The sequence below is a fragment of the Qipengyuania seohaensis genome (genome assembly GCF_002795865.1).
Lineage (GTDB): Bacteria > Pseudomonadota > Alphaproteobacteria > Sphingomonadales > Sphingomonadaceae > Qipengyuania > Qipengyuania seohaensis.
This window is the reverse complement of record NZ_CP024920.1, coordinates 788,007-957,500: the sequence shown is the minus strand read 5'-3', so window position 1 is coordinate 957,500 and position 169,494 is coordinate 788,007. Positions and strand designations below refer to the sequence as shown.

The window sequence follows — 169,494 nt, the reverse complement described above, 5'->3', positions numbered from 1 at the left end:
TAGATGCACTAGCGGCTTAAACTGCCAGCTATAGACCAGCGGCTCGCCTCGAGCCCACAGTTCCACGTGCGCTTGGAATTGCTCAGCAGGGGAGATTTCATCGTCCCAAATTCCTTCCAACTCGGGCAAAATATCGGCCAGCCACCTCAAAGCGCGAGGCATAAGATATACCAACCGAAGCTCTTGCCACTTGTTCGGCAACTGCGGATCAAGGCGCTCCAAGGCACCCGCTTCACAAAGCTCTATGAGTGTTGCCATATAAGTCAACAACGTTAAAGTTTGGTGGCTGAAGGGCGGAATTCAAGCCCAATCACGGAAGACAGTAAATTGCTGCACAAAACTCTCTATTTATGCAATGCTTCCATGCGATAAATTAGAATTTATCAGTCGTCGCTCAAAAAGTTAGCGGCCATAGAGTACCCTCACGCGACCCGAAGAAATCATCAGCCGACGTTCGAAATCAAATTCACCCGACTTTATTTGGGACACGATTTCCTTTGCGTTCGCCATAGCGAACTGCGCTAACTCCGGGGCTTCTATTCCGTTTGCCGCAGCTCGAGAAATGAGGAGTCCTCTGATCTGAGAGGCAAGCATTTGGTCGTATGCGTCAAGCTGGACGAGTTTGACTGCTCCCGGCTCCACGAAACTTCTCATCTCAAAGAGATCGGCTCCGATCTGACGCCTTGCCATGTCCCACAGTGCATCATTGGGCCACCTAGCTCTGTTGCTATCCGAGGTTGGGGCAGCATAGCGGACGGCGTCGAATGCGTGTGCGAAGGCGTCTCCCAATCTTTCATTGAGATCTTCCCAAGTCCGAATTGCCCAACGCTCCTTCAAGTGCTTTTTACCTGCTCTCGCCTCTACCCTCCATACGCGACTTTCCTTTGGGTCGGAGTAGTTCAAGCGCGGCTTTCGACTCTTCTCGCGGGCAGCGTCCCAGATAGAAAACCAGCCAGGTTTACGCTTCTCAATTACTTCTGCGCGCTTGTCATAAACGATGATTTGACGGCCGGGCATCTTGCCGACGGTTACAGAGGTGACGCGACCAGAATTGCCCTGTGCCCTCAACTGAAACTCGGAATGGTGCTCCGCTCTTCGACAGTTCGAGTGCATGACGAAATTGCTCGGTTCTAAAGCTAGCTGGGGGGCAAGAAAGTCGATGGCATAATCGACCCGACTGATGCTCTCTCCGCCAACACCAACTCCGATTTTCCAACTTTCTAGGGTTTCGTGGATGTGGGCTTTGGTTTGGGAGAACCCGTATAGTGCAAGCTGAAATGAATTGCAGGAAACCCGCACTCCCCAAGGGTCTGAGGGGTTGGGTTTCTTAAAGAACCAGATCGCACTTGGAAGTTCGGTACGGACTGAAAAAGCATAGCCTCCTCTGGCTCCGCTCTCGCTGACAAGCATGCCAACGTCGCCCCATTCCAAAAATTCCTCGCGACGAAACTTTTGCGCCTGCTCTTTTGATTTTTCGAGCGCTCGACAGAACCCATGACCGATATGGCCTTGGAAGCTGATATCTAGCCCATCAAAGCCCCGATACAGCACTTCCATCTCAAGTTTCCGCTGCGATGTATTTCTGGAGGGGGGTGCTACAAAGACCCCCCTCTAGCGCGAGCGAGTTGCCGCCGCGCTCACGCTGCTGCCCGTCAACTCGCTCAGTCATTGGGAGACTCCGTTTGGAGTTACCATGTTCTGACACATCCAAGCCCTCAGAGAGCTGAATGCGTAGAGCACTTTGTTGCCATGTCGGTGATATGAAGGGCCGCGACCTTCTGCGCGCATTCTCGCTAAGGTGCGAATGCTGCGGCGGGCATAGGCTGCCGCTTCAGCTGGCGTGAGAAACCGATCTTCGTCGGTGACTTCTATCATTTTGAAACTCCGAAACAGAGGGAGCCAAGGCTGCTTCAAGACAGTTTGCTCAGCACCCAGTTGAGAGGGCGCGGGGCGCATGTGGCCTTGTCTGTCGTTTCTCTGCTTCGGTTCTAAATACGCGCTCGAATAATGATCTGTGTAGCGTGCCAGCCCTCAACGGGGTCTGATCTTGTTACGCCGTTTTAAGGATTTGGATAAAAGCGCGCTTGTCTCTCAATCTTTCGTTCGGTGCTGGATGACGGCCACCCCGCATCGACGATCATTCTGATTTTCAAACAAATTGCAAGCCTCTCCAATCAAAGGTCTCTCAATGTCATCTAGTGGCATTCTGTGGCGCCGCCCAACCGATGCTGTTCGCCACATTCTCGGCAGCCGACCGCAAAGAATCATCGTACAAGCCTGCGTAGCGCTTTGTTGTTTGTGCAGTCGAATGGCCGAGCAATTCGCCGACCACGAGCAACGGCTGTCCTGCTGAGGCTGCAAGACTAGCGAATGTGTGTCGCAGATCGTGGATCCGTACTCTTCCCAGCCCAGCTTCCTCGCAAACACTCTGCCAAGTGCGGCGAACGTCGCGCAGCGGCGAGCCGAGCCTCCCGGGAAATATATAGGTCCCGGAAGTCTCGGCTCGCCTATGTACAAGCAATTCTGCGACAGCAGAGGAGAAGGGCACTCGATGCTCTCTTCGTTGTTTGGTCTCAGAGCTGGGCTTGGTCCAAACTCGATTTTGCAAATCGATCTGCGACCATTGGGCGTTCAAGGCTTCTCCTCGCCGACAACCAGTCAGAAGCATGAAGAGCAATGCATCGGCTGAAGCCCTCTCGTGGTGCGACGAAAGGGCGGCCACTAGCCTGCCAACCTCCGCGCGCGCTAAATAGCGATGGCGCTTCTGTTCGGGATTTCGGCGACAACCAGCAGCGGGATTGCGATCAATCCATCCCCAACGGATAGCTAGGTTAAGCGCCTTACGAAGAACCTCCATTACACGGTTCGCTCTAACCGGGCGTGTCTCTGATATTTTTGCATGGAGAGCGTCGCAGTCATGAGGACTAATCCTTGCAACCTTCATTCTCCCCATCGCAGGGAGAATATCGTTTCTCCACATCGAACGATCATCTGCCGCCGACCGTATTGACTTGGTCGGCAAATGTTCGAGGTCATACCGTTCAAAAAGCTGGCGGATTGTTGGCGCAGAACGTTGCTGGTTTCGCGCATCGAGCGGATCAATGCCCAAATCGATTTCTCGTTTTAAACGTTGAGCCTGCATCCTGCCAGAAGCGGCGGTCCAGGTGGGAAACTGTCCAATGGTAATTCGCCGCTCTCGACCATCATGCCAGTAGTTCAGGATGAAGGAGCGGGTGCCCCCTGCCGTTATCCTCACCCCAAAGCCGGGAACAGCACTATCGTAGACGATGCGGTTGCCCTTCTTAGGAGGGACGAAACTGCGGACAAGCGAATCGGTCAGCCGCTTTCTCTGTGTCCGGCCTGTGTCCGGGTTCTTCGACGTATTGTTTGACATTGGCATGCATCCTCTGGCAGTCTGTGTCACGAAAAAAGTGTTTACTATCAGAATGATAGTGTAGTTTTCGGTGACTTTCCAAGAGTTTGCAAAACTGACGTGAGCAGGCTCATAACCTGAAGGTCGTTGGTTCAAATCCAACCCCCGCAACCACCATTACAGAACACTCCCTCCGGACAGCCCAATCAGCATCGTTCAGCGAGGCAGCGTAGCTGGCCAAATCGACCACATTTGCTGAGAGCTCCCTCAGGGGCGCTTCGCCTGGAAAAATCGTGACGCTCTGAATTAGCGCTCCGATGACCTCCACGGCCTGTAGTCGAATGGTCTCATCGTCCAGCGCACTGCGAAGGTTCTTCACCTTCGCCGTAAACCGCTCGACAAGGACCGGGTGGGGAAGGATCTTTACCTTTGGGCTGGCGATGGGCTTAACCGTTTCTAGCAGCCTCTTTTCGTCCTCCAGATCGGCCAGCATCTTGTGCAAGGTTGGGCTCGCTGAGCTAACCAGCATATTGTTGGCGAGCGTCGCGATTTGTCCTTCGAGTTCCTTCAACCGCGCAGCGTTTCGGACGTCATTCGTGTCAGCACTGCGGTTCTGAAGCTCGGTTTGCCTGTGGACCTCGGCAACGAAGAGCTCGATAAGCTTCGGATCCAAGAGATGGTTCTCAATACAGGAGAGCGCTGCTTCCTCGATTTCTCCTCGACGGATCGATAGAGAGTTGTGGCAGGTGCCCCGCTCCCTTTCCCCAGGGCAGCGATAGTAATCTTTGCCAGCGATCGTAAACGTCGAGCCGCAAGATGCGCATCTGATCAGTCCCGATAGTGGATGCTTCCGACGCCTTGAAGCGACGGGAGACGAGAAAGTTGCCCTTGGACGGCTACGCTCCTCTATCTCCGCACGGACGGCCTTCCAGAGGGGCTCGTTGATGATCCGGAGGTCAGGAGCATCGACTCGGACCCATTCCGACTCTTCGCGCATGCGATAGCGACGTTCACGATCATCGCTGTTCGGGTTCTTCCGCCATTCGCGCCGCTTCCAGATGATCTGGCCTCGGTAGAGCGGGTTGTTGAGGATTCCTGTGTGTTTTTTCGGATCACCCTGAACGGTGCTCGGGTTCCACTCTCCACCACGTGGGCTTGGGATCTGCTCAGCATTCAGGCGTCGGACGATTTCGATGGAGGATAGACCGCTAGCAAACTCCTCGAAAATTCGGCGGACGAGTGCGGCCTCTTTCTCGTCGATCTCTCTGAGGCCCCGAATGACAGAGCCGCTCGGTCCTTCTCGAGAAACGGTTCGATATCCGTAGGTACGACCACCGGCAGCGCGCCCGGCCAGTACTGCGGCCTCCATTCCGCGGAGGGTCTTTTGTTGTAAGCTCGACAAGAACATCGAGCCTAGCAATCCAGCTACGGCGAGTTTGATTTGGTCTATCTCACCTTCGGCGACTGTGAAGAGTTGAACGTGGTCGTACGCCAGTTTTTTGCCGACCCAAGCGATGTCCTCATCGTCTCTGGCCAAGCGATCTAGGGACTCACATATGACGATGTCGAGCTCGCCGGCAGCAACTGACGCGAGAAGTCGCTTCAAGCCCGGGCGGTTCCGGTTGTAACCCGAAATTTCAGAATCCAGATAAGTGGCGACTACCTGACCATTCAGGACTTGTACCAGTGGCATACAAGCTGCCGCCTGGTCCGTGCTGGAGAGGGGGTTCTGTTTGTCGGTCGAATGCCGACCGTAAATGGCGATCCTCGGTGCGCAAGCGGCCGAAAGCTTCCTGATCATCATTCGCCATCCTCCGCAGTGCCAAGTTCCAGTGCAGAGTGCTGTTCGGCCAGCAGGCCGACCAATGAGGTCAGACTCTCTGCGTGGCTTCCAGGGTTAATCGACGGCGGTTGTTGGGAGCCATCGGCAAGGAGCCGTCTCGCTTCTTGGAGGCCGCCAACCTTACCGACAATCGCCCTTAGCTCATCCATTGGCGTGCTTCGGTGCGTGTCGGCGAAACGCTCCGATGTGTCGCCTTGCGAAGTGTCCGCGCGAGGATTGCCCTCCTGACTGGAGGGCGAGTTGTCGTGTGCATTGTCTGTGATGCGTGTCATAACTTGAGACCTTGAGCCTTCGGCCCACCGCTCCAGGGGTGGCCAAATCATCCCTCAAAGGGAGGCTGAGGCTTGGTCTTCACGCGCCAAGAACGAAAAACTGAGGATGAGCGCGCCTCACGGATTCTGCGTCGACTGCACCTGGGCTGCAGCCGGCTAAACCTCTCCAACCGGACCGCTTCGCTCATGCCTGATTGGGTGAGGCGAGAATATGGGTTCGTCGTTTGTTCGTCTACACCGAATTAGGTCAATACGTCTAAATCCGATTAAATCGCTTCGGCATCATGGCTCATCCAGGGCGCGAATGGCCCGCTTTCTCCCGTTTCTGGAGCGTGAGCAAAATTATTTCATAACAGGTGGTTACAGAAGTTATAGTGACCGACTATAATTTCTGGGAGCCCGTCACCTACGGCGCCACCCCAGAAATGTCGGCAGGGGGCTTCCCCTGACCCCTTAACAGAAAGATCGTCGAATGGCCGGTTATCAGTTTGGGCACATCGCGACTTTCTCATTGAAGGGAAATAGTCTCAGCTTCGGAGTTAAGGAAATCGCGGCCGAGGCCGCACGCTTGGAAGGCGCTCATCCGCATGTCGAAGAGCCGCTTCCTCCTATCCATCTGGCTGGCCTGTTCGAACCTCAGGAGGTGCCCGATGAGATCCGCCGACGCGTTGCAGAAGCGAAAGCGAACCTGAAAGGAAAGCGCTCACCCGAAGGGAAAGTTCTACGGATCCGAGCGGACACCCATGTCATGGAAGCGCAGGTTCACTCGCATCCCGCATACACGAAGAGGCCTCCCGAAGAGCATGATGGTGAGGAGCGTCTTGGCCTTGAAGATCCTCTCTGTCATGACCGCTATGAGCGGTGGCGCAATGAGCTTCTCGATTGCGTCGAATTCGCGGCTGCTCTCCCACGCGAAGACAGTTAGGAATGTCATTTGAGAAGTTTGGTGGCTGACGCCGGAAGGTGAAAATTCCACCACAGGTGCGCAGACTGCAGCCAGCTGCGCGCCGCTTAGAGACTCTAATGACAAAGAAACAAGTGAAGGGCACAGCGTCCTATGAAGGCGCTCTGCTCATGTGCCAGAACCTCGCCGAACTGACTGCTTACGAACTCGCCGGTGACCAGGTCCTGATCTCCGATAGTACCGGCAGCTCATCCGACATCTTGCAATCGCTTATGCTCATGCCGGGGGTCAGGCTAGCTTCCACAGAGATGGCAAGAGGCATCGCGACGCTTGGGACGAGTGCCCTTGGCGTGAGATGCCTGAATTATCCTGACGGCGAACGCATCGGCGACTTCACCGTGCTGTTCGCAGAGAACGGCGGTGCCGAGCGCTTTGCGACGATGCGCGCATGGGTTGACCAAGATCGTCGCCTCTATCTCATTCCCGACGAGGACGCCGACGAAGCGGGCGAGACCTCCTTCAAGTTCGATCGCGGACTTCGAAAGGTCGGTCAGCCTTGGGCTGACAAGGCCGACCGGCAGCGCGGGCTCGCAGAGGCGATGGCCCTGCTCCTGGCTGAAGGGCCCGATAGCCGGGCCGTCTGATCCAAGAATGAAGCGAAGTCTCGGCGTGTAGGCCGAGTAAGTTATGAAAATAGAAGGGGGAGGTCGAGCTCGGCCAGGGTGGCCTCCCTCGAAGGAAAAATCCACCGAATGCGATTTCTTTGCACCGCCCTCTCGAGGGCGAACCCTTGCTGCGGCCTATCACCCATCGCACGGGTAGCCGCTTTACCTCGTTGCTGATGTCCTGCGGTCTTGTCACCGTTGAAACGGCCCGCTTCGACGAACGTATCAGGGGCGGCTTCTTCGAGAGCGGAGATGCCGGAGTGGTGGTGACCGCTACCAGCTGCGATCGCCCGCTGTTCTATCATGAGTGCGAGGTTCTGGCGCATTTTGCGCAGAAGGATCTTGTGCTGTTGCGCTTCGATCCGCTCGAAGGCGCCTCCTTCGATGTCCTGCTCGAAGGTAGTCAGGCCTGGCAGTGCAACTACCTCGCCTGGCGCCGCGATGCTGACGATCTCTGGCTCATCCCCGCTCACACCGAAGGACCCTTCTTCCAATTGAGCGAGAAGGGGCTCGATACCTTTCAGGGGGCTCCTTACGAAAGCGGCTATCAGCGTTATGCCGGCGTTATCCGCGCTGTCGAAACTCCCTCGTTCGCGGGGAGGTTCTGATCATGGCTAAGGCTAAAAATAACAAGATCGAAATCCCTGAAGCCGCGGAAGCGCCGTCCAAGGTCAAGATGAAAGTCTTCACGCATGATCCGTGCGACGAGCACCCTGACCTCGGCTGGTCCCGGTACTGGTACCAGACCGAGTTTGACCGGCCGACCGTGACCGATTGGATCGCGAAGAAGTGCTCCCCCGGAGACGATCCGAAGTTCGGTCGGGCAGCGCGTACCCAGGCCCTGCTGCCGCCAAGTGCGCCGGCTGATTACACGAACCTCGAGTTCCTGACCAAGCGGTTCGATGAGACTTTGCTTCCCTTCGAGAAGCATGCGCTGGTCCAAGCCAAGTTCTTGCTCGACGACGATGAGGCCTGGCACATTGGCTATGAGCGGGTTCGCAGCTTCGCTCGTTCCCATTTCTCCCACCGGTACGTGGTCATAATGATCGCGCACATCCCGGGGACGGCCGGGCTGTAGGGCCAGGGCAATCACATCCACTGCGTGGTCCTCTCGAGGACGATAAACATCAACGGCTTTGGTGGTGCGTGCACGACCCTGTGCAGCGATCGCGGCTATAACGCAGCGGTCGCTGCTTGGCAGGAGCACAAGGATATCTGGGACCTAACGGCATGAGTGGAGAAGAGAACCATGAGACCATCCATGCCCTAGCAGAGCACTGGGCTCGAAAAGGGCCCGGTGAAGTCGATAGGGTACAGGCAACCGTGAACCTCGCCCGCCAGCTATTGGGGGGGCGGGAAGATCCAGCCATATGGCGAAGGAGAGAACCCTTTCGAAGTGGCTTCCTATCCGTGGGAGACGAGTAAGCCTCCCGCCGATGCTTCGCGGCGCATCTTCGTTGGGGCCGTCAGTGATTTAGCCACAGGCCAGGGGCACACCGTGTGGTTTGCAGCCGCCCTCGCTCGGGATGAAGATGAGTTCCGGAGGCAGCTCGGTGTTCACATTGGACATAATCTCGCCAATGGCGCCGAGGTAAACGAAGGTTTAGGAGACTTTCGGTTTTCGCGGATATTTTTATCGGCGCTTTTGCGTGAAAAGTTGAAAAGGTTCGACGAAGGTAAGGAGACTGTGGCGCGGTTTCTCTTTATCAGACAATGGCACGAAAATCGTTCGTGAGTCCGAACCGGATGCCGCTCATTGCTAAGTTACAGCGGGGGCGGCAGCTTTGCGGCCTCATTTCCGCCGTTCGTGTGTTCGTGGCCTTCCCCCGAAAGCTGTCGATGGTGAAGCCTTTCATCGAACGCAGCTAGCAACCCCTGCGGGCTCTATTCCAGCATTCGATTTTGGCGACTTCCAAGCGAAGAGTCCGCACCAAAAATCCAACCTGATCCTTATAGGGCCGCTCATGCGAGAGATGAACAAACAGCAATTGCCCAATTCGACATGGATCATTCGCGATTGAAGCTAAATTCACATGGGTCGAAACCGGGGGGCGCCGAAAAAATCGGATACTCAGGCTAATTCCTTCCTTTCATGCCGGGGCTGTAAGAGAAATTACGCGTCCACTTCGACTCTAAGCCTATATCCAGTGGCTAATTAGCCAAGCGCCACTCCATCACGTAATTATCTCGAGCTACACTTGGTGACCCATGCCGCAGGTGTGCCAGGGCCCGCCGGCTCGAGATATTTATCACAATGCTTACCGATGGAGCCGACGGGCTTGGCTTTTGCCAGGCGAGCCTGTTCCGCTCGGTCGGCAGCGGCACGCTGGGTCCAGCTTCGACCTTGAGCTTCCGAATAGTTTCGAGCACGCAATCGTCGCCGGTACTCGGCGTCGATTAGACGAGTGGCAGGGGGGTTGTACTGCCAATACCGCGCTCCGACCATCGCCAGAATTGCAGCATCGCTGAACCGCCTGATCCCGTCGGAACCGGCATCGACGACGAGACGACCGAGCAGTTCGCCTCTTGGACTATCGGCGAAAGGATCTTTGCCTTTCGGCATCTGATGTACGATGTAATCGGCTACGCTGGAAGCGTCGCCAGTCCGCTCGAAAAGGCTTTGCAACTGCTCGACACTGAGCTCACGCACCAAACGATTAACTTCCGAAGCGGCTGCAACTTGCTCGCGACGCTTCAGATATTTGTCCTCGCACGAGAGCGCGGTCATCATGATCATGCTGGTTAGCTCTTCCGCGCCGTCTTCGTCGTATACTTCCTGCCAATACCCATCGAGCGCAATCGCCGCCTTGGCTTCGCCGATCGTATGGCTTGCTGCAAACTGATCGAAATGCGCCCACACCTCATCGCTAGTGACGCGCAGCACCTCGTCAGAATATGCTTCCGCCCAAACCAGGGACTTGCCGCACTCATAGATCAGGACAGCTTCTTGCTGTTCCTCGCTCACTTGTGCGGCAAGCGCGGCAGGCAGGGCAAGCAGCGAACCGATGGCGAGCAGCCGCGCGCCCCTTCTCAAGACGCTAGAGCTGTGCATTGCATTCCTTCGCACGCTTCTTGAGCCGTTCGAAGGTGTAGTCCGCCCCCATCTTGCGCTCCATTCGTTTGTACTTGGCTTGCGCCATTTCGAGATAGGGTCGCGCTTCGAGGCCTGTGCCCTGGCTCACCTGGGTGACGATGGAGTCCCACGTTTCCGCGCCGTACTCTAGCGCAACGCCCTCGCGCTCGACCTGATAGATCACGTATCCGCATTCGGCGATCTGGCGCATGGATTCTTCGTTTTCACTCTCCTTTGCAGCCAGCGGCGATGTGGCGATGCCCGCGATTGCAAGCGCAGCGACTGAAAATGACGATTTTTTCACGGTCTTCTTCCTTGTTTAAGAGTTCGATCAATCCGATGCCGGCTGGTCGCCCAGCAGACCGCAACCGGGAGTGTGCCCGAGATCGCAGGCTCTACGCGCAAGATTGGTGGCGATCCGTCGATCCACTTCGACCCCTTCGCCCGCCCTGCGCATATCGGCCGCGATGAAGCAGGCACCGCCGCTCTTGTGGTTGCATCCCTTCAGGGCGAGATCATATGCGCCCTCAGGGTCTTGAGGCACGCCGCGACCTTCACGCAGGTGCCTTGCAGCGTTCGAGCAACCCGCGCCGTCCAGCCCGTCGCAAGCCGCTGTGAATGCAGCGAGCGCCGGTTCGCGCCAGCTTTCGCCTTCGCCGCGATCTGCCATCTGCATCCACATGATGCCCAGATCGTTGCAGGCGGTGGCGATCTCGCCGTCGCAGGCCAGCTTGAAGTACCTGCGCGCCGATGCCTCATCCGCATCATGCGCCAGCCCGTCGCGGGCCATGACACCGATATTGGCGCAGGCCTGCCACTGCTCGGCCGCACAAGCGCGCTCTAGCAGTGTATACCCGCTCTTGGGGTCGGATGGCCCTCCTGTGCCGGTGGCGAGTAACGCGCCGGCCTGGCCACAGGCGTCCATCGCCCCCATCTCGCACCCCTGGAGATAGAGTTTGCGGGCAGCCGTGAGCTTGGCCGGATCGATTTTTCCGCCCAGGTTTGCTGTGCGGACGAAAACGTTTGCCTGCCAGCTGCATCCCTGACCCGATCCGGCTTCGCACAGGATGCCGGATATCTGCGCGGCGATGACCAGTTCCTGAGACCCGCCGCGCCCATCCAGCAACATCGGGACCAACAGATGGCAAGCCTGTGCGTTGCCGAGGTCGCATCCCTGGGCGAACATTTCACGCGCTTTGATCGCGCGCTCATCACCCGACAGTCTTGCAAAGATACGCCCTGCGCTCAGGCAGGCATCCTGACTGCCATCGTAACACGATTGTTCGATCTTTGATCGCTGGCTCTCAGGGGTGTCACCGGCCTGCGCGGCAGAGCCGAAAGCCAAAGCGCCGAATGCCAGCAGGGTTGCCAGGAAATACCGCATCATCGGTCGTCCTTGGCGGGCATCGGAGCGCCCGACCACTCCAGTGCGGAACGGATGTCCGCCATGCTGACTTCCTTGGTCGGAGCGTCCTTGCCTATCTCCAGGAAGCTCGCCCAATCCTTCCCATCGAGACGATAGGCGATGGTCATTGTCACCTCGTCATCAAGTGACGCGAGCTTCGCTTGCGCGTCGGCGGGAAGGACGAATTCCGAAGAAGCCGTGAAGTTCCCACTTCCCTGGCCGTTCACTTTGGTCAGCGGATAGGACTGGCCATTGGAAAGCCGCAATTCGATCGCCTCGAAATTGCCGTCCATACGTGCCGTCATTCGTCCGGCCCGGGACAGGTACATCTTGCCTCTCGCCGAAAAGGTGCCCGGACGCGAAAGAATGAAGAACGCTACGTCGACGTCACCTCTGTCGAGGACGCGATAGGGAATGACGCCGGTCCCGGTCGGGTGGCGGCTGAAGCCGCCACGCCGCGATCGCCAGATACCGAAATCATCGGACACAGGGTCGCTTGCGACATCCGATCCGACCGAGGTGAAAACCTGTTTCTTGCCGGGCTTGCCTTTCTGCAAAAACAGATGGTTGTCCTCGGTGTGACGCAATTGCTCGTACCCCGCCTGCATCAGTTCGGAAGACTGGCGTTTGCTGCATTGCTCATCGATCATCGCGGCAAGTTCACCTTGCAGGGTTTCGAACTCTGCCTTGTTGGGAGCCTTGTCGTATGTCGAGACTGCCGCAGTCGCAGCATAGCTCCATTCACTCCTGCTCAGGGCGGGGCCTCCCCATGCCACGCGGCAGTCCTTGGGTTCGGTGCTTATCTTGAGCGGCGCGGCGATCAGCGCATCGGACAGCAGTTCGCTCCGGTCGATGATCGACCATGCATCGGCGTCTTGGGCCCGCGAGATGCAGCCGCGCCAAGCCTCTTTCGCACTATCGAATGGACGCAACTGATCGAGCTGCTCGTCCGTCGCGACCGTTCTCAGCTTGCTGCGGAACATGCTGCGCAGGAGCCAAAGGGCGCGATAGTTTCCGATAGTGAAGAGATCGCAGCTCTCGTTCGCGCCAAGGCTGTAATCGACTATGCGGTACATGTTGACGAAGCTTTGGACCTGCTGGGCCTGGGTGGCTTGCTGTTGGTCTTGTGCATGTGCTGTCGCCGAAACCAAGGTGCAGGACAGAGCAGCGGTCAATGCGACTGCTTTCATTCGGGTGGCAAAAAAAGTCATTTATCCTGGCCCTTGCAATCGCCGATCCGTTTCATGTTGAGCCGGTTGACCATGGTGGCACCCGCCGTTTTGCCACCACCGCTCAGGACCTGAACCCCGAAAGCTTTCTCGCCATCGCCGGAAACTTCGATGGTCAGATTACCTGTCATCGTCATGGTCGGGTGGGGACAGGAAAGGCGCGCTTCGAACTTCCTTCCGGTTTGCGTTGCATCCGAAATCCGGCAGTTCGGCGCGAACATGGCGGGCTGGAGCGTCGCCTTGTCCGGTCCCAGACACATCGTGTTCGATTGAACCACACGATTGTCATCCACACTACGATGACCGTCCTCGGCGGTGCTGTCGCTAAATGTAGCGCCGCCTTCTCGCACGAGTTCGATGTGCCATTGGCCGGGCACGATAGTCAGCGCTGCATCCGCTGCAGCGAGCGAACCAGCCGACAAAAGCAAAGCTGCCGCCAACAGCGTCTTCGTATGTATCATTCATTGTCTCCCGACAGGGCGTCGCCATTCGTTTCCGCATGAGCTGTCCAGGCAGCTTCAACGGATTTGCTTTCTGTGAAGGTGACGGCGCTGACCGCAAGGCTGTGATCCGATTGCTCGAAATCCAGCACGACCACTCCGCCGGTCGCGCAGCATGCCGCATCGCCATCCCGGCTGACAGGCGCGAACGCGGCCATTTCATGGAAATTGAAATTGACAGGCGATGCCGTTGAAAAGCCGGCTGGCAGCAGCCGGTCGGCCTGCCGTATCAGCGACGCGGCATCGATCCAGTTCCAGCCCTCTCCACTCGTGAAGAAGAGGAGATCGGCATTCCCCAAGGCGCGGTTGACCGCCGGAATATGCAGGATGAAGCGACTGTTCTCGCCATCATCTGCACCATGAGCCGCAATCGGCGTATCAAGATGGCCGTCGACCTGCCGGGCCGACAGCAGATGGAAGAAAGTTGCCTGATACTCCGCCAACACCAGCATTTCGGTCCGCGGACCGTCCGCTGGTTGCAAGTGCAGCACTTGCCAATACAGATCCGGCACGCTTCCGAAGGCACCGATGCGTCCGCTGGAAACCACACGGCACGCAGCGTCGGTTTCGTAAAGGCAGCGCTCGGCAAAGTCCGCCGGTTCGGCGTCTTCCACCCGCAGCGCCCATTCGATCGTCTCGTCGTCGCACCCGCTCATATAGCCGCCGTCGGGGCAGACGAGGGCGTGGTTCGGGAATTCGTCGACCTCTTCGTGCGGCGCCGCCTGTCCCGCGGCTGGCGTTGCCGCTGCGAGGCCCAACAGGATGGCACCTGCAAGCGAAAATCCCAACGGTGAGTGTACCGAGACCATGGATCAGCGGTTCCTTGCGGTGCATGACGAGGTATCGCCAAGCCTGCATGCCCTGCGAAGAGCCTCTGCCGCAGCGATGCCCGCAGCTGTTCCCGTTTCGCTTTCGCCCGCGATACGTGCGAGCGTTGCACAGGCCTTGGGCGCCCCCAGTTCGCAGGCATGGGCGACGAGCGAAACCGCGCGCTTTTCATCGATGCGCCCACCGATGCCTTTCTTGTGCATGACACCGAATGCGAAGCAGGCCTTGGCGACGAATGCATCGCAGCCGTAGCGCATAGAGCGATAGGCTGCGCCAGGATCTCGGGCGCTATCCGGCACCTGGGAATAGTAGAGGCCAAGGTTCGCGCAGGCTATCCCGACACCTTCGTCGCACGCGGCCGACAATGCATCCAGTTGGCGCTTTGCATCCACTCCGGCTGTTTCGTCCATCAGGGGTTCGAGCAGGGCGTCACACCCACCAGCCCAGCCGGTCGCACACAGGAGGTCGTCGCGCTGAAAGGCCTCATCGCTGGATCGCGTGCCCGCAGGAAGCATGGCTGCGCCACTGCAGTGCGTGGATACTTCCTTCTCGCAGGCACGTAAGCCGTAAGCCTTGACGGCGACAAGATCGATCCCCGGCTCTTCTTCCGCCCCAAGCAACTGGGCAGCATCGACGCAGGCCTGTTCTCCTCCGGGATGACGGCACTCTTCGCCCATCGCCAGCAAGGCGAAGGTCATGACCCCATCGGGTTCAGTGGAATTCGCGCGGGACAGGGGCCCGAGCGCCATGCCCGTCCGCTCGCAAGCCAGATCGTCGCCCGCCCGGCACGCCCTGGCAAACATCCGCGCGGCCCGGATGTGATCCTTCTCGTTGCTGGCCGTTTCATGCTCGATTTGCCCCGCCATCGTGCAGGCCGCCGGCAATCCCAGATCACAGGCCTGACCGAACATGGAGAGAGCCGCCAGGCGCTCGCCTGCGGCATCGTAATCAAGACCGCCTCGATGGATTTCCATCACTTTGTCGTCGTAAGACGCTTCAGCGATGGCGGGCGTCGCGACAAGACCGGCTGTTGTGACGAGGCACGTGAGGGCGAATTTCATCCGAAGGACCATGTCAGATGCCCTCTTTCTTCATGTCGGTCGCCCTGAGGCAGCCCTCGGTGAAAAGTTGCCGGCATGCGGCCATGTATCCTTCGTACGCTTTCGCCCTGTCTGGCCGGGTAACCCCGCGGCCGTCCTCGATCATCCTGGCGGCCCTGAAACAGTTGCGGCCCCCGTATCGCTTTTGGCAAAGCTCCACGTAGATCCCCAGGGCGCCGGGATCATCGACTGGACCGCCTTCGCCGTTGAGCAGGGCGTCGGCATAATTCTGGCACGCTTTCAGCAGGTCTTTCCCACAGGCGATCAGGAAGGCCTCGCGACCTTTCACCATGTCGACCCTGCCGCCTTCGCCGGTCATCGCCATGACGCCATAGTTCTGGCAGGCGACATCGTCGGCATCTTCGAAGCACAGGGTCTGCAGAATTGCGCGCGCGCCTGCAGCATCGCCGAATTTGGACAGCCGGTCGGCATCCTCATGCTGATCGCGGATACGTTTTTCGTCGGCCGGAAATTCACAGGGTTCGCCGCGCTCTGTCCTTGCATGCTGTTCATCAGCCCAGCGGGATTCCTCCTCGCTAACGACACGGCTGCCTGGACCCCCGATCCGGCTCAGCATGACCTCGGCGTAAAGAAACTCGCATTGCTGTTCGGGGGTAGACCTTTTGATTGTCTGTCCCATGACCGGTCCCGAAACCATAAGGCCCGACATGGCGAATGCGGCGCCAGACAGAATTCCGGTCCGGAAAAAATGAGAACGCATGCGACCCCCGCCTCGAATGAAGTCCCTTGGCTACGCCGGAGGAAGCAAATGCGTAATGCACGTTTGCTGATAGAAAGATGACAATGGCTGTTAGACGTGCGCGCTCGCCCCAGTCCCGGAGTGTCACCGGGCCCCTTTAACAGGACTTGTCACGGGATTGGATGCGCAAACCTGCTAGGTATTCATCTGCGACCCGGCGGGCTTGCCCGCACACCTATGGACCTCTCCTAACCTGGGAGAGGTCCGATTTTTCCGGTTGCGCCCGGAGTGATGCAGACCGAAGAATGAGGGCAACGGGATTCTGGATAGAGGCGAAGCTGGCGGGGTGGTGTAGATGAAATTACTCTATATCGAAGACGATGCGCGCGCTGCCGCCGAGATGAGCGATATCGTCCGCGAGCAGGGGGACACCCTTGCTGTGGAAAGCAACGGCGCTGACGGGTTGAGACGTGCCGGGCTGGAATTCTTCGATGTCATCATCCTCGACAGGATGCTCGGCGATTCCGATGGACTCGAACTGATACAACGCCTGCGCGGCATCGGGGTGAGTACGCCAATCTTGATGTTGAGCGCGCTTGGCCGGACGAGCGACCGCGCAGAGGGTCTCGAAGCGGGCGCAGACGACTATCTCGCCAAGCCTTTCGAACCTATCGAACTGATCGCGCGCGTTCGGGCCCTGAACAGGCGTGCTTCAGGACGCGAACACAGCGCGGTCATCCTCTTCGGTGCATTCGAGTGTCATGTAAAAGCCCGCACGGCATTTCGCGACAACCAGCACATCGGTCTTAGCCCTCGCGAATTCGAGCTGTTTCGGTACTTCATGGAAAATGCGGGCGAAGTCGTCACCCGCGAGATGCTGCTGCGCGATGTGTGGAACATGTCATTCGATCCGCAGACCAATGTGGTCGACGTCAATATCGGGCGATTGCGACGTAAGCTCGAAGATGGCTTCGACAGCCCGGCGCTGGAGACAGTCTGGGGTACCGGGTATCGCCTGTTGCAGGGACGCGCATCATAATCTTCTCCCGCTCCATTTTTACCCGCATCGTCCTGCTTTCGGCAGTTCTGTCCGCAATTCTGCTTGCCGGTCTGTGGTGGACCACGGACCAGACAATCCACGAAACCTTCGCGGCCTCGACACGCGAAAGTGTTGATGTCGATCTGACTGGCCTGGTCGATATCTATTCCAGCGGAGGTCAGGTCGAACTGGAGAAACGTATCAACGACAGGCTGGCGCTCAATCCGACAGATGGAGTACGCGCGCATTACTTGCTGGCAAACCGATCTGGCAAACGCATTGCCGGAAATCTTACCGAATGGCCCGACCTTGACCCGGCGATATCGGAAAGCGGGGACATCGCGATCGGCAACCGTAGCGACGCGTATGCACGGGGGACGCTGATATCGGAAGACTTGCAGCTTCTCGTCGCGCACGAGCAGCCCGAACGCTCTTTCCTCCTCGCTCGGGTTAGCCTGGTTTTTCTGCTTGGTGGCGCTGTGTTCGTTGGCTGCACGGCCTTGTTCGCGCAAATCGCCAGTGCGAGAGTTCGCGACCGGGTTCGGCGTGTCAGCGACGCCTTTCGCAGGCACGACGAACCTGCACTGGATCGCATGGCGGCCCCGAGAAACCCCGACGAGATCGACCAGATCGCGAGCCAGGCGTCCCAGGCAGTCAAGCGGGCTCGGCAATTGACGCAGGCCTATCGCGATATGTCCGAGCAGATAGCGCACGAAATCCGCACGCCGCTGATGCATCTCGACACCCGCATAATGAAGGCGATCGCCAGGCAGCCCGATCAGTCGACCACCGCCGAGCTGCTGGAAGCCCGAGCCGATATAAAGCGTCTCGTCGGTACGCTGGAGGCGCTGCTCGATATCGCCGCCAGCAAAGCCGACCGGGGAGATTGGAAGGGTATGAACCCGGTCGACTTTAGCTCTACAGTGAGGCAGATTTGCGAACTATATCAGGATAGTGCGGAAGATGCAGGCTATCACCTGAAGTGGGAAATCGCGGAGGACGTAATCGTGTTGGGGGATGAAGCGCAGTTGCGGCGGATCGTCACGAACCTGCTCGACAACGCGTTCAAGTACAATCGGTCAGGGGGCGACATCACCGTCTCCCTCCAGCCTGGCCCACGCCTCAGCGTTGTCGATCAGGGCCCGGGCATTCCTGCCGCAGAGCGCGAGAAAGTCTTCGAACGTTTCTATAGGGGCACAACCGCCGCCTCTGGCACGCAGGGAAGCGGCATGGGACTCGCCCTTGCAAGAGCGATCGCGCAACGCCACGGCTTGTTTCTCGGCATCTGCGACGATGAAGGCGGTGCAAGGTTCGTATTGACGCCAGGTGAGGGTAGCGAGTGCGTGTAAGAGCCATGGTTCACCGCCGCCTTGTTCTATGCCCGACGCGCGTCCTTGCTTTGGCAAGCCTTGCGCTGCTTGCCCCTGTTTTGCTGACCGGCTGCACCTCGCAAGGGGGGGCGGAACACTCTCTGGCGAGGCCGGCTATACAAGGCGCTACGGCGAGGGGAGCGATGTCCCCTGTCGAACGGCTCGCAAATGACCTGGCCCTGGCAGATGTCGCGTTCGAGAGCGATGATGCGAAAGCGCTGGCCAATCACTTGCAGTCTATCGACCTGGCGGGCGCAACTCCATCGGATGCGGATGGCGAGGCTGCGCTGAACGCGTGGCGCAACAGCATTGCCGCCGCCCCGTCTGCAATGCGCGGCAGGGTGCTTGGCCCCGCGTATCTGAGCGGCAACTTGGCAGCCGGCGCGAGGATCAACACTGAACAGGTCCTGCTTGGCGGCAAGGCCGTGAGCATCGCTGCCGGGACAACTCCGAAAGATGCATTGCGCCTTCGCGTTGTCAGAGATGACGGGAAGATGGTCTGCGAGAAATCACCCGCTCACGCGCGCGAGTGTCGCTTCGTTCCCACCTATACTCAACGTTTCCGCATCGAATTGTACAATGCCGGACAGGAGGATGCGCGCTATCACCTCGTTTTCGACTAGCGGTCACTTACTTGCCGCCGCGCTTCTGTCGGCTACATCCGTGGTATACGCCGCCAATGCCAGTGAGCAGACATCGCCCTACTCGACCGAGCTTCCGCAATTTGCCCATCTTCGGGCCTTGGAGGCGCGTGCCAACGATCTTCAGGAAAACGAAGCACAGGACGCTTCGGGCAGGGGCCGGATTATCGCCGGATGGAGAGCGCTTCAGGAGGTGGCATCCAAGACATTCCTGCAGGACGGTTCGGTTCATCCCCTCGCTCATATAGCCAAGCTCAAGATAGCCTCGCTTCTCTATGCGAACGGCGACATAGATGCGGCCATAGCACTGGCGGAAGAGGGCATAGCCGAAAGCCGGCCCTACATGGCGGACTATCCGATAGCGATGGCCGACACCGCTGCGCTACTGGGGGTGCTCTGGACCCAGAAGGGCGAGCCCGAGCGCGCTTTTTCGATGGTCGAAGCGACATACAGGGACTTCACGAAGGCCGTTGCCGACCAGCACAAGGCAGGCGCTGTTCTGGCAAAGTCCAATCTCGAACATTCCCTTTCGCAAATCACCCTTCGGTTGGGCCGTACACAGGACGCACTCGATTACCAGAGAGCCAGCCTCGACACGCGGGAAGCTAGCCTCGGCCCGAACCATCCCGACACGGTGGCAGCGTATTACAATTACGCCCAAATCCTGCGCCGGGCTGGCCAGATGCAGGAGGCAGAAGCGATCGCTCGCGCGGCTGTCGAAAGGGCCAGCGCTCATGTCGACCCGTCACATCCCAGCTACGCACGGGCCTTCGAAATGCTGGGAATCGTGCTCGCAAATTCAGGCAGGCCGATTGAGGCTACAGAGTTCCTGTCCAATGCGCTGGAACTCAAGCGTCGATACGAGGGAGCCGACACGCTCATCTTCGGATATGGCATTCACAATCTTGCCACTATCCTGTTGCAGCGTCGCCAATTTGGAGAGGTGCGACCGCTATTTTCCGAGGCAGAGGAAATAATGTCCCGCTACCAGGGACCGAGCAGCGCCTTTCCTGTCTTGGCTCTTGCCTATAATGGGCAGGCATCCCTCGCGCTCGGCGAACCTGCCGAAGCGCGGCGCCTGCTAGAGGATGCCTACTCGCGGCTTGGTGAGGACACCAAGGATGTCGAGGCTTTGTCGCGAATAGTGCCAGACCTGGTGCGCTCGCTCCGACTTGCCCATCGACCAGACAAGGCCCTCGATTATGCCGTCGCCTACGAGCAGCGTGTGCTTGAAAGCGATACAACCGATGCTTTCGAGATAGCCTTTTCAAGGTTGCTACGGGTCTCGGCCATGCCACTGCGCGACGATAGGATGCTGTCCGAGGCGGCGTACATGGTGCTCGGCGCCATCCGCCGTTCCGCCGCGGCCGACCAGGCGGCAGGTCTCGAAGTGCGCCATCTCGCTGCAATTGATCTGGTGCTGGAAACGGCTGCCAGGCACGAGGATCCTTCTCTCATGCTTGCGGCAATGTCGCTCGTAAGTGGCTCGGACATCGCACGTGCGGCCAGCCGCGGCACGGAACAGTTGCGTGCCGACCACCCCGAACTGGCTACGATGCTAAGCTACAGGCGGCAAATGGCCGACCGATTGGAGAAGGCCGATCGGGCAATGCTGATGGCGCTGGCCAGAGGCGGCAATGCAGCAGATTTGCAGGTGGAGTTGGATGAGGCGAGCAACGAGTATGAAGCCGCTGAAAGAGCTCTTCAGGGGCGCTTTCCCGCATGGGTTGGTTCGGGCCTGCAGACTACCCCATCGATTTCTGCGCTTCGGGCCTCGTTGAAAGAAGGCGAGGCCGTGTTGGCGGTCGCGCCAGTGTACTACGGCTCTTACGCGCTCGTTGTGACACCGGAAAGTGCACATGCTGTGCAATTGACGACAAGTCGAAAGCAACTGGTCGATCTTGCCAATGCATTGGGTACTAGTGTCAGGGTAGGAGCCTTCGATGAGGGCGCTTCCCATGCGCTCGGGCATGCCTTTTTCCCGCAAGCGGTGCGAGACCGACTGGCCGATACGAAGAAGCTGTATATTCATGCCAGCGGGCCGCTGGGGTCATTACCATTCTCCTTGGTGAAGGGGTGGGGTGAAGATGACGATGATGCCGCTTGGCTGACGGACCGCTTCGTCTTGAGCTATATTTCGGCACTTGCACCAAGAGAGGGCAAGTCCCCCGACAGGGTAACGAGTGATGCGCTGAACCTTGTAGCCTTGGCTGCCCCGCAGATCGCCAACTTTACAACTGCGACGACGGAACAGGCTGGTTCCGCTCCCCTGCAGATCTCGGATTTCTTCACACGAACGTCGGTCGACGGGTCGGCGGTTTCCACTCTTCCGCCCCTGCCAGGCACGGCCGAAGAAGTTCGTGCGATTGCGACATCCGTGCCTTGGAAGAGCAAGCGGCTGTTTATCGGAGTCGAAGCGAACGAAGCGGCGATGCGGCGGGAGGAAACCAGCCGCGCAGACATCCTCGTACTGGCAACGCATGGTCTGGTTGCGGGCGAGATCGAAGGCATAGCGGAACCGGCGCTGATCATTTCAACTGGCGCAGAAGCGTCGGACGACGGTGTCCTGACCGCCAGCGAGATCGCCCGGCTCGACATCTCGGCGGACTGGGTCATCTTGTCTTCATGCGATAGCGCGGCCGGAATGGGAGGGGGGCTCCCCGCTTTTTCAGGGCTCGCGCAGGCTTTCTGGCAAGCTGGTGCCGACGATCTCCTGGTTACGCATTGGAAGGTGCGTGATGATATCGCCGCTTTCGTGAGCTCTCGAACGGTTCTCAATTACCTGGGAGGTATGACGAAGGCCGATGCCTTGCATCACGCGATCCGGCAGCTGCGCACGGAAAGTAATATCGAAGGAGCGGCAAGCCCTTTCGCTTGGGCACCCTTCGTTTTGATTGAACGATGATCGCGCGTATCTTGGCCGCGGCTTGCCGCGTCAGCAAGATGGTTGAGGTATAGGGCATTACTGTGATTACACGGGTCGGCGACGGCATGATCAGGTCGTCCGGTGGCATAATCGCCTTCAGGCTCAGCGCGTAGGAAGCCATAGCAAGCAGAGCGGCGCCCTCTCTGCAGGGAAATCAACTGATTGATCACGTCGTCGGCACTTCAGCCGCAAATCGAAGTCATGGCATTTGCAACCGCAGTAAGCGAAATGACCCGTCAGGAACAGATACCAGTATCTGCAATGGGGTCTTCAGCTGACAGGCAGCTTTCCGCGCCAACGCGATCATTACCGGACTGACCGCTATCGGCCCCATGTTTGCCACTCATTGTGTCTCTCGAGCACTGGAGCCCCGCACGGGCGGCCGCGGTCGCTCCGGAATTGGAAGCATTTCAGCTAGCGCAGCTGAGCAGACTTGTTCGTGAGAACTCGTTTGCTTCGCAGCCAAGCAAATCGCAAGGGGTCCTGATTAAGGAGAAATGCCCGGATGCGCTCTCTATCCGTATAGGATGCGCAGGCAAGCAGTGTCCTAATATCTTGGTCGACTGCCGCTTTAGCAGCCCCTCGTTGTTCAGCCTTCACGAACCACTCGTGCCCGGCATTGAGTTCACCCAGTTCAATGAGAACGGCGCCTAGCAATGTACAGGGGCGGTAATCATTTGGGACCAGCGCGTGTGCCTCCTCGCCCAACGCTTTGGCTTCGATACAACGACCAACGGCTCGCAAGGCGGCGCCACGAGTTGTTGCCAGTGCCGATCGTATCTTCGGTGATGATGTTGGGTTCGCGGCCAGCGCGTCCTCGGTCAGGGACAATGCCAGCTCTGGATGCCCCCCCTTACGCCAGTGGCTGCTGGCGTTGATTGCGTCCCACGGATCGTTAGATGCGCGCCAAGCGGCGGTCAGAACCTCAGCTTCAACAAGGTGCCAAGCGGCTGCAACCGCGGCGGTCCAACATTCGTCACCTGCCGCTTGAAGCCACACAACGTCCTCTGGTCGAAGCCTCTTTCCCTTTGCCAAGGACTGAAGAAGCCGCATAGCGCGCGGATAGTGCTCCCGTTCGATATACCCTAAATCGAACCTTCGCTTCAGCTGCTTGCTCTCCTGCCTACGCTGGTAGTGTGGGTCACTGAAAATCTCGGCGCTGGCGGCCGCACGTTCAGCTTTCAACCTCGCTTCCTTGTTTGCTGCCTCGCTGGCAGCAATCTTAGCAGTATCCATGCGATGCGCGCGCTCGTCGCCAGCTTTGAGTGCAAAGGTGTCGAAATCGGTGCTGCCCTCAACCAGCGCGTGGAGGCAATGGAGATTATTGGCCAGAAGGAAAGCTCGCGCCATCTCGCTAACGGGTTCACCCGAGTCTATTTTTACGAGAATGCCATACAGGCGAGTCCCGATCTGCCGCGCGCCAGGCAAGTCATCGACGAGATATTTCGTGGCTAGGCTAATTTGGTTGGAAGGTAGCATAGGCAGTTTGTAGAACCATTCTCCTACAAATCCCTAATACATCCAATTCCGCAGCGACGTAGAGGTATGGTCTGACAAGGGACCGCTTCTAGCACTTCTTCGCCTTAGACCAGACAGTCCGCTGTCGGCCCCTATGCGGCCATTCTCGGAATGTTTCTCCACACCAACAAGTTTACCGCCGTGCGACCGCGTGGTTCGTAAGGCGAAATCGAGTTCTGCAAAGGTCAAATCGAGCCCTCGCAACCACCGTCCTCTTGATAACTAAAGAGAAATTCACCCCGCTGCTTCCAGCGGGGTTTTTGTCGTGTGCAACTGGAAGCATATAGGAAGCAGGGCGCAGCGCAGCATTGAGGGCTAGGGCGTGCTCGCAGCCTCTTCATAGGTGTGGAGGGGGCCCTCGATCTTAGAAGCAGCTTCCCGCAAGGCTCCTCGCACTCTATTACTATGGCAGCTTCGCACCCTCATATCGGCCATCCCCTCCATCGTTGCGATTGGCCGAAAGCCGACGTTAGCATGGTCGGCAATCTGCGATGTTTGATTTCCTTCTACTACCGAATGCGGCCGTTCGGTTATTCAGAATGAATAGCTAAACCGCCGAGCTCAATACTCGGCCTTTCGGCTGACGATAGCGGTCGAAGATCGCCGCGATGGTCTGCGCGTAGGGCGATGCTTCTGGTAGAATATCGAGCCATTGTTTCTCGATGGAGGCGAGTCCATGTTCGAGGAACGGCCGCAGTGGCTCGCTCGCTTCCCGCATCAGTCAGGCGCCCAGTTGCGCGCTGCCTTGGCACAGTAACTGCTCAATAACCGCCGCTCGATAGCGGTCGTCGGCGGTCCGCCTCATGCCGCGATTGGCTACGAGCTGATCCTGCGAGGCGATCATCCGGTAGCGGCCGCTGTTCTTTTCGTTCTGCGCAAGCAGGTGCGGGAAACTGCTGATGGCCGATGCGCCGAGGCCGATCAGAATATCGCTTGGATCGTCGGTAAAGCCTTGGAAATTGCGACGCAGCTTGCCCTCCAATGCTGCCCGCGCGAGCGGATCGCCTCCGGGCTTTGCAAAATGGTCGAGCCCGATCGGGGCATAGCCATGGCTGGCGAAATGGGCGTTGCCCATCTCAGCCATGGCGAAGCACTGACGCTGGTCAGGTAAGTTGCTGTCGTCCTACCTATGATGATTGTCAGCATCATTCGATGCGCTCCATTGGACAGGTTAGCTAAGGTACCCACCAAGGCTTTTTCGGCGGAGGACCATACGGGCTCGCGTAGGGGGGCCATGAAGCACCGTTCGTACCTTCACCGACGATCGGAATCTTGGCCGCCACGTCCTCCGCTTCTTCGACGAGATCATTTGTGTCGTGTCTGCCTTGGGTCCGCGCTGTAAGCTCATATTCTCGGAACATCGCCGATTGCCTTTATCTCTTCTGATGAGAAGGACAATCGCAGCCGCATGTCTCACAAGCATGTGAGCTGATCGGCAAAATGGTAACTTTTCTATCTGACAAATTTCCGGTTTTGTTTCCACGACTTGGAAAAAACCCCGGAAGCGGGAGCTTCCGGGGCCAGGGCGAACGCTTGAGGAGGGAGAGAGGGGTAAGGGACGCCTCGAAGCGCTCTTTAGATCGGTCTTGGTTTACCAGCCGAAGCTGACGCCGACCCGGCCGCCGGTATTGCCGCCCTTGTTGAAGCCGGTTGCGATACCGGCGTTTACTGCGACCTTTTCGCTTACGAGAATGCCGACCTGCAGCGAACCGGCAAGGGCACCGTTGTAAAAGCCCATGTTGCTGGTCACGTTGACCTTCTGGTTAGGCAGGAATGCATTACCCGACATGGCGATCGCCACTGCCGTCGAACCATCGATTTCGTTGTCGAAACGAGCCAGCGTGTTGCCGAGGTCGAAGGTCAGCTCTTCCAGAGCCATCAGGCGCTGGTCATGATCGTCGAGCATCGCGCTGTTTGCCGCGATGGCGGCGCTGTTCGTGTCGATCGAAGCCGTGTTGGCCGCGATATCGAGCACGTTCTGCGCAATCGCATCGCTGTTGTCGGCAATCAGGTACGAGTGGTTGTCGACCGCTGCGAACAACTTGGTGACCCCTTCGGCGTTTTCCTGGATGGCCGCATCCTGCAGGCCGCTGACCGTTTGGAGGTTGCCAATCGCAATCGTGTTCACGCCGACCTGGTCGTATACAGTCGAAATCTGGCTTCCGAGCGCAGAGATCTGGCCGTTCTGGGCAGTCACCTGGTCCTGTACGACCTCCAGCTGGCCGACATTCACGGCATCGTTCGAAAAGATACCGTCGTCGACATTGGTGATACGGCGCTGGATGTCGTTGCTGCCGACCGAAACGGTGTTCGGGTCGACCGTGACCGAACCGGAGCCCAGCGCAACGCTGTTTTCCTGCAGGGCCGAAGCGCCGTTACCCAGAGCGACGCTGCCGTCCGCTGCTTCGGCATCGCTGCCAACGGCAACGCTGAAGGTGCCGGCAGAGGCATTGTCGCCAACCGCCGTGCTGTCGATAGTCGCGCTGGCCTCGGCACCGACCGCGGTCGAACCGGACAGGCCTGCGGTCGCGTTGGCGCCCACGGCCGTGGTGTTATCCGAGCTGGCTTCGGCACCGGTACCGCACTGCGTGGAATTGGCACCTGCACCGTTTGTGCACTGCTGCGCAGCGGCGGGGCTTGCCGAAAGGGCGAGGACGATGGCCGTAGAGACCGCCGTGAGCGAGGTAATCGTGGTAAGCTGTTTCATTGTACTTCTCCGTCAATTGCGGCGTTGTTGCCGACGAAGAAGGAATGCCCCTGAAATGTATCGCGAGATTGTGCGCGCGGCCGGATAAGGGTCTCAATTATAACGCGAATGTATACGGCTGCGTAAACTGTGTCCGGTTTGTATCCGGGGACGCAAAAAAGGGCCGCACCCGATCTTGCGAAAGGATGCGGCCCAGCCAGGGAGGACGGAGTGAAGTTCTTAGAACTCCCCGGCGATCCCTGCCTTGAACGTCAGGCTCTTGCCGCCTGCGTAGGTAGCACCGGCAGTGACGGCGATGTCGCCTTCTAGCCGGTGCATCAGTCCCATCGAGAAGCCTACTTCGCCGCGATAAGTGGCGATGTTGGAGGCGTAGCTGGTCTTGCCGGCCTCGCTCGGGAAGTGCGGATGCGCCATTGCGGCCACCGCGGCGATGCCCTGCTGCGCGTCCTTGTCCATCGTGGTGGCAAGGTCGAAGAAACCGGCCACCTGGCCTTCCAGCGAAGTTACGCGGTTGTCGAGCATGCCCATGTCGATGCCCAGCTGGCCGATCGCCGCACTGTTCGCCGCGATCGCACCGGTATTGGTGGCGATCAATGCCGTGTTGGCCGCAATGTCCATCACGTTCTGGCTTATCGCGCTGGTGTTGTCGGCGATGAGCACGCTGTTGGCGGCGATATTGTTGGCATTCGTGGCGATGTTCGCGCTGTTGCCAGCAATCGCGACTGCATTGTCGGCGATGGCCGCCGCATTGGTCTCGATATCGCTGCCGTTCTGGGCAATCGCCGCGACATTGTCGGCGATATCCTGCGCGTTTTGCAGGATATGCGCGCCATTGGCGTCGATCTTGCCCTGGAGCGAGGCACCGAGCGCATTCAGCTGGCCCACGGTCGCCCCATCGCTGTCGGCGATGCCGTCGGCCAGATTGGTGAGCCGCCGTTCGTTACCGGCCGCGCCGAACGAAACGGTATCGGCCTGGTCGGCTACCGAATTCATGCCGATTGCCACGGCGTTGTTGGCAGTCGCTTGGGCCGCGTAACCCAGCGCCATAGAACGGGCTTCGCTGGCCACGGACAAGTTGCCGACTGCGATGGCATAGACGGCAGTCGCCTCTGCTTCGACACCAATCGCCAATGCGTCTGCCTCGGTGGCCTGGGCGGCCACGCCAAAGGCGGAGCTTCTGTCGCCTTCAGCGACAGCGTAAAAGCCAGATGCGGTCGTATATTCGCCTTTAGCTTCCGACCAGCTGCCATGGGCGAGGGCACCAGTGCCGTTGGCCTTGGCTACGGCCCCAACGGCCATGGCCAAGTCGCCTGTAGCCATGCTCGAGGCGCCGAGCGCAGTCGATCCGTAGCCCGCGGCGTTCGCTTCGTAGCCGAGCGCGGTGCCGCCCTCTGCGGCCTGCGAGGCGGCGCCTGCTGCGATCGAGTAGTCGCCGGATGCCTGGGCATTCCCGCCCACGGCCGTCGCCTCCTCGCCATTGGCGTTGGACAAACTGCCAAAGGCGTTGGCGCGGTTGCCAATCGCGGAACTGGAGGTTCCGATCGCTGTCGCGTCTGCCCCGATGGTCCCTGCAAAGGTCCCGAAGGATGCCGCACCTGTACCATCGGCGTAAGAATTTGCGCCGATCGCAACGCTGTCGTCCGAGTAAGCTTGCGCTTCATAGCCCAAGGCAATCGAAGAAACGCCGAGCGACTGAGAATTAACGCCCGCAGCAAGGCTGATAAAGCCCGTGGCACTCGCATAGCTCCCGATCGCGGTAGCCAGGTCGCTACCGGTGTTCGCACCTGTGCCGATCGCAAGTGAACCGTTCCCTTCGGCCCGGGATTCGGCGCCCAGAGAGATTGCGCCCGGGCTGATCGATTCCGAATTGGTGCCGATAGCGATCCCGTTCTGCGCCATCGCCATGGCCTCGTCGCCGAGCGCTATACTCGAAACGCCGAAAGCAGTGGCGCGATGGCCGAAAGCCGACGATTTTTCTCCCTCCGCGCTGGCCTCGAAACCAAATGCCGACCCATAAGTCCCGGCAACTTTCGAACCGGCTCCGAAGGCAGCGGCGAAATCTGCGGCAATCTGGCTATTGTAACCAACAGCCGTGGAACTCGTCCCGTTTACCGAAGCTGAGAACCCCACCGCCGTGGTGCCGCCACCGAGTGCGAAGGCATCTGCGCCGATTGCCGTCGCGCCTCCGAATTCAGCTTGGCTGTTGTCTCCCACCGCTGTTGCGGATGGACCATTAGTTTGCGCGCCGTCACCGCATTCGAGCGTGTTGGCATCAGGCCCGCTCTTGCATGGCTCATTGGCATAGGCGGGCTGCGCCACCAGGCAGGTGACGATGGCGGTGGTCAAAAAAAGGCCGGTCGTGGTTGCGACGGCCAGCTGCTTCATTGTTTCGGTTTTCATGATCTTCACTCCATTTTTGCGCCGACCGGAATGGCCAGCTGACGCGGGAGGAATGAAGTCTTCACGTATCGCACCGATGTGCGGCAGCTCACATCACGGTCTCGTTTGTACCGCCCGTGCGGTGATTTGTATCGATCTTGTCAGCCGCAAAAATCGCCGCGACCCTCGATGATCGGGTCTGTCCGCACCGTTTTTTGCGACAGGTTGAAGGTACAGGGCCCGTGCTTCTGCTGTTGGGGCTTGGGCGGGGGTATGATTGAAAGATCAAAAAGATACGGCCCCGCAGCTCTGGGTTGCGGGGCCGTTTGTCGTCTTACAAACAAGCTGGATCCCGATATGCGCGGGATCGTTGCAATCAGCGGCGAGGTGCCTGCACGTCGTCAGCGGTATGCTGGGTGGTGCCTTTTTCTCGTTTGAAAGCAGGCAGGCGCGGATTGACACCGGCCTGTGTGCTGGCGGGCGACTGCACATCATCCGCGGTGTGCTGCGTCGTTCCCTTTTCGCGATTGAACGCTGGCAGGCGGGGATCGACGGACCCCTGACTGGAGCCGGGCATCTGGATGTCGTCCGCAGTATGTTGCGTCGTACCCTTTTCGCGATTGAAAGAAGGCAGTCGAGGGTCGACCGATGCACGTGGGGTGCCGCCCATGTCGGTTTGCACGATTGCATCGGCTCGAGCGTCTAGCGCCTCGGTCCGTTGCGCCGAAGCCGAAGACGCGGTCAGCGCGCCGGCAGCAAGGGCAAGGGTGATTTTAAGATAAGTCATCGAACATCTCCTGATCAAATTCGGCAGCATCGCCGATGTCAGAAGATCTGTCAGACGCGCTTGTCTGCTTCGTGTGCGCCAGCTTGTTAATTGTATCAGTCGCGCAGCGAGGCAATGCTCTCGACCGAGCCTTCCTGCGGTTCAGCCGAAGATATATCCCAGCCCGCGCACGGTCCTGATGATCTCGGGCTTCTTCGGATTTTTCTCGATCTTGTGTCGCAGGCGCGAAATTCTAAGATCGATCGAGCGGTCGAACGGGTCCCATCCGCGATCATGCGCCTGTTCGAGCAATTGGTCGCGGTTGAGGATTCGACCACGATTGGCGGCGAAAGCTTTCATCAGCTGGTATTCCATTGCGGTGATCGCGATTTCCCGGCCTTCGGGGTCGAACAGGCGCGCCTGGTCGGTGTCGAGCATGCATGGACCGAAAGAAACGCAGGTGCTTTCTTCGGTACCGCGTTCCTGCGGCGGTTTGGGAGCGGATCTGCGCAGGACCGTCTTGATACGGGCTTCCAGTTCACGAAGATCCACCGGCTTGGCGATGTAGTCATCCGCACCCATTTCGAGGCCGATGATCCGGTCCACCGTTTCGGCCGCGCCGGTCAGCATGATCACGGGCACATCATGCTTTCCGCGAAGTTCGCGCAAAACGCTGATGCCATCCATTCCCGGCATGTTGACGTCGAGGATGCACAAGGCGGGACGATCGATTTCGACAGCATCGAGAAGATCCGTGCCGTTCTCGAAGCCGGCGGCATCGAAACCGCGATCGGCAAGATACTCGCCGACCATTTCGCGAAGGTCCGCCTCGTCATCGCACACTAGGATACGTTCGCCGGTCATGCTTCCACCTTGTCGCGCAGGCGTTCGAGAAGGGAATCCAGATCTTCTCCGACAATCGGTTTCTCGATAAAGGGCTGCGATCCCTCTTCGAGAAACTCCCGCACTCGCTGCGAAAGACTGTCGCCCGTGACGAAGCCGAAGCGTCCGCGCAGTTCGGGCCGCGCTTCGGTCATGACATGCATCATCCGGTCGCCAGTCATGCCGGGCATTTTCATATCCGAAATAACGATGTCGAACTTTTCTATCTGTGCCAGACGCACCGCATCGACCGGCGCATAGACCGCTCTTGCATCATGTCCACGGTCGCCAAGCATTTCAACGAGGAGGTCGGCCACATCGCGCTCGTCATCGACGACGAGGATCTTCATTGCAGAAGATGGTGGGCCGGGGCTTTCTTCGGCGGGTTCGATACCGGCTTCCTTAGCTACGGGGAGAGAGACAACGAAGCGGCTTCCGTTGCCGGGGGAAGAATGGACTTGCAGCAAACCGTTATGGGCAGAGACGATACGGTGGCAGAACGCCAGGCCGAACCCGGTTCCTTCGCCCACGTCCTTGGTGGTGTAGAAGGGCTCGAAGATGCGCTTCTGCGTTTCCCGATCAATCCCCGGGCCATTGTCCGTCACGCTCAACTCTACGAAACCCGAACGCTCCGACACCTGAAGGGTCATCTCGGCCGCGCCACCCATTCCCTTCATCGCCTGTTCGGCGTTCACGATCAGGTTCGAAATCACCTGAACCAGCTGATCCCGGTCGACCATGATCCGGGCGACATCCTCGGCGTAATCCAAGGAAATCGAACCCCCGTCCGATCGGAAACCATATGCTGCAACTTCGGCTGCCGTCTCCATGATCTCCACTGGATCCGTGCGTTCGATCCGTGCCGGTCGCTGCCGCGCCATGGCAAGGAAAGTCTTGACGATCCGCGCGCTGCGTTCGGCGGCTGTTCTCACCTTGCCGATACGTCGCAATTGCCTTTCGTCGGTCAGTTCCTGTTCGAGCATCTGCGAAAAACCCACGACGATCGAGAGGGGATTGTTAAGCTCGTGCGCCACTCCCGCCAGCAGTTCTCCCAGTGCCGACAGTTTCTCGTTCTGGTTGGCGATCAGTCGCTGGCGCTCCGCTTCGAGCGCAGCTTCCTCTCGTGCGGTGACATCGAGCAATGTGAACAGGTAACCGCCGGGCTGGGTTCTGTAGCCGTTTACTTCCATGATTTTGCCGTCATTTAGTTCGTAGTGCTGGTTCTTGGCCAAGCTCTTGAAGCTTGCGGTGGCAGCGGCGGAATATTCCTCGATCGTCATGTGATCGGGCTTGCCCTTGCTCGCATTGGTGCGACCTGCCCGCAGGACGATATCGTCCATCAATTCGCCGGGGTAAGGCCGTGCTTCCGGATCGACGAACAACAACTCGCAGAATCTTCGATTACACAGGATGAACCGTGAGTCCTCGTCGTAAAGAGCAAAGCCCTCTTCCAAGAATTCTAGGGCTTCCGACAGTTCTGGAGGAACTTCGAACCCCTCCTTCGCGACCACTACGGGCAGCTGGCCAGACGATCCGGAACTCTCTTGATTGGCAGCTACTGGTTTCATGAGATTAAGAACATGTTCGATCAGACTTATCGCCTTTCGCCCATCAGCGAGTTCGCGGATCGAAACCCTCAAGGCTGTCATGTCGCGACGAAGGAGCTGCGTATCACGCAAATTTTTTTCGATCGCGCCACTGATCATTTCGAGCAACTGAAACCGATCGACACCGCTAGGAGTCGCAACGAGATCGCTCTCGACGATGCGTCGCAGCATCGTGTCCAGCGACATGCCTTCCGACACCTCAATGTTGCACCGGTCGAAAAGCAATTCGTGCGCACGCGGACTAATGAATTCGACAAGTCCTTCTGGCCGCACGAGGACAAGACCTTCCTCCAGCGCGCCGATGAGGTCTGCGGGCGGCATTGCACCTGCGAAGCCTGAACCTGATCTATCGGCCATGGTCGTGGTCTCCAGCACCATTTGATAGCAGCTTCGGCTTGCGAGTGGCCTTAAAGAGCTCGAGCCTAGAGACCATTTTCCTGGGTCGTTTCGCCATCGCTACACGCTTTTTATCAAGGGTCGTCGGGGAATTCATAGCACAGCTTATCCGAGCAGCATTTGTCACTATGATTTCTGCGACTGTATCGATTGTATCATCAAGTTCGGGAAGCCAGGAAAAGGATTGGCACCGGTATTTCTCTTGCGATTCTGCTCAAAAGCGGACTGACCCCTAACGGCCCCATTCTGATCATTCGGATCATCCAAGCGTCGGTCCGAAAGCTGCCGTTCGTTCACTACCTCGAATATGGCGAACACCCGCAGACCCCTAAGGTTCACGATCGCGCCTGTGAACTTGCGGTCAGCAGGTCAGCTGAGTAGCGAGACTATGTTTAGCATCAAGCGGTGTTCTTTGAGGGCTCACGTCTGAGCATCGCCGACGATTTTCAAATTGGGCAAAAAATGGTCATTGTGGTAGGCTTTAAGTCAGCGGGCACGAATAGGAAGTCCGCGCCACCGGTGTCGGTTCAACACCGGCATTTTCGAGCGCTTCAATGACCAGGGGGTACGGAGCAGGATCGAATCCTGGCTCACCGACCATTCCCAATAAAGCCCGTTGAGAGGCGTCATCAAGCCCTTGCGGTCGCAGCCTGTCCAGGCGAAGCGAAAGTCCAGCTATCTGCGCAATCCTCCAGTTTAATAAGGTCGGCTGCGGGTTCGGCCCCAATGCTCGCGTGGCAAGCTCGCGTGCATCCTTTGCGTTACCTTCCGCACAGGTTTGACCAATTTGCATGAGAATTTTGATGGATGGCGTTACCACCTTGGCGCCAGCCTCCATTACGCTTCGAGCCTCTCCATATTCTTCAGCAAGAAGAAGAGCAGTGTGGATGTTGTAAATGCCTATCGCCGTTTCCTCCTGTCGCATCAGATTGTCGACATACCGCAGGAGAAGAGGCTTCGAGTGGGAAATGAGCGATGGACTAGAAAATTGTATTCTGCCGCGTGCAAGATTGTAGTCGGTGAGTTCTCGCCACGCATTCTCCGCCAACACGCGATCTCTCGTCGCGGCTGCGATATAGGATAGTTGTAGCAGGATGGAATGGTTCGTTTCGGCCGAAGTATTGCGCGTTTTTTTGTAAAGGCGCTGCAGCTTTTCTCTGGCCTCGACAAAGCGAAGCTGACGCATAGCAAGGCTAGCTTCATTCAATTCGCGATCGATATCATCAACTGCATTGGAAGCAGCTATTTCTGCCAGAGCTAACGCCTTACCTTCTGCCGATGCGGCATCGCCTTGGTATGGGCCTGGGAACTCGAACCAAGAAAGGCTTGCGGCAGCCTTTGCAAAAGTCGGATCGATTGCGATGGCACGGCGCAAATGGTCGAGGGCGTCGTCGACGAGATCGGGCTTCTTGAACGCTTCGAGCGAATCCAGAGTTTGCACTGCGCGAGAATAATGTTCGAAAGCTGGAATGGATTTGGTGCCCACCCGAGCCATCTCAGCTGTTTGTCGAGGATCGGCGGCGATTTTCAAGGCACGTGCAGTTTCGCTGGCGACACGCTCAGTCAAATTGATGATCTGGTCTTGGTCGGCACTTATGCGCCGAGTCCAGAGTTCTCGACCTTCAGGGTCTTTGATCGCTACATCCACATCAATCCGGTCGCCTCCGACGCGGACCACACCGACAACCATGACGCCGATCCGATCAGCGCGGGCCACCTTCCAAGGCTCTTCGCTTTCAGCCATCGCAGCGACGAGCTTCTTATCGGCTACAAAAAGACCTGGAGCATTGCCGAGTACGGAAGTCAGCCTGCTGGACATTGCGCTTCCGATCCAGTCTTCTGCTCCCTTGACTGAAAACGGCAACACCGCAACACCGCGCACATTATCGAGGGTGGAAGGCTGTTCTTGCTCAATGATATCAGGTTGCTGATGAGCGTACCAGAGGACAGCCAGCAAGGCCGCTAACGATGCGGCGATGGCAATCCAGGGCCGCGCTATGGCTTTGTTGCGACCAGAAGTGTTTTCCGCCTGATCATGCTTCTGCTCATGCCCTCTTCCGGGATGTACCGCTCGCGCGTCAACAGGCTTGAGAAAGCGATAGCCCTTGCCGTGATGCGTTTCTATCCATTCCGGCGAGCGCGCGGGGTCGCCGAGCGCGCGACGGAGTTCTCTAATAGCCGTCGTCAAAACCGCATCTGAAACCGCTTGGTCGGGCCAGCCAACAGCAAACAAGCGATCTTTAGCCACCAGCATCTGTGGGTGCTGCATGAGCTCTTCCAGAAGAGACAGAGCTTTTGATCCAAGATCAAGCTTGACCGAGACCATCCAGGCGCGCCTATCGGCACGGTCCAGCACCAGCTGATCCGCTACAAGAAAGCGCGTATCTGCTTCAGATCGTAAGGAATCCTCCAGTCTCATGACGGTATGCAGGATAGATCCGGAAAAGCGCTTGTCGAGACGCTATCGACTAGCAACGCGACGCCAATTCATAACTTTTTCATAATTTGCGGCCCCCTTCTCGTGAGGGACGGGCGCTCCTAACATTCGGTAATTAAAAAACTTTTGTAATTCAATTCGAATCTGTGACGACCAGTTGCGGATCATAATCTTTTCAGTCCGATCTCAAGCATGGTCGGACGAATCCGGACAGAAGGGCGACATCAAATCGCTTTAGGAATCCGCAAATGACCATTCAATCTCTGGCCGGTCGCAGCATTGCGCTGCTGGCATCGGCCCTGACCACCATCTCGCTTCTGATAGTAACTAGGGTTCCACCTGCAGAGGCAGATCACGCGGCGCCGTCAGTCGCGGAAGCTGCTTGGCTTGCTTTTCCGGATGACGAGAAACCCTGCCGCTTTCCGCAAGGGCAGATGAGCGAGACCTTTCCCTGTCTACCCAAGCCACCTCGCCCCGCACCCCGGACCCACGGCTAGATCGTATCGACGAAGGATTCTGCCATGAACGAGTTTCACTTTATTTCGCTCGGCCTTTTTGCCGCCTTCGCTGTTCTCGAGCGGGCATCGAAGGGGCGTACCTTTCCCACAGTAAAGCGCTGGCGGATCAAGGGTGCTGCGTTCGCGGTGCTCTATTTCGCTATCGCCACTTTCGCCCCGCTGATGTGGGACGAGGCACTGGGCGCTCATCAACTTGTCGACGCATCCACGCTCCACTTCGGGGCGCAGGTGGCGATCGGTTTCCTCGTCCTGCAATTCGGTGTCTACTGGTGGCATCGCACGATGCACCGTTCGGATACGCTGTGGAGGCTGTTCCACCAGATGCATCACAGCGCTGAACGGGTGGACATCTGGGGTGCGTTTTACTTCCACCCACTTGATATGCTCGGCTGGGCGTTCCTTGGCAGTCTTGTGCTCGTTCTTGGCGTAGGCCTCACTGGCGAGGCCGCATTCATTGTCGCTGTCCTGGCGACTTTCTGCTCAATGTTCCAGCACTCGAACCTGAAGACCCCGCATTGGCTCGGCTACTTGGTTACTCGTCCGGAAAGCCATTCGGTCCATCATGAGCGCGGAGTTCATGGCTTCAATTATGGCGATATCCCGCTGTTCGATATGATCTTCGGCACCTTTCGTAATCCACCCGTCTGGAATGGCGAGGCCGGCTTTTACGAAGGCTCTTCCGAGGAAACCTCCAAGCTCCTGACTTTCCGCAAGATTGCTTGATACCACACCGAAAATCGGAGAACTCCCATGTCTATTCTCCTATCGATAACGCTGCTTGCCAACGCGACCCAAGCGGCCAGCAGCGGGGCCTGCGCGGCCGTTCCACTCCCCCAGTCCCTAAGCACGGCTGCGCAGGCCTACCTATCTTCGGAAGCGGATCGCCGCTTCATCACATCCTCGCCTGAAACGGTCGAGGATTGGATCCAGCTTCAGGCTATCATGCGTGACCACGGCGAACGTTTCGTCGTGGAAGCCGAAGAACGTCGTACCGTATCGATTGAGCGGACAAACCTTGGCGGTGTGAACATCGCGTGGGTGAGCCCCTCCGACAAAGTTCCATCCTCCGACGGACCGCTAATCTTCAATCTTCACGACGGCGGTTTCGCGCTCAACGATGGCGACGCCGCTCTCTATACAGCGGTATCCTTTGCAGAGCTCCAGCAACTGGATAGCGTCAGCGTTGACTATCGACTTACACCGCAACATCCCTATCCCGCAGCCTTGGAAGATGCTGTAGCTGCCTATGCGGTAATCAAGCGCAAGATGCCCGGGAGGCCTATCGTGGTCTACGGCCTCTCTGCGGGTGGTGGGCTAGGCGCAGCGTTTCTTCTGAAGGTGAAACAGCTCGGCCTCCCGATGCCGGAAGCAGCTGTCCTCAACTCGCCGTGGTCCGACGTTTCGATGAATAGCGATACGCTCGCGACGCTTGATTGCTATGATCCCTTATTGGGCGGCAGTCGTCCCACTCTCAAGCCGCTGGCAAATTCTTATGCGGCAGGGGCAGACCCGCAAGATCCGCTCGTTTCGCCGGTCTACGGTGATTGGGAGGGCGTCGATGTGCCAGTTCTTCTCATCTCAGGAACACGAGACGTGATGCTGGGCGACACAGTGCGGCTGCACCGTGCCATGTGGCGCGCCGGCGTCCCTGCCGAATTGATCGTAAACGAAGGCATGTGGCACGCCTTTTCCGTCGAACCCGAATTCGAGGCGATGATCGCCGACAGTGCTCGCTTCATTCGGCACATTTCAGCGAAGGAAGACTGATTATGCCGAAGTATCGTAATCAACTACCCCAGCTTTCTGGCGACCTGTTTCTTACTGATGCGGGCATTGAGACTGACATCATCTTCAACCGTGGGATCGCCATACGCGAATTTGCGGCGCACACCCTTATGGCCGATCCCGTCGGGCGGCAAGCGCTCAAGGACTATTTCAGCGGGTTCATCAATCTCGCAAAACAGGGTGGAACGGGCCTGATACTCGATACCGTTACCTGGAAAGCGCATCGTCACTGGGCTGCGGATCTCGAGGAAACCATCTCTTTCCTCCATGATGCGAACCGGTCGGCGGTGGCGCTCATCGCAGAGCTGCGCGAACTGGCGGACAGTCCGCATCCGATCGTGCTCAACGCGCCCATCGGGCCGCGCGGCGATGCCTACGCCCCGGAAAAGCGTATTGGCGCAAACGCAGCGGAGGACTATTATTCAGAACAGCTGGGTTGGCTTTCCCGGACCGAAATAGACATGGTCACAGGCCTTACATTTACGCAGTCAAGTGAAGCGATTGGCCTAGTTAGCGCCGCACTGAGCCAAGGGCTGCCTTGCGTTATCTCGTTTACGGTGGAAACCGATGGACGGCTGCCAACCGGCGAGACTTTGCGCGATGCCATCGCGCATGTCGACGGCGAGACAGGAAACCGCTCTGCCTACTTCATGGTCAATTGCGCGCACCCCGATCATTTTGCCCACGTTTTGCAAGCAGGCGATTGGCGCAAGCGCATACGCGGGATACGGGCCAATGCGTCACGCTGCAGCCACGCCGAACTCGACGAGTGTGAAACACTTGACGATGGCGATCCTGCGGAGCTTGCAGAGCAGTATGCACAGCTGCGCGAACGGATGCCGTGGCTAAATGTCTTTGGCGGCTGCTGCGGATCAGACCTTCGCCATGTAACATCTATTGCGCAAAGGATGACCGGGGCGGTCGACTAGCACCGCCAGTCATTCGCGCGCCAGAACCTTATCTGCCCGGCAAACTTCAATCCCATGCAATTCTTTAGACAGCCGGGAGGCGAGAGAAAAAGACCATGTCTACGATTTTGCTATTACATGGTTTGCCGGGGCGAGGTGATCAGTGGGAACGGGTGGGAAAGGGTGGGAAAGGCACTTGCGCCACACAGAATTCTAGCGCCTACCTTGGATGGTTTTGGCGATGGATGGGGTGAAAAAGCCTTCGCGCGAACTTCGCATCACGCTCAGCAGATCATCGATTTTGTCGCGGCCGTAGATGCTAGCGATTTAGTCTGTGTCGCCTGGTCATTCAGTTGTCACCCGCTATTGCTCGCACTCAGCCAAGGGTTATTTTGTCGAAAGGCTATTCTGTTCGACCCAAGCAGCGACACATATTTGGAAGCTACCGATCGAGAATGTTTCCGAGAGGATTCAATTGCAGCGTTCGGTCCACTTTTCGCTGAGATTGCCGAAGCCGAGGACCGGCGCCTTGCGCAACTTTCGTTCACAGCTACCGGTTCCTTAGACGCATGGGTTGATCTGGATGAGACGCAGCGCGAACTGTTTATCGGTAGCGCCGCGGCATTACGATCCGCATTGATGGGCGATGCTTCCCCTGAAGCGCTCACGCTAAACGCCCTAGCGAGGATAAATTCGCCTGTGCTCGTCGCATCGGGCGAGAACAGTCGGAAGATGTTCAAACTGGCTGCCTCTCGACTGGGCTCGATACTTCCCTGTGCGCGGTCGATTGCCGTGCAGGACGCGGACCACCTCTGGCCAATTTCCAGTCCAGAAGCTTTCGCAATCCTCATTAAAGAAGAGATCGGTGCGGCATGCTGATGACTGCTTTGGCCGACTCCGAAACGGAAAACATCATGCAGCTCCGGTCTATAGCGTTAGCAGCGATTGCCGATCCGAAATCCGACTACGATCAACGTCAGACCGCCGCATGGCTGAAGAACTTCCCCGAGCCGGAGGATTGGCATGTCAGGGTATCAATACAGAAAATTGTCGTAGCGCTCGACCACGCAACTGAAGAGCCTGTCGGTTTCATGACCCTGAGGCCGGACGGCTTAATTGACTTTGCTTTCATGCAACCATCCCATCAGCGGCGTGGATATTTTCGGCACCTTGTGGAAGCGATAGAGAACCAAGCCCAGATCTTGAAGATCCCGGCATTGGAATCACGAGCCAGCCGCAATGCTGTCGTCCCCTTCCTCTCCTGCGGGTTCGAAGTGATTTCACGCGAACTGGTGCAACTCGACGCGGTCGAACTGGAGCGGTTCCATGTTCGAAAATCATTGATCACAGGTTCAAAGGATAAGTCATGAAGGAAACACTCGTTCCGCAAACGCCCCGAAAGATCGTGGGCGCCGCCTATCTGACCCTCGGACTTGCCACTATGGCTTTGCCCGAATTGATGATTGCTATTTCTGTGCAAGATCCTTCGCAGAGCAATGATCTGACAAATTTGATTTTTCAATGCTTCGGGCTTCAGGCAAGCCTGTTCGGCTTCTTGGCGTTGGTCAGCCGCTTCACACGAACGACGTACCTCCTCATCGGCGCTGCGATCCTACCAGTTTTCATATTCGATTACTGGTTTTACGCAGTCGACCCAGTCCTCACTCTTGCTGGGTCTCTAATCGATGCCATCTTCAACGTTGTTTTCGTTATGATGTGCTGGGTTGGATGGCGAGAAACGGAAAAAGGGAGCGCTGCGATAGGTGGGTGATTTTGTTCATTTGCGACAAGCCTGACGCGGTGATGATTACAACCAAATTGTTTCGGGATGCCTTGTTGGGCAAACCGCAGATTTCGCGGAGAGAAGCGTTGAGATACTTTGCATTGGTGGCTGCGGCTTTCGCTACCTTCGCCTTACCAATCTCGCCCGTTGCAGCGAAAGAGCGACAGAGCGAGATTGAAGTCATGATCCTCGGTGTGTATCACTTTTCTTCACCTCAGAGCGATATCGTCAATATCGAAATTGACGACTTTCTTGAGCCAAGGCGACAGCGCGAACTTGACGATCTGGCGCAGGCGCTGGGGCAGTGGAAACCGACGCGGATTGTGGTGGAGCAAGAGGCTGATGGGCCGGGCTTCCTGCTTGAAGATTACGCACATACCGAGCAACTTCTTCTGACACAGCGAAATGAGACAGTCCAAATCGGGTATCGCTTAGCTCGGCTTCTTGAGCATGAGGCCGTCTATGGGTTTGATGAAAAGGCGCGCCATGATGAGCCCGACTATTTCCCCTTCGAGTCAGTGCAATCTTTTGCGGGACGCTCGGATAAGACAGAGTTGATAGAAGCGCTCATCAATGAGATTCAAGCGGCGTCGGAAGTTGAAAAAGCGAGCATGGCAAAGCTTAGCATCGCGGAAACTTTGTTCCAGCACAACAATCCGGACAAAGTGACGCGGATGCATCATCAATTCTATTACTCAATGCTGTCGATCGGTGACGGAGATGCTCAACCAGGAGCCGAACTCAACGCGTACTGGTACATGCGCAATGCCAAAATGTTTGCAAAGCTTGACCTGATCGCTGAACTTGGAGATCGGGTGCTTGTAATCGTGGGGAGCGGTCACTTAACATGGCTACGGCACTTTGCAGAAAGGATGCCTAATTATCGCTTGGTCGAGACCATGCCTTATCTCATAGCCGCTGCCGCACTTGACAACATGCAATAATAATTGCCCTCGAACGCGTCAGGCGTTGTCAGCTTTCCATATCTCAAATTCTTTAGCTGACCGTCTGGTTCCGGCCCTATGCGGCCATTCTCGCGATAGCTTACAAGCCCAACCAATTTCACCTCCGTGCGACAGCGTGGTTCGTAAGGCGAAAGCGAGTTCTGCAAAGGTCAAATCGAGCCCCCGCAACCACACAAAAGGCCGCTGACCTTAAGGGTTAGCGGCCTTTCGCGTTTCTGGTGTCGGAAGGGGCGCGGTTCTTGCCGCGCTGCACCTCCACGTCTTCCGGATTCCCCGCTAGTCTTAAATGCTGTCAAAAGGCGTCTGAAGGGGCGTTCTTAGTGTGAACGGCCCGCGCCAATCGTCATTTGCTGGCTGAAGCGACGTTCGTTGCACAAGTGCGGATGTTGAGGTCACGCTGGATTACGTCTCCATCGTAGGAAACGGTTATCGTTGCTGCATCGATCGGACACAGGCTCAGGCGTTCTACCTGGTCGGAATCGATTTGCAGCTGGTAGCGCCCGGGTTTGACCCTTTCGAAAAAATAATATCCATCGAGCTCGGTCTTTGCATAGCTGACGATGTCACCCTTCTCGTCGAGCAGTCGCAGGCGGACACCCGAGACGCCCTTGTCACGTCCATCGTCGGCGAAACGGGCCGTTCCCTCGATCTCGCTTAGTGCGACAATCGGATAGTCGATCGCATGGATGCGGCCGGATCTCGGCACGACATCTATCCCTCGTTTTGCAGGAGCAAGATTAATGTCCGGCGATGTGCTGCTATCGACCTGGATGCCGACACGTTGCCCGGTGCCGAGACCGATGAGGCGGGCCACGCCCTCTTCATCCGAGGTAGCGGTTTGATTATAGGCTACGAAATCTATTCCCTCGATGGTTTCGTCGACGGGGCCATACACGCCGTCTCCGTCCATGTCGCGAAACGCCCGAAGGGTCGCGCCTCCGGAACTGGCCATGCCCGGCCTTGCCAGGAACAGGCCTCCGCGCAGAGGGTCGCGGCCGAGGCTGAAGCCGATACGAAGACCGACGAAATAGGACTCGTCCACGAATGAATAGTTCGCATCGAGCGCCACGGTGAAATCTTCGAATTCACGGATGCCCGACGCTCCGAAGAATGGCTTTGCTTCTTCGAAGACGTAACCGGCCTGGCCTCTGATCGAAGTTCTTTCATCCAGTGCATGATCGACCTGGACGCTGGTACTCAGTATGTCGGTATCTGGCATGAGCGAATAGCCAAGCGACAGGCGACCGCGCGTTTTGGAACGGCCGAGGGTAGCAAGGTCAAAGCTGCCAAAAAGCTGATTGTTCGCTTCCAGTCCGGCACCGCTGATACGTGAATATTCCAGGCTGTTGGAAACAAGAAGCCCGCCCGCACGTGTTGACGTGCGTAGTCCGGCAGCCAGTGTGTTACGCCCTTCGGTTGTTTCATAGGTGCGGAAGCGTGCGCTCACCGGAACCGTAAGGCCGGTACCTTCGCTTCCGAATCCCAGCGTCGTGTTGAAGTCGACCTCGCTAGCGCGGCGAAGGTATTCTGTTCCCAATGCTACGGTCTCATCGGGGAACTCTCCGCTATATTCCGTGTGGTTGACCGTGATAGCCGAACGCCCGAACCGGCCGCCCAGGCCGGCGGTCAGCGCAAACGCTCCGCCATCGGCGATACCGGCGTCGGCGCGCACCGCTACTCCGTCAAAGCCGGTGCGAAGGCCCGCCGTTCCCAACCAGCGGTCCTCGCCCTGGCGTTCGAACCAGGCGCCGCCGAGCACCGTGGTTACATCCGAGGTCAGGCCATACGACAATTGCGCCGATGTGCGCAGCGAACCGTAGTCGCGCGGTTCGAAGAAATTGGGTGCCTTGACGCCAAGCAGGTTCTGCTCACGCTGGGTGGCATCAAAGCTGTAGACGAGCTTGCCCTTGGCCAGTCTTCCGTCGCCGACGCTGATCCGCTCGACTTTCTCGCTGCGTTGCCCCTGCGGGCCGAAAAATACGAGCCGGAATACATTAAGCCCGAAATCGACCGGCACCTGCAGAAACTCGTATTGCCCGTTGACGGCGTCGCTCGTCGAACCGATCAGGATATCGTTCCGGTAGAGCTCTACCTCGTAGCCAGCGGGGAGGATCCCTCGCAAGTCGATCTGGTCGAAGACCGATCCAACATCCGAAGGTGCGTTGGTCACTGTAAAACCCCGCCCCGCAACGCTGCGCAGGCCGAGCGGCATAGTGGTCGAGTTCACGTCGCCGACGGAAAACGACGTCGCGTTGAGGGGGCCGAGAAGCTCGCCGTCGGGATCCATTCGCCCCACCTTGAACAGCGATGCGGTCAGACCGTTCACCGTGTCGCCGCTGAGATAGCTCTCCGCGGTAAGAAAGCCGAGATCGCCCGCAAAGAGCATATCTGCTTCTGCCCGGGTTCCGAATGTCTGATCCGAAACGGCGCGCAGTTCTATGTCGGCGGTGGGAAATGAAATGGGCTCGTATGCCAAATCTACCCGTTCGAAATTCTTCCCCTCTGGCCGTCCCTGCCTGGCCTCCAGGCGTGCGCGGCGGGCTTCGCGAGCGGAACGCTCTTCGAATGGAAATTTCTCAAGCGTGGTGATGTTCACCGATTGTGTCCGCAGGTCCGGCTTCACTTCGATCGGGAACAGCTTCTCGAACTGATCGATGCGAAGGAACATCTCGCCATCGAAATCCGCCGCGAGAATGCCCTCGATTTCGACCGTCTTGTCGCCGTACTGGATAGTGCCGTCGCGCAGGTCGATTGTCAGGCTGCGGTCTTCGCTAAGGACCCATCCATGCGCGTAACGCCCTTCGTCGGTAACAGTGATCGCAAGGTCCAGAATTCGCGCGATGCTTCCCAGTGGGAGGTAAAGGCCCTGACGGGTACCGTAAGCGATGATCGTATCGCTCTCCTGCGCATCGTTGACGCGGACTTCGAGGATCAGCTCGTCCTGGTACGAGATCAGAGGGCCGTCCTCGCCAAGATTGCTGCCGAGTCCGGGCGCCGATGCGAAGGCGGCGCTGGCGCTTCCAGAGGAAGGGGCAGCTTCACCAATGTCTCCGCCGACGCCTCCGCTCTCATTCTGCGGAGCGGGACGCTTGACCAAGGCGGCTGTCAGCGGGGCGTAGGATGCAACGCTATCCGCAGACAATGCTGTCGTCTGGGTGTGTGGGGGCTCGGTCAACTCAGCAGCTTCGGCAGAGCTTCTGCCCAGTGATTGTGCCGACACTTCCGAGCCTGATCCTGCCGCTGTCGCGGATGCCGAAATCGGCATCGACTCTTTGCCAGAGGCGGAAGAGGGAGCGTCGAAGCTCGCAGTTTCGACCTCTGAAATTTCAGTAGCGCCTTTGATTGCGCCTGGCATGGAGGGCTTGTCAACGCCGCCCCGGGGGGCAAGCGCAACAGGCTCTTCCAGGGGCGCGACCGACAGAAGCTCTTCGGCCTGCGCTGCGCCGATGCTGTCGGCTACCGTGACAACTTCGCTCGCCGAAGGCGCGAGATTCTGGTCTCCGACGACCAGGCCCTCTTCGCCGAGCACCTCGCCGGATGCAGCCGGTGAGGCTGGCAGCACCATTTCATGTGGCGAAAGAACTTGAGCCGACGCGGCCAGAACCGGCGGTGCTGCGCGATCCTTGCCGTCGATCCGGTCACCCATGGGGGAGGACGCGTCGGCGAGCGGAAACGCATCGGCATCAAGGTCGGGCAGGGGCTCTAGCGTTAGCGGCGCAAGTGCCATGGCAAGTTCGAGCGGGTCTGTACCAATAGAAAGCGCCGGGCGCTGACCGCCTCCGAACAAGATCATCCCGTTTTGCGGAGCGGCGAAATCGCTTGGCGGAACCTGCGGGTCCCCGACCGTCGCCGACCCGATCGAAACCACGCGCGCCGTGAGGGGTTTATCGCTTTCGACCAGCGCTTCGGTGCCCGTCACGGTGGCAGGCTCTCTCGCCGCGCCGCTCGGAACCAGCGGCGTGTACCGTTCGATGGCTTCCGGCAGGACGAGATCGGCGAGTTCGCTCGGCGCGGTCGGCAAGATAGCCTTCGATGCACCGCCGCCTTTTGCCTCCGGGCTCTTCGCGACAGAGGGCAGTGCGCTGGTGGTGCCAAGCAAGCGAGGTCTGGTGGGGACGCTCTTGGTGCTTGTTGTTGCCGCCGGATCGAAGGTCGGCGTGGGCAATGGTTTGCGGAGACTGACGGAGGGTCCGCCTGCTTCGGCATTCTGTTTTTTGGGCTGGGGAAGTTTCGTGCGTTGCTGGTCCTGGTCCGGCCAGAGGCCGAAACCCACCGCTGCCGTGATCAGGCATGCGGTTCCGGCGCCACCAACGATAATCCGCTTGTTCACGGCACTACGAAACTGTGCTCGGCAAGTTTGCTACCGGGAGCGAAGTCATCGTCGATGAATTCGACTGTCAGGCGCACCCCCGATGCGAGCAGGCCAGGTTCGGTTTCCGGATCGATCGGTACGATGACCTGCCGGGCGTCGATTTCGGGATAGATACCGACACCGCGGGAAACAGCGATCGGTTCCGAACGCCCGGCTGCCTTGACCACGACGTCGCCGAATGCAGAGCGCGTGCCGCTGCGGTTCAGGACGAAGCCGACCGCCTGCGAACCATCGCGTGCCGTCAGCAAGGTCGCGCCGCTAATGCCGACGTTCAGCGTGGTTTCGCCGACCCGGACGATCACCGGGATTGCGATCCCGAAACGTGGGCGGATGCTTACGCCGATGCCGTCGGCTTGACCGGCACCGGTGGCTTCCTCGATGCTGAACCCCTCGGAATCCGGGACCGAGGTGACCATGAAGTGCGAACGGTATTCGCCGTCGGGCAGATCGCTGGATCCACGTGCCATCACCCGGATGAGTTGCGATTCTGACGAGCCGAGGCGGACGCGACGGGGCGAATAGCGCAGCATCTGGCTGGCTGTGCTGACCTTGGCCTTGGTCGCTTCGTCCAAGCCGTTGTCGAAAGAGATGAGCTGGCCTTCCGGCGTCATCGCCATATCGATGATCTTGATCTCGTAATCGCCGGGATCGACCGCCTTGTTGTAAAGACCCACAGTGGCGATTGCGCGGCGCCCGTCGATCACGACACGTTTGGGAAACAGGTTCACATCGCCAAGACCGCCTACCGATCCGGCAGGCGCAGCGGGGACGGCGGGGGCAGCTGTATCCTGTGCGATCGAGGAGCCTGTGCCGAGGACCATGACCGCAGCCAGCGTCAGCGCAACGCTCTTGGATTTCAATGTGAGGAATTTCGACCCGGATTTCATCATGTTGCCCTTGAAAACATGGGCGTTCAGCCCAGTCCGGGTCATATCCTAGGCATGGTTAATTTACAGATAAAGAACGGAGACCTCGAAAGTCCCCGAATATGTTCCGGGTTCCTGGTTCGCATTCAATTGCAGCCGCCCGCCAACGTAGAGGTCGTAGCTGCCCACAGCGTCGAAGCGACCGAACCCCAGGTTGAGGTTGGTACGAAAACGGTCGACCCGCATGGTGGATGTGCCGTTCGAGATCGTCGTCCGGTTCGGTACGAAGATGATGAAGCGACGCTGGGCCTCACCCAGAACGGTAAAGCGGGCTGGCGCCCTGCCATTGGGAAAGGTGCTGAGGTCCAGATTGCTCGAGACCGAGCCATCGGGATTGACGTCGACTATCCCGTTCGCAATCGGCTGCATCATCGTGCCGAAGCGTAAATCCGAAATGTTGACGATGGAAACTGGCTCGACCACGCGCACTTTCGACGTGCCCGATACCGACATGGTATCGCTCGACTGCGCAATCGCCTGTGGAGCCAGGAGGCCGGCAAGAAGGGCAGTTGCCCCCGAAAGATACGTCCTGAACATGGGCCGGCTCATCGGTCAGGATTGCTCGGTGGGCAGCTACCGACGGAATGTCGGCAGCTGCCCGATCCGATCAGTTGTAGCTCACCGTTGCGGTGTAGCTGCCGCTGTAGGAGCCAGCAGCCTGGTTGGCGCCAACGTTCAACGTGCCGCCAACGGAAAAGCTGTCGGTGCCGGTTGCCGAGAGCGAGCCCGATGCCGGAGAGTCAGTGATGAAAGTCATCGAGTTACCACCCGAAGTGACCGTACCGCCAGTCGTCACGATGCTGTAGGCGCGGCTTGCGTCGCCCGTGACAGTGAAGCTGTCGGCTGCGTTGGTGCTGCCCGAAACGAACAGCGCGTCGCCGCCTGCAGTGCCGTTGCCGCCCTGATCCACGACAACCGTGCCAGCAAGCGTGCCCGGAATAATGATACCGAAATCAAGCGCGCCGCCATCGTGGGTGATGGTGATCGGAGCAACGATTTCAGCAACTGCGGTACCCGTATCCTGAGCGGTGTCGCCCGGAGCAGCCATCGCAGGAGTTGCGAATGCGACTGCGGCAGCCGCGAGGATGATTTTCTTCATTAGGTGTCCCCTGGTTCGTACAATAGCGCGCCCAGCTATTGCCGGTGCGAGCTAAGGGATAGAACCTAGGCTTTAAGGAAAGATTACCGCGAAATTACCGCGGAACTACGGGGTCTTACGTAGGCCTTTCACTTCTGGTTAGTCATAAGAGACTACCATCTCCATCTCCGCGACATAGGTTCCAGCCGCCGTTCCGGGCGCAACTTCCAGCGTTCCACCCACCTTGAACCTGTCGCTGCCCGCGTCATCCAGAATGCCGCGTGGGCCCGGCCCGGGGACGCTTTGCGTAGCAATAGTGATTGCGGACACCGTCAGCGCGCCGCCGCCTTCCGTGCGGCCCGCAAGAGCCTGGGCAGGTGCGGCAATCCGGTAGCTGCGCCCTGCCTCTCCCGTGACTGCAAATATACCGGGATTCGCTGTGCAGCTGCTCCCCGAGGGGCAGAGACTGCGCAGCGACCCCGTTACGCTCGTCGCCCCATTCGTCGGAGACAGGGTAAGTGTGCCCCCTGTGTCGCCTGTCGCCACCGTTCCAAAACGTAGCGATTCCACCTGCCGCACGGTGATAGGTGCAACCACGCTTGCCGTGGCCGTACCGGTCGCCTGCGCACGGTCCTGCGCCACGGCGTGGCCGGATGGTGCGAGACCTGTGGCTATCGCCAGGCAAAAGGCGACGAGTGAAGGGGAGGGACGCGTCGTCATTTGACCGAGATCACGGCAGCGTCGACGATGATCGGGATTTCCACCAGCCCACCGCCGAAATTGCGATCGACATCGATTCGCCCGCCGAGATTGAAGGAGCGCGAACAGACACGCTGCCTGCAATTAGGCAGTTCGATCCTGATCACCTGGCCGGGTTGCACCGCGCCATAGCCGGGGAGGTCGATCTGGTATCGCGAAAGACGAGCGGTCAATCCGCCCTGCGCATAAGTCCCAGGCGCAGAAAAGACGATCTCGATAACAAGATTCAGTTCGCGTCGCCCATTATTGCCGCGATCGTATTGTACGACGAATTGCGCGGGGCCGACGCCGGTGTCGTCGAGCGCGAAGATACCGCCACTCGATATCCCACCTCGGGGGGACACTTCCCGAAAGCCCGAGGTCGGCACGGCGAAGGTGCCAAACCTCAAGGCGGCCGGGTTCTGCACCGAAACCTGGGGGCGGTTGCTCGCTGCAGGGGACGCCGCGAACATGCACATGAGCGCGCAGGCCGCTGAAATAGCGGTTCTTCCTCGTGCAAGATTAAAGCGGCTCATGCCCATATCAACACTTACCGGAACGTCGCTGTTCCGAATTTCCTAATGATTTCGAGCGGTCAAAAACGTCCGTCAGGCGCCAACTACCGCACAAGCTGCGACACGATGGTAAATACAAGGTTTGCATGCAAGCCTATTAACCCTGAGTGACGGGTCGCCTGGCTGCTCTGCTCAAACAGCTGAGCTGAACTGGCGCGCGCTTATCGAGCGGTAAGAATCGAAATGGGCCGCGACCGTGCGGGCATAGGGAAGACCCTCGGGCAGGATGGTCAGCCAGTCGTCATCGAGCGAAACGAGCCCGCGATCGATGAAAAGCGTCAAGGCGCCGCGGACTTGCGCCATAAGCTTCGCGCCCAACCTGGCGCGTCCTCGGCACAGTAAGCCCTCGATCACGCTCGCTCGATATCGGTCTTGCGCGGTGCGAAGGATGCCGCGGTCTGCAGATAGAAGGCCTTGTGATGCGCGCATGCGATACCGGCCCGAATTCTTTTCATTCTGGGCGAGCAGGCCGGGAAAGGACGAGATCGCGGACGCGCCGAGGCCGATAAGATTGCGCGCCGTGTCATCGGTGAAGCCCTGGAAGTTTCGGCCCAGCGTTCCGGCAAGGGCGGCAGCTGCCAGTGGATCGCCGCCGGGCCTGGCGAAATGGTCGAAGCCCACCGGCGTGTAGCCATGCGTGCACAGATAGCCATATCCGAGACCGGCCATGGCAAAGCGCGCCTCCTGCCCGGGAAGTTTGGACGCGTCGATTGCGCGCTGGCGCGGGACTATATGTGGCACATGGGCATAGCCGAACAAGGCGATCCGGTCTGCACCAAGCGCGCGCGTGCGTTGCAGGCTATCGAGCAGGTCTTGCCCGCCCTGTCCCGGCAGGCCATACATCAGGTCGAAATTGAGCGACGTAACCCCTGCATCCCTCAACCAGTCTACTGAACGCACGATGATATCTTCGCCTTGAACCCGGCCGATGGCCTCCTGGCAGTGGGTCGCGAAGGTCTGAACTCCCAAGCTGGCCCTGTCGAAGCCCACCTTTCCTATCGCGTCGGCCCAATCGGGCGACATCGTACGCGGATCGAGCTCGGTCGACAGGATCGGCGCGTCGAGATCGAAGTGTGTTGCGAGCGCATCGATCAGGGCGAGCATGTCTGCAGGTGCGATGGCGTTGGGACTTCCGCCGCCGAAGGAAATGCGGCGAACACGCGCATCGCTCGGCAGCAAAGCCCCCACTGTGGCAATTTCGGTGTGAAGGGCTTCGAGATAGCTGGCGAGCCTGTGCTGCCGATTGGCGCGGCCGGTATTGCACCCGCAGTAGAAGCAAATCTGCTCGCAGAACGGAATGTGAAGGTAGAGCGATACATCACCGTGTGCGCTTTCCAGCGCTTCGCGATAAGCTTGGGCGGGAATCTCGCCGAAATCGGCGGCGGTCGGATAGCTCGTATAGCGCGGGACGGGCGTAGCGAGCAGGTCGGGGTAGTAGGTCCACATGAGGCTCGCTTGCCGAAGAGCGGGCCGCCCGTCTTTGCGTCAGATCAAATATGTTTCCGGGACGAGCCGCGGCACCCTTTTGCATGGCACGGCTGGCTCAAAGGGGATTTACGCAGCGGTATGGGTATATCGATCAGGACAGCCTCGCCATTGCCGCAAATGCGCGCAGAGATGACCTGCTGCTCCTCGGGAAGGGGCCCGACAATCGCAGGCACCAGCGCCAGCAAGCCAAGCGCGACGCCGTTCATTGATCGTCGTCTTCGTCATCGATGAGGATGCGCTGCGCGGCCCCGTCGAGATCGTCGAATTGCCCATCGCGCATTGCCCAGAAGAACATTGCCAGTCCCAACAGGCCAAGGCCAAGGGCAATGGGGATCAGGAAGAGAAGGCCGCTCATTCTCTTATCCTTGCCAGCCGCAGCGAATTGCCCACCACGATGAGCGAACTGCCCGACATCGCGATCGCGGCGATCAGCGGGGTTACCACCCCTGCAAGGGCAAGCGGCACCGCGCAGATGTTGTAGACCACTGCCAGGCCGAAATTCTGGCGAACGATCGCCATGCAGCGGCGCGCGTGCGCAACCGCGAGCGCGACCGGCATCAGCGCCTTCCCGGTGAACACCGCATCGGCTGCCTGCTGGCTCACATCGCTGGCGCTACCCGGTGCGATCGAAGCATGGGCCGCGGCCAGCGCCGGGCCGTCGTTGATACCGTCTCCGATCATCAGGACTTTAAGCCCTTGCGACCGAAGACTTTCGAGCATTGCGAGCTTGTCTTGCGGCTTCGCTTCGGCGGTTGCCTCAACGTCCAGGGCTTGGGCCACCGCTTCGACCGGTCCCTTTCGATCTCCGGATAGAATCCGGCTCGAAATGCCTTGCTCCGCCAGTTTGGCGAGCGTTTCACCGGCATCGGCGCGCAGGCCATCCGCGAATGCGATCATGGTCTCTTCACACCCGATGCGAAGGAGTGAGGACATGCCTGTCGTCTCCTCAACGGGGCGGCCAAGCGAAACCGGAACGCCCTGCCAAGTGCCAGCGAGACCCTGACCTTCAACCTCGACGATGTCGTCAACCTCCGCGGGGCGCGTGCCTTCGTGTTGAAGAGCATCCGAGAGGCTACGGCTGAGGGGGTGGCGACTTGTCCGTGCAAGAGCGAGTGCGACCTGACGTTCGACCTCAGGTAGGGAGGAAACGTCTGCCTGGGGTTCGCCGAGCGTCAGCGTTCCGGTTTTGTCGAAGATCGCGATATCGATCTCGGCGAGCCGTTCGAGAGCGCTGCCGTCCTTGACCAAGAGGCCACGCTTGATGAGCGCGCCGGACGTAACGACCTGGGCGGCTGGTACGGCCAGTCCCATGGCGCAGGGGCAAGTGATGATGAGTACGGCGATTGCGATGACGAGAGACTGGTACCAGCCTGCGCCGGCCACCATCCAGCCGATGAACGCCAGCAAAGCCAGGGAGTGAACGGCAGGCGCATACAGGCTCGATGCGCGGTCTGCGATGCGGGTATAGCGGCTCCGGCTCTGACCTGCTTCGTCCATGAGACGAGCGATCTCGGCCAGCACGGTGTCGGACGAAGCCGCCGTGACGCGCACCTCCAGCGGCCCGGACAGAGCGATGGCCCCGGCGTGGACAACAGATCCTTCTGCTACGCGTTCAGGATCGCTCTCTCCGGTGAGCATGGAATTGTCGAGCGATCCGCGCCCCTTTTCGACTACGCCGTCGGCGGCGAGCGCGTTGCCGGAAGCGACGATCATGACCATGCCGGGCTGAAGATCGGCTGCGTCGACCTGGGCTGTGGTGCCATCGTGGCCAAGTACCCGCGCGCTTTTGCCCATCTTGGACAGTAGCGCGCCGATACCGGCGCGTGTTTTTGTCCGCATGGTCGCATCGAGCGCGCGTCCCGCGAGCAGGAAGAACAGCAGCATGACCGCGCTGTCGAAATAGGCGTGACCTTCGCCTTCGATGGTCTCGTAGACGCTTAAACCCGTAGCGAGCAGGACGCCGATGGAGATCGGCACGTCCATGTTCGTCCGTCCATATCGCAGTGCCATCCATGCCGAAGCAAAGAAGGGACGGCCCGAGTAGGCTACGACGGGCAGCGCGATAATTGCCGACAGCCAGTGGAAGAGGTCGCGTGTGACGCCGCCAGCGCCGGACCAAACGCTGACGGAAAGCAGCATGATGTTCATCATGCCGAAGCCTGCCACCGCGAGTGCGCGAAGCAGTGCCTTGCTCTCCTTGTCGTCGGTGCCGAGCGGGTTGTCTGCCAGCGCCTGTGCCTCGAAGCCAAGGTGACGCAGCGCCTCGACGAGATCGCCCTGATCCAGACCCGGGCTGTGCCGCACCGCGACGCGCTTGGCAGAAAAGTTCACGCGAGCGGCGTCGATACCCTCGATCTCGGCAAGGCCGCGCTCGATCTTGGCGATACATCCCGCACAGCGCATACCCGGGACGGTCAAGCGCGTATCGACGCGGACTGTCTCCTCGAGATCCTGCTGGCGGAAAGGCGCGGTCACCCGATCCGGTCCTCCGAAATCCAGCGGTCACCGCCCCTTTTTATCGAAACGCGCACGATCCAACGTCCAGCGGGCAGGGCTTCGCTCGACAGAAGCCGGGCGTCGCCGGTTTGAACGAAGGTTAGCTCGCGGGTGTCGGCTTGCCCAAGAGGGCGGCGCACCTGTGCAGATATCGTTGCGGTTGCGGGCACGTTTTCGAGGTCGAGTGCCAGGCGGTCGCCCGAACGGCTGGCCGCGGCATTCCATCCCAGCGATTCCTGCCGCTCTGCCTGGTCGAGCCAACCATTGAACTTCTGGCTGGCGACATAGGAGTTCTCGACCACGACGCCGCTGAAGCTGCCCGAGGCGATGGCAGCCATGGTGAAGTTGACCGCCACCACCACGCCAAAGCCCGCAACGAGGATCGCGGCCATTTTCCTGCCTGTGAATTCCTTCTGCATCATGGGGTCTCCGGTGCATCGAAACGGGTCTCGACACGGTCGCTTTCGCGCTGTTCGTCGACCGAGGTGACGGTGAACGCAAAGTCCTGCGTCTTCGCGTCGCGAGGAGCCATGACATAGGCCCTGATAGTCCGGACCTGGTCGGCGGCAACTGTGACGGTCTGCGTGGCGGCTGCCTCGCCGCGGCTGATGGCATCGGTCCACATGACGCCGCCTTCCAGCCCCTCGAGCGCGATTTCCATGTCGCGCGGACGGCTTTCCATATTGCGGATTTTCAGCGTGAAGGAATTGCGGATCGAGCCGTCGCTCATCAGCATGAAGGGCGGATTGCGGTCGGGCGCGACGGTCATTTCCGTATGCGTGCGCACGCCTAGTGCGAACAGCAAGGCCGCGCCGATGCCGGCCCAGATCGTGAAATAGACCATCGTCCTGGGGCGGAGAAGGGCGCGCCATGCCGGTTTTGGCGCTTCGCCAGCGGCCTCTCGCTCGCAATCCTCGAGCGTGGCATAGTCGATCAGGCCGCGCGGCCTGCCGATATCCTTCATGACCTTGTCGCAGGCATCGATGCACAGGGCGCAGGTAATGCAGCCGATTTGCGGGCCTTCGCGGATGTCGATGCCCGTCGGGCAGACCTGGACGCATTGCGTGCAGTCGATGCAATCGCCGAACTGGCCGGGATTCTTTGCGGCCTTCTTTACGCTGCCGCGAGGCTCGCCGCGCCAGTCCTTGTAGGTCACCAGCAGCGATTTTTCGTCCATCATCGCGGTCTGGATGCGCGGCCAAGGGCACATGTAGATGCAGACCTGCTCGCGCATGAACCCGCCCAGGGTGACGGTGGTCAGCGTAAGGACCGCCACGGTGATATAGGCGACCGGCGCCGCTTCGAGGGCGAAGAAATCGCGGAACAGCGTGGGTGCATCGGCGAAATAGAGGATCCATGCACCGCCGGTTACGAAACCGATCGCGAGATAGATCGACCATTTGAAGCCGCGCCGGAAGACCTTGCCCCAAGTCCAGGGCGCATTCTCCAGCCGGATGCGCGCATTACGATCTCCGTCGACGAAGCGGTCGATGTGCTGGAACAAGTCGGTCCAGACCGTCTGCGGGCAGGCATAGCCGCACCAGGCACGGCCAACGGCGCTCGTGATCACGAACAGGCCAATGCCCGCCATGATCAGCAGGCCCGCGACGAAATAGAATTCGTGCGGCCAGATCTCGATGCCGAACATGTAGAAGCGGCGATTGGCGAGATCGACAAGCACCGCCTGGTCGGGTGCGTAAGGCCCACGATCCCAGCGCAGCCACGGGGTGACGTAATAGATCCCCAGCGTCACCAGCATCACGAACCATTTGAAGCGCCTGAAGGGCCCGTCGATCCGCTTGTTATGGATCGACTTGCGCGCTTCGTAGAGCTTTTCCGGAAGCGTCTCGCGCGGCGGTTCATGCGGTTCGTGGCGCCGCGTTGTCGCTGCCGGATTGGCGACCGCGCTGGACACGGGCTCGTTCGACTTGGCGATGCCGTCCTCGACGGTCACCGCCCAGTCGCGTTTCGCATCGTCCGGTTGGTCAGGGTTGCCCATCGTTTCCGGCTTCCGCTTGGGGTTGGGTGGCAGGCTCGCCGGAAGTCTCCGGTTGCGCCTCTTCGCCTCCCCCGAGCGAATAGACATAGGCTGTCAGCATCTTGACCGTCACCGGATCCAGCCTCTCACCCCATGCGGGCATCGCGCCCATCCTGGGGTTGAGGATCTGGCGCTTGATGGCGGCCGCAGTCCCGCCGCGAAGCCAGATCTGGTCGTTGAGGCGCGGCGCGCCTTGCGCACGGTCGCCCTGTCCCGCCGGACCGTGGCACGCCGCGCAATTGTCGGCGTAAATCTGCGCGCCTAATGCATTGGCATCCGCATTGCCGCTCAGCGACAGGACGTGCTGCGTCACTGCATCGAGCTGCGCGCTGTCGAAAGCACCGTCGAACGAGGGCATCACGCTTTGGCGTTCTTCGTTGTCGTCCGGCTGGCGAATGCCGCGGTCGATCGAATAGTGGATCGCGGCCAGATCGCCGCCCCAAAGCCAGTCGTCATCGTTAAGGTTGGGATAGCCCAACGTCTGGCTGCCCGCGGCGCCCGATCCGTGGCATTGCGAACAGTTCACCTTGAAGGCTGCCGCGCCCCCTGCGACTGCGCGCTGCATCAACTCAGGGTTGTCGCGCAGCTTCACCACGTCGATGGCGGCAAGTTGTTCGCGGAAGCTTTGCTGGGCACGGTCGGCGGCGGTCATCTCCTCGGCCAGTGCACTGCGGCTTGACCAGCCCAGCATGCCGGCGGTCGCCCGGTCGATCATCGGCCATGCCGGGTATGCGATGACATAGCCGATGGCGAAGATGATGGTGAGGTAGAAGGTCCACAGCCACCAGCGCGGCAGCGGAGTATTCAGCTCTTCGATGCCGTCCCATTCGTGGCCGACGGTTTCGGTGCCCGTGGGCTGGTCGATGCGCTTATTCGCCATCGTCGTTTCCTTCAAAGATCGAATTGGCTGCCTCTTCGTTGCGTTTGCGGGCGCCCGGGCGGAACGGCCACAGGCACAGCAGCAGGAAGAGCGCTACGGTGACGACAAGCGCATAGCTGTCGGCGAAGTGGCGCAGGTTTTCGTAGGAGGTCATCGGCCCTTCTCCTGCGCGAGTTCCTGCTGCGCGGCGGCGCTGTCGACATCGACCAGCGTGCCCAGCATCTGGAGATAGGCGACCAGCGCATCCATCTCGGTGATGCGCGAGGGATCGCCGTCGTAATCGCGCACCTGCGCCTTGGGGTAGCGGCGCTGGAAGTCTTCCAAATCGCCTTCCGCATCCGGATCGGCCTGGAGGAAGAGGTCCATCAGGGCGTTGTCGATGTCTTCCTGCGAATAGGGCACGCCGACGCGGCTGAGCGCGGTGAGGGTCGCGGAAGGATCGCCCACGGCAAGCTCGGTTTCGGCGAGGAAACCGTATTGCGGCATGACGCTTTCGGGCACCACGGCTTGCGGATTGATGAGGTGCTGGACGTGCCACTCGTCCGAATAGCGGCCGCCTACGCGGGCAAGGTCTGGCCCCGTGCGCTTGGAGCCCCACTGGAAGGGGTGGTCGTACATGCTTTCCGCAGCGAGGCTGTATGCACCGTAACGTTCCACTTCGTCGCGGAAGGGGCGGATCATCTGGCTATGACAGACATAACAGCCTTCGCGGATGTAGATGTCGCGCCCGGCCTGCTCCAGCGGCGTATAGGGCCGCATCCCGTCGACTTTTTCGATCGTGTTGTCGAGGTAGAAGAGCGGGGTGATCTGCACCAGGCCGCCGATGGCAACCGTGATCAGCGTGCACACCGCCAGCAGCGTGATGTTGCGTTCTAGTTTCTTGTGGCGTTCGGTCATGCTCATGGCAGTCAGCCCTTATTCGGCCGGAACGGCGCTGGTGGGGGTGTCGACGATCGGACGGTCTTTCTCCGCGTCGTAGGCGGCGTCGCGCATCGGAGCTTCGTCGCGCAGCTTCCCGGCCAGCGTCATCCAGATGTTGTAGGTCATCACGAGGGCGCCCGAGAGGTACAGCAGGCCGCCGAAGGCGCGCAGCACATACATCGGGAACATCGCGGCGACGCTGTCTGCGAAGGACCACACGAGATATCCGTCGGGACCGTATTCACGCCACATCAGGCCTTGCTGGATCCCGGCGACCCACATGGTGGCAGCGTAGAAAACGATGCCCAGCGTCGCGAGCCAGAAGTGCCAGTTGATCATCCGCAGCGAATACATCCGCTCGCGGCCCCACAGGCGCGGCACGAGGAAGTAGACACAGGCGAAGGTGATCATGCCGTTCCATCCCAGCGCGCCGGAATGGACGTGGCCGATGGTCCAGTCGGTATAGTGCGACAGGCTGTTCACGCTCTTGATCGAGAGCATCGGGCCTTCGAACGTGCTCATCCCGTAAAAGGCGAGCGCCATGACCATCATGCGAATGATCGGGTCGGTGCGGATCTTGTCCCATGCCCCGTTGAGGGTCATCAGGCCGTTGATCATGCCGCCCCAGCTGGGCATCCACAGCATGATCGAGAACACCATGCCCAGCGTCTGCGCCCAGTCGGGCAGCGCGGTATAGTGCAAGTGGTGCGGACCCGCCCAGATGTAGAGGAAGATCAGCGACCAGAAATGGATGATCGACAGCCGGTAGCTGTAGACCGGGCGTTCGGCCTGCTTCGGCACGAAGTAGTACATCATCGCCAGGAAGCCCGCCGTCAGGAAGAACCCGACCGCGTTATGGCCGTACCACCACTGCGTCAGCGCATCCTGCACCCCGGCAAAGGCGCTGTAGCTCTTCGCGCCGAGCAAGCTCACCGGCATGGCAAGGTTGTTGACGATGTGGAGCATCGCAACGGTCACGATGAAGGCGAGGTAGAACCAGTTCGCGACGTAGATATGCGGTTCGCGGCGGCGAACGATGGTGCCGACGAAGACGATGAAATAGGCCACCCACACGATCGTCAGCCACAGGTCGACGTACCATTCGGGCTCTGCATATTCGCGCGATTGCGTGACGCCGAGCAGGTAACCCGTCGCGGCCAGAACGATGAACAGCTGGTAGCCCCAGAACACGAAGCGGGCGAGGCCGGGAAAGGCCAGCTGCGCGCGGCAGGTGCGCTGCACGACGTAGAAGCTCGTCGCGATCAGGGCATTGCCGCCGAATGCGAAAATCACTGCACTGGTGTGGAGGGGGCGAACCCGGCCGAAATTGAAATAGGGTTCGAAATTGAGCTGCGGGAAGGCCAGCTGCAAGGCGATGAAGAGGCCCGCGGCAAGGCCCGCAATGCCCCAGAACATCGTCGCCAGCACGCCCCAGCGGATGGGGTCGTCGTCATATTTCGACGGCGTATCGGGCATCTTGAAGAAGCTGTTGAGCTTGCTCGCCGGATCGTATCGCGACGCGCTCATCCACATCAGGACGAAGCACACCAGCGCCACGATTACCGCGTGTGCGGCAAAGCCCCCGTCGGCCGCCGTGGCGACAACCACGATGGAGACCAGGAACAGGACAAACCACAGCATTGTGCGGCCTAATGCGGTTTCCGCTTGCATATTACCTCCCGTGCAATCCCTGCGCGCCTAACGCGGCCACCGGGATCCGGCATTGATGTGGATCAAATTTGATGGATTTTTCACGCCGCGACCCTGAGGTGGCCTGCGCGGCGATCGAGTTCGTCGACGCGAAGCAGCGTCACTCCGGAGCGGCCCTGCGTCCGGATCAGCCCCTGGTCGCGCAGCAGGGTGAACTGGCGGCTGACGGTCTCGATGGTGAGGCCGAGACTGTCGGCGATATCCCTTCGCGACATGGGCAGTTCCAGCTTCACTTCCGACCCGTCTCTGCGTCCGATCCGCTCTGCCATGGAGAGCAGGAAGCTGGACACGCGTTCGAGCGCCGACTTGCGCCCGAGGGTCAGCGTCTTTTCGCGGCTGCGCTGCAGCGAGACGGTGCTGCGCTCCAGCAATTGCGTGAGGACCTGCTGGTGCTTCTCGGCAGCCTGCAGGAATTGTGCGTAGGGGAAGGTCATCAGGTCGCAATCGACCAGTGCTTCGAGCGTGTAGCTGTGCGCGCCGTGCGCCGGCAGCGTCAGCAGGTCGCCGGTAAAGTGGAACGCAAGCACCTGTTCGCGGTGGTCAGACGCGTGGGCGACGAGCTTGGTTGCGCCGTCGCACAGGAAGACGAGGGTCGGCTCGTCGTCGGGATATTGGAGCTGCCGGTCCGGTTTGAGGTGAACGTGCGAACCCAGCGTGCGGAACAGGCGCACGGTTTCGGGTCCTGTGCGCTTGGGCAGAACGCGGCTGACGAAGCAATCGAAGGCGTCGGTGCAAGTGTGCATGCACGCCCTATCGCGCGGCAAAAAGCGTATCTCATTGATCCAGATCAAGGAGCGCCATGGAAAAGTGGTGCAGTTGCCTTGGCACGCGATGCAACAACCTGGGCCGCATGGGGTGGCCGCTGCCTCGCGCCAAGGAATGCAAAATGAAGAAACTGCTTGCCGGAACCGTCGCCGGGCTCGCGATGCTTGCCATCCCCGCACAGGCGCAGGCACAGGACGCCAAGGGCGCCATCCAGGTGAAGCTGCTGGGCACGGCCGTGCTTCCCGATGGCAAGATCACCGAGGTGAAGACCGATATCGTCGGCCTGCCTGCCGGAACCCAGACCGAGGCCAACGACAATGTCGTGCCGACGCTGGCGATCGAATATTTCGTCTCGCCCACTTTCTCGCTGGAGACGATCTGCTGCATGACGCAGCACGACGTCGACGCGGTCTCGGGGCTGACGGGTGCCGAACTGGTGTCCGATGCCAAGCTGATTCCGGCAACCGTCACGGCGAAATACCACTTCGACCTCGGCGGTGCGAAACCGTATGTCGGCGCGGGCGCCACGTATTTCCTCTGGGTGGACGTGGACCCCGGCGAAGCGACCCTGCCGCTGGGTGTGACCAAGACCGATCTGTCGGACGAATTCGGCTTTGTCTTGCAGGCCGGTTTCGATGTTCCGGTCAATGACACCGGCCTTGCCTTCAGCGTCGATGCGAAGCGTTATTTCGTGGGCACCACGGCGAGCTGGTACGCGGGCGACACGTTGGCGATCCAGACCGATCACGATCTCGACCCCTGGGTGCTGAGCGCGGGTGTCGCCTACCGCTTTTAGACGGATTGGCCGGCTCTAGCACGCCAGCCGGCCCGCCTTGCGCGGCCTTGCGGGATGTCCCGCAGGGCCGCGTTTTTTATGCTAAGTCCGCACCTGCGATTTCCGCAGCACCTTGAAGCGTGTGCCATGAGTGTTAGGGGCGATTCGATGTTGTCTTCGGCCCTTCCGATCCGGTCCCTCCTGTTCGCCATCTTCATCCTGATGGCGGGAAGCGGTTTCCTCTCGACCCTTATCGCGATACGGCTGGAAGAAGCGGGCGCTGCGGCGCTGCTGATCGGGATCGTCGGAACGGGCTATTTCGCAGGGCTGACCTGGGGATCGCTGAAGGTGGAAGCCCTGATTGCCCGGATAGGTCACATCCGCGCCTTTGCCGCATTCGTGACCGTGTTTTCTGCAAGCAGCCTGACCTATGCGATCATCGATTTCCCCTATCTGTGGATCGCGCTGAGGTTGGTGGATGGCTTTGCCATGGCTGGCGTGTTCGTGTGCCTCGAAAGCTGGCTCAACAAGCAGGCCCAGCCCCACAACCGCAGCACGATCCTCGCAGCCTATATGATTGCCCTTTATTGTGGGCAGGCCGGGGGCCAGTTTCTGCTGAACCTGGGTGATAATTCGCCGGACCTGCCCTTCATGATATCGGCGGTGCTACTGTCCCTTGCGCTTTTGCCGGTCCTGCTGACCCGGATGGAGCAGCCGCACATCGAACGCACCGTGCCGTTCTCGCTGAAGCGACTGTATACCGCATCGCCGCTCGGCATCGTCGGCACGCTGACGACCGGCGCCATGCTGGGCGCATTTTACGCCATGGGTGCGGTTTACGTGCAGCGGATCGGGATGGACCTCTCGCAGGTCGCCTTCTTCACCTTCAGCGTGATCGCGGGCGGCGTGCTGCTGCAATACCCGCTCGGATTGCTGTCCGACCGCTTCGACCGGCGCAAGGTGATCGTGTGGTGCAGCCTGATCGCGGCCGCCACCTGCGCAGCAATGGCCCTGCTCGACTTGCCCAGCGAAGGGACCATCGTGCTCGGCGCGATGTTCGGCGGCTTTGCCTTCGCGCTCTATCCCTTGTGCGTCGCGCATACGAACGACCACCTCGAGGAAGACGAGCGGATCGGGGCGAGCAGCGGGCTCGTGCTCACCTATTCGGCAGGCGCGGTTGCAGGACCGCTGATCGGCTCGACCGCGATGAGCCTTGCCGGACCGGCGGGCCTGTTCTTCGCGATCGGCACCATGGCGCTACTTGGCGGCCTGTTCGGCCTGTGGCGTATGGCCGCATCTCCCCCTGTGGCAGCCGACGACCAGCAGCCTTTCCAGAGCCTGCCGCGCACATCCCCGATGGCTGCCGTGCTCGAATCCGAAGAAGACTGAGGACATTGGCTTGACCGGCTGGCGAGGGTCCCCGAAAGCACCGCCGATGAATTTGCTCGTTCCAGCTTCTCTCCCGCTACGTGCCGGACTACTCGCGGCGGCAGCCGCAGTCGCATCCCCTGTAATCGCGCAGAATGCCGAGGAACCGGTGATCGTCGTCACCGGCGAAGGCCTGGAGGAAACGCCTGCCAGCCCCGCCTATGACACGCAGACCATCGAGCGCGAACAGATCGTCTCGGCGCCCTCGGGACGGATAGAGGACGTGCTGTCCTCGGTGGCAGGCTTCCAGCAATTCCGCCGGTCCGATAGCCGGTCGTCCAACCCCAGCGCACAGGGCGCGACGTTGCGTGCCCTCGGCGGCAATGCGAGCAGCCGCGCGCTGGTGTTGCTCGACGGCGTGCCGATGGCCGATCCCTTCTTCGGCTTCATCCCTTTCACGGCGATCGCCCCCGAACGCCTAAGCGAGATCAGGGTGACACGCGGAGGCGGTGCGGGCGCGTTCGGCGCGGGCGCGCTTGCCGGGACAATCGAACTGGTGAGCGCGGGCGCGACCGATCTCGATGGCTTCGGAGGCCAGGTCCTCGTCAACGATCGCGGCGGTACGGAAAGCGCGTTCCACGCGTCTTCGCAGTTGGCCGAAGGGTTCGGGGTGATCTCCGCGCGCTGGGACCGGGGTCCGGGCTTCTTTACCACGCCGCAGGTCGACCGGGTCGATGCCAGCGCTAAATCGGCTTACGATAGCTGGTCCACGCAGGTTCGCGGGGTCATCCCCGCGGGCGAGGATGCAGAGCTGCAGGTGCGCGGCCTCGTCTATGACGACCGCCGCACCTTGCGTTTCGATGGAGCCGACAGCTCCAGCTCCGGCCAGGATGCCAGTATTCGCCTCGTCGGGCGGGGTGACTGGCAATATGAGGCGCTGGCCTATGTTCAGGCGCGCAATTTCACCAACACGGTCATCAGTTCGACGCGGTTCGTGCCGGTCCTCGACCAGCGCAACACCCCATCGACCGGGCTGGGCGGCAAGCTGGAAGTGCGCCCTCCGGTGCAGGACGACCAGGTCCTGCGACTGGGCGTCGATTATCGCCGCTCCGACGGGGAATTGTTCGAAACTGCGATCAGCGCTTTCAGTGGCAGGGTCAACGAGCGGCGCAATGCCGGAGGGACCAATTCCGATCTCGGTTTCTTCGTGGAGCATGAATGGCTGCTCGGCCCTGTCACGCTAACGGGCGGGGCGCGAGTAGACCGCTATGCGATCTCGGACGGCTTCTACGAAGCGCGTGATGCCTCGGGCAATATTATCCGCTCGGATCTCTTCGAGGATCGCTCCGGATGGCAGGATTCCTATCGCGGCGGGCTGCTGTTCCGGGCTTCCGATACCTTGCGCCTGCGTGCAGCGGCGTACACCGGCCTGCGTCTGCCCACGCTGAACGAGCTTTACCGGCCCTTCGTCGTATTCCCGGTCACGACCAATGCCAATGCCTCGCTGCGCAACGAGCGGCTGGAAGGCGTCGAGGCAGGCTTCGACCTGACCCCGGCAGAGGGCGTGGAACTGTCGGCAACGGTTTTCGATAACAAGGTCGAAGGGGCGATTGCGAACGTCACGCTCGATGCCACCACCCGCCAGCGCCAGAATATCGACGAGATCAGGGCGCGCGGGGTGGAAGTCTCTGCTGGCCTGTCCCTCGACACGCTGCGCTTCGATCTATCGCTCGCCTATACCGATGCCGAGGCACGCGATGCAGGTGCGGACTTCGACGGCAACCGGCCTGCGCAAACGCCGCGCTGGGCGGGCGGGGCGACGCTTAGCTGGCGGCCCGCGAAAGACTGGCTGCTGGCGGCGTCGCTGCGCCACACCGGCGACCAGTTCGAAGACGACTTGCAGACCGATGTGCTGCCTCCCGTGACGATCTTCGGCGTCTACGCGCAGGTTCCCGTGACCACGCGCCTTGCCGTGGTCCTGCGCGGCGAGAACCTGTTCGACGAGGAAATCGTTACCCGAAACCAGGGTGGCTCCATCGACCTGGGTGTGCCGCGGACTGTCTGGGCCGGCATCAAGCTGGGCCTTTAGAACGACGATCGAAAAGAGAGGTTTGCCCCAGTGACCATCCAGCCATCGCTTCCCAACCGCTTCCGCTCCTGGCTCTTCGCGCCCGGCGATAGCGAGCGCAAGATGGCCAAGGCGGCCGAGGGGGAGGCGGACATCGTCATCTTCGATATCGAGGACGCCGTGGCCGAAGATGCCAAGCCCGCCGCGCGCGAGGCCATTCGCGCCTTCCTGCTGGCGCGCAGCGAGGCGGAGCGGGCGCGCCTGTGGGTGCGGATCAATCCGCTCGACGGACCGCACACGGCAGACGATATCGCCGCAATCCTGCCGGGCAGGCCGGGTGGGATCATGCTGCCCAAATCGCGTGGTCGGCACGATGTGGAAGCACTTGATGCGCTCCTGACCCCGCTGGAAATGGAGCTGGGTATTACGCCGGGCTCGACGCCTGTGATTGCCTTGGTCACCGAAGTTGCCGCCGCCATGTTCACGACAGGTGATTATGCCGGTGCCCCGCGGCTCGCTGCGATGACCTGGGGCGCAGAGGACCTCGCCGATTCCATCGGTGCCATGTCTAACTTGGGCGAGGACGGCGCCTATACTTTTACCTACGAACTCGCGCGCAGTCTCACGTTGCTCGGCGCTGCGGCGGCCGGGATTCCGGCCATCGAGACGATCGACGGGAATTTCCGCAACCTCGAAGGTCTGAAGGACCGCGCGCAGAAAGTGCGCCGCGACGGCTATCGCGGGATGCTGGCGATTCACCCGGCACAGGTGCCGGTGATCAACGAGGCGTTTTCGCCCGGCGCAGACGAAATCGCCGAGGCGCGCGAAATCGTGGCGCTATTCGAAGCGAACCCGGGGGCAGGGACCATCGGCCATAACGGCAAGATGCTGGATCGCCCGCATCTCTCCCGCGCGCGCCAGTTGCTGGCGCAAATCGAAGGCTAGGAAGAAAGCTTCGCCACTTCGGATAGCACGGCGTCGGCATATTCCTGACGGCAGATGAGCAGGTCGGGCATGTAGGTGTCCGCCTGGTTGTAGACGAGCGGACTGCCGTCGATCCGGCTGGCGTGGAGGCCATGGGCGAGGGCGACCGCGACAGGTGCTGCGCTATCCCATTCGTACTGGCCGCCGGTGTGAAGATAGATTTCCGCTTCACCGCGCACGACGGCCATCGCCTTGGCTCCGGCAGACCCCATCGGCACGAGTTCCGCGCCGATGGCGTCTGCGACGGCAACTGCCTCCGCGGCGGGGCGCGTGCGGCTGACGACCATGCGGGGTTTTGCGGCCATTTCGGGCAGTTCGCCCGGTTCCACTGTGCAGAGTACCTTGCCAAGGCCGGGCAGGGCGACCGCGCCCACTTCAGGCCTGCCGTCCACGCAAAGCGCGATATGGACGGCCCAGTCGCTACGCTCCTCTCCATATTCGCGTGTGCCATCCACCGGGTCGACGATCCAGACGCGCTGTTTGGAAAGGCGTTCGCTGGTGTCCTTGCTTTCTTCGGACAAAAGGCCGTCGTCGGGGCGCTGGTGGCGCAAAGCGTGGCACAGGAACTGGTTCGCGGTCTCGTCGCCCGCATTGCCCAGCGCCTTGCCTTCGAACATGCCGCTCGCGCGCACTTCCAGCAGGATCTTTCCTGCGTATTCGGCGAGGTGGGCTGCCAGTTCGGCGTCGGTCATGCGAAATCCCGTCAGTGAAAACCAGTTCGGGGGCCGCATGGCAGACCGAAGCCTCCATGCGAACCCCCGAATGTACCGGTCATGGCCGGTGTCAGGCTACGGCAGGCCTTCTGGCGAAGATGCCGAAAGCTGCGATGATGGCGTAGCAGGCGATAGGCAGGATCATTGCCGTTGCCAGGCTGCCCGCGGCATCTGCCAGCATCCCGGTTAGCAACGGAATGACCGCGCCGCCAAAGATGGCGATGTTGATGATGCCCGACCCATCGGCCGCCTTCGCGCCCAGCTTTTCACAGGCGAGGGAGAAGATGGTCGGGAACATGATCGAATTCATCAGGCCGACTGCCAACAGGCTGTAGGCGGAGACCGTCCCTGTGGTGTTGGTCGAGATGAGGACCAGCGTAATCGCGCCCAGCGCCACGCCCATCAGCACAAGGCCAGGGCTGACGAACCGCAGGATGAGCGAACCGATGATGCGGCCTACCAGCGCGCCGCCCCAGTAGAGGAAGATCATGTCGCCTGCGGCGCGTTCGCTGATCCCCAGGACGTTTTCCTGCATGAGGTAGTTCACGATCAGCGAGCCGATTGCGACCTCTGCCCCGACATAAAGGAATATGCACAGGGCCCCGAAGGAGAATCGGGTGCGGCTGAGCAGGCTGTTGCCCCAGAGCCAGATCACGGGTGCGATCATCAGGATGATGATGCCGGGAATCTCATTCCCGTTGATTACGAGCCAGCCCCCGATTGCGATCAGCGCGATACCAGCGATGTAGCGAACCGGGGTGGTCAGCGCGTCGCCCTTCATGGCGGCGGCGTCATGCGGCAGCTTGTTGCGATTGACCCACACGACCAGCGCGATCACGGCCAGTGCTACGGCCAGACCGATATAGGTCGACACGATGGCCGCGCTTTCGGCAGTACGGTACTGCTGCAATTCGGCGCCGGAAAGTTCGGCAGCGCTGACACCGGCGAGACTGCCGAGGATAAGCGCCGAACCGACAATCGGGAAGATTGTGGTGCCAAGGCTGTTAAATGCCTGCGCGAAGGTCAGCCGGCTATGCACGGTCTTAGCCGGGCCGAGCAGGCTGATCAGCGGATTGGTGACCACCTGAACGATCACGACGCCGCTTGCCAGGATGAAGAGCGCCCCCAGAAACAGTCCGTATGTCGCGGTCTGGCTGGCGGGGATGAAAAGCAGGCAACCTGCCATCATGATGAGCAGGCCTGCCACCGCACCGCGCATGTAACCGATCCGCTTGACCAGTTGCGCGCCGGGAATGCCAATCAGCAGATAGGCCGTGAAGAAACAGAACTGCACCAGCATTGCCTGCGTGTAATTGAGCGTGAAGAGCTCCTTCAGCTTGGGCAGGATCACGTCGTTGAGAGAGGTGATTCCGCCGAAAATGAAGAACAGCGCAAAAACGAAATATTGCAGTCCGGGCGCGTTTACATGCGCGCCTTCGGCCTCGATCGGATTCGGATCGGTGCTTGACGCAACGTCAGGTGCCAAAGCCATTCAATTTTCTCCCCAATGATCGCCGGTCAAACGCCGCGCGACCCGTTATTCCTGCCGGTGTGCCAGCACAGTGCCGCCACGCAAAGCAAATACGAATGCCCGTCAGAACGAGCAGTCGGTCCCCTCTGCGAATTCCTCGCGCACGATGGAACCGATATTGATCGTGAAATCGCCTTCCGATCCCAGCGATAGCGTCGGGCCGAGATCCGTTGCGCAGGCCGAAGTGATGATCATCTCGCGATAGCCCTTGCCGGCAGCGACAGCCAGTTGCTGCGTGATGTCGAGCGGTTCGCCCGATCCGACCTTCACATAGAAAGGCGCAAGCGGCCGGTTCTCGACCTCGTAGACGATGCGATAGCCATAGCCCTTGTCACCGTCGCCCTGCACGAGTTCGAGGATCGAGCCTGCGTTGAAGGTAAGCTCGCGAGCGTCTTCCTGCGCCGTGCGGTCGATGCCGCGCGCGGTGATGCCGCCTGCCGATCCGCGCAGGTTGTCGAGCTTGCCGGTTGCCGTATTGGCAAGCACGCCATCGGCCAGGCGACCGCTCACGTACCAGTCCTTCGCAGCGCCCTGTTCGAGCGGGGCACAGCTTTCATCGAGGGTCGGCAGTGCGCTGGTGTCGGCAAGCGTGCGGCCGTAGCCGACGGTGAACAACGCCCCGTCGGGTCCGTTGAGCGGTCCGAAATCGCAGGTCGCGGGCCAGCTGAAACCGAGCTTTCCGGTTGCAGGCATTGCGCCGGTAAGCACATCGGCAATGCCGGCTCCTTCGCCGCCCGGGAGCCAGGACGCCACGAAGGCATCGGCGATATTCAATTCGCGGTTCATCCACATCGGACGCCCCGAAAGGAAGACAGCCACGGTCGGCACCCCTTCGGCCTTGAACTTGCGCAGCAGCTCAAGCCCTTCTGTATCCGGGAAGCCGAGATGCTTCCGGTCGCCTGCGAATTCCGCATAGGGTTCCTCGCCGAATACGACGACTGCGACATCGGGCTTGGCGGTGTAGCTGCCGTCCTGCGAAAGAGTGGCGTTGCCACCGCTTGCTTCGACGGCGGTTTCCAGACCCGACCAGATCGATGTTGCGCCGGGGAAATTGTCGTTCGTCAGGTCTCCGCCGCCCTGCCAGGTCAGCGTCCATCCGCCTGCAGCCTGCGCGATGCTGTCGGCGGCGCTACCTGCGACCAGGACATTCGCCCCTTCCTTCAGAGGAAGAACGCCGTTGTTGGTCAGGATCACCTGCGACTTGGCAACCGCCTCGCGCGCGATGGCGCGGTGTTCGGCAGAGCCCAGCAGCGAATAATTACCAGCGTTGGGACGGTCGGAAGGCTTCACGAACTCGTCCAGCAGCCCTGCGCGCATCTTCATGCGCAACACGCGGCCCACCGCCTCGTCGAGGCGCGCCATCGGGATCGTGCCGTCCTCGACCTGTGCTACCAGCGTTTCGAGCAGGCCTTTCCAGTCGTCAGGAACCATGTAGATATCGAGACCGGCGAGAAGCGATTGCGGGCAATCGGTATTGGTGCAACCCTTCACCTGTCCGTGCCCGTTCCAGTCGCCGACCACGAGGCCGTCGAAGCCCAGTTCGCCGCGCAGGAAATCGGTCAGCAGCGCTTCGTTGCCATGCATCTTGCGCCCGTTGACCGAGTTGAAGCTGGCCATGATCGTTTCGACACCGGCGTCGATGGTTGCCGGATAGGGATAGGCGTGCAACGCCTTCAGGTCCTCGATGTCGCCGTTCACTTCGCCCTGGTCGACGCCCTGGTCGGTCCCGCCGTCGCCGAAGAAATGCTTCGCGGTGGCGATGACGTGGCCTGCGCCCAGACGGTCGGGATCGCCCTTGGCACCCTGAAGGCCTTCTACAAGCGCCGCGCCGAGCGGGGCGACGATCTTCGGATCTTCCGAATAGCTTTCATACGTGCGGCCCCAGCGGTCGTCGCGCGCGACGGCCACGGTGGGCGAGAAGTTCCAGTCGATGCCGGTTACTTCGATCTCGACTGCCGTGGCATGGCCGATCCGGCGCAGCAGGTCGGCATCGCGGGTCGCGCCAAGGCCGATATTGTGCGGGAAGATCGTGGCCTGCACGATATTCGTGTGTCCGTGGACGGCGTCCGTGCCCCAGATCGTCGGGATGATCGGCTCGCCGTTTTCCTGTAGCTGGACTGAGGCGAGATACATCTCGTCGGCATAACGCAGCCATTCGGAAGCCGGGGCGAATTCATCGCCATAGGGGCCGCCGTTGCCGCCGTTGAGATAGCTGCCGAACCGATAGCGGCGCATATCTTCGGGAGTGAAGGAGTTGATCTGCGGCTGGATGAGCTGTGCGACCTTGCGCTCCAGGCTCATGCGCGAAAGCAGGTCGGCAACGCGGGCGTCTTCGGACACCTCGGCGACTGCCACGGGGGTCGTTTCGACCTCTGCCGGAATTGCCGAACAACCAGCCAGGGCAAGGGCCGCCGCCGATGCCGTCCAAAACGCCTTCTTCATCTTGTCCCTCCGCGCTCCCATTGAATTGAGAACGTTATCAATGGACAGAGGTGACACGACTTCCAAGTAAAATCAAGCCGCCAGATTTAGCGTTTGGCCGTCACGAGAAGCACTGTTGCAATGACTGCGAGGGCTGCCAGCACGAAGAACAGCCCATCGAAGCCGAATAACGGCACAAGGGCGAGGGTCAGCCACGGCATGATCAGGCTGGGAACGGTGTTGGTGAGATTGAAGATGCCAAGGTCGCGGCCACGCGTGGCAGGCTTGGGCAAAAACCTCAGCGTCTGGCTGGAATGGAGGGCCAGGAACACGCTGGTGGCGAGACCGAAGACCACGTAACCGAGGATGGCCCCAGTCAGCGTGTCGGAGATCCCCATGACGACCAGGCCTACCGCGCCGATCCCGGCCCCGATGCTCAGCGGGAGTAGGGGCCGGTCGTTCCGGTCGGACCAGCGACCGGCGAGCATGGCCAGCGGGATCGACAGGGCCAGCACGAAGGTGAATACGGTGGCGGTACGGTTGTCGCCGAAATCCGCATCGATTGTAGCGAACCAGATGAGCAGGTAGGCGAACAGAGCTGCCTCGGCGATCTGGACCAGCAGGCGCGCAAGCCACATGCGCGCGACCGTGCTTCTGGGCTGCCTGGCATGATCTTGCGAAGCGTGTGCGTCCACGTCAGCACGGGACATCAGGTGCGGCATTGCGACCGGTTTGCCGAACACCACCACCGGTAGCACACAGGTTACGACAATTCCCGCCACGATGGCGAGACGCGCGTCGGGGTCCGCTATGCCGGGTATCGTTACCAAGGCTCCCGACAGTGCCCCCAGCGCCGGGGCAAACGCGAGCAGGCCTCCCAGCTTGCCCTTCTGCATGTCGGGCACACAATCTCCTGCCCATGCGGCCAAGGGGGCCAGCATCATGTTGAGGCCGATTTGCCAGACGACAATCAGCCCTAGCAGCTCAGACGCATTCCCGGTCTTTCTCACACCGATCAGCAGGATCGACGACAGCAAGAGCCCTGCCAGGATCCAACCGCGCCGGTTCCTGGTAATGTCGCTCAGCCAGCCGAAGAGGATGTTCGAAATACTGGCGGAAATGGCCCCGGCAAAGGCGATATAGGCTAGCGCACCGATCGTGTCGGTTGCCTCGAGTTCGCCGACCCTCACGGGGAGCAATAACGTCAGGAATGGAACGTAGGCTACGGCGCCGCCTGCCACCGCCAGGGCATAAAGCCACAGGAAGCGTTCGGACTGCCCGACCTGTGTCCTGCTAGGCTCCATTCGTGCCCGCAGGAGCAGGGCCGGTCGACCCGCGCACGACCAGTTCACCCTTGACCCGCACGGGCTCGGACGGAACCTTGCCTCTTTTCGCATCGATCAGAAGTTCGACCGCGCGCGAGGCCGTGGCGGCGATCGGCTGGTCGACAGCGGTGAGGGGCGGCTGGGTAAAACGGACGATCGGCGAGTTATCGAAGCTGACCACGGAGAGGTCTTCCGGTACGCGCAACCCCTTTTCCTTCGCAACCTGAAGGGTCGCGAACGTCATCTGGTCGCTGCTGGCGATGATGGCCGTCGGCCTTTCGGGAAGCGAAAGCAGTTTTTCCGCTGCCTTGAGGCCGCTTTCGAACCCGAAATCTCCGCGTTCGCACAGTCCCTCGGTCGGGTTCTTCGCGGCGAACATCGCCTCTTTCCATCCCGCGATACGCCAGTCGCTCAGGCTGAATTCGGGAGGACCGGCGATAAACCCGATCCGCGTGTGGCCGAGATCGAGCAGATGTTCGGTGGCGATCCGTGCGTTATGCGTGTCGCCCATGGTCATCGGAATGCCCGGTCCCGGCTCGGTCGAACCGATCCGCGCGAATGGAATGCCGCGCTCAGCAAGCAATCCGGTGATGAGTGGATTGCCCGAGTGGGGCGGCGTGAGGATCACGCCGTCCGGCTGCAGGGCGGCGATGGCCGCTCCCAGTTCACGCTCGACGTGGTCGTTATGCGTGTCGACCAGCTCGATCAGCATGCGATAGCCGTGCTCTGCGCAGGTCAGCATCCCGCCCAGCAGCATCTGGTCGACCCAGTCGCGGCCTTCGCGGGCGCGCCAGTCGGCGATGGTCAGGTCCCGGTCATTGATCGCAAGAATGAGGTATGAACGCGAGCCGCTCATCCGCTGGGCCGCGATCGAGGGGACATAGCCGAGCTTGTCGATGCTCGCCTGCACGCGCTCTTTCATGGCGGGACGGACATTGGGCTCGTTATTGATAACGCGGCTGACGGTCTGGAGCGAAACCCCAGCGTCTGCTGCCACGTGCTTGATGGTCACGGCCTGGCGGCGCCTGCCCATAACGAAACCCCCCAATGGTCAATTGGATATCGACCGATCCACAGCCAACCTAATCCTGGCGGTCAGGATTTGGAATGGTCCGGTTGCGTTTTTCAAGAGAGGAAAGACAAACGGGCCCCGGTCTCGCAACCGGGGCCCGTAGTGTTTTCCTGCCTTCTACCCCGGTTCTTAGAAATTGAACCGGGCGATGAAGGTATAGCGGCGGTCATTGCGGAACGCGGCGCTGGTCACGCGGGTCCCGTCGTAATCGATCACTGCCGATTGCTTCAGCACCTGGTCCAGCAGGTTCACGCCCTGAACACCGATTTTCAGGTTATCGGTCACATCGTAGAAGATCGATGCGTCGAGCTGCCCACCCGATTCCTGCCAGATAGGCGAGAATGGGAAGAGGTCATCACGTGCTGTGAGCAGGAATTCGCTACGCCAGTTATACGCTGCACGCGCCGAGAACGGACCACGCTCGTAGAATAGCGTCGCGTTGATCGTATGCTCGGAAATTCCTGCAAGAGGCTGGAATTCCACGAACGGGCTCGCGTTCAGCGGAAGTGCGCCGTTGGCGATCGACGGTGTTCCCGGATCCTGCAGCGTCGGGTTCGAGAAGTCGCCCCCGTCCACATAGGTGTAGGAGAACTGACCACCGAAGCCGTTCAGCAAGCCGGGCAGGAAGTCCCAAGTCTGCTGATATGCCAGCTCGAAGCCCTTAAGCGTGCCTTCTAGCTCGTTCGACGGACCGGTGACGAGTACGTCTTGGGAAACGCCACTCGGACTTGTATAGTTTACGATGTTGGTGCCGGTCGAAACGATACCCGAAATGTCCTTCATGAAGGCGGCCAAGGTAAGCGAGCCGACATCATCGAAATACCATTCGGCCGAGAGATCGTAATTCCACGATTCGGTCGGACGGATGTTACGGTTACCGGTGGTTATGCTCAGCAGCGGTCCCGACGTTACGCCCTGCGAGTTGAATCCGAACGTGCCATTGGCAGCGAAGGTATTCAGGTCAGGACGGGATATGCCCTTCGAAACTGCACCGCGGATAACTACGCCGGTTCCACTGTCGAGGCGGACGTTAAGTGCCGGAAGCCAATGATCGAATTCGATCGGACGGGCGTCCGGTATGCCTTCGCCGGTAATGAGCGCTGCGTACTGGTCGAGGCGTTCACCCGTAAGCGCGCAGTACGCTCGTGCGGCACCTGGAGGCCCAGGGAGTGCACACAAGGACGTGATTTCCGCAGCCGAAACGATGCCGTCGCCATTGGCGCCGGGGTTGACGTCCACGTTGTCGAACTGATCGCCCGGACGCTCGAAGCCGAGCAGTGTCGAAAGCTTGACCTTCGTCTTTACGTACCGGAGGCCGATATTGCCCCCAAGCGACCAGCCGCCATCGAAATCCGTGCCAAAGTCGAGGCGTGCGTAAGCAGCTGAAGTGATTTCCGTTACCTCGGAAATTTCTTCGGGGCAGAACGGATCGCACTGCGTGGTTACGCCAGTGATCGGATTGGTCCGCGAACGCCCGGCAACACCCAGGTTGAAACGCTCGGGCGTCTGCGAAAAGGTCGAGATCTCGTCCCATTGACCCTGCGTAATGCCATCGAGATATTCCTGCAGGAAATCGTCACCGCCATAGAACCAAGCCTCTCCGCCGGGGATCGGCAAGGACGTCTCACCCCTCTGGAAATTGTCGGCGAATGGCGCGCGCACCTGCGTGTAAGCGGGAAATTCATCCGTGTATGCCCCGCCAGCGATCGCGAATTCCTGATCCGGCAGGCCGGTATAGAAACGACCGGGAGTGAAGCCAGGCTGACCCCAGTCGTAGGAGATCGTCCCAGCACCGCCCGGATTACAGCCCGGACCTTCGCCCCACGGTGCACAGCCGCCACGGCCGGCCCACGGTGCGGACAGGTTGCCCCAGGTGCTGAAGTCGGTGTTACGAGTCGTGCGATCGCGACCAGCCCAACGGGCGCCAAAACGCGCTTTCTTGAAGAAACCGTCGTCGCTGATGTCGTACTCGAAATCGCCTTTCAGGCTGAACAGTTCGCCATCGTTGTTTTCACGACTGTCGAGGCCGAACCAATAGTAGGTGTAGAAGCCCGAGCTGAAGTAGTCGGCCGGTGCACCGAGTGGAGCGAGGAACTGCACGTCCGGCGTGTCGCCGCTAAGGTCGATCGCAATGTCAGCCCAGGTGCTCATCGCTCCGAAGACGGCATCGCGACGCAGATTCGAAGTGATGTACTGCGCTTCGAAGTTGGCGCGGAAGCGATCCGAGAATTCGGTGTCGATGTCGAAAGAGATATCTTCCGTGACGCTTTTCGTATCCCGCAAGAAGCGGAGCGAGTCGAGCGGAATACCACCGAGTCCGAATGGCGTGGCGTACGGATCGCCGCGTCCGTCGGTTAGGATGCCGCTGACAAAGCGGCCATCCTCGAATACCCAGGTGCTGTCTTCGCGCACATCAGGCGAAGAAACGCCATCATCGATGCGGCCTTGCAGCGCGAACTCTTCGGTAAAGAAGCTCGTTTCCGAGCGCAGGTATTCCAGCGTCATCAGCAGGCCGCCGTCGCTGGATTCAAATTGCGCGACGGCGGAGAATGCTTCGCGATCACGATCCAGGTCTGTTGTGCGCACATTGGCGAACTGCGGGACGATCACGGTGTCGCTCGGGGGGAATTCGCCCGGAAGCAGTATGTCACCGCTGAGAATGCCGTTGGAATCTACCGGCGCCGCACGAATACAGGCACCATCGAGATCCGACGGACGATAACAGGAATCGACCACCTGCGACGCATCGGTGCGCGCCTTAAGTGCCGAATTGGAATAGCTGAGCTGCACACCGAAAGTGCCGGCAGCAGAATCGAACGTGTCCGATGCCAGCACGTTGAAAGTCGGCGACCAATCCTCGCGCAGGTCTCCGTAATTCGCCTCGATCGAACCTGCGATGTTGAGGCCGGGTTTGTCGAGCGGCTTGCGGGTCACGAGGTTGACCATGCCGGCGATGTGGCCTTCGATCATGTCCGCAGTCGAGTTTTTGAAAACTTCGACACGGCCGACGAGTTCAGGCGAAACATCCTCGAAACTTAGCGAACGACCGCCATTTGCCGAGAAGATATCGCGACCATTCAGTTCCGAGCGAACATAGGGAAGGCCGCGGATGATAACGCCCGAGCCTTCAACCGAAAAGCGGGTCGGGTCGGACGTTTTCTCGAACCGGCCGATGTTGACACCGGGAATGCGCTGAAGGGTTTCCGCAACCGAACGATCCGGCAGGGCCCCAATGTCTTCAGCAGTGATGACATCGACGATGGTGTCGGCGTTTTCCTTGATGCTCTGCGCACTTCTCAGCGACTGGGCGAAACCCGTCACGATGATGACGTTATCCTGATCGAGCTCTTCCGGAGTGCCGCCGGCACTTTCTTCGGTGAGATCTTCATCCGCATCTTGTGCGAAAGCGGGCTGCGCGGCGACGAGCGCAAGGCTCGAGGCGGTCGTCAGTGCGGCAATCCGGCGCCCGTACGTGGCGCCACCTGTTTTGGTGCGAGACATGTATCCTCCCTGGTCCCAAGCGATATGTCAGGACGAATCCTGCATTCATTCTGTCATATATCGCTACTTGTGAGCGTTCACAACATACAATATGAACGTTCACAACATCCGTGGCAGACTGGCAACAGCTGCCCTTTGGTGGCATGGAGTTTCAATGGCTATCGAACATATCGTCATCGTCGGGGGCGGAACTGCTGGCTGGATGGCTGGCGCCGCCCTTTCGCGCATCCGCGAAGGCCGGCAACTGAAGATCACGCTCATCGAATCCGAGCAAATCGGAACGGTCGGTGTGGGCGAGGCGACCATTCCCCCATTCGTCGAATTCAACCAGGCGCTCGAGATCGACGAGCGCGAGATGCTTTCGGCCACGCAGGGTACATTCAAGCTGGGGATCCAGTTCAGCAACTGGGGGCAGGTCGGCGAAAGCTACATCCACCCTTTCGGGAATTACGGATACGATCTCGGCGGCATCAATTTTCACCAGGTCTGGCACGCACTGCGTCAGCGCGGTGACAAGAGGCCGTTGCAGGCCTTCAACCTAGAGACGATGGCGGCCTACTTCGGACGTTTCTCGCGGACGCAGGACTACAGTAGCGAAGACCTGCCTCCGATGAATTACGCCTATCACATCGACGCGTCGCGCTATGCCGGTTTCCTGCGCCAATATGCCGAGAAGCGCGGGGTCGTGCGGCAGGAAGGGCGCGTGGACGATGTTTCGCTGCATGCCGAAAGCGGCTTCGTTAAATCGGTTACCCTCCAGAGCGGCCAGGCGATCGAGGGCGATTTTTTCGTCGACTGTTCCGGCTTTCGCGGCCTGCTGATCGAGCAGGCGCTCGAGACCGGCTATGAAGATTGGACGCATCTGCTGCCATGCGATCGCGCGGTGGCACTGCCCTGCAACCGCGACGACGGGTCTCCGCCTCCGCCATTCACCAAGGCGACTGCGCATTCGGCAGGCTGGCAGTGGCAGGTCCCGCTCCAGCACCGCAACGGTAACGGACACGTCTATTGCAGCGAATTCATGTCGGATGACGAAGCGCACGACATCCTGGTCAAGAACCTCGCCGGCAAGCCGACGGCGGAACCCAATTTCCTGCGCTTCGTCACGGGGCGGCGAAAGAAGTTCTGGAACAAGAACGTTGTCTCCATCGGTCTCGCATCCGGCTTCATGGAGCCGCTGGAATCTACCTCGATCCATCTCATCAACACAGGCGTGAACAAGCTGATTGCCTTGCTGTCGCTCGATGGCGTCAACGAGGCGCAGATCAGCACCTACAACCGGATCACCCGCAAGGAATACGAGCGGATCCGCGACTTCCTGGTGCTGCACTACAACGCTACGCGCCGGAACGATTCTCCCTTCTGGGATCATGTTCGCACCATGGAAGTGCCGGATACGCTCACCGAAAAAGTCGAGATATTCAAGGCGAACGGCCAAGTCCTGCGTGAGGAAGACGAGCTTTTCACCACCACCAGCTGGGCGGCAGTCATGATGGGGCAGGGAATTTCGATGGAAGGCAACAGCCCGATGGCCGACAATGTCGCAACCCAAATGGCGGGCGAAGTCGACGAGATGGAAAAATCCATCCGCTGGCTGGTGGAAAGAATGCCGGGTCACGGCCAATACATCCAGAAATACGGTCCGGCTCCGGCGTAATCCTTGCCCTTGGCCACGGCGCGGGTTAGCGCTCACCGGCAATGTTCGACCCGCAGGCTTTCCGCAGCGCACTCGGCTCTTTCGTAACCGGCGTCACCATCGTGACGACGCGGGGCGAGGACGGGCGCCCAATCGGACTGACGGCGAACAGTTTCAACTCGGTCAGCCTCGACCCGCCGATGGTCCTGTGGAGCCTGTCGCTGCATTCCGGCAGCCTGCCGGTATTCCGCGAAGCGAAGAGCTGGGCGGTGCATGTGCTTGCCGCGGACCAGCAATCCATGTCGGACCGCTTCGCCCAGCCGGGGCAGGACAAGTTCGAAGGTCTCGCCGCCGAGGACGGGCCGGAAGGCGCGCCGCTGATAGAAGGCTACGCCGCGCGTTTCGGATGCCGTGCGCGGTTCGAATACGAAGGCGGCGACCATGCGATTTTCCTTGGCGAAGTGGTCGATTTCGAGCGGCGCGATGCAGAGCCGCTGATCTACCATTCGGGCAGCTACGGCCGCCTCATGCGCTCGCCCACCGGGGAAGACCTCGAACACGAAGGATTGGCCGAGAAAACTTCCAGCGGTCTTGCCCTTACGGAACGCGGGAATGAACTGATGGAAGCGTTGCAGCGCCTGTCGAAGCGCTAGACTCGACACAATTGCCCCGATACCGGTTGCGAAAAGCAACCAGCAGGAGAGGCAGCCATCATGAAAACACGCATCACCGAAATGTTCGGCATCGAGCACCCGATCATCCAGGGCGGCATGCATTACGTCGGCTTTGCGGAAATGGCGGCGGCGGTTTCCAATGCGGGCGGGCTCGGCATCATCACTGCGTTAACTCAGGGCACGCCCGAAAAGCTGGCGAATGAAATCGCGCGCTGCAAGGACATGACCGACAAGCCGATCGGCGTGAACCTGACCTTCCTGCCGACGGTCAATGCGCCCGACTATCCGGGCCTCGTGCGCACGATTATCGAAGGCGGCGTGAAGATCGTGGAGACGGCCGGCAACAATCCGGCGCAGGTCCTGCCCTTCTTCAAGGATGCGGGCGTCAAGGTGATCCACAAATGCACCAGCGTGCGCCACAGCCTCAAAGCCCAGTCCATCGGCTGCGACGCGGTCAGCGTCGACGGCTTCGAGTGCGGCGGCCACCCGGGCGAAGACGACATCCCGAACATGATCCTGCTCCCGCGTGCGGCGGACGAGCTGGAAATTCCCTTCGTCGCCAGCGGCGGCCAGGCCGATGCGCGCAGCCTCGTCGCCAGCCTCGCCATGGGCGCGGACGGCATCAACATGGGCACCCGCTTCATCGCCACCAAGGAAGCGCCGGTGCACGAGAACGTGAAGAAGGCGATCGTCGCAGCGAGCGAGCTCGACACGCGCCTCGTCATGCGTCCGCTGCGCAATACCGAACGCGTGATGACGAACGATGCGGTCGAGGAACTGCTCGAAATCGAAAAGCAGAAGGGCGATGACCTGAAATTCGAGGACATCATCGAACAGGTCGCGGGCGTCTACCCGCGGATCATGACCGAAGGCGACATGGACGCAGGCGCATGGTCGTGCGGCATGGTGGCCGGGCTCATCAACGACATTCCGACCTGCAAGGAACTGATCGACGGCATCATGGCCGATGCGGACAAGATCATCCGCCAGCGCCTTGCCGGTTTCATCGACGCGTAGGAGCAGTCGCCATGCTCGATACCGCCAGGCGCTTCGCCTATAACGAAGACCACGAGGCCTTTCGCGACACGGTTCGCCGGGTCTTTGCCGAGCACATGACCCCCTTCCTCGACAAGCACGAGGAAGAGGGAATCGTCGGGCGTGAAGCATGGAAGGCGTTGGGCGAGGCAGGAATGCTGTGCCCCACGGTCGCAGAAGAGAACGGCGGCCTCGGCCTCGATTTCGGCTTCAACTGCGTGATCGCCGAAGAACTGAGCTATCTCGGCTCGTCCGCCGGCTTTACCCTGCAAAACGATATCACCGTCAATTACTTCGAACGGCTCGGCACGGACGAGCAGCAGAAGAAGTACCTGCCCGGCATGGTGTCCGGCGACATCATCACCGCCATCGCCATGACCGAACCGGGCGCGGGCTCCGACCTGCAGGGTGTGCGCACCACCGCGGTCCTCGACGGCGACGAATGGGTCATCAACGGCTCGAAGACCTACATCACCAACGGCCAGAACGCCGATGTCGTAATCGTGGTCGCCAAGACCGATCCGTCGCAGGGCGCCAAGGGCACTTCGCTGATCCTCGTGGATGCCGGTACTCCCGGTTTCGAGCGCGGGCGCAATCTCGACAAGATCGGCCAGCACGCAGCCGATACCTCGGAACTGTTCTTCCAGGACTGCCGCGTGCCCAAGGACAATCTGCTCGGCGGGGAAGGGCGCGGCTTTATCCATTTGATGGAGGAACTGCCGCAGGAACGCCTGTCGATTGCCGTCGGTGCACAGGCCGGTGCCCAGCGCGCCTTCGACGAAGCGGTCGCCTTCACCAAGGACCGCAAGGCGTTCGGCAGGACGGTGTTCGAATTCCAGAACACCAAGTTCGTGCTCGCCGATTTAGCCGCCAAATTGCAGGTGGGCTGGGCGCATCTCGACTGGGCAATCCTGCGCCATCTCGAAGGCAAGCTCACCACGGACGAGGCGAGCGCTGCGAAGCTTTGGCATACCGACCTTCAATGGGAATGCTGCGACCAGGCCCTGCAACTGCATGGCGGCGCCGGCTACATGAACGAATATCCCATCGCCCGCCTGTGGCGCGACGCCCGCGTCCAGCGCATCTATGGCGGCACGAACGAAATCATGAAGGAAGTCGTCAGCCGCGCGATCTGAGGAGAATAGCATGACCGACCCGCTGGATTTTTCAGGCAAGAGTGTCCTCGTGATCGGGGGGACGAGCGGGATCGGCAACGGTATCGCGCACGGCTTTCGCGATCACGGTGCCGATGTCCACGTGACCGGCACGCGCGCCAAGGCGGATGATTATGCAGAGGCCGACGGCAGCGTGATGGAAGGGCTGACCTTCCACTCGCTCGACGTCAGCGACCGCGATGCCGTGGACACTTTCGAATGGCCCGAACGGCTGGACGTGGTGGTGCTGTGCCAGGGCATCGCCCGCTACAATCGCGAGGAATTCACCCGCGAAGGGTGGGATGCGGTGATGGCGGTCAATCTCGACTCCCTGCTCGACTGCGCCAATGCGGTGCGCATGAAGCTGGCCGATACGGGCGGCTCGCTGCTCATTGTCAGTTCGATCGGCGGCTATCGCGGATTGATCGGCAATCCCGCCTATGGTGCCAGCAAGGCGGCCGCGATCAGCATGGTCAAGTCGCTTGGAGTTGCATTCGCTGCCGAGGGTATCCGCGTAAACGGTATCGCGCCGGGCTATGTGCACACGAAGATCAACGATGCCTTCCTCGGGAACGAGAAGTTCCGCGATGCCACCATCGCGAGCACGCCGCGTGGCCGACTGGGGCTGCCGCAAGACATGGCGGGTGTCGCTCTGTTCCTCTCCTCGCCGCTTGCGGATTATGTCGTCGGCCAGACGATCAGCGTGGACGGCGGGTTGTCGCTGGCCTGATCGCGCACGCGCTTCGCCTTTCCTACTTGTTCTTCAAATGGCAATCGGGATGAGTGGCAAAGGGTGAAAGGGGACATCGAGGTGTCAACCGGTCGGAGTGTTGAAAATCCGTTTTAAACCAAAGACTAAGGGCCGATTTGCAAAGGCGACACACTGTCGCCTTCGTCACCCGGCAAGGATGTGAACATGGAATACGTCAATCTTGGCCGGTCAGGCCTCAAGGTCTCCCGCCTCTGCCTCGGATGCATGAGCTATGGCGATACCAGCAGGGGCTGGCATGGCGATTGGGTACTGTCCGAGAAGGAGAGCCGCCCCTTCATCCGCGAGGCGGTGGAGGCGGGGATCAATTTCTTCGACACGGCCAACATGTATTCGATGGGCGCGTCCGAAGAGGTGGTTGGCAGGCTGCTGCCGGAATTCGCCAAGCGTGACGAGATCGTCGTGGCGACCAAGGCCTTCCTGCCGTGGCGGCAGGCGCCGAATGCCGGCGGGCTTTCACGCAAGAGCCTGATGCAGGCGATCGACGACAGCCTCGACCGGCTGGGCATGGACTATGTCGATCTCTACCAGATCCATCGCTGGGACGAGAGCACGCCGATCGAGGAAACAATGGAGGCGCTGCACGACATCGTGAAGTCGGGCAAGGCGCGCTACATCGGTGCATCGTCCATGGCGGCATGGCAATTCGCCAAGGCACAGGAGGTGGCGCGCGCGAATGGCTGGACGCCCTTCATTTCGATGCAGAACCACGTGAACCTCCTCTACCGCGAAGAAGAACGCGAGATGATCCCGCTGTGCCGGGATCAGGGCGTCGGCATCATTCCGTGGTCGCCGCTGGCGCGCGGCAAGCTCGCTAGGTCGTGGGACGAAAGCACCGTCCGCAGCGAAACCGATGGTTTCGGCAAGATGCTCTACACGCAGAATGTCGATGCGGACCGCGCCATTGTCGAGGCTGTCGGCAGGATCGCGGAGGCGCGCGGCGTGTCACGGGCGACCGTGGCGCTCGCCTGGCATTTCGCGGTCGACGGGATTACCGCGCCGATCATCGGGGCGACCAAGGACGGCCACATCTCAGCGGCGGTGGCGGCCATGTCGCTCGACCTGACGCAGGAAGAGGTTGAAAGCCTCGAAAATCCCTACACGCCAAAAACGCCTGTTGGCGTCGCCTCGACCGCTCCGCGAAACTGGTCACTGACCCTCAAGGGCAAATAAAAGTCCCGCCCGGCGCTTTGCGGAACCGGGCGGGACAGTCGGCACTGGGTGCGAAGGGGATACAACGCTCACGGCAGTGCCGGGAGCTTGGCGCTAGCCGGGCAGGAAGACGCTATCCGTGACGTGGATGACGCCATTGGTGGTCTTCACGTCCGCCTGGATGACTTCGGCTTCACGGCCGGCGGCATCGGTGACCACGATTGCGCTGCCATCGAAGCTGGCAGTCAGCGTTTCGCCAGCCAGCGTTTCGAATTCATAGCTGCCGCCTGACTGGCGGATGGCCTGCGACAGGCGCGCCGCCGGGATGCGGCCGGCCACCACGTGATAAGTCAGGATGGTAGTCAGCGTGTCGCGGTTTTCGGGAAGCAACAGGCTTTCGACTGTGCCGTCAGGCAGTTCGCCGAATGCGTCGTCGGTCGGCGCGAAGACGGTGTAGGGTCCGGGCGACGACAGGGTCTCGACGAGGCCTGCGGTGTCGACGGCGGTAACCAGCGTTTCGTGGATGCCGGTGCTCATCGCGGCTTCGACGATGTTGGGCTGCGATTTCTTTTCGCCGTGATTATGGGCGAGGGCCGGCGCGCCGGCGACAAGGGCGAAACCGCCCATGGCCAGGACCGATGCTGCAGCTGCGGCTTTGACTTTCGTGCTAATAGGCAAGGAAACTCTCCGAATTTTCTGCCCGTCCAGTGACATAAGCGGTCGGGACAGGTGACGTTCCGGAGAAACGGCTAAATTCTGCGGTTTTCTAGACGCAGAAATTCGATCTCTGTGACCGTGTTTTCTCGATCTGGATCGTTACGTGATGAATTCTGTGGTGATGTTCCAGCTCGCCCGCGACTTCGGAGAGGAATCCATCGCCCGGATGGCCGCCCGGCATAATCAGATGCGCTGTAAGGGCGGTCTCTGTGGTCGACATCGGCCAGATATGAAGATCGTGGACGGCCTCCACCCCGTCGAGCTCGGCAAGGTAACCACGCACGGCCTTCTCTGAAACGCCTTTCGGCACCGCCAGCAGACTCATCGCGACGCTGTCCTTTAGCAGCCCCCACGTGCCCCAGGCGATCACCGCCACGATGAGCAGGCTCACCGCAGGATCGACCCAAAGGGCGCCGGTAAAGAGGATGGCGATTCCGGCGAGGACGACGCCCAGGCTCACCAGCGCGTCAGCTGCCATGTGCAGGAACGCGCCGCGGATGTTCAGGTCGTGCTCTCGCCCGCGCAGGAAGAGAAGCGCCGTGCCGGTGTTGATGGCGATGCCGATACCCGCGACGATGACCATGGTCATGCCCTGGACCGGCTGGGGATTGGAAATGCGATGCGCGGTCTCGAATGCGATGGCGCCGATCGCGATCAGCAGCAGTGCCGCATTGGCGAGAGCTGCGAGAATGGTCGAGCTCTTGTAGCCATAAGTGAACCGCTCGTTCGGGGGGCGCTTGGCAGCGACGCTGGCCCCCCAGGCCAGGAGCAGCGCCAACACGTCGGAAAGATTGTGACCGGCATCTGCGATCAGCGCCATCGAGCCGGAGATCCAGCCGTACACCGCCTCGACTATGACGAAGCCGGTATTGAGGATTATGCCGATCAGGAATGCGCGGCCGAAATCCTTCGGCGCATGGGAATGCCCATGCCCGGAATGATCGTGGTCATGCCCGCCTGCGTGATCGTGGCTGTGGCCGATGCCCAAGTGCCGGTGCCTTCCTTGCGTTTCTTCCTGCCCTCAGACCATCACTGGCCTCGAAAGGCAAACATTACAGCGAGATATCCTGCCAGCAGGAAGACGCTATTCGTAAATGCAGCTGTCGAGCCCGTCTCGCGCCACCACGCCAATGCGCGCCGAAATGGTGTTGCCGTGCCTGCGCAGCCAGCCGCCGGGATTTGTCACGGAGCGCTCCTGCGGCAGCGGAAGGGCAGCGGCCATGCGTGCTGCCTCAAGCGGCGTGAGGCTCGCCGCCGACTTACGGAAATAACGCTGCGCTCCCGCTTCGGCGCCGTAAGTGCCGATGCCGGTCTCCGCGACGTTCAGGTAGACTTCCATGATCCTGCGCTTGTCCCAGATGTTCTCGATCAGGACAGTGAACCAGGCTTCCAGCCCTTTGCGAAAGTAGCCTCCGCCTTGCCACAGGAATACGTTTTTCGCGGTCTGCTGGCTGATCGTCGATCCGCCGCGGATACGGCCACCCTGTGCGTTCCGTTCGATCGCTTTCTCGATTGCTTCCCGGTCGAAGCCGTCATGCGTGCAGAACTTGCCGTCTTCCGCCGCGATTACCGCGCGCACCAGGTTCCGGTCGATGTTCGACAGGGGCTCCCAATCCTTGGTGATCCCGTCACCGTTCATCACCATCGTTGCAGTTACCGGCACGGGTACGAATTTGAACGTCAGGACAAGCAGAAGGCTGAGCGCGACGAAGCCGAGCAGGAATTTGAACAGGAAGCGGACGAGAAAACGCATGGATTGCCCTTGGATATAAAAACGGCGCGAGGAAAGCCCCGCGCCGTTTCGATGTCATTTCTTCCTGCCTTAGGCAGCGCCCGGCAAAAGCCTTTCGCCAGCGATCGCCTTCATCGCTTTCTGCAGCTTTTCGAAAGCCCGGACCTCGATCTGGCGGATGCGTTCGCGGCTGACAGAATAGACCTGGCTCAGCTCCTCGAGCGTCTGCGGATTGTCCGTCAAACGACGCTCGGTAAGGATGTGTTTTTCGCGGTCGTTGAGGCTGTCCATCGCTTCCACGAGCATTTCGTGGCGGACTTCCTTTTCTTCCGCGTCGGCAACCGTCTCGTCCTGCAGCGGACGATCGTCGGTAAGCCAGTCGAGCCATTCGCCCGAGCCTTCTTCGCCGTTGCGCATGGAGACGTTGAGCGACCCGTCGCCGCCCATCATCATCCGGCGGTTCATGTTGATCACTTCCTGCTCGGGCACGCCGAGGTCGGTCGCAATCTTGTTCACATCGTCGGGATGAAGGTCCGTATCCTCGTAGGCGTCGAGGTTTTTCTTCATGCGGCGCAGGTTGAAGAAGAGCTTCTTCTGCGCGGCCGTTGTACCCATTTTTACGAGCGACCAGCTGCGCAGGATGTATTCCTGGATGCTGGCCTTGATCCACCACATCGCATAGGTCGCGAGGCGGAAGCCGCGGTCGGCTTCGAACTTCTTGACGCCCTGCATGAGGCCGACGTTACCTTCGGAAATCAGATCGGAAACCGGCAGGCCATAGCCGCGGTAACCCATCGCGATTTTCGAGACGAGCCGCAGGTGCGACGTCACGAGCTGCGCCGCCGCGTCGGGATCGTCGTGTTCCTCATAGCGCTTCGCGAGCATGTATTCCTGCTCTTGCGTCAGCACCGGGAATTTCTTGATTTCGGATAGATAGCGGTTGAGGCTCTGCTCACCGCCGAGCGCCGGTACGCTCAAAGATTTGGTGTTGCTCACTTATTCCTGACCTTTCTAGCGTCGACCTCGTTTGCCGGACCCCTGATGGGCATCCGGTCTATCGGGCCACTGGGTTACTTATACCGCAATCCGCGGAAAAATGCATCTGTCTTTCGTCGATTTCAACGTGCGGTTTCGTCGATAAGTTCCCGCATATCGGCAGGCAATTCAGCGCGGAAATCCAGGGTTTCACCGCTGATAGGATGTCTGAATCCCAGCCGTGCAGCGTGTAGGGCTTGCCGCTCGAAAAGTAGACCTTCGAGCACGCTTCGCAGGGCCTTAGGAGTTCGCCCGTAGACAGGGTCTCCTAATAGCGCATGACCGATTGATGCGCAGTGAACGCGGACCTGGTGAGTGCGCCCGGTTTCGAGTCGGCATTCGATCAGCGCGCAGTGATCGAGCAGGCGCAGGGTTTCGTAATGCGTCACCGCGTGTTTGCCGCGAGAGGAGGTGTCGGGCAGCACCGCCATCTTCTTCCGGTCCTTGTCGGAGCGTCCGATTCGTCCTGAAACCGTCCCGGCGGGCGGGTTTGGGTGACCCGCGCAAACTGCCAGGTAGCGGCGGGTGATCGAGTGGTCGGCAAACTGCGCGGCGAGGCCTTCGTGAGCGGCATCGGACTTGGCCACGACCAGCAGGCCGCTCGTATCCTTGTCGATCCGATGGACGATGCCGGGCCGTTCGACCCCGTTGATCCCCGACAGCTTACCCCTGCAATGATGTAGCAGCGCGTTGACCAGCGTCCCGTCCTGGTTTCCCGCGGCAGGATGGACGACCATTCCGGCGGGTTTGTCGACGACCAGCAGATCGTCGTCCTCGTAGACGATCACCAGCGGAATGTCCTGCGCCGGTGTATCCAGCGGGGTGGGGGCGGGGAGCGCAATGCGCCAGTTCTCGACCCCCTGAACCTTCGCCGATGCCGAAGTCTTCACGGTCTTGCCGATGGTCACCGCGCCATTCGCGATCAGAGACTTGATCCGTTCCCGCGAAAGGCCGGACGCTTCGGCCAAGGCCTTGTCCAGCCTTCCAGGCGAAGTCAGCACTCCAGTGAGGATTTCCGGCGAAGACATGCTATCGCCATGGGCGATGATGCTCGAACTCTCAAGCCGCCTTGTCGAGGCCATGGTGTCGCAGGCAGCCTCGGCGCATCCGCGCGAATGCTGCGGCGTGTTGCTGGGAGAAGGCGGACGGATCACCGAAGTCCGTCTGGCGACCAACGTTCACCCGCAGCCCGAACGCCACTTCGAGATCGACCCGCAACAGCTCGTCGACGCCCATCGCGATGCCCGCAACGGCGGGCCGGCTGTCCTGGGATACTATCATTCGCACCCCAACGGCCGCGAGAGCCCTTCGGCGGAAGATGCAGCCATGGCGGCAGGCGACGGGGCGGTATGGGCGATAATCGCGTCGGATCGAGTCACCTTTTGGCGGGCAGGGGATGGCGGCTTCACGGCGCTTCCCTATGTGGTTCGCGAACGCTAGAAGACCGCAACCAAATTCCACTCCCGACGGGGCCTTAATGACCGACAGCAATCCCACCGATCTTGCGGCAATGCTTTGCTCGCGCCTTTGCCACGACATGTTGAGCCCGGTGGGGGCCCTGAGCAACGGGCTCGAATTGCTGGCAATGGAAACCGATCCGGAAATGCGCAATAGCGTGATGGAGCTGCTCGAGCAGAGCGCGACGATTTCCACCAATAAGTTGAAATTCTTCCGCCTCGCGTTCGGCGCTGCCGGAGGGTTCGGAGATCGCGTCGACGTGGCAGAGCCGCGCTCGCTGATCGAGGCGCTCGTCGCGGACAAGAACAAGATCGAGATCAACTGGGCGATCGAAACCGCCAACCTTTCCAAGCCTTCCGTCAAAGTCCTGCTCAACTTCGCCCAGATCGCAATCGATGCACTGGTGCGGGGCGGGACGCTGGATGTCGGCGCCGAGGTGCGCGACGGCAATTGCGAAATCGTGGTGCGCGCCACGGGTTCCAAGATCGCCTTCGATGAAACGATCGGCAAGGCAATCGAAGGCAGCCTCCCTTCCTCCGAACTGTCGAGCCGCACTGCCGCTGCGCACATGATCGCCTTGCTCGCAGAGGAATCGGGCGGCGGTCTGCAGTACGCACGCACCGACGAGGCCCTGGTGCTCGGCGCGGTCCTGCCCGAACCCGAAGGTCTGATCGGTTGAGCGCCCAAGGAGGCCCGACCGGAGACGAACTCGTCCATCGCGAGTGTCTCTCACCCAATTTCGACGAACGCAGCCTGCCCATTTCCATGCTGGTCATCCACTATACGGAGATGACGAGTGCGGACGTCGCGCTGGAGCGTATGTGCGATCCGGAAGCCAAGGTTTCCGCGCATTACCTCATTTCCGAAGCGGGCGAGGTGACTCGTCTCGTTCCCGAAGAGAAACGCGCCTGGCACGCAGGCCTTTCCTACTGGCGTGGCCACAAGGATGTGAATTCCGCTAGCATCGGGATCGAACTCGATCACCCCGGCCACCTGCACGGTTATCGCGACTTTTCGGAGGCGCAATTCGAAGCGCTTGTGCCGTTGGTCGCGCGCATGGTGAAGGAACATAACATTCCCCGGGCCAACGTCGTCGGCCATTCCGACGTCGCTCCGGCGCGCAAGATCGATCCGGGCGAGCTTTTCCCGTGGGAAAGGCTGGCCGAGTACGGGCTGTGCCTGCCGACACCTAAGATCGAACTAGGCGACCCGTTCGATAACGACGGTGCGTTCTATCTCGCGCTGGAACGGTTCGGATACGACATCACCGATGGGCACAAGGCGGTCGAAGCCTTCCAGCGCCGCTGGCGTCCGCGCAAGATCGATGGCGAGATCGACGGCGAGGTGAGGGCGATCCTCTTCCAGCTGCTGCTCGATCGCGACCGCGGCGTGGCTCGCTAGGACGCATTTCGCCGGGAAGTGAGCGCTTCCCCTCGCTCATTTCCCACCCTATACGAGCGCGTGCCAGGGGGCCGGGCAGCCGCGGGTGTTCGCATCCGAGGAAAGTCCGGGCTCCACGAAACGAGGGTGGCGGGTAACGCCCGCCGCGGGCAACCGTAGGGAAAGTGCCGCAGAGAGTAGACCGCCGATGGCTCTTTCGGGAGATCAGGCAAGGCTGAAAGGGTGCGGTAAGAGCGCACCGGGGTTCTGGTAACAGCGCCCGCATGGCAAACCCCACCCGGAGCAAGGCCGAATAGGGGTGGCGCGCTCTCGCAAGAGGGCCGGGGTGTTTCGCCCCGAGTGTAACAGCTGCGACCGCCCGGGTTGGCTGCTTGAGCCACGGAGCGATCCGCGGCCCAGACGAATGGCTGCCGCTGCAGATACGGTCCGGTTTCGGATACCGTCTGCGGAGACAGAACCCGGCTTACAGGCCCCCTGGCGCTTTTAACGGAACTTGCGAATTACGAGGTAGTAATGCTGCCATCTTCGGCCTGGGCGGCCTGGATGGTTCGCCTGCTGTCGCCTTCGAGAACGAGGGCAGTCAGGCGGCCGGTGCGGAATGCACCCGTGTCGATCCCGACGCGGTTACCGTTGTCCTCCACCTCTTCGAAAATCGTGTGGCCGTGGACCACGACATGGCTGAGCGGCTCTTCGTGGGCGAGGAAGCGGTCGCGGATCCACAGCAGGTCCTTGCGCTTCTGGTCGTCCACGGCGCGCTTGGGATTGATCCCGGCATGGGCGAGGACGTAATCGCCCACGACGATAATCTCTTCGAAACTTTCGAGGAATTCGCGGTCTTTGGCGGGGACCACTTGCTGCATCGCCTTCTGCACCTCTTCGAGCTGCATGCGATTATATTCCTTTTTCTTCACGCCGTAGCTGAGCACGGTCTCGCGCCCGCCATGACGCAGGAAGTGCCGCAGCGTTTCCTTGTCCTTGAAGCTGTCGAGGAACATTTCTTCGTGATTTCCCGCAAGATAACGGACCTTGCGCTTCTTGCCCCATTTGCGGGCAAGCTTGATGACGCCTGCGCTGTCGGGGCCACGGTCGACGAGATCGCCGAGGAAGACGACCGTCGTGTCTGCCGCGCCCGCCTTGGCGTCGTCGTCCTCGATGGCCGCCTGCAAGGCTTCGAGCAGGTCGAGCCTTCCGTGGATGTCGCCGATCACATACCAGCGCTCGCCATCGGGCACGCGCGCGATGCGGCGGGCCTTGTCGGGATTGCGAAAGAGGTTGCGTAGGGACTGGATCATCGTTTCTCGGGCGGCTTTGTAGCCAGTGCGCATCTAGTGCACCGCCTATATAGCGGCAAGCGCTGAGCCGCAGCTTAACGCGTTCGCAGTTGCACAATAGCCACGCTTGATGTTGCGATAGCGAAAAGTTCAGCAAGTAATCTTGCGCCGAATCGTGGCTTGCTGCACGATCATTTCGATTTCGACCGAGGAGCCCTTCCTAAAAATCGGGACCCGGCGAAAACGCAGGTGGGACGAAGCACCAAACCGAACCTAAGGAGTTCGAATATGCTCACGTCCTTTCGCGGCCGACTGGCCGTTTCGCTCGCCGCTCTTGCATGCGGCCTTTCTTCCCCCGCTCTCGCGCAGGACGAAGCCGATGCCGACGGCGTAACCGTTTCGGCGAATGTCTCGCTCGTGACTGACTACCGCTTCCGCGGCGTCTCGCTGTCCGGCGGGGATCCTGCAATCCAGGGTGGTCTAGATGTGGCGCATGACAGCGGCTTTTATGCCGGTGTCTGGGCGTCCTCGATCGACGGCGGTCCGTCCTATGGCGAGATGGAATTCGACATCTACGGCGGCTGGTCGGGTCAGTTGAGCGAAGGTGTCAGCGTCGATGTCGGCCTGCTGTATTATCTCTACCCGTCCGAAGAACTTGGTCTCGATACCGATTACTGGGAGCCCTATGCCTCGATCGGCTTCAATCTCGGTCCGGCAGAAGCGACCGTGGGTGCCGCCTACGCCTGGGAACAGGATTCGCTTGGCGGGGACGACAACCTGTATGTCTACACCGACCTGAGCACCGGCCTGCCCGGAACTCCGCTGACTGTAACCGGTCACCTCGGCTACACCGACGGCGTACTCGCGCCGCCGCTGCTCGCTGGCGATACGGACGACAGCGGTCTCGATTGGTCGATTGGTGCCAGTTATGCGGCCGGCCCGCTCGAAGTCGGCATTTCGTATGTCGGTGTCGAAGGTCCCTCTATCGACGGCTTTACCGACGATGCGATCGTGGGAACCGTGACCGCCAGTTTCTAGAACTCACTGGGGGAAACGGCATGGGGCGCGTTCGCGAGAGCGCGCCCCTTTTCCTTGCGCCGGACATGGCCTAATGGCCCGCCATGACCCAATATCTTCATTCGATGATCCGCGTCAGCGACCCTGACGCCACAGTCGCCTTTTTCGAACTCATCGGCCTGAAGGAAGTGCGCCGCAAGGAAAGCGAGCAAGGGCGTTTCACGCTCATCTTTCTCGCAGCTCCGGGCGAAGAGGGCGTGGCCGAGGTCGAGTTGACCTACAACTGGCCTCCCGAAGACGGCAGCGATGCGGAACACTATGAGGGCGGCCGCAATTTCGGCCACCTCGCCTACCGAGTCGACGATATCTACGAGACCTGCCAGCGGCTGGTCGATGCGGGCCACACCATCAATCGTCCCCCGCGCGACGGGCACATGGCTTTCGTGCGCACGCCCGATGGCATCTCCATCGAGCTGCTGCAGGACGGATACCTGCAACCAGCCGAGCCATGGGCCAGTATGCCCAATACCGGCACCTGGTAAGCCTGTCGGCCTAGAGGTCTGCCTTATCGAGGTAAGGCGACTTCTCGTCCTCGGGGTGGTCGGTCGTCATCCGCAGGATCGTATAGCCGACGACTGCCGAGACGAACGAGCCCATCAGGATACCGATCTTGGCTTCCTCGATCAGTAGCGCGTTTCCGGCGAATGCCAGGCCGGAAATGAACAGCGACATCGTGAAACCGATTCCGCACAGGATCGAGACACCCCAGATTTCCGTCCAGCTTGCGCCATCCGGGCGCGGCGCGAAGCCCAATCTGTCGGCCACATAAATAGCCGACAGGATGCCCACCTGCTTGCCGAAGAAAAGGCCGGCGGCGATCGCAATCGGCAGCGGCGCGATAATGCCTTCCATGCCGAGGTTACCGATTTCAACGCCTGCATTGGCGAAGCCGAAGACCGGCACGATGAGATAGGCGCTCCAGGGCGCAAGACCGTGCTCCAGATGTTCGAGCATGGTGTCGTCGTCCTTGCCGCGCATCGGAATGGTCAGCGCTGCAACCACGCCGGCAATGGTGGCGTGCACACCCGAATTCAGCACAAGGAACCACAGCACGAGCGCCATCACGATGAACGGCGTATAAGCCGAAATGCGCGCACGGTTCATGGCCATCATGATGCCGACGACCACCGCGGCGGCGAGAAGCCACATCACCTTCAGATTGGCCGTGTAGAACAGCGCGATTACCAGCACGGCGCCAATGTCATCGACGATGGCGACGGTTAGAAGGAACAGGCGCAGCGATGCAGGAACCCTGCTTCCTAAGAGGCCCAGCACGCCCATCGCGAAGGCGATATCGGTCGCTGCCGGGATCGCCCAGCCGCGCGTCAGTTCGCCAGCGCCTTCGGCATTGACGAAGAACAGATAAACCAAGGCCGGGAAAACCATCCCGGCTGCAGCGGCAAGGACCGGCATCTTGCGCTGGTCGTTGTCGGACAACTGCCCCTCGATCCACTCGCGCTTCACCTCGAGGCCGACGACGAAGAAGAAGATCGCCATCAGCCCGTCGTTGATCCACAGGTGCAGCGTGTTCAGCTTGAACACGTCGGCGCTGAATAACTCACCATGGAACAGGTGGTGATAGTCCTCCGCCAAGGCGGAATTGGCCGCCAGCATTGCAGCGATGGCGACGAGGATCAGCAGGATCCCGGCAGACGCATCGCTGACGAAGAGGGCGCGGACCGGGGCAAACACGAGACGGATGGGTGAAGGGCGGTTACTCATAGCGCCTGCTCTCTTTCGCAAAGCATCGTGCGTTGCAAGGGGCGAATGTGCAGGTTAGGAAAGCGACAGGGGGATAAAGGGTTGCCGGTCGCACAATTTACGTCTGCCGAATGGCTTGCGTTGCTTCAGCACGAGCTGCTGCTGCTAGCCGCGGTGTTTTTCGCCATTGGACTGATCGACGAACTTGCGGTCGACCTCACCTATGCATGGTTGAGGCTGACGGGCAGGGCGAAACCGGTCGAGGTTCCAGGAAGGGGTTACGCCGTCCAGGACCTTTCCGGCATGGCCGCCGTGTTCATCCCTGCGTGGGAAGAAGATGCCGTGATCGGGCCCACTGTGGCCCATGCGCTTGCGTGTTGGCCGCAGGACGACGTGCGCATTTATGTGGGTTGTTATCGTAACGACCCGACAACGATCGCCTCGGTGGCAGTGGCAGCGCGCAACGACGACCGGATCCGCGTGGTTATCGTCGGCGAGGACGGTCCGACCAGCAAGGCGCACTGCCTCAATCGCCTCTATCGGGCGCTCTGCGAAGACGAGGCGCGCCTGCGCATCAAGGCACACATGGTCGTGCTGCACGATGCGGAAGACATGGTCGATCCGGCTGCATTGGTCCTGCTCGACCGGGCGATCTGGCAGGACGATTTCGTGCAGCTTCCGGTCATGGCCCTACCGCAATCGGACTCGCACTGGATTGCGGGCCACTATTCCGACGAGTTCGCTGAATCGCACGCCAAGGCGATGGTCGTACGCGATGCGCTCGGCGTATCTGTGCCCGGCGCAGGTGTCGGCTCCGCGGTCAGGCGCCCGATGCTGGATCGCCTGGCGCAACGATACGCGGGCGAGCCTTTCGCATCAGCATCGCTCACCGAAGACTATGAGCTTGGTCAGCGGATCGGTGCCTTGGGCGGTACGGGCCGTTTCCTGAGGGCGAGGACCACTGAAGGCAGGCTCGTCGCGACGCGGGCGTTCTTCCCTTCCGACCTTTCGGCCGCCGTCCGCCAGAAAACCCGCTGGACCCACGGCATCGCGCTACAGGGATGGGATCGCCTCGGCTGGCGCGGCTCGCTGATAGAGCGCTGGATGACATTGCGCGACAGGCGCGGGCCGATGGCGGCGCTCGTTCTCGCCGTCGCCTATGCGCTGGTTCTTTGGGCTGCGGTATCGCAGCTTTCCACTACGGCTGGATTGATCGCTCCGCTCGAACCTTCCCCACTGCTGCGGGCCCTCCTTGTGTTCACCATGGCGGGACTGATCTGGCGGCTCGCCATGCGCGCGCTCTTCACCGGCCGCGAGTATGGATTGAAACAGGGCATGATCGCGATCCCGCGGGTTGTCGTTTCCAATGTCATCGCGATCATGAGCGGACGCCGCGCGCTTGTAGCGTACTGGCGCAGCCTGCGCGGGGCTCCGCTGGTCTGGGACAAGACACAGCATCACGATCATCCCTCGCTCGCGCTTCCGACGGCAGCCTACGCATGAGCGTTTCTGCAGTGCAAAGGCGCGGGCAGCCGCTGGTGTTCCTGCTCGTCCTGTTGGGCGGGTGGATGACGCTGAGGTTGGCGACCTGGGAAAACCCCTGGCCACAGGAAATCCTGCGCTCACTGGGTACGCCGGCACACGAGCGGATGGCCGCGATTTCAGACCTGCGCGCCATGCCCGCCAACGAAGAACGAGCCGAAGCCGCCCGGAGAGAGGGGCCGGATTGGGCGGTACCCGTGCCGATTGCCGCCCCGCCGCCCACAATCCTTCCGGCAAGCGCCCAAACCTTACCGGTCTTCGCGCCCGGACGGACCATGACCGGCCACAACATCGTCTGGATGGCTGCAATGTCTCGCCTGCCGATGCCGGCCAGTGTTGCCGAAGCCCTCGACAAGAATGCCCGGGTGGAGCGCGGAGAAATCCAGCTTCCGCAGTCGGCGCGCGAGGATCGCAAGCGCTGGCGTTTCGACGGATGGCTGTTGCTTCGCGGGGAAGGCAAGGCGGCGTTTGCAAGCAGGGGGCCTGTTGCAACTTACGGGGGAAGCCAGCTCGGCGGTGTCCTTTCCTATCGTCTGTCTTCCGCTTCCGCGCACGACCCGGCGCTTTATCTGCGAGCGAATGCGGCGCTGCGCGAGCCCAGAGAAACCGAGGCCGCTTTCGGACTGCGCGCTCGTCCGATCGCTGATGTGCCGGTGACCCTTCACGCAGAGGCGCGTCTGTCCCAGCGGCAGGGAAGCGCGCAAGTGCGCCCCTCCGTTTTTGCTACTGCGGGGTTCGAGCGCAGTGATCTTCCGCTCGGTCTCGTGCTGCGCGGATATGGCCAGGCGGGCTATGTCGCTGGTCGCAATGCGAGCGCTTTTGCCGACGGTCTGGCCGTTGCAGGTCGAGAAGTGGCGCAGTTCGACCTTTCTGCGGTTAGCGCCGATCTTAACGTGGGAGCCGGTGTATGGGGCGGTGCCCAGAAAGGCGCGAGCCGCGTAGACGTGGGTCCGACCACCAGCACGGATGTGCGCTTGGGCGAGTTTTCCGCACGCGTCTCGCTCGACTACCGGATCCGTGTCGCAGGCGATGCCGAACCCGGGAACGGACCCGCATTCACGCTTTCGACGGGCTTTTGACACGGTTCAGCTTTAATAGAGAGTAACGCTGCGATAGGGCAGCGCAATGGATGTCTATCTCCCCATTGCAAACCTGTCCGTCGACGGACTGGTTATCGTCGCGCTCGGTGCGCTGACGGGCATCCTGTCCGGCCTGTTCGGCGTGGGCGGCGGCTTCCTGACCACGCCGTTGCTGATCTTTTATGGCATTCCGCCGACGGTAGCCGCTGCATCGGCGTCGACCCAGGTCACCGGCGCCAGCGTTTCCGGTGTTCTCGCCCATTCCAAGCGGCGCGGCGTCGACTATCGCATGGGTGCGGTGATGATCGGCGGTGGCGTGATCGGGTCTGGCTTCGGGGCGCTCCTGTTCAATTTCTTCCGCTCGATCGGCCAGATCGACGTGGTGATCAACGCACTCTACGTCGTCCTTCTGGGATCGATCGGCCTGCTGATGGCGAAGGAAGCTATCCAGACACTGCGCGGGACGGGCGGATCACAGGCTGCGCGGCGTCGTCATCACCCGCTCGTCGCCAGCCTGCCGTTCCGGTGGCGTTTCTACGGATCGGGGCTTTATATCTCGCCGCTCGCGCCCTTGATCGTGGGCATCGTCGTCGGCATTCTGACCATGCTTATGGGTGTTGGCGGCGGGTTCATCCTCGTGCCTGCCATGCTCTACATCCTCGGGATGAGTGCGAATGTCGTTGTCGGCACCAGCCTGTTCAACATCCTCTTCGTGACCATTGCGACCACCATCATGCACTCGCTCACGACCCGGGCAGTCGACATCGTGCTGGTCGCGCTGCTGCTGCTGGGATCGGTGTCGGGCGCGCAGATCGGTTCGCAATTCGCGGTCAAGGCCAAGCCGGAGGCACTACGGCTCGTCCTCGCCGCGATCGTCTTGCTGGTCGCCTTCCGGATGTTTCTCGGCCTTTTCTACCGGCCCGATGAAATCTACACGGTCTACCCGCTGTGAGGGCGGCGCTCCTCTTCCTCGCAGCCTTCTTCCTGATGGGCCAGCGTGATCCGGTCCTCGTGCCGGAAGTCTCGCAGCATGAGGTGCAGGTCAGGCAGGGCTTCGTGGGGCAGGAACTGCTGCTGTTCGGCGCGGTTCTCGATCCTGCGGGGCGCGCAGGGCAGGACTATGACATCGTCGTCGTCCTGAAGGGACCGAGCGAGCCCATCCGCCTGCGCGAGAAAGAGCGCTTCATCGGGGTCTGGGTCAATGCGGAGAGCACCGATTTCCGCTCTGTGCCGAGCTATTTCGCTGTCGCTTCCTCGCGCCCGATCACCGAGATCGTCGACGACAAGACGGCCGCGATCTACGAATTTGGTACCGACTACATCCAGCTGTCGCCCAGCGGTTCGTTCGATCCGGAAGAGCAACGCCGTTTCGCTGCAGGCTTGGTCGACCTGAAACGCAGGCTTGGCCTCTACCGCGAGGATTTCGGCGGTGTGCAGATCAGCGAGAGCGTACTCTACCAGGCCCGCATCGAGTTGCCGTCCAATGTGACCACCGGCACCTATACGGCCGAGACCTTTGCCGTGACACGCGGACGCGTGATCGCCTCAGCTGTCTCGGAGGTCGAAGTAAAGAAAGTCGGTTTCGAGCGTTTCGTCGAGGACAGCGCGAACCAGTGGGGCCTCGCTTACGGCCTGATCGCAGTGCTCCTGTCGGTCGGGATGGGCTGGGGCGCAGGACGCTTGTTCGCCCGCCTGTGAGGCGACAATCCCTTTCATCGTTGACGCGATTTTAACCGTTCTGCGGCATTCCACCCCTGCAATATTGCGAGATCTGCACGAGGGATGTGGGCCGAGTTATGAACGACATGAGCAAGGGCAATTTCCGGACTTTCGACCCGGCCAAGGAAGACGGCGCGGAGCCGCCGCAGCCGCGCGGCAACAGCCTGCGCGACCGCATCCGCCGGTCCGAACAGGCCCAGCAGCCCGCTGCCTCCGCGTCGCGCTCGGGCTATGTGCACCAACCCCAAGCGCAGCCTCAGCCGGAGCCTGAAGTCGAGTATTCGCCCTCCAGCGTCGGGCAGGCTGCTCCGCAGGATGCAGTCGCACCGCAATCTGACTATGAGCCCGCACCCCGACAGGAAGAGGCCGAGCGTCCCGCTCCGCAGCCTGCACCAAGGGCAGAGACCGCACCGGCACCTGCCGCCGCCCCCGCCCAAGTCCAGGCGAGACCCGAGGAAAAGCCCGAGCAGATAGGCGATAGCGACAACGCCACGCAGCCCATCGGCGTGGTTCTCGAAATCGCGGGTTCCGGATCGCAGGTGGCCGTCGACTTGCAGCGCCTTACGGAATGCGCCGACGACAAGGATCCGTCGGTCGCCATGGCTGGCCAGGTTGGTTCGCAGATCAAGATTCGCGTCGGCAACAGCTGGCTTCTCGCGAGCGTCCGCAACCAGAAGCGCGACCGCAAGGCGGGCAGCATCCTCGCCAATATCGACTTCCTCGGTGAAGGCGTGGAAGAAAAGCTGACCGGCAGGCTCCACGGTTTCCGTCGCGGTGTGACCCGCTACCCGGTGCCGGGCGCGCTGGTCTATCCCGCCAGCACCGCCGACCTGAAGCAGGTCTACGCCAGCGATGGCCGCAGCGCTGTCACCATCGGCAAGGTCTATCCGACCAAGGACATCCGCGCCGGCATTTACGTCGATGCGATGCTGGGCAAGCACTTCGCCCTGCTCGGTTCGACCGGTACGGGTAAATCGACCAGTGCGGCCCTGATCCTCCACCGTATCTGCGAGGCTGCGCCCGAGGGTCACATCGTCATGATCGACCCCCACGGCGAATACGCTTCCGCGTTCCGCCAGACCGGTGTCATCCTTGACGTCTCGAACCTCCAGATGCCGTACTGGATCATGAACTTCGAAGAGCATTGCGAAGTCCTGCTCACCAGCAACGGCAACGACCGCCAGATCGACGCGGACATTCTTGCACGCTGCCTGCTCAAGGCACGCCAGAAGAGCCGGCTTGCCGAACAAATGGGCAAGATCACCGTGGATTCGCCCATTCCGTACCTGCTTTCGGACCTGTCGAACGCGATCCAGGACGCGATGGGCAAGCTCGACAAAGCGACAAACTCCGCGCCGTATATGCGGATCAAGAACAAGCTCGAAGAGCTCAAGACCGACCCGCGCTACCAGTTCATGTTCTCCGGCATGCTCGTCGCCGACACGATGGCCGACTTCATCTCCAAGATCTTCCGCATGCCGGCTGGCGGCAAGCCGATCTCGATCATCGACGTGTCGGGCGTTCCTTCGGACATCACCTCGACCGTGGTTGCCGTGCTCAGCCGCCTTGTGTTCGACTTTGCGATCTGGGGCCGCGAGGAAAAGACCACACCGATCCTCCTCGTTTGCGAGGAAGCGCACCGCTACGTGCCGAGCGAGAAGAACGCCGACGGCAACTCTGTCGGCACCATCCTGTCGCGCATCGCGAAGGAAGGTCGTAAGTACGGCATCAGCCTTGGCCTCATCACGCAGCGTCCGTCCGACCTTGCCGAAGGCGTGCTGTCGCAGTGCGGTACGATCATCTCCATGCGTCTCAACAACGACCGCGACCAGGACTTCGTGCGCGCCGCGATGCCCGAAGGCGCACGCGGTTTCCTCGATGCCATTCCCGCGCTCCGCAACCGCGAGTGCATCATCTGCGGCGAGGGTGTCGCCATTCCGATCCGCGTCAGCTTCGACAATCTCGAAGAGGTCAAGCGCCCGGCTTCGGAAGACCCGAGCTTCGTCGAGATGTGGAGCCAGAGCGGCGGCGAGGAAGACATCGTCCAGCGGACCGTCCAGCGGTGGCGCAGCCAGGGTTAGTGAGGGTCTCGCGGCTGGCGATCTGACCGAGCCGAAGGCGAGGCAAGGCCGACCGGCCGCCCGCAGCGGGTTTAGCTTGCTGCACGTCTAGCGAGGACGCACCCGCGGAGGCGGGTGCGACAAAATCACGTCCCTCTTGTGTCTCCAAACAAATGAATATGCAGGCGGTCGCTCATGCGGAAGCCGTGCTTCAGGCATAGATCGGCCAGCCATTTCTCGCGGGTGCGCAGCGTTTCGCTGTCAGTGCCTTCGGGCATCAGGAACACGTGGCCGGAGCGGAAGCGATAGCGTTCGTGGAGCGCCAGCACCTCGTCCACGTCGGAAGGCTCCGCGATCACGAATTTGAAGAAGGCGCGCGGGTCGGTGGCGTAAGCGTCCAGTCGCTCGGGGATCAGCGCGAGGTCCGCCGGATTGCCGCTATGCGCCAGCTTGGGGCTGACGTTGAACTGGTCGATGCGGATATCGAGCGGGACCGGGGCCTTGGTCGTGCCATTGGTTTCGATCTCGACGCTGATGTCCGGAAGCAGATCGAGCAGCTTGGCAAGCGCCGGTGCCTGCAGCAGCGGTTCTCCGCCGGTGATGACCAGCCGGTCCTGCCCCAACGCCAGTATGCGCTCGGCGACATCGGCCTCGTCCAGAGTGACCTGGTTGGCTTTGCGATCATACGTCTGGCCGTCCCGGTGGGGGCGATTGTCGCCTTCGAAATGCCAGGTGTAGGCCGTGTCGCACCACACGCAGGCAAGGTTGCAGCGCGACAGGCGCATGAAGGCGACGGGGCGCCCGACGCTCGGCCCTTCGCCCTGCACGGACGCGAAGATTTCAGGTCCGCCCGTATCGTCCGTGGCGAGGACTAGCGCCATCCGGCGATCCCCGAAGGCGACGAAGGCGACACCGTGTCACCCGGCGGAACAGCCATCAAGACACTGGATTCGCTGGCAAATGCAGCGTCTCGGCCAGGTTGACACATGGCGTGGAGAATTAGGGGGCGAGCGGTGTTCATGCCTGTCTTGTGCCACAGCCGGGCCGGGTAGGAAAATTTCCTAACCCAGCCGCTCCAGTGCTGCCTTCAACCGTTCGATCTCGGCGCTGTGATGCGCGAAATCGGCGCGGGCCTTTTCGACCGCCTCGGGTTTTGCGCGTTCGACGAAGTTGGCGTTGCCCAAGCGACCCTCGAGCGATTTGGCTTCCTTGGTGGAGGCGTCCATCGCCTTGGTCAGGCGCGCCTTTTCCGCCTCGATGTCGATCACGCCTTCGAGCGGGAATGTATACGTAACACCATCGACGCCAATCTGTGACGCTCCCTTCGCGACTTCATCTGCGGCATCAATCTCACCGGCGCCATGCTTCAGAAGTACAGTGCCTTCCGGCTTCAAATCATAGATGCGCGCTAGCCTTTGCAAGCGATCACGATTGTTGGAAATTCGAGTGTAGGTTTGCTCTTCGGCGTTCTCGAAGATGGCCGACAAGAAGGCGCCGGGCGGAATATTTAATTCCGCTCGCATCGATCGAACAGCAGTCACAAAGCTGATCAGCCAGTCGATTTCGGCTTTGGCGCCTGCATCCACCTCGGCCTGCGGATCGGGCCATTTCGCGGTGATCAGCGGGTAGTCGGCGCGCTCGCCCTGCTTCGACCATAGCTCTTCGGTGATGAAGGGCATGAAGGGGTGCAGCATGACGAGGATCTGGTCGAGCGCCCAGCCGGCGACCGCCTTGGTCTCCTCGTCGAAATTGCCCTTGATAAGCTCGATATACCAGTCGCAGAAACGGTCCCACACGAAGTGATAGATCGTGTTCGCGGCGGCGTCGAAGCGCAAATCGGCCATCGACTGTTCGAGCGCATTCTTGGTCTCGACGACTTCGCCGATAATCCACTTGTTGACCGCTTGCGTGGCGGTGGGTGCTTCGATGCTGGTGCTCGCGCCGATGCCGTTGGACTGGCAGAAACGCGTCGCATTCCAGAGCTTGGTCGCGAAGTTGCGATAGCCCTCGACGCGCTTCTCATCCATCTTGATGTCGCGACCCTGGCTTTCCATCGCCGACATGAAGAAGCGCAGCGCATCGGCACCGTACTGGTCGATGAGGCCGAGCGGGTCGACGACATTGCCCTTGGACTTGGACATCTTCGCCCCGTCGGCAGCGCGCACCAGACCATGGAGGTAGAGCCGCGGCCAGGGTGCTTTGCCGGTCAAATGCATGCCTTGCATCATCATGCGCGCATCCCAGAAAAACAGGATGTCGAAGCCCGAAATCAGCAGGTCGTTGGGGTAATGCTTTTCGAGCAGGTCGGTCTTGTCTGGCCAGCCGAGCGTGGCGAAGGGCCAAAGTGCAGACGAGAACCACGTGTCGAGCACGTCCTCGTCGCGAATTAAGCAGAGGACATCGTCGTCGTAGAAGCCGGGTTCACCGCGCTCCCAAGCCGCCTCTGCATCTTCGAGGTTATCAAAAGCAACAACTTTCCGCCCATTGGCGTCGGCTTGAGCTTGCTTAATCGCTTCATCTTCTGAGAGGGCAACATAGATCCCCTTCGTTCCTTTCGCGATCAAGCTACCTTTTTCTCTGTCGTGCGGGTCCCGACGGTATTCGTGGGTTGCCCACGCCGGAATCCGGTGGCCCCACCAGAGCTGGCGGCTGACGCACCAGGGCTGGATGTTTTCCATCCAGTTGAAGAAGGTCTTTTCCCAGCTCTTCGGGACGATCTCGATGGTGCCGTCCTTGACCGCTTCGATCGGCGCCTTGGCGAGCGTTTCGGCATCGACATACCACTGGTCGGTCAGCCAAGGCTCGATTACCACGCCGCCGCGGTCGCCGAAGGGCGTCGCGATGGTGCGCGGCTCGGCATCGTGTTCGACTTCGTTGCCTTCCTTGTCCTTGGTGACATGCGGGATGAGGAAGCCGAGTTCCTTCATGCGCGCCACGACCAGCTCGCGCGCGCCGTCGACACCCCCATCTTCTTTGGCACGCTTGAAGCGGTGCAGGCCGAGGAATTCCTCCGGCACCAGCCCATCGGCGGTCTGGCAGACATTGCCTTCCGCATCGAGCATGTTGAGCATTTCGGCAGGAGCGAAGCCTGCGCGCTTGCCCACGTCGAAGTCGTTGAAATCGTGGCCCGGCGTGATCTTCACGCAGCCGCTGCCCAGTTCGGGGTCAGCGTGTTCGTCGGCCACGACCTTGAATCGACGACCGGTGATCGGCTGGAGGATGTCCTTGCCCACGACCGATTTGTAGCGCTCGTCATCGGGGTGAACGGCCACCGCCATATCGGCCAGCATGGTCTCGGGGCGCGTGGTCGCGACGACGAGGTAATCCTTGCCTTCCGACGTCGTGACGCCGTCCGCCAGCGGGTAGCGGAAATGCCAGAAGCCGCCCTTCACATCGATGGTCTCGACTTCGAGGTCGGAAATCGCGGTCTTCAGCTTTACGTCCCAGTTCACCAGCCGCTTGTCGCGGTAGATGAGGCCGTCGTTGTAAAGGTCGACGAACGTCTTGAGCACGGCGTTCGAGAAATGCTCGTCCATCGTGAACTGCTCTCTGGACCAGTCCATCGAGCAGCCGAGGCGGCGCAGCTGCTTGGTGATTGCACCGCCGCTTTCCGCCTTCCATTCCCAGACCTTGCCCACGAATTCCTCGCGCGAGTAATTCGTGCGCTTGTCCTGTTTCGCCTCCATCTGGCGTTCGACGACCATCTGCGTGGCGATACCGGCATGGTCCATGCCGACGACCCACAGCGCATCCTTGCCGCGCAGGCGTTCGTAGCGGATCACCACGTCCTGCAGGGTGTTGTCGAGCGCATGGCCGATGTGGAGCGAACCCGTCACGTTCGGCGGCGGGTTCACGATAGTGAACGGCTCGGCATCCGGCCGCTCTGGCCGGAAGAGGCCGTTTTCCTCCCAATGCGCGTACCAGCGCTGCTCGATATCGGCGGGATCGAAGGTCTTTGAAAGCTCGGTGGTCATGCTGGTGCCAATGCCAGTGCGCATTGTGCGATGCAACGGGATATAGCCTTCGCGCGCTTACGTGCTTGTTTGGCGACTGAAATCCGCCCATACGGGGAGCCGAATGACAGGGCTTGCACAATTCGAGATCGTCGAGGGGGACGGGGGTTCCGCGCTGGTGCTCACCGGGCCCTATCTCGTGTCCACGATCGGCTCGATCGACGACGACCTGCGCGGCATGGATAGTGACGTGGCCACGATCGACCTGTCCGGCGTGTCGGAAATCGACACGGTAGGTGCATGGCTGGCCTGCACGCTCGCGACAGAGCACGATGCGGAAATCACCGGGGCGAGCTCGCGTGCGCAGCGATTGCTGGACGCGATTTCGGGTCTTGGCGGCGAAGAAAAGCTCGGCGCGCCGCGCTTGCCGTTCTGGAGCCGGGTGCCCGATGCGATGGGCGAGAAGATCTTCAACGCCCGCAGCGGCATCGTCGGGGTTATCAGTTTCCTCGGCGCATTGCTGATTTCTGCCGGTTCGCTGATCCGCAATCCGCGGCGCTTCCGCATGGTCGCATTATTCCGCCAGATGGAGCTGGTGGGTGTCTCGGCCCTCCCGATCATCGGCCTGATGAGCTTCCTTATCGGTATCGTGATCGCCCAGCAGGGTGCGGTCCAGCTGGCACAATTCGGCGCGGAAACGCTGACCATCAACCTCGTCGGGCGAATCACCTTGCGCGAACTGGGCGTGCTGATGACCGCGATCATGGTCGCCGGCCGCTCGGGCAGCGCTTTCGCCGCCGAAATCGGCACGATGAAGCTGACCGAAGAAATCGATGCCATGCGCACGATCGGTATTTCGCCGATGGAAGCGCTGGTCATCCCGCGCATTCTGGCGGCGGTGCTGATGATGCCGCTGCTCGGCTTCTATGCCTCGTGCATGGCGATCATCGGCGGCGCGGTCATCGGGGAGACCATGCTGGGGATCCCCTTCTGGACATTCCTGAGCCGCATCCAGGAAGTCGTGCCGACATACGATCTGTGGGTCGGCATGGTGAAGGCACCGGTGTTCGGCCTGATCGTGGCGCTGGCTGGCTGTTACAACGGTATGCAGGTGAAGGGTAATTCCGAAGAGGTGGGCAAGCGCACCACGCTGTCCGTGGTCTCCGCCATCTTTGCCGTCATCGTGCTCGACGCGTTCTTCGCCGTGTTCTTCACTGAAATCGGGTGGGCGTGATGGCCGGAGCCAGCAAGCCTAAACACGAACGCTATCGCGGCGATTTCCCCATCGTCGTCGATGGGCTGGTCAACCGCTTCGGTACGCAGACCGTGCACGAGGATCTCGACCTCAAGGTCCGGCGAGGGGAAATCCTCGGCGTCGTGGGCGGTTCGGGCACCGGCAAATCGGTGCTCATGCGCTCGATCATCGGCCTGCAGCCGCCGTCGGGTGGCAATATCGAGGTGTTCGGCCAGTCGATCACGGAGGCAGAGCCCGACGAGGTGCTGGGCGTGCGCGATCGCTGGGGCGTATTGTTCCAGGGCGGCGCATTGTTCTCCACCCTGACGGTGGGCGAGAACGTCGAAGTCCCGCTCAAGCAGTTCTACCCCGATATCTCGGACGACCTGCGTCACGAAATCGCTCGCTACAAGGTGATGCTTTCCGGCCTTCCCGAAGAAGCGGTGAGCAAATATCCGAGCGAGCTTTCGGGTGGCATGAAGAAACGCGCAGGCCTCGCGCGCGCGCTGGCGCTCGACCCGGAACTACTGTTCCTGGACGAACCGACCGCAGGCCTCGACCCGATCGGCGCATCGGCCTTCGACCGCCTGACCAAGGAACTGAAGGAAACGCTGGGACTGACCGTGTTTCTCATCACCCACGACCTCGATACGCTTCACGAGATTTGCGACCGGGTGGCGGTGCTCGCCGACAAGAAGGTCATCGCTGTCGACACGGTGCCGAACCTGATGGAACTCGATCACCCCTGGATACAGGAATACTTCAACGGACCGCGCGGGCGCGCCGCATTGACGGCGCAGGCGCTCGACGAATTGCGCCGGCACATGGACCGGCCGATCGCCGCACACGCGGTCAAAGCGTTGGACAAAACGCCTCCGGGCAAGGATAAGGCCTAACCAATGGAAACGCGGGCAAATTACATCTGGGTGGGGGCTGTAACGCTGGCCGTGTTGGCCGCGCTTGCGCTCTTCATCGTCTGGCTGGCACGCTGGGGCGAAGGCGCCCAGAAGGAGTACGACATCTTCTTCAAGCAGTCGGTCGCCGGGCTCGCCAATGGTAGCCAGGTCAGCTTTGCGGGCGTTCCCGTGGGGCAGGTCGACCAGATCGTGCTGTGGGACAAGGACCCGGAATTCGTCCGCGTGCGCATCAGCGTGAAGGAAGAAGTGCCGATCCTGGTCGGCACCACCGCGACTATCCAGGGCAGCTTTACCGGCGTTTCGACTATCCTGCTGGATGGCGCGCGCAGCGGTGCGCCGCCCATCACTTGCGAAACCACGGCCTGCACCGAAGGCGTGCCGATCATCCCGCCGCAGGACGGGGGCCTGAACGCGCTGCTGTCCAACGCACCGCTGCTGCTCGAACGGCTGGCGACGCTGACCGAACGCCTGACACAGCTGCTGGACGAGGAAAACCAGGGCGAGATTGCGGGTATCCTCGCCAATACCAACCAGATGACGCGCAGCCTTGCCGAAACGGCCCCGCAGATCGAGCGGACCATGGCCGAACTGCAGGTCACCCTACGCGAAGCGGCCGAAGCGCTGGACGAATTCGAAAAGGTTACGGCCTCCACCGACCGTCTGATCAATACCGAGGGCGAGCAGCTGGCGCAGGAACTGCGCAAGACGCTGGCTTCGGCTGGCGGCGCGGCGAAAGCGCTGGAACAGACGCTCGAAGAAGCGCGCCCGGCGACCAAGCAGCTGACCGAAAGCACGCTGCCCGCCGCCGAAGCGACGCTGCGCGACCTGCGCGCCACCAGCAAGGCGCTGCGCAGCGTGACCGAAAAGATCGATGAGAAGGGCGCAGGCTCGCTGCTTTCCAGCCAGCCGCTGCCGGAATACGAACCATGAGACGGGATCGCGCGATGACCATGACCAAGACCCTCGCCATCCTTGCCCCGGCCCTGTTGCTGGGCGGCTGCATCAGCTTCGGCGCCGAACCGCCCGAAAGCCTGCTGACCCTGACGCCCACGGCCACCGCGCCTGCCGGGACCGGCGGGTCGAGCGATGCGGGCACGGCCCTTGCGCTGACCGAGTTCGAAGCCCCGGCCGCGCTCGACGTGACGCGCGTGCCCGTTCAGGTGAACGCCACCGAACTCGCCTATCTCAAGGATGCGGTGTGGGTGGAAAAACCCGCCCGCCTGTTCCGCCGCCTGATCGCGGAAACCATCCGCACGCAGTCGGGTCGCGTGGTCGTCGACGGTGACGATCCGGGCGCAATGGCGGTCAACCGCATCTCGGGCACGCTGCGCCAGTTCGGCTACGACGCCTCGACCTCCAGCGTGGTGGTCGTCTTCGACGCCGTGCGCGCAGGCGAGGGCAGCGCAGTCGAAACCCGCCGCTTTGAAGCCGTGGTGCCGGGCGTGACGCCCGACGTCCAGGGCGTCGGTCCCGCATTGAACCGCGCCGCGAACGATGTCGCGGTGCAGGTCGCGGAGTGGGTTGGATAGGTCGGAAGGCCTTGGAACGGCTGCAAACGACCTGATTGCGGGCTTTCTATTGCGACCGCATCAAGCCCTGATCTTCGGTCTCAAATTTGCCGGAAGTTCAGTGCAGCATTGAGCGCGAAGACCGCCAGACCGGCGAATATCGAGACCACGACCCTTGCGACGAGATAGTTCATCGGTGTCCAGTGCGTCAGCGCCCAGAAAAGGCCCACAGTCACGATAAGCCCGACCATCGCATTGGCGAGAAACAGGACATATCCGGTCGAGACGGCCCTGTCCGACCCGGCGAATATCCAGGTCCGTCCGAAAATATAGTGTATCGAATTGGCAATCAGGAAACTGATCGCCGTCGCCACGACGGGATCGACGCCTGCTTTTTCGACGAGAAGCCAGAGTACGCCAAGTCCGACCAGGAAGACGCCGGTGCTTACGACTGTATTGCGCCAAAGCATCCCGCCCGCGCGACGCGTGAAGAATCGAGCCAGCATTTTCAGAAGTCAGGCAGACAGTGCCGTACGCGGCCTTGGCTGGGGGTTGTTTTCGCCCGCATCACGCCATTCGGTGCGACGCGGAGCACCAAACCACAAGAACAGCAGCGGTAGCTTGATGAACAGCAATTCGGAGTGGATCATCCGGTCGATCCACCGCTCCCACGCATTGGGCATCCGGCGCGAATTTTCCGCGAGCCACTTATCATAAGGCAGAAAGTGATCGGGCTCGTCGATGTGAACGACCTGGAATATCTTGTGTAGGGCCTTGTCCTGTTTCACGAGAGGGTGCTCGAGCAGGATTTCGACCTGTTTGAGCCCACGCTTCTCGGTCAGCGATATCACCCTGCACAGTCTCTCGAACAGTTCGTCGCTGGCAATGATCGCGTCCGTATCGAGATTGTCGATCGAGGTTCCAAACGTGATCTCGATGAAGCGGTCGATATGGCCAAAGGTCCGGTCGAGCGCGATAGGCATGGTGCCCTGCAGCTCGAACCAGCGCTTGAACATGGTGTAGTGCTTACGCTCGTCCGCGCGATGCTTTTCGACGGCGGCGATCAGTTCCTTTGCTTCCGGGTGTTTCGTGCGTACCGCCTCCAGCACCCGATCAAGCGCGGTATACCCGCGATGCTCGTTATAAATGTAGATCGAACCAAGTAGGTCCAGATAACGCCGTGTGAACCATGCTTTCATTTCGGACCCATACTTTCATTGCGACAAGGCAATGATACCGCAGAAAGTCGTTGCCGGTCCAATCATTTCACGGACCAGCGAAATCTTCGTGCGTCGGTCTTTCTCCCGAATGCAGACTTCAGCGCGCCACTCGTCCAGCCGTCGCGGCGAATTCCATCGCCGCAAGAAAATCGCCCCTGCGCCTGCCGCGGCGTTCTTCGGCTTCTTCCTCGCGGCCCCAGAGGTCAGCCTGCCATTCTTCTTCGAGGCTGGCTGCCGCCCATAGGCCTTCGCCATCGGCTGCCTCTTCCAGCGCTTCGAGCCCCACGCACAGCGATGCGGCGAGCGAGGTGAGCTGTTCCAGCGCGGCGAGGTGGAAGGGGCCGAGCGCGGCGAGGCGCTGGCGCAATTTATGGAGGCTGGTCGCAGGCTGCGCCTTGTGGACGATCCCGCTCACGCGATGCAGCGTCACGCCTTCGCGCGCTTCCATCGCGGCAAGGATCGGCTCCCACACCTCCTGCTGGCGGCGGTAGAGCGGCTCTTCGGGATCGGCGCGGTAGCAGAGCGTATCCGTCTCCGCATAGCCGACCAGCTTCTCGATGATTTGTTCGGGGTCGCGTGCGACTACGTCCAGCGCGTAGTCGGCCATGTCGCGAAAACGGAAAGAGGCGGGGTCGATAGTCTCACCCTGCGCGCGCCATTCGGCGGCGAGCATTTCGGCCATGGCCTCGCTCGGCAAGACCTGCGGCTGGCCGCCTTGCGTCTTGATCGGCCGTCCGTCGAGGTGGACCGTCCAGCCGAGATCGGTCTCGGCGACACTCACATCCTTGTAGAACCGCTTCATCAGTCGCCCGATTTCCAGCGTTTGGAGAGAACCATCGGAACGACAAAGAATTCGGCGAGGCCGATGACCAAGATGATGTAGCCGACGAAATCGGGCAGATCGATGATCTTGCTGACAATCAGCGCGCCGATGAACACCATGACGAAGGCGCTCAGGCGGGCCATCTGGATTACCCAGAAACGGCGGGCGACAGTGTCTTGATCAGCCACGGATCATGTTCTCCAGTTCTTCCATTGTGGAGGCGACGGATTGTGCGCCCGCCGCCAGCAATTCTGCGGGATCGTGATAGCCCCAGGCGACGCCGATGGCGCGCACGCCCGCGGCCCCGGCCATCTCGATATCGAAACTTGTGTCGCCGATCATCACGGCCTGGTTTGCTTCCACACCCGCTTCGTCAAGCGCGGCTTCGAGCATCGCGGGATGGGGCTTCGACGGATAACGATCCGCGCCGTGCAGCGTCACGAAGCGCTGCTTGATGCCGTGCGTTTCGAGGCAGGAATGGAGGCCCCGGTCGCTCTTTCCCGTGGCGACGCCGAGCAGCCAGCCATCCTCGTCGAGGCGGGCAAGCAGGTCGGCCATGCCGTCATAGAGCGGTTCGTGGAGCGCCCCCGACAGCCGTGTTTCGCGAAACAGGCGCTTGTAGGCTTCGACCACCTGCAACCGGTCCACTTCACGCCCGTCCATCATGAGCTGGCGCACGGCGAGCGGAAGGCTGAGGCCGACGGTGCGGCGGATTGCGTTGCGCTCGGGCGGAGGGCTGCCGATGGCGGCGAAGGCGCGTTCCATCGTCTCGCAAACGGCGGCCTGGCCATCGACGAGAGTCCCGTCGCAATCGAATACGGCGAGCCGGGTCATGCAGTCACCTTGCGCATCCAGCGCGCCAGATGCGGATTGCCGTGCGTCGCGTGTTCCTCCGCGATCCGCTCGCGGACGGGGGCGGGCTGCTTTTGCGACAGCTTGAGCGTGGGGCGCATGGTCTCCACTGCAAGTTCGAAGCCGACGATTCCCTTGAACAGTTTTGCCCAATGGCTTTCCGGCGTTTCGCTCGCCAGCCACTGCTCTCCGCCAAGACCCTTCTCGAACTGCGTGACGGAGGTGTGCAGCAACGCCTCGAGCGCTTCGTTATCGAGACGCGTCACCACCCCTTCCAGTTCGATCGCGACATAATCCCAGGTGGGGACGGAAGCGCGGTCGGCATACCAGCGCGGACTGACATACCCGTGCGGCCCGTTGACGACGATCAACGCCTTCGCCCCGTCGAGGTGGGCGGCCAGCGCGTTCGACCGTGCGAGATGAAATTGGAACGCGCCGTTTCCGGTCGCAATCAGCGGGACATGGGCGACGCGCGGTCCATCCGGTGTGGTCAGGAAAACCATCCCGAAACCGGCCTCCGCCACAATGCTATCGATCAGCTCCCGGTCATCTGTTCGGAAGAGCGGATTGGGATGCATCAGCGCTTGTCCTTACCTTTGCCGGGGCCTTTCGCTTGGGGCTTGCCGCCGGCTGCACCACGCCCGCGGCGCGGTCCGCGCTGGGCCTTGCGGTAATTCTTGGCGTGTTGGCGGGCCTGCTGCTTTTTCTCTTCGCGCGACTTGGGAGGCGGATCGTCACGCATGGGCGTGGCATCGCTGGCGTTCGCGTCGAAACCCAGCTGTTCGAGCGAGGCGGCGAAATGTTCGGGCAGGTCGGCGGTCACGTCCAGCTTGCCGCCATCCGGGCTGTCGATGATCAGGCGGCGCGCGTGGAGGTGCATCTTGCGGCTGATGGAGCCGGTCAGGAACGCGTCGCGGCCGCCGTATTTGCCGTCGCCCACGATGGGATGGCCCATGGCCGCACAATGGACGCGCAACTGGTGGGTTCGGCCGGTCATCGGCTGGAGTTCAAGCCATGCGGCGGTCTTGGCCGCCGTTTCCACGACGCGGTACTTGGTCTTGGCAGGCGCGCCGCCTTCATGGTCGACATGCATCTTCTCGCCGCCCGAGCCGGGCTGCTTGGCGAGCGGTGCCTCGATCACGCCTTGCTTGATGTCCGGCACGCCGACCACCAGCGCCCAGTAGACCTTCTTGGCGCTGCGGCCCGAGAAACGCTTCGAGAAGAACGCCGCGCTGCCCGGCGTCCTCGCCACGAGCAGCACGCCGGAGGTGTCCTTGTCGAGCCGGTGGACGAGGCGCGGGCGCACATCGTCCTCGCCCTCGACGAAGGCATCGAGCAGTCCGTCGACGTGGTTGAAGGTATTGGTGCCGCCCTGTGTGGCAAGGCCTGCGGGCTTGTTGAGCGCGATCGCTGACTTGGTCTTCTTGATGACCATGTCGTGCGCCTGCTCGATCTCGGCCTCGCTCAATTCGCGCTTGGCCTTGGGCTTCTTGTGCGCGGCATCGCCGCCCGGGGGCACGCGGATTTGCTGGCCCTGTTCGAGCCGGTCGTCGGGCTTCACCCGCTTGCCGTCGACGCGGACCTGCCCGGTGCGCGCCCACTTGCTTACGGTACCGAAGCCCACTTGCGGCAAATGCCGCTTGAACCAGCGGTCGACACGGATGCCATCGTCATCGGCCTCGACCGTGAACTGGCGTACTTCGTCGGAGGTTTTCATCCTGCCATCCTCATGACTGCAAGCCCGACCATCAGCCCGGTGATACCCAGCGCGAAGGAAAGGACGGCATATAGCGTTGCGAAGAGATATTGTCCGCGCTCGATCAGCATCACCATTTCAAGGCTGAATGCGCTGAACGTGGTGAAGCCTCCCAGCACGCCTGCCCCCAGCAGGAGACGCGTCTGCTCGCTGGTGTCGGCTCCGGATCGGACGAGCCAGCCGGCCAGCAAGCCCATCAGGAGACTGCCGATCGCGTTGACTGCGAGAGTGGCAAAAGGGAAGGCGCCCATGATCGGCGCGCCGAGCCATTGCGTCATGGCGCGCCCGGTCTGGTAGCGCATGGCCGCGCCGATGCCGCCGCCGATGGCGACATGCAGGGTTGCGGCAAAGGTGGAGACGGTGGACATTGGGCGATCCCCTAGCCGCTCGCGCGGGTTTGCGAAAGGCAGCACTGCACGCTTGCCTTTTATGGCTCGAATCCGTATGTGGCCGCCATTCGAGCCGGTCCGGAACGGATTCGGCGCGCTTTTCGTTGATAAAGCGAAACCCTATTCAAGGAGGCATACCCCGCTACAAGCGGGCTCTGGCCCGTAAGTCGAGGTATTGAATTTTATGCAGATCATGGTTCGCGATAACAATGTCGACCAGGCCCTCCGCGCACTCAAGAAGAAGCTGCAGCGTGAAGGCGTCTATCGCGAAATGAAGCTGCGTCGCCACTACGAAAAGCCCAGCGAAAAGCGCGCCCGTGAAAAGGCTGCTGCGGTTCGCCGTGCTCGCAAGCTCGAGCGTAAGCGTATGGAGCGTGACGGGATCAAGTAATCCCGGGTTGCGACCTACGACAAGCTAAGCCATGAGGGCGCGGAGAAATCCGCGCCCTTTGCGTATCAGGACGAATTTTACATGACCGAGATCACCCGCGTACCGCTTCGCCCCATCAAGAAGGGCTCGCTCACCAAGCTCTGGCTGGGCGTCATCGTCGCCATCCTGCTGGGCGCAGGCCTCGCTTGGGCCGCCGTGCCCAAGGGCGTCGAGGTGGAAACTCTGACCGAGGGTGTCGGTCCTTCGCCGCAGATCGGCGATGTGGTCTTCGCAAACTATGTAGGCACGCTGCCCGACGGCACCGAATTCGACCGTTCGCAGCCGAGCCCGTTTCCGCCCGAAGTGTTCCCCGCAGGCACGCCTTTCCCGCTCGAGGAAGAAGGCGGCCTGATCCAGGGATTCGTCGATGGGCTTATGCAGACGCAGAAGGGCGGCAAGTATCGGATCGAAATCCCGGCAGAGCAGGCCTACGGCGCAACGCCGCCTCCTGGCTCGGAAATTCCCGCCAATAGCGACCTCGTCTTCGAGGTCGAAGTGACGGAAATCATGTCGCTCGAAGAAGCGCAGCAGCGCTTCATGCAGTTGCAGGCCCAGATGGGTGCGCAGGGCGGTCCCGGTGGCCCCGAGGGTGCCCCTCAGCAAGCGCCGGTCGAATAAGGCGCAAAGCCTGCTTGAAGCGCGCGCGCCACACGGCTAACGCGCGCCCATGTCAGTTACCCGAGAAGAAGTGGCGAAAATCGCCTCTCTGGCCCGCATCCGGATGGAGGATGCGGAGCTGGATCGCATGGTGCCCGAGCTGAACAACATCCTCGACTGGGTGGAACAGCTGGGCGAAGTCGACACCTCCGGCGTGGAGCCGATGACCGCGGTCATCCCGAACACGCTGCGCCTGCGCGACGATGTGGTCGACGCCATTCCCGAAACGTCGGGGGGACGGCGCGACGATGTGCTGGCCAATGCCCCGGCGGCCGAACACGGCTTCTTCGGCGTGCCCAAGGTGATCGAATAATGACCGATTTCACACAGCTTGGCGTGAAGGAAATCCGCGACGGCGTGGCGGGCGGCGATTTCACCGCGCGCGAAGTGGCGGAAAGCTTCAACGCTGCCGTCGCCGCCGCTGCCGAGCTCAACGCCTTCATCGTCACCACTCCCGACCACGCGCTGGCCGCCGCCGATGCGGTCGATGCCAAGCGCGGACGGGGCGAGGATCTCGGCAAGATGGGCGGCGTGCCAATCGGCATGAAGGATCTTTTCGCCACCAAGGGCGTGCAGACCACCGCAGCCAGCCACATCCTCGAAGGGTTCAAGCCGCAGTACGAAAGCACTGTCAGCCAGAACCTGTGGGATGCCGGCGCGGGCATGCTCGGCAAGCTCAATCTCGACCAGTTCGCGATGGGTAGCTCGAACGAGACCAGCTATTTCGGCAATGTCAATTCGCCCTGGAAGAAGGACGGCACCAACGCCGCGATGAGCCCGGGCGGTTCGTCGGGCGGTTCCTCCTCCGCTGTCGCAGCGCGCATTGCGCCTGCCGCGACCGGCACCGACACCGGCGGTTCGATCCGCCAGCCCGCAGCTTTCACCGGGATTTGCGGCATCAAGCCGACCTATGGCCGTTGCAGCCGGTGGGGCGTCGTCGCCTTCGCAAGCAGCCTCGACCAGGCAGGCCCGATGGCGCGCAGTGTCGAAGACTGTGCGATCATGCTCGAAGCCATGGCCGGTTTCGACCCCAAGGACGCGACGTCCCTCCAGATGGAAGTGCCGAACTGGGAAGCCGCGCTCGATTCGGACCTGAAGGGCAAGAAAATCGGTATCCCGAAGGAATACCGGATGGACGGCACCGACCAGGCCATTCTCGACAGCTGGGAACGGGGCAAGGCATGGCTGCGTGATGCAGGGGCGGAGATCGTCGATATCTCGCTGCCGCACACCAAGTATGCGCTGCCCGCCTATTACATCATCGCGCCCGCAGAAGCCTCGTCCAACCTCGCGCGTTATGACGGCGTGCGCTACGGACTGCGCGACCTTCCCGAGGGTGCTGGCCTCCAGGATATGTATGCCGCCACCCGCGCCGCTGGATTCGGTGACGAAGTGAAGCGCCGCGTGCTGATCGGGACCTATGTGCTCAGCGCCGGTTTCTACGACGCCTATTACACACAGGCGCAGAAAATCCGCACGCTGGTCGCACAGGATTTCGAGAACGCCTGGGCCCAGTGCGACGTTATCCTCGCGCCGACCACGCCGACGGCCAGCTTCCCGCTGGGATCGCTCAACGAAGACCCGCTGACGATGTACCTGAACGACGTCTTCGCCGTTCCCGCATCGCTGGCCGGCCTTCCCGCGATGAGCGTGCCGGCCACGATCAACGAGGACGGCCTCCCGCTCGGCCTGCAGATCGTCGGCAAGCCCTTCGACGAGCAGGGCGTGCTCAACGCCGGTCTCGCGATCCAGCAGCGCGCCGGGTTCGAGGCCAAGCCGGACAAGTGGTGGTGAGACCTGCGACCGGCTGGCTGAGTGAGCCGGTCGAAACGTTCAGGATCAGATCACTTCACTGATCTGAGCGCGGCCTTTGCCATTTTCGACCAGTTTAACGAGCTTGCGGCCCAGTTCGATGCTGGGCTTTTCGACGAGGTAGTAGATCGCGGTGCTGACCACGATCGTCATGATGCTGGCGAGCGCAATCAGCGCATGGCCCGGGATCGCGCCTGTCAGGACCGAAGGGAAAGCGGTCTCGATGATCTGGGTGCACACCCAGCCGAAGAGATAGACCGAGTAGCTGATCGTTCCGAGGAAGCTCAGGAATGGATTGGAAATCTTCCACCACGAAGTCATGAGAATGAACAATCCCATCGCCGTGAAATAGCTCAGCGTGTAGCGATACCAGGTCTCGTTGTTGGCGGCATCCGCATTATACGCCAGCAGCGAAATCAAGGGGATGCTGATCACGAACAGCGCGATGAGAAGCCGGAAGTGGCGCATGCTCGTCTCATCCTTGTCCAGCGTTGCCGTGCGCCAAGTCATACCGATAAACATCGCGAAAAGGGCAAGGGGCAGCGCCACAGGGAAACCCATTCCGGTGGCCCAGCGAGCCACCGCCAGTGCGAATGCGCCCGCCAGGGTCGCGATGGCAGTGGCGGTTACCCACTTCTGCGACCCGAGCAGGCCGAAGAAGAAGAGGACGACGCACAAGCCATAGAAGACCAGCTCGATCTGGAGAGTCCAATACAGTCCCTGGATATTCTGGATGCCGACGAAGCCTTGCAGCATTGTTGCGTTCGCGGCGATTGTGAAGCTGTCGAACGGGTTGCCTTGCCACGCCACGACAAGGACCATCGCGAGAATTGAAAGCCAGTAGGCAGGATAGAGCCGCATGAATCGGCCGATGGCAAATGACAGGAGTGGCCGTTTGCGCTTCTTGAGAAGCGAGAAGGGAATTACGTACCCCGAGACGGCGAAGAACATGATCACGCCGATTTTTCCGGCATCGAAATAGGCCGTGAAAAGCGTGAACAGGGAGATCTCCAGATCCGAATAATATTCGCGCGACTGGAGCAGTTGCTCGGCGATATGCAGATAGATGACCATGAGCGCAGCAATTCCGCGGATCGAGTCCACGAAAGCGTAGCGTGCGCCAATAGCATGGGCGTTTTTCAGTGCGACCATTTGAACCTGACAAGAACAGAATTGCAGTTATTCGCATTAGCCAAGATTGGCGCGAATGACAGAGGTGTGTGGTGGGTGACCGACTCCATGCTGGCTGGCGCTTCGAAGGTCAACCGCGGCGCCGAAGAATAACAAATGTAAACCTATATCTCGGTCTGCTCTGGCCTTGGCCCTTTTATCAATTCGACAGGCGGTCTCGATGCTACGCCGGCATCCGGAAAAGCGGGTCGAAAAAGCTCAAGTGACCCCTGTTCATCGGCCTCGCGAGTCGATAATGCGCCCACCATGAGCACATACCGTATCCAGGGCGCAACGGGCGAATGGGAGGTCGTGATCGGCCTCGAAGTCCATGCGCAGGTCACGTCCAACGCCAAGCTGTTCAGCGGCGCCTCCACCGCCTTCGGTGCTGAACCCAATACGCAGGTGAGCCTGGTCGATGCGGCCATGCCCGGGATGCTGCCCGTGCCCAATCGCGAATGCATCCGCCAGGCCGTGCGCACCGGCATGGCGATCGAGGCGCAGATCAACAAGTGGAGCCGGTTCGACCGCAAGAACTACTTCTATGCCGACCTGCCGCAGGGCTACCAGATCAGCCAGCTCTACCACCCCATCGTGGGCGAGGGACAGCTGGTGATCGAAGCCGACGAGAAGGTCGGTATCCCCGAAGACAAGGTCATCGGTATCGAACGCATCCATGTCGAACAGGACGCGGGCAAGCTGATGCACGACCAGCATCCGACCATGTCCTATGTCGACCTCAATCGCACGGGCATCGCCCTGATGGAGATCGTCTCCAAGCCGGACATGACCTCGCCTGCCGAAGCAGGGGCATACGTGCGCAAGCTGCGCGCGATCCTGCGCTATGTTGGCAGCTGCGACGGCAATATGGAGCAGGGCTCGATGCGCGCCGACGTCAACGTCTCGGTTCGCAAGGTCGGCTCCACCGAACTCGGCACGCGCACCGAGACCAAGAACGTGAACTCGGTCCGCTTCGTGATGGCGGTGATCGAACAGGAAGCGCGCCGCCAGGTCGATCTGATCGAAGATGGCGGAACCGTGGTGCAGGAAACGCGCCTCTACGATCCCGATCGTAACGAAACGCGTTCGATGCGAAGCAAGGAAGACGCGCACGATTATCGCTACTTCCCCGATCCCGACCTTCTCCCGCTGGAGCTGGAAGACAGCTTCATCGACGAATGCCGCGCCAGCCTGCCGGAACTGCCTGATGCCAAGCGCCAGCGTTACGAGAACGAACTGGGCCTCACTCCGTACAACGCGCGCGAACTGACGGCAGAGGTCGAAACCTTCGGCCGTTTCGAAACGCTGCTTTCCGCAACGGCCAGCCAGATCGGCAAGCCGGAAGCCAAGGTCGCAACGCAGGTGGCCAACTGGGCGCTCTCGGTTGCGCCTGGCGTCATGAAATCGCTGGGAGATGAAGCCGATCCTGCCAATGCCACCGCCGAAGCGCAGGCGAAGATCCTGGCCATGCAGGACAAGGGCGAGATCTCCGGCGGACAGGCGAAGGAAATCTACGAGCACGTCCTTCGCACCGGTGCCGATCCCGAAGCCATTGCCGACGAAAAGGGCCTCAAGCAGGTCAGCGATACCGGCGCCATCGAGGCGGCGATCGACGGGATCATCGCCGCAAATGGCGACAAGGTGGAAGAATATCGCGGCGGCAAGGACAAGCTGTTCGGTTTCTTCGTCGGCCAGACGATGAAGGCCATGCAAGGCAAGGCCAATCCGGCGGTCGTGAACCAGATCCTCAAGGATAAGCTGGGCTGATGCAAATCGCGCTGTCCCCGGCAGGCCGTTCGCTGGTCGTGACCGGGGCGGCGCTTTTCCTCGCCGGACTGGTCCAGGGCGCGGTAATCGATCTTCACGCCAATCCGCGGATGGCCCTGTCCGCGCACCTCGACGCGGTGCAAAGCGGTATGGCCGTAATGATTGCGGGCATCCTGTGGTCCTCGGCGCGCATTGGCGAGCGCATGGAAGCTGCGGCGCGATGGGCGCTGGCGGTGGGCATGGTGGGGCTGTGGCTCGGCCTGACCCTTGCCGCGCTTACCGGTGCGAGCGAGACCTTGCCGATGGCTGGCGAAGGATATGCCGGAACACCCGCAGCCGAAGCCGTGGTCGGTCTTATCGTCTTGGCCTCAAGTGGGGCGCTGACCCTTGGCTGGGCGTTGTTCCTGTGGGGGCTTTTCCGGGCGCGATGACCTCCATCGTCCTCGTCCATCCCGAAATACCCGGCAACACCGGTGCGGTGGGGCGCACCTGCGTGGCGCTCGACATGGAGCTGGTGCTGATCCACCCGCTCGGCTTCGAGATTTCTGACAAGCGGGTGAAGCGGTCGGGTCTCGACTACTGGCCGCACATCCGGCTGGTCGAATTCGCCAGCTGGGAGGACTTTCTCGCTGACCGCGACCCGCGCGCAGACCAGATGTTCCTGTTCGAGGAATACGCCAAACGCAGTTTCTACGAACCCGACTATCCCGAGGACGCCTATCTCGTCTTCGGACGCGAGACGAAAGGACTGCCCACCCAGATCGTCTCCGCGCATGAGGCGCAGCTGGTCGGCTTGCCGATGCGATCGGACAAGGTGCGTTCGCTGAACCTTGCGAATACGGTCGCCGCAGCCGCCTACCAGGCGCTTCGCAACCACCTCTGAAAGCCGTTCGTCGGACTGGCAAGTTCCTGACAGAAGTCCTGCTTGCGCAAGACCTTGCCAGCATTTAGCCCCTGCGCGTTTCGCGCGCATCAAGGCGCGCCATGTGAGGGACTGAAAATCAATGCGTAAGACACAAGTGGTCGCCGCCCTGCTTGCCTGCGTCGCCTCCGCGCCGCTCGCCGCCAAGGAAGGCATGTTCACGCCCGGCCAGCTGCCGGAAATCGCCGAAGACCTGAAGGAAACCGGCCTCGAAATCGATCCGGAAACGCTGACCGACCTGACCGGCTTCCCGATGGGTGCGATCGTGTCGCTCGGCGGCTGTTCCGCCAGCTTCGTATCGCCCGAAGGCCTGGTGGTGACGAACCACCACTGCGCGCGCGGTTCGGTCCAGTACAATTCCACCGCCGAGAACAACTATCTCGAGAACGGCTTCCTCGCCAAGGCGAAGGGCGACGAACTGCCTGCCGCGCCCGGCTCGCGCATCTATGTGACGACCGAGATCACCGATGTGACAGCCCGCATGCGCGATGGCGTCGATGCCCTGTCGGCGACGGAGCGTTACGACACGCTCGAACAACGCATGAAAGATATTACGGCCGAGTGCGAACAGGATGCCGGATCGCGTTGCCAGGTCGCCAGCTTTTATGGCGGCGCGGAATATACGCTGATCAAGCGCCTCGAAGTGCGCGACGTGCGCCTGGTCTACGCGCCGGCGGATTCCATCGGCAAGTATGGCGGCGATATCGATAACTGGATGTGGCCGCGCCACACGGGCGACTTCGCCTTCTACCGCGCCTATGTCGCACCCGACGGTTCGGCTGCGGACTATTCCGAAGACAACGTGCCCTACCAGCCCGAGCATCATCTGAAGGTCAGCGCGGCCGGTCTCGACGATGGCGATTTCGTGATGGCTGCCGGCTATCCCGGATCGACCCAGCGCTACGCCACGCTGGCAGAGGTGGAAAACACCTTCAGCTGGAGCTATCCGACCTACGTCACGCTGGTGAACGACTGGATCGACACCATCGAGGAAGCGGCCCCTGAAGGTTCGGACGCGCGGGTAAAGTACGAATCGCTCCTCGCCAGCTTGAACAACTTCGAAAAGAACACTCGCGGCCAGCTCGAAGGCGCGCGCCGTGTCGGCCTGGTCGACCGTCGCCGTGAGCGGGAAGAGGCGTTGGCAGCATGGATCGCTGCCGATCCTTCGCGCGCCAATTACGGTGAGGCGATCAGCGGCCTCGTGGCCCTGACCGAAGAAAGTGCCACCGCGGCGAAAAAGGCCTTTTGGTACAATTTCGCGACCCGTCCCGCTTTGCTTTCGGCAGCACAGCGCCTCTATCGCCTGTCGCAGGAACGGCTGAAGCCCGATGCGCAGCGCGAGCCGGGTTACCAGGACCGCGACATGACCTTCTTTGCGCAGGGCCTGCAGGCGCTGGACCGCCGGTACGAGGCTTCGGTCGACAAGGCGCAGTGGCTGCTCTTCCTCGACACCTATCTCGAAGAACCGGCCGAGAACCGCGTGGCCGTGTTCGACAATGCTCTGGGCCTGACCGGCGATGTCGATGCGGCGGCGCTGTCGGCCAAGCTCGACAGCTATTACGCAGGCACCACGCTGGACGACAGCGAAACGCGCCTTGCGCTGATGGACGCGAGCCCGGCCGATTTCGAAGCAAGCGAGGACCCGTTCATCCAGCTTGCCGTCGCGCTTTACGAATACGAGCGCGAGCAGGAAGCCGAAGCGGAAGAGCGTGCAGGCCGTGCGCAGGCGCTGCGCCCCGCCTACATGGAAGCGATCACCCAGTGGCAGCGTTCGCAGGGCCTCTCGACCTATCCCGACGCCAACTCCACGCTGCGCGTGACCTATGGCAATGTGATGGGCGGATCGCCCAAGGACGGCATGGCTTACCTGCCGTTCACGACGCTGGAAGGCATCCTTGAAAAGGACACCGGCGAAGACCCGTTCAACGCTCCGGCCAAGCAGCTGCAGGAAATCCGCGAGAAGGATTACGGGCCCTATGCGCTCGGCAGCATCGGTTCGGTTCCGGTGAACTTCCTGTCCGACCTCGACAGCACCGGCGGCAATAGCGGCTCGGCCACGCTCAACGCGCGTGCGGAGCTGGTCGGCCTGCTGTTCGACGGCACGTTCGAAAGCGTCAATTCCGACTGGGATTTCGACCCGCGCACCACGCGCACGATCCATGTCGACACGCGCTACATGCTGTGGGTGATGGACAAGGTCGACGGGGCCGAGGGCCTGATCGAGGAAATGGACATCGTCGAGTAACGGCGTCCATCCGGATACAAAAGAAAAGGCCCGCCGGATCGCTCCGGCGGGCCTTTTTTGTCGGTCTTGCCTGCGGGCTTAGCCCTGGCGTTCGCCGGTCAGCGCCATGTCGCCGAATGCACCGGCGTTGACGGTGCCGGTCAGCTGGTCGCCGTCGACCGTGGCGTTGCAGTTCAGCGTCATCGGCATGGGGACGGTCATGTCCATCTTCCAGCTCAGCGCATTGCCATCGATGGTGCCGTCCTTGACGTCCATCGAACCCATGCCGCCAGCCATCGAGCCGGTGAAGGTCTTGCCGTCATCGCCCGGAACGACAGTGAAGGTGCCCTTCTGGTCACCCATGGGGCTCTTGACGACGGTGTCATAAGTACCGGCTACGGACATGCATATTCTCCTTTTGCGTGACCCGCTGTTGCGGGCCGGATCTGGTGGTGCAGACATCGGGGTTACTTACACCGATGTCAACAAGCTCATTCCTGCGGTTCGATAACCTCGACTTCGAGGCCGAGCGTGTCGAGCTGCGGGGCGACCACTTCTGCATCGCCTACTACGATATAGACGATGTCACCCTCGTTTATGTTCCGGCGCGCTTCGAGATCGAGTTGCGGTGCGGTGAGGGTATTGTAACGCGCGGCCAGCGTCTCGTAATAATCGTCCGGACGGTCGTAACGCACGATGTTGACGAGACCGCCAAGCACATCGCCCGCGGTTTCGAACTGGCCGGGCAACTCGCGCATATTGGAATTGACGATCCGCTCCAGCTCGTTGGGCCGGACGCCGCGTGCATCCACGAAATCGTTGATCTCGCGGCGGATCTCGCTGATCGAATCTCCGGTGCGGTCGGACTGGACCGGCGCGCGCACGCCGTAGAAGACCCGGTCGAGGCCGCTCGCGATCTGGCTCCCGGCGCCATAGGACCAGCCTTTTTCTTCGCGCAGGTTCATGTTGATCCGGGCAAGAAATCCACCGCCCAACGCTTCGTTGGAGGCTATGAGGGGAATAAGGTCGTCGCGGCCTGTCAGGCCGAGAACCTGGCCGCCATAGATCACGGACTGGGGCGAATTGGCGCGATTGACCAAGATGATCCGCTGACGCGGCTCCGGGATCGCCACGCTGTAATTGCGCACCGGTTTAGCGGTCGCAGGGGCCTGCCAGTCGCCGAAGCTTGCTTCAAGAAGGCGCGTCACTTCGGCCAGCGAGGTATCGCCGACGACAAAAATACGGGCGTTGTCCGGCCGCAACCATGTGTCGTGGAAAGCGCGCAGGTCCGCTTCGGTCAGCGCTTCGAGCCGGGCTGCAGAACCAAGGCCTGAGGTCGGCAGCCCATAGGGGTGTGCACCGAAGATTGCCCGCCGACCGGTGCGATCCGCAATCGAATTGGGGTTCTTCAATTCCGACGAGAGGGCGTTGAGCAATTGCGCACGCTCACGCTCGATCACATTGGCGCGAAGGCCCGGCTGGCGGATGGTCTCGGCCAGCAGTTCCAGCGACGGCGCGAGGTTCGGGGCCAGCGCCGCGAGCGAGAAGTTGGTGTAGTCGGCATCGAAGCCATTGTAGATGTTCGCGCCAAGACGCTCCTGCGCGATCGCGTAGTCGGTCGCGTCGAGGCGCTCGGTCCCCTCGCTCATCGTGCTCAGCAGCAGGCGCTGCGTGCCCAGCGAGTCGGCGTCCTCGGCAGCGCGTCCGGCGTCGAATTCAACGCGGACCGAAACGGTCGGGACGGCGTCGCGGTGCGCGAAATAGACTTCCATGCCGTTCGAAAGCGTCGCACGCTCGATATCCGGGAAGTCGAGTCCCTGCAGCGGCTGGAGTTCCGGTAGGGTATCGCGATCCGCCTGCGCCTGCGTGGCGATCTTGGACAGGTCGCAGGTTTCCTCGGCGCAATAATTGGCCTGCGCAATATCCTCGATGGAATCGGGTCCGGTCACCGCGCCGCCGCGGTCTTCGCCGCCTTCGGTGCGCTCACCCGGATTGAAGACGAGGTTGAAGACGGGACGCGAGAGCCATTTGCGAGCGAGGGCATGGACCTGATCGGGCGTGGCGGCGGCCATCTGGTCGAGCTGGCGCTCGACGTAGCCGGGATCGTTCGCGAACAGTTCGCCAGCGGCAAGCTGCGGAGCCTTGCCGCCGAAACCGCCGACCGATTCAAGGCCGCGGATAACGCCGGCCATGGTCGAGACCTTCGCCCGCTGGAGTTCGTCGCCGGTGGGACCGGTGGCGAGGAAATCGGCAATCTGCGCATCGAGCTTGGCCGCGACCTCTTCGGGATCCACGCCTGGCTTCACATCGGCCTGGACGACGAAAATTCCGGCATCTTCGAGCGTATAGTTGAAAGTGCTGACCGACACCGCGACCGGGTCTTCGCGAACCAGTGCATTGTCGAGCCGCGAACTCGACAGGCCGCCCAGCACGGCAGAGGCAAGGTTCATCGGGACCGATTCCGCAGAATTGGAACCGGGCACGGTCCACATGCGATAGAGCCGCGTAGTCGAAATCTGGTCGGTCGTGACCTTGGTCTTGTCTTCGGCAAGCGTGGGCACGTCGACCGCAGGGTGGACCACTTCAGGTCCGCGCTCGATATCGCCGAACCACTTCTGCACCTTCTCGCGCGCGGTTGCCGTGTCGATGTCGCCAGCCAAGACCAGCACGGCGTTGTTCGGGCCGTAATGGTCGATGAACCAGTTGCGCACATCGTCCATGGTCGCCGCATCGAGATCGCCCATCGAGCCGATGGTCGAGTGGTGATAGCGGTGCCCCTTGGGGAAGAGGTTCTCGAAGATTTCATACCGCAGCAGGCCGAAGGGATTGTTGTCGCCCTGGCGCTTCTCGTTCTGGACGACGCCGCGCTGGTTATCGAGCTTCTCCTGCGTCACCGCATCGAGCAGGTGACCCATTCGGTCGCTTTCCAGCATCAGCACGCGGTCGAGCGCGCCGGTCGGCACGGTCTGGAAATAGTTCGTGCGATCGGGGTTGGTCGTCCCGTTCACATCGGTCCCGCCCATCTGCTGGATATATTCAAACCAGTCTTCGGGCGCATTTTCCGTCCCGTTGAACATCAGGTGTTCGAACAGATGGGCGAAACCGGTCTTGCCCTTGGGCTCATGCTTGGAGCCCACGTCGTACCACACCGAGACGCCGACCAGCGGCGCCTTGCGGTCTTCGTGGACGACCACGGTGAGACCGTTGTCGAGGACGAACTTGTCGTAGGGAATGTCCACTTCGGCGACGAGCTGCGAGAGCGGGGCGGGTTCGTAGCTGACGGCCTCTCCCACCATGGCCGCTTCCATGGTCGCGGAATCCATCGGCTCCTGCGAATAGGTCGAGCATGCCGACACGGCGAGAGCGATGATGCTGGTGGAAATGATACGTTTCATGGAGGCTCCGAAGGGTATTGTTCTCGAAAGGCCTAGAGCGTCAACGGCGGTTCGTCACGGTCTTGCGGCTCTTCGCGTTTTCCAGCACGTCTTCGCGCCAGAAATGGACCGGTTTCAACCGGTGCTGGACGAACAGCGTAGACTGATCGGCATAATGCGGTGAATCGGCCCGCGTGGTGGCGGAACCGAAGGGCTGGATCGAGCGCGAAGTGACCCGCTCGCCCGCGTTCCATTCGACCCACTGGATGAAGCTGTCACCGTGGCGGACCGACAGCCTGCCGTCCTCGTCAACGTCCCACAGCGTCGATGCGCGCAGCGTGTCCGAACCGCCGTCCAGAGGCAGGTCGACATCGCCCTGTCGCAGGCGAAGCAGGTCGCCCATCGGCGGGTCGATCCGGCCGAAATGCGTTTCCAGATGGTCGACCGATTTCATCAGCTCATCGCGCGCACTGGGGCAGGCCTTGTTCTGGTAGCGGCAGGACATAAACTCGCGGATCATCAAGAGGGCGAGGCTGTCCCCGCGACCGATATTGTCGGCGGTGAAATCCCATTCGAGCAGCAGCTTGCGGGCCTCGGCAAGGCGCGGCTCGTCCGACAGGTCGAGCGTTTCCAGCTCGTCCCACAGGTCCGCGACGTAACCTTCGCGCGCATAGCCGGTGTCGTACTTGATCTCTTCCAGAGTTTCGCGGTCGAGCCGGTCCGCTTCGCTCAAAAGCTTCCAGGCCCGACGCGAGCGGTTCGTCTGCTTCAGTTCGACGCCGAGTTCGGGCGCGAAGTCATCAGGCGAGAGATCGCTTCCCGCCCCGGCGGCGGTGTAGGGCGCATTGTTGGCATTGTAGAGCCAGCCCGATGCCGGGTTCAGGTAACGCGGCAGCTCGCCGTATTCGACCGGGCCATCCCAGAGCAGTTCGGGATCGTCTCCGGCGAGAACGCCGCGCCAGTCGGGGCCTTCGCGCCGGTCGGGCAGGGCGGCGTTGTAGACATAGGCGATGTTGCCGGTCTTGTCGGCATAGATGAAGTTGGTCGAAGGAATATCCATCCGGGCAAGGATGCCTTCCCACTCTTCCAGCGAGCTCGCCTTGTTGAGCCGGTAATAGGCATCGAGCTGGCCGAGATTGTCGATCCCGCCATAGCGGAAGGCGAAATAGCCATTGTCGTTCTTGATGACGGGGCCGTGGACGCTGCGCAGCACCTCGCGCTTGATCGGCAGGACGAGCGGGCCCAAACGCACCGGCAGGGTCACCGTTTTGCGCTCGAGCTCGCGCCATTCGTCGCCGAACAGGTAACGATTGCCGTCCGCGTCCATCTCCAGCTGGTAGACGTCGATCATGTCCGGGGTGTTGACCGTGTTGGTCCAGCCCAGATCGCGATTGTGGCCGAGGAAGGGGAAGGGCGAGCCGGGGAAATTCGCTCCGGCATAGTGCCAGCCTTCGCCGCTTTCGACGACGAGTTCGTACCATGCCACCCCGCCGCGCCACGGCTGGTGGCTATTGGAGACGAGAATGGTCGGCCCACCCGATTTTTCCGGGGTGACCGCAAAGGCATTCGAACCGCTCATCCCGCTGTCCTTGCCCAGCGGAGACATGGCCGTTTGTTGCGAAGGGGACGCTGCGTCCTCGACATCGGCGGGTCGCGGATAGCCCGGAATGTCGGGGCCGTATTCGCGTCGCAGCGGCTCTCCCTTGACCAGCGGTTCGATCACGCCGTTGAGGCCGAAGAAGAACGGCTGGCGGAGCGCGAAGCCTGCGGCCACGTCCTCGCCCTCGACCGGGAACAGATTGCCGAGCTTCAGTTCGCCCGGATTCTCTTCGGCGAACTGGTTGAGGCCTGCCGCATAGGCATCGAACAGCGCGCGCGTGTCCTCGGGTAGTTGCGGATAGTGCCGCTCCGCCGTGCCGCGCGCATCGAGCAGGTGGTAAACATAATCGATCGCCGCGCCGTCCTGGCCCGCGATCGCGCCATAGCGGCCCCGGGCCATGGCGATCACGTCCTGCAAGGTCGAGAAATCGTCTTCCGAATGGGCGATGGCGACGCCGTAAGCGACGTCCGCGTCCGTATCGCCATAGATATGCGGCACGCCGAATTCGTCGCGAATGATCTCGGCGGTGTAGATGCGCTGAGGCTGCGCGACATCGTCGCGCTCTGCCCATAGCGGTTCCCAGGTTGCCAGCGCGACGAATGCGACAAGCACGAGCAACAAAAGGGCGAAACCGATGCGCCCGAACCATTTGGTCATGAAATCCAGTCCTCTCTCGCAACCGATCTAGCGTCGTGCGACGAGTGGTGCAATCGGTCTGGGCAAAACCTGCCGACGCCTATTCCGCTTTGGGGATTCGACTGTCTAGCCATGTGCGTGTGACTGCCAACATCACCATCGGCCATGAAACGTCCGGCAAGCCGGTCGAGTTCGATATCGAGGAGCTTCTCGCGACCCGTCTGCTCGTCCAGGGCAATTCGGGCAGCGGCAAGTCGCACCTGCTTCGCCGATTGCTCGAAGAGAGCGCCGGGATGGTGCAGCAGGTCGTCATCGACCCGGAAGGCGACTTCCCGTCGCTGGCGGAAGAGTTCGGCCATGTCGTTATTGATGGCTCGGCCTATTCTCCGCCCGAGATAGAGGCGCTCGCCCGCCGCATCCGCGAACACCGCGCTAGCGTGGTGCTCGACCTCGACGGGCTGGAGGTGGAGCAGCAGATCCGCTGTGCAGCCCAGTTCCTGACCGCCTTGTTCGATGCCCCGCGCGAGCACTGGTATCCCGCGCTCGTCGTGGTGGACGAAGCGCAGATGTTCGCGCCCGCAGCAGCTGGCGAGATGGCTGAAGACACGCGCCGCATGACCCTGTCGGCGATGACCAATCTCATGTGCCGTGGGCGCAAGCGCGGCCTTGCGGGGATCGTTGCCACCCAGCGGCTGGCCAAGCTGGCCAAGAACGTCGCCGCCGAAGCGTCGAACTTCCTCATGGGCCGGACATTCCTCGACATCGACATGGTGCGCGCCGCCGACCTGCTCGGCATGGAGCGGCGCCAGGCCGAACGCATACGCGAACTCGAGCGCGGACATTTCCTTGCGCTCGGGCCTGCGATCACGCGATTGCCGGTCGCCTGCAAGATCGGTCCGGTGAAGACCGGTCACCAAGCGCGCAGCGAAGGGTTGATGGCGCTGCCCGACACAGCGCCCGAGGACATGGCCGACCTCCTCACACGCGACCTCGCCAGCGATGTCGCGACGCCCACGCCGCCGCCTGCGCCCCCTCCTGCACCGCGGCTGGAAGAGATAGAGGACAGCATCGCTCATGCCGAAGAACGGCAGGTGGAATCGCCTGCTGAAAGGCCGGATACGTCTGTCGTCGCGCAGCGGATCGAGGAATTGATCGCCGAGTTGGCAGGGGAGGAGGGTATCGCTTTCCAGTCGGCCAGCGCGCAATACCAGACATTTCTCACGCGCTGCCGCCGCGAACGGCTGATCGGGCCGATGCCGGATATGCATGCATTCCGCCGAAGGTTCGCGATTGCGGGTGCTGGCCTGGCTGATCTGGGCGATGAAATCCAGTCGCGTATCATGGGGCTGGCAGGCGCCGTGGACGAAGATCTCCTGGGCCCCTTCCTGGTCATTGCGAAGGCTGCCCATGCGGGCGAAACGCAGGTCGACGAGCACGAGCTGGCGAAGGCTTATGGAACCAGCTCGCCCGGGCGCATTCGCCGGCTGCTCGACCATCTGGAGCGGCAAGGCCTGATCGTGGTCCGCGAGGATTTCGGCGGCGGGCGCACAGTCATGGTGCCGGGCCTCGAAGGCGTGGGCGCCGAATAAATTTCGCCTTGCCTCTCGCCAAGCGCGCAGGCACCCCTATATTCGACTAACACACCTCGCGCATTTTTTGCGTGGAGGGGTTGTGTTGCAATTTAGCAACACCATATCCGGGCGGCAATTCTTTTTGAGGGACCAGCATGAATCTCGAGAAATTCACCGATCGCGCCAAGGGCTTCCTGCAGAGCGCGCAGACGGTCGCCATTCGCATGAACCACCAGCGCATTACGGCGGCGCATATCCTGAAAGCCCTGCTCGAAGATAACGAGGGCATGGCCGCGCAGCTGATCCAGCGCGCAGGCGGCAATCCCGGAGTGGCGATCACCGAAATCGATACGGCCCTGAACAAGATTCCCGCCGTTTCCGGGGGTGGCGCACAGCAGACACCCGGCCTGGACAATGACGCCGTGCGCGCACTCGACCAGGCAGAGCAGCTTGCCGAAAAGGCTGGCGACAGCTTCGTGCCCGTGCAGCGTCTGCTGCAGGCGCTCGCGCTGGCGGATAACGACGCGGGCAAGGCGCTCAAGTCGGCCGGTATCGACGCCAAATCGCTCGAAGCGGCGATTCAGGAAGTCACCGGCGGACGAACTGCCGACAGCGCGGGCGCGGAAGAGAGCTACGACGCGATGAAGAAGTACGCGCGCGACCTCACGCAGGCGGCGCGCGACGGCAAGCTCGACCCCGTGATCGGCCGCGACGAGGAAATTCGTCGCACGGTGCAAATCCTTGCCCGTCGCACCAAGAACAACCCCGCGCTCATCGGCGAACCCGGCACCGGCAAGACTGCCATCGCCGAAGGCCTCGCGCTGCGCATCGCCAATGGCGACGTGCCCGACAGCCTGAAGGGCCGCACGCTCATGTCGCTCGACATGGGCGCGCTTATCGCGGGCGCTAAATACCGCGGTGAGTTCGAGGAGCGCCTCAAGGCCGTGCTCGACGAGGTAAAAGGCGCGGAAGGCCAGATCATCCTCTTCATCGACGAGATGCACACGCTGATCGGGGCTGGAGCTAGCGAAGGCAGCATGGATGCGTCCAATCTGCTGAAGCCTGCCCTGTCGCGCGGCGAGCTCCACTGCATTGGCGCCACCACGCTCGACGAATACCAGAAGTACGTCGAAAAGGACCCCGCGCTCCAGCGTCGCTTCCAGCCCGTATTCATCGACGAGCCGAGCGTGGAGGACACGATCTCGATCCTGCGCGGCATCAAGGACAAGTACGAATTGCACCACGGCGTGCGCATCACCGACGGTGCGATTGTCGCCGCGGCGCAATTGTCCAACCGCTACATCCAGAACCGCTTCCTGCCCGACAAGGCGATCGACCTGATGGACGAGGCGGCTTCGCGCATCCGCATGGAAGTGGAATCGAAGCCCGAGGAAATCGAAGGTCTCGACCGCCGCATCATCCAGCTCAGGATCGAGGAACAGGCGCTCCAGAAGGAGACCGACAGCGCATCGAAGGACCGTCTCGAGACGCTTCGCAAGGAGCTGTCCGAACTCGAACAGCAATCATCCGAACTGACCACGCGCTGGCAGAACGAGCGCGACAAGATCCACGCCGAGGCGCGGGTCAAGGAAGAGCTCGACCAGGCGCGGATCGAGCTCGAACAGGCGCAGCGCGCAGGCGATCTCCAGAAGGCGGGCGAACTGCAGTACGGCAGGATTCCCGAGCTGGAAAAGAAGCTCGAAGAAGCCTCCGGCCACACGGACAACGCCTTGCTGAGGGAAGAAGTGACCGAGGACGACATCGCAGGTGTCGTCAGCCGCTGGACCGGTATCCCGGTCGACAAGATGTTGGAGGGCGAGCGCGAGAAGCTGCTCGACATGGAAAATATCCTGTCGAAGCGGGTGATCGGGCAGAGCCAGGCTATCGATGCGGTCTCCAAGGCCGTGCGCCGTGCACGTGCTGGCCTGCAGGACCCGGGCCGTCCGCTCGGCAGCTTCCTGTTCCTGGGCCCGACTGGCGTCGGCAAGACCGAACTGACAAAGGCGCTCGCCGGATTCCTGTTCGACGACGACCAGGCCATGGTCCGCATCGACATGAGCGAGTTCATGGAGAAGCACGCGGTCGCTCGCCTGATCGGGGCGCCTCCGGGCTATGTCGGCTACGAGGAAGGCGGCGTACTGACCGAGGCCGTACGGCGCAGGCCCTACCAGGTCGTATTGTTCGACGAGGTCGAAAAGGCCCACAGCGATGTCTTCAATGTCCTGCTGCAGGTGCTCGACGACGGACGCCTGACCGATGGGCAGGGCAGGGTAGTGGATTTCAGCAACACGCTGATCATCCTCACCTCCAACCTCGGCAGTCAGTACCTTGCCAATATGGACGACGACCAGAAGGTCGAAGATGTCGAACCGCAGGTGATGGACGTCGTGCGCGGGCATTTCCGCCCCGAGTTCCTCAACCGACTGGACGAGATCATCCTGTTCCACCGCCTGGCGATGGAGCACATGGCCCCGATCGTCGATATCCAGGTCGCGCGGGTGCAGAAGCTGCTGAAGGATCGCAAGATCGTGCTCGACCTGACCGAAGCGGCCAAGAAGTGGCTGGGGCGGGTCGGCTATGATCCCGTCTATGGTGCGCGGCCTCTCAAGCGTGCGGTCCAGCGCTATGTCCAGGACCCGCTCGCAGACATGATCCTGTCGGGCAAGGTGCCGGACGGGTCGACCGTGAGCATCGACGAGGGCGACGGCTCCCTGGAAATGCAGATCAGCTGACAAACGGTAGGAGGCGGGTCGGAAAGGCCCGCCTTTTTCTTCTTTGGGCGCTGGTGATTCGGTTGTCGATCAAACGACTACAGCGCTGGATATGTTTGCATGCGAAACAAAATTCTGTTCGCCAGCCTTTCGCGCGACTGATTATTACACACTTCTTCGCTCGATCGGCAAATGTGTGGGATTTGCGCAACAAGACATTCTAAAGCGCCCCAGTGCTTTGACACTGCATCGTTAATCCCGCAGAAACCCGTGTGTTGGGACTGGGGGTCTATCCACCCGGACAATTCGAGCGAACCGGACGCCGCTAGGGGTGCGTCCTTTTCGTCGTCCAGATGGAAGACGCAGTTCCAGTTGTCGCGACTGGAGTAATAAATGCGAAAAATTCACACGAAAACAATCCGGGGTCTCGCCTTCTCGGCGTCGGCGCTCGCGCTCACTGCCGGTAGCCAGGCATATGCGCAGGACGCAGAATGCCCTGAAGGTCAGGAAGAAGTAGCCGGCGAATGCGTCATCCAGTCGGATGGCCCCGACGGCGTTACCAACAACGATCCGACCGCACAGGACGTTGTCGATGTAACCGACACCGGTGCAACCGGTCAGAATGCACCGGGCGCCATCGTTGTGACCGGCTCGCGTATCAAGCGTGACACTTACAGCTCGATCTCGCCGCTCCAGGTCATCACAACCGAGCAGTCGCAGACTGTCGGCCTATTCGATCCGACGCAGATTCTTCAGCGTGACGAATCTGCATCTGGCCTTCAGGTCGATGCCACCTTCCAGGGTTTCGTGCTGGACAACGGGCCTGGCTCCGTCACGCTGAACCTTCGTGGTTTGGGTGCAGACCGTACGCTGCTTCTTCTTAACGGCCGGCGCATCGCTCCTGCCGGTGTGGAAGGCGCGCCGGTCAACCCCTCAATCAACCTTCTCCCGAGTTCACTCATCGACCGGTTCGACCTGCTGCTCGACGGTGCGTCCTCGATCTACGGTTCTGACGCTGTCGCCGGTGTGGGTAACGTCATCCTGCGCAAGGACTTCGACGGCCTTGAACTCTTCGCTCGTGGCGAAATCAACCCGCAGGGCGCCGGTGAAGATTACACCATCAGCGCTGCATACGGCATCAACTTCGACCGCGGCTTCATCGGCTTCGGTGCAGAATACGATTATCGCGATGCCATCCGTCTTCGCGATCGCGATTTCTTTGGCGGTTGTGATCAGAACCTGGAAGTGGATCAGGACGGCAATTTCTATTCCATCGACGAGCGCACGCGCGCTCTAGTCGAGCGTGATAGCTTCGGCGGTCCTTTCGGTCAGATTACGACTAGTGCTGACAGTCCGTGCAAGATCCAAGCTGTTACAGGTCGTTTCATTCCAAATGACACCTTCCTGAATTCGGTCTTTTTCCAGCGTGGCGACACGTTCGACAACCTGCAGTTCTTTGGATTGCCCGGTTACGCCACGCGTGAAAACGCTTTTCTCGATCCGCTCGATTTCAATTTCGATGGAGTCCGGGATGTCGATGATCAGGATTACAACGGCAGTGGCGTAAATCAGGGCCAAGTTTTCCTGAGTGAGCAGAAGCTGATCAACGTGATGGCCTATGGTGAATATACCTTGGCTGGCGCGGCCAATCTCACCCCCTATTTCGAAGCGAATTATAGCCGTGCGCGCATTCGGGCGGATAACACAGGCCAGAGCTTCCTCTTCCCTGACGTACCGGCCGAAAATCAGTTCAACCCGTGCAACATTGATGCGGGCGGCGCAGACTGTCGCCAGATCGACAACGAGCTTTTCTTCCCCTTCTCGGGTGGCCGTCCGATCTGGGGGCCAGGAGGGTTCTTCCCCAGTGAACCGACTGGTGTGAATGTTTCGGTTTTTCCGATCATCTCCGTTGTGGGCGACCGCAACAACACCGACGTGACGCAGGAACAATATCGCGGCGTCTTTGGTGTGCGCGGCGACCTGCCGTTCATCGGCGCCGGCTGGACCTTCGACGCCTCTTTCGTTTACTCACGTTCGGAGGGAGCCAGCGTTCGCCGCGGTGTTCGCGAAGATAAACTGGCATTCGCTCTAGGCATTGATCCGACCATTGATTTCAATGGCGACGGCATCATCGACAACACCGGCGACGGTATTGCCGACGATTACAGCGACCTGGTTCAGTTCGGCGAATATTACGGTGACCCGGGCATCGCGCCGTGTGATGTTTCGGCACTGGCCAATCCGGATCTTGCCGCAGAAGGGCTGGCTGATGGCTGCGTTCCGGTAAATCTGTTCGCACCCTCGCTTCTCAGCGAAACGATCGGAGATTTCGCAACGCAGGCAGAGCGTGACTACCTCTTCGGTGTCCGTTCGTTCGACACGATCTATGAGCAAAAGGTCCTTTCGGGCTACGTCACGGGCGATGTCTTCGAATTGCAGGGTGGCCCTGTGGGTGTCGTGCTTGGTGCGGAATATCGCACCGATTCGATCGACTCGCGTCCAAATGATGTGGCTTCAAACGGCCTTTTCTTCGGGTTTAGCCAGGATCTGGGTGCAGTCGGCGAAAAGTACATTCTCGAAGCGTTTGGCGAACTCGATCTGCCTCTCGTGGCGGACAAGACGCTCGTTCAGGAACTCAACCTCAATTTGTCGGGACGTGTCACCAAGGAAGAGTTCTACGGAACCAACTTCACGTATGCCATCAAAGGTGGCTGGCGTCCGATCGAATCGCTTCTTTTCAAGTTCAGCTACGGCACCTCTTTCCGTGCGCCGAACCTGCGCGAGAATTTCCTGCAGGCTCAGCAAGGCTTCGAAACACTGTTCGACCCTTGCGCGGTGCCGAACGAAGCCTTCGAACTGGGAGAAGGCTACATCGCGGAGAACGATCCGCGGTCTCCGTTCGTTCTCCAGAATTGCATCCGCGAAGGGCGCGATCCCACCCAGGTCGGCCTGAGGCCTAATACGCAGGCAGTCCAGAGAACCTCTGCGCAAACAGTGTCGGGCGGCACATTCGATATCGATCCCGAAACCTCGCGTTCGATAACGACCGGCTTCGCTTTCGAAGAAGTGTTCGGAGACGGTTTCGATTTCGGCTTCAACGCGAACTATTACGACATCAAGGTGAAGAATTCGATCATCGAGCCGTCGTCGCAGTTCGTAATCAACGACTGCTTCCTGCGCCAGGATGTGGATAACCGCAGTCCGTTCTGCGATCGTCTGACGTACGATCCTCTCAATGGCGTGGTGAACGCTTTTGATCGCGGTCTTGTCGCTAAGGTGAGCAATCAGTTCCTGAACTTCGACTTGCAAACTGTTCGTGGTGTCGATCTCAACGCCTCCCTTGGTAAGGAGATTACGCTAGGCAACAGTCTTGTCGATCTTGGCTTGAACTTCCGCGCCAACCACCTGATCGAGCGTAGCACGACCTTCATCAACGATGCTGGATCAGTCTCGTTCGATACTAGCGACGGTGAAATCAGCTTCCCGAAGTGGACCGGCCGCACGACCTTCACGGCGGAGTATGAGAAGTTCCTGCTTACATATCAGATCCGGTATACTGGTCCGGTCGGCGCCGATCCTGACTCGATCAACCCGTTTGCGGACGTGTTCAACAACGCGCCTGGGGGCGGCCGGCCGCTGAGTCCGGCAGGAAATCCGGTTACTGCGCCGAGCAACACTTGCCTTGGTGCAGGGGCGGAAGGCGTTGAAGGTAACGGTATTTTCTGTAAGGACGTTGACTTCGCGGAAGAGCAGTTCCTGCATACCGCATCGCTGCGTTACCGGACCCCGACGTTCACGATCATTGCTGGTGTTGACAACATCTTCAACACGGCTCCGCCGCGGATCGATAGCTCGCAAGGTTTTGCGATCGCTAACACAGTGATCGGCGCAGGTTACGATTACGATGGACGCGAATTCTTCGCATCGATCACCTATGAGTTCTAATTCGGTTAATCTGAGTTAGTTTAGGAAAGGGCGGTTCCGTGTTTTGGACACGGTGCCGCCCTTTGCTATTGAGGGTCACCCTTTTTGAATATCTTGTGAGAGTCGCTTCATGAAAATCTTCAAATCCGCCTTGCTGGCTGCCGGTGCAGCCGCATCTCTCGGGATCGTCGCAGCCCCGGCTGCGGCGCAACAGAACACTACCGGCATGCCGACCGTTCCGATCGAAGTCTGGGCACTTCGTGACGTCGTCAATGCCGTTCAGGTTTCGCCCGACGGCAAGCACGTTCTGGTCCATGTGGTCGAAAGCAAGGAGGGCGAATACCTCCTCAAGATCTACAAGACCGAGGACATGTCCAAGCCGTTCCGCGTCCTCAACGCTGACCCGATGGAAATCATCAGCGCGTCTTGGGTCAGCGATCGCTACATCTTCGGTTCGGCGTGGCAGCAGAACCGCAGCAAGGTCAACGGCCCGGAACAGGGCACCTATGACTATGCCGGCTACGCTTACGACCTGAAGACCAACAAATTCCAGAAGATCGACGGTAACTTCGGTATCGCGAACCGCCTGCCGAACGACCCCGATCATATCCTGGTCGAGACCGGGACGGCCATCCCCGATCCCTCGGGCGTCGATCCTTTCGAAGCTTTCCGTCCGCGCTCCTACTACAAGGTAAACCTCGCACGCGGCACGCGGAGCCTGGTGCTGAAGGGCAGCGAAAAGTATCCGACTGCGCAGTTCGACAACGAAGGCAATCCGCGTTGGACCGTCGGCTATGATAGCGGAACAAAGGAAGCGATCACCTATTACCGTAAGCCGGGCGAAGGCTCGTGGACGGAACTGATGCGCTACGATCAGGACAAGCACGAGAACCTGTATCGCACGCTTTCGGGATTCATGGGGCTCGCCGGTTTCGACCCCGACAATCCCAGCATCGGTTATGTCATCGACAACCGCGGCGAAGACAAGGCTGCCCTGTGGGAGTTCAACTTCGACACCGGTCAGTTTGGCGAAAAACTCGCCGGCACGGACCAGGCCGACATCATGGGCATCCGCACCAGCTCGATGCCGGGCGACGAGTCGCTCGTGGGTGCGATCTATCCGTGGGACAAGTATCGCACGATCTGGTTCGATGAGGGCGAGAAAGCGCTTTATGACGCGCTGGAAGCCCAGATTCCGAACGCTCACCAGGTCAGCATCACCAGCCGTTCGACCGATGGCGGGACGATGATCGTATCTAACCGCGGTCCGCGGGATCCCGGTTCGTACTGGCTGGTTCGCAACGGCACGATGGCCAAGCTTGGCAGCCGCAACCCGCTGATCCAGCCGGAGCAGCTCGCGGATGTCGAATTCATTCGTTACCCGTCGCGTGACGGGAAGCTGACGATCCCGGCCTATTTCATGCGTCCGAAGGGTGAAGGCCCCTATCCGCTGATTGTTCGTCACAATGGCGGCCCGCACGTCAATGGCGTGGTCGGCTATGACGAATGGGACCAGATGCTTGTGAATGCCGGTTACGCAGTCCTTCGTCCGCAGAACCGTATCTCGACCGGTTGGGGCCAGAAGCACTTCGATGCCGGTTATGGCGAGCATGGTCTTGCCATGCAGGACGATAAGGATGACGGCGCACTTTACCTGATCGAACAGGGTCTAGTGGATCCCGATCGCGTGGCGTTCATGGGTTGGTCCTATGGCGGTTACTCCGCCCTGGTTGCAGCTTCGCGTTCGCCGAACGTATACCAGTGCGTGATCGCAGGTGCCGCCGTTTCCGATCCGGAAAAGAGCTACAAGCAACGTCGCAGCCCTTATTCGCCCAAGGCGATCGACGATTGGGCACAGCGTCGCGGCATGATCGGCATCAACCCGATCAAAGAAGTCTCGAAGGTCAACGTGCCGATCCTGATGGTTCACGGCGATGTCGACGCCCGTGTCCTTTACTTCCACTACGAAGACTACAAGGACGCGATCGAGAAGGCCGGTATCCAGGACGCCCAGTTCCTGACCCTGAAGGGGGCCGACCACTTCTATACGACGCTGATGTTCGAGCATCAGCAGCAGTTCTATACGAAGATGTTCGACTTCCTGAAGAACGATTGCGGCCCGGGCGGCCTCTGATCTGATCTTCAGCTCATGATGCGAAAGCGGCCGGTGCACCTTCGGGTGTTCCGGCCGTTTTCCGTTTCTGTGCCCTGCTCTTCGAGGCGGGGAGCATTGGCGTCATTGGGCGATATCGAAGGCCACGCTCAGTCTCTCGCCTGCTGTAAATGGCGTCGTCCCATGGAAAACGATCGGTTGGAACAGGGCGAGCCTGCCCTGCTGCGGTGCAATGCTGCGAAGCGCTTCTTGCTCTATTCCGGGTCCTCGCGGCGCCGAGGGTGAGGCGAGCACGCCCTCATCACTCGATGGACCATACCGTTCGGGCAGAGCGATATTGTGCGCGGAACCTAGGGGGCCATCCGGACGAGCGCGATCGGTCTGATGTCCCTCCGCTCGCAAAAGGATAGACCATGACCCGATGGTGCGCATCGGGACTGGCTTGCGCTGCAGGTCGGGGTGTTCGGGCACGAGCGGCAGTGCCGCACCACGGGCCGAGTGGGCGCTCTGGATCGGGGCTTATTCGTGCAATGCCTAGATGTCGGGTCGGGGGCGGGGGCAGGTGATCCGTGCTCGGGTGCATCGCCGCTTGTGCGCCCGCAGATGTAGTTCTCTCACCAAAAAAAAGGGGCGCCTCGCGGCGCCCCTTTCCATTCAGTCGTCTGTAGTTCGGAATTAGAACTTCAGCTTCACACCTGCGTAGTAACGACGGCCCAGCGGGTCGTAGACGCCGGTTTCAGCGTCCATGCCGGTAACCGAAGCACCCGGGATGCTTGCGGTGTAGATCGGGCTGTTGTCGAGCAGGTTGTTCACACCGACATAGAGTTCATAGTCCTCAGCAACGTAGAAACGGAGCTGCGTGTTGAGGTAGAACTCGGGGTGCAGACGATATTCATCGTCGGTACCTTCTTCGACGCCAACGAACTGGTCATCCAGGAACGCTTCGCCGATGTAGACACCGGTCATCGTCCAGCGGAAGGCGTCCGTGCCGACCGAAGTGTTGACCGTGAAACGGTCCTTCGATGCGCCAACTTCACCATCGATGTTGTCGATGTCGTCTTCAGTCACGAGCGGCTGAATCTTCTGATCGAAAACGTGGGTGTAGATGGTGTTGATGCCGATATCGAGATCGGTTCCGAACATCCGGAAGGTGTCCGCGAACGTCAGTTCGACGTCGATGCCGTCAGCAGTGATACCACCCGAGTTGGACGGGCCGGTGTTCACGAACTGGAGCGAACCTGCGTTGTTCAGACCCTGCGCCGTAGCACGACGGGTGATGAACTGGCAGAACTCAGGGTTACCCTGAAGGTAGCACTGGTTGATGATGTACTGACGCGGGGTCGAGACGATCGCGTCTTCGATTTCCACGTTGTAGTAGTCAACCTTGAGGCTGAACGCGTCCAGAGCCGGAACGAGTGCGCCCGGATCGAGAACGACGCCGAGAGTCCAGGTCTTACCCTTTTCTTCCGACAGGTTCGGGTTACCACCAGTGAAGCCCGAAACGCCCTGACGGTCAGGCTGCGAAACGGTGAACACGCCGCCATTGGCCGCGATGTTCGCGTTCACACCGTCAGCTGCACGGCAGTTCTGTCCAAGTGCACTGGTGTCTGCAGCGGTGACGCCTTCACACGGATCGTTGACCGTCGGGAAGGTCTGGTTGAGGCCGTCGAAGAGCTCCGAGATGTTCGGCGCACGGACGGTCTGCGAGTACATACCGCGGAACGTGATTGCCGGGACCGGAGTGAATTCCGCACCCGCATTCCAGCTGAGCGTGTTGCCGACGGTCGAGTAGTCCGAAACGCGGACTGCACCGCGAACCAGAAGCGAGTCGACGAAGCCGTCTTCGATCAGCGGAACGAGAACTTCGGCGTACGCTTCGCGAACGTCGAATTCACCCGAAGTCGGGGGAAGTGCGTTACCGCCGTTCAGGCCGAGCTGCTGCAGAGCATCCCAGCGGCTGTCCGAAGATTCCTTACGATACTCGACACCGACCACGGTCGAAACCGGGTTTACGCCCGAGATCGTGAACAGTTCGGCACCAAGGTTGGCACCAACCTGCAGCTGGGTGATGTCTGCATTGAAGGACGAAGGAGCGGCAAGGTAGGCCACTGCTTCGGGCGACAGCGAGTTCAGACCGAACCAGTCAGCCGGCACACAGCCGTCCGAAACCGCATCGGGGTTCGCACACTGGAAGCCACCGGCGCCATCGGGAATGATCTTCGCAGCTTCGCGAAGGTTCGGGATGTTGATCTGACCGTCGCCGAGCTGTGCGATCTGCGTCGAACCGTAGTTCGCGAAGATTTCATAGTTCACGGTGTCGGTAACATCGCCGCGTGCACCACCGACGATGCGGAAGGTCTGGCGCGTTGCCGAGCTAGCACGCGGACCGAAGTCGGTCAGGCGCTTTGCGAAGTAGATATCGCGCAGGCCGTCGCCGTCGGTGTCCGAAGCATCGTCATAGATGCCATCGGGAACGAACGGGTTGCGAATGATGTCGCCCGTGGTCGGATCAAGCGTTTCGATCGGGTACTGACCCGATGCGAAAACCGGCGACGCCGTATCGAACGGGAAGGGTTCGATGTTGGAGTTAGCCGACGTGCTGGTGAACTGGACTTCACCGAACAGTTCGAGCGAGGACGAAACGTCGTAGGTTGCCGAACCGGCAACTACGAAGCGTTCGATCGGAACAGCCAGGTAACGGAAGGCGCTACGGTTGAAGCCGTCGGGGCCGATCGACTGACCTGCGGCCGAGCACGATGCCGGGGCAGTGCCGCCGTTCGTGCTGAAGCAGTTGCGAAGATCGCCTGCGCCGTTGTTGCCATAGGTCCAGGTGAAGTTGTCGGTCGAGTAACGGCCCTGGGGCGGGAAGCTCGAGAAGAAGGGTGCGACGCGGTCCGAGAATGCACCACCGCTGATGAAGATGTCGGAGATGCTGTCGAGAGCTGCGCTGCCCTGTTCGGTCTTGGTGTCGCCCTTGAAGACGGCGCCTTCGTTCGAGTAACCGCCGTAAAGGACTGCGTTACCGCGACCGTCAGCGAAATTGCCGCCGATGGTTGCGTTGACGGTGTAGTTGTCGCCAGCGCCGGTTTCGTTGATGCCGACCTGACCTTCGAGTTCCGCACCTTCGAAGTCGTCCTTGAGCACGAAGTTCACAACACCTGCCACAGCGTCCGAACCGTAAACGGCCGATGCGCCACCCGAGGTGAGAACTTCGACGCGCTGGACGAGAGCGGTCGGGATCATGTTAAGGTCGACTGCGGAGCTACCGTCGATGCCGGAAACGACGCGACGGCCGTTGATCAGGGTCAGCGTACGCGAGGTGCCGAGGTTGCGAAGATCGATCGTCGCAATACCCGAAGCCGATGTGCTGAACGACGAGTTCGTACGCGAAATCGCGGGCGAACCGAAGACCGGGTTCTGCAGGAGAGCTTCCTGAACGTTGATGAAACCCTGCGATTCGATCAGCTCGTCGCCGATGGTGATAACCGGCGCAGTGGTTTCGACCGCGGTCTGAATCCTCGAACCGGTGACGATGATGGCCGGTACTTCGTCTTCGACGGTAGTAGCGGTGTTCTCGTCGCTATCCTGAGCCAGTGCAGGCTGCGCAAAAAGTGCGACACCGAGCGCCAGAGGCGCCGTTGCCAGCTTGAGCTTGCTTTGCATTCTCATAATGCTTCAATCCTTATTTATTGCCCTCACCCAAAAGAACCGGGTGAGAAACCCCTCTAATTTATACCGCGACAGGCGCCGGAGAGGCACCTGAGTTTGCGGATGCCGCATGTGCTCAAATGTGTCTTGAAATTGCAAAATGTTTATCTCGGAACGGCGCGTTCGCAGATGGTGTGTTGCGAAATTGACACAACCATAAAATGGCGGAAATACGGCGATTTCTTGGCGGTGGAGGGATTCTCCCACACTCCTTTGACGATTGACCTTTACGTCAACGGAACGTAGCCAGTGGCAAACAGCAACTCGAATCCGGAGATGGACTATGCCCGCCGCCTATATCGTAGAAGCCGTACGCACTGCAGGCGGAAGGCGCGGGGGGCGGCTTGCCGGCGTCCACCCGGTCGACCTCGCAGCGAAGTCGCTCGATGCCGTGATGGAACGCTCGGGCCTCGAAGCCAAGGCGATCGACGATGTCGTCATGGGCTGCGTCAGCCAGGGCGGCGAACAGGCGATGCAGGTCGGGCGCAATGCCGTGCTCGCATCGAAGCACCTGGGCGAGGGTGTACCTGCCGTTACCATCGACCGCCAGTGCGGTTCGTCCCAGCAGGCGATCCAGTTCGCCGCGCAGGCCGTGATGAGCGGGACGCAGGACATCGTTATTGCCAGCGGCGTGGAAAGCATGACCCGCGTGCCGATGGGCTCGACGGCGATGTTCCACATGAAGGAAGGCCTCGGGAACTACAAATCGCCGGGGCTCGAAGAGAAATATCCTGGCATCCAGTGGTCCCAGTTCATGGGCGCGGAAATGATCGTGAAGAAACACGGCTTCACAAAGGATGATCTCGACCGCTTCGCCCTGTCGAGCCACGAGAAGGCGATCGAAGCCACGCGTTCGGGCGCTTTCGAGGCCGAGATCGTGCCGGTCGAAATCGAGACACCCGAAGGCACCGAAATGCACACGGTGGACGAAGGTATCCGCTTCGACGCCACGCTCGAAAGCATCCAGTCCGTCAAGCTGCTCAGCCCTGAAGGCACCATTACCGCTGCCTCCAGCAGCCAGATCTGCGATGGCTCCAGCGCCGTGCTGGTGGTCAGCGAAAAGGCGCTGAAGGAGTACGGCCTGACCCCGCTGGCGCGCATCCACAACCTGACCGTGACGGCAGGCGATCCGGTCATCATGCTGGAAGAGCCCCTGTTCGCGACCGACCGTGCACTAGAGCGCGCGGGCATGAAAATCTCCGACATCGACCTGTTCGAAGTAAACGAGGCCTTCGCGCCCGTTCCGCTGGCATGGCTCAAGCACACCGGTGCCGATCCCGAAAAGCTCAACGTCAACGGCGGCGCTATTGCACTTGGCCACCCGCTCGGTGCATCGGGGACCAAGCTGATGGCCACACTGGTTCATGCGCTGAAGGCGCGCGGCAAGAAATACGGCCTGCAGACGATGTGCGAAGGTGGCGGCGTCGCCAACGTCACTATCGTTGAATCGCTGTAAGCGTATTCACGCTTATCGGCGTCGAGGCGCTTTAATTATTTGAATCGAGAGGATTTTTCATGGAAGTTTCAGCAAACACCCCCGCAGTTGTTACCGGTGGTGCATCGGGCCTCGGCGAAGCCACCGCGCGTGCGCTCGCCGCCAAGGGTGCCAAGGTCGCCATCTTCGACATGAACGAAGAAAAGGGTGAAGCGGTCGCCAAGGACATCGGCGGCGTCTTCTGCAAGGTCAACGTGACCAGCGACGAAGACGTCGACGCAGGCTTTGCCAAGGCCCGCGAGGCGCACGGCCAGGAACGCATCCTCGTCAACTGCGCCGGTATCGGCAACGCCATCAAGACCGCCAGCCGCGACAAGCAGACCGGAGAGATCAAGCACTTCCCGATTTCGGCCTTCGATTTCGTGATCCAGGTGAACCTGATCGGCACTTTCCGCTGCATCGCCAAGTCGGCGGCCGGCATGATGAGCCTCGACCCGCTGACGGACGAAGGTGATCGCGGCGCGATCGTCAACACCGCTTCGGTCGCTGCCGAAGACGGCCAGATGGGCCAAGCGGCCTATTCCGCCTCGAAGGGCGGCGTGGTCGGCATGACGCTCCCCATCGCGCGCGACCTGATGCGCGAAGGCATCCGCGTGAACACCATCCTGCCGGGTATCTTCAACACCCCGCTTATGAACGCCGCACCGCCGCAGGTGAAGGAAGCGCTGGCCGCCAGCGTCCCGTTCCCCAAGCGCCTCGGCAATCCGGAAGAGTATGCCAATCTCGCCATGTGCATGATCGAGACCGGCTATTTCAACGGCGAAGACGTTCGCCTCGACGGCGCGATCCGCATGGCTCCGCGTTAAGCCGATACCAGTTGGAAAAGGGGCCGGACGACTGCGACGTCTTCCGGCCCCTTTCTTGTTTCAGCCTCAGAATGCGGCGCTGAACCGTACCCAGCCGCCGCGCCCTGCGCCGGGCAGGCGGTCGCCCACCTCAACATCGGACGCAGCCGAGCGATTGCGCCCCGCGAGATGCGGTGCGTAGAGTTCGTCGAACAGGTTCTCCACTCCCGCTTCGAGAGCGATCCCGGTGCCGACTTCGTAGCGCGCGAACAGGCCGACGACGGCATAGTCGTTGCTCTGTGTCTCCTCGTTGAAACGCGCCACCTCGTCCTGACCGGCTGCCGCGATCAACTCCGCTCCGGCAGAGAACCGATCTCCCAGCCACGCGGCAGACAGGCGCAGGTTCGCCGGTGCCACGCGATAGAGGTTGTCATCGATGTCGCGTCGCTTGCCGCGCACATAGCTGGCCGTACCCGACAGCTCGAGACGACTGAGCGGCCGTACCATGAAGTCTACGTCGGCACCCCACAACTCGGCATCGACATTGTCGAAACGCAGCGGAGTCGGGTCGCCGTTCATCGCAGCGATCATCTCGATCGGGCTGTCCACTATTCCGACCGTTGCGTCCACCGGAATGCCCTGGATATAATCGTCGACGCGCCGATAGAACACTGTCGGCCGCAGCGAATAGGCATCGCCTTCAAAATCGAAGCCGAGTTCCGCAATCCAGGCAGTTTCGGGTGCCAGTTCCAGATTGCCGACATAGATGTTGCCATCCGCCAGGCCGAAGCTGGCTTCGGTGGGCAACCAGCCGAAGCGTTCGAGCAGGCTCGGCACGCGCTCCTTGCGAGCAAGTGTAACTCTTGGGACAAGATCCCCCATCGGAGCCCATGCACGCATCACGGCATCGACAGTCGTTGCAGAGCGCGCACGGTCGGCGGACGCAAAGCCTGCCGCCAGCATCTGCGGGGCCATGGGCACTGCCGCTCCGACCTGGGGAACGCCTGCATCCTGCCGAGTGTGATCGACCCGTCCGCCGAGTTCGAATTCGATGCCCTGGATACCGCCGCGCCACTGCGCGAACGCGCCCCAGCGCTCCGACCGGACATTTGGCTGGGCATCGATAAAGAAGCCATCGTTGAACGGGTTCGTGATGGTCACGAACTTGTCGATATTCTCTATGTCGGCGCCCAGTTCGAAATGCTTCCGGGCAGTCCCGAAACGCAGCTTGGCCTCGGCGGTATTGGTATCGGCCTCGGCATTGGTCGCGCGGGCCCGCATGGGCGGTGCGGCTGGCTGGCGGATGGTCTGATTATCCATCCGGTGGCGTACGGCGACATGTCCCAGTTGCAGGTCTAGGCGCACATCCTTTCCGATCTCGCCCCGAAAGCCGCCACGCACGAAATCGGTGTCGAAGAAAACGATATCGAGTGCGAAGGGCGGCGTTCCGGTCGGGTCGGTTTCGCTACGACGATACTCGGCGAAGATCTCGCCCGGACCGGTCTGGAATCCTGCGTGAATGCCATAGAGGCTGCGCTCGAAACCGGTGCCGAGCACAGTGCCTTCGGGATACTCGTAGTCGCTGCCCTCCTCGCGCGCGGCGATGACGCCGAGCCGCCATTGCTCGTTTGCAAGTCCGGCGAGGCCACCGACGGCATAGCTGTCGTCGACCGAGCGATATTGCGCGGCAAGGCGTACCTGCGCATCCATCGCATTGCCTGACGAAAACTCTGTTTCGACCAGCTGCGCGTTGACCGCTCCGGCAAGCGAGGGGCCTTGCGAAACCGGCGCGACACCGCGAGCGATCTCGATGCGATCGACCAGTACCGACGGTGCATAATGGAGCGGCGGGTCCATTGCGTTGGGACCTCCGGAGGCAAAGCGCTGGCCGTTTACCCGGCCAAGGACGCGTTGCCCGGCCAAGCCGCGATAGGATAACTGGCCGGAAAGCGCGCCATTGCCGACCAACGCACCGCCCGGTGCACGCGCTGCGATCGATGCGGCGTCAGCAGGCAGGGCGATTTGCTCGGGAGGTGCAAGCCGGTCATCCGAAGCCGCATCGGTGCGGCTGGCAGTGACGATTATGGTGTCGTTGAGAATTGCGTCCGGTTCATCGGGCGCACGCTCTTGGGCGAGGGCGGGCATTGCCACGCTCGCAAGGCAGCATGCCAGGAGGGCGCGATGGCCCTTGGATTTGTAATGCATCGTAAAGTCCACTGAATCTGGTTTTCCCGCGCGAACTGACAAGCTCGCGCAGATAGAAGTTCGGATTTTCCGGGGGTCAGATCAGGACTGGTGGTGCACGCAGCGGTGGTCGCAAGCGGGGTGTACGCTTGATATCGATAACGAGAACCGGCGCGAGGCCGAGGAGGGCGGCTTCCGCCAGCGACAGGGCCAGCAGATCCGCATCCACGGCGCCCGTAGCAAGTTCGGTCGTGCCTGCGATGGAGCAATGCTTGGGCAGTGCGCTGGAAGACGATTTTTCGCCTTCGTCTGCATCATCACCCATCGACATATGCCCCATGGCGGCATGATGCCGTTGAGCGGCGGCGTCGGCCTGCGCCTTCACGAGTGGGTTCTGTTCGGGACACAGCGTTACGCTGGGCCACCCGTCGTCGGCAGGCGCGATCATGTATCCGGCAGGCGCAATCGTACCGATCACCACACTGATGGCCAGCAAGGCCAGCAGCATGAGTCTGGGTCGTGCGAGGGTGCGACGGCGGATCGGCATAGACGGTCGCCTGTTAGCCGCGGGGTTGGAAGGTGTCACGCCCGGATCGACAAAGGCTACGACGGCCGGAACCTTGGCTTGCGACTCACCAGTCAATACTTGCCTGAGAGAGCGGGGGATGCCGAAATCAAGAAATAGTCAAGTCGAATTGCAAGTCGCCAGAATTCGGTAGGGGCCTGCGCCGATTTTCGTTGCCGAAGTAATTCCCCGGGGCAAGCATTCCCAAGGGTTGCTTTTGCAGGGGGGAGTCATGTCCCAGAAATTCTCTAAAATCCGTTCTTTAGTTACTTCGACTGCCGTTTTCGCGCTGATGCACGGAACGGCTTATGCGCAGTCGGAACCTGCTCCTGCTCCGGTGGAAGAGAGCGACGATTCCAACCAGATCGTGGTAACCGGGACACAAATCCGGGGCGCCCAGATCAACGACGTCCTGCCAGTGACCGTGCTGGACGAACAAGCGATCGAGAACACCGGCGCCGCATCGGGCGACGAACTCTTCCGATCCATTCCCCAAGCGGGCACCGTGGCATTCAACGAACAGAACGCCACCACCCAGAACAGCGCGCGCGGCGACGTCGGGTCGATCAACCTTCGCGATCTCGGCACGGGCAACACGCTGCTGCTCATCAACGGGCGGCGCATGACGCTGCACCCGGGCTTCCAGACCGAGCTGCTCGTTCCCGTGGTGAGCGCCGATACCAACGAAATCGCTCCCGGCAGCGTTCGCCGCCTCGAAGTGTTGCGTGACGGTGCATCGGCCATCTACGGCGCAGATGCCGTGGCCGGCGTGATCAACACCGTCCTTCGCGGCAATCGCACTGGCGGCTTCCTCGAAGCGGACTGGCGCGCATCGCAGGGCACCAGCCTTTACAATTACTCGATCAGCGGCGGCTACGGCTTCGACTTCGGCGGAGGCCGGGGGAACCTGACCGTCTACGGCGGCTATTTCAAAGAAAACGGTATGCTGGCTTCGGAGCGCGATTACGCGGGCGAGGACAACCGTCTCCCGCTGGTCGAGGGTACGGACTTTGAAGGCGATGCCTCGTTCAACAACCGCAACACCTTCGGCCCGTTCGGCCAGTTCGACATCCAGGCACCGTCCAGCCGCACACCGATCGGCGATGACGATTTCTATCTCCAACCATCCACTTTCCCGGGATGCCGTCTCGATTTCGGCAATGGCATCTGCGCGCGCAACGGCACCACGCCGACCAGCGCGGTCAGGTACAACACCAATTTCGGCAACAATCTGATCAGCGCCAAGAAGCGCTACAATGCGATGGCCCTTCTCAGCTACGAGCTGTCGAACAATGTCGAAGCCTATTTCGAAGGCAGCTATTACCGCTCCGAAAACCGCCGCAATATCGAGGCTTCGGCAATCCTGAGCGCGGTGCCGGTCGGCATTGCGCGCGATGCCTACTGGAACCCCTTCGGCCCGACGACGCTGGCGGACGGTTCGCCCAACCCCAACCGTTTGCCAGGCACGACCATTGCAGCAGGCGGCGCCGATCTGATCATGGAGCGCTATCGTTTCGTCGATGTCGGAAACCGCGATGTGAGCGTCGACAAGGACACCTACCGCCTCGTGGCGGGTCTGCGCGGTTCGTTCGGCGCGTGGGATTTCGACACCGGCGTACTCTATTCGGAAGCCGACCTGATCGACCTTGCCCGCAACCGCGTGTCGCTCACGCTGATGCAGCAGCAGATCAACCTGACGACGCCCGACGCCTACAACCCCTTCAACGGCGGTTGCCTGGATGATCCGGGCGAGGGCGATTGCACGCCCAATCCCGCTTCGTCGATCGACCCGTTCCGCATCGACGTGTTCCGCAAGGGCGGCACCAGCCTGGCGCTGGCAGACTTCAAGCTGAGCCGTGACGACCTGTTCACCCTGCCGGGTGGCAACGTCGGCGTGGCAACGGGCATCGAGTTCCGCCGCGAGACCTTCTACGACGACCGCGATCCGCGCCTCGACGGCACGATCACCTTCACCGACAGCGTGACCGGCGATTTCAACGGCAGCGATGTCGCGGGCACCAGCCCGTCACCCGATACCGACGGAACGCGTGACGTCTATTCGGCTTTTGCCGAAGTCTTCGTCCCGCTGGTCGCGCCCGACATGGACATCCCGCTGGTTGAGGAATTGAACCTCCAGCTGGCAGGACGGGTCGAGCATTTCGCCGATATCGATGCGACGGCGATAGTGCCGCGTATCGCCGCATCCTGGACCACCTTCCCGGGTGTTACCTTGCGCGGTGCATGGTCGCAGGGCTTCCGTGCGCCGAACCTCGTGCAGGTCAACGATGAAGGAACCACGCGCTCGAACACGCGTGACGATTTCGTGGTCTGCCAGGCGCGTGTCGAAAAAGGCACGCTGGAAAACCTCGGCGCCTGCCCCGGTTCAGGAACGATCAGCTTCCGATCGGGCGCACGCGATCTCGAGCCCGAAGACAGCACCAGCATCAACCTCGGCGTAGTGCTGGAGCCGGTGTTCATTCCCGGCCTGACGCTGACGGCGGACTATTGGCGCGTGAAGCAGGAAGGTCTGGTCGGCACATTCGGCGACGACAATGCCATCGCGCTCGACCTGCTGCGCCGTCTCAACGGCAGCACCAACCCGAACGTGATCCGCGAAGATCCGACGGCGGATGACATCGCCCTGTTCACGGGCACCAGCCTTGCCCCGGCCGGCGCGATCATCCAGGTGCTGGACCCCTATCTCAACCTCGACAGCCGCATTTCGAAGGGCTGGGACTTCGGCATGTTCTACGATGTCCCGAACTTCGGGCTGGGCGACTTCCGCCTGCGCTTCAACGCCGCTCGTCTCGAAAGCTTCGTCCAGTCCGCCGGTCCGCAAGGGCAGGAATTGCTCGACGCGATCGAGGCTGGAACGCTGCCGACCGACGTGAGTGTCGAAGGTCTGGGCGAACTGCTCGAGATCGAGGGGCGCCCCAAGTGGCGATTCAGCAGCGCGATCAACTGGGAAAGCGGACCGGTCGATATCGGCCTGTTCGGGTCGTATGTCGGCGAGGTGTGGGACACCAGCGTCACGCGTGACGAGTTGATCGAGACGGACGATCCGAACGGGAATTTCTACCGGGTCGACGACTTCTTCACGGTCAATTTCTCGATCGCCTACACGATCAATAACGACACCGCCCTCGATGGGACGCGGCTGCGCTTTGCGATCAACAACCTGCTCGGCGAAGACCCGCCGCTGGCCGACGAGACCTATGGCTACTTCAGCGAACTGCACTCTGCCCGCGGCAGGCAATTCCATGTGGAGCTGCGCAAGTCGTTCTGATCCGGGCGTAGACAGAACCCGCAAATTCGCGAGGCGCGTCCGGTGGGCGCGCCTCGTTTGCTTGGCGAAGGGCATTCTCACTTGCCACGATGCTGTTCCCTGTGTTCCATCCCGTTTGAGAGATACGAGGGAAAGCCAAATGACCGACTACACGCAGATCAAGCTCGACATCGCCGACGGCGTCGCCACCGTCACGCTGCACCGGCCCGAAAAGATGAACGCCTTCACCCGCACCATGATGGCGGAGTTCATCGATGCGCTGGACGTGACCGATGCCGACGACAGCGTGCGAGCGGTGATCGTCACAGGACATGGCGACCGGGCATTCTGCGCCGGTGCCGACCTGACGCCTGAGGGTGGGGGACACGTCTTCTCCGACCCCAATCCGGTCGAGGATCTTTCGGACGAGCGCGTACGTGACGGGGGCGGACGGCTGACGCTGCGCCTGTTCAACTCGAAAAAGCCGCTGATCGGCGCGTGCAACGGTGTCGCCGTCGGCGTGGGGGCGACCATGCAGCTGCCCTTCGATATCCGCCTGGCGAGCGACAATGCGCGCTTCGGATTCGTCTTCGCGCGGCGCGGGATCACGCCTGAGGCCGCCTCCAGCTGGTTCCTGCCGCGTCTCGTCGGCATGCAGACCGCACTCGAATGGTGCATGACCGGCCGAGTGTTCGATGCGCAGGAAGCACTCGATCGCGGGCTGGTGCGCTCGCTTCATCCGCAGGGCGAACTGATGGACGCCGCCATGGGTCTTGCGCGAGAGATTGCGGACAACACCTCCGCCGTGTCGGTCGCGATGACGCGTGCAATGCTCTGGCGCCTGTCGACCACGGACCACCCCATGATGGCGCACCGGATCGACAGCCGCGCGATCTATCGCCTCAGCCGCAGCGCGGACGCGAAGGAAGGCATTGCAAGCTTCCTCGAGAAGCGCCCGCCTGCCTATCCCGACACGGTCGGTGAGAATATGCCCGACTTCTATCCGTGGTGGGAGGAGCCGGGCTTCGAGTAGTTGCAGATGTGATAGTCACACGCGCAACGGCCTTGCCATGCCGGGTTAGGGCATTACAGCTACTCTCATGCCCAACCGCCAGCCAGCCAAACGCCTCGCCGATTTCCTTCCGTATCAGCTCTCGGTCGCATCCAATGCGGTTTCGACCCGGATCGCGGAACAATATCGCAAGCGTTTCGCGCTCAAGACGACCGAATGGCGCATCATGGCGGTACTCGGCGACAGCGGCCCGCTGACCCAGCGCGAGCTTTCGCAGCAAACATTGATGGACAAGGTGCCGGTCAACCGCGCCTGCAAGACGCTGGAGAGCCGGGGCCTTGCCGAACGCACGCCCAATGCGAAGGACGGACGTTCGCACCTGCTGGCGCTGACCGCAGAAGGAAAGGCGGTACACGCGGGGATCATGCCGCTCGCTCTCAAGATCGAGAAGGAAATGTTCTCGGTCCTGAGTGAAGACGAACGCGTGGCGCTGCGCGATATGCTTTCGCGTGTGCGCGACAATGCCGGGGACTTCGACGCAGAAAGCCTGGCCGACTAGGTAGTCGACCAGGCTTACTTTCTAGCGACCCGTTTTCGGGTTTTTATACTGGCCTACTTTCCGACCCCGCCGCTGAAGGCGTCTGCGATCGAACAGGCTGCCGGTCCCAGAATGACGACGAACAGCACGGGCAGGATGAACATGATCAGCGGAACGGTCATGATGGCCGGAAGACGCGCGGCCTTCTCTTCGGCACGCATCATACGCTCGTTGCGGAATTCTGCCGACAGGACGCGCAGTGCGCTCGCAAGCGGCGTACCGTAGCGTTCGGTCTGGATCATCGTGGTCACCACGCCCTGAACCGCTTCAAGATTGACGCGATACGCAAGGTGCTGGAACGCGGTCTTACGCTCGTTGAGGAACGACAGCTCGATCGCGGTGAGGGCGAATTCGTCGCCCAGTTCCGGATAGGCGCGGCCCAGTTCCTTGGCGACGCGGTTGAACGCTGCGTCGACGGTCAGACCGGCTTCGGCACAGATGACCAGCAGGTCGAGTGCGTCGGGCAGGCCCTTGCGGATGGCATCGGTGCGTTTCGACGCCGTGTTCGACAGGAAGATTTCCGGTCCCTTGTAGCCGGCGAACACCGCCGCAGCGAGGGCCGCCACGCGCTTGAACTGCCAGTCGGGCTGGATTTCGACGACATAGAGCAAGGTGAAGGCGATACCGCCGAGAATAATGGGCAGGATCATGCGCAGGCCGATAAGCACGACCGCGATTTCCTTGTTGCGATAGCCGGCCCAGGCCAGCTTTTGCTGCATGTCCTCGACTTGGCTTTGCTGCAGCACCTTCATGCTGCCCAAGGTGTCTTTCACCCTGTCGGCGGTGTCGTTCTTGCGAACGAGGCTCTGGCGTTTCTTGGCGCTCGTGGTGACGAGGCCGTGCTTGAGCTCCTCGCGACGACCTTCGAGCGCTTTCACGCGCTTGGCCATCGGGTCCTTGATCGTGACGGCCGAATAGATCGCCACGAACACGGCCAGTGCTGCGATCCCGGCAAGGATCGAGCCGACGAGGATAACGTCGAAGCCGAGGAGGGTAGGGCCGGCTGCGGGTTCCATGATATCGCTTCCTCGTGCCTTAGATTTCGAAACTGACCATCTTGGCCATGATGAAGGCCCCGATGCTCATCCAGACCAGGCCGCCGAGGCCAGCCACGGTGAGACGATCGTCGGTGAAGAACGCGCCGATATAGGACGGGTTGATCCACCAGATCAGGCCGAAGACGATGAAGGGCAGGGCGCCGACGATATAGGCCGAAGCCTTCGATTCCGAGCTCATCGCCTTGATCTTGAGCTTCATCTGGGCACGCTTGCGCAGCACGTCCGAAAGGTTGGACAGTGTTTCGGCCAGGTTACCACCGGTTTCGCGCTGGATGGCAAGCGTGATGCAGAAGAAGTTGAATTCCGGAATGCCGAGACGGTCGGCAGTCTGCTGGAGGGAATCTTCCATCGTGCGGCCGATCTTGATGCGCTCGACGATGCCCTTGAACTCCACGCCGACCGGTCCGGGCACTTCCTGCGCCACGACGGCGAGGGTCTCGGTAACCGGAAGACCGGAACGAAGGCCGCGAACGAGCAGTTCGATCGCATCCGGGAATTTCACGTTGAACTGGTTCGTGCGCTTCTTGATCGCGCGGCTCACCACGAAGTGCGGAATGCCTGCGCCGACGAACACGCCGATGCCGACAGCAAGCCCGAACGAGCCCGACTTCAGGAAGATCGCAAGCGCGGCAACCAGGCCCAGGCCAAGCGATGCATAGCCATACTGGCTGAGGGTCCAGCCCTTGCCGGTACGATCGAGGCGGATGGCGAGGGCTTCGATACGCGAACCCGAGCCGGCCTGCCTGAATTGTTTCGGCTTGCGGGCGGCGATTGCCTTCTTGAGCTGCGATTCGACCTTTGCATCGGTGCTTTCCGAGTGACGGAAACGCAGCTGCTGTAGGCGACGCTGGCTCTGCTTGCCCGCATCGGGACCTGCGAACGCCATGTATCCGAGCACGAGCAGCGCAAGGATCCCGCCGGCTACCAGCATGAGCTGGACAATGTTCATCGTGTCTCTCCGTCCCGTACCGTAAACTTACCGTGAGGAGCGGTTGACCCGGCCCGTATAGAGCCGGGTCATTCCGTCATCCCCGTTCAGGCCTCTTCGACCTGACCCTTGTCCTTCTTGGCGAGCAGCGACTTGATGTCGAAGCTGCCGAGCAGCGATTTCTTGCCGCCGGAAACGTGTACCGCGTCCTCGCTGTCCTCGTCGCCGAGACCGATGATGCGGGCCGACAACTGGCTGATCGCAGCGGTTGCCTTGCTCGAGCCGTTGGCGTCCACGAAGGTCTTGCCGAGCTTTGCAGCATTTGCAGCGGCCTTCTGGTCGTAGGGGATCGAGATATCGATCTTGCGCTCGATCGACGCTTCGAAATCGGCCTTGCTGATCTCTGCGGCGCCGGGCTGGACCTTGTTGGCCACGATCACCGGAGCGGCGTGTGCCGCATTGGTCTTGAGCCAGGACAGGATGCGGATCGTGTCGCGAGCCGAAGCCAGCGTCATTTCCGTGACCAGCGTCACGACGTTCACGTCGTTCAGCAGGTGGGGGAAGTTGATCAGCATGTTGCGCGGCATATCCACCAGCGTCATTTCGAAGGCGTGGCGGAATTCTTCCTGCAGCTGCAGGAATGCCGAGCCATCGGTCATAAGCGGCGAGTTGATCGGTGCTTCAGCCGACAGGATGGCGAGGTTGTCGTTCGCGCGGATCATGGCGCGTTCGATGAACAGGCCGTCGATGCGGCTGGGGTTGTCGATTGCGTCGGTCAGGCCGCGACCCGGTTCCAGGTCGAGCGTGAGCGCGCCGGTGCCGAAGTGCACGTCGAGGTCGAGCAGTGCGGTCGGCATGTGCTTTTCCGCATACATCCAGGCAAGCGAGGTCGCGATCGTCGATGCACCGACACCACCACGGGTGCCGACTACGGCGGTCGAGATATGACGCTGGGCCTGTTCGCCTTCACCGCCGCGCGGGGCCATGAATACGGCCTGTGCGGCATTGAGCGAATCGCGCAGCACCGCAGCCGAAAGCGGCTTCAGGAGATAGTCGTGGATGCCGCTGGCGAGCAGGTCGCGATAGAGGCGCACATCGTTCACCTGACCGACCGCGATCACCACCGTGCCGGGTTCGCAAACCTCGGCGAGGGCGTTGATGTCGTTCAGCGGGTCACCGCTTTCCGACAGGTCGACCATCAGGATGTTCGGGCTGGCCGAAACCGACAGGGACTGGATCGCGTTCCGCAGACCGCCCTTGTTGCATTTCTCGGGCTGCCAGCCGAGTTCGATCACGACCGGACGCAGGACATCCAGCGCCGTCTCGTCGCACATGAATGCGGCGAACGGATCGCGGTTACCCGGCATGCTGGACTTAAGTGAAGCGCTCATGATTAGGACCCTCCTTCGGTCGTGGCGACGTCGGCCAGACCGTCTACGCCGGTCGGCTCAGCGTCCCGATAGGCCCTGATGGCCTTGGTCGAGGTGGTGACGACCGTCTCGCCAGTGCCCTGCTGGCCCTGGATCAGGTCTTCCGGATTGGCGACCATTCCGGCGAGATTGCCATATACGGCGCACCCGTAGTTCGGATTGGTGGCGTTCTTTTCATTGGCTTCGGCCGTGTGCGACCAGTCGGGGCAACCCGGCATGGAAGCGGTCGAGCGCGTGATGACGATGCGGGCCTGGCCCGGCTCGGCATAACCGGTGGTGACCGGCGTGCCGTCTGCCAGCAGGATGCCGTAGCGACCTGCGAGGGCAGCGACGTCTTCACGAACCGCAGCAGAGCTGGTGGCGTCTTCGACAGCGACCCGGTCGCCGTAGCGAAGGTTCATGCTTTCGAACCAGCCAGCAAGGCGCTGCTGTTCCGAAACGGGCAGACCATCGGCATTGGTGGCGACATCGAGCGTGTAGTTCGAGCGTTCGACCACCGGCTGCTTGACGCTGTAAAGCGTGCGGTTGTCCATGTTGGTGCCGCCACAGGCGCCCAGTGCGAGGGCGAGCGAGGCTGCGAGCGAAGCGGTGAGCTTGCGATTGATTGCTTTAGGCATGTCTCGTCCCCTTATTCGAAGCTGAAGCCGGGCTTGGCAGCGGCGGTTTTCTCGTCGCGGCGAGCCTCGGAAGGCATGGCGACCTGTTCACCGGCCTGCGTTCCCTCGTATGAGATCTGCGGTGCCGAGTTGGCAGCGCCGTTGACGGTCGGAACCGGACGTCCCTGTCCACCGCTGACGCCGTCGGCCTCGCGGTAGCGGAGCAGGCGGTCGAATTCGGTCGGCTTCTGGAAACCGTCGGTCGGCAGGCGGATGTCGCTCGCATTGACCGGCTTGACGAGGTACGGCGTGATCACGATGACCAGCTCGGTTTCACCCTTGCGGTATTCGGTCGAGCGGAAGAGGTTGCCGAGGATCGGAATGTCACCGAGGCCCGGAGCCTTTTCGAGCTGGTTCTGCGCGCTGTTCGACAGCAGGCCCGCAATCATGAAGCTCTGACCCGAGCCGAGCTCCACGGTCGTTTCCGCACGGCGCGTGATAAGCGCCGGGACGCGGAACCCGTCGAGCGTGATAGCGCCCTGGGTCGACAGTTCGGACACTTCCGGGCGGACGCGGATCGAGATCCGGCCGTTCGAAAGGACCGTCGGAGTGTAGGCCAGGCTCACACCGTAGTTCTTGTACTCGATGGTGGTCGTACCCAGACCCTGACTGAGCGGGATCGGGAACTCGCCACCGGCAAGGAACTCGGCAGTTTCACCGGACAGTGCGGTAAGGTTCGGCTGCGACAGCGTGGTCACGAGGCCCTGCGTTTCCGCAAGGTCCAGCGCGCCGCCGATGTCGAGGCCGAGCAGCTTGCCGGCAAAGCCGAGCGTGCTGCCGATGTCGGCACCGAGGATCGAGGTCGCCGGTGTTTCTACCGTTTCGCCCGTAACCGGATCGGTGAACACGTCGACCGTGTTGGCGTTCATGCCGAGCGTCGTGCCGGGCGAGAACAGCTTGGCCGGACGGCCCTGGCCGACACCGAACTTGAACCCGCTGGTGCTGTCGAGCGACTGGAGGTTCACGCCAAGGGCGCGAACGACCGAACGGCTGACTTCGGCGATGCGGACCTGCAGGTTGACCTGCAGCGGCGTCGCCATGCGCAGGCGGCTGATGACATTGGTGCCTTCACCCACGAATGCCTCGACGAGAGCCTGGGCCTCGGCGGCATCTTCGGGTGCAGCGACCGTGCCGGTCAGCAGAACGACGTTGCTACCCATGGTGGCAACATTGATCTGCGCTTCCGGCATGGCCAGGGCAAGCATCTGGTCGATGCTGCCGATGTTGGAGCCGACGCGAACATTGGCCGACCAGATGATGTCGCCGCGAGCGTTGCTGGCGTAGACGGTGGTCTCACCGCCCGAACGACCGAACAGGTACAGCTGGCGCTGCGACTTGACCTGGACATCGGCAACGTTCTCGTTGGCAATGAACACATCGGTCATCGAGCCGGGCACGTTGATGAGCTCGCCGCGACCGATCGAAAGGACGATCTCCTCGCTCGGTTTAACGACCGACTGGGCCGTGGCCGTGGTCGTCGGAGCGGCGGCCAGCGGCGCAAGGGCCAGTCCGGCAAGCAGCAGTTTGGTGGAAAGACGACGTTTCATGGAATTGCCCCCTGAATGGCTTCCTGAGCTCTAGATTTCTTAGCGAAGGGTGCTGAGCGCGACCGGGGCTGTTTCCCCGACGCGGCCTGCACCGTTACCGACTGCGGCGTTCATGCCGTGCACTGCACTGCCCATGGAAAGCGGAACCGCTTCCGTGGCCTTGCCGCGGGTGACGCGAACCATCGGACCGCGGCTCAACGGAGCCGCTGTCGTGGTGGTGGCACCCGACGTGTGCGAGAAAGTGCGACCGTCGTCGTTCGACTGCGGTGCTGCTCCGACGCGCGGCGGCATCGAGCTACGCTGGAAGCGCGAGACATCGCCGCCCGTGACATAGGTGCCGCGGCTGTCGTCGGGACGACCCATGGCGTTGCGAAGGATGCGCTCTTCCTCTTCGGGCGTCGCATCGTCGGGGATGCTGACATCGCCCGAGGCGAGGGCACGTTCCAGTTCGCCTTCGCTGTCGGCGATAGCGCGCAGAGCGAGGCTCAGCGTGCCGATCGTCTGGGCGACGGCGACCTTTTCGGCGATCTTCGGGGTCACTTCCATCGTGACCGTGCGGAAGGCCTTGACCTGGGTAACGCCGTCCACGGTTTCCTGAGTGGTCGACTGGTCGGTCGCCAGCACGCGAAGGTTACGAACTATGGTTTCCGACGTTTTCAGCGCCTGGCCGCTATTGCCCTGGACCGTCTGGGTCAGGACCATGTCGACGCGGTCGCCCGGGAAGACGAAGCCGGCAACACCGCTCTTCGCATCGACGGGCACCGTGATGGCGCGCATACCGGGAGTGAGGGCCGCTGCAAGGAAGCCGCGGTCGCCCGGGCTCACCAGCGAACCCTGGGTCACCGGCTCGCCAGCCGTGACGGGATGGCGAACAACCGTCCCGATCAGCTTGGTGATGTCGGCTTCGCCGTCCAGGAAGTAGGCATCCTGAACCAGCTCTTCCGGCCACAGCTGATAGCCGATGGCGTCTGCAGTGATGATCGTACCGGTCGGCAGCGCACGCTGCGCCACCAGGACCTTGGGCCCGGCAGCTTCGACTTGCGATGCCGCGTTGGCTTGCGGAGCGGATGCTCCTGCGAACATGCTGCGGGCAACAAGTGCCGTACCGATCGCAACGACCAGCGCACCAACCAGCAGAACCAGCTTCTTCCTATCCATGGCGTTTAAGCCCCCTCATATGGCCCGCGTGATTTGAGTGCGGACAGCTATGGTTTCCGTGTCTAGACCCCGATTGGTTAAAATCGGGTTGTCAGCCGATCCCGGCTTCAGAAATTTGTGTGACGAACCCGCCGCCGACGACCCACAGCCCTGCGATGGCAATGGCGAGTCCGTATGGAATGCGAGGCTGCTGATCGTGTCGGCGGATGATCTTGATCGAAGCCAGTGTGACGAATGCGAGAATCGCGACCGGCAGGAGGGCGACCAGCAAGGAGGTCGCGCCGTCGGCTGCCAGCGGCTCTATGATTGCGGAAGGGATGGCCAGCTTCGGACCGCCCAGAACGGCGCTCGCGAAATTGGCGGCCACCAGGGTGAAGGCACCCAGCAGCACCGTGTCGCGGACCGGCTTGCCGCCGACCACGCGCGAATGGGCAACGCCCCACATGCCCATGGCTAGTGTGAGGACCCAGCCGGCCATTGCCATGATGATCACGAGGACGACGAAATTGGTAGGCGGGAACCACAGCGCCAGCGCGGTCAGCAGCTTGACGTCGCCGCCGCCCATCTGCCGCAGGGCGAAGAACAGGCAGCAGACCGCGAAGGTCGCGGCCGCCAGCCCGAACTGCATTGCAACGCCCGGCCACAGGTCCAGCCCGCTGGCCCACCAGAACAGCGGAGCGCCTGCGGCGATCGCTATGTTCAGGTGATTGCCGATGGTGCGGCTGCGCAGGTCGGTAAACGCCGCCCACAGCAGGCCGATTGCCAATCCGGCAAGCAGAACGTAGGTGAAAATCTGGTCGTGCATGACGTCCCCGAACTGAAGGTCGAGGGCCCGTGCTACCGAAACATGCTTACCAAATAGTAACCATGCACTTTGCGCAGAACCGGGAGGCACCCATCAGCCAGGCCGACTTGCAGACAGATACCGCAGCCATCGACCGGCGCGCCATTCCGGCCAGCGCCAGCGAAAGCGTGTGGGAGGCATCCGACGGGCACACCCTGCGGCGAATCGACTGGCCGGGAGCGGGCGAGGGAGCGCGCGGATCGATCCTGTTCCTCCCCGGTCGCGGCGATTTCTACGAGAAATATCTCGAAACGCTCGAACAATGGCACCGGGACGGCTGGCGGGTCACTGCCGCCGATTGGCGGGGGCAGGCCGGGTCCGGCCGCCTTGGCGATGATGCGATCACCGGCCACGTCGAGGATTTTTCCGTCTGGGTGGCCGATCTCGAACATTTCTGGTCGGACTGGGTGAAGGCCACCCCCGGCCCGCACGTTCTGGCGGCGCATTCCATGGGCGGGCACATCGTCATGCGTGCGGTCGTCGACGGGGTGGTGTCGCCGGACGCGGTCGTTCTCTCCGCCCCCATGCTCGGCATGAGCGGGCCGCCTCTTCCGCTCCCGCTCCTGCACGGTGTGGCAAAGCTGATGACGCGAATCGGTGCCCCGACCCGCCCCGCCTGGAAGTGGAGTGAGAAACCGGGCGAAATCCCGGCGCGGCGGCGCGACCTGCTGAGCCATGACGATGATCGCTATGAAGACGAGTTGTGGTGGCGCGAACATCGCCCCGAACTGGTGATGGGGCCGGGGAGCTGGGGCTGGGTCGAACGCGCCTATGCCTCGACCCGCGTAATCGAGGCGCCGGGTGCGATGGAAAAGGTCCAGGTCCCGGTACTCATCTTCTCGACCGAGAACGACAAGCTGGTCAGCCACAAGGCTGCAGTGCGCGCCGCCCAAAGGCTGCCGCGCGGCGAACTGCTCGTCTTCGGTGACGAAGCACGGCACGAAATCCTGCGCGAAGTCGACGCGGTCCGAGACAGGGCCTTGGCGGGCATCGCCGAATTTCTCGACAGAGTTGCCCCGGCGAAGCAGTGACCGTCTACGATTTCGCTATCGTTGGAGCCGGCATCGCCGGTGCGAGCCTTGCGGCCGAACTCGCCGAGGGCGGGGCAAGCGTGCTCGTACTCGAAGCGGAAGACAGGCCGGGCTATCACTCCACCGGGCGTTCGGCTGCCTTCTGGGAAGAATGCTACGGCGGGCCGGAAATCGTGCCGCTCACGCTCGCGTCGGGCGACTACCTGCGGGAGAACGGCTTTCTGTCGCCGCGCGGCGCGCTCTATATCGGACGCGCGGAGGACCGCCCCGCGCTCGATGCCTTCATGACGCGGTTTCAGGATACCGGTGCGACGATCGAACGGATCGGTGCCGAGGCGCTGGCGGACAAGATTTCCGGGATCAGGTCGGACTGGTCGGATGCAATCTGGGAGCCGGCCTGCGCCGATATCGACGTTGCGGCGCTCCATGCGCATTACCTCTCGCGGGCGAATGCCTTTGGCGTAAAACTGGAATGCAGGTCGAAGCTGGCTAGCGCGCACCGCAATGACGGCAGCTGGGCCCTGCAGACCGAGCGTGGAGGCCGTTTCTCTGCGTCGGTTCTCGTCAATTCGGCAGGGGCATGGGCCGACGAGGTCGCTGCGCTCGCGGGGGCGAAACCGCTCGGCATCCAGCCGTTTAGGCGCACGGTGATCCAGTTGCGGACCGATCCCGCCCCTGTTCCCGACCAGCCGCTGGTGCTGGATATTTCGGGCAAGTTCTACTTCAAGCCGGAAAGCGGGCGGGTTTGGCTCAGCCCGCATGACGAGGAGCCGAGCGCCGCTTGTGATGCCGCGCCAGAGGAACTGGCGGTGGCAGAGGCGATCGACCGGTTGCAGGGCGTGGTCGACTGGAAGGTCCAGGCGGTGGAGCGCAAATGGGCGGGCCTGCGCAGTTTCGCGCCCGATCGCGCGCCGGTTTATGGCTACGACCCCGAGGTCGAAGGCTTCGCCTGGTTCGCGGGGCAAGGCGGGTTCGGTATCCAGACATCGCCTGCGGCCGCGCGGCTGGCCTCGCAATTGCTGCTGGGCAAGGAACGGGACGAGATGACCAGGGCGATCGATGCCTCGATCTACTCTCCGGCCCGCTTCCCCTAGCCAAGACTGCATCATTTGTTAGTGTAGGAGCCGAATCCAATCCACCGAAGGAGAGAATGCCGATGGGACATCATTTCGAAATCTATAAGGACAAGGCTGGCGAATACCGCGTGCGGTTCAAGTACAATTCGGAAACGATGTTCTCGACCGAAGGCTACAGCTCGAAGGACAGCGCCAAGAACGCCATCGCTTCGATCCAGAAGAACGGTCCGGGCGCGGAAACCGTCGACAACTCCTGATTTTCAGCCCTCGCCGACGAGCGCGCGATCCGCGGCCTGGTTGGCGAGGGTATCCACCCGCTCGTTTTCAAGGTGACCCGAATGGCCCTTGACCCAGTGCCATTCGATCTGGTGCCGAGCTGTCGCTTCGATCAGGTCGTGCCATAGCTCCGCATTCTTGACGGGCTTCTTGCTGGCATTGATCCAGCCGCGCTTCTTCCAGCCGTGTACCCACTTGGTGATCCCGTCGATCACGTACTTGCTGTCGGTATAGATATCGACTTGGCACGGCTCGATCAGCGCAGACAGGCCGCGGATCACGGCGGTCATTTCCATGCGATTGTTTGTCGTTTCCGGATCGCTCCCGGACAATTCCTTTTCGTGCCGCCCCATGCGCAGCAAGGCCGCCCAGCCGCCGGGGCCGGGATTGCCCTTGCACGATCCATCGGTGAAGAGTTCGATCTGTTTCATCGGCGCGGCCCTAGCGTGCAAAACGCCTCAGGCGAAGAGAGCGGTGCCGTTTTCGGCGTAGAAATCCCACCGCCGCACGAAATCCATCGGATCCTTGCGCGTGACCAGCGCGTCCGCGGGCGTTTCGATCCAGTCCTCCGCGCGGCTGGCGACAAACCGCAGGCAGGCGGCCTGGGTGAGCAATGGCATGGCTGCGCGCTCGTCATCGCCGAGCGGGCGGACTTCGCAATATCCTTCGACGAGGGCGCTTCCGATTGCAGGATCGTAAGTGCGGCCTGTCCCGTCGAAAGACCAGGCGGCGTGGGTCACGGCAAGATCGTAGGCCATTGCGCCCTGACACGCGAAATAGAAGTCGATCATCCCCGACACGGCGTCGCCGAGCATCAGGACATTGTCGGCGAAGAGATCGGAATGGATGATCGAAGAGGGCAGGTCGTCGGGCCATGCGGACACGATCGCACGCCCCCGCTCTATCGTCGCCGGAAGCGCAGGGTCGATCCCGGCAAGCGCATCGGCGTCCAGCGCTTCGAGCATGGCAAGCGTGCCCTGCGGCGCAAGGTCGTTTTCGCGCGAGAGGGCATAATCCTGTGCAGCGATGTGCAGTTCCGCGAGTGCTTTTCCGACAGCCTGCGCCTGCGCTGCAGTCGGCTGGTTGGGAGAGACCCCCGGAAGGAATTCGATCAGCGCAACCGCCTTGCCATCGACGGTGCGGAAAGCAGCGCCCGACTCATCGTGGATGGTCGCAGGAACCGGGCAATCTCGTTCTGCAAGGTGATCCAGCAGTCCGAGAAAAAAGGGCAGTTCGCCCGTGTCGATCCGCCGTTCGTACATGGTCAGGATGTACCGCCCGCCGGTGGTCTCGATCAGCCAGTTTGAATTCGATACGCCTTCCGCGATGCCCTTGGCCGAAACCAGTTCGCCCACATCGTAATGCGCGATCAGCTCCGCCAGGTCTTCGGCACCGAGATGGGTGTAAACGGCCAAGCTTTCGGCCCGATCAATCCATCAGCTGGCGCGGCAGCTTGAAGATCATGTTCTCTTCGGTGGTCGTGATCACCTCTTCGGAAACTGCCCGCCAGTCCGAAAGCCGATCGACGACTTCGCGCACCAGTTTTTCGGGCGCCGACGCCCCAGCGGTGAGGCCGAGCGTGCCGACGCCTTCAAGCCATTCGGGCTCGATCTCGGTTGCGCGCTGGATCAGCCGTGCATCCGTGCCCATGCGCTGGGCGACTTCGACGAGGCGCAGCGAGTTGGAGGAGTTCGGTGCACCAATGACCAGGACGAGGTCGCAGCCGCCGGCGATGTCCTTGACCGCGGCCTGCCGGTTGCTCGTGGCGTAGCAAATGTCCTCAGCCTTGGGCGCGACGATCTTCGGGTATCTTGCCTGCAGCGCTTCCACGATCTCGCGGGTGTCGTCGACCGACAACGTCGTTTGCGTCAGGAAGGACAGATCGTCGTCCTGCGTGAAAGGAAGTTTCGCGACGTCCTCGACGGATTCGACCAGCGTGATTCGACCATCGGGAACCTGGCCCATGGTGCCGATAACTTCGGGATGGCCTTCGTGACCGATGAACAGGATGTGCTGGCCCTTTTCGATCTGGCGTTCGGCCTGGCGGTGGACCTTGCTGACCAGAGGGCAGGTGGCATCGACGTAGAGCAGCTTGCGGCGCTCGGCCTCTGCAGGCACCGATTTCGGCACGCCGTGGGCAGAAAAGACGACCGGGGCATCGTTAGGCACTTCGTCCAGTCCTTCAACGAAGATCGCGCCCTTGGCTTTCAGGCTGTCCACGACGTAACGGTTGTGGACGATCTCGTGCCGGACATAGACCGGCGCGCCGTATTTGGTGAGCGCGCGCTCGACGATTTCGATGGCTCGGTCGACTCCGGCGCAGAAACCGCGCGGTGCGGCGATCAGCAATTTGAGCGGCAGGCGCGGGTCGTTACCCGAAGCGGTGGATGGAAAGGGGGCGTTCATGCGCGCCCCTCTAGCGCTTTGCATCGCGCCAAGCTAGGGCACGCACGCCCCGGCAGGGTCATTGAATACGAACACATGAGGAATGCCGCCGACATGATGAACCGCTTTCGCCTCCTTACTGCTCTTGGAATGGGTCTCGCACTCGCCGGATGCAAGAGCGACGGGCAATTGGTCGTGGCCGGTAACGCGGTCGGTATCACGGCGGTCAGGACCGCCTGTCCGGCAGTCGGCATCCCCGATTATACAGGCGACGTGACGCTGTTCCGCAGCGCCGATTCCCGCACGCTTGCCGATATGGACGTGACTGCGGCGATCACGAACCTCAACTCGACCTGCAACGAACAGGGCGAACAGGTCTACTCCGAAGCCAGCTTCGATGTCGTTGCACGCCGCGCCGATGTGCGGGGCGCGCGCACAGTGGAACTGCCCTATTTCTCGACCGTCCTGCGCGGCGGCAGCGCCGTCATTTCCAAGCGTGTCGGAACGGTGACGCTGACCTTCGCGGACGGACAGGAACGCGCCAGCGCAAGTGGCAAGGCGGCTGCCTTCGTCAATCGCGCGGAAGCGACGCTGCCCGCCGACATTCGCGAGCGCATTACGCGAAAGCGCCGTGCCGGCGATCCCGATGCCGCGCTCGATCCGCTGGCGGATCCCGAAGTGCGGGCCGCCGTCCAGCGCGCGACCTTCGAACTGCTGGTCGGCTTCCAGCTGACGCAGGAACAGCTGGGCTATAACGCCACCCGCTAATCCCTAGGCTTAGGGGGCGCGCGATCCGGGGGCGGCACGCCCTCGCATCTTGCCATTTCGCCTGATTCGTTTAGGCGCGCGGACATGGCTGACATGCAGACACTCCACGCCTCGTTCGCGGCGAAAATCGACGCCGTTCTCAATGCGCTAGAGATGGAAGGGCACCTTCCCGCGGGCGCAAACCGCGCAAACGTGACGGTCGAACCGCCGCGCGATCCCTCGCACGGCGATCTGTCGACCAATGCCGCCATGGTGTTGGCCAAGCAGGCGAAGACCAATCCGCGCGCGCTGGCCGAACTCATTATCGAGCATCTCGGCCGCGAACCCGACATTACCGAGGCGAGCATTGCCGGACCCGGTTTCATCAATATGCGCCTTGCCGACACCGCGTGGTTGCGCGAGCTCGAAGCGATTGCGGCTTTGGGTGCCGATTACGGACGCTCGGCCATGGGCGGCGGGCGCACGGTCAATGTGGAATATGTCTCGGCCAATCCGACCGGCCCGATGCACATGGGCCATTGCCGCGGCGCGGTCGTCGGCGATGCGCTGGCCGGCTTGCTGGAATTTTCCGCCCACGGCGTCACGCGCGAATATTACGTCAACGATGCCGGAGGCCAGGTCGATACGCTCGCGCGCTCGGCGCACCTGCGTTATCGCGAGGCGCTGGGCGAAGACATCGGCGCTATCCCTGAAGGCCTCTATCCCGGCGACTATCTGAAGCCGGTCGGCAAGGCACTGGCTGCTGAATTCGGCGACAAATATGCCTCCGCCCCGGAAGCCGAGTGGTTGCAGATCTTCAAGAAGAAGGCGGTCGCCGCGATGATGGACATGATCCGTGCCGATCTCGCCCTGCTCGGTATCAATCACGATATCTTCGCCTCCGAAGCCGAATTGCAGGAAGCGGGTAAGCCGGAAGAGGCCGAGAAGTGGCTGCGCGAACACGGATACGTCTATGACGGCGTACTCGAAGCGCCCAAGGGCAAGGCGCCGCCCGAAGACTGGGAGCCGGTGGAACTGCCGCTGTTCCGTTCGACCCAGTTCGGCGACGACCAGGATCGCCCGATCAAGAAGTCGGACGGTTCGTGGACCTATTTCGGAGCCGACCTCGCCTATCACTTCCAGAAGGCCGAGAAGGCCGATGCCCTGATCGACATCTGGGGTGCGGATCACGCTGGCACGGTCAAGCGGATCAAGGCCGCAGTCGCCGCGCTCACTCAGGGTGCCGACCGCGATGTGCCGTTCGACGTCAAGCTGGTACAGATGGTCAATCTGATGCGCGACGGCGAACCGGTGAAGATGTCCAAGCGTTCGGGCAATTTCATCACCATCGCCGACATGGTCGAGGAAGTCGGCAAGGACGTGGTGCGTTTCACCATGCTCACCCGCAAGCCCGAAGCGCAGATGGAATTCGACTTCGCCAAGGTGGTGGAAGCGTCCAAGGACAATCCCGTTTTCTATCTCCAGTATGCGCATGCGCGTATCCGTTCGACCCTGCGCAAGGCGGGTGTCGAGCCAAGCGACGCCCATCTCGACCGGCTGGGCGAAGGTGAATTCGCGCTGGTCCGCGAAGCCGCGCAGTTCCCGCGCATTGTCGAGGCTGCAGCCCGCGCCCGCGAACCGCATCGCATCGCCTTCTTCCTCGGCGATCTTGCCGCCGCCTTCCACAGTTACTGGAATGCGGGTAACGACGATCCGGCAAAGCGGATCATCCAGGAAGGCGATGCCGAACTGACCGGAGCGCGCCTGTTCGTGGCGTCGCAAGTCGGGCAGGTGATCCGCAACGGCCTCGGCATCCTGGGGGTCGAAGCGGTCGAGGAGATGTGAGCATGGCGGGCGGCGAATACGACCGGGACGAAGACTGGGAAGAGGGCGAGAACCTCGAACTGCTCGAGGACGACGAGCGGTTGCCCTGGCTCGAAGCGGATGACGACGACGATGGCGATACCGGCTTTGCCACCTCGCGCATCGTGCTGCTGGGCGTGCTGGCGGTCCTGCTGGTCGGCTCGTTCCTTGGCGGTGCCTGGTACTTCCTCGGCAGTCATGCCGACGAACCGCCGGCGGATGGCAGCCTGATCGCGGCGCCGGACGAACCCTACAAAACGCGCCCGGAAAATCCCGGCGGCAAGACCTATGCCGGAACCGGCGATACCAGCTTCGCAGTCGGTGAAGGTCAGACACGCGAAGGGCGCTTGGCCGACGATCCGGCTCCGTCTGCTGCCGTGCCCTCCATCGCGACTACGCTAAACGACGATGGTGCTACGCCAACGACTACTTCCTCTACATCTGCCGAGCTGGCCCTATCCGGCGTTGCGGTGCAGGTGGGTGCATTTCCGACGCGCACCGACGCGCAGGATGCCTGGGCCAGGCTGATGCGGCAGACCGAAGCGCTGAACGGAGTGCGCCACCGGATTGTAGAGGCGAAGGTCGATATCGGCACGGTCTACAGGCTCCAGGCGGTCGCAGGTGACCGTGCGTCGGCCAATCGCCTGTGCAACGCGCTGAAAACCGACGGATTGCCCTGTTTCGTGAAATAAGCCGCCCAAGCGGCGCTATTTCCACACTTCCTGCCTCTTGGCCGCTTGCCACTAGGAGGGAAGAAGCGCATTTTTACGCCTATGTTGCCCGCAATCTTCGGCATTTCCGGCCCCGAACTGACGGCCGACGAACGCGCCTTCTTCAAGGACGCCGATCCGGCAGGCTACATCCTGTTCGCCCGCAACTGCGAAAATCGCGATCAAATGCGGGCGCTTACGGATGATTTGCGCAGCATCCACGGCCGCGACCGACTGATAGTATCGATCGACCAGGAGGGAGGCCGCGTCGTGCGCATGAAGCCGCCCGAATGGCCGAAGTACCCCGCGGGAGAGGCGTTTGCGCGCCTCTTCGAAATCGCGCCAGCCAGCGCGATCGAGGCCGCGCGCGTCAATGCCGAAGCGATGGCGCGTGAACTGGCGCTGGTCGGCGTAAGTGTCGATTATCACGCGCCTTTCGACGTCCGCCGTCCCGAAACCGATGATGTGATCGGTGATCGCTCCCTCGGCAGCCACCCCATGCAGGTCGCCGCACTAGGTCGGGCCGTACTCGACGGGATGAGTCATGCAGGCGTGGTCGGTTGCCTCAAGCATATGCCTGGACATGGCCGCGCCACCGTTGACAGTCACAAGATGCTTCCCCGTGTGGAAGCGAGCGATGCGGAACTGGAAACCGACATCGAACCGTTCCGTACGCTGGCCGCACACCCACTGGGCATGAGCGCGCATATCGTCTTCACCGCCTGGGACGAGGAACGGCCCGCTACCCTGTCTCCCACCGTGATCGACAAGGTCATTCGCGGCCGCATCGGCTTCGACGGTCTCCTTCTGACAGACGATATCGACATGCAGGCGCTCGATGGAAGCATTCCCGACCGCAGCGAAAAGGCCCTCGCCGCGGGGTGCGACATCGTCCTCAACTGCTGGGCGAAAATGGACGACCAAATCGCCATCGCCGAGCGCCTCGGTGCCATGTCCGCCGAAACCGCCAGTCGTCTCGACCGGGTCCACGCAATGATGGGCGAACCTGCGGAATGCGCCGATACGGAAGAACTTCTCGCCAAGCGCGACGCCTTGCTTGCCATTGCGGAGGCGACTGCATGAGCGACGGCCTGCTGTTCACCGATGCTGCTCCCGAACAGGAAGAATGGGACGGGATCGCAGCGGAAGCGCCGGTCGATGAAGGCGCGCTCTATCTCGAGCTCGACGGATGGGAAGGCCCGCTCGATCTCCTGCTCGATCTGGCGCGCCGCCAGAAGGTTGACCTGCGGGAAATATCGATCCTCGCGCTGGTCGAGCAATATCTCGACTATATCGAGACGGCAGAAGCGCTGAAGCTGGAACTTGCGGCCGATTATCTCGTGATGGCTGCGTGGCTGGCCTACCTCAAATCGGCGATGCTGCTCCCCAAGGAAGAGCAGGAAGACCCGAGCCCGGAAGAACTGGCGCTGCGGCTGCAACTGCGGCTCCAACGCCTCGGCGCAATGCGCGATGCTGCTGCGCGCTTGATGGGCGGCGACCGGATTGGTCGTGATGTATTCCTGCGCGGCGCGCCCGAGGGGCTCGACATCGTCCGCAAGACAAAGTGGAAGTGCGACCAGTTCGCCCTGATCGAGGCATATGGACGGGTAAAGGCGCGCACAGCTCCTGCCATCCACATGGTGCGCGAGCGGCCCGTCATGACGCTCGATTCAGCGCTTGAGCGGGTATCGAACATGCTCGGCGTCACGCTGGAGTGGATGGAAATCCGCGACTTCCTCCCCCCGCACGCAGAACCGCGGCTGCGGCGCTCGGCGCTGGCATCCAGCTTTGTCGCCGCGCTTGAACTGGCGCGATTGGGCAAGGCGGAGCTCGCGCAGGAAGACACGTTCGGCCCCTTGCGCCTGAGGCGGGTCACATGACCGATCTCGAGCGCGCGATCGAGGCGGCGCTGTTTGCCGCGGAAGAGCCGATGACGGTCGAGGCGCTTGCCGGGTTCCTTGGCGATGCAGCCAATGCGGACGTGCGTGACGCTCTCAAGTCGCTTGGCGAGGCGTACAGCGAACGCGGCGTCCATCTGGTGGAGCGGGGCAAGCGCTGGCATTTCGAAACCGCACCCGATCTCGCGCACCTGCTGCGCAAGGAGAAAGAACAGGTCCGCAGGCTCAGCCGCGCCGCGACCGAGGTTCTGGCGATCATCGCCTATCACGAACCCGTCAGCCGCGCCGAAATCGAATCGATCCGCGGTGTGCAGACATCCGGCGGTACGCTGGACGTGCTGATGGAGGCTGGCTGGGTGAAGATCGCGGGCCGCCGCGAGGTGCCGGGCAGGCCGACGATCTACGCCACTACGCCTGAATTCCTCGACCATTTCGGTCTTACCAGCCGCCGCGACCTGCCGGGTATTGCGGAATTGAAGGCGACAGGCCTGCTCGATCCGGTCGACGATGCCTTTGAAGCGCTGACCGACAGCGGTGACGAGCAGGAAGAGTCTGAAGACGTCGCGTGACTGGCGTATCGCCTGTAGAGCGACTATATCTGCATCAACACTATCGAAAAGGTACTCTCATGTCGCTCGGCCCCTGGCAGCTTATCATCATCGCTATCGTCATCCTCGTGCTCTTCGGACGCGGCCGGATTTCGGAGATGATGGGCGATTTCGGCAAAGGCATCAAAAGCTTCAAGCAGGGCATGAATGAAGAGGATGCGGCTCCTTCCAAGCGGATCGAGCACGAGGCGAAGCCCGCCGACGAAGGCCTGACCAAGGACCAGGTCAACACGCCCTCCGACACCAAGTAACCTCACGAGAAGGCGCACACGCGCATGTTCGATATCGGCGCCGCCGAACTGCTGTTGATCGTCGTGGTGGCGATCATCGTCATTGGCCCGAAGGAAATGCCGCGCGCGATGCGCACGGCCGGACGCTGGATCGGCAAGCTGCGCCGCATGTCCGCGCATTTCCGCTCCGGGATCGACGAGATGGTCCGCCAGGCCGAGATCGAGGACATGGAAAAGAAGTGGGCCGACCGTAACGCCGAAATCATGGCGAAATACCCGACCGGCTCCGAAGCGGCAGGCGGCGGCCCTGAAATCCATCCCGGTGCCGAAATGCAACCGCTGGCAGGAGCCGAAGAGGCTCCGGACGCGGACGCCGCAGCAGAAGCTGCGATCAAGCGAGCCGCCCCGAGGAAAGCGCCCGAACACGGCGGCTCCGATGATAGCGAACCGGGACTTCCGCTCGGAGATCCGCCGGCCCCTCCGCCGGTAAGGGATGCCGATTGAAATGGCATTCGACATGAAGGACATCGACGAAAGCCAGGCGCCTTTGCTGGATCATCTTGTCGAGCTGCGCTCGCGGCTCGTGCGCTGTGTCGCGGCGCTGGTGGTGGCTTTCGGTATCTGCCTGTTTTTCGCAGACCAGATCCTCGGCTTCCTGGTCCAGCCGCTCAAATCGGCGTTCCCGGAAGGGCAGGGGCAGCTGATCTTCACCAAGCTTTACGAAGTGTTCTTCGTGGAACTGAAGGTCGCCCTCTTTGCCGGGTTCTGCATAGCCTTCCCCTACATCGCGAACCAGCTGTGGGCTTTCGTCGCCCCCGGCCTCTACGCGCGCGAGAAGAAGGCATTCCTGCCGTTCCTGTTGGCGACCCCGTTCCTGTTCCTCAGCGGCGCGGCCCTAGCCTATTACGTCGTCATGCCGACCGCGTTCGAGTGGTTCCTCGGCTTCGAAGGCGAGGCTGGCGGCCTTGCCATTAACGCGCTGCCGGCGGCGAACGAATATCTTGGCCTCGTCATGCAGTTCATCCTTGCATTCGGGATGAGCTTCCTTTTGCCCGTGTTGCTCCTGCTCCTGCACCGCGCAGGGATCGTCACGCGCGCACAACTGGTCGGCGCGCGCCGGTATGTCATCGTGCTGGTCGTGGCGCTGGCGGCGATCATCACGCCGCCCGACCCCGGCTCGCAGCTACTCCTCGCGATACCGCTGATCCTGCTTTACGAAGGCTCGCTCTTGCTCATGCGCCTGTTCGACAGCCGCGCAGCTAAGGATAAGCCGGAAGAAGCCGAGGCTTCCGCCGATCAATCGGCTTCGTAGACCTTGCGGCCATTGACCCAGGTTTCGAACACCTTGGTCGCGCGGATTTCCTCAGGCGTTGCCAGCAGCGGGTCGTTGTCGACCAGGATGAAGTCGGCGCGTTCGCCCGGCAACAGGCGGCCGAACCGCCCTTCTGCAAAGCCCGCGTAAGCTGCCTTCGAGGTAAAGCCTGCCAGCGCCTGTTCGCGGTTCACGCGTTCGCTCGGCAGCCAGCCGCCGAAGGGCTCCCCATTAGCGTCCATGCGGGTGATGGCGACAGCATAACCGGCAAAAGCGTCGGCCGGTTCGACCGGTGCGTCTGACCCGAACGCGAGGGTGCCACCCAGATCGAGGATAGTGTTCCAGGCGTAGGCGCCGTCCAGCCGATCCATGCCGAGACGCGCTTCCGCCATCAGGCGGTCGGAAGTCTGGTGAAGCGGCTGCATCGAGGCGATGATGCCATTATCGGCAAGCTTGGGCAGGTCTGCCGGATCGACGATCTGGGCATGCTCGACCCGCCAGCGCCGGTCGCCGTCGAAGCTTTCCGCAATCTCGTCGATCGCGTTCAGAAGTTCGGCGTTGGCGGCCGTGCCGATGGCATGGACGGCAGGCTGGAAGCCACCTTGCGCAGCGCGGACAAGGTTGTTGCGCAGCTGGGCAGGGGTCTGGAGAGGAAGGCCGTAATTGCCCGGATCGTCGGCGTAAGGGCGCTTGAGCCAGGCGCCGCGGCTTCCCAATGCACCGTCGAGATAGAGCTTCACACCGTTGAGGCGAAGCTTGTCGTCATAGAGCCACGGCGAGGGTCCGGACCCGCCGATCAGAACCATTTGCTCCGGACCGAAGGCATAGGACATGATCCGCAGATTGAGAGATCCTGTGTCGCCCGCGCGGCGGAACGATTGCCAGTCTTCGATGGTGGTACCCATGTCGGCAACCGAAGTGATGCCGTAGCGATGGAAGACCTTTTGCGCCTCTGCCAGCGCGAGATCGCGTTCCACCGCGCGCGGCGCGGGGACCGCCTTGTTCACAAGGTCCATTGCGAGATCGATGAAAACGCCGGAAGGCGTCTTCTTGTCGGAAAGCAGTTCGATCTTCCCCCCGCTGGGC

The 169,494-nt window shown here is 61.3% G+C and carries 151 protein-coding genes and 1 other RNA gene (2 of these 152 running past the window's edge); 71 read left to right on the top strand and 81 right to left on the bottom strand.

The window, feature by feature from the left end; translation table 11 throughout:
* The 6 genes from CVE41_RS04615 to CVE41_RS14580 form a co-directional block, all read right to left on the bottom strand.
* A protein-coding gene (locus tag CVE41_RS04615) for a hypothetical protein (RefSeq protein WP_198507718.1) crosses the window boundary here: on the bottom strand, positions 1-267 show its 5' portion. Its footprint begins 237 nt before the window's first position; only the first 267 of its 504 coding nucleotides appear in the window; it begins with the start codon at positions 265-267; its stop codon lies beyond the left edge, outside the window.
* A gap of 135 nt (positions 268-402) precedes the next feature.
* On the bottom strand, positions 403-1,557 hold the full coding sequence (locus tag CVE41_RS04610) for a hypothetical protein (protein ID WP_100259597.1): 1,155 nt from the start codon (positions 1,555-1,557) through the stop codon (positions 403-405).
* Between the two features lie 108 nt (positions 1,558-1,665).
* On the bottom strand, positions 1,666-1,875 hold the full coding sequence (locus CVE41_RS15020) for a helix-turn-helix domain-containing protein (RefSeq protein ID WP_157799406.1): 210 nt from the start codon (positions 1,873-1,875) through the stop codon (positions 1,666-1,668).
* A gap of 316 nt (positions 1,876-2,191) precedes the next feature.
* Positions 2,192-3,394, bottom strand: coding sequence for a tyrosine-type recombinase/integrase (locus CVE41_RS04600; protein ID WP_100259595.1), 1,203 nt, complete (start codon positions 3,392-3,394; stop codon positions 2,192-2,194).
* Between the two features lie 109 nt (positions 3,395-3,503).
* Positions 3,504-5,177: a recombinase family protein gene (locus tag CVE41_RS04595; RefSeq protein WP_100259594.1), complete on the bottom strand. Its 1,674-nt coding sequence runs from the start codon at positions 5,175-5,177 to the stop codon at positions 3,504-3,506.
* Complete coding sequence (locus CVE41_RS14580; RefSeq protein ID WP_157799405.1) at positions 5,174-5,488, bottom strand: hypothetical protein; 315 nt, start codon at positions 5,486-5,488, stop codon at positions 5,174-5,176. The genes CVE41_RS04595 and CVE41_RS14580 overlap by 4 nt, the downstream gene beginning before the upstream one ends.
* A gap of 472 nt (positions 5,489-5,960) precedes the next feature.
* On the opposite strand from CVE41_RS14580, the gene CVE41_RS14575 reads away from it, so the two are divergent.
* The 5 genes from CVE41_RS14575 (at position 5,961) to CVE41_RS04565 (ending at position 8,792) form a co-directional block, all read left to right on the top strand.
* On the top strand, positions 5,961-6,413 hold the full coding sequence (locus CVE41_RS14575) for a hypothetical protein (RefSeq protein WP_157799404.1): 453 nt from the start codon (positions 5,961-5,963) through the stop codon (positions 6,411-6,413).
* Between the two features lie 98 nt (positions 6,414-6,511).
* A complete protein-coding gene (locus tag CVE41_RS04580) occupies positions 6,512-7,036 on the top strand; it encodes a hypothetical protein (RefSeq protein ID WP_100259591.1) in 525 nt (174 codons plus the stop codon).
* A gap of 146 nt (positions 7,037-7,182) precedes the next feature.
* Positions 7,183-7,665 (top strand): hypothetical protein, encoded by a 483-nt coding sequence (locus CVE41_RS04575; RefSeq protein WP_157799403.1) that lies wholly within the window; start codon positions 7,183-7,185, stop codon positions 7,663-7,665.
* A 2-nt stretch (positions 7,666-7,667) separates the two neighbouring features.
* Entirely contained in the window at positions 7,668-8,135 is a 468-nt protein-coding gene (locus CVE41_RS04570) for a hypothetical protein (protein WP_100259589.1), read from the top strand.
* Positions 8,136-8,453: 318 nt separating this feature from the next.
* Positions 8,454-8,792 carry a hypothetical protein gene (locus CVE41_RS04565; protein ID WP_100259588.1) on the top strand — a complete coding sequence of 113 codons (339 nt, stop codon included), beginning with the start codon at positions 8,454-8,456 and terminating at the stop codon, positions 8,790-8,792.
* A 447-nt stretch (positions 8,793-9,239) separates the two neighbouring features.
* Here CVE41_RS04565 and CVE41_RS04560 read toward each other — a convergent pair whose 3' ends face one another.
* The 8 genes from CVE41_RS04560 to CVE41_RS04525 form a co-directional block, all read right to left on the bottom strand.
* Positions 9,240-10,022, bottom strand: a complete 783-nt coding sequence (locus CVE41_RS04560; RefSeq protein ID WP_157799402.1) for a hypothetical protein — start codon at positions 10,020-10,022, stop codon at positions 9,240-9,242.
* Positions 10,023-10,095: 73 nt separating this feature from the next.
* The gene (locus tag CVE41_RS04555) at positions 10,096-10,434 is read right to left on the bottom strand and encodes a hypothetical protein (RefSeq protein ID WP_157799401.1); all 339 of its coding nucleotides are present in this window, start codon (positions 10,432-10,434) and stop codon (positions 10,096-10,098) included.
* A gap of 27 nt (positions 10,435-10,461) precedes the next feature.
* Complete coding sequence (locus CVE41_RS04550) at positions 10,462-11,517, bottom strand: tetratricopeptide repeat protein (protein ID WP_100259585.1); 1,056 nt, start codon at positions 11,515-11,517, stop codon at positions 10,462-10,464.
* A complete protein-coding gene (locus CVE41_RS04545; RefSeq protein ID WP_157799400.1) occupies positions 11,514-12,746 on the bottom strand; it encodes a hypothetical protein in 1,233 nt (410 codons plus the stop codon). Before CVE41_RS04545 ends, CVE41_RS04550 begins: the two co-directional genes overlap by 4 nt.
* Positions 12,743-13,225, bottom strand: coding sequence for a DUF3617 domain-containing protein (locus CVE41_RS04540; protein ID WP_100259583.1), 483 nt, complete (start codon positions 13,223-13,225; stop codon positions 12,743-12,745). Before CVE41_RS04540 ends, CVE41_RS04545 begins: the two co-directional genes overlap by 4 nt.
* Positions 13,222-14,073 (bottom strand): hypothetical protein, encoded by an 852-nt coding sequence (locus tag CVE41_RS04535; protein WP_157799399.1) that lies wholly within the window; start codon positions 14,071-14,073, stop codon positions 13,222-13,224. The genes CVE41_RS04540 and CVE41_RS04535 overlap by 4 nt, the downstream gene beginning before the upstream one ends.
* Before the next feature lie 3 nt (positions 14,074-14,076).
* A complete protein-coding gene (locus CVE41_RS04530; protein ID WP_157799398.1) occupies positions 14,077-15,153 on the bottom strand; it encodes a tetratricopeptide repeat protein in 1,077 nt (358 codons plus the stop codon).
* 13 nt (positions 15,154-15,166) lie between these two features.
* Positions 15,167-15,832 carry a tetratricopeptide repeat protein gene (locus tag CVE41_RS04525; RefSeq protein ID WP_157799397.1) on the bottom strand — a complete coding sequence of 222 codons (666 nt, stop codon included), beginning with the start codon at positions 15,830-15,832 and terminating at the stop codon, positions 15,167-15,169.
* Positions 15,833-16,247: 415 nt separating this feature from the next.
* Between CVE41_RS04525 and CVE41_RS04520 the strand changes: the two genes are divergently transcribed.
* The 4 genes from CVE41_RS04520 to CVE41_RS04510 all read left to right on the top strand — a co-directional run bounded on the left by CVE41_RS04520 (position 16,248) and on the right by CVE41_RS04510 (position 21,847).
* Complete coding sequence (locus tag CVE41_RS04520; protein ID WP_100259579.1) at positions 16,248-16,931, top strand: response regulator transcription factor; 684 nt, start codon at positions 16,248-16,250, stop codon at positions 16,929-16,931.
* A 251-nt stretch (positions 16,932-17,182) separates the two neighbouring features.
* On the top strand, positions 17,183-18,280 hold the full coding sequence (locus CVE41_RS04515; RefSeq protein ID WP_232725793.1) for a sensor histidine kinase: 1,098 nt from the start codon (positions 17,183-17,185) through the stop codon (positions 18,278-18,280).
* A gap of 164 nt (positions 18,281-18,444) precedes the next feature.
* Positions 18,445-18,924 carry a hypothetical protein gene (locus CVE41_RS14715; RefSeq protein WP_198507717.1) on the top strand — a complete coding sequence of 160 codons (480 nt, stop codon included), beginning with the start codon at positions 18,445-18,447 and terminating at the stop codon, positions 18,922-18,924.
* The gene (locus tag CVE41_RS04510; protein ID WP_198507716.1) at positions 18,896-21,847 is read left to right on the top strand and encodes a CHAT domain-containing tetratricopeptide repeat protein; all 2,952 of its coding nucleotides are present in this window, start codon (positions 18,896-18,898) and stop codon (positions 21,845-21,847) included. Before CVE41_RS14715 ends, CVE41_RS04510 begins: the two co-directional genes overlap by 29 nt.
* Positions 21,848-22,282: 435 nt before the next feature.
* On the opposite strand, the gene CVE41_RS04505 is transcribed toward CVE41_RS04510, so the two are convergent.
* From CVE41_RS04505 to CVE41_RS04465, 9 genes are all read right to left on the bottom strand, one after another.
* Positions 22,283-23,347, bottom strand: coding sequence for a tetratricopeptide repeat protein (locus tag CVE41_RS04505; protein WP_100259576.1), 1,065 nt, complete (start codon positions 23,345-23,347; stop codon positions 22,283-22,285).
* Between the two features lie 586 nt (positions 23,348-23,933).
* On the bottom strand, positions 23,934-24,104 hold the full coding sequence (locus CVE41_RS14570) for a hypothetical protein (protein WP_157799396.1): 171 nt from the start codon (positions 24,102-24,104) through the stop codon (positions 23,934-23,936).
* A gap of 3 nt (positions 24,105-24,107) precedes the next feature.
* Positions 24,108-24,368 (bottom strand): hypothetical protein, encoded by a 261-nt coding sequence (locus CVE41_RS04500; RefSeq protein WP_198507715.1) that lies wholly within the window; start codon positions 24,366-24,368, stop codon positions 24,108-24,110.
* A 609-nt stretch (positions 24,369-24,977) separates the two neighbouring features.
* Positions 24,978-26,093 carry a YadA-like family protein gene (locus tag CVE41_RS04495; protein ID WP_100259574.1) on the bottom strand — a complete coding sequence of 372 codons (1,116 nt, stop codon included), beginning with the start codon at positions 26,091-26,093 and terminating at the stop codon, positions 24,978-24,980.
* Between the two features lie 219 nt (positions 26,094-26,312).
* Positions 26,313-28,493, bottom strand: a complete 2,181-nt coding sequence (locus CVE41_RS04490; protein ID WP_157799395.1) for a YadA-like family protein — start codon at positions 28,491-28,493, stop codon at positions 26,313-26,315.
* A 355-nt stretch (positions 28,494-28,848) separates the two neighbouring features.
* Complete coding sequence (locus tag CVE41_RS04485; RefSeq protein WP_100259572.1) at positions 28,849-29,259, bottom strand: hypothetical protein; 411 nt, start codon at positions 29,257-29,259, stop codon at positions 28,849-28,851.
* A 141-nt stretch (positions 29,260-29,400) separates the two neighbouring features.
* Positions 29,401-30,102: a response regulator gene (locus CVE41_RS04480; protein ID WP_100259571.1), complete on the bottom strand. Its 702-nt coding sequence runs from the start codon at positions 30,100-30,102 to the stop codon at positions 29,401-29,403.
* Positions 30,099-32,084, bottom strand: coding sequence for an ATP-binding protein (locus CVE41_RS04475; RefSeq protein WP_232725792.1), 1,986 nt, complete (start codon positions 32,082-32,084; stop codon positions 30,099-30,101). Before CVE41_RS04475 ends, CVE41_RS04480 begins: the two co-directional genes overlap by 4 nt.
* Before the next feature lie 520 nt (positions 32,085-32,604).
* The gene (locus tag CVE41_RS04465; protein ID WP_100259568.1) at positions 32,605-34,542 is read right to left on the bottom strand and encodes a winged helix-turn-helix domain-containing protein; all 1,938 of its coding nucleotides are present in this window, start codon (positions 34,540-34,542) and stop codon (positions 32,605-32,607) included.
* 539 nt (positions 34,543-35,081) lie between these two features.
* Between CVE41_RS04465 and CVE41_RS04460 the strand changes: the two genes are divergently transcribed.
* From CVE41_RS04460 to CVE41_RS04430, 7 genes are read left to right on the top strand one after another with little or no spacing between them, the layout of a single operon-like run.
* Entirely contained in the window at positions 35,082-35,801 is a 720-nt protein-coding gene (locus tag CVE41_RS04460) for a sterol desaturase family protein (RefSeq protein WP_100259567.1), read from the top strand.
* A gap of 27 nt (positions 35,802-35,828) precedes the next feature.
* Complete coding sequence (locus tag CVE41_RS04455; protein WP_100259566.1) at positions 35,829-36,845, top strand: alpha/beta hydrolase fold domain-containing protein; 1,017 nt, start codon at positions 35,829-35,831, stop codon at positions 36,843-36,845.
* Between the two features lie 2 nt (positions 36,846-36,847).
* Entirely contained in the window at positions 36,848-37,792 is a 945-nt protein-coding gene (locus CVE41_RS04450) for a homocysteine S-methyltransferase family protein (protein WP_100259565.1), read from the top strand.
* A 54-nt stretch (positions 37,793-37,846) separates the two neighbouring features.
* Positions 37,847-38,650, top strand: a complete 804-nt coding sequence (locus CVE41_RS04445) for an alpha/beta fold hydrolase (protein ID WP_100259564.1) — start codon at positions 37,847-37,849, stop codon at positions 38,648-38,650.
* On the top strand, positions 38,644-39,141 hold the full coding sequence (locus tag CVE41_RS04440) for a GNAT family N-acetyltransferase (RefSeq protein WP_100259563.1): 498 nt from the start codon (positions 38,644-38,646) through the stop codon (positions 39,139-39,141). The genes CVE41_RS04445 and CVE41_RS04440 overlap by 7 nt, the downstream gene beginning before the upstream one ends.
* Positions 39,138-39,542 carry a hypothetical protein gene (locus CVE41_RS04435; RefSeq protein ID WP_100259562.1) on the top strand — a complete coding sequence of 135 codons (405 nt, stop codon included), beginning with the start codon at positions 39,138-39,140 and terminating at the stop codon, positions 39,540-39,542. Before CVE41_RS04440 ends, CVE41_RS04435 begins: the two co-directional genes overlap by 4 nt.
* Before the next feature lie 32 nt (positions 39,543-39,574).
* Positions 39,575-40,498, top strand: a complete 924-nt coding sequence (locus tag CVE41_RS04430) for a DUF5694 domain-containing protein (protein ID WP_232725790.1) — start codon at positions 39,575-39,577, stop codon at positions 40,496-40,498.
* 364 nt (positions 40,499-40,862) lie between these two features.
* Here CVE41_RS04430 and CVE41_RS04425 read toward each other — a convergent pair whose 3' ends face one another.
* The 7 genes from CVE41_RS04425 to CVE41_RS04395 form a co-directional block, all read right to left on the bottom strand.
* Positions 40,863-44,849: an SdrD B-like domain-containing protein gene (locus CVE41_RS04425; RefSeq protein ID WP_100259560.1), complete on the bottom strand. Its 3,987-nt coding sequence runs from the start codon at positions 44,847-44,849 to the stop codon at positions 40,863-40,865.
* Entirely contained in the window at positions 44,846-45,823 is a 978-nt protein-coding gene (locus CVE41_RS04420) for a fimbrial biogenesis chaperone (protein WP_100259559.1), read from the bottom strand. Before CVE41_RS04420 ends, CVE41_RS04425 begins: the two co-directional genes overlap by 4 nt.
* 18 nt (positions 45,824-45,841) lie before the next feature.
* Positions 45,842-46,354, bottom strand: a complete 513-nt coding sequence (locus tag CVE41_RS04415; protein ID WP_157799392.1) for a DUF4402 domain-containing protein — start codon at positions 46,352-46,354, stop codon at positions 45,842-45,844.
* A gap of 70 nt (positions 46,355-46,424) precedes the next feature.
* Positions 46,425-46,916, bottom strand: a complete 492-nt coding sequence (locus tag CVE41_RS04410; RefSeq protein WP_100259557.1) for a DUF4402 domain-containing protein — start codon at positions 46,914-46,916, stop codon at positions 46,425-46,427.
* Positions 46,917-47,054: 138 nt separating this feature from the next.
* Positions 47,055-47,615 carry a DUF4402 domain-containing protein gene (locus CVE41_RS04405; protein WP_100259556.1) on the bottom strand — a complete coding sequence of 187 codons (561 nt, stop codon included), beginning with the start codon at positions 47,613-47,615 and terminating at the stop codon, positions 47,055-47,057.
* Positions 47,612-48,175, bottom strand: coding sequence for a DUF4402 domain-containing protein (locus tag CVE41_RS04400; protein WP_100259555.1), 564 nt, complete (start codon positions 48,173-48,175; stop codon positions 47,612-47,614). The genes CVE41_RS04405 and CVE41_RS04400 overlap by 4 nt, the downstream gene beginning before the upstream one ends.
* A 165-nt stretch (positions 48,176-48,340) precedes the next feature.
* The gene (locus tag CVE41_RS04395; RefSeq protein ID WP_100259554.1) at positions 48,341-49,654 is read right to left on the bottom strand and encodes a radical SAM protein; all 1,314 of its coding nucleotides are present in this window, start codon (positions 49,652-49,654) and stop codon (positions 48,341-48,343) included.
* 83 nt (positions 49,655-49,737) lie between these two features.
* On the opposite strand from CVE41_RS04395, the gene CVE41_RS14710 reads away from it, so the two are divergent.
* Positions 49,738-49,905, top strand: coding sequence for a hypothetical protein (locus tag CVE41_RS14710; RefSeq protein ID WP_198507714.1), 168 nt, complete (start codon positions 49,738-49,740; stop codon positions 49,903-49,905).
* Here the strand turns inward: CVE41_RS14710 and ccoS are convergent.
* The 9 genes from ccoS to CVE41_RS04350 all read right to left on the bottom strand — a co-directional run bounded on the left by ccoS (position 49,899) and on the right by CVE41_RS04350 (position 58,484).
* A complete protein-coding gene (gene ccoS / locus CVE41_RS04390; protein WP_100259553.1) occupies positions 49,899-50,051 on the bottom strand; it encodes a cbb3-type cytochrome oxidase assembly protein CcoS in 153 nt (50 codons plus the stop codon). The genes CVE41_RS14710 and ccoS overlap by 7 nt on opposite strands.
* On the bottom strand, positions 50,048-52,171 hold the full coding sequence (locus tag CVE41_RS04385) for a heavy metal translocating P-type ATPase (RefSeq protein ID WP_269800168.1): 2,124 nt from the start codon (positions 52,169-52,171) through the stop codon (positions 50,048-50,050). The genes ccoS and CVE41_RS04385 overlap by 4 nt, the downstream gene beginning before the upstream one ends.
* Positions 52,168-52,614 (bottom strand): FixH family protein, encoded by a 447-nt coding sequence (locus CVE41_RS04380; protein ID WP_332835726.1) that lies wholly within the window; start codon positions 52,612-52,614, stop codon positions 52,168-52,170. Before CVE41_RS04380 ends, CVE41_RS04385 begins: the two co-directional genes overlap by 4 nt.
* Entirely contained in the window at positions 52,611-54,191 is a 1,581-nt protein-coding gene (gene ccoG / locus CVE41_RS04375) for a cytochrome c oxidase accessory protein CcoG (protein ID WP_100259552.1), read from the bottom strand. Before ccoG ends, CVE41_RS04380 begins: the two co-directional genes overlap by 4 nt.
* On the bottom strand, positions 54,178-55,110 hold the full coding sequence (gene ccoP / locus CVE41_RS04370) for a cytochrome-c oxidase, cbb3-type subunit III (RefSeq protein ID WP_100259551.1): 933 nt from the start codon (positions 55,108-55,110) through the stop codon (positions 54,178-54,180). Before ccoP ends, ccoG begins: the two co-directional genes overlap by 14 nt.
* The gene (locus CVE41_RS04365; protein WP_100259550.1) at positions 55,100-55,264 is read right to left on the bottom strand and encodes a cbb3-type cytochrome c oxidase subunit 3; all 165 of its coding nucleotides are present in this window, start codon (positions 55,262-55,264) and stop codon (positions 55,100-55,102) included. Before CVE41_RS04365 ends, ccoP begins: the two co-directional genes overlap by 11 nt.
* Positions 55,261-56,013, bottom strand: coding sequence for a cytochrome-c oxidase, cbb3-type subunit II (gene ccoO / locus CVE41_RS04360; protein WP_090480489.1), 753 nt, complete (start codon positions 56,011-56,013; stop codon positions 55,261-55,263). The genes CVE41_RS04365 and ccoO overlap by 4 nt, the downstream gene beginning before the upstream one ends.
* Before the next feature lie 12 nt (positions 56,014-56,025).
* A complete protein-coding gene (gene ccoN / locus CVE41_RS04355) occupies positions 56,026-57,702 on the bottom strand; it encodes a cytochrome-c oxidase, cbb3-type subunit I (protein WP_198507713.1) in 1,677 nt (558 codons plus the stop codon).
* A gap of 80 nt (positions 57,703-57,782) precedes the next feature.
* Positions 57,783-58,484, bottom strand: a complete 702-nt coding sequence (locus CVE41_RS04350; protein ID WP_100259548.1) for a helix-turn-helix domain-containing protein — start codon at positions 58,482-58,484, stop codon at positions 57,783-57,785.
* 143 nt (positions 58,485-58,627) lie between these two features.
* Here CVE41_RS04350 and CVE41_RS04345 point away from each other — a divergent pair, with 143 nt between their 5' ends.
* The 4 genes from CVE41_RS04345 to CVE41_RS04330 all read left to right on the top strand — a co-directional run bounded on the left by CVE41_RS04345 (position 58,628) and on the right by CVE41_RS04330 (position 63,662).
* A complete protein-coding gene (locus CVE41_RS04345; RefSeq protein WP_100261369.1) occupies positions 58,628-59,302 on the top strand; it encodes an OmpW/AlkL family protein in 675 nt (224 codons plus the stop codon).
* A 147-nt stretch (positions 59,303-59,449) separates the two neighbouring features.
* Entirely contained in the window at positions 59,450-60,670 is a 1,221-nt protein-coding gene (locus CVE41_RS04340) for an MFS transporter (RefSeq protein WP_100261368.1), read from the top strand.
* Between the two features lie 46 nt (positions 60,671-60,716).
* Complete coding sequence (locus CVE41_RS04335; protein WP_100259547.1) at positions 60,717-62,738, top strand: TonB-dependent receptor; 2,022 nt, start codon at positions 60,717-60,719, stop codon at positions 62,736-62,738.
* Positions 62,739-62,768: 30 nt separating this feature from the next.
* The gene (locus tag CVE41_RS04330) at positions 62,769-63,662 is read left to right on the top strand and encodes an HpcH/HpaI aldolase/citrate lyase family protein (protein ID WP_100259546.1); all 894 of its coding nucleotides are present in this window, start codon (positions 62,769-62,771) and stop codon (positions 63,660-63,662) included.
* Here CVE41_RS04330 and CVE41_RS04325 read toward each other — a convergent pair.
* The 6 genes from CVE41_RS04325 to CVE41_RS04300 form a co-directional block, all read right to left on the bottom strand.
* Positions 63,659-64,393: a 3'(2'),5'-bisphosphate nucleotidase CysQ gene (locus tag CVE41_RS04325; RefSeq protein ID WP_100259545.1), complete on the bottom strand. Its 735-nt coding sequence runs from the start codon at positions 64,391-64,393 to the stop codon at positions 63,659-63,661. The genes CVE41_RS04330 and CVE41_RS04325 overlap by 4 nt on opposite strands.
* A gap of 91 nt (positions 64,394-64,484) precedes the next feature.
* Positions 64,485-65,906 (bottom strand): sugar MFS transporter, encoded by a 1,422-nt coding sequence (locus tag CVE41_RS04320; protein WP_100259544.1) that lies wholly within the window; start codon positions 65,904-65,906, stop codon positions 64,485-64,487.
* Between the two features lie 102 nt (positions 65,907-66,008).
* Positions 66,009-68,387, bottom strand: coding sequence for a glycoside hydrolase family 3 protein (locus tag CVE41_RS04315; protein WP_100259543.1), 2,379 nt, complete (start codon positions 68,385-68,387; stop codon positions 66,009-66,011).
* 86 nt (positions 68,388-68,473) lie between these two features.
* The gene (locus CVE41_RS04310) at positions 68,474-69,670 is read right to left on the bottom strand and encodes an MFS transporter (protein ID WP_100259542.1); all 1,197 of its coding nucleotides are present in this window, start codon (positions 69,668-69,670) and stop codon (positions 68,474-68,476) included.
* Entirely contained in the window at positions 69,660-70,724 is a 1,065-nt protein-coding gene (locus tag CVE41_RS04305; protein WP_100259541.1) for a LacI family DNA-binding transcriptional regulator, read from the bottom strand. The genes CVE41_RS04310 and CVE41_RS04305 overlap by 11 nt, the downstream gene beginning before the upstream one ends.
* A 168-nt stretch (positions 70,725-70,892) precedes the next feature.
* The gene (locus CVE41_RS04300; RefSeq protein WP_100259540.1) at positions 70,893-74,264 is read right to left on the bottom strand and encodes a TonB-dependent receptor; all 3,372 of its coding nucleotides are present in this window, start codon (positions 74,262-74,264) and stop codon (positions 70,893-70,895) included.
* A gap of 154 nt (positions 74,265-74,418) precedes the next feature.
* On the opposite strand from CVE41_RS04300, the gene CVE41_RS04295 reads away from it, so the two are divergent.
* The 6 genes from CVE41_RS04295 (at position 74,419) to CVE41_RS04270 (ending at position 80,705) form a co-directional block, all read left to right on the top strand.
* Positions 74,419-75,921, top strand: a complete 1,503-nt coding sequence (locus tag CVE41_RS04295; RefSeq protein WP_100259539.1) for a tryptophan halogenase family protein — start codon at positions 74,419-74,421, stop codon at positions 75,919-75,921.
* 41 nt (positions 75,922-75,962) lie between these two features.
* Entirely contained in the window at positions 75,963-76,553 is a 591-nt protein-coding gene (locus tag CVE41_RS04290; RefSeq protein WP_100259538.1) for a flavin reductase family protein, read from the top strand.
* A gap of 60 nt (positions 76,554-76,613) precedes the next feature.
* Positions 76,614-77,591 (top strand): NAD(P)H-dependent flavin oxidoreductase, encoded by a 978-nt coding sequence (locus CVE41_RS04285; protein WP_090480527.1) that lies wholly within the window; start codon positions 76,614-76,616, stop codon positions 77,589-77,591.
* 11 nt (positions 77,592-77,602) lie between these two features.
* Positions 77,603-78,745: an acyl-CoA dehydrogenase family protein gene (locus CVE41_RS04280; protein ID WP_100259537.1), complete on the top strand. Its 1,143-nt coding sequence runs from the start codon at positions 77,603-77,605 to the stop codon at positions 78,743-78,745.
* A 10-nt stretch (positions 78,746-78,755) separates the two neighbouring features.
* The gene (locus CVE41_RS04275; RefSeq protein ID WP_100259536.1) at positions 78,756-79,493 is read left to right on the top strand and encodes an SDR family NAD(P)-dependent oxidoreductase; all 738 of its coding nucleotides are present in this window, start codon (positions 78,756-78,758) and stop codon (positions 79,491-79,493) included.
* Positions 79,494-79,679: 186 nt separating this feature from the next.
* Positions 79,680-80,705 (top strand): aldo/keto reductase, encoded by a 1,026-nt coding sequence (locus tag CVE41_RS04270; RefSeq protein ID WP_100259535.1) that lies wholly within the window; start codon positions 79,680-79,682, stop codon positions 80,703-80,705.
* Between the two features lie 93 nt (positions 80,706-80,798).
* Here the strand turns inward: CVE41_RS04270 and CVE41_RS04265 are convergent, their stop codons facing one another.
* From CVE41_RS04265 to CVE41_RS04245, 5 genes are all read right to left on the bottom strand, one after another.
* Positions 80,799-81,362: a fasciclin domain-containing protein gene (locus tag CVE41_RS04265; protein WP_100259534.1), complete on the bottom strand. Its 564-nt coding sequence runs from the start codon at positions 81,360-81,362 to the stop codon at positions 80,799-80,801.
* Positions 81,363-81,450: 88 nt separating this feature from the next.
* Positions 81,451-82,389, bottom strand: coding sequence for a cation diffusion facilitator family transporter (locus tag CVE41_RS04260; RefSeq protein ID WP_100259533.1), 939 nt, complete (start codon positions 82,387-82,389; stop codon positions 81,451-81,453).
* 96 nt (positions 82,390-82,485) lie between these two features.
* Positions 82,486-83,154, bottom strand: a complete 669-nt coding sequence (mtgA, locus tag CVE41_RS04255) for a monofunctional biosynthetic peptidoglycan transglycosylase (protein WP_100259532.1) — start codon at positions 83,152-83,154, stop codon at positions 82,486-82,488.
* A gap of 69 nt (positions 83,155-83,223) precedes the next feature.
* On the bottom strand, positions 83,224-84,129 hold the full coding sequence (gene rpoH, locus CVE41_RS04250) for an RNA polymerase sigma factor RpoH (protein WP_177201865.1): 906 nt from the start codon (positions 84,127-84,129) through the stop codon (positions 83,224-83,226).
* 122 nt (positions 84,130-84,251) lie between these two features.
* On the bottom strand, positions 84,252-85,196 hold the full coding sequence (locus CVE41_RS04245) for an RluA family pseudouridine synthase (RefSeq protein ID WP_100259531.1): 945 nt from the start codon (positions 85,194-85,196) through the stop codon (positions 84,252-84,254).
* A 16-nt stretch (positions 85,197-85,212) separates the two neighbouring features.
* Here CVE41_RS04245 and CVE41_RS04240 point away from each other — a divergent pair, with 16 nt between their 5' ends.
* The 4 genes from CVE41_RS04240 to rnpB all read left to right on the top strand — a co-directional run bounded on the left by CVE41_RS04240 (position 85,213) and on the right by rnpB (position 87,509).
* The gene (locus CVE41_RS04240) at positions 85,213-85,608 is read left to right on the top strand and encodes a Mov34/MPN/PAD-1 family protein (protein WP_100259530.1); all 396 of its coding nucleotides are present in this window, start codon (positions 85,213-85,215) and stop codon (positions 85,606-85,608) included.
* A 37-nt stretch (positions 85,609-85,645) separates the two neighbouring features.
* The gene (locus CVE41_RS04235) at positions 85,646-86,305 is read left to right on the top strand and encodes a histidine phosphotransferase family protein (protein ID WP_100259529.1); all 660 of its coding nucleotides are present in this window, start codon (positions 85,646-85,648) and stop codon (positions 86,303-86,305) included.
* 86 nt (positions 86,306-86,391) lie between these two features.
* Positions 86,392-87,027, top strand: a complete 636-nt coding sequence (locus tag CVE41_RS04230) for an N-acetylmuramoyl-L-alanine amidase (RefSeq protein ID WP_100259528.1) — start codon at positions 86,392-86,394, stop codon at positions 87,025-87,027.
* Between the two features lie 63 nt (positions 87,028-87,090).
* Positions 87,091-87,509, top strand: an RNA gene (gene rnpB, locus CVE41_RS04225) — RNase P RNA component class A.
* An 18-nt stretch (positions 87,510-87,527) separates the two neighbouring features.
* Here the strand turns inward: rnpB and CVE41_RS04220 are convergent.
* Complete coding sequence (locus CVE41_RS04220; RefSeq protein WP_100261367.1) at positions 87,528-88,319, bottom strand: metallophosphoesterase family protein; 792 nt, start codon at positions 88,317-88,319, stop codon at positions 87,528-87,530.
* A gap of 267 nt (positions 88,320-88,586) precedes the next feature.
* On the opposite strand from CVE41_RS04220, the gene CVE41_RS04215 reads away from it, so the two are divergent.
* Positions 88,587-89,336 carry a TorF family putative porin gene (locus tag CVE41_RS04215; RefSeq protein WP_100259527.1) on the top strand — a complete coding sequence of 250 codons (750 nt, stop codon included), beginning with the start codon at positions 88,587-88,589 and terminating at the stop codon, positions 89,334-89,336.
* An 83-nt stretch (positions 89,337-89,419) separates the two neighbouring features.
* A complete protein-coding gene (locus tag CVE41_RS04210) occupies positions 89,420-89,857 on the top strand; it encodes a VOC family protein (protein WP_100259526.1) in 438 nt (145 codons plus the stop codon).
* A 10-nt stretch (positions 89,858-89,867) separates the two neighbouring features.
* Here the strand turns inward: CVE41_RS04210 and nhaA are convergent, their stop codons facing one another.
* A complete protein-coding gene (gene nhaA / locus CVE41_RS04205; RefSeq protein WP_100259525.1) occupies positions 89,868-91,097 on the bottom strand; it encodes a Na+/H+ antiporter NhaA in 1,230 nt (409 codons plus the stop codon).
* 45 nt (positions 91,098-91,142) lie between these two features.
* Between nhaA and CVE41_RS04200 the strand changes: the two genes are divergently transcribed.
* From CVE41_RS04200 to CVE41_RS04180, 5 genes are all read left to right on the top strand, one after another.
* On the top strand, positions 91,143-92,579 hold the full coding sequence (locus tag CVE41_RS04200) for a glycosyl transferase family protein (protein ID WP_100259524.1): 1,437 nt from the start codon (positions 91,143-91,145) through the stop codon (positions 92,577-92,579).
* Complete coding sequence (locus CVE41_RS04195; protein ID WP_100259523.1) at positions 92,576-93,697, top strand: hypothetical protein; 1,122 nt, start codon at positions 92,576-92,578, stop codon at positions 93,695-93,697. The genes CVE41_RS04200 and CVE41_RS04195 overlap by 4 nt, the downstream gene beginning before the upstream one ends.
* Positions 93,698-93,743: 46 nt before the next feature.
* The gene (locus tag CVE41_RS04190; RefSeq protein ID WP_100259522.1) at positions 93,744-94,649 is read left to right on the top strand and encodes a sulfite exporter TauE/SafE family protein; all 906 of its coding nucleotides are present in this window, start codon (positions 93,744-93,746) and stop codon (positions 94,647-94,649) included.
* A gap of 35 nt (positions 94,650-94,684) precedes the next feature.
* Complete coding sequence (locus CVE41_RS04185; RefSeq protein WP_100261366.1) at positions 94,685-95,395, top strand: TIGR02186 family protein; 711 nt, start codon at positions 94,685-94,687, stop codon at positions 95,393-95,395.
* 98 nt (positions 95,396-95,493) lie between these two features.
* A complete protein-coding gene (locus CVE41_RS04180; RefSeq protein WP_232725788.1) occupies positions 95,494-97,497 on the top strand; it encodes an ATP-binding protein in 2,004 nt (667 codons plus the stop codon).
* 125 nt (positions 97,498-97,622) lie between these two features.
* On the opposite strand, the gene CVE41_RS04175 is transcribed toward CVE41_RS04180, so the two are convergent.
* Positions 97,623-98,357 carry a 7-carboxy-7-deazaguanine synthase QueE gene (locus CVE41_RS04175; RefSeq protein WP_100259521.1) on the bottom strand — a complete coding sequence of 245 codons (735 nt, stop codon included), beginning with the start codon at positions 98,355-98,357 and terminating at the stop codon, positions 97,623-97,625.
* A 180-nt stretch (positions 98,358-98,537) separates the two neighbouring features.
* The gene (locus CVE41_RS04170; RefSeq protein ID WP_198507712.1) at positions 98,538-101,450 is read right to left on the bottom strand and encodes a valine--tRNA ligase; all 2,913 of its coding nucleotides are present in this window, start codon (positions 101,448-101,450) and stop codon (positions 98,538-98,540) included.
* Positions 101,451-101,553: 103 nt separating this feature from the next.
* Here CVE41_RS04170 and CVE41_RS04165 point away from each other — a divergent pair, with 103 nt between their 5' ends.
* From CVE41_RS04165 to CVE41_RS04150, 4 genes are read left to right on the top strand one after another with little or no spacing between them, the layout of a single operon-like run.
* Positions 101,554-102,663 carry an ABC transporter permease gene (locus CVE41_RS04165; RefSeq protein WP_100259519.1) on the top strand — a complete coding sequence of 370 codons (1,110 nt, stop codon included), beginning with the start codon at positions 101,554-101,556 and terminating at the stop codon, positions 102,661-102,663.
* A complete protein-coding gene (locus CVE41_RS04160; RefSeq protein ID WP_100261364.1) occupies positions 102,663-103,559 on the top strand; it encodes an ABC transporter ATP-binding protein in 897 nt (298 codons plus the stop codon). Before CVE41_RS04165 ends, CVE41_RS04160 begins: the two co-directional genes overlap by 1 nt.
* 3 nt (positions 103,560-103,562) lie before the next feature.
* The gene (locus tag CVE41_RS04155) at positions 103,563-104,510 is read left to right on the top strand and encodes an MlaD family protein (RefSeq protein ID WP_100259518.1); all 948 of its coding nucleotides are present in this window, start codon (positions 103,563-103,565) and stop codon (positions 104,508-104,510) included.
* Positions 104,507-105,109, top strand: coding sequence for an ABC-type transport auxiliary lipoprotein family protein (locus tag CVE41_RS04150; protein WP_232725787.1), 603 nt, complete (start codon positions 104,507-104,509; stop codon positions 105,107-105,109). Before CVE41_RS04155 ends, CVE41_RS04150 begins: the two co-directional genes overlap by 4 nt.
* A gap of 80 nt (positions 105,110-105,189) precedes the next feature.
* Here CVE41_RS04150 and CVE41_RS04145 read toward each other — a convergent pair whose 3' ends face one another.
* From CVE41_RS04145 to crcB, 8 genes are all read right to left on the bottom strand, one after another.
* Positions 105,190-105,558: a GtrA family protein gene (locus CVE41_RS04145; protein ID WP_157799390.1), complete on the bottom strand. Its 369-nt coding sequence runs from the start codon at positions 105,556-105,558 to the stop codon at positions 105,190-105,192.
* A 45-nt stretch (positions 105,559-105,603) separates the two neighbouring features.
* Positions 105,604-106,287 carry a hypothetical protein gene (locus CVE41_RS04140; RefSeq protein WP_100259516.1) on the bottom strand — a complete coding sequence of 228 codons (684 nt, stop codon included), beginning with the start codon at positions 106,285-106,287 and terminating at the stop codon, positions 105,604-105,606.
* Positions 106,288-106,405: 118 nt separating this feature from the next.
* Positions 106,406-107,110: an ATP12 family chaperone protein gene (locus CVE41_RS04135; protein WP_100259515.1), complete on the bottom strand. Its 705-nt coding sequence runs from the start codon at positions 107,108-107,110 to the stop codon at positions 106,406-106,408.
* Positions 107,110-107,319 carry a hypothetical protein gene (locus tag CVE41_RS14560; RefSeq protein ID WP_157799389.1) on the bottom strand — a complete coding sequence of 70 codons (210 nt, stop codon included), beginning with the start codon at positions 107,317-107,319 and terminating at the stop codon, positions 107,110-107,112. The genes CVE41_RS04135 and CVE41_RS14560 overlap by 1 nt, the downstream gene beginning before the upstream one ends.
* A complete protein-coding gene (locus CVE41_RS04130) occupies positions 107,312-107,965 on the bottom strand; it encodes an HAD-IA family hydrolase (protein ID WP_100259514.1) in 654 nt (217 codons plus the stop codon). Before CVE41_RS04130 ends, CVE41_RS14560 begins: the two co-directional genes overlap by 8 nt.
* The gene (locus CVE41_RS04125) at positions 107,962-108,561 is read right to left on the bottom strand and encodes an FMN-binding negative transcriptional regulator (RefSeq protein ID WP_100259513.1); all 600 of its coding nucleotides are present in this window, start codon (positions 108,559-108,561) and stop codon (positions 107,962-107,964) included. Before CVE41_RS04125 ends, CVE41_RS04130 begins: the two co-directional genes overlap by 4 nt.
* Positions 108,561-109,700: an RluA family pseudouridine synthase gene (locus CVE41_RS04120; protein WP_100259512.1), complete on the bottom strand. Its 1,140-nt coding sequence runs from the start codon at positions 109,698-109,700 to the stop codon at positions 108,561-108,563. Before CVE41_RS04120 ends, CVE41_RS04125 begins: the two co-directional genes overlap by 1 nt.
* Complete coding sequence (gene crcB, locus CVE41_RS04115) at positions 109,697-110,107, bottom strand: fluoride efflux transporter CrcB (protein WP_100259511.1); 411 nt, start codon at positions 110,105-110,107, stop codon at positions 109,697-109,699. The genes CVE41_RS04120 and crcB overlap by 4 nt, the downstream gene beginning before the upstream one ends.
* 205 nt (positions 110,108-110,312) lie before the next feature.
* Between crcB and rpsU the strand changes: the two genes are divergently transcribed.
* The 4 genes from rpsU to gatA all read left to right on the top strand — a co-directional run bounded on the left by rpsU (position 110,313) and on the right by gatA (position 113,009).
* Complete coding sequence (gene rpsU, locus CVE41_RS04110; protein ID WP_006834591.1) at positions 110,313-110,519, top strand: 30S ribosomal protein S21; 207 nt, start codon at positions 110,313-110,315, stop codon at positions 110,517-110,519.
* An 81-nt stretch (positions 110,520-110,600) separates the two neighbouring features.
* Positions 110,601-111,176 (top strand): FKBP-type peptidyl-prolyl cis-trans isomerase, encoded by a 576-nt coding sequence (locus CVE41_RS04105; RefSeq protein ID WP_100259510.1) that lies wholly within the window; start codon positions 110,601-110,603, stop codon positions 111,174-111,176.
* Positions 111,177-111,225: 49 nt separating this feature from the next.
* Positions 111,226-111,528, top strand: coding sequence for an Asp-tRNA(Asn)/Glu-tRNA(Gln) amidotransferase subunit GatC (gene gatC / locus CVE41_RS04100; protein ID WP_090480620.1), 303 nt, complete (start codon positions 111,226-111,228; stop codon positions 111,526-111,528).
* Positions 111,528-113,009 (top strand): Asp-tRNA(Asn)/Glu-tRNA(Gln) amidotransferase subunit GatA, encoded by a 1,482-nt coding sequence (gatA, locus tag CVE41_RS04095; RefSeq protein ID WP_100259509.1) that lies wholly within the window; start codon positions 111,528-111,530, stop codon positions 113,007-113,009. Before gatC ends, gatA begins: the two co-directional genes overlap by 1 nt.
* Positions 113,010-113,054: 45 nt before the next feature.
* Here gatA and CVE41_RS04090 read toward each other — a convergent pair whose 3' ends face one another.
* A complete protein-coding gene (locus tag CVE41_RS04090) occupies positions 113,055-114,179 on the bottom strand; it encodes an acyltransferase family protein (RefSeq protein WP_100259508.1) in 1,125 nt (374 codons plus the stop codon).
* A gap of 285 nt (positions 114,180-114,464) precedes the next feature.
* Between CVE41_RS04090 and gatB the strand changes: the two genes are divergently transcribed.
* From gatB to CVE41_RS04070, 4 genes are all read left to right on the top strand, one after another.
* Positions 114,465-115,964, top strand: coding sequence for an Asp-tRNA(Asn)/Glu-tRNA(Gln) amidotransferase subunit GatB (gene gatB, locus CVE41_RS04085; protein ID WP_100259507.1), 1,500 nt, complete (start codon positions 114,465-114,467; stop codon positions 115,962-115,964).
* Positions 115,964-116,395 (top strand): hydrogenase, encoded by a 432-nt coding sequence (locus tag CVE41_RS04080; protein ID WP_100259506.1) that lies wholly within the window; start codon positions 115,964-115,966, stop codon positions 116,393-116,395. Before gatB ends, CVE41_RS04080 begins: the two co-directional genes overlap by 1 nt.
* Positions 116,392-116,847, top strand: a complete 456-nt coding sequence (locus CVE41_RS04075; protein ID WP_100259505.1) for a tRNA (cytidine(34)-2'-O)-methyltransferase — start codon at positions 116,392-116,394, stop codon at positions 116,845-116,847. Before CVE41_RS04080 ends, CVE41_RS04075 begins: the two co-directional genes overlap by 4 nt.
* Before the next feature lie 121 nt (positions 116,848-116,968).
* Positions 116,969-119,131, top strand: coding sequence for a S46 family peptidase (locus CVE41_RS04070; RefSeq protein ID WP_100259504.1), 2,163 nt, complete (start codon positions 116,969-116,971; stop codon positions 119,129-119,131).
* Positions 119,132-119,209: 78 nt separating this feature from the next.
* On the opposite strand, the gene CVE41_RS04065 is transcribed toward CVE41_RS04070, so the two are convergent.
* The 3 genes from CVE41_RS04065 to CVE41_RS04055 form a co-directional block, all read right to left on the bottom strand.
* A complete protein-coding gene (locus tag CVE41_RS04065) occupies positions 119,210-119,515 on the bottom strand; it encodes a hypothetical protein (RefSeq protein ID WP_090480638.1) in 306 nt (101 codons plus the stop codon).
* A gap of 86 nt (positions 119,516-119,601) precedes the next feature.
* Positions 119,602-122,505, bottom strand: a complete 2,904-nt coding sequence (locus tag CVE41_RS04060) for a M16 family metallopeptidase (protein WP_100259503.1) — start codon at positions 122,503-122,505, stop codon at positions 119,602-119,604.
* A gap of 40 nt (positions 122,506-122,545) precedes the next feature.
* Complete coding sequence (locus tag CVE41_RS04055) at positions 122,546-124,741, bottom strand: acylase (RefSeq protein WP_100259502.1); 2,196 nt, start codon at positions 124,739-124,741, stop codon at positions 122,546-122,548.
* A gap of 119 nt (positions 124,742-124,860) precedes the next feature.
* Here CVE41_RS04055 and CVE41_RS04050 point away from each other — a divergent pair, with 119 nt between their 5' ends.
* From CVE41_RS04050 to CVE41_RS04035, 4 genes are all read left to right on the top strand, one after another.
* Positions 124,861-126,309 (top strand): ATP-binding protein, encoded by a 1,449-nt coding sequence (locus tag CVE41_RS04050; RefSeq protein WP_100259501.1) that lies wholly within the window; start codon positions 124,861-124,863, stop codon positions 126,307-126,309.
* A gap of 137 nt (positions 126,310-126,446) precedes the next feature.
* Positions 126,447-129,023 carry an ATP-dependent chaperone ClpB gene (gene clpB, locus CVE41_RS04045; protein ID WP_100259500.1) on the top strand — a complete coding sequence of 859 codons (2,577 nt, stop codon included), beginning with the start codon at positions 126,447-126,449 and terminating at the stop codon, positions 129,021-129,023.
* A gap of 372 nt (positions 129,024-129,395) precedes the next feature.
* Positions 129,396-132,947 (top strand): TonB-dependent receptor domain-containing protein, encoded by a 3,552-nt coding sequence (locus tag CVE41_RS04040; protein WP_100259499.1) that lies wholly within the window; start codon positions 129,396-129,398, stop codon positions 132,945-132,947.
* A 109-nt stretch (positions 132,948-133,056) separates the two neighbouring features.
* On the top strand, positions 133,057-135,060 hold the full coding sequence (locus CVE41_RS04035; protein ID WP_100259498.1) for an alpha/beta hydrolase family protein: 2,004 nt from the start codon (positions 133,057-133,059) through the stop codon (positions 135,058-135,060).
* Positions 135,061-135,162: 102 nt separating this feature from the next.
* On the opposite strand, the gene CVE41_RS15015 is transcribed toward CVE41_RS04035, so the two are convergent.
* Complete coding sequence (locus CVE41_RS15015; protein ID WP_408633968.1) at positions 135,163-135,471, bottom strand: putative 2OG-Fe(II) oxygenase; 309 nt, start codon at positions 135,469-135,471, stop codon at positions 135,163-135,165.
* A 243-nt stretch (positions 135,472-135,714) separates the two neighbouring features.
* Positions 135,715-138,708 (bottom strand): TonB-dependent receptor domain-containing protein, encoded by a 2,994-nt coding sequence (locus CVE41_RS04030; RefSeq protein WP_100259497.1) that lies wholly within the window; start codon positions 138,706-138,708, stop codon positions 135,715-135,717.
* Between the two features lie 322 nt (positions 138,709-139,030).
* On the opposite strand from CVE41_RS04030, the gene CVE41_RS04025 reads away from it, so the two are divergent.
* Both CVE41_RS04025 and CVE41_RS04020 read left to right on the top strand, forming a co-directional pair.
* Positions 139,031-140,203 carry an acetyl-CoA C-acetyltransferase gene (locus CVE41_RS04025; RefSeq protein ID WP_100259496.1) on the top strand — a complete coding sequence of 391 codons (1,173 nt, stop codon included), beginning with the start codon at positions 139,031-139,033 and terminating at the stop codon, positions 140,201-140,203.
* A 59-nt stretch (positions 140,204-140,262) separates the two neighbouring features.
* A complete protein-coding gene (locus CVE41_RS04020; protein WP_100259495.1) occupies positions 140,263-141,048 on the top strand; it encodes an SDR family NAD(P)-dependent oxidoreductase in 786 nt (261 codons plus the stop codon).
* 66 nt (positions 141,049-141,114) lie between these two features.
* On the opposite strand, the gene CVE41_RS04015 is transcribed toward CVE41_RS04020, so the two are convergent.
* A complete protein-coding gene (locus CVE41_RS04015; RefSeq protein WP_100259494.1) occupies positions 141,115-143,232 on the bottom strand; it encodes a TonB-dependent receptor in 2,118 nt (705 codons plus the stop codon).
* Between the two features lie 76 nt (positions 143,233-143,308).
* Entirely contained in the window at positions 143,309-143,758 is a 450-nt protein-coding gene (locus CVE41_RS04010) for a hypothetical protein (RefSeq protein ID WP_157799388.1), read from the bottom strand.
* Between the two features lie 250 nt (positions 143,759-144,008).
* Here CVE41_RS04010 and CVE41_RS04005 point away from each other — a divergent pair, with 250 nt between their 5' ends.
* The 3 genes from CVE41_RS04005 to CVE41_RS03995 all read left to right on the top strand — a co-directional run bounded on the left by CVE41_RS04005 (position 144,009) and on the right by CVE41_RS03995 (position 148,612).
* Positions 144,009-147,062, top strand: coding sequence for a TonB-dependent receptor domain-containing protein (locus tag CVE41_RS04005; protein WP_100259492.1), 3,054 nt, complete (start codon positions 144,009-144,011; stop codon positions 147,060-147,062).
* A 139-nt stretch (positions 147,063-147,201) separates the two neighbouring features.
* Positions 147,202-148,074, top strand: coding sequence for a crotonase/enoyl-CoA hydratase family protein (locus tag CVE41_RS04000; RefSeq protein ID WP_100259491.1), 873 nt, complete (start codon positions 147,202-147,204; stop codon positions 148,072-148,074).
* Between the two features lie 67 nt (positions 148,075-148,141).
* Complete coding sequence (locus CVE41_RS03995; protein ID WP_100259490.1) at positions 148,142-148,612, top strand: MarR family winged helix-turn-helix transcriptional regulator; 471 nt, start codon at positions 148,142-148,144, stop codon at positions 148,610-148,612.
* 53 nt (positions 148,613-148,665) lie between these two features.
* Here the strand turns inward: CVE41_RS03995 and CVE41_RS03990 are convergent, their stop codons facing one another.
* The 7 genes from CVE41_RS03990 to CVE41_RS03960 all read right to left on the bottom strand — a co-directional run bounded on the left by CVE41_RS03990 (position 148,666) and on the right by CVE41_RS03960 (position 156,233).
* Positions 148,666-149,667: a type II secretion system F family protein gene (locus tag CVE41_RS03990; RefSeq protein WP_408633960.1), complete on the bottom strand. Its 1,002-nt coding sequence runs from the start codon at positions 149,665-149,667 to the stop codon at positions 148,666-148,668.
* Between the two features lie 19 nt (positions 149,668-149,686).
* Complete coding sequence (locus tag CVE41_RS03985; RefSeq protein WP_100259488.1) at positions 149,687-150,658, bottom strand: type II secretion system F family protein; 972 nt, start codon at positions 150,656-150,658, stop codon at positions 149,687-149,689.
* An 86-nt stretch (positions 150,659-150,744) separates the two neighbouring features.
* Complete coding sequence (locus tag CVE41_RS03980) at positions 150,745-152,028, bottom strand: pilus assembly protein CpaE (RefSeq protein ID WP_100259487.1); 1,284 nt, start codon at positions 152,026-152,028, stop codon at positions 150,745-150,747.
* Positions 152,029-152,030: 2 nt separating this feature from the next.
* The gene (locus tag CVE41_RS03975) at positions 152,031-152,684 is read right to left on the bottom strand and encodes a CpaD family pilus assembly protein (protein ID WP_100259486.1); all 654 of its coding nucleotides are present in this window, start codon (positions 152,682-152,684) and stop codon (positions 152,031-152,033) included.
* 11 nt (positions 152,685-152,695) lie between these two features.
* Entirely contained in the window at positions 152,696-154,270 is a 1,575-nt protein-coding gene (locus CVE41_RS03970) for a type II and III secretion system protein family protein (protein WP_100259485.1), read from the bottom strand.
* Positions 154,271-154,309: 39 nt separating this feature from the next.
* A complete protein-coding gene (gene cpaB / locus CVE41_RS03965; protein WP_100259484.1) occupies positions 154,310-155,428 on the bottom strand; it encodes a Flp pilus assembly protein CpaB in 1,119 nt (372 codons plus the stop codon).
* A 91-nt stretch (positions 155,429-155,519) separates the two neighbouring features.
* On the bottom strand, positions 155,520-156,233 hold the full coding sequence (locus tag CVE41_RS03960) for an A24 family peptidase (RefSeq protein ID WP_100259483.1): 714 nt from the start codon (positions 156,231-156,233) through the stop codon (positions 155,520-155,522).
* A gap of 62 nt (positions 156,234-156,295) precedes the next feature.
* On the opposite strand from CVE41_RS03960, the gene CVE41_RS03955 reads away from it, so the two are divergent.
* The 3 genes from CVE41_RS03955 (at position 156,296) to CVE41_RS03945 (ending at position 158,636) form a co-directional block, all read left to right on the top strand.
* On the top strand, positions 156,296-157,303 hold the full coding sequence (locus tag CVE41_RS03955; RefSeq protein WP_100259482.1) for an alpha/beta fold hydrolase: 1,008 nt from the start codon (positions 156,296-156,298) through the stop codon (positions 157,301-157,303).
* Entirely contained in the window at positions 157,300-158,397 is a 1,098-nt protein-coding gene (locus CVE41_RS03950) for an NAD(P)/FAD-dependent oxidoreductase (protein ID WP_100259481.1), read from the top strand. Before CVE41_RS03955 ends, CVE41_RS03950 begins: the two co-directional genes overlap by 4 nt.
* A 62-nt stretch (positions 158,398-158,459) precedes the next feature.
* The gene (locus tag CVE41_RS03945; RefSeq protein ID WP_100259480.1) at positions 158,460-158,636 is read left to right on the top strand and encodes a YegP family protein; all 177 of its coding nucleotides are present in this window, start codon (positions 158,460-158,462) and stop codon (positions 158,634-158,636) included.
* 3 nt (positions 158,637-158,639) lie between these two features.
* Here CVE41_RS03945 and rnhA read toward each other — a convergent pair whose 3' ends face one another.
* Genes rnhA through ispH form a run of 3 tightly spaced genes read right to left on the bottom strand, consistent with a single transcriptional unit; the run spans position 158,640 to position 161,061 of the window.
* Positions 158,640-159,086: a ribonuclease HI gene (rnhA, locus tag CVE41_RS03940; RefSeq protein ID WP_100259479.1), complete on the bottom strand. Its 447-nt coding sequence runs from the start codon at positions 159,084-159,086 to the stop codon at positions 158,640-158,642.
* A 27-nt stretch (positions 159,087-159,113) separates the two neighbouring features.
* Complete coding sequence (gene thrB, locus CVE41_RS03935; protein WP_100259478.1) at positions 159,114-160,070, bottom strand: homoserine kinase; 957 nt, start codon at positions 160,068-160,070, stop codon at positions 159,114-159,116.
* A gap of 13 nt (positions 160,071-160,083) precedes the next feature.
* Positions 160,084-161,061, bottom strand: coding sequence for a 4-hydroxy-3-methylbut-2-enyl diphosphate reductase (gene ispH, locus CVE41_RS03930; protein ID WP_100259477.1), 978 nt, complete (start codon positions 161,059-161,061; stop codon positions 160,084-160,086).
* 93 nt (positions 161,062-161,154) lie between these two features.
* Here ispH and CVE41_RS03925 point away from each other — a divergent pair, with 93 nt between their 5' ends.
* From CVE41_RS03925 to tatC, 9 genes are all read left to right on the top strand, one after another.
* Positions 161,155-161,808, top strand: a complete 654-nt coding sequence (locus CVE41_RS03925) for a hypothetical protein (protein ID WP_100261362.1) — start codon at positions 161,155-161,157, stop codon at positions 161,806-161,808.
* A gap of 84 nt (positions 161,809-161,892) precedes the next feature.
* Positions 161,893-163,632 carry an arginine--tRNA ligase gene (argS, locus tag CVE41_RS03920; protein ID WP_100259476.1) on the top strand — a complete coding sequence of 580 codons (1,740 nt, stop codon included), beginning with the start codon at positions 161,893-161,895 and terminating at the stop codon, positions 163,630-163,632.
* Between the two features lie 2 nt (positions 163,633-163,634).
* A complete protein-coding gene (locus CVE41_RS03915) occupies positions 163,635-164,342 on the top strand; it encodes an SPOR domain-containing protein (RefSeq protein ID WP_100259475.1) in 708 nt (235 codons plus the stop codon).
* Between the two features lie 81 nt (positions 164,343-164,423).
* A complete protein-coding gene (gene nagZ, locus CVE41_RS03910) occupies positions 164,424-165,443 on the top strand; it encodes a beta-N-acetylhexosaminidase (RefSeq protein ID WP_100259474.1) in 1,020 nt (339 codons plus the stop codon).
* Positions 165,440-166,240: a segregation and condensation protein A gene (locus CVE41_RS03905; protein WP_100259473.1), complete on the top strand. Its 801-nt coding sequence runs from the start codon at positions 165,440-165,442 to the stop codon at positions 166,238-166,240. The genes nagZ and CVE41_RS03905 overlap by 4 nt, the downstream gene beginning before the upstream one ends.
* A complete protein-coding gene (gene scpB / locus CVE41_RS03900) occupies positions 166,237-166,827 on the top strand; it encodes an SMC-Scp complex subunit ScpB (protein ID WP_100259472.1) in 591 nt (196 codons plus the stop codon). Before CVE41_RS03905 ends, scpB begins: the two co-directional genes overlap by 4 nt.
* A 59-nt stretch (positions 166,828-166,886) precedes the next feature.
* Positions 166,887-167,117 carry a twin-arginine translocase TatA/TatE family subunit gene (gene tatA / locus CVE41_RS03895; RefSeq protein ID WP_100259471.1) on the top strand — a complete coding sequence of 77 codons (231 nt, stop codon included), beginning with the start codon at positions 166,887-166,889 and terminating at the stop codon, positions 167,115-167,117.
* A 24-nt stretch (positions 167,118-167,141) separates the two neighbouring features.
* On the top strand, positions 167,142-167,600 hold the full coding sequence (gene tatB / locus CVE41_RS03890) for a Sec-independent protein translocase protein TatB (RefSeq protein ID WP_100259470.1): 459 nt from the start codon (positions 167,142-167,144) through the stop codon (positions 167,598-167,600).
* Between the two features lies 1 nt (position 167,601).
* Positions 167,602-168,408: a twin-arginine translocase subunit TatC gene (gene tatC / locus CVE41_RS03885; protein WP_100261361.1), complete on the top strand. Its 807-nt coding sequence runs from the start codon at positions 167,602-167,604 to the stop codon at positions 168,406-168,408.
* Here tatC and CVE41_RS03880 read toward each other — a convergent pair.
* A protein-coding gene (locus tag CVE41_RS03880) for an amidohydrolase (protein WP_100259469.1) crosses the window boundary here: on the bottom strand, positions 168,393-169,494 show its 3' portion. Its footprint extends 548 nt past the window's final position; 1,102 of the gene's 1,650 nt are visible here — the last part of the coding sequence; its start codon lies beyond the right edge, outside the window; it ends in the stop codon at positions 168,393-168,395. The two genes, tatC and CVE41_RS03880, sit on opposite strands and share 16 nt — an antisense overlap.

Excerpts from the sequence above, each read along its gene's own strand:
- CVE41_RS04610 (WP_100259597.1), bottom strand. The coding sequence starts at position 1,557 with ATGGAAGTGCTGTATCGGGGCTTTGATGGGCTAGATATCAGCTTCCAA.
- CVE41_RS15020 (WP_157799406.1), bottom strand. The coding sequence starts at position 1,875 with ATGATAGAAGTCACCGACGAAGATCGGTTTCTCACGCCAGCTGAAGCG.
- CVE41_RS04600 (WP_100259595.1), bottom strand. The coding sequence starts at position 3,394 with ATGTCAAACAATACGTCGAAGAACCCGGACACAGGCCGGACACAGAGA.
- CVE41_RS04595 (WP_100259594.1), bottom strand. The coding sequence starts at position 5,177 with ATGATGATCAGGAAGCTTTCGGCCGCTTGCGCACCGAGGATCGCCATT.
- CVE41_RS14580 (WP_157799405.1), bottom strand. The coding sequence starts at position 5,488 with ATGACACGCATCACAGACAATGCACACGACAACTCGCCCTCCAGTCAG.
- CVE41_RS14575 (WP_157799404.1), top strand. The coding sequence starts at position 5,961 with ATGGCCGGTTATCAGTTTGGGCACATCGCGACTTTCTCATTGAAGGGA.
- CVE41_RS04580 (WP_100259591.1), top strand. The coding sequence starts at position 6,512 with ATGACAAAGAAACAAGTGAAGGGCACAGCGTCCTATGAAGGCGCTCTG.
- CVE41_RS04570 (WP_100259589.1), top strand. The coding sequence starts at position 7,668 with ATGGCTAAGGCTAAAAATAACAAGATCGAAATCCCTGAAGCCGCGGAA.
- CVE41_RS04550 (WP_100259585.1), bottom strand. The coding sequence starts at position 11,517 with ATGATGCGGTATTTCCTGGCAACCCTGCTGGCATTCGGCGCTTTGGCT.
- CVE41_RS04545 (WP_157799400.1), bottom strand. The coding sequence starts at position 12,746 with ATGACTTTTTTTGCCACCCGAATGAAAGCAGTCGCATTGACCGCTGCT.
- CVE41_RS04540 (WP_100259583.1), bottom strand. The coding sequence starts at position 13,225 with ATGATACATACGAAGACGCTGTTGGCGGCAGCTTTGCTTTTGTCGGCT.
- CVE41_RS04535 (WP_157799399.1), bottom strand. The coding sequence starts at position 14,073 with ATGGTCTCGGTACACTCACCGTTGGGATTTTCGCTTGCAGGTGCCATC.
- CVE41_RS04530 (WP_157799398.1), bottom strand. The coding sequence starts at position 15,153 with ATGAAATTCGCCCTCACGTGCCTCGTCACAACAGCCGGTCTTGTCGCG.
- CVE41_RS04525 (WP_157799397.1), bottom strand. The coding sequence starts at position 15,832 with ATGGGACAGACAATCAAAAGGTCTACCCCCGAACAGCAATGCGAGTTT.
- CVE41_RS04520 (WP_100259579.1), top strand. The coding sequence starts at position 16,248 with ATGAAATTACTCTATATCGAAGACGATGCGCGCGCTGCCGCCGAGATG.
- CVE41_RS14715 (WP_198507717.1), top strand. The coding sequence starts at position 18,445 with ATGTCCCCTGTCGAACGGCTCGCAAATGACCTGGCCCTGGCAGATGTC.
- CVE41_RS04510 (WP_198507716.1), top strand. The coding sequence starts at position 18,896 with ATGCGCGCTATCACCTCGTTTTCGACTAGCGGTCACTTACTTGCCGCC.
- CVE41_RS04505 (WP_100259576.1), bottom strand. The coding sequence starts at position 23,347 with ATGCTACCTTCCAACCAAATTAGCCTAGCCACGAAATATCTCGTCGAT.
- CVE41_RS14570 (WP_157799396.1), bottom strand. The coding sequence starts at position 24,104 with ATGCGGGAAGCGAGCGAGCCACTGCGGCCGTTCCTCGAACATGGACTC.
- CVE41_RS04495 (WP_100259574.1), bottom strand. The coding sequence starts at position 26,093 with ATGAAACAGCTTACCACGATTACCTCGCTCACGGCGGTCTCTACGGCC.
- CVE41_RS04490 (WP_157799395.1), bottom strand. The coding sequence starts at position 28,493 with ATGAAAACCGAAACAATGAAGCAGCTGGCCGTCGCAACCACGACCGGC.
- CVE41_RS04485 (WP_100259572.1), bottom strand. The coding sequence starts at position 29,259 with ATGACTTATCTTAAAATCACCCTTGCCCTTGCTGCCGGCGCGCTGACC.
- CVE41_RS04480 (WP_100259571.1), bottom strand. The coding sequence starts at position 30,102 with ATGACCGGCGAACGTATCCTAGTGTGCGATGACGAGGCGGACCTTCGC.
- CVE41_RS04475 (WP_232725792.1), bottom strand. The coding sequence starts at position 32,084 with ATGGCCGATAGATCAGGTTCAGGCTTCGCAGGTGCAATGCCGCCCGCA.
- CVE41_RS04465 (WP_100259568.1), bottom strand. The coding sequence starts at position 34,542 with ATGAGACTGGAGGATTCCTTACGATCTGAAGCAGATACGCGCTTTCTT.
- CVE41_RS04460 (WP_100259567.1), top strand. The coding sequence starts at position 35,082 with ATGAACGAGTTTCACTTTATTTCGCTCGGCCTTTTTGCCGCCTTCGCT.
- CVE41_RS04455 (WP_100259566.1), top strand. The coding sequence starts at position 35,829 with ATGTCTATTCTCCTATCGATAACGCTGCTTGCCAACGCGACCCAAGCG.
- CVE41_RS04450 (WP_100259565.1), top strand. The coding sequence starts at position 36,848 with ATGCCGAAGTATCGTAATCAACTACCCCAGCTTTCTGGCGACCTGTTT.
- CVE41_RS04445 (WP_100259564.1), top strand. The coding sequence starts at position 37,847 with ATGCAATTCTTTAGACAGCCGGGAGGCGAGAGAAAAAGACCATGTCTA.
- CVE41_RS04440 (WP_100259563.1), top strand. The coding sequence starts at position 38,644 with ATGCTGATGACTGCTTTGGCCGACTCCGAAACGGAAAACATCATGCAG.
- CVE41_RS04435 (WP_100259562.1), top strand. The coding sequence starts at position 39,138 with ATGAAGGAAACACTCGTTCCGCAAACGCCCCGAAAGATCGTGGGCGCC.
- CVE41_RS04430 (WP_232725790.1), top strand. The coding sequence starts at position 39,575 with ATGATTACAACCAAATTGTTTCGGGATGCCTTGTTGGGCAAACCGCAG.
- CVE41_RS04420 (WP_100259559.1), bottom strand. The coding sequence starts at position 45,823 with ATGACCCGGACTGGGCTGAACGCCCATGTTTTCAAGGGCAACATGATG.
- CVE41_RS04415 (WP_157799392.1), bottom strand. The coding sequence starts at position 46,354 with ATGTTCAGGACGTATCTTTCGGGGGCAACTGCCCTTCTTGCCGGCCTC.
- CVE41_RS04410 (WP_100259557.1), bottom strand. The coding sequence starts at position 46,916 with ATGAAGAAAATCATCCTCGCGGCTGCCGCAGTCGCATTCGCAACTCCT.
- CVE41_RS04405 (WP_100259556.1), bottom strand. The coding sequence starts at position 47,615 with ATGACGACGCGTCCCTCCCCTTCACTCGTCGCCTTTTGCCTGGCGATA.
- CVE41_RS04400 (WP_100259555.1), bottom strand. The coding sequence starts at position 48,175 with ATGGGCATGAGCCGCTTTAATCTTGCACGAGGAAGAACCGCTATTTCA.
- CVE41_RS04395 (WP_100259554.1), bottom strand. The coding sequence starts at position 49,654 with ATGTGGACCTACTACCCCGACCTGCTCGCTACGCCCGTCCCGCGCTAT.
- CVE41_RS14710 (WP_198507714.1), top strand. The coding sequence starts at position 49,738 with ATGGCACGGCTGGCTCAAAGGGGATTTACGCAGCGGTATGGGTATATC.
- ccoS (WP_100259553.1), bottom strand. The coding sequence starts at position 50,051 with ATGAGCGGCCTTCTCTTCCTGATCCCCATTGCCCTTGGCCTTGGCCTG.
- CVE41_RS04380 (WP_332835726.1), bottom strand. The coding sequence starts at position 52,614 with ATGATGCAGAAGGAATTCACAGGCAGGAAAATGGCCGCGATCCTCGTT.
- ccoG (WP_100259552.1), bottom strand. The coding sequence starts at position 54,191 with ATGGGCAACCCTGACCAACCGGACGATGCGAAACGCGACTGGGCGGTG.
- ccoP (WP_100259551.1), bottom strand. The coding sequence starts at position 55,110 with ATGGCGAATAAGCGCATCGACCAGCCCACGGGCACCGAAACCGTCGGC.
- CVE41_RS04365 (WP_100259550.1), bottom strand. The coding sequence starts at position 55,264 with ATGACCTCCTACGAAAACCTGCGCCACTTCGCCGACAGCTATGCGCTT.
- ccoO (WP_090480489.1), bottom strand. The coding sequence starts at position 56,013 with ATGAGCATGACCGAACGCCACAAGAAACTAGAACGCAACATCACGCTG.
- ccoN (WP_198507713.1), bottom strand. The coding sequence starts at position 57,702 with ATGCAAGCGGAAACCGCATTAGGCCGCACAATGCTGTGGTTTGTCCTG.
- CVE41_RS04350 (WP_100259548.1), bottom strand. The coding sequence starts at position 58,484 with ATGCACACTTGCACCGACGCCTTCGATTGCTTCGTCAGCCGCGTTCTG.
- CVE41_RS04345 (WP_100261369.1), top strand. The coding sequence starts at position 58,628 with ATGAAGAAACTGCTTGCCGGAACCGTCGCCGGGCTCGCGATGCTTGCC.
- CVE41_RS04340 (WP_100261368.1), top strand. The coding sequence starts at position 59,450 with ATGTTGTCTTCGGCCCTTCCGATCCGGTCCCTCCTGTTCGCCATCTTC.
- CVE41_RS04335 (WP_100259547.1), top strand. The coding sequence starts at position 60,717 with ATGAATTTGCTCGTTCCAGCTTCTCTCCCGCTACGTGCCGGACTACTC.
- CVE41_RS04325 (WP_100259545.1), bottom strand. The coding sequence starts at position 64,393 with ATGACCGACGCCGAACTGGCAGCCCACCTCGCCGAATACGCAGGAAAG.
- CVE41_RS04320 (WP_100259544.1), bottom strand. The coding sequence starts at position 65,906 with ATGGCTTTGGCACCTGACGTTGCGTCAAGCACCGATCCGAATCCGATC.
- CVE41_RS04315 (WP_100259543.1), bottom strand. The coding sequence starts at position 68,387 with ATGAAGAAGGCGTTTTGGACGGCATCGGCGGCGGCCCTTGCCCTGGCT.
- CVE41_RS04310 (WP_100259542.1), bottom strand. The coding sequence starts at position 69,670 with ATGGAGCCTAGCAGGACACAGGTCGGGCAGTCCGAACGCTTCCTGTGG.
- CVE41_RS04305 (WP_100259541.1), bottom strand. The coding sequence starts at position 70,724 with ATGGGCAGGCGCCGCCAGGCCGTGACCATCAAGCACGTGGCAGCAGAC.
- CVE41_RS04300 (WP_100259540.1), bottom strand. The coding sequence starts at position 74,264 with ATGTCTCGCACCAAAACAGGTGGCGCCACGTACGGGCGCCGGATTGCC.
- CVE41_RS04295 (WP_100259539.1), top strand. The coding sequence starts at position 74,419 with ATGGCTATCGAACATATCGTCATCGTCGGGGGCGGAACTGCTGGCTGG.
- CVE41_RS04290 (WP_100259538.1), top strand. The coding sequence starts at position 75,963 with ATGTTCGACCCGCAGGCTTTCCGCAGCGCACTCGGCTCTTTCGTAACC.
- CVE41_RS04285 (WP_090480527.1), top strand. The coding sequence starts at position 76,614 with ATGAAAACACGCATCACCGAAATGTTCGGCATCGAGCACCCGATCATC.
- CVE41_RS04280 (WP_100259537.1), top strand. The coding sequence starts at position 77,603 with ATGCTCGATACCGCCAGGCGCTTCGCCTATAACGAAGACCACGAGGCC.
- CVE41_RS04275 (WP_100259536.1), top strand. The coding sequence starts at position 78,756 with ATGACCGACCCGCTGGATTTTTCAGGCAAGAGTGTCCTCGTGATCGGG.
- CVE41_RS04270 (WP_100259535.1), top strand. The coding sequence starts at position 79,680 with ATGGAATACGTCAATCTTGGCCGGTCAGGCCTCAAGGTCTCCCGCCTC.
- mtgA (WP_100259532.1), bottom strand. The coding sequence starts at position 83,154 with ATGCGTTTTCTCGTCCGCTTCCTGTTCAAATTCCTGCTCGGCTTCGTC.
- CVE41_RS04245 (WP_100259531.1), bottom strand. The coding sequence starts at position 85,196 with ATGTCTTCGCCGGAAATCCTCACTGGAGTGCTGACTTCGCCTGGAAGG.
- CVE41_RS04240 (WP_100259530.1), top strand. The coding sequence starts at position 85,213 with ATGATGCTCGAACTCTCAAGCCGCCTTGTCGAGGCCATGGTGTCGCAG.
- CVE41_RS04235 (WP_100259529.1), top strand. The coding sequence starts at position 85,646 with ATGACCGACAGCAATCCCACCGATCTTGCGGCAATGCTTTGCTCGCGC.
- CVE41_RS04230 (WP_100259528.1), top strand. The coding sequence starts at position 86,392 with ATGCTGGTCATCCACTATACGGAGATGACGAGTGCGGACGTCGCGCTG.
- CVE41_RS04220 (WP_100261367.1), bottom strand. The coding sequence starts at position 88,319 with ATGATCCAGTCCCTACGCAACCTCTTTCGCAATCCCGACAAGGCCCGC.
- CVE41_RS04215 (WP_100259527.1), top strand. The coding sequence starts at position 88,587 with ATGCTCACGTCCTTTCGCGGCCGACTGGCCGTTTCGCTCGCCGCTCTT.
- CVE41_RS04210 (WP_100259526.1), top strand. The coding sequence starts at position 89,420 with ATGACCCAATATCTTCATTCGATGATCCGCGTCAGCGACCCTGACGCC.
- nhaA (WP_100259525.1), bottom strand. The coding sequence starts at position 91,097 with ATGAGTAACCGCCCTTCACCCATCCGTCTCGTGTTTGCCCCGGTCCGC.
- CVE41_RS04200 (WP_100259524.1), top strand. The coding sequence starts at position 91,143 with ATGTGCAGGTTAGGAAAGCGACAGGGGGATAAAGGGTTGCCGGTCGCA.
- CVE41_RS04195 (WP_100259523.1), top strand. The coding sequence starts at position 92,576 with ATGAGCGTTTCTGCAGTGCAAAGGCGCGGGCAGCCGCTGGTGTTCCTG.
- CVE41_RS04190 (WP_100259522.1), top strand. The coding sequence starts at position 93,744 with ATGGATGTCTATCTCCCCATTGCAAACCTGTCCGTCGACGGACTGGTT.
- CVE41_RS04185 (WP_100261366.1), top strand. The coding sequence starts at position 94,685 with ATGGGCCAGCGTGATCCGGTCCTCGTGCCGGAAGTCTCGCAGCATGAG.
- CVE41_RS04180 (WP_232725788.1), top strand. The coding sequence starts at position 95,494 with ATGAACGACATGAGCAAGGGCAATTTCCGGACTTTCGACCCGGCCAAG.
- CVE41_RS04175 (WP_100259521.1), bottom strand. The coding sequence starts at position 98,357 with ATGGCGCTAGTCCTCGCCACGGACGATACGGGCGGACCTGAAATCTTC.
- CVE41_RS04170 (WP_198507712.1), bottom strand. The coding sequence starts at position 101,450 with ATGACCACCGAGCTTTCAAAGACCTTCGATCCCGCCGATATCGAGCAG.
- CVE41_RS04165 (WP_100259519.1), top strand. The coding sequence starts at position 101,554 with ATGACAGGGCTTGCACAATTCGAGATCGTCGAGGGGGACGGGGGTTCC.
- CVE41_RS04160 (WP_100261364.1), top strand. The coding sequence starts at position 102,663 with ATGGCCGGAGCCAGCAAGCCTAAACACGAACGCTATCGCGGCGATTTC.
- CVE41_RS04155 (WP_100259518.1), top strand. The coding sequence starts at position 103,563 with ATGGAAACGCGGGCAAATTACATCTGGGTGGGGGCTGTAACGCTGGCC.
- CVE41_RS04150 (WP_232725787.1), top strand. The coding sequence starts at position 104,507 with ATGAGACGGGATCGCGCGATGACCATGACCAAGACCCTCGCCATCCTT.
- CVE41_RS04145 (WP_157799390.1), bottom strand. The coding sequence starts at position 105,558 with ATGCTTTGGCGCAATACAGTCGTAAGCACCGGCGTCTTCCTGGTCGGA.
- CVE41_RS04140 (WP_100259516.1), bottom strand. The coding sequence starts at position 106,287 with ATGAAAGCATGGTTCACACGGCGTTATCTGGACCTACTTGGTTCGATC.
- CVE41_RS04135 (WP_100259515.1), bottom strand. The coding sequence starts at position 107,110 with ATGAAGCGGTTCTACAAGGATGTGAGTGTCGCCGAGACCGATCTCGGC.
- CVE41_RS04130 (WP_100259514.1), bottom strand. The coding sequence starts at position 107,965 with ATGACCCGGCTCGCCGTATTCGATTGCGACGGGACTCTCGTCGATGGC.
- CVE41_RS04125 (WP_100259513.1), bottom strand. The coding sequence starts at position 108,561 with ATGCATCCCAATCCGCTCTTCCGAACAGATGACCGGGAGCTGATCGAT.
- CVE41_RS04120 (WP_100259512.1), bottom strand. The coding sequence starts at position 109,700 with ATGAAAACCTCCGACGAAGTACGCCAGTTCACGGTCGAGGCCGATGAC.
- crcB (WP_100259511.1), bottom strand. The coding sequence starts at position 110,107 with ATGTCCACCGTCTCCACCTTTGCCGCAACCCTGCATGTCGCCATCGGC.
- rpsU (WP_006834591.1), top strand. The coding sequence starts at position 110,313 with ATGCAGATCATGGTTCGCGATAACAATGTCGACCAGGCCCTCCGCGCA.
- CVE41_RS04105 (WP_100259510.1), top strand. The coding sequence starts at position 110,601 with ATGACCGAGATCACCCGCGTACCGCTTCGCCCCATCAAGAAGGGCTCG.
- gatC (WP_090480620.1), top strand. The coding sequence starts at position 111,226 with ATGTCAGTTACCCGAGAAGAAGTGGCGAAAATCGCCTCTCTGGCCCGC.
- gatA (WP_100259509.1), top strand. The coding sequence starts at position 111,528 with ATGACCGATTTCACACAGCTTGGCGTGAAGGAAATCCGCGACGGCGTG.
- CVE41_RS04090 (WP_100259508.1), bottom strand. The coding sequence starts at position 114,179 with ATGGTCGCACTGAAAAACGCCCATGCTATTGGCGCACGCTACGCTTTC.
- gatB (WP_100259507.1), top strand. The coding sequence starts at position 114,465 with ATGAGCACATACCGTATCCAGGGCGCAACGGGCGAATGGGAGGTCGTG.
- CVE41_RS04080 (WP_100259506.1), top strand. The coding sequence starts at position 115,964 with ATGCAAATCGCGCTGTCCCCGGCAGGCCGTTCGCTGGTCGTGACCGGG.
- CVE41_RS04075 (WP_100259505.1), top strand. The coding sequence starts at position 116,392 with ATGACCTCCATCGTCCTCGTCCATCCCGAAATACCCGGCAACACCGGT.
- CVE41_RS04070 (WP_100259504.1), top strand. The coding sequence starts at position 116,969 with ATGCGTAAGACACAAGTGGTCGCCGCCCTGCTTGCCTGCGTCGCCTCC.
- CVE41_RS04065 (WP_090480638.1), bottom strand. The coding sequence starts at position 119,515 with ATGTCCGTAGCCGGTACTTATGACACCGTCGTCAAGAGCCCCATGGGT.
- CVE41_RS04060 (WP_100259503.1), bottom strand. The coding sequence starts at position 122,505 with ATGAAACGTATCATTTCCACCAGCATCATCGCTCTCGCCGTGTCGGCA.
- CVE41_RS04055 (WP_100259502.1), bottom strand. The coding sequence starts at position 124,741 with ATGACCAAATGGTTCGGGCGCATCGGTTTCGCCCTTTTGTTGCTCGTG.
- clpB (WP_100259500.1), top strand. The coding sequence starts at position 126,447 with ATGAATCTCGAGAAATTCACCGATCGCGCCAAGGGCTTCCTGCAGAGC.
- CVE41_RS04040 (WP_100259499.1), top strand. The coding sequence starts at position 129,396 with ATGCGAAAAATTCACACGAAAACAATCCGGGGTCTCGCCTTCTCGGCG.
- CVE41_RS04035 (WP_100259498.1), top strand. The coding sequence starts at position 133,057 with ATGAAAATCTTCAAATCCGCCTTGCTGGCTGCCGGTGCAGCCGCATCT.
- CVE41_RS15015 (WP_408633968.1), bottom strand. The coding sequence starts at position 135,471 with ATGCGCACCATCGGGTCATGGTCTATCCTTTTGCGAGCGGAGGGACAT.
- CVE41_RS04030 (WP_100259497.1), bottom strand. The coding sequence starts at position 138,708 with ATGAGAATGCAAAGCAAGCTCAAGCTGGCAACGGCGCCTCTGGCGCTC.
- CVE41_RS04025 (WP_100259496.1), top strand. The coding sequence starts at position 139,031 with ATGCCCGCCGCCTATATCGTAGAAGCCGTACGCACTGCAGGCGGAAGG.
- CVE41_RS04020 (WP_100259495.1), top strand. The coding sequence starts at position 140,263 with ATGGAAGTTTCAGCAAACACCCCCGCAGTTGTTACCGGTGGTGCATCG.
- CVE41_RS04015 (WP_100259494.1), bottom strand. The coding sequence starts at position 143,232 with ATGCATTACAAATCCAAGGGCCATCGCGCCCTCCTGGCATGCTGCCTT.
- CVE41_RS04010 (WP_157799388.1), bottom strand. The coding sequence starts at position 143,758 with ATGCCGATCCGCCGTCGCACCCTCGCACGACCCAGACTCATGCTGCTG.
- CVE41_RS04005 (WP_100259492.1), top strand. The coding sequence starts at position 144,009 with ATGTCCCAGAAATTCTCTAAAATCCGTTCTTTAGTTACTTCGACTGCC.
- CVE41_RS04000 (WP_100259491.1), top strand. The coding sequence starts at position 147,202 with ATGACCGACTACACGCAGATCAAGCTCGACATCGCCGACGGCGTCGCC.
- CVE41_RS03995 (WP_100259490.1), top strand. The coding sequence starts at position 148,142 with ATGCCCAACCGCCAGCCAGCCAAACGCCTCGCCGATTTCCTTCCGTAT.
- CVE41_RS03990 (WP_408633960.1), bottom strand. The coding sequence starts at position 149,667 with ATGGAACCCGCAGCCGGCCCTACCCTCCTCGGCTTCGACGTTATCCTC.
- CVE41_RS03985 (WP_100259488.1), bottom strand. The coding sequence starts at position 150,658 with ATGAACATTGTCCAGCTCATGCTGGTAGCCGGCGGGATCCTTGCGCTG.
- CVE41_RS03980 (WP_100259487.1), bottom strand. The coding sequence starts at position 152,028 with ATGAGCGCTTCACTTAAGTCCAGCATGCCGGGTAACCGCGATCCGTTC.
- CVE41_RS03975 (WP_100259486.1), bottom strand. The coding sequence starts at position 152,684 with ATGCCTAAAGCAATCAATCGCAAGCTCACCGCTTCGCTCGCAGCCTCG.
- CVE41_RS03970 (WP_100259485.1), bottom strand. The coding sequence starts at position 154,270 with ATGAAACGTCGTCTTTCCACCAAACTGCTGCTTGCCGGACTGGCCCTT.
- cpaB (WP_100259484.1), bottom strand. The coding sequence starts at position 155,428 with ATGGATAGGAAGAAGCTGGTTCTGCTGGTTGGTGCGCTGGTCGTTGCG.
- CVE41_RS03960 (WP_100259483.1), bottom strand. The coding sequence starts at position 156,233 with ATGCACGACCAGATTTTCACCTACGTTCTGCTTGCCGGATTGGCAATC.
- CVE41_RS03955 (WP_100259482.1), top strand. The coding sequence starts at position 156,296 with ATGCACTTTGCGCAGAACCGGGAGGCACCCATCAGCCAGGCCGACTTG.
- CVE41_RS03945 (WP_100259480.1), top strand. The coding sequence starts at position 158,460 with ATGGGACATCATTTCGAAATCTATAAGGACAAGGCTGGCGAATACCGC.
- rnhA (WP_100259479.1), bottom strand. The coding sequence starts at position 159,086 with ATGAAACAGATCGAACTCTTCACCGATGGATCGTGCAAGGGCAATCCC.
- ispH (WP_100259477.1), bottom strand. The coding sequence starts at position 161,061 with ATGAACGCCCCCTTTCCATCCACCGCTTCGGGTAACGACCCGCGCCTG.
- CVE41_RS03925 (WP_100261362.1), top strand. The coding sequence starts at position 161,155 with ATGATGAACCGCTTTCGCCTCCTTACTGCTCTTGGAATGGGTCTCGCA.
- argS (WP_100259476.1), top strand. The coding sequence starts at position 161,893 with ATGGCTGACATGCAGACACTCCACGCCTCGTTCGCGGCGAAAATCGAC.
- CVE41_RS03915 (WP_100259475.1), top strand. The coding sequence starts at position 163,635 with ATGGCGGGCGGCGAATACGACCGGGACGAAGACTGGGAAGAGGGCGAG.
- nagZ (WP_100259474.1), top strand. The coding sequence starts at position 164,424 with ATGTTGCCCGCAATCTTCGGCATTTCCGGCCCCGAACTGACGGCCGAC.
- CVE41_RS03905 (WP_100259473.1), top strand. The coding sequence starts at position 165,440 with ATGAGCGACGGCCTGCTGTTCACCGATGCTGCTCCCGAACAGGAAGAA.
- scpB (WP_100259472.1), top strand. The coding sequence starts at position 166,237 with ATGACCGATCTCGAGCGCGCGATCGAGGCGGCGCTGTTTGCCGCGGAA.
- tatA (WP_100259471.1), top strand. The coding sequence starts at position 166,887 with ATGTCGCTCGGCCCCTGGCAGCTTATCATCATCGCTATCGTCATCCTC.
- tatB (WP_100259470.1), top strand. The coding sequence starts at position 167,142 with ATGTTCGATATCGGCGCCGCCGAACTGCTGTTGATCGTCGTGGTGGCG.
- tatC (WP_100261361.1), top strand. The coding sequence starts at position 167,602 with ATGGCATTCGACATGAAGGACATCGACGAAAGCCAGGCGCCTTTGCTG.